This is a genomic window from Agarivorans aestuarii (assembly GCF_019670125.1).
Classification (GTDB): domain Bacteria; phylum Pseudomonadota; class Gammaproteobacteria; order Enterobacterales; family Celerinatantimonadaceae; genus Agarivorans; species Agarivorans aestuarii.
The window spans coordinates 2,531,300-2,761,985 of sequence record NZ_AP023033.1; the positions used below are offsets into that span (position 1 = coordinate 2,531,300).

At 44.1% G+C, this 230,686-nt stretch carries 196 protein-coding genes, 1 tRNA gene, 1 other RNA gene and 1 pseudogene (2 of these 199 cut by a window edge); 73 read left to right on the forward strand and 126 right to left on the reverse strand.

The features are described from left to right. Positions 1 to 509: the 5' portion of an ABC transporter ATP-binding protein gene (locus K5609_RS11825; RefSeq protein ID WP_246611845.1), read on the reverse strand. It extends 190 nt beyond the left edge of the window; only the first 509 of its 699 coding nucleotides appear in the window; its start codon is at positions 507 to 509; its stop codon lies beyond the left edge, outside the window. A gap of 20 nt (positions 510 to 529) precedes the next feature. Between K5609_RS11825 and K5609_RS11830 the strand changes: the two genes are divergently transcribed. Further along, complete coding sequence (locus tag K5609_RS11830; protein ID WP_425514837.1) at positions 530 to 1,171, forward strand: arylesterase; 642 nt, start codon at positions 530 to 532, stop codon at positions 1,169 to 1,171. On the opposite strand, the gene K5609_RS11835 is transcribed toward K5609_RS11830, so the two are convergent. From K5609_RS11835 to K5609_RS11875, 9 genes are all read right to left on the reverse strand, one after another. Continuing rightward, on the reverse strand, positions 1,168 to 1,719 hold the full coding sequence (locus K5609_RS11835) for a cell division protein ZapC domain-containing protein (RefSeq protein WP_221073831.1): 552 nt from the start codon (positions 1,717 to 1,719) through the stop codon (positions 1,168 to 1,170). The two genes, K5609_RS11830 and K5609_RS11835, sit on opposite strands and share 4 nt — an antisense overlap. 90 nt (positions 1,720 to 1,809) lie before the next feature. Beyond that, complete coding sequence (gene pyrD, locus K5609_RS11840; RefSeq protein ID WP_221073832.1) at positions 1,810 to 2,820, reverse strand: quinone-dependent dihydroorotate dehydrogenase; 1,011 nt, start codon at positions 2,818 to 2,820, stop codon at positions 1,810 to 1,812. Positions 2,821 to 2,877: 57 nt separating this feature from the next. Next, positions 2,878 to 7,710 (reverse strand): NAD-glutamate dehydrogenase, encoded by a 4,833-nt coding sequence (locus tag K5609_RS11845; RefSeq protein ID WP_221073833.1) that lies wholly within the window; start codon positions 7,708 to 7,710, stop codon positions 2,878 to 2,880. 159 nt (positions 7,711 to 7,869) lie between these two features. Beyond that, positions 7,870 to 8,088 carry a DUF2835 domain-containing protein gene (locus K5609_RS11850; protein WP_221073834.1) on the reverse strand — a complete coding sequence of 73 codons (219 nt, stop codon included), beginning with the start codon at positions 8,086 to 8,088 and terminating at the stop codon, positions 7,870 to 7,872. 13 nt (positions 8,089 to 8,101) lie between these two features. Then, a complete protein-coding gene (pepN, locus tag K5609_RS11855; RefSeq protein WP_221073835.1) occupies positions 8,102 to 10,726 on the reverse strand; it encodes an aminopeptidase N in 2,625 nt (874 codons plus the stop codon). A gap of 140 nt (positions 10,727 to 10,866) precedes the next feature. Beyond that, positions 10,867 to 12,246, reverse strand: a complete 1,380-nt coding sequence (locus K5609_RS11860) for a sodium-dependent transporter (RefSeq protein WP_221073836.1) — start codon at positions 12,244 to 12,246, stop codon at positions 10,867 to 10,869. A gap of 198 nt (positions 12,247 to 12,444) precedes the next feature. Then, positions 12,445 to 13,821, reverse strand: a complete 1,377-nt coding sequence (gene dacB, locus K5609_RS11865) for a D-alanyl-D-alanine carboxypeptidase/D-alanyl-D-alanine endopeptidase (protein WP_221073837.1) — start codon at positions 13,819 to 13,821, stop codon at positions 12,445 to 12,447. 84 nt (positions 13,822 to 13,905) lie between these two features. Beyond that, complete coding sequence (locus K5609_RS11870) at positions 13,906 to 15,633, reverse strand: DEAD/DEAH box helicase (protein WP_221073838.1); 1,728 nt, start codon at positions 15,631 to 15,633, stop codon at positions 13,906 to 13,908. A 161-nt stretch (positions 15,634 to 15,794) separates the two neighbouring features. Then, on the reverse strand, positions 15,795 to 16,133 hold the full coding sequence (locus K5609_RS11875; protein ID WP_040307201.1) for a Grx4 family monothiol glutaredoxin: 339 nt from the start codon (positions 16,131 to 16,133) through the stop codon (positions 15,795 to 15,797). Between the two features lie 212 nt (positions 16,134 to 16,345). Between K5609_RS11875 and sodB the strand changes: the two genes are divergently transcribed. Further along, on the forward strand, positions 16,346 to 16,927 hold the full coding sequence (gene sodB, locus K5609_RS11880; RefSeq protein ID WP_016401880.1) for a superoxide dismutase [Fe]: 582 nt from the start codon (positions 16,346 to 16,348) through the stop codon (positions 16,925 to 16,927). A gap of 60 nt (positions 16,928 to 16,987) precedes the next feature. Here the strand turns inward: sodB and K5609_RS11885 are convergent, their stop codons facing one another. The 6 genes from K5609_RS11885 to K5609_RS11910 form a co-directional block, all read right to left on the reverse strand. Beyond that, the gene (locus K5609_RS11885; protein ID WP_163133608.1) at positions 16,988 to 17,281 is read right to left on the reverse strand and encodes an Rdx family protein; all 294 of its coding nucleotides are present in this window, start codon (positions 17,279 to 17,281) and stop codon (positions 16,988 to 16,990) included. Positions 17,282 to 17,286: 5 nt separating this feature from the next. Next, the gene (gene hrpA / locus K5609_RS11890) at positions 17,287 to 21,147 is read right to left on the reverse strand and encodes an ATP-dependent RNA helicase HrpA (protein ID WP_221073839.1); all 3,861 of its coding nucleotides are present in this window, start codon (positions 21,145 to 21,147) and stop codon (positions 17,287 to 17,289) included. Between the two features lie 64 nt (positions 21,148 to 21,211). Further along, positions 21,212 to 21,631, reverse strand: coding sequence for a CBS domain-containing protein (locus K5609_RS11895; RefSeq protein ID WP_221073840.1), 420 nt, complete (start codon positions 21,629 to 21,631; stop codon positions 21,212 to 21,214). A gap of 683 nt (positions 21,632 to 22,314) precedes the next feature. Continuing rightward, the gene (gene pyrC, locus K5609_RS11900) at positions 22,315 to 23,349 is read right to left on the reverse strand and encodes a dihydroorotase (RefSeq protein WP_221073841.1); all 1,035 of its coding nucleotides are present in this window, start codon (positions 23,347 to 23,349) and stop codon (positions 22,315 to 22,317) included. Between the two features lie 359 nt (positions 23,350 to 23,708). Further along, positions 23,709 to 28,787, reverse strand: coding sequence for a PAS domain S-box protein (locus K5609_RS11905; RefSeq protein WP_221073842.1), 5,079 nt, complete (start codon positions 28,785 to 28,787; stop codon positions 23,709 to 23,711). A 223-nt stretch (positions 28,788 to 29,010) separates the two neighbouring features. After that, positions 29,011 to 29,778 carry a dienelactone hydrolase family protein gene (locus tag K5609_RS11910; protein ID WP_221073843.1) on the reverse strand — a complete coding sequence of 256 codons (768 nt, stop codon included), beginning with the start codon at positions 29,776 to 29,778 and terminating at the stop codon, positions 29,011 to 29,013. Positions 29,779 to 30,036: 258 nt separating this feature from the next. On the opposite strand from K5609_RS11910, the gene sbcB reads away from it, so the two are divergent. Next, complete coding sequence (gene sbcB, locus K5609_RS11915; RefSeq protein WP_221073844.1) at positions 30,037 to 31,449, forward strand: exodeoxyribonuclease I; 1,413 nt, start codon at positions 30,037 to 30,039, stop codon at positions 31,447 to 31,449. A gap of 75 nt (positions 31,450 to 31,524) precedes the next feature. Further along, entirely contained in the window at positions 31,525 to 32,067 is a 543-nt protein-coding gene (locus K5609_RS11920; RefSeq protein WP_221073845.1) for a hypothetical protein, read from the forward strand. Between the two features lie 14 nt (positions 32,068 to 32,081). Here K5609_RS11920 and K5609_RS11925 read toward each other — a convergent pair whose 3' ends face one another. Continuing rightward, positions 32,082 to 33,812 (reverse strand): glycoside hydrolase family 36 protein, encoded by a 1,731-nt coding sequence (locus K5609_RS11925; RefSeq protein ID WP_221073846.1) that lies wholly within the window; start codon positions 33,810 to 33,812, stop codon positions 32,082 to 32,084. Positions 33,813 to 33,971: 159 nt separating this feature from the next. On the opposite strand from K5609_RS11925, the gene cdd reads away from it, so the two are divergent. The 3 genes from cdd to K5609_RS11940 are packed head-to-tail and all read left to right on the forward strand — an operon-like array spanning position 33,972 to position 37,358. Beyond that, entirely contained in the window at positions 33,972 to 34,817 is an 846-nt protein-coding gene (cdd, locus tag K5609_RS11930) for a cytidine deaminase (RefSeq protein ID WP_221073847.1), read from the forward strand. A gap of 10 nt (positions 34,818 to 34,827) precedes the next feature. Further along, the gene (gene purT / locus K5609_RS11935; RefSeq protein ID WP_221073848.1) at positions 34,828 to 36,003 is read left to right on the forward strand and encodes a formate-dependent phosphoribosylglycinamide formyltransferase; all 1,176 of its coding nucleotides are present in this window, start codon (positions 34,828 to 34,830) and stop codon (positions 36,001 to 36,003) included. A gap of 2 nt (positions 36,004 to 36,005) precedes the next feature. Next, positions 36,006 to 37,358 carry a hypothetical protein gene (locus K5609_RS11940; protein WP_221073849.1) on the forward strand — a complete coding sequence of 451 codons (1,353 nt, stop codon included), beginning with the start codon at positions 36,006 to 36,008 and terminating at the stop codon, positions 37,356 to 37,358. 11 nt (positions 37,359 to 37,369) lie between these two features. On the opposite strand, the gene K5609_RS11945 is transcribed toward K5609_RS11940, so the two are convergent. From K5609_RS11945 to K5609_RS11955, 3 genes are all read right to left on the reverse strand, one after another. After that, positions 37,370 to 37,561 carry a bacterioferritin-associated ferredoxin gene (locus K5609_RS11945; protein ID WP_016401894.1) on the reverse strand — a complete coding sequence of 64 codons (192 nt, stop codon included), beginning with the start codon at positions 37,559 to 37,561 and terminating at the stop codon, positions 37,370 to 37,372. Positions 37,562 to 37,633: 72 nt separating this feature from the next. After that, on the reverse strand, positions 37,634 to 38,386 hold the full coding sequence (locus K5609_RS11950; protein WP_221073850.1) for a Nif3-like dinuclear metal center hexameric protein: 753 nt from the start codon (positions 38,384 to 38,386) through the stop codon (positions 37,634 to 37,636). Positions 38,387 to 38,452: 66 nt separating this feature from the next. Then, positions 38,453 to 38,656 carry a DUF2517 family protein gene (locus K5609_RS11955; RefSeq protein WP_016401896.1) on the reverse strand — a complete coding sequence of 68 codons (204 nt, stop codon included), beginning with the start codon at positions 38,654 to 38,656 and terminating at the stop codon, positions 38,453 to 38,455. 136 nt (positions 38,657 to 38,792) lie between these two features. On the opposite strand from K5609_RS11955, the gene K5609_RS11960 reads away from it, so the two are divergent. Further along, on the forward strand, positions 38,793 to 39,605 hold the full coding sequence (locus tag K5609_RS11960) for a DUF1853 family protein (RefSeq protein ID WP_221073851.1): 813 nt from the start codon (positions 38,793 to 38,795) through the stop codon (positions 39,603 to 39,605). On the opposite strand, the gene fbp is transcribed toward K5609_RS11960, so the two are convergent. Next, a complete protein-coding gene (gene fbp, locus K5609_RS11965; RefSeq protein WP_221073852.1) occupies positions 39,602 to 40,618 on the reverse strand; it encodes a class 1 fructose-bisphosphatase in 1,017 nt (338 codons plus the stop codon). The genes K5609_RS11960 and fbp overlap by 4 nt on opposite strands. Before the next feature lie 220 nt (positions 40,619 to 40,838). Between fbp and imuA the strand changes: the two genes are divergently transcribed. The 4 genes from imuA to K5609_RS11985 are packed head-to-tail and all read left to right on the forward strand — an operon-like array spanning position 40,839 to position 46,608. After that, positions 40,839 to 41,465, forward strand: coding sequence for a translesion DNA synthesis-associated protein ImuA (gene imuA / locus K5609_RS11970; protein ID WP_221073853.1), 627 nt, complete (start codon positions 40,839 to 40,841; stop codon positions 41,463 to 41,465). Between the two features lie 27 nt (positions 41,466 to 41,492). Continuing rightward, positions 41,493 to 42,875, forward strand: a complete 1,383-nt coding sequence (locus K5609_RS11975; protein WP_221073854.1) for a Y-family DNA polymerase — start codon at positions 41,493 to 41,495, stop codon at positions 42,873 to 42,875. Further along, on the forward strand, positions 42,875 to 45,931 hold the full coding sequence (locus K5609_RS11980) for an error-prone DNA polymerase (protein ID WP_221073855.1): 3,057 nt from the start codon (positions 42,875 to 42,877) through the stop codon (positions 45,929 to 45,931). Before K5609_RS11975 ends, K5609_RS11980 begins: the two co-directional genes overlap by 1 nt. Before the next feature lie 41 nt (positions 45,932 to 45,972). Continuing rightward, on the forward strand, positions 45,973 to 46,608 hold the full coding sequence (locus tag K5609_RS11985) for a CDP-alcohol phosphatidyltransferase family protein (protein ID WP_221073856.1): 636 nt from the start codon (positions 45,973 to 45,975) through the stop codon (positions 46,606 to 46,608). Between the two features lie 172 nt (positions 46,609 to 46,780). On the opposite strand, the gene K5609_RS11990 is transcribed toward K5609_RS11985, so the two are convergent. Both K5609_RS11990 and K5609_RS21845 read right to left on the reverse strand, forming a co-directional pair. Next, on the reverse strand, positions 46,781 to 47,551 hold the full coding sequence (locus K5609_RS11990) for an SDR family NAD(P)-dependent oxidoreductase (RefSeq protein WP_221073857.1): 771 nt from the start codon (positions 47,549 to 47,551) through the stop codon (positions 46,781 to 46,783). A 433-nt stretch (positions 47,552 to 47,984) separates the two neighbouring features. Then, entirely contained in the window at positions 47,985 to 48,701 is a 717-nt protein-coding gene (locus tag K5609_RS21845; protein ID WP_221073858.1) for a FadR/GntR family transcriptional regulator, read from the reverse strand. Between the two features lie 476 nt (positions 48,702 to 49,177). Here K5609_RS21845 and K5609_RS12000 point away from each other — a divergent pair, with 476 nt between their 5' ends. Then, the gene (locus K5609_RS12000; protein WP_221073859.1) at positions 49,178 to 50,953 is read left to right on the forward strand and encodes a sodium:solute symporter family protein; all 1,776 of its coding nucleotides are present in this window, start codon (positions 49,178 to 49,180) and stop codon (positions 50,951 to 50,953) included. 451 nt (positions 50,954 to 51,404) lie between these two features. After that, a complete protein-coding gene (locus K5609_RS12005; RefSeq protein WP_171356903.1) occupies positions 51,405 to 51,920 on the forward strand; it encodes a hypothetical protein in 516 nt (171 codons plus the stop codon). Positions 51,921 to 51,983: 63 nt separating this feature from the next. Here the strand turns inward: K5609_RS12005 and K5609_RS12010 are convergent, their stop codons facing one another. Beyond that, on the reverse strand, positions 51,984 to 52,904 hold the full coding sequence (locus K5609_RS12010) for a LysR family transcriptional regulator (protein ID WP_221073860.1): 921 nt from the start codon (positions 52,902 to 52,904) through the stop codon (positions 51,984 to 51,986). A gap of 147 nt (positions 52,905 to 53,051) precedes the next feature. Between K5609_RS12010 and K5609_RS12015 the strand changes: the two genes are divergently transcribed. The 3 genes from K5609_RS12015 to K5609_RS12025 all read left to right on the forward strand — a co-directional run bounded on the left by K5609_RS12015 (position 53,052) and on the right by K5609_RS12025 (position 54,568). Beyond that, positions 53,052 to 53,294, forward strand: a complete 243-nt coding sequence (locus K5609_RS12015; RefSeq protein ID WP_171356905.1) for a DUF2798 domain-containing protein — start codon at positions 53,052 to 53,054, stop codon at positions 53,292 to 53,294. Positions 53,295 to 53,330: 36 nt separating this feature from the next. Next, complete coding sequence (locus tag K5609_RS12020) at positions 53,331 to 53,882, forward strand: carboxymuconolactone decarboxylase family protein (protein WP_042500184.1); 552 nt, start codon at positions 53,331 to 53,333, stop codon at positions 53,880 to 53,882. Positions 53,883 to 53,971: 89 nt separating this feature from the next. Further along, the gene (locus tag K5609_RS12025) at positions 53,972 to 54,568 is read left to right on the forward strand and encodes a tyrosine-type recombinase/integrase (protein ID WP_425514822.1); all 597 of its coding nucleotides are present in this window, start codon (positions 53,972 to 53,974) and stop codon (positions 54,566 to 54,568) included. 157 nt (positions 54,569 to 54,725) lie between these two features. Here K5609_RS12025 and K5609_RS12030 read toward each other — a convergent pair whose 3' ends face one another. The 6 genes from K5609_RS12030 to K5609_RS21850 form a co-directional block, all read right to left on the reverse strand. Beyond that, complete coding sequence (locus K5609_RS12030; protein ID WP_221073861.1) at positions 54,726 to 55,427, reverse strand: exonuclease domain-containing protein; 702 nt, start codon at positions 55,425 to 55,427, stop codon at positions 54,726 to 54,728. Between the two features lie 8 nt (positions 55,428 to 55,435). Further along, positions 55,436 to 57,301, reverse strand: coding sequence for a putative nucleotidyltransferase substrate binding domain-containing protein (locus tag K5609_RS12035; protein ID WP_221073862.1), 1,866 nt, complete (start codon positions 57,299 to 57,301; stop codon positions 55,436 to 55,438). A 114-nt stretch (positions 57,302 to 57,415) separates the two neighbouring features. Next, positions 57,416 to 57,742 carry a luciferase domain-containing protein gene (locus K5609_RS12040; protein ID WP_221073863.1) on the reverse strand — a complete coding sequence of 109 codons (327 nt, stop codon included), beginning with the start codon at positions 57,740 to 57,742 and terminating at the stop codon, positions 57,416 to 57,418. A 39-nt stretch (positions 57,743 to 57,781) separates the two neighbouring features. After that, on the reverse strand, positions 57,782 to 58,822 hold the full coding sequence (locus tag K5609_RS12045; protein ID WP_221073864.1) for a bifunctional transcriptional activator/DNA repair enzyme AdaA: 1,041 nt from the start codon (positions 58,820 to 58,822) through the stop codon (positions 57,782 to 57,784). Between the two features lie 144 nt (positions 58,823 to 58,966). After that, positions 58,967 to 59,881: a dienelactone hydrolase family protein gene (locus K5609_RS12050; protein WP_221073865.1), complete on the reverse strand. Its 915-nt coding sequence runs from the start codon at positions 59,879 to 59,881 to the stop codon at positions 58,967 to 58,969. A 21-nt stretch (positions 59,882 to 59,902) separates the two neighbouring features. After that, positions 59,903 to 60,031: a hypothetical protein gene (locus tag K5609_RS21850; protein WP_281423320.1), complete on the reverse strand. Its 129-nt coding sequence runs from the start codon at positions 60,029 to 60,031 to the stop codon at positions 59,903 to 59,905. 403 nt (positions 60,032 to 60,434) lie between these two features. On the opposite strand from K5609_RS21850, the gene K5609_RS12055 reads away from it, so the two are divergent. Then, the gene (locus K5609_RS12055) at positions 60,435 to 61,364 is read left to right on the forward strand and encodes a polysaccharide lyase family 7 protein (RefSeq protein WP_221073866.1); all 930 of its coding nucleotides are present in this window, start codon (positions 60,435 to 60,437) and stop codon (positions 61,362 to 61,364) included. An 85-nt stretch (positions 61,365 to 61,449) separates the two neighbouring features. Here the strand turns inward: K5609_RS12055 and K5609_RS12060 are convergent, their stop codons facing one another. Further along, positions 61,450 to 62,472 carry a hypothetical protein gene (locus K5609_RS12060; protein ID WP_016403672.1) on the reverse strand — a complete coding sequence of 341 codons (1,023 nt, stop codon included), beginning with the start codon at positions 62,470 to 62,472 and terminating at the stop codon, positions 61,450 to 61,452. 156 nt (positions 62,473 to 62,628) lie between these two features. Next, a complete protein-coding gene (locus K5609_RS12065; RefSeq protein WP_221073867.1) occupies positions 62,629 to 63,159 on the reverse strand; it encodes a GNAT family N-acetyltransferase in 531 nt (176 codons plus the stop codon). Positions 63,160 to 63,294: 135 nt separating this feature from the next. Here K5609_RS12065 and mepA point away from each other — a divergent pair, with 135 nt between their 5' ends. Then, positions 63,295 to 64,134, forward strand: a complete 840-nt coding sequence (mepA, locus tag K5609_RS12070) for a penicillin-insensitive murein endopeptidase (protein ID WP_221073868.1) — start codon at positions 63,295 to 63,297, stop codon at positions 64,132 to 64,134. Positions 64,135 to 64,190: 56 nt separating this feature from the next. Here the strand turns inward: mepA and K5609_RS12075 are convergent, their stop codons facing one another. Both K5609_RS12075 and K5609_RS12080 read right to left on the reverse strand, forming a co-directional pair. Next, entirely contained in the window at positions 64,191 to 64,988 is a 798-nt protein-coding gene (locus K5609_RS12075; RefSeq protein WP_221073869.1) for an SDR family NAD(P)-dependent oxidoreductase, read from the reverse strand. A 133-nt stretch (positions 64,989 to 65,121) separates the two neighbouring features. Further along, positions 65,122 to 66,279, reverse strand: a complete 1,158-nt coding sequence (locus tag K5609_RS12080; protein ID WP_221073870.1) for an Ldh family oxidoreductase — start codon at positions 66,277 to 66,279, stop codon at positions 65,122 to 65,124. Positions 66,280 to 66,595: 316 nt separating this feature from the next. Between K5609_RS12080 and K5609_RS12085 the strand changes: the two genes are divergently transcribed. After that, positions 66,596 to 68,209 carry a transmembrane adenylate cyclase gene (locus K5609_RS12085; protein ID WP_221073871.1) on the forward strand — a complete coding sequence of 538 codons (1,614 nt, stop codon included), beginning with the start codon at positions 66,596 to 66,598 and terminating at the stop codon, positions 68,207 to 68,209. 58 nt (positions 68,210 to 68,267) lie between these two features. Continuing rightward, a complete protein-coding gene (locus K5609_RS12090; RefSeq protein WP_221073872.1) occupies positions 68,268 to 68,954 on the forward strand; it encodes a pseudouridine synthase in 687 nt (228 codons plus the stop codon). 44 nt (positions 68,955 to 68,998) lie between these two features. Here the strand turns inward: K5609_RS12090 and K5609_RS12095 are convergent, their stop codons facing one another. The 4 genes from K5609_RS12095 to ffs form a co-directional block, all read right to left on the reverse strand. Beyond that, on the reverse strand, positions 68,999 to 69,286 hold the full coding sequence (locus tag K5609_RS12095; RefSeq protein ID WP_221073873.1) for a DUF6356 family protein: 288 nt from the start codon (positions 69,284 to 69,286) through the stop codon (positions 68,999 to 69,001). Between the two features lie 198 nt (positions 69,287 to 69,484). Beyond that, positions 69,485 to 70,732 (reverse strand): MFS transporter, encoded by a 1,248-nt coding sequence (locus K5609_RS12100; protein WP_221073874.1) that lies wholly within the window; start codon positions 70,730 to 70,732, stop codon positions 69,485 to 69,487. A gap of 52 nt (positions 70,733 to 70,784) precedes the next feature. Next, a complete protein-coding gene (locus K5609_RS12105) occupies positions 70,785 to 71,945 on the reverse strand; it encodes an arginase family protein (RefSeq protein WP_221073875.1) in 1,161 nt (386 codons plus the stop codon). 352 nt (positions 71,946 to 72,297) lie between these two features. Next, an RNA gene (gene ffs / locus K5609_RS12110) (signal recognition particle sRNA small type) lies at positions 72,298 to 72,394 on the reverse strand. 98 nt (positions 72,395 to 72,492) lie between these two features. Between ffs and K5609_RS12115 the strand changes: the two genes are divergently transcribed. After that, positions 72,493 to 73,245 (forward strand): DUF547 domain-containing protein, encoded by a 753-nt coding sequence (locus tag K5609_RS12115; RefSeq protein WP_221073876.1) that lies wholly within the window; start codon positions 72,493 to 72,495, stop codon positions 73,243 to 73,245. Between the two features lie 62 nt (positions 73,246 to 73,307). Here K5609_RS12115 and pfkA read toward each other — a convergent pair whose 3' ends face one another. Next, entirely contained in the window at positions 73,308 to 74,270 is a 963-nt protein-coding gene (gene pfkA / locus K5609_RS12120; RefSeq protein ID WP_221077258.1) for a 6-phosphofructokinase, read from the reverse strand. A gap of 461 nt (positions 74,271 to 74,731) precedes the next feature. Here pfkA and K5609_RS12125 point away from each other — a divergent pair, with 461 nt between their 5' ends. After that, positions 74,732 to 74,884, forward strand: coding sequence for a hypothetical protein (locus tag K5609_RS12125; RefSeq protein WP_163133557.1), 153 nt, complete (start codon positions 74,732 to 74,734; stop codon positions 74,882 to 74,884). 50 nt (positions 74,885 to 74,934) lie between these two features. Here K5609_RS12125 and K5609_RS12130 read toward each other — a convergent pair whose 3' ends face one another. The 9 genes from K5609_RS12130 to sdhC all read right to left on the reverse strand — a co-directional run bounded on the left by K5609_RS12130 (position 74,935) and on the right by sdhC (position 86,716). Beyond that, positions 74,935 to 77,022, reverse strand: a complete 2,088-nt coding sequence (locus K5609_RS12130; protein ID WP_221073877.1) for an FtsZ/tubulin family protein — start codon at positions 77,020 to 77,022, stop codon at positions 74,935 to 74,937. A 216-nt stretch (positions 77,023 to 77,238) separates the two neighbouring features. Next, a complete protein-coding gene (sucD, locus tag K5609_RS12135) occupies positions 77,239 to 78,111 on the reverse strand; it encodes a succinate--CoA ligase subunit alpha (RefSeq protein WP_221073878.1) in 873 nt (290 codons plus the stop codon). Beyond that, complete coding sequence (gene sucC / locus K5609_RS12140; RefSeq protein ID WP_163133554.1) at positions 78,111 to 79,277, reverse strand: ADP-forming succinate--CoA ligase subunit beta; 1,167 nt, start codon at positions 79,275 to 79,277, stop codon at positions 78,111 to 78,113. Before sucC ends, sucD begins: the two co-directional genes overlap by 1 nt. A 92-nt stretch (positions 79,278 to 79,369) precedes the next feature. Then, the gene (gene odhB / locus K5609_RS12145) at positions 79,370 to 80,554 is read right to left on the reverse strand and encodes a 2-oxoglutarate dehydrogenase complex dihydrolipoyllysine-residue succinyltransferase (RefSeq protein ID WP_221073879.1); all 1,185 of its coding nucleotides are present in this window, start codon (positions 80,552 to 80,554) and stop codon (positions 79,370 to 79,372) included. 21 nt (positions 80,555 to 80,575) lie between these two features. After that, positions 80,576 to 83,377, reverse strand: a complete 2,802-nt coding sequence (gene sucA, locus K5609_RS12150) for a 2-oxoglutarate dehydrogenase E1 component (RefSeq protein ID WP_221073880.1) — start codon at positions 83,375 to 83,377, stop codon at positions 80,576 to 80,578. Positions 83,378 to 83,501: 124 nt separating this feature from the next. Then, on the reverse strand, positions 83,502 to 84,215 hold the full coding sequence (locus K5609_RS12155; protein WP_137673005.1) for a succinate dehydrogenase iron-sulfur subunit: 714 nt from the start codon (positions 84,213 to 84,215) through the stop codon (positions 83,502 to 83,504). A gap of 10 nt (positions 84,216 to 84,225) precedes the next feature. Continuing rightward, positions 84,226 to 85,995, reverse strand: coding sequence for a succinate dehydrogenase flavoprotein subunit (gene sdhA / locus K5609_RS12160; protein WP_221073881.1), 1,770 nt, complete (start codon positions 85,993 to 85,995; stop codon positions 84,226 to 84,228). Positions 85,996 to 86,000: 5 nt separating this feature from the next. Then, positions 86,001 to 86,342: a succinate dehydrogenase, hydrophobic membrane anchor protein gene (sdhD, locus tag K5609_RS12165; protein ID WP_016402543.1), complete on the reverse strand. Its 342-nt coding sequence runs from the start codon at positions 86,340 to 86,342 to the stop codon at positions 86,001 to 86,003. Beyond that, a complete protein-coding gene (sdhC, locus tag K5609_RS12170) occupies positions 86,336 to 86,716 on the reverse strand; it encodes a succinate dehydrogenase cytochrome b556 subunit (RefSeq protein WP_163133699.1) in 381 nt (126 codons plus the stop codon). The genes sdhD and sdhC overlap by 7 nt, the downstream gene beginning before the upstream one ends. Positions 86,717 to 87,115: 399 nt before the next feature. Here sdhC and gltA point away from each other — a divergent pair, with 399 nt between their 5' ends. After that, positions 87,116 to 88,387: a citrate synthase gene (gene gltA, locus K5609_RS12175; protein ID WP_016402545.1), complete on the forward strand. Its 1,272-nt coding sequence runs from the start codon at positions 87,116 to 87,118 to the stop codon at positions 88,385 to 88,387. 71 nt (positions 88,388 to 88,458) lie between these two features. Here the strand turns inward: gltA and K5609_RS12180 are convergent, their stop codons facing one another. The 6 genes from K5609_RS12180 to K5609_RS12205 are packed head-to-tail and all read right to left on the reverse strand — an operon-like array spanning position 88,459 to position 94,873. After that, positions 88,459 to 88,935, reverse strand: coding sequence for a DUF2947 domain-containing protein (locus tag K5609_RS12180; protein WP_221073882.1), 477 nt, complete (start codon positions 88,933 to 88,935; stop codon positions 88,459 to 88,461). Between the two features lie 26 nt (positions 88,936 to 88,961). After that, the gene (gene kdsB / locus K5609_RS12185; protein ID WP_221073883.1) at positions 88,962 to 89,696 is read right to left on the reverse strand and encodes a 3-deoxy-manno-octulosonate cytidylyltransferase; all 735 of its coding nucleotides are present in this window, start codon (positions 89,694 to 89,696) and stop codon (positions 88,962 to 88,964) included. After that, positions 89,693 to 89,881: a Trm112 family protein gene (locus K5609_RS12190; protein ID WP_221073884.1), complete on the reverse strand. Its 189-nt coding sequence runs from the start codon at positions 89,879 to 89,881 to the stop codon at positions 89,693 to 89,695. Before K5609_RS12190 ends, kdsB begins: the two co-directional genes overlap by 4 nt. After that, on the reverse strand, positions 89,871 to 90,851 hold the full coding sequence (gene lpxK, locus K5609_RS12195; RefSeq protein ID WP_221073885.1) for a tetraacyldisaccharide 4'-kinase: 981 nt from the start codon (positions 90,849 to 90,851) through the stop codon (positions 89,871 to 89,873). Before lpxK ends, K5609_RS12190 begins: the two co-directional genes overlap by 11 nt. Positions 90,852 to 90,854: 3 nt before the next feature. Continuing rightward, positions 90,855 to 92,603: a lipid A export permease/ATP-binding protein MsbA gene (msbA, locus tag K5609_RS12200; RefSeq protein ID WP_221073886.1), complete on the reverse strand. Its 1,749-nt coding sequence runs from the start codon at positions 92,601 to 92,603 to the stop codon at positions 90,855 to 90,857. A gap of 56 nt (positions 92,604 to 92,659) precedes the next feature. Further along, complete coding sequence (locus K5609_RS12205) at positions 92,660 to 94,873, reverse strand: DNA internalization-related competence protein ComEC/Rec2 (RefSeq protein ID WP_343212471.1); 2,214 nt, start codon at positions 94,871 to 94,873, stop codon at positions 92,660 to 92,662. A gap of 35 nt (positions 94,874 to 94,908) precedes the next feature. On the opposite strand from K5609_RS12205, the gene K5609_RS12210 reads away from it, so the two are divergent. Then, positions 94,909 to 95,412 (forward strand): DUF2062 domain-containing protein, encoded by a 504-nt coding sequence (locus tag K5609_RS12210; protein ID WP_016402552.1) that lies wholly within the window; start codon positions 94,909 to 94,911, stop codon positions 95,410 to 95,412. 52 nt (positions 95,413 to 95,464) lie between these two features. Here the strand turns inward: K5609_RS12210 and lolE are convergent, their stop codons facing one another. Genes lolE through K5609_RS12225 form a run of 3 tightly spaced genes read right to left on the reverse strand, consistent with a single transcriptional unit; the run spans position 95,465 to position 98,580 of the window. Beyond that, entirely contained in the window at positions 95,465 to 96,703 is a 1,239-nt protein-coding gene (lolE, locus tag K5609_RS12215; protein ID WP_221073888.1) for a lipoprotein-releasing ABC transporter permease subunit LolE, read from the reverse strand. Between the two features lies 1 nt (position 96,704). Further along, entirely contained in the window at positions 96,705 to 97,403 is a 699-nt protein-coding gene (gene lolD / locus K5609_RS12220; RefSeq protein ID WP_221073889.1) for a lipoprotein-releasing ABC transporter ATP-binding protein LolD, read from the reverse strand. Beyond that, a complete protein-coding gene (locus K5609_RS12225; protein ID WP_221073890.1) occupies positions 97,396 to 98,580 on the reverse strand; it encodes a lipoprotein-releasing ABC transporter permease subunit in 1,185 nt (394 codons plus the stop codon). Before K5609_RS12225 ends, lolD begins: the two co-directional genes overlap by 8 nt. A gap of 212 nt (positions 98,581 to 98,792) precedes the next feature. On the opposite strand from K5609_RS12225, the gene K5609_RS12230 reads away from it, so the two are divergent. From K5609_RS12230 to K5609_RS12250, 5 genes and pseudogenes are all read left to right on the forward strand, one after another. Further along, on the forward strand, positions 98,793 to 99,371 hold the full coding sequence (locus K5609_RS12230; RefSeq protein ID WP_221073891.1) for a hypothetical protein: 579 nt from the start codon (positions 98,793 to 98,795) through the stop codon (positions 99,369 to 99,371). A 9-nt stretch (positions 99,372 to 99,380) separates the two neighbouring features. Further along, positions 99,381 to 102,836: a transcription-repair coupling factor gene (gene mfd, locus K5609_RS12235; RefSeq protein ID WP_221073892.1), complete on the forward strand. Its 3,456-nt coding sequence runs from the start codon at positions 99,381 to 99,383 to the stop codon at positions 102,834 to 102,836. Then, complete coding sequence (locus K5609_RS12240; protein ID WP_221073893.1) at positions 102,820 to 103,998, forward strand: CsiV family protein; 1,179 nt, start codon at positions 102,820 to 102,822, stop codon at positions 103,996 to 103,998. Before mfd ends, K5609_RS12240 begins: the two co-directional genes overlap by 17 nt. 3 nt (positions 103,999 to 104,001) lie before the next feature. Continuing rightward, entirely contained in the window at positions 104,002 to 104,385 is a 384-nt protein-coding gene (locus K5609_RS12245; RefSeq protein WP_221073894.1) for a DUF2919 family protein, read from the forward strand. Between the two features lie 145 nt (positions 104,386 to 104,530). Then, positions 104,531 to 105,732: pseudogene (locus K5609_RS12250) on the forward strand (IS3 family transposase). A gap of 48 nt (positions 105,733 to 105,780) precedes the next feature. On the opposite strand, the gene K5609_RS12255 reads toward K5609_RS12250, so the two are convergent. The 6 genes from K5609_RS12255 to K5609_RS12280 all read right to left on the reverse strand — a co-directional run bounded on the left by K5609_RS12255 (position 105,781) and on the right by K5609_RS12280 (position 111,359). Beyond that, on the reverse strand, positions 105,781 to 107,076 hold the full coding sequence (locus tag K5609_RS12255) for an NAD(P)/FAD-dependent oxidoreductase (protein ID WP_221073895.1): 1,296 nt from the start codon (positions 107,074 to 107,076) through the stop codon (positions 105,781 to 105,783). 183 nt (positions 107,077 to 107,259) lie between these two features. Next, the gene (gene ycfP, locus K5609_RS12260) at positions 107,260 to 107,808 is read right to left on the reverse strand and encodes an alpha/beta hydrolase YcfP (RefSeq protein WP_221073896.1); all 549 of its coding nucleotides are present in this window, start codon (positions 107,806 to 107,808) and stop codon (positions 107,260 to 107,262) included. Positions 107,809 to 107,852: 44 nt separating this feature from the next. Continuing rightward, the gene (gene nagZ / locus K5609_RS12265) at positions 107,853 to 108,884 is read right to left on the reverse strand and encodes a beta-N-acetylhexosaminidase (RefSeq protein ID WP_221073897.1); all 1,032 of its coding nucleotides are present in this window, start codon (positions 108,882 to 108,884) and stop codon (positions 107,853 to 107,855) included. Positions 108,885 to 108,890: 6 nt separating this feature from the next. After that, positions 108,891 to 109,481: a penicillin-binding protein activator LpoB gene (gene lpoB, locus K5609_RS12270; RefSeq protein WP_040307368.1), complete on the reverse strand. Its 591-nt coding sequence runs from the start codon at positions 109,479 to 109,481 to the stop codon at positions 108,891 to 108,893. A gap of 14 nt (positions 109,482 to 109,495) precedes the next feature. Continuing rightward, positions 109,496 to 109,885 carry a YcfL family putative periplasmic lipoprotein gene (locus K5609_RS12275; RefSeq protein WP_221073898.1) on the reverse strand — a complete coding sequence of 130 codons (390 nt, stop codon included), beginning with the start codon at positions 109,883 to 109,885 and terminating at the stop codon, positions 109,496 to 109,498. 13 nt (positions 109,886 to 109,898) lie between these two features. Beyond that, on the reverse strand, positions 109,899 to 111,359 hold the full coding sequence (locus K5609_RS12280; protein WP_221073899.1) for a COG3014 family protein: 1,461 nt from the start codon (positions 111,357 to 111,359) through the stop codon (positions 109,899 to 109,901). Positions 111,360 to 111,673: 314 nt separating this feature from the next. Between K5609_RS12280 and K5609_RS12285 the strand changes: the two genes are divergently transcribed. Then, positions 111,674 to 113,710 (forward strand): methyl-accepting chemotaxis protein, encoded by a 2,037-nt coding sequence (locus K5609_RS12285; RefSeq protein ID WP_221073900.1) that lies wholly within the window; start codon positions 111,674 to 111,676, stop codon positions 113,708 to 113,710. 55 nt (positions 113,711 to 113,765) lie between these two features. Here K5609_RS12285 and K5609_RS12290 read toward each other — a convergent pair whose 3' ends face one another. Further along, positions 113,766 to 114,638: a 6-carboxytetrahydropterin synthase gene (locus K5609_RS12290; protein ID WP_221073901.1), complete on the reverse strand. Its 873-nt coding sequence runs from the start codon at positions 114,636 to 114,638 to the stop codon at positions 113,766 to 113,768. Between the two features lie 117 nt (positions 114,639 to 114,755). On the opposite strand from K5609_RS12290, the gene K5609_RS12295 reads away from it, so the two are divergent. Continuing rightward, a complete protein-coding gene (locus K5609_RS12295) occupies positions 114,756 to 115,472 on the forward strand; it encodes a PilZ domain-containing protein (RefSeq protein WP_221073902.1) in 717 nt (238 codons plus the stop codon). A 72-nt stretch (positions 115,473 to 115,544) separates the two neighbouring features. On the opposite strand, the gene K5609_RS12300 is transcribed toward K5609_RS12295, so the two are convergent. The 5 genes from K5609_RS12300 to yejK all read right to left on the reverse strand — a co-directional run bounded on the left by K5609_RS12300 (position 115,545) and on the right by yejK (position 121,866). Continuing rightward, the gene (locus K5609_RS12300; protein ID WP_221073903.1) at positions 115,545 to 116,681 is read right to left on the reverse strand and encodes an ABC transporter ATP-binding protein; all 1,137 of its coding nucleotides are present in this window, start codon (positions 116,679 to 116,681) and stop codon (positions 115,545 to 115,547) included. A 90-nt stretch (positions 116,682 to 116,771) separates the two neighbouring features. Further along, positions 116,772 to 117,662: a maltose ABC transporter permease MalG gene (gene malG, locus K5609_RS12305; protein WP_016402572.1), complete on the reverse strand. Its 891-nt coding sequence runs from the start codon at positions 117,660 to 117,662 to the stop codon at positions 116,772 to 116,774. Between the two features lie 12 nt (positions 117,663 to 117,674). Beyond that, positions 117,675 to 119,306 carry a maltose ABC transporter permease MalF gene (gene malF, locus K5609_RS12310; protein ID WP_221073904.1) on the reverse strand — a complete coding sequence of 544 codons (1,632 nt, stop codon included), beginning with the start codon at positions 119,304 to 119,306 and terminating at the stop codon, positions 117,675 to 117,677. Between the two features lie 87 nt (positions 119,307 to 119,393). Continuing rightward, positions 119,394 to 120,575: a maltose/maltodextrin ABC transporter substrate-binding protein MalE gene (gene malE, locus K5609_RS12315; protein WP_152780990.1), complete on the reverse strand. Its 1,182-nt coding sequence runs from the start codon at positions 120,573 to 120,575 to the stop codon at positions 119,394 to 119,396. A 286-nt stretch (positions 120,576 to 120,861) separates the two neighbouring features. Next, positions 120,862 to 121,866: a nucleoid-associated protein YejK gene (gene yejK / locus K5609_RS12320; protein WP_221073905.1), complete on the reverse strand. Its 1,005-nt coding sequence runs from the start codon at positions 121,864 to 121,866 to the stop codon at positions 120,862 to 120,864. 75 nt (positions 121,867 to 121,941) lie between these two features. Here yejK and K5609_RS12325 point away from each other — a divergent pair, with 75 nt between their 5' ends. The 4 genes from K5609_RS12325 to K5609_RS12340 all read left to right on the forward strand — a co-directional run bounded on the left by K5609_RS12325 (position 121,942) and on the right by K5609_RS12340 (position 124,890). Continuing rightward, entirely contained in the window at positions 121,942 to 122,163 is a 222-nt protein-coding gene (locus K5609_RS12325; protein ID WP_163133521.1) for a YejL family protein, read from the forward strand. A 27-nt stretch (positions 122,164 to 122,190) separates the two neighbouring features. After that, on the forward strand, positions 122,191 to 124,005 hold the full coding sequence (locus K5609_RS12330; RefSeq protein ID WP_221073906.1) for a DUF3413 domain-containing protein: 1,815 nt from the start codon (positions 122,191 to 122,193) through the stop codon (positions 124,003 to 124,005). A gap of 86 nt (positions 124,006 to 124,091) precedes the next feature. Then, positions 124,092 to 124,168 (forward strand) — tRNA-Pro (locus K5609_RS12335). A 275-nt stretch (positions 124,169 to 124,443) separates the two neighbouring features. Beyond that, on the forward strand, positions 124,444 to 124,890 hold the full coding sequence (locus K5609_RS12340) for a copper resistance protein CopD (RefSeq protein ID WP_221073907.1): 447 nt from the start codon (positions 124,444 to 124,446) through the stop codon (positions 124,888 to 124,890). On the opposite strand, the gene K5609_RS12345 is transcribed toward K5609_RS12340, so the two are convergent. The 12 genes from K5609_RS12345 to K5609_RS12400 all read right to left on the reverse strand — a co-directional run bounded on the left by K5609_RS12345 (position 124,887) and on the right by K5609_RS12400 (position 137,434). Continuing rightward, the gene (locus K5609_RS12345) at positions 124,887 to 126,080 is read right to left on the reverse strand and encodes a tetratricopeptide repeat protein (protein ID WP_221073908.1); all 1,194 of its coding nucleotides are present in this window, start codon (positions 126,078 to 126,080) and stop codon (positions 124,887 to 124,889) included. The two genes, K5609_RS12340 and K5609_RS12345, sit on opposite strands and share 4 nt — an antisense overlap. Next, complete coding sequence (locus tag K5609_RS12350; RefSeq protein WP_016402582.1) at positions 126,073 to 126,717, reverse strand: energy transducer TonB; 645 nt, start codon at positions 126,715 to 126,717, stop codon at positions 126,073 to 126,075. The genes K5609_RS12345 and K5609_RS12350 overlap by 8 nt, the downstream gene beginning before the upstream one ends. Further along, a complete protein-coding gene (locus tag K5609_RS12355; protein WP_221073909.1) occupies positions 126,717 to 127,121 on the reverse strand; it encodes an ExbD/TolR family protein in 405 nt (134 codons plus the stop codon). The genes K5609_RS12350 and K5609_RS12355 overlap by 1 nt, the downstream gene beginning before the upstream one ends. Continuing rightward, positions 127,118 to 127,657 (reverse strand): MotA/TolQ/ExbB proton channel family protein, encoded by a 540-nt coding sequence (locus K5609_RS12360; protein ID WP_221073910.1) that lies wholly within the window; start codon positions 127,655 to 127,657, stop codon positions 127,118 to 127,120. The genes K5609_RS12355 and K5609_RS12360 overlap by 4 nt, the downstream gene beginning before the upstream one ends. Continuing rightward, the gene (locus tag K5609_RS12365) at positions 127,647 to 128,981 is read right to left on the reverse strand and encodes a MotA/TolQ/ExbB proton channel family protein (protein ID WP_221073911.1); all 1,335 of its coding nucleotides are present in this window, start codon (positions 128,979 to 128,981) and stop codon (positions 127,647 to 127,649) included. The genes K5609_RS12360 and K5609_RS12365 overlap by 11 nt, the downstream gene beginning before the upstream one ends. Then, on the reverse strand, positions 128,978 to 129,757 hold the full coding sequence (locus tag K5609_RS12370; RefSeq protein ID WP_221073912.1) for a DUF3450 domain-containing protein: 780 nt from the start codon (positions 129,755 to 129,757) through the stop codon (positions 128,978 to 128,980). The genes K5609_RS12365 and K5609_RS12370 overlap by 4 nt, the downstream gene beginning before the upstream one ends. A gap of 99 nt (positions 129,758 to 129,856) precedes the next feature. Next, positions 129,857 to 131,827, reverse strand: coding sequence for a Fe(3+)-hydroxamate ABC transporter permease FhuB (fhuB, locus tag K5609_RS12375; RefSeq protein ID WP_246611848.1), 1,971 nt, complete (start codon positions 131,825 to 131,827; stop codon positions 129,857 to 129,859). After that, positions 131,824 to 132,735, reverse strand: coding sequence for an iron-siderophore ABC transporter substrate-binding protein (locus K5609_RS12380; RefSeq protein ID WP_221073913.1), 912 nt, complete (start codon positions 132,733 to 132,735; stop codon positions 131,824 to 131,826). The genes fhuB and K5609_RS12380 overlap by 4 nt, the downstream gene beginning before the upstream one ends. Further along, positions 132,726 to 133,496 carry an ABC transporter ATP-binding protein gene (locus K5609_RS12385; RefSeq protein WP_221073914.1) on the reverse strand — a complete coding sequence of 257 codons (771 nt, stop codon included), beginning with the start codon at positions 133,494 to 133,496 and terminating at the stop codon, positions 132,726 to 132,728. The genes K5609_RS12380 and K5609_RS12385 overlap by 10 nt, the downstream gene beginning before the upstream one ends. A 17-nt stretch (positions 133,497 to 133,513) precedes the next feature. Beyond that, positions 133,514 to 134,230 carry a siderophore ferric iron reductase gene (locus tag K5609_RS12390; protein WP_221073915.1) on the reverse strand — a complete coding sequence of 239 codons (717 nt, stop codon included), beginning with the start codon at positions 134,228 to 134,230 and terminating at the stop codon, positions 133,514 to 133,516. A gap of 45 nt (positions 134,231 to 134,275) precedes the next feature. Continuing rightward, positions 134,276 to 136,417, reverse strand: a complete 2,142-nt coding sequence (locus K5609_RS12395) for a TonB-dependent siderophore receptor (RefSeq protein WP_221073916.1) — start codon at positions 136,415 to 136,417, stop codon at positions 134,276 to 134,278. A gap of 153 nt (positions 136,418 to 136,570) precedes the next feature. Beyond that, entirely contained in the window at positions 136,571 to 137,434 is an 864-nt protein-coding gene (locus K5609_RS12400) for an AraC family transcriptional regulator (RefSeq protein ID WP_221073917.1), read from the reverse strand. Positions 137,435 to 137,846: 412 nt separating this feature from the next. Between K5609_RS12400 and K5609_RS12405 the strand changes: the two genes are divergently transcribed. Then, positions 137,847 to 138,923, forward strand: a complete 1,077-nt coding sequence (locus K5609_RS12405; RefSeq protein ID WP_215426440.1) for a DUF3179 domain-containing (seleno)protein — start codon at positions 137,847 to 137,849, stop codon at positions 138,921 to 138,923. 57 nt (positions 138,924 to 138,980) lie between these two features. Here the strand turns inward: K5609_RS12405 and K5609_RS12410 are convergent, their stop codons facing one another. The 3 genes from K5609_RS12410 to pdsO all read right to left on the reverse strand — a co-directional run bounded on the left by K5609_RS12410 (position 138,981) and on the right by pdsO (position 142,639). Then, complete coding sequence (locus tag K5609_RS12410) at positions 138,981 to 139,601, reverse strand: class GN sortase (RefSeq protein ID WP_221073918.1); 621 nt, start codon at positions 139,599 to 139,601, stop codon at positions 138,981 to 138,983. Positions 139,602 to 139,688: 87 nt separating this feature from the next. After that, a complete protein-coding gene (locus tag K5609_RS12415) occupies positions 139,689 to 141,872 on the reverse strand; it encodes a marine proteobacterial sortase target protein (RefSeq protein ID WP_221073919.1) in 2,184 nt (727 codons plus the stop codon). 26 nt (positions 141,873 to 141,898) lie between these two features. Further along, positions 141,899 to 142,639, reverse strand: a complete 741-nt coding sequence (gene pdsO / locus K5609_RS12420) for a sortase-associated OmpA-like protein PdsO (RefSeq protein ID WP_221073920.1) — start codon at positions 142,637 to 142,639, stop codon at positions 141,899 to 141,901. Positions 142,640 to 142,859: 220 nt separating this feature from the next. On the opposite strand from pdsO, the gene pdsR reads away from it, so the two are divergent. The 4 genes from pdsR (at position 142,860) to K5609_RS12440 (ending at position 149,697) form a co-directional block, all read left to right on the forward strand. After that, complete coding sequence (gene pdsR / locus K5609_RS12425; RefSeq protein ID WP_221073921.1) at positions 142,860 to 143,552, forward strand: proteobacterial dedicated sortase system response regulator; 693 nt, start codon at positions 142,860 to 142,862, stop codon at positions 143,550 to 143,552. Further along, the gene (pdsS, locus tag K5609_RS12430) at positions 143,552 to 145,714 is read left to right on the forward strand and encodes a proteobacterial dedicated sortase system histidine kinase (RefSeq protein ID WP_221073922.1); all 2,163 of its coding nucleotides are present in this window, start codon (positions 143,552 to 143,554) and stop codon (positions 145,712 to 145,714) included. Before pdsR ends, pdsS begins: the two co-directional genes overlap by 1 nt. Before the next feature lie 99 nt (positions 145,715 to 145,813). Beyond that, positions 145,814 to 146,566: a substrate-binding periplasmic protein gene (locus K5609_RS12435; RefSeq protein ID WP_221073923.1), complete on the forward strand. Its 753-nt coding sequence runs from the start codon at positions 145,814 to 145,816 to the stop codon at positions 146,564 to 146,566. A 353-nt stretch (positions 146,567 to 146,919) separates the two neighbouring features. Continuing rightward, complete coding sequence (locus K5609_RS12440) at positions 146,920 to 149,697, forward strand: EAL domain-containing protein (protein ID WP_221073924.1); 2,778 nt, start codon at positions 146,920 to 146,922, stop codon at positions 149,695 to 149,697. Positions 149,698 to 149,745: 48 nt separating this feature from the next. Here K5609_RS12440 and K5609_RS12445 read toward each other — a convergent pair whose 3' ends face one another. From K5609_RS12445 to pspA, 7 genes are all read right to left on the reverse strand, one after another. Then, on the reverse strand, positions 149,746 to 150,825 hold the full coding sequence (locus tag K5609_RS12445) for a DM13 domain-containing protein (RefSeq protein ID WP_221073925.1): 1,080 nt from the start codon (positions 150,823 to 150,825) through the stop codon (positions 149,746 to 149,748). A 146-nt stretch (positions 150,826 to 150,971) separates the two neighbouring features. Next, a complete protein-coding gene (locus K5609_RS12450; RefSeq protein ID WP_221073926.1) occupies positions 150,972 to 152,150 on the reverse strand; it encodes a cystathionine beta-lyase in 1,179 nt (392 codons plus the stop codon). 115 nt (positions 152,151 to 152,265) lie between these two features. Continuing rightward, a complete protein-coding gene (gene leuB / locus K5609_RS12455; protein WP_221073927.1) occupies positions 152,266 to 153,372 on the reverse strand; it encodes a 3-isopropylmalate dehydrogenase in 1,107 nt (368 codons plus the stop codon). 264 nt (positions 153,373 to 153,636) lie between these two features. Then, a complete protein-coding gene (locus K5609_RS12460; RefSeq protein ID WP_221073928.1) occupies positions 153,637 to 155,109 on the reverse strand; it encodes a TyrR/PhhR family helix-turn-helix DNA-binding protein in 1,473 nt (490 codons plus the stop codon). 259 nt (positions 155,110 to 155,368) lie between these two features. Then, positions 155,369 to 155,743, reverse strand: coding sequence for an envelope stress response membrane protein PspC (gene pspC, locus K5609_RS12465; RefSeq protein ID WP_221073929.1), 375 nt, complete (start codon positions 155,741 to 155,743; stop codon positions 155,369 to 155,371). Then, positions 155,743 to 155,967 (reverse strand): envelope stress response membrane protein PspB, encoded by a 225-nt coding sequence (gene pspB, locus K5609_RS12470; RefSeq protein WP_016402611.1) that lies wholly within the window; start codon positions 155,965 to 155,967, stop codon positions 155,743 to 155,745. Before pspB ends, pspC begins: the two co-directional genes overlap by 1 nt. Before the next feature lie 8 nt (positions 155,968 to 155,975). Next, positions 155,976 to 156,644, reverse strand: a complete 669-nt coding sequence (pspA, locus tag K5609_RS12475; protein ID WP_016402612.1) for a phage shock protein PspA — start codon at positions 156,642 to 156,644, stop codon at positions 155,976 to 155,978. Positions 156,645 to 156,816: 172 nt separating this feature from the next. Between pspA and pspF the strand changes: the two genes are divergently transcribed. From pspF to K5609_RS12505, 6 genes are all read left to right on the forward strand, one after another. Continuing rightward, complete coding sequence (gene pspF, locus K5609_RS12480) at positions 156,817 to 157,797, forward strand: phage shock protein operon transcriptional activator (protein WP_221073930.1); 981 nt, start codon at positions 156,817 to 156,819, stop codon at positions 157,795 to 157,797. A gap of 72 nt (positions 157,798 to 157,869) precedes the next feature. Beyond that, positions 157,870 to 159,468 carry an ABC transporter substrate-binding protein gene (locus tag K5609_RS12485; RefSeq protein ID WP_221073931.1) on the forward strand — a complete coding sequence of 533 codons (1,599 nt, stop codon included), beginning with the start codon at positions 157,870 to 157,872 and terminating at the stop codon, positions 159,466 to 159,468. Between the two features lie 3 nt (positions 159,469 to 159,471). Further along, positions 159,472 to 160,437, forward strand: a complete 966-nt coding sequence (locus K5609_RS12490; RefSeq protein WP_221073932.1) for an ABC transporter permease — start codon at positions 159,472 to 159,474, stop codon at positions 160,435 to 160,437. After that, positions 160,424 to 161,311, forward strand: coding sequence for an ABC transporter permease subunit (locus K5609_RS12495; protein WP_221073933.1), 888 nt, complete (start codon positions 160,424 to 160,426; stop codon positions 161,309 to 161,311). Before K5609_RS12490 ends, K5609_RS12495 begins: the two co-directional genes overlap by 14 nt. Next, positions 161,311 to 162,318 (forward strand): peptide ABC transporter ATP-binding protein, encoded by a 1,008-nt coding sequence (locus K5609_RS12500; RefSeq protein ID WP_221073934.1) that lies wholly within the window; start codon positions 161,311 to 161,313, stop codon positions 162,316 to 162,318. Before K5609_RS12495 ends, K5609_RS12500 begins: the two co-directional genes overlap by 1 nt. Further along, complete coding sequence (locus tag K5609_RS12505) at positions 162,311 to 163,090, forward strand: peptide ABC transporter ATP-binding protein (RefSeq protein WP_221073935.1); 780 nt, start codon at positions 162,311 to 162,313, stop codon at positions 163,088 to 163,090. Before K5609_RS12500 ends, K5609_RS12505 begins: the two co-directional genes overlap by 8 nt. Positions 163,091 to 163,099: 9 nt before the next feature. On the opposite strand, the gene K5609_RS12510 is transcribed toward K5609_RS12505, so the two are convergent. Beyond that, entirely contained in the window at positions 163,100 to 163,963 is an 864-nt protein-coding gene (locus tag K5609_RS12510; protein ID WP_246611849.1) for a PEP-CTERM/exosortase system-associated acyltransferase, read from the reverse strand. A gap of 294 nt (positions 163,964 to 164,257) precedes the next feature. Between K5609_RS12510 and fabV the strand changes: the two genes are divergently transcribed. Next, positions 164,258 to 165,460 (forward strand): enoyl-ACP reductase FabV, encoded by a 1,203-nt coding sequence (gene fabV / locus K5609_RS12515; protein WP_221073936.1) that lies wholly within the window; start codon positions 164,258 to 164,260, stop codon positions 165,458 to 165,460. 53 nt (positions 165,461 to 165,513) lie between these two features. Here the strand turns inward: fabV and K5609_RS12520 are convergent, their stop codons facing one another. From K5609_RS12520 to K5609_RS12545, 6 genes are all read right to left on the reverse strand, one after another. After that, positions 165,514 to 165,873 (reverse strand): DUF2850 domain-containing protein, encoded by a 360-nt coding sequence (locus K5609_RS12520; RefSeq protein ID WP_221073937.1) that lies wholly within the window; start codon positions 165,871 to 165,873, stop codon positions 165,514 to 165,516. 68 nt (positions 165,874 to 165,941) lie between these two features. After that, positions 165,942 to 167,810, reverse strand: coding sequence for a peptidylprolyl isomerase (ppiD, locus tag K5609_RS12525; protein ID WP_221073938.1), 1,869 nt, complete (start codon positions 167,808 to 167,810; stop codon positions 165,942 to 165,944). 84 nt (positions 167,811 to 167,894) lie between these two features. After that, a complete protein-coding gene (gene hupB, locus K5609_RS12530; RefSeq protein WP_016402624.1) occupies positions 167,895 to 168,167 on the reverse strand; it encodes a nucleoid-associated protein HU-beta in 273 nt (90 codons plus the stop codon). 212 nt (positions 168,168 to 168,379) lie between these two features. Beyond that, positions 168,380 to 170,728, reverse strand: coding sequence for an endopeptidase La (gene lon, locus K5609_RS12535; protein WP_221073939.1), 2,349 nt, complete (start codon positions 170,726 to 170,728; stop codon positions 168,380 to 168,382). 124 nt (positions 170,729 to 170,852) lie between these two features. Further along, positions 170,853 to 171,374, reverse strand: a complete 522-nt coding sequence (gene ruvC / locus K5609_RS12540; protein ID WP_221073940.1) for a crossover junction endodeoxyribonuclease RuvC — start codon at positions 171,372 to 171,374, stop codon at positions 170,853 to 170,855. Positions 171,375 to 171,380: 6 nt separating this feature from the next. Then, the gene (locus tag K5609_RS12545) at positions 171,381 to 172,124 is read right to left on the reverse strand and encodes a YebC/PmpR family DNA-binding transcriptional regulator (protein ID WP_221073941.1); all 744 of its coding nucleotides are present in this window, start codon (positions 172,122 to 172,124) and stop codon (positions 171,381 to 171,383) included. A gap of 415 nt (positions 172,125 to 172,539) precedes the next feature. Here K5609_RS12545 and K5609_RS12550 point away from each other — a divergent pair, with 415 nt between their 5' ends. The 3 genes from K5609_RS12550 (at position 172,540) to K5609_RS12560 (ending at position 176,716) form a co-directional block, all read left to right on the forward strand. Continuing rightward, entirely contained in the window at positions 172,540 to 173,004 is a 465-nt protein-coding gene (locus K5609_RS12550; RefSeq protein WP_221073942.1) for a type 2 periplasmic-binding domain-containing protein, read from the forward strand. Then, positions 172,973 to 174,166 (forward strand): hypothetical protein, encoded by a 1,194-nt coding sequence (locus tag K5609_RS12555; RefSeq protein WP_221073943.1) that lies wholly within the window; start codon positions 172,973 to 172,975, stop codon positions 174,164 to 174,166. Before K5609_RS12550 ends, K5609_RS12555 begins: the two co-directional genes overlap by 32 nt. Positions 174,167 to 174,241: 75 nt before the next feature. Continuing rightward, a complete protein-coding gene (locus K5609_RS12560) occupies positions 174,242 to 176,716 on the forward strand; it encodes a putative bifunctional diguanylate cyclase/phosphodiesterase (RefSeq protein WP_221073944.1) in 2,475 nt (824 codons plus the stop codon). A 70-nt stretch (positions 176,717 to 176,786) separates the two neighbouring features. Here K5609_RS12560 and aspS read toward each other — a convergent pair whose 3' ends face one another. Then, positions 176,787 to 178,547: an aspartate--tRNA ligase gene (aspS, locus tag K5609_RS12565; protein ID WP_221073945.1), complete on the reverse strand. Its 1,761-nt coding sequence runs from the start codon at positions 178,545 to 178,547 to the stop codon at positions 176,787 to 176,789. Between the two features lie 247 nt (positions 178,548 to 178,794). Between aspS and cmoA the strand changes: the two genes are divergently transcribed. Continuing rightward, positions 178,795 to 179,523, forward strand: coding sequence for a carboxy-S-adenosyl-L-methionine synthase CmoA (cmoA, locus tag K5609_RS12570; RefSeq protein ID WP_221073946.1), 729 nt, complete (start codon positions 178,795 to 178,797; stop codon positions 179,521 to 179,523). Positions 179,524 to 179,582: 59 nt separating this feature from the next. On the opposite strand, the gene K5609_RS12575 is transcribed toward cmoA, so the two are convergent. Both K5609_RS12575 and K5609_RS12580 read right to left on the reverse strand, forming a co-directional pair. After that, positions 179,583 to 180,002, reverse strand: coding sequence for an HIT family protein (locus tag K5609_RS12575; protein ID WP_221073947.1), 420 nt, complete (start codon positions 180,000 to 180,002; stop codon positions 179,583 to 179,585). 58 nt (positions 180,003 to 180,060) lie between these two features. Continuing rightward, the gene (locus K5609_RS12580; RefSeq protein ID WP_221073948.1) at positions 180,061 to 181,500 is read right to left on the reverse strand and encodes a hypothetical protein; all 1,440 of its coding nucleotides are present in this window, start codon (positions 181,498 to 181,500) and stop codon (positions 180,061 to 180,063) included. Between the two features lie 149 nt (positions 181,501 to 181,649). Here K5609_RS12580 and chrA point away from each other — a divergent pair, with 149 nt between their 5' ends. Then, on the forward strand, positions 181,650 to 182,813 hold the full coding sequence (gene chrA, locus K5609_RS12585) for a chromate efflux transporter (RefSeq protein ID WP_221073949.1): 1,164 nt from the start codon (positions 181,650 to 181,652) through the stop codon (positions 182,811 to 182,813). 43 nt (positions 182,814 to 182,856) lie between these two features. Here chrA and K5609_RS12590 read toward each other — a convergent pair whose 3' ends face one another. Then, positions 182,857 to 184,722, reverse strand: coding sequence for a methyl-accepting chemotaxis protein (locus tag K5609_RS12590; RefSeq protein ID WP_221073950.1), 1,866 nt, complete (start codon positions 184,720 to 184,722; stop codon positions 182,857 to 182,859). A 108-nt stretch (positions 184,723 to 184,830) separates the two neighbouring features. On the opposite strand from K5609_RS12590, the gene K5609_RS12595 reads away from it, so the two are divergent. The 5 genes from K5609_RS12595 (at position 184,831) to K5609_RS12615 (ending at position 189,919) form a co-directional block, all read left to right on the forward strand. Then, entirely contained in the window at positions 184,831 to 185,553 is a 723-nt protein-coding gene (locus K5609_RS12595) for a hypothetical protein (protein WP_221073951.1), read from the forward strand. Positions 185,554 to 185,673: 120 nt separating this feature from the next. Then, complete coding sequence (gene cmoB / locus K5609_RS12600; RefSeq protein ID WP_221073952.1) at positions 185,674 to 186,648, forward strand: tRNA 5-methoxyuridine(34)/uridine 5-oxyacetic acid(34) synthase CmoB; 975 nt, start codon at positions 185,674 to 185,676, stop codon at positions 186,646 to 186,648. A gap of 72 nt (positions 186,649 to 186,720) precedes the next feature. After that, entirely contained in the window at positions 186,721 to 187,434 is a 714-nt protein-coding gene (locus K5609_RS12605) for an ATP-dependent zinc protease family protein (RefSeq protein WP_221073953.1), read from the forward strand. A 5-nt stretch (positions 187,435 to 187,439) separates the two neighbouring features. After that, on the forward strand, positions 187,440 to 188,963 hold the full coding sequence (locus K5609_RS12610) for an inactive transglutaminase family protein (RefSeq protein WP_221073954.1): 1,524 nt from the start codon (positions 187,440 to 187,442) through the stop codon (positions 188,961 to 188,963). Further along, positions 188,963 to 189,919 carry an alpha-L-glutamate ligase-like protein gene (locus K5609_RS12615; RefSeq protein WP_221073955.1) on the forward strand — a complete coding sequence of 319 codons (957 nt, stop codon included), beginning with the start codon at positions 188,963 to 188,965 and terminating at the stop codon, positions 189,917 to 189,919. The genes K5609_RS12610 and K5609_RS12615 overlap by 1 nt, the downstream gene beginning before the upstream one ends. Positions 189,920 to 189,989: 70 nt before the next feature. On the opposite strand, the gene purF is transcribed toward K5609_RS12615, so the two are convergent. From purF to fabB, 10 genes are all read right to left on the reverse strand, one after another. Next, positions 189,990 to 191,513 carry an amidophosphoribosyltransferase gene (purF, locus tag K5609_RS12620; RefSeq protein ID WP_221073956.1) on the reverse strand — a complete coding sequence of 508 codons (1,524 nt, stop codon included), beginning with the start codon at positions 191,511 to 191,513 and terminating at the stop codon, positions 189,990 to 189,992. Positions 191,514 to 191,527: 14 nt separating this feature from the next. Beyond that, a complete protein-coding gene (locus tag K5609_RS12625; RefSeq protein ID WP_016403410.1) occupies positions 191,528 to 192,019 on the reverse strand; it encodes a CvpA family protein in 492 nt (163 codons plus the stop codon). Between the two features lie 77 nt (positions 192,020 to 192,096). Continuing rightward, on the reverse strand, positions 192,097 to 192,669 hold the full coding sequence (locus K5609_RS12630; protein ID WP_221073957.1) for an SPOR domain-containing protein: 573 nt from the start codon (positions 192,667 to 192,669) through the stop codon (positions 192,097 to 192,099). Positions 192,670 to 192,671: 2 nt separating this feature from the next. Next, positions 192,672 to 193,943 (reverse strand): bifunctional tetrahydrofolate synthase/dihydrofolate synthase, encoded by a 1,272-nt coding sequence (folC, locus tag K5609_RS12635; protein ID WP_221073958.1) that lies wholly within the window; start codon positions 193,941 to 193,943, stop codon positions 192,672 to 192,674. Position 193,944: 1 nt separating this feature from the next. Continuing rightward, complete coding sequence (gene accD, locus K5609_RS12640) at positions 193,945 to 194,877, reverse strand: acetyl-CoA carboxylase, carboxyltransferase subunit beta (RefSeq protein WP_221073959.1); 933 nt, start codon at positions 194,875 to 194,877, stop codon at positions 193,945 to 193,947. 134 nt (positions 194,878 to 195,011) lie between these two features. After that, a complete protein-coding gene (gene truA / locus K5609_RS12645) occupies positions 195,012 to 195,800 on the reverse strand; it encodes a tRNA pseudouridine(38-40) synthase TruA (protein WP_221073960.1) in 789 nt (262 codons plus the stop codon). A 140-nt stretch (positions 195,801 to 195,940) separates the two neighbouring features. Beyond that, on the reverse strand, positions 195,941 to 198,274 hold the full coding sequence (locus K5609_RS12650) for a FimV/HubP family polar landmark protein (protein ID WP_221073961.1): 2,334 nt from the start codon (positions 198,272 to 198,274) through the stop codon (positions 195,941 to 195,943). A 184-nt stretch (positions 198,275 to 198,458) separates the two neighbouring features. Next, positions 198,459 to 199,484: an Asd/ArgC dimerization domain-containing protein gene (locus tag K5609_RS12655; protein WP_221073962.1), complete on the reverse strand. Its 1,026-nt coding sequence runs from the start codon at positions 199,482 to 199,484 to the stop codon at positions 198,459 to 198,461. Continuing rightward, the gene (locus K5609_RS12660) at positions 199,484 to 200,608 is read right to left on the reverse strand and encodes a 4-phosphoerythronate dehydrogenase (protein WP_221073963.1); all 1,125 of its coding nucleotides are present in this window, start codon (positions 200,606 to 200,608) and stop codon (positions 199,484 to 199,486) included. Before K5609_RS12660 ends, K5609_RS12655 begins: the two co-directional genes overlap by 1 nt. 112 nt (positions 200,609 to 200,720) lie before the next feature. After that, positions 200,721 to 201,938: a beta-ketoacyl-ACP synthase I gene (gene fabB, locus K5609_RS12665; protein ID WP_221073964.1), complete on the reverse strand. Its 1,218-nt coding sequence runs from the start codon at positions 201,936 to 201,938 to the stop codon at positions 200,721 to 200,723. A 114-nt stretch (positions 201,939 to 202,052) separates the two neighbouring features. Here fabB and mnmC point away from each other — a divergent pair, with 114 nt between their 5' ends. Further along, positions 202,053 to 204,095 (forward strand): bifunctional tRNA (5-methylaminomethyl-2-thiouridine)(34)-methyltransferase MnmC2/FAD-dependent 5-carboxymethylaminomethyl-2-thiouridine(34) oxidoreductase MnmC1, encoded by a 2,043-nt coding sequence (gene mnmC / locus K5609_RS12670; protein WP_221073965.1) that lies wholly within the window; start codon positions 202,053 to 202,055, stop codon positions 204,093 to 204,095. 69 nt (positions 204,096 to 204,164) lie between these two features. Here the strand turns inward: mnmC and K5609_RS12675 are convergent, their stop codons facing one another. After that, positions 204,165 to 204,737, reverse strand: a complete 573-nt coding sequence (locus K5609_RS12675) for a DUF922 domain-containing protein (RefSeq protein ID WP_221073966.1) — start codon at positions 204,735 to 204,737, stop codon at positions 204,165 to 204,167. A 289-nt stretch (positions 204,738 to 205,026) separates the two neighbouring features. On the opposite strand from K5609_RS12675, the gene K5609_RS12680 reads away from it, so the two are divergent. Then, entirely contained in the window at positions 205,027 to 206,073 is a 1,047-nt protein-coding gene (locus K5609_RS12680; RefSeq protein ID WP_221073967.1) for a response regulator, read from the forward strand. Continuing rightward, positions 206,070 to 207,038: a GGDEF domain-containing protein gene (locus K5609_RS12685; RefSeq protein ID WP_221073968.1), complete on the forward strand. Its 969-nt coding sequence runs from the start codon at positions 206,070 to 206,072 to the stop codon at positions 207,036 to 207,038. Before K5609_RS12680 ends, K5609_RS12685 begins: the two co-directional genes overlap by 4 nt. Before the next feature lie 65 nt (positions 207,039 to 207,103). On the opposite strand, the gene K5609_RS12690 is transcribed toward K5609_RS12685, so the two are convergent. The 5 genes from K5609_RS12690 to prmB all read right to left on the reverse strand — a co-directional run bounded on the left by K5609_RS12690 (position 207,104) and on the right by prmB (position 211,132). Continuing rightward, positions 207,104 to 207,403, reverse strand: coding sequence for a hypothetical protein (locus K5609_RS12690; protein ID WP_163131831.1), 300 nt, complete (start codon positions 207,401 to 207,403; stop codon positions 207,104 to 207,106). Beyond that, a complete protein-coding gene (locus tag K5609_RS12695; RefSeq protein ID WP_221073969.1) occupies positions 207,348 to 208,523 on the reverse strand; it encodes an ATP-NAD kinase family protein in 1,176 nt (391 codons plus the stop codon). The genes K5609_RS12690 and K5609_RS12695 overlap by 56 nt, the downstream gene beginning before the upstream one ends. Beyond that, positions 208,516 to 209,028: an elongation factor P hydroxylase gene (locus K5609_RS12700; protein WP_221073970.1), complete on the reverse strand. Its 513-nt coding sequence runs from the start codon at positions 209,026 to 209,028 to the stop codon at positions 208,516 to 208,518. Before K5609_RS12700 ends, K5609_RS12695 begins: the two co-directional genes overlap by 8 nt. An 80-nt stretch (positions 209,029 to 209,108) precedes the next feature. Beyond that, positions 209,109 to 210,197 (reverse strand): chorismate synthase, encoded by a 1,089-nt coding sequence (gene aroC, locus K5609_RS12705; RefSeq protein ID WP_152781102.1) that lies wholly within the window; start codon positions 210,195 to 210,197, stop codon positions 209,109 to 209,111. 11 nt (positions 210,198 to 210,208) lie between these two features. Next, a complete protein-coding gene (gene prmB / locus K5609_RS12710; protein ID WP_221073971.1) occupies positions 210,209 to 211,132 on the reverse strand; it encodes a 50S ribosomal protein L3 N(5)-glutamine methyltransferase in 924 nt (307 codons plus the stop codon). A gap of 63 nt (positions 211,133 to 211,195) precedes the next feature. Here prmB and smrB point away from each other — a divergent pair, with 63 nt between their 5' ends. Beyond that, a complete protein-coding gene (gene smrB / locus K5609_RS12715; RefSeq protein ID WP_221073972.1) occupies positions 211,196 to 211,720 on the forward strand; it encodes an endonuclease SmrB in 525 nt (174 codons plus the stop codon). Positions 211,721 to 211,768: 48 nt separating this feature from the next. On the opposite strand, the gene K5609_RS12720 is transcribed toward smrB, so the two are convergent. Together K5609_RS12720 and sixA are read right to left on the reverse strand one after the other, a co-directional pair. Next, positions 211,769 to 211,978 carry a DUF1107 family protein gene (locus K5609_RS12720; RefSeq protein ID WP_016403429.1) on the reverse strand — a complete coding sequence of 70 codons (210 nt, stop codon included), beginning with the start codon at positions 211,976 to 211,978 and terminating at the stop codon, positions 211,769 to 211,771. 185 nt (positions 211,979 to 212,163) lie between these two features. Next, the gene (gene sixA, locus K5609_RS12725; protein ID WP_221073973.1) at positions 212,164 to 212,628 is read right to left on the reverse strand and encodes a phosphohistidine phosphatase SixA; all 465 of its coding nucleotides are present in this window, start codon (positions 212,626 to 212,628) and stop codon (positions 212,164 to 212,166) included. 158 nt (positions 212,629 to 212,786) lie between these two features. Here sixA and K5609_RS12730 point away from each other — a divergent pair, with 158 nt between their 5' ends. Continuing rightward, on the forward strand, positions 212,787 to 215,573 hold the full coding sequence (locus K5609_RS12730; RefSeq protein WP_221073974.1) for an insulinase family protein: 2,787 nt from the start codon (positions 212,787 to 212,789) through the stop codon (positions 215,571 to 215,573). A 34-nt stretch (positions 215,574 to 215,607) separates the two neighbouring features. Here K5609_RS12730 and K5609_RS12735 read toward each other — a convergent pair whose 3' ends face one another. The 3 genes from K5609_RS12735 to fadI all read right to left on the reverse strand — a co-directional run bounded on the left by K5609_RS12735 (position 215,608) and on the right by fadI (position 219,345). Beyond that, positions 215,608 to 215,805 carry a hypothetical protein gene (locus tag K5609_RS12735; protein ID WP_221073975.1) on the reverse strand — a complete coding sequence of 66 codons (198 nt, stop codon included), beginning with the start codon at positions 215,803 to 215,805 and terminating at the stop codon, positions 215,608 to 215,610. A gap of 109 nt (positions 215,806 to 215,914) precedes the next feature. After that, positions 215,915 to 218,038: a fatty acid oxidation complex subunit alpha FadJ gene (gene fadJ, locus K5609_RS12740; protein ID WP_221073976.1), complete on the reverse strand. Its 2,124-nt coding sequence runs from the start codon at positions 218,036 to 218,038 to the stop codon at positions 215,915 to 215,917. Continuing rightward, positions 218,038 to 219,345, reverse strand: coding sequence for an acetyl-CoA C-acyltransferase FadI (gene fadI, locus K5609_RS12745; protein WP_221073977.1), 1,308 nt, complete (start codon positions 219,343 to 219,345; stop codon positions 218,038 to 218,040). The genes fadJ and fadI overlap by 1 nt, the downstream gene beginning before the upstream one ends. Positions 219,346 to 219,525: 180 nt before the next feature. On the opposite strand from fadI, the gene K5609_RS12750 reads away from it, so the two are divergent. The 6 genes from K5609_RS12750 to K5609_RS12775 are packed head-to-tail and all read left to right on the forward strand — an operon-like array spanning position 219,526 to position 226,253. After that, complete coding sequence (locus K5609_RS12750) at positions 219,526 to 220,482, forward strand: AAA family ATPase (protein ID WP_221073978.1); 957 nt, start codon at positions 219,526 to 219,528, stop codon at positions 220,480 to 220,482. Then, positions 220,482 to 221,396: a DUF58 domain-containing protein gene (locus K5609_RS12755; protein ID WP_221073979.1), complete on the forward strand. Its 915-nt coding sequence runs from the start codon at positions 220,482 to 220,484 to the stop codon at positions 221,394 to 221,396. Before K5609_RS12750 ends, K5609_RS12755 begins: the two co-directional genes overlap by 1 nt. Further along, positions 221,389 to 221,934, forward strand: coding sequence for a DUF4381 domain-containing protein (locus tag K5609_RS12760; protein WP_221073980.1), 546 nt, complete (start codon positions 221,389 to 221,391; stop codon positions 221,932 to 221,934). The genes K5609_RS12755 and K5609_RS12760 overlap by 8 nt, the downstream gene beginning before the upstream one ends. After that, complete coding sequence (locus tag K5609_RS12765) at positions 221,927 to 222,931, forward strand: VWA domain-containing protein (RefSeq protein WP_221073981.1); 1,005 nt, start codon at positions 221,927 to 221,929, stop codon at positions 222,929 to 222,931. The genes K5609_RS12760 and K5609_RS12765 overlap by 8 nt, the downstream gene beginning before the upstream one ends. Beyond that, positions 222,924 to 224,660, forward strand: coding sequence for a VWA domain-containing protein (locus K5609_RS12770; protein WP_221073982.1), 1,737 nt, complete (start codon positions 222,924 to 222,926; stop codon positions 224,658 to 224,660). Before K5609_RS12765 ends, K5609_RS12770 begins: the two co-directional genes overlap by 8 nt. After that, positions 224,661 to 226,253: a BatD family protein gene (locus K5609_RS12775; protein ID WP_221073983.1), complete on the forward strand. Its 1,593-nt coding sequence runs from the start codon at positions 224,661 to 224,663 to the stop codon at positions 226,251 to 226,253. It begins immediately after the preceding gene. Positions 226,254 to 226,268: 15 nt separating this feature from the next. On the opposite strand, the gene K5609_RS12780 is transcribed toward K5609_RS12775, so the two are convergent. After that, positions 226,269 to 226,553 carry a YfcZ/YiiS family protein gene (locus K5609_RS12780; RefSeq protein ID WP_163131802.1) on the reverse strand — a complete coding sequence of 95 codons (285 nt, stop codon included), beginning with the start codon at positions 226,551 to 226,553 and terminating at the stop codon, positions 226,269 to 226,271. A gap of 153 nt (positions 226,554 to 226,706) precedes the next feature. Between K5609_RS12780 and K5609_RS12785 the strand changes: the two genes are divergently transcribed. The 4 genes from K5609_RS12785 to K5609_RS12800 all read left to right on the forward strand — a co-directional run bounded on the left by K5609_RS12785 (position 226,707) and on the right by K5609_RS12800 (position 230,025). Next, the gene (locus K5609_RS12785) at positions 226,707 to 227,273 is read left to right on the forward strand and encodes a sigma-70 family RNA polymerase sigma factor (RefSeq protein ID WP_016403442.1); all 567 of its coding nucleotides are present in this window, start codon (positions 226,707 to 226,709) and stop codon (positions 227,271 to 227,273) included. Next, on the forward strand, positions 227,242 to 227,988 hold the full coding sequence (locus tag K5609_RS12790) for a DUF3379 domain-containing protein (RefSeq protein ID WP_221073984.1): 747 nt from the start codon (positions 227,242 to 227,244) through the stop codon (positions 227,986 to 227,988). Before K5609_RS12785 ends, K5609_RS12790 begins: the two co-directional genes overlap by 32 nt. Positions 227,989 to 228,285: 297 nt before the next feature. Further along, complete coding sequence (locus K5609_RS12795; RefSeq protein ID WP_221073985.1) at positions 228,286 to 229,539, forward strand: outer membrane protein transport protein; 1,254 nt, start codon at positions 228,286 to 228,288, stop codon at positions 229,537 to 229,539. Positions 229,540 to 229,632: 93 nt separating this feature from the next. Further along, on the forward strand, positions 229,633 to 230,025 hold the full coding sequence (locus K5609_RS12800; RefSeq protein WP_221073986.1) for a MerR family transcriptional regulator: 393 nt from the start codon (positions 229,633 to 229,635) through the stop codon (positions 230,023 to 230,025). Here K5609_RS12800 and K5609_RS12805 read toward each other — a convergent pair. Further along, positions 230,022 to 230,606 (reverse strand): thymidine kinase, encoded by a 585-nt coding sequence (locus tag K5609_RS12805; RefSeq protein ID WP_221073987.1) that lies wholly within the window; start codon positions 230,604 to 230,606, stop codon positions 230,022 to 230,024. The genes K5609_RS12800 and K5609_RS12805 overlap by 4 nt on opposite strands. A gap of 19 nt (positions 230,607 to 230,625) precedes the next feature. Beyond that, a protein-coding gene (locus K5609_RS12810; protein WP_221073988.1) for a Na+/H+ antiporter NhaC family protein crosses the window boundary here: on the reverse strand, positions 230,626 to 230,686 show its 3' portion. Its footprint extends 1,520 nt past the window's final position; only the last 61 of its 1,581 coding nucleotides appear in the window; its start codon lies beyond the right edge, outside the window; the stop codon is at positions 230,626 to 230,628.

Genomic DNA, 230,686 nt, shown 5'->3' on the forward strand with positions numbered 1-230,686 from the left:
GGCTGACAGATAAATGCTCGGGCTATAGCTACACGCTGTTGCTCGCCGCCTGAGAGTTGATTTGGATAGTGGTTGTGTCGCTCGGCTAAACCAACTTTAGCTAGCCATTCTTCAGCCAGTTCCTTAGCGTTGGGCAAACCTTTGAGTTCGGCGGGTAACATGACATTTTCTAAAGCACTTAAGGCGGGTACAAGTAAAAACTGTTGAAAAATAAAACCTACATTATCTCGTCGTAAACTCGCACGCTGTTCTTCGTCTAGCTCTGCGAGGTTCTTCGAGCAAAGCTCCACGCTGCCCTCACTGGCGCTATCTAAGCCCGCGAGAATACTTAACAAAGTGGTTTTGCCTGAACCAGAAGCTCCCACTATCGCCAAGGATTCACCCTCTTGCACACTTAGGTGAATATCATTCAGCAAATCCAAATGTCCACCGGGAGTGACAACATGATGATTGAGTCCGAGGGCGTTTATGATTATGTTAGTCGCTGAATCTGAAATGGCTGTTGGCATAAAGTAGGTGCTCAAAAATGATGGTTAGACACAAAAATAAAGTTTTAACGCTATTTACACTATCTGTTTTACTCTTTTTTACATTGAGTTCAAAGGCTTTTGCTAATACCAAATCTATTCTCATTCTTGGAGATAGCCTAAGTGCCGGCTATGGCATGCCAATCGAACAAGCTTGGGTTTCTTTAACCCAGCAATACTACAACGAAACCGAACAGGCTATCGATCTCATTAATGCCAGTATAAGTGGTGAAACAACAGCCGGAGGTTTAAGGCGATTACCTTTGTTGATTCAAGAACATAAGATTGACTGGCTATTGATTGAGCTAGGCGGTAACGACGGCTTACAAGGCCACCCTACTTCCAATATCGAGAATAATCTAAATGCGATTATTGCCTTGGCTAAACAAAGCGACATTAAAATCGCCTTAATGCAAATTCGCATTCCACCGAATTACGGAAAACGCTACCGCCAAGCTTTTGAAGGTTTATACCCCAAAATTGCTGAACAACAACAAGTTAGCTATTTACCCTTCTTTATAGAAGACATAGCGACCAATTCATCATTAATGCAAAACGATGGAATACATCCAAACCAACAGGCACAGCCGCTTATTAGTCAGAAAATGAGAGAACAACTAAAAGAATTGATTAAGGCAGGCTAACCGGTTTGAGCAAAGCCATTAGAGTTGTGTAGCAGCTGTGATAGCGGAATTACCCTATCTTGCATCACTTTAATGGCTTCAAATTGACTAAGAGACTTGCGCTCATCTAGCTTCAGGCCACCTTCAATCGCCATCAAGGTATAGGTCTGTTCGCTCATCTCAACAATGACACAACGCGCTTGACCACTTTCGGTTTGCAACACCGCCAGTTCGCCAATTTGTAACGGCGCTTGCTGTATACTAACTCTGGTATTAAAAAACCAACTTTGCGGCATTAAAGGCTTTAAAAACTGGGCAGAGGCAACAGCGTTTAAACAAATCTGCACCTTAATAGGATCGGACCAATTAAAGGGCTCTAGCTGCTCGAGGAATTGATAATAGAGCTGAGTGTGCTCGGTAGTGAACGGGCCGTCTTCTTGAGCATGTTGAACACAACGCTTTTTACATAACTTAGACACAAACAACATATTCTCGCCTAACTCCAGAGTCATTACTTCCTTGTTAGTATCAAATACCCAGTGCCATTGTTTATTAGGTTGAATTAACATTGCTGAAAAGAAAAACTGTCCATGTTGAGCTCACTTATTAAACAAATGTACTACGAGAACTCAACAAAGACAAATATATTTAATTAAATATTAAATAGCCTTGGCTATTTGCTTAATTAATTCTGGGCCTTTATAAATAAAACCACTATATATTTGAACCAATTTAGCTCCGGCATCCATCTTTTCTTTTGCAGCCATAGCTGAATCAATTCCGCCTACCCCTATAATTGGGATCTCTGATTTTAAATAATGATCTAGTTTTCGAATAACTTCTGTAGACTTCAACTGCAGCGGACGGCCACTTAAACCACCGGATTCACTGGCATGGTTCATCCCTTCTACCATTGAACGCTCTAGCGTTGTGTTGGTAGCAATTACACCATCAAGCTTATATTTTAATAAAGAGTCACTAATTTGTTCTATTTCAGATTCAGATAAATCTGGTGCTATTTTGATCAATAAAGGAACATGTTTATTATATTGCTGAGAAAGTTGATCTTTACGCTCAGTTAGATCCTTTAACAGATCTTCCAAAGCTTCTCCATATTGAAGAGATCTTAAGCCTGGAGTGTTTGGGCTAGAAATATTAACCGCAATATAAGAAGCATGTGGAAACGCTTTATTCATGCCTATTAAATAATCATCTTTACCCTTTTCAACCGGAGTATCAAAGTTTTTACCAATGTTGATCCCAAGGATCCCTTTGTATTGGCTTTGCTCAACATTATTAATTAGATTATCGATCCCTAAGTTATTAAAACCCATGCGGTTAATAATACCTTCGGCATCTAATACTCGGAAAATTCTTGGCTTGTCATTACCCGACTGCGGGCGCGGTGTTACGGTACCTACCTCTACAAAGCCAAAGCCCATTGCGTCAAAGGCTTGAATACACTCACCATTTTTATCCAACCCTGCCGCTAAACCAACTGGATTAGGGAAAGTTAAGCCCATCAACTCTACCGGGTTAGGCGCGATATTCTGGCGGTAAACACGATCTAATAAGGTTCCACCAGTGCGTTTGAACATCTCAATAGTAAGATCGTGTGCGCGTTCTGGATCAAGTTGAAAGATAAGTTTTCGAGCAAGTGGGTAATACATTTGAACTCCTAGTATAAGACCCCCGAAGATGCAGGGCTTCGGGGGCAGTATTTTATACTAATTTACGGAGCAGTTTAAATTTAATAGGTTCAATTCCCTCAATAAAACCGAAAATTTTGCAAACTCGTGGGTATTTCCGGTCTTAAAGTCAGCTAACATGTGATTCCAGCGGTCTAACAAAGGCTCGTGGGCTGCTAACCAATCATCTAAGGGATCATTGCTTTCCATTTTACTGGCCCATTTCAAGGCACTTACCGTTAACTGACGCTGTTGCCAATCAAGATCCTCTCTAAAAGAAGATCTAGCTAGTGCCTGCCAATGATTATCAACACTTTGCAGATTGATCTGATCTAAGAACCAGTGCAAGCCAACCTTAGTACCTAAGTTAAAGTACAACTTAGCCACCGATACAATGTCTTGTTCGGCTTGCTCAGCCACTTCTGTTAAGTCTAATACCGAGTACAGCGAGTTCATTTTAGCCATTGCACAAGCAATGTCGGCCGGTACTTGTTGTTCTTGTAAGAGCTTTGACTCATCGTTAACCAACTTAACTTCTTCGGCAGCCAACACATCCATAAGGTTTTTTTGTAGCTGCAGATAACTTGGCTGGTAACGCTCGATTTGTTGAGCAATGCCCAATGAGCGGTCACGCAAGGTTAAGAAGCGGCGTGTAGCACGGCGAATAATCCGACGTAAATTGTCCATCATCTTCAATTGCAGCTGGGCGCTAATTTGATTATCCAAGCCCTCAATCTTGTCGAACAATTCCCACACCCCAAATACTTCGCAGGCAGTGACATAACAGTTACAAATTTCAGCAGGACTTGCGCCAGTTTCTTCAACTAATCGAGTTACAAAATTGAAGCCCACATCGTCCACCACCTTGTTCGCTAAACGGGTAGCAACAATTTCTTGTTTAAGCGGATGCTGTTGCATCTCGGCCACATAGCGTTCTTGTAACAATAACGGGAAGGAGGTGATTAAGGTTTGGCTCAAATAGGGGTCTTCGGTTACTTCTTCAACGTTAAACCACTCTTTGAGTACCATTTTCCCATAGGCAACAAGCACCGCCAGTTCAGGACGAGTTAAACCTTGGCCGTTGGATTGACGTTCGGTTAGTTCTTCGTCGCTAGGCAAAAACTCTAGGTTTCTATCAAGCAGATTGTCGCGCTCTAAGGCATGCATAAAGCGGATAACTTCTTTAACGGTAGCTGCGCCTAATTGCTCAGAAATACTAATAGACTGGCCCTGACGATAAGCGTTATCTAATACAATCTCGCTGACGTTCTCGGTCATATCCACCAGTAGTTTGTTGCGTTGCTTCTCGGTTAAATCACCATTGCTGACTAAGCCATTTAGTAAGATTTTGATGTTAACTTCGTTATCTGAGCAATCTACGCCACCGACGTTATCTGTGAAATCGGTATTGATTCGACCACCGTTGGCTGCTATTTCAATCCGACCTAATTGCGTTATGCCTAAGTTACCGCCTTCACCAACAATTTTGGCGCCAAGCTGGTTGCCATTAATTCGAACGGCATCGTTAGCTCTATCTCCCACCTCTGAATCTGATTCTGAGGTGGCTTTTACATACGTGCCGATGCCGCCGTTCCAGAACAAATCCACAGAGGAGCACAAAATAAGCTTAATAAGTGCGTTGGGAGTAACGCTCTTTTCTTTGGTATTTAACAATTTTTGAATCTGCGGCGTAAGGCTAATCGACTTAGCACTGCGCAGGAAGATACCGCCTCCCTCACTAATTAAACTCTTGTCGTAATCAGTCCACGATGAACGTGGTAGTTCAAACAAGCGCTTACGTTCTTTGTAAGAGGAGGCTGAATCAGGAGTTGGGTCAATGATAATGTGCATGTGGTTAAATGCTGCCACTAGGCAGGTATGTTCGGATAACAACATACCATTACCAAATACATCGCCAGCCATGTCGCCCACAGCCACACAGCTGAAATCTGTGGTTTGGCAATCGATTCCAATTTCGCGGAAGTGCCGCTTAACCGACTCCCATGCACCGCGAGCGGTAATGCCCATTCCTTTGTGGTCATAACCATTACTGCCACCAGAGGCAAAGGCATCACCCATCCAAAATTGATACTCTTCACTCAACTTGTTCGCAATATCGGAGAAGGTTGCCGTGCCTTTATCGGCAGCCACGACCAAATAAGGGTCGTCCTCATCGCGACGAACCACCTGAGTAGGTGGCACAATCCCACCTTTAACGTTGTTATCGGTAATGTCCAGTAAGCCGCGAATAAAGGTGCGATAGCATTCTTTACCTTCTGTTAACCAAGCATCTCTATCGCTTGGGCTTGGCAGGCGTTTACATACAAAACCGCCTTTTGCGCCAACTGGCACGATTACAGTATTTTTAACTTGCTGGGCTTTTACCAAACCAAGCACTTCGGTTCTAAAATCTTCACGACGATCGGACCAACGCAAACCGCCACGCGCCACTTTACCACCACGCAGGTGCACCCCTTCTACCCGTGGAGAGTAAACAAAAATTTCGAACATTGGCACCGGTTGTGGCATCTCTGATATTGCACTCGGGTTCATTTTAAAAGAGATATAATCTTTTACCTGCTTATCTTGGTTTAGCTGATAAAAGTTTGTGCGTAAAGTGGCCTTAATCATCTCTAGGTAGCGACGAATAATTCTATCGTCATCGAGGTTTTCTACTGCGTCTAACAAAGAAATTAACTTAGCTTCAATTTTTTCTTCAGTTTTGTCTGAGCGTTTAAGGCTTGGGTTAAAACGACGTCGGAACAGCTCTAATAACAGAACCGATATATCGGGGTAACAGGCAAAGGTTTCTTCAATGTAGCTTTGACTAAAGTTACTACCAATTTGGCGCATGTATTTTGCGTAAGCACGCAGCAGTGCAACATCTCTGCCTGAAGCTTGAGCCGCCAATACTAAGCGGTTAAAGCCGTCATCTTCCAAATCGCCAGACCAGATTTGCGCTAATGCTTGCTGGAAGTTATCGCGGTTCTTTTCAATATCTAATTCGGTGGATGCAACAAAGGTCATGGCAAAATCAAGCAACCAATAAACTTTGCCGTCACTGCTGGTTAAGCGATAAGGCGTTTCGCCAATCACTCTTAAACCCATGTTTTCCAACATAGGTAGTATGTCAGACAGGTGCAAAGGTTCATTTAAGTGAAACAGCTTTAACCGCACATGGTTGCTATCGATGTTTTCTTCTTGTGGTCGATAGAACAACATACCAAGCTGATTTTCGTCACCGAGCTCTTCAAATTGGATAATGTCAGCCACTGCCGATCCTGGTAATACATTCTCTTTGTAGGAGCGAGGGAAAGCAGTTTGATACTTATTACTAAGTTGAATTGCACGCTCTTCACCAAAATTTGAAATCAATGAGTCAACTAAACGATCTTCCCAAGTTCTTGCGGCTTCAATAAGGTTGGTTTGTAAGTCGCTCAAATCAAACTCCTGATCGTTATTTTCTACCCGCACTAAATAATGAGTACGCGCCATTTGCCCTTCAGTGAAATAGGTGGAAAACTCAACCTCTTCTTTCGATTTGAAGTGGTCTTTAAGTATTTGCTGGCTATGGATCCTTAGCGCAGTGTTGTAACGCTCTTTAGTGGTATAGACCAAGCAGGAATAAAAACGGCCATAAATGTCTTTACGCACAAACAGCTTCACTAAATCACGTTCTTGAATTTGCTCTACACCCAAACCGATATGTAATAATTCGTCTTCGGTGGCTTGAATAAGCTCATCTCGCGGATAGGTTTCCATTATGTTTAACAAAGACTTATAGGCATGAGAGCCAGCCGGTAAGTCTGAGTTAACCATTATTTTCGCCAATTTTTGGTTGATTAATGGGATCTCTAAGGCGCTGCGGTTATAGATAGACGATGCATACAAACCAATAAAGCGATGCTCACCAACGACCTCACCTTTACTATCAAAAATCTTAACGCCAACATGGTCAATATAAGCTGGGCGATGAACTCGTGATTTGTGGTTACTCTTGTTTAGAACCAGTGGCACATTGTTGGTGGCTAAGTCTCTACCAGCACTGGTATAGCTGGATAAGGATACCACTTGGCTTGTTACATACTCACGGTAAAGGCCTAAGCTACCAGTTTCATCCGGTATTAGCTGTAAATCACCTTTTAGCTGTTTAAGCGAGTAATGCCGGTACCCCATCAGGGTAAAGTTGTTGTCTGACATCCAAGATAAAAACGCGGTGCTTTGCGCTAAACATTGATCATCTTTTACGCCTTTGCTTGTCGCTAGCTCATCAGCTACCGATTTAAGCTTTTCTAGCATTAGCTGCCAGTCATTCACTACTACGTTAACTTCATCTAGAACAGTATTTAATTCTTTATTAAGACGACGCAAAGCCTTTTCATCGCTTTGACGATCAATCTCAATCATGAATACAGTTTGGTTACCCAGTTGAGCATGTTCTACATCTTGAACCGCGATAACCTTATTGTTGCTATCTCGCTCTAGGCGCATTGGCTGATGTATTAGCAAATGGGTGTTTATGCCGCTACGCCCTAAGGCCATGCGGGTAGAATCAACCAAGAAAGGAGAGTCTGGAACCACGATTTCAATAATAGTGTGGCTAGATTGCCAACCATGGCGGCTCAGTTCGGGGTTATAAACCTTAATGTGGCGTTCGCAGGTTGAAGTATGATTAAGGGCATTCCAAAGCCCTACTCCTACTCCATATAAATCACTGTCGCTGCGATTGGCTAAATCGTCACTGCCCATGCCTGAAAACAGTCGAGAGAGAAATTCTTCGGCCAAGGGAGCAGCCGTTTTATCCAGTTTTTGATTGACGATTTGATAGACTTTTTTAAGCAGTACGGAGGCATGTTGCTGCGCTCTTGTCATAACGCATTCCTTATCCTAGTAGAGTAATATTATTATTGTGTAAAACAATGGCTTATTGTTTATTTCAGTGTAGTTGGCTTTACAAAATAATCGACAAAACAACCACTTTCACCTTACAAACAATTAAACCACGTTTTTACATATTTACAACATAGATGACTAGACTTTTTGAAGTGACAGGAACTTATTATTGCTATCAGTAGACAGGACAAAACGACCACTTATTCCACTGCGGTCTAAAAAAGGTAAAAAGCGCAAAGCAGGGATCTGAATGCGCATGCCATTGCTGTCGGTAGCAATAATAGAGCGGGCCGTGCCTCGATAAACCCGCTCAAACTCTTGATAAGAAATGTGAATGTTAAAAAAGTACTGCTTCATTGCTTAACTGTGCTTAGGCCTGAAGTTGTTGCAGACCATTAGTTACCTTCTCAAATAGATCTTTACTTAAGTCCTCAAGCTCAGCTAAAGCTTGTAATTGCTCAATAATAAGCACTTTACGCTCAGCATCAAGCTTCACAGTTTGAATCAATGGGGTAATCAAGCGTGAAGCGACCTGTGGATTTTGGGTATTCAATACCCGCAAGATCTCGCCTAAGTAACGGTAACCCGAACCATCTTTTGCATGGAAATGACGAGCATTGTTATTGGCAAAACTGCCAACTAAAGAGCGAACTCGGTTAGGGTTTTCCATACTAAAGCTTGGGTGTTCAGCTAAGGCTTGTACTCTTGCTAAGCTGCCCTCTTTGGCATAACTGGCTTCTAAGGCAAACCACTTATCCATCACTAAGCCATCGTGTTGCCAGTTCTGTTCGTAGTCTTTAAACATTGCCGCTCGCTGTTCAATATCGGCATTGTTAGCCGCCGACATAGCAGCCAATTTATTCGTCATGGTTGGGCTATCAAAATAGGCTGCGGCAACCAACTCTGGTTGGCTATGAGCCACATACTGCAAACATGCTGCACGTAGCGAACGTAGATTAATGTCTTCGTGTGCCAAGCTTTGCTTATCCGCTTTTGCGCAAGCCTGCTCTAAGGCAGCAAATTGCTCAGGCAATGCTAGTGCTAGGCTTCGAATGAAAAAGTCTCTAGCTTGAGCAATCGCATCAATATCTATATGGGCAAAACCATCAGCAATTTCATTCTCACTACTAATGGTAAGTAACTCAGCCAATAGGCCCTTATCAATCGCGCTATCCTCTAATAGCAGCTTAAAGGTATTAACTATCGCCTCTTCCAATTGCAGATTGTTACCCGCTTGAACTTGCGCGACAGCTTGTTTCATCCAAATGCTCACAAGCTTTTGCATTCCGTCCCAACGCGCAAAGGTGTTGTTGGCGTTATTGATGATTAGCAGCAACTGCTCTGAGCTATAGTCCATTTCTAATTTCACTGGCGCAGAGAACTCTTGCAGCATCACCAAAGTGGGTTGTTCACCAATACCATCAAACAGCCAAGTTTGCTCGGTTTCAGTTAGCTCAAGTACTGACGAGACAGACTCTCCGTTAATCTGTAAGGCTAAACTGCTGCCATCACTAGCCAGTAGTTCAATAGACACTGGAATATGCAGCGCTTGCTTATCTTCTTGTTCAGCGGTGGCCGGAGTACGCTGATCAATGGTTAACGCAAATTGCTGTTTGTTTTGATCGTAGTGAGTTTGTACCTTAAGCACCGGTGTACCAGATTGGCTATACCAACGTTTAAACAAGCTTAAGTCTTTACCACTGGCATCTTGCATCGCATTAACAAAATCATCGCAGGTGACTGCTTGCCCATCGTGGCGCTCCACGTAGGTTTTCATTCCCGCCTGAAAGCCCTGCTCTCCTAGCAAGGTATGCAGCATACGAATCACTTCCGAGCCTTTCTCATACACCGTTAAGGTATAAAAGTTATTCATCTCGATAACTTTATCCGGACGAATAGGATGCGCCATGGGGCCAGCGTCTTCAGCGAACTGATGACTGCGTAACAAGCGAACGTTTTTAATTCGGTTAACTGCCCGAGAGCCGAGATCAGAGCTAAATTCTTGGTCACGGAAAACCGTTAAGCCTTCTTTAAGTGACAACTGGAACCAATCACGACAGGTGATGCGGTTACCAGTCCAGTTATGAAAATACTCATGACCAATTACCGCTTCAATGCCCAAAAAGTCATTGTCGGTAGCACTTTGTTTATTAGCCAACACGTATTTGGAGTTAAATACATTTAAGCCTTTGTTTTCCATTGCTCCCATGTTGAAGAAATCAACGGCAACAATCATATAAATATCGAGGTCGTACTCTAAACCAAAGCGCTGTTCATCCCAGCGCATCGCTTCTTTTAATGAAGCCATCGCATGTTCCGTGCGATCCAAATGGCCTTTATCTACAAACAATTCTAAGGCAATGGTTCTACCGGATTGAGTAACAAAACTGTCTTCTAATAAGTCAAAATCTCCGGCCACTAAAGCAAATAAATAACTCGGTTTTGGGAAAGGGTCCTGCCAGCTTACCCAGTGTTTTCCGTTTGCTAGGTCACCTTGATCTACTTTGTTACCATTCGACAGCAAAAACGGATATTTGGCTTTATCGGCAATAATCTTGGTGGTGTATGTGGCCAGCACATCGGGTCTGTCTAAGAAGTAGGTAATGCGGCGAAAACCTTCTGCTTCACACTGAGTACAAAACGCCTCACCAGACTGATATAAGCCTTCGAAGGCTTTATTCTCTTTAGGGTTAAGTTGAGTTTCTATCTTTAACTCAAAGCGCTCTGGCAAATCACTGATGATCAACTGGCCATCACTAAGTTTATAAGCTTGGTGAGCTTGTTGGTTTACCGAAATGCTCAGCAGCTCGAGTTTTTCACCATCAAGCACTAAGTCGCTAATCTCATTGACCTGTCTAACAACCGTAGACACCGCCACCACCTTGGTTGCCGTGGCATCTAAATCAAACTCTAGGGAAACATTTTTAATGGTGTAATCTGGCGCTTGATAATCTGAACGATACTTGGCGATGGGTTGAGCTGATGAGTCGGCCATGACACTTCCTTATTTGAGAAACGAACAAAACGTATAAGCAGTATTGCATTGTAAAAGATATTAGTATCAGCAGCTAACGCTTTGTGGCTGCTTTAAAAACAAAAAAGCCGGCATCAGCCGGCTTTTTATACGCATTAGATTTAAAGCGATATTAAACCAATAGCGTTTAAGAAAACTACCGCAATGGCAATTGGAGAAATAAAGCGAACACTCTTCGAGAACATCTCGAATGCTTGGCTTTCTAAGCCCATGCCCTGCTTAACTTTATCTGATTGAACAATCCAACCTACAAATACAGCAATAAACAATCCGCCCAAGGGCAATAGAATGTTAGCAGTAATGTAATCTAGAACTTCAAAGAAGTTTTTACCCATTGGGCTTTCTTCAAACTGGAGGAATTCCCAACCAGCAAATGAGCCAATAGTACCTAGGCTTAATAACCAAACCGCACTACCAGAAACAATTGCAGCAACATTACGGCGGAAACCTTTACGCTCAACTAAGTAAGCAGAAGTTGATTCAAGCAACGCCAAGGCTGAAGTAAAGGCAGCAACGGTTACCATAACGAAGAATACCGTAGAGATCACCCCACCTAGTGGCATAGTACCAAAGGCAATTGGCAGCGATACAAACAGCAAGCCAGGACCTGCGCTTGGCTCAATACCGTTAGCAAATACAATTGGGTAAATTGCTAAACCAGCCATTAGCGCTACAACAGTATCTGCAATTGCGATGTAAATAGAGGTTTTAGCGATTGACGCGCCTTCTGGAAGGTAAGCGCCGTAAACCATCATAATGCCTGATGATAAACTCAAGGTGAAGAAAGCATGACCCAACGCCATAAGCACGCCGTTAATGGTTAGCTTCGAGAAATCAGGGCTGAACATAAAGCTTACTGCAGCAGCAAAATCACCGGTTACTGCTGCGTAAATCATGATGATAGTCAGCAATACAAATAGCGCAGGCATTAGTAAAGTAACAATGCGCTCTAAGCCTTTGGTTACACCTTTGGCCAAAACAACCACAGTACCTACAATGACCAAAGTCGCCCATAAAACAAGCTGCTTAGGATCTGAAGTCAAGTCGCCAAATAAGGCGCCGATTTGCTTTGCGTCACCTGCGGCGGCAGTAATATCACCGCCAGCAGATTTGAATATATACGCAACTGCCCAACCAGCAATAACAATGTAAAAGCTTAAAACCAAAAATCCAGCTAATACGCCCATGCCACCAATAAATGCCCAGTTCTTCGAACGGCCATTTTCTATAGCAACTTTTGCCACTGCGTTGGCAGGGGTCGAGCGACCTTGTTTACCTAAGTAAACTTCGGCCATCATCACCGGAATACCAATGAATAGAATACAAAGAAGATAAACAAGAACAAAGGCACCGCCGCCGTTCTCGCCCATAATATAAGGGAATTTCCAAATGTTACCCAAGCCTACTGCAGCGCCAGTGGCAGCCAAAATGTAGGCGAAGTTACTTGACCAGCGATTACTCACTGAAGTGTTATTACTCATGATTTTCTCTTTTATATTGTGTTTGCTAATTGCGTCCATGATTTTAGGGCGCCAATATAAGCATAAACAAAGGAAAATTTACAGCCCAAATGAATCTTTATGCTGAAATTATGCGGTCAGTCGGCACAAGCAATCTACAAATAGCTCAACAGTAGGTGATAAACGCTGAATAGCTAGTCCAATCTATTGCATGAAATATCAGTTAAGCATTTGCCATTGTTGTTCTAACCATTCTTTTTCATAGCGTAGTACGGGATGCAGGGTTTGTCTTTTCCTTACAGCTGTGGCTTCGGCTTCGTTCAAAGAAACCCCATTGACCATGAGAACAAATGGCCTGAACTGCCCACTTTTTTCGATAAAGCCAACTAAGTTTATAACCCCGTTAACATAACCACTTTTCGCTCTAACTTGCTTTTTTAAAGGCGCTCTAGTAACGCTACGACGATACTTTAGGGTGCCAGTTTCACCAGCAAGAGGGAGTCGTTCAATTAGTGGCTGTAGCTTTGGATCTGATTGCCACAACAGCATAATCTGATACAACAAGTTTGCACTAATCAGGTTCTCTCTAGATAAACCCGAGCCATCACGGATTTGAGTGCGACTAAGATCTAGCCCCAAAGCACTTAATTCCTCAACCACTACTTCACTGGCTTGCTGAAAAGTCCCTGCACGCTGCTGCTCTATGGCCAAGGTTTTAAAAATACTGTCGGCAGTTAAGTTGTCAGACTCAACCAGCATATACTCTAACAAGTCCAACAAAGGAGCTGATTGGTGGTTAAAAAGCTCTGGGTATAGGCTAAGCTGTTGTTGATAAGCAATGCTGCCTTTATAGCTTAAGCCTGCTCTTGCCAAACCACGCTTTAGTTTAGTACTAAAGTAACGATGTTCATCATTAATGGAAAAACGCAGCGGCATCATAGAGCGGTCAGCTTTTATGCATCCTTGTAGTGAATACTGATTATGCTCTCCCACCAACAAATTTTGTTCGCAACGAGGATGGTTTGGACTCACAGTAACAATTTGATTGTCGATGTTGAGTAAACTTGAATCACTAATATGTAGGCGGCTTAACTGCCCTACCTTGCCCGGCTTTAAATTACCGTTAATACAATTGTTATCAATATTTAAAGAGCTGGCTGGCGCAGCAAAACAAATACCGATGTCATTCCACACCTGCCCTTGGCTTCGACTATGACCGGTGAACTCACCGTCATCAACTTGAACAGAAGCCACTTTACTGCCCAATTGCGCTTTAGCCTTGCTCAATAGCGCAACTAAGTCTTGGCTAGTAAAACTAGGGTCACCACGCATATGCAAGCGAATATGCATTCCTTGCGGACTAGGTTTAACACTGAGTGAGGTAGAATAGCGATAGTCTTTACCTAACTGCTTTAAGGCGGCGGTTGCAGTGACAACTTTTAAGGTGCTAGCAGGCGTTAGCAATATATCAGCGTGTTGCGAACTATCCGGGCTAACATAACTAATCAAGGCACCTGGGGGCTCAGCAATAGCGTGTACAACAAATGATTTAAGGAAGATAAATAGGAAGATTGAAGATCTAACAATAGCGAACATAGTTGCCAAACTTTAATAAACAATATGCCGAGTATATAAAAAAAGGTGAACCTAAGTTCACCTTTTCTTTAGTCAGTTAACTGCCTATTGGGCAATTAACTCTAAGCGCATTGCACGTTGACGTACAAAGCTACGCTTTAAGTGATTAAATGTCTTCTCAGGCATACCACTTGGTAATTCTACGGTTGAGTAGCTATCGAACAACTTAACGCTACCAATGTAGTCACTGCTAATGTTTGCTTCGTTAGCAATAGCACCAACAATATGCTTGGTTTGCACACCGTGTTCTTTACCTGCGTCAACGCGGTAAGTATTCATCTCTACATCTGCAGTGCGGCGTTTGCGTTTAGCGCCACCTTCACCACGGCTATCGCGCTCAGCGCCACGTTGTCCACGATGGTTGCGTTCACCACGTTCACTGCGCTCGCCACGTTGGCCTCGGTGGCCGCGCTCTTTGTCTTTGCTAAAGCGCGCTGAGCGAGGCTCTGGATCAGCAGGTAGTTTAAACGGACGTGCTGTTTGCGCTTGGAACAACAAAGCTGTAGCGAGTTCAAGTTCGCTCATGCCTAGGTTGCTGGCCAATTCAGATGCGATGCTTTGGTAATCTTCGAGCTTAGCGTTTTCTACAGCTGCAGCGAGCTTGTCTTGGAAGCTAGAAACACGCTTCTTCTCGATTTCTTCACGAGTAGGTAGCTGCATTTGCTCGATCTTTTGACGAGTTACACGTTCAATATTGCGTAACAAGCGCTGCTCACGGAAACCAACAAACATAACCGCTTTACCGCTACGTCCTGCTCGGCCAGTACGGCCAATACGGTGAACATAAGCTTCTGCGTCGTAAGGGATGTCGAAGTTAACGACTAAACCAATACGTTCTACGTCTAAGCCACGCGCAGCTACGTCGGTTGCAACCACGATATCTAACTTACCCGCTTTTAAGCGTGTGATAGTGCGTTCACGCATGCTTTGGTTCATGTCGCCGTTTAAGGCTGCAACACTAAAGCCTTTCGCTTCTAGACGCTCTGCAATATCGGTAGTAGAGGTTTTAGTACGAGCGAAAATAATTGAAGCGCTATCGCAGTTAACTTCTAGAATGCGGGCCAACGCTTCTATTTTGTTTAAACCTGCAACATGCCAGTAGAACTGGTCGATATTTGAAACCGTTTGAGTCTTCGCAGCAATTTTTACTTCTTTTGGCTCAGACATGTAGTTTTTGGTGATGTTTTTAATTGCTGGCGGCATAGTTGCCGAGAACAAAGCCGTTTGGCGTTCTTTTGGCATATCACGCATAATGCGCTCAACATCATCAATAAAGCCCATACGAAGCATTTCGTCTGCTTCATCTAGTACTAAGGCTTTAAGTTGATCTAGTTTTAACTTACCGCGATCTAGATGGTCGATAGTACGACCAGGCGTACCTACAACAATTTGCGGGCCACGACGTAGCTCTTTAATTTGCTGACCGTAATCTGCACCGCCATAAATAGCTAATACACGTAAGCCAGGAATATTGCGGCTAAAATCTTTAATTGCATCAGCAACTTGGTTTGCTAGCTCACGCGTTGGTGCAAGAACCAACATTTGCGGGGCATTAAGCTTTGGATCAAGTTTGGCAATTAAAGGAAGAGAAAACGCGGCCGTTTTACCGGTACCAGTTTGTGCCAAGCCAAGTACATCATGTCCTTCCAGCAGTAACGGAATGGTCTTTTCCTGAATCGGAGACGGCGTCTCAAATCCTATCTCGGAAATAGCGTTTAAAATCGTTTCAGGTAGAGCGAATTGCTCAAAACTTGAACTGCTGGATTCTGTCATATTTGGCCCACAATTATTTAAAGGATGCGCACTATACGCTTTTGATCACAAAAAGTCTCATTGATTTTAGCTTTTTATAGAAAAACATTGACCATCTTGATATGGACCAATAAAAAACCGCTCTAGTGAGCGGTTTGTTTTCTTTAGTATAGAAGAAATTTCTATTCTGCTTCAGGCGCTGGGTGCTTAGCTGCAGTTTCTTTAATTAAAGGTTGTAGTTCACCGCTGCGGAACATTTCCATTACGATGTCACAGCCTCCGATTAACTCACCTTCAACCCATAGTTGTGGGAAGGTTGGCCAATCTGCGTAGTTTGGTAGCTCAGCGCGAATGTCTGGATTTTGTAGAATATCTACATAAGCAAAGCGCTCACCACACTGCATTACAGCTTCTACTGTTTGGGCAGAGAAACCACAGCTTGGGAATTTAGGCGAACCTTTCATGTAAAGTAGAATTGGGTTTTCAGCGATTTGCTGTTTGATTTTTTCAATCGTTTCCATTTTAAACTTCTCTAATTTTTGCACTAAGTCTATTCTAGGTGTTGGGCGTATCCTAGCAACAATAGTTGCCAATTTCACCACTTTGCTCTAGATCAATTTTTTTTAGTATTTTTGCTTTGCGTGATAAAGCACTAGTGCTAAACTCTTTTGTAAAGTTTTTACTATATAAAAGATTGCGCTAATAAAGCCAATTATTACAAGGAGAGAAACACATGGCATTTACATTACCTGAATTACCATACGCACAAGACGCACTTGAGCCACACATCTCAGCTGAGACTTTGTCTTTCCACTACAGTAAGCACCACAATACCTACGTAGTAAAACTAAACGGTTTAATTGAAGGCACTGACCTAGCAGAGAAAAGTTTAGAAGAGATTGTTAAGTCTTCTACTGGTGGCGTATTTAACAACGCAGCTCAAGTTTGGAACCACACCTTCTACTGGAACTGTTTAGCGCCAAATGCTGGTGGCCAACCAACTGGTGCTCTAGCAGCCGCTATCGATGCAAGCTTCGGTTCTTTTGAAGAGTTCAAAGCTAAATTCACCGACAGCGCTATTAACAACTTTGGTTCTAGCTGGACTTGGTTAGTTAAAAACGCTGACGGCAGCCTAGCCATTGTTAACACTAGCAACGCTGCTACCCCACTTACAGATGAAGGCGTAACTCCGCTTCTTACCTGTGACCTATGGGAACACGCTTACTACATTGATTACCGCAATGTTCGCCCTGATTACCTAAATGCTTTCTGGGCATTAGTAAACTGGGAATTCGCTTCTGCAAACTTTGCATAAGTGACAGCAATATAGGAAAAGGGCGCTACATGCGCCCTTTTTTAATGCCTAAATTACACGCTACTTAGTGTCGCTATGCCCCAAGTCCATGTCTGGCGCAATAATATTACGTACCCGCTGTTTTAAGATCTTGGCTTCTGGAAAACCATTATCGGCCTTTCGGCACCAAATGAGTTGGCCATCGAGGTAGATTTGGAAACGCCCGCTTGAAGCGGGTTTAAGTGCCACTTCCGATAACTCTTGCGAAAAGGTCGTGAGTAATTCTTGGCTAAGCCAAGAGGCTCTTAATAACCAACCACATAAACTGCAGTAATAAATTTCAACTTTGGGTAATACTGTGTCTTGCTGTTCCACTTCTGTTACTTCCTTTTTTGCAATTCACTAATATGATTAAGGACCCGCTTTAATGACACCGGATACTTGGTACCCAATTGCTGAGCGAATAACGATACCCGCAATTCTTCTATCATCCACCTTAACTCTTGGCCCTGTTGATCATACACAGGCAAGGCCAATTCTTTATACCGCTCTAGGGCTGTCTCAATTTGTTGCATCGCCAAGCGGTCTTTATGAGAATCGATGGCTAACTTTTCAAGGCGTCGCTCAATGGCTTTTAAGTAACGCTGCAAGTCACTCAAACGTTGCAGCCCTACTTCACGTACAAAGCCTTTATGCACTAAAGCGTTTAACTGCGCCTTAATGTCTGCGTGCGCCAATACTCTATCAAAACCTACTTTGCCCTTTAGTTGCTTATTAATTGAATAATGCAAACTAAGAATTTGCTCGACTAAGACCACAGCATCTAGGGTTTCTGTAGCAAGCTCTGCTCGCACTTTATCGCATAAAGCTTGAAATGCTGCTGGATTATTCACACTCTCCAATTGAGAGTACTTGTCGATAACTGCTAAGCAACAATCGTCTAGCAGTACATCCACCCGACCAAAAGGATTAAAGTACAAGCCCAATTTGGCTTTGTTGGGTAAATGCTGCTGTAAGTAACTCATAGGAGAAGGAATGTTAAGCTGTAGTAACTTGCTTAACCCTCTGGTTTGACTCCAGCCTGCTTCTTCTTGTTTATCGAATAACTTCAGCGCGACAGTTTTACCTTCGTCGACCAAGGCAGGATAAGCAGTGATTTGATAACCTTGGCGCTGCTCTTCAATCAGCTCGGGCAGTTCGCCAAAACTCCACTCACTAACTTTAGCTTGCTCTGCAAAAGAGCTTGGGGCTATTTCAGCAATACTTTGCTCTACTTGGTCTTGCAGTTTCTCTTGCAAAACTTGATAAGAGCGGCCTTGCGCGACCACTTTTCCTTGGTCGTTAATCACTTTAAAGTTGACTTTAAGGTGATCGGCCACCGAATCTACATTCCAGGCATCTTCAGGGATCTTCACCCCAGTCATCCTTAAAAGCTGTTTGGTGAGAACCTCTAACAAATTCCCTTCAGCATGCGGTACGGCTTGCACAAAGGCTTTTACGTAGTTTGGTACTGGCACGAAGTTACGACGAATCGGCTTAGGCAAAGATTTAATCAAAGCATTAATTAAATCTTCTCGAAATGCAGGGATTTGCCATTCAAAACGAGTGAAATCTAATTGATTCAACAGCGCTAAAGGAATATGAGCACTTACGCCGTCGTCACTTTGGCCCGGTTCAAACACATAACTTAAGGCAACAGAAACCTGTTCAAATTGCCACTGATCGGGATATTGCTTTTCTGTAATATGACTCGCGTCATGCTGATAAAGCATTTGCTTGGAAAAGCTCAGCAAGTCGGCCTGCTTTTTACTGGTCTCTTTCCACCAGCGATTAAAGTGACTAGCCGAAACGATGTCTGCAGGTAAACGCTCAGCGTAAAAGTCATACAGCACTTGGTCATCAACCCGAACATCACGGCGCCTTTGCTTTTGCTCTAAGGCTTCAGCATCGTCGAGTAATAGCTGATTTTGTTTGAAGAAGGCGTGTTTTGTTTGCCACTGCCCTTCTACCAAGGCAGAACGAATAAATACCTCACGCGCCACTGCGGGATCTATTTTGCCGTAGTTAACCAGGCGTTTGTTTACCAGAGCAACGCCGTACAAACGGACACTCTCGTAAGCCATTACAGCTTGTTGTTTAGTCGACCAATGAGGTTCGCTGTATGAACGCTTTATTAAATGAATAGCTTGGTTTTCTAACCAAGCAGGTTGAATTTTGGCGACTCCGCGAGCAAATAAGCGGGATGTTTCAACCAGTTCGGCTGCAACCACCCATTTAGGTGGCTTTTTAGCCTGACTTGAGCCAGGGAACACCACAAAGCGAGCATTGCGTGCACCTAAAAACTCCCGGTCTTTATCTTTAAAACCTAGGTGGCTAAGTAAGCCAGCAGTAATCGCTTGGTGAATCGCGTCGTAGTTCGCTTCATTTTGATTAACGCTGTAATCCAGCTCTTTAACTACCGTAGATAACTGAAAAACCAAATCCTGCCATTCACGAATACGCATATAAGCCAGAAACTCTTGCTTACATTGTTTTCTAAACTGGTTGCCCGATAAAGCCTTTTGCTGTTCTTGCAAATAGCGCCATAGCAACAAATAGCTGGAGAAGTCGGAGTCTTTATCGACAAAGCGAGCATGTTTTTGATCTGCCGCCTGCTTACGATCATTGGGTCGCTCTCGCGGATCTTGAATCGACAAAGCAGCACAAATCACCATCATTTCTTGTACACAATCAAATTGCTTAGCGGCGACCATCATTCGAGCTAAACGTGGATCGATAGGAAACTTAATGACTTCTCTACCCAAGGCACTAAGGCTAGGTTTGCCATGTTGCTGCTTTAGCGCACCAATTTCTTCTAATAGGTTTAAACCATCTTTAATATTTCGCTGATCGGGCATATCAATAAACGGGAAGTCTTCCAGTTTACCAAGTCTTAAGCCGAGCATTTGCAAAATAACCGACGCTAAGTTGGTTCGAAGAATTTCAGGATCAGTAAACTCGGCGCGCCCTTCAAAATCTTCTTCGCTGTACAAGCGAATACAAATACCTTCTGCCACACGCCCACAGCGTCCTTTACGCTGGTTCGCGCTAGCTTGAGAAATTGCTTCAATAGGTAAACGCTGCACTTTGGAGCGATAGCTATAGCGACTAATCCGCGCTGTACCTGGGTCAATCACGTAACGAATGCCCGGCACGGTTAAACTTGTTTCTGCAACGTTAGTAGCTAGAACGATTCGGCGGCCACGATGAGAGGAAAATATCTTATTCTGCTCCGCATTAGATAAGCGCGAGTAGAGTGGCAATACTTCGGTGTCGCGCAATTGGCGCTTTTGCAGGTAATCGGTCGCGTCGCGAATTTCGCGCTCACCGTTCATGAAGATAAGGATATCGCCGGGCTTTTCTCGATACAGTTCGTCCACTGCGTCAGCTAAACCTTCCAATATATCCTTAGTTTGTTCGCCTTCATTTAAGGGGCGATAACGGGTTTCTACTGGGTAGGTACGCCCTGATACTTCAATCACCGGCGCATCGTTAAAATGTTTAGAAAAACGCTGAGGGTCAATGGTGGCAGAAGTAATAATAACTTTTAAGTCTGGTCGCTTTGGTAATAACTGCCTAAGCACGCCTAAAGTGAAGTCGATATTTAAACTACGCTCGTGCGCCTCATCAATGATCAATACTTCATACTGCGATAAAAACCGATCTTGCTGCATCTCTGCCAACAACATGCCATCGGTCATCAGTTTGATTAGGCTGTCATTCTTGATTTGATCGTTAAAGCGGATTTTGTAACCCACTAATTCACCAACCGGAGTGTTGAGTTCTTCAGCAATTCTCGCTGCCACACTACGCGCAGCCAAGCGACGAGGCTGGGTATGACCAATAAAACCGCGGCTTCCTAACCCTAGTTCTAAACAGATTTTAGGTATTTGGGTGGTTTTACCCGAGCCAGTTTCGCCCGCAATGATAACCACTTGGTTGTCACGTACTGCGTCATATATGGTTTGTTTTTGCTCAGCAACCGGTAGCTGTTGAGGGTACTCAATACTTGGGATGGAGGCTCGTCGGCGGCCGCTAAGCTCGGCTGAGCGCTCAAGCGCTTGAGTAAACTTAAGTAATGACGAACTGTTGTTCTTTATATCATCCGCATTTAATTTGCCAAGCTGACGCTGGAGACGAAAACGGTCTTTGGCTAAGGCCAATGATATCTGTTGTTTATAGGTAGAGAGAGCCGATTGCAAGAAAAAAGCCTCGTAGGTTGCGTACGAGGCGCAAATGCTATCAACAATCCTTAAGAAAACAAGTCTAACTCACCTGCTTATAGCAACTATGTAGATGTTTATCGATGCCCGCTAAGACCTCTTCACGAGTAATTAGGCCCAGTAACTTGCCCTGCTCGATGACCGGATACATTTTGGGTTTTTGCATTAACATGCTTTGGGCGAGTTCTAAAATACTAGTTTCAGGGCCAACGCTTAGCACATCACAGCGCATTAAATCTTCAACTAACGAGACCGTTTCACAATGATATGTAGCTTCAAGCAAACTCTTTAAGCAGTCTTGCTCGGAGATCCAACCGATAACGTGCTTTTGTTCATCAATCACTGGAGCACCTAGTTGTTTATGTTCTAGCAAGCTATGTACAACTTCTGCGATGGGTTGTTTTGCGGTAAAGCAAACCGGGCGCATTAACATGTAATCGCGCACTTTGAGGTTCTCGGGCATAACCTTTACTCCTGCTTGTTGCCTTACTGTTAGCTTAGTTGGCGTAATCGAATTACTCCAGCTAGCCCATACAAGCAAACATTTAGGCTATCAAAGGCAAATTTCACCCATTTGGGTAATGGTGAGAATAATAACCGAGGAGTAGTATTTATATCGACTGAGCTGCTAACTCAGTCATCGCGTTTAGTTACCTATTGCTGTGTACATCTTTACACAAATTTATGCAGGCCCTTTGTTATCCAATGCAAAGGGTCTTTTTTTTATCTTTAATTTCATAAGCTTGAGGGGAATAAGCAGCCAATTTCACCCATTTGGGGAATGGTGAGAGAGTTAGTTAACAGATAGTATTTATCACGACTGAGTTGCTAACTTAGTCACGCGTTTAGTTACCTATTGCTGTGTACAACCTTTACACAAATTTTACGCAAGCCCTTTTACTTATGTAAAAGGGCTTTTTTTTGCTTTATTAAACAGCTAGGGGAATGCAAGGCATTAAAATTTATGAAAAATTTATTAATTTTCAAATTTCACCCATTTGGGTAATAGCCTGATTAGACTAGGGTGGTTATTATTTGTCTCGACTGAGTCGCTAACTCAGTCACGCGTTTAGTTACCTATTGCTGTGTAAACATTACACGATTATGCAAGCCCTTTGCTCTTGAGCAAAGGGCTCTTTTTTTTGCCTATTTAACTTGCCAGTTTAAGGTTTCGTTAGCAAAAAATGGCACTAAGTTTTCGTCTTCAACCTTAACTGAACCAGGCACCTGCCAAGCTTCTTTACTTAATGTAATGGTATCGGTGTTTCTTGGTAGGCCATAAAAATCTGGGCCATTAAAGCTGGCAAAGGCTTCAAGTTTATCCAATATTCCTAGTTGCTCAAAAATTTCGGCATACAATTCAATGGCAGCTGGTGCACTGTAACAACCTGCACAACCACAGGCACTTTCTTTAGCCCCTTGAACATGAGGAGCCGAATCCGTTCCTAAGAATATCTTTTTGGTACCACTCGCTACGGCTTGCTGTAACGCTTGTTGGTGAGTTTGACGTTTAAGCACGGGTAAACAGTAGTTATGAGGGCGTAAGCCCCCTGCTAGCAAATGATTACGGTTGTACATCAAATGCTGTGGCGTAATGGTGGCAGCTACATTGTCTGGCGCATTTAATACAAACTCTGCGGCTTCAGCAGTAGTTATGTGCTCAAAGACAATTTTAAGATTAGGCAGTGACTCCACTAAACCACGCATGTGAGCGTCAATAAATGCTGCTTCTCTATCAAAGATATCGATATCGGCGTGAGTCACCTCGCCGTGAACTAACAGCAACAAACCATGTTCTGCCATTGCTTCAAATACTGGTCGAAGAGCGGCAACGTCGGTTACGCCATGGGCAGAGTTAGTAGTGGCATTGGCAGGATACAATTTACATGCTTTAACAATTCCACTTGCCGCAGCTTCTGCGATTATCTCAGGAGTAGTGGCATCGGTTAAATAAAGCGTCATCAATGGTTCAAACTGGCTTTGCTCAGGAAGCGCCTGTTTAATGCGCTGATAATAAGCTTGAGCATCAGCAACTTGAGTGACAGGTGGGGTTAGATTAGGCATGATGATGGCACGAGAAAAGTGCTTAGCGGTAGCATTTGCTGCTACCTCTAGCATGGCGCCATCGCGTAAGTGAAGATGCCAATCGTCTGGTCTTGTTATGGTAAGCGTTTGAGTCACAACTATCCCCTAGCTAGGTATAAATAATTGGCGCAAAGTCTACCCGAACTTGGCTAGCAAGTCTTGCTACCTTAGGGGCTGTTTATCTTTCGCGGTTAAATTTTGTTCGCGGGAAAATCGTTTTAGGCGCGGCAAGGACTGTGTAGCCTAGCTTCCTAGGTGAATACGCCTTAACTTAAATTCACCTAAATACGGCATAAAACGATTTTAGCCGAACCCTTCGGGCAGCGTTTGTGGCTTATCTCTACTGCGTAATCAGCCTCCCATGTAGGCTAACACATCAAAGCTTCTGCTTTGTATAAATAAGCCACAAATTGCTGCAAAATCAGCTCGAAAGATAAACAGCCCCCAGGTAATTACTACGTATTTTTAGTCACTTGTTGCTGCATTTCCTGGACAATTTCTCCGGCGGCTTCGTAATCATATTCCTCAATAAGCGTTTGTAGTTTTTTAGCCTGCGCTGGGAAGGTTTGTAATATGCAGTCATGGCTATCGAGATAATCGTTACTCTCGCCGTCAAAGTCATCGAGTAGTTGCGCTAGTTGCTGTAAATAAGCCAACATATCTTCATCACTAACATTTTGTGAATTGTCAGCCTCTGATACTTCGCTCGTATCTTGTTGAGTGACAAATTCTTGCAAACTTTGTTGAAGCGGTATTAGTTCCTTACCTAGCGTATCTATAGTTTTTGGCTGAACAGCTTTATCTTCTGCTTGTTGCTCTACAATTGCGGCGAGTTCTGACACTTCTTGAGCCCCCAGCGTAGCGGTAACACCTTTAATGGTATGAGCAATACGCTGCAGGTCATCAATACGCTCTTCACTATAGGCTGCATTTAAATCATCTATCGGGGTATTGTCTTCGCTGGCGAATTTACCAATTAATTTTAGGTACAAAGCTTTATTGTCAGCGGCATTGGCCAAGCCTACTTCTGTATCTAAACCATCAAACTCTGGCAAAACTAAATCTTGCTCATTCACCACCTTAGCTAAATCGCCACTTTGTGTAACCGCGTTTGGTGAAGCGGGCGTAATCCATTTCGCCATCGTGCTAAACAAGCTATTTACATTAATAGGCTTAGGAATATGGTCATTCATTCCTGCTTCAATCGCTTTCTCTCTATCACCCGCCAAGGCATTCGCGGTAAGCGCTATCACCGGTATCTCTTTAAGCCCAAGTTGATGGCGAATAACTTTAGTTGCGGTATAACCATCCATTATCGGCATTTGACAATCCATAAGTACACCATCAACTTCATTTTGTTTCAGGTATTCAACAGCTTGTGCACCATCATCACACACAGTGCAATTGATTCCATTAGATTTTAATAGCTCGGTAATTAGCTCTTGGTTTACATCGTTATCCTCTGCAACCAAAATATTCGCGCCCTGTAGCTGTGCAATATCTAAATTAGCGCCTTGCTGCTGAGCTTCGCGGCGAGTTTGTTCAAATACTTCTATCTTGCGCACTTGTACAATGGTGTCGAATAGATGAGACGGCGTAACAGGCTTAGTTAATACTGCATCAATGTTAATGACGTCAGCTTCTTTGGTGAGCTCGTCTCGACCAAAAGCCGTGACCATTATTACATCTAGATCGAAGCCTTGCTCCTGAATCTGCTGAACAGTTTGTATGCCATCCATCTCTGGCATTTTCCAATCCATAAACACCATATCAAAGGCGGTGGTTTGGGCATGTTCTTGAATCATTGATATCGCTTCACGGCCACTTGATGCAACCTCAACCTGTAAACCAAAACCTGCGATCACTTGCTGATTAATGTCTCGAGCATTGGCGTTATCGTCCACCACTAGCGCTTTAAGGCTGCTTAGCTGGGCAGAATTAGTATCTCGAAGTGTTTGAGCATTTTTTTGAATTTGCATTGGCAATTCAAAATAAAAGCAACTGCCCTCTCCTAGCTCACTGTTTAAAGCTATTTTCCCGCCCATCAACTCAGTGAGTTTTAAACAGATGGCTAAACCTAAACCGGTACCACCATGCTTGCGTGTAGTGGAACTATCTGCTTGCGAGAACGGCTTAAATAGCTTGGCTTGTTGCTCTGGAGTCATACCAATACCGGTATCTCTTACTGAGAAATACAGCTGCACTTGCTCGTCGTTTTGTTGCTTGGCCTCTATCTTCACTACAACTACGCCTTGTTCGGTAAACTTCACGGCGTTATTACACAGATTCACCAATATCTGGGTTAGGCGTAAAGGGTCACCAATTAGGGCTGTAGGTATGCTGGGGTCAATATCAAACAACAGTTCTAAGCTTTTTTGCTCTGCACGTAAGCCAACTAAATTGGCAAGGTTGTCGAGGATATCCTCTAAGCGGAAGTCGATAGTTTCCATGTCCAGCTTGCCAGCTTCAATCTTAGAAAAATCGAGAATATCGTTAATAATGCCTAACAATGCTTCTGCTGAACGATGGACCTTATCAATGTAATTACGCTGTTTGTTGTCTAACTCTGTTTCTAGCGCTAAATAAGACATGCCAATAATGGCATTCATAGGAGTGCGGATCTCATGTGACATATTGGCTAAGAAATCGCTCTTAGCTTGGTTGGCGCTGTCAGCCAAAGACCTCGCGTCATTAAGAGCCGCTTCTAGTTTTTTAGTTTCTTCAATGTCAACATGAATACCATTAATTCTTAGTGGCTTTCCATGCTTGTCCAGCTCGGATACTCGACCAATAGTGAGGATCCAACGGTACTGGCCATTTTTGCACCGTAAGCGAATTTCGTTACGTAGTACATCGTTCTCTCCCGCCAGATGCTGCTCAAGCTTCTCGTTATTTGTGATAACGTCGGTGGGATGAATTAGTTTCATCCAAGTAGCTGTATCACCTTTTAAGCGAGCCCACAGACCATCGCCATCACGTAACTCACCCTTGGCGTAGCCCAACATGCTTTCGTATATCGCATTCACTTCGATGCGATCTTCTTGTGGGTAGTAGTCCCACATGCCTAAACCAGCACCAGAAGCCGCTGAATCTAGACGTTCTTCACTTTCACGCAACTGCGCTTCAACCTGCTTAATTTCGCTAATATCAAAAATTGCGCCATCGGAGAAAGCTGGGCGCCCTTCTTGGTCCATTGATACAAAAGCTTTTTGCAACATATGCTTAGTTTTGCCAGACGCATCAACAATACGAAATTCTTGTGAAATGGCTCCGCCCTTTTTATTAAGCTCTCTAGAGCGCGCTAAACTTTCTTCGGCATCTTCTGGATGAACCAATTCTTTGTACCGACGAACAGGGTTTACGCCAAGGAAATCACTCACCGGGTAACCGGTTTGCTCCTCAATTTGTTCACTAACGTATAACCACTCTGGATATTCGCCATCCTTGAGGCGGATCCGGTAAACCACGCATTGCAGGTTGTTGGTTAGGGTTCTAAATTGGCGCTCACTATCGGCTAGTTTTTGCTGAGCTTTTCTACGGGCAGTAATGTCTCGCACAATTCCGGTAAAATGGCGACTTCCTTTTAAGAAGACTTCTTTTACCGCCAATTCCATTGGGAACTGTTCACCATTTTTCCGCAGACCAAATACCTCTCGCTCGTTACCGATAACCGTGGACTCTTTTTTCGGTTTATAGTCAGCGAGTATGCGATCGTGTTGGTCACCAATATCATTTGGCATTAGCATTTTTACATTTTTACCAACCACTTCGGCTTCGCTGTAGCCAAAGATTTGCTCTGCAGCAGGGCTAAAACTACGCACAATACCTGATTGTTCAATCAGAATAATACCATCGGCAATAGTATCTACGATGGTACGGATCCGCTCTTCGTTATCAGCTAAGGCAAGGCGCGCTTGGTAGCGCTCGGTCATATCAATAAGTGATACTTTAACCAGATGAATGTGTCCGTCTTCATCAATGCTGGGCACAATGTTTATACTGACATTTTTTTTCTGCCCTTTGGCAGTAAAAATACTTAGTACTTCATCGTTAAAGCTTTGACCTACAAAAGCAGCTGCTAGTAACTCTTTAGATTTTTGACGCTGCTCTTGGTTTTCCGAAAAGTCATGGAAAAACAAGTCTGCAAAACCATCACGCTTTACTTCAATGAGTTCCGAAAAACTTAAATTGTGCTGTAAAAACCGCCCTTCCTTATCAACAGATGCATAGGCTATTGGGGCAAACTCGTACAGATCCCAAAGTGTCTTTTCGCGCTCTTGAAGCTCACTAGTACGTTGTTCAACTTGGCGCTCTAGCTCTTGCTTCGATTCACTTAATCGCAAGTTAATTTTGCGCACCAAGGCAAACACCAGCACAAACAAAATCACACAGAATGCTAAGGCCGTGCCTAGTACTAACAACACCACATCACGAAACTGCAAGTAACCTTGCATCACTTCTTCGTGATCAATCTCCGAGACTAAGCCAATTTCTAACTCTTTATCCCAGCGCCATGAGCCGACTACGGGTACGCCCCGGTAATCTAAATAGCCTTGAAAATTTGAACCGTTAGACTTGGCAATAATCGCATAACCACTATCAGTCCAATCTGGCTGTTCCCGGGTATAACTTGGCACTTGTAATCTAATATTTAGGACTGACGACTGCTGCGGCTCTAACAACCCAAGCCGCACTAATTCATCTTCAAATTTACTCGGTGAAATCATATACCCAGAGCGACTGACAAGATAAGTTTCGCCTGTTTTACCAATTCGAGCGCCTTTTAGTAATTGTGCAAACTCACGCTCGGGATCCATTCTTAAAGTAAGAATGGCCACCACTAAACCATCGCCATTTTTAATCGGCGCGGCAATAAACATGGTTGAATGTGCATTCTTTACTTTGTTTTGTAGCATGCCATCAAAGGCAATTTCAGGACGAATTGGCGGAATAACCACCGTTTCACCGTTAAATACTCTGTTTAGCAAATGTGGGTAATGGCGAGTTATCACGTTTATCTCACCGAGGTTTTCGTCCCGCATCGATGCAATGTTGATGCGGTCGCGCGAGATGATGAAAAAACCTAAGTCATCAAATACGGTTCGGTAGTTTTCCACCGATTGGCGCAAACTTGCTAACGCAGGGTTGGCTAGCAAGCCTGCTTTACTGTGTTCAGATTCGATAAGTACATAGGAAAAATGTTGAAAGGCTGGGTCTAAGGCGATGGCATCAACTTTTGATTGCCAACCTTGCTTCCATTCATCAAGTCCAGCATCGGCAGTGTCAAGCACAGAGCCAATAACTTCTTCCAGCTGATTGAATTGATGAAGTTTAAGTTGTTTTAAGCCTACTCCGGTAATGGCTGCGATAGCCGCAACTGCCGCAGTACATATTGCCACAATAACTAAAATGCTTTTTTTGGAACTAAGTAATAAGCTCATACTTTCGAGGTTGGCTTTACGAAGTCGATTTAATAACAGCATTATTAAGCCCATCAAGGCCAATAGTACCCATAGCAACTGCTCAACCGACATAAACCATCCTTGAGAAATCCATTTAGCACGAAACATTTTAGTTGAATGATTTAACTATAATGCGCAATGCTCACTAAATACAGTTCTTCACCCTAAAAGCCAAAATTCTATTAGTTTCAAACCTATAACTACGCTAGATAAAACAAAAACGCCTTCACTAAGTGAAGACGTTTTTTGCGAAAAGCTTATGGCTATATCTAAAAAGCGCTTAAGATCTTTTTAGTTAAAAAGATTCGCTAAAAAAGCTATCCATCGCGGCAAACGAACGGGCTGCTACTTTAGGGTGGTACTCTGCTTTACCAGCTCTTTTAGCTGCAGGATTAGTAAATGAATGCACAGCTCCGCCGTAAGCAATCAATTGCCAATCTACATTCGCAGCGTTCATTTCTTTTTCAAAATTGCTCACTTGTTCTGCTGGAACAAAGGGATCTATTGCGCCATGTAATACTAAAATGGGTGCTTGGATATTTTTAGCATCTTCTGTATTGGGCGTATCTAAGTTGCCATGAAATGACACTACAGCGCCAAGCTCTTCACCTGCTCGCGCTAGTTCTAATACCGCACCACCGCCAAAACAAAAGCCGATAGCTGCGACCTTAGAAGCATCTGCTGATTTAGGTAAACTACTTTTCATTGCTTCTAAAGCGGCTTTCGTTCTTTCACGCAGTAGTTGACGATCACTACGCAAGGCTGTTGCAGCTACCTTTGCTTCGTCGCCATTGGTTGGCCTAACGTCGCTTCCATACACGTCAGCCATCATTACCGCATAACCCATTTCGGCAATTTTTTTCGCTTTGGTCAATGAACCTTCTGTAGGTCCCATCCAATTAGGCACCATTAATACTGCTGGTAACCCCTGCTTGGCATCATCAAATACCAAGGTTGATTCAAAGCTTTTACCACCGATGGTATGAGTCACGGTTTGGCTTACCATTGCCGCATGAATATTAAAAGAAAGCGCTAGGCCAGCCAGTAAAGTACAAGTTTTCATTGTATGTCCTTATAGTCGTGGTTACCTCAAGCATTACGCTCAGTGTAGTCGAAAAGTTTTCGAGCACTAAAAATAAGTATCTGTAGAAAGGCGCTATTACTTTATTCGCAACTTCATAATTAAGGTAATAGCATCCGCTAGCAATAACAACTGGCTGTAAACTAAACGTTTAAGCCTGCAGCTACCAAGAAGTTCAGCCATTATGTGGTATGGTTATAGAGGATAACGAACAAGCGGAAAATAAGACTAATTATTGCGATGAGCGACAACACTTTTTTATTTCATGATTACGAAACATTTGGCGTACACCCTGGGCGAGACCGCCCTTGTCAATTTGCTGCAATACGTACCGATTGGGACTTAAACCCAATAGGAAAGCCCATTGAGCTGTTTTGTCAGCCACCTAATGATTACGTACCACATCCGCAAGCTTGCTTGGTGACAGGAATTACCCCGCAAATGGCCATGAAAAAGGGCCTTATTGAAAGTGATTTCATTGAACGAATCAATAATGAATTTAGCCAACCCGGTACCTGTGGTGTTGGCTATAACAGCATACGTTTTGATGATGAAGTTACTCGCTATACCTTATACCGTAACTTTCTCGACCCTTATGAGCGTGAGTGGAAGAATGGCAACTCTCGTTGGGATTTAATCGACATGGTTCGAGCGTGTTACGCGCTAAGACCAGAGGGCATTGAATGGCCCACCAATGACGATGGTTTAGTCAGCTTTAGGCTTGAATTGCTCACCGCTGCTAACGGCTTAAGCCACGCAAATGCGCATGATGCGGTATCAGATGTATATGCCACCATCGCTATGGCTAAATTGATTAAAGATAAGCAACCTAAGTTGTTTAACTATTTGCTTAATCTTCGAAACAAAAAATCGGTCGCTCAACAATTTGATCTACTCAACAACAAACCTTTGGTACATATCTCGGGAATGTTTGGCGCAGCGCAAGGCTGTGCCTCTTGGGTATTGCCTATTGCTTGGCATCCGATCAACAAAAACGCCATGATAGTGGTAGATCTTAATAAAGACGCCAGTGTTTTATTGTCACTTAGTGCTGAGCAAATCCATCAGCGCCTCTATACTGCGCGTAGTGAATTAGCCACCGATGAGCTTCCCATTCCCGTTAAGCTTATTCACAGCAATAAGTGCCCAGTGCTTGCGCCGGCCAGCACCCTTACGCCAGAACGAGCCGAAGAGCTAGGTTTAAACCGAGCTCAGTGCCGTCAAAGTTTAGATTTACTGGCAAAAAACAAAGCTGAAGTTGAACAGAAGCTGTCGCAAGTATTTGCCATAGCGCGTGAGTTTGACCAAGACAGTGACCCCGATACTGCCTTATACAACGGATTTATTGGCAATGCCGATAAAAACCTCATGCAAGTTTTACGCTCTAGCGATCCTAACTTGATTAGTAAACAGCAGTTTCAATTTGCTGATCCAAGGCTTAACCAATTAATCCTGCGTTACAAGGCGCGCAATTACCCCGAGTGTTTAAATGAAAGCGAATTGCAGCAATGGCAAGCGCATCGACAAGCCTCAATTACCGAGCAAGTTGCGCTGGTGTTTCCAGAGTTAGAAATGCTGATGAGTGAGTATCAAAATGATACTAATAAAATAAATATACTAAAAAGCCTCTATAACTACATAGAAAATCTTTAAAACGTGAGCAAAAGACTATTTTATTTGGCTGCCTAAGTTATAATCAAGGTGTTTAGGGAAGGTAAAGTAATACAAATGGAAATGCGCCAACACATCAAATGGTCGATAGCTACTGCAGCAAGTTTTGCTGTTGCTGTGACCTTGTGCTTTGCGCCCAAATGTAACGCTACCTACGAGCTGCAAAACCTCCGCCCCTCTTCACTGTTAAGGCTCAGTGCCGAACAATTTGCCCTGCTAGGCGAAATCTTCGAAAAAACCTATCAAGATACCGACTTCTCACCCACCCTAACTAATAGTTACTTTTCCGACTCAGAGCTTTATGACATGGTAGCTGTACCGGTTGTACAAACACCGTTCAACAGCTTTAGACTAGAATTATTTAGCCACATCTACGATCCAAAGTATTCGGTATATAATCAGATACATAAAGATTCTATTTACCATAGCCTTGGTCAGCGCCAAATGTCTTACTTAGTTGATAAATCGGATATTGCGGTAGGTTTAGGGTTTGTTGCTCCGCTCAATGATACTATGTCGATGCGCACCATTATCTCTAGCCATGACATTCCCGGTTATGGAGACAGTAATTTTTCAGTGGGCCTAGAATTTAAATACTAAACCCACCACTCCATCTAAGCTTTCTTTTCAAATACCACTGCACTATTTGGCGCTAAACAAATAGTTAAGCCATTAGCCGTGAATTCACTAGTAAACTGACTGTCAGCCCATAACACCTGCCACTGCGCATCTACGTTTAGCGTTATCTCCAAGCTATTGTGCTCATCCCAGTTAAACCAATATTGGCGGATTAGCAGATCATCTTGGTATTGCTTGGCATGCTGTAAACCAAAATCAGCAAAACGGGCGGCGTCAGCTTGGTTTTTCTGCAGCACATTGAGTACCTCTGCCTGTGCAGCATCGAGCTCAATTAAGCGATCGCCAGAGAACACCAAGCCACTACTCGCTAATAAACTCACACGGTGCCAATTGTAGGCAGCCTCGTTGGTTTGTTGATTATCAATGTTGTTCAATGTGACGCAATCTGGATCGTTGTGCCACAAACGCATGTCTTGCCAGTTACGGAAAAAGGTTTCTTTAGCAATTTGTTTGAATCGACCAATATTCCGTTCTACATCGTCAGCAATACGCATCCCATGAACCAAACCTAAAGAGGGCCACATAGGTGCGTTACAGCCGAGTATATAAGCATCGCCATTACAGGCATTATTGATAGCTTCCATGCCCATTCGATATGCTTCGATACGGGTTTTATTTTGGTCGGCTCGGTAACCTTTAGCTAGGGTTCCCCAGTAAATCGCATCTAGCTTAAAGTACTTCACTCCCCAGTGGTGATACATATGGCTAAACACCTGGTGCAGATACTGGTTTACTTGCTCTTGAGTAGTATCTAGTACATACCAAGGCGTACAGCGCCAACCTCCATAAGTCACTTCTTCAGCTGCCAAAGGCTGACCGTCTTGGCCTTTCACAAACCAATCGGGATGCTGTTGAAACAAGCGAGACTCTGCTTGGGCAATAAACGGAGCAACCCAAATAGCGGGCTCTTTCCCCTGCTCTCTAATTCGTTTGCATAAACTTTCTACGCCACCACTAAAACGATCAGACGGATATAACCAATCCCCCATAAACTCTTGGTAGCCATCATCAATCAACAAGTAATCCAAATGGTCATGTGGGCTAATAAGCTGTTGAAGATTTTCCTCAATATCCTCTGCGGATACATCAGCATAATAGTGATACCACGAGCACCAGCCATTAGGTTTACTAGGCCAATTAAGCCGGGGGTGATGTTGCTCAATCGCCTTGGCAAATTGCTCAAGTACTGCTTCTCGGCTTTCTCCACAAGCAACAAACAAGCTTTCACTCACTAGATAATGGCGAGCAGGAATTGCCAAGGTATCACTATCAATACCAATGACTAAACGGCCACTTGGATAAACCTTAAAATAGCCACTAAAGCGGTGGCTGGAACTAAAGCCGAGTAAGGTGTAATGCCCTTCACTTTCAATAAGTAATTGATTGTACGCAGTGAAATGATCGGCATCTTCGCTGAGTCGATATTCTCCAGCATCCGGGCAGCGGCCAATGGCAGTAATATTATCCGCAGAGCCGTAATTCTGCGCTAACATCTGAAAGCCTTCACCGTGAAATTTAGCGCCTTTAGGAAGCTGGCCGTCGAACAAATCAATTTGTCCTAAGCTGATACTATGAGCAGACAAATTATCCACCCTAACTACACATTCCGCCCCACTCCATTGTGGCGTATACAAACCTTGGTCTTGTGGCGAGCTTAGCTGCCATTGTCGAACCAACTGAAGAACAGAATCAAGCTTAGAAAACACTTATCAACACCTTTAGTTACAATAGATTACAGGCTACACAGAAACCGCTAAAACAAAGATATATTTTAACTAAACAACAATTAGGCGGATTATAATCGAAGTCTTAGCAAAGTAATCAACATTTGTTGCTAGGTTCGACAAAATAAAGGGAAGGATGAAATGTCAGAAAATACCCAAGCAGACCTACCGCTAATTACTGCCCTACAAACTGTGTTAGCCAGCAAGCAAATCCCCAATATGCTTAATAGCCAGCAAACCAAAGCACTGTGTAACAGCTTAAACTGTAATACCATTGAACTTGCAGAGCGCATGCTGCCATTAGCCGCAAGTTTTTCTTTTGCCCCAAAGTCTGATTTTAATGTGGGTGCTATCGCCATTGATAAACAACAACAGCTGTTTTTAGGCGCTAACTATGAATTAGAGTATGGCCCGCTTACCGGCAGTTTACATGCTGAGCAAAGTGCCATATTCAACGCGCTTAGCCACCAAGCAGACGAACTAACAGATTTGGTCATCAACGCAGCGCCTTGTGGTTATTGCCGCCAGTTTATTAATGAGTTAGCTAACGCAAATCAGCTAAAAGTGCGCTTTAACCAACAAAGCTACGACTTCCCCCAATTGCTGCCGCAATCTTTTGGCCCCAATGACCTTGGTGTTAAAGCGCCATTAGCCAAACTTAAACTTGATGCCGCTAGCCAAGCGCCTGATTTTGCCAAAGCCAGTTATGCCCCCTATAGCCAAGTTCAAAGCGCAATGTTTGCCTACCAAGGCGACAAAATAATCGCTTGGAGCTGTTATCTAGAAAACGTGGCTTTTAATCCTTCTCTCTCGCCGCTTCTCACTTTATTATCTCAATTAACGCTAAATCATCTGAGCTTAAACAATGTTGAACGTTTCGAATTATGGGAACATAAGGACAATCGATTCAGCTTTAAGCAAGAATTACAAAATTTCGCGGAACATTCTCAAAAACCAATGGTCCATCATTACTATCCTTCAACGTAGGAGTATTTAAATGTTAGGAACTGCGCTAAGCGTTTCTGGAACTAAAGTGTTATTGCTCGGAGCAGGCGAACTTGGCAAAGAAGTTGCCATTGAATTACAACGTTTTGGGGTTGAAATTATTGCGGTAGACCGCTACCCCAACGCTCCAGCGATGCATGTAGCGCATCGCAGTTATGTTATAGATATGCTAGATGGCGAGGCACTAAAGGCCTTAATTCTTAAAGAAAAACCCCAGCATATTGTTCCTGAAATTGAAGCCATTGCCACCGACACCTTAGTTGAGCTGGAACAGCAAGGCTTTGCGGTAACACCTACCGCTCGCGCCACTCAACTCACCATGAACCGTGAAGGTATTCGCCGCTTAGCTGCCGAGACGCTAGGCCTGCCAACCTCTGCTTATCAATTTGCCGATAGTTTCGAAGAGTGCCAACAAGCCGTTGCCAATGTAGGTTTGCCTTGTGTACTTAAACCGGTAATGAGTTCTTCGGGCAAAGGGCAATCAACACTGCGCAATAGCGATCAAGTGACCGCTGCATGGGACTACTCACAAGAAGGCGGGCGTACCGGCGCTGGGCGCATTATTGTTGAAGGTTTTGTTGATTTTGATTACGAAATCACTTTGCTTACCGTTAGCGCCATCGATGGCATTCACTTTTGTGCGCCGATTGGTCATAGACAAGAAGATGGTGATTATCGTGAATCTTGGCAACCACAAGCCATGTCACAGCTTGCCTTAGCTAAGTCACAAGATATCGCTAAGAAAATCGTTAGTGAGTTAGGTGGTTACGGTCTATTTGGTGTAGAGCTGTTTATTAAAGGCGATGAGGTTTACTTTAGTGAAGTCTCTCCACGCCCTCACGATACCGGTATGGTAACTTTGATTTCTCAAGATCACTCGGAGTTTGCCTTACATGCTAAAGCTATTCTAGGTTTACCCATCAAACAGATCCATCAATTTGGTGCGAGTGCCTCTGCTGTGATCATGGGCGACGGACAGTCAAAAGACATTCGCTTTAGCGGCTTAGCCGAAGCACTAGATGCTAACGATAGCCAACTGCGTTTATTCTCTAAACCTGACATTAATGGGCAGCGCCGTTTAGGGGTAGCCTTAAATCGCAGCGAATCCATTGATCAAGCCGTTAGCAATGCCAAGCAAGTTGCTTCCAAGGTTAAGGTAATTTACTAATAATGACAGCGGGGTCGTTTTCGCTAAATGACGAAGAACTGGCGCTATTATTAGCGCCCAGTGCGGCCCCGACTTCCTCTAAATTGCTACGTGTTCTGTGGTTTCAGCAAGCGCCTAGCCACAGCAGCCATCCCATAGAGCATATTGTGACTCAGCAAGTCGATGAGCTGCAATTACAGCTTCAGCAATCTAATGAATTTGATGCGATTGTTTTAAACTGCGCCAAACTCAATAGCCAAGAGTTAGCGCTGTTAGCCGATTTGCTAGAAGAACAGTCTCAAATTTCGGTATTTTTGGTAGGTGAAATGCCCAACATGGCATTTGATTTACCCGACTTCATCTACTGCTATGGCCAGCAGGAATTAGACGAACAGTTCGCTCATTGGGGCGACACCATCAACCGGCAATACCAACAGTGGGCTGGCAGCAAATACGTCTACTTATATAACCCCCGGCCAGGCGAGCAACTGCAACTACAGATGCATAAATTTGGCTTTAGCTTTTGTGAGCACTGGCAACCACAGCAGCAAAATGTGACCCAGCACCTCCAGCAAGCAAACTTAGTAATGCTAGTGGTCTTCGACGATGACCCACATATAATTGATGCCCTAGAACGCCTTGCTGCTATTTTGCATCGACCAGGCTTAATTCTGGTTTTTCAAGAACAATCCAAGCTAAAAAACAGCATTATTTTGCTGGCAAAGCATTATGGGTTAAACCTATATACTTCAGTCTCTATCGAGCAATTCAAACCGCAACTTGCCTACTTAAGCCGTCAGTTTTTTCGCTTATACCGACACAAGCTTAATCAGCAGAGTGATGCCACTAAACATAGCCAATACCTGATTCATGCCACTACTGACAATAGCCTAATAGGTTATTGGGATTGGCCAACAAGCATTGAACAAGACCAACAATTTAACGCCCCGGTTAATGCAGTGTATTGGCACCACTTCAAGCAAGAGCTTAGCAAACAGAGTTTGTCGCTTACTCAAATAGCCGATCATTACTCGGAAATGATGTTGGTGTTTAGTCCAGAACTACCCATGGAAAACCTCACTAGCTTAGTACGTATTAAACAACAAAACGTGCAGCTAGCTTGGCAACCTAATCTAGTCGCCCAACTTAAAAACCATCCTACTGTATTGGACTTAATTGACGTATTGGTGATTTCTTTGGATATGTGGATCTTACTCAATGTGAATAATGACAATCGTGGATTTTGGCAAGCGGTAAAACAACGCTGTCAGGAACAACAGGTGGGGTTGGCAATACTAGGTGTTCAGCCAGAACTTATTCAATATTGGCGGGATAAGGGCTTTGATTTATTGATTCACCGAGATGAAGCGGAGTAAGTAGCCTGCGCTTAGGCTACTTCGTAGTACTTAGGTGTAATAGATAATTCTTTATCAATGATGGTCTTTGCCATTCTGGCACATTTTCCACATTCAGAAGCAACGCCATTTTTTTTACGTACATCGGCTAAGTTTTCACAGCCTTGCTGCACTGCTTCTTTAATTTGCTTATCAGTAATGCCGTGGCATAAACATACAAACATTGCTTCACCTCATCAATCACAATAAAGCAATTATATTGCGAACCATTATCATTCGCAATACCTTTTTTAAGCTTATACCGGATTATCTACATCAATAAAGGTAACATCTAGGTCGTGGGTTTCAGCCAACCACTCTCCTAGTGCCTGCGCGCCGTAACGTTCGGTAGCGTGGTGGCCAGCGGCAAAGTAATCAATGCCCATCTCACGCGCAGTGTGTACGGTGTTCTCAGAGATTTCGCCACTAATAAATGCATCTAAGCCCTGCTCAGCTGCTAAACCAAGATAGGATTGACCACCACCAGTGCAAATACCCACTTTTTGAATATTGTGCCCATTGGCAATGTGCAAAGGTTTGCGCTGCAATACTTGCTCTATGCGTAGAGCAAACTCTTCACCCGAAATAGGCTCTTCTAATTTACCTACCATTGCTACGCTGCGCGGATCCCACGCTTCCAGACCGCGCTTTAAAGTAATGCCAAGGCGCTTAGCAAGCTGTGCATTATTGCCAAGCTCAGGGTGTACATCTAAGGGTAAGTGGTAGCCATAAAGGTTAATATCGTGGTTTAACAAGGCTTGCAGGCGACGACGCTTCATACCGGTAACCACTGCAGCTTCGTTTTTCCAAAAAAAGCCGTGATGAACCAAGATAGCGTCGGCTTTATGCTCAATGGCTTGGTCAATTAAAGCTTGGCAAGCAGTAACACCAGTAACAACTCGCTTAACCTCTGCGCGACCTTCTACTTGTAAGCCATTGGGACAGTAGTCTTTAAACTTAAAGCTTTCTAAGTGCTGGTTTAATATGTTTTCTAATCGGGTATTTTTCATTACATTAACTCACAATGGTTTGGCACATTGTAAGTAGCAGACCCAGCTTTAAACAAGCCTTATAGATTAGAACAAAACAAACTGGTTAATTTTGTCAGCTTGCTGCATCCAACTTGGACGATCATTGCGCTTAATCCACTGGCGGTGTAACGCGCTATAGAAAGGCGCTCTTAGGCCAGCAAGGGCAACAAAAGGGAAAGAAACCAAACCCACTAAAAATAGTGCGATACGACGAACGATGATAATGCTGGTAGAAAATTGCTTACTCATTTCGAACACCTCAACTGGTTAGACCACCAAATAGTAGCCAACATTTGGTAATAAAACTACAAAAACCGGTAAAATAGTCGAAATAAAAAGCATAACCTTTAAATAAGTGTAAATTAATAACAAAAGGATAACATTTGTGAATAGGCAAGCTTGGCAGAATGATTTGAATTGGTGCCTAAATGCTCCAGCCTTATTGCCCCATGCCCTACCCTTTGCTATTAATCAGGCTTGGCAAGAGTCTTGGTACACAGTGCTTCATTCTCAACTTGGCCAAATTCCAGAGTCACAGGCGCACTCGCGGCTGGGTTTGTATTTTGAGCAATTATGGCGAGCCTTAATTAAGGCTCATCCAGATTGGCAATTACTGGCAGATAATGTGGCGGTACAACAAGATGGTCGTACCCAAGGTGCTATCGACTTTTTACTGGTGAACCATCAGCAGCAACAGTTAGAGCATTGGGAGCTAGCAATAAAGTTTTACTTAGCCCGCTGCGCCAGCCCCAGTATCTATGACTATCTAGGCCCAAATCAGCAAGACCGGCTCAGTAACAAACTCTGTAAGCTGCTGCTTAAGCAAATCCCTTTAGGTCGCCATCCACAGATCCAAGCTTTAGCCAAAGACTACCTAGGCTATTCATTTAAACAACGGATTTTGCTGCCAGGGTATTTGTTTCAACTAGGTAGTGCTAGCCATTCTACTCCCCAGCATTGCCATTGGTATACGCTACAACAATGGCAAAATATGCAAACTCACGGCTGGTTTGAGCTCACCAAGCAACAATGGATAAACCCTAAAGGCCACGCCCTAGAAAAGGCCGATAAGTTATTAGACTTAGCAAGAGGCCCCCTGCAGTTGTATTTACCACAGCAAGCTAAGCAACCCGAACAGCGCATATTTGTTTGCCCTAACGACTGGCTCGTCAGGGCAAACAAAGTGACTAAGCCTTAGTCGCTGCGCTCGTTCGAGGAGTACTCGCGCATCATGCCTTCAACGGTTTCTACCATATGGGTACTGCCACAGAAGAAGGGGATCCGCTGATGCAGCTCTTCTGGTTCAATATCCATAATACGGGTAAATCCGTCACTCGCTTTACCACCGGCCTGTTCAATTAAAAAGGCCATAGGGTTACATTCATACAGCAAACGTAACTTACCTTTAGGTGCAGAGGCGGTTGAAGGGTAAATATAGATACCGCCTTTAAGCAGATTCCGGTGGAAATCTGATACTAACGAGCCAATATAACGAGAGGTGTAAGGTCGATTAGTTTCCGGCTCAATTTCTTGGCAGTACTTTAAGTACTTTTTCACCCCAGTTGGAAACTTAAGGTAATTACCTTCGTTAATCGAATAAATTACCCCGTCATCAGGAATCGTCATATTCTCGTGCGAGAGATAAAACACCCCCAAAGATGGATCACAGGTAAAACCATGTACGCCATGCCCCGTGGTATACACCAACATGGTTGACGATCCATATACCACGTATCCTGCTGCCACTTGGCGATAACCAGGCTGCAAAAAGTCTTCTAATACCGCAGGGGTACCACAAGGACTAATACGTTTGTAAATGGAGAAAATGGTTCCCACCGACACATTCACATCAATGTTTGATGAACCATCTAAAGGGTCCATTAACACCACATATTTACTGTCGATGGAGCGAGCACTGTCAAAACTCACAAACTCATCTTCTTCTTCCGAGGCTACACCACACACCTCACCGCGCGCTTCAAGCGCGGCTTTAAACTTTTCGTTCGCATATAAATCTAGCTTTTGTTGCACTTCTCCTTGCACATTTTCTACGCCAGTAGCACCGATAATATCAACTAGCCCTGCTTTGTTGATCTCACGGTTAACCACTTTAGCGGCTAAACGAATAGCCCCTAATAGCTGAGTAAGCTCCCCTGTGGCGTCGGGAAACTGGTGTTGTTTTTCTATTATGTATTCACCAAGAGTTATCATTTTAATCCCTATTCATTAGCACGCTTCCTATGAAAACCTTTTCAGTCTTCAATGTTATTTTGCAAGTATTTACGAAAAATTACTAGCGCTTCAAGCTAATTGTCATACATATAAAGCAAAAAAACATTTGCAAAATTATTGAACAGGTAATACTGTATATGCATACACTGTATAAATACACAGTTAAACATCGACATTGACTTAAAGCATGGAGCGAACAATGGCACAACAAATTGAACAACTGCTACAAAGCAACAAGGTATGGCAAGGCAGCCAATGGCAACACAGTCATCTTGACGTTCATGCAAGTGGCTTTGAGCAACTCGACCAGCAACTACCTAACCATGGTTGGCCACAAGGTGGGATCACCGAAGTGCTTTACGAACAGCATGGTATTGGAGAGCTGCAATTGTTGTTGCCCGCCCTGGCTAAGCTTAGCCAACAATCGCGTTGGATTATTTGGGTGGCTCCGCCTTTTATGCCCAATGCTCCAGCATTACAGCAGCATGGCGTAGACATTAGTAAGGTAATCGTGATTAGGCCTGAGCAATGTAGTGATGCACTGTGGACCATTGAGCAAGCGCTTAAAAGTGGTTCTTGTAGCGCAGTATTAGGCTGGTTAAATGGCTTAGATTTAAAAGCGAGTCGCCGCTTGCAATTAGCCGCTGAACAAGGCGATTGCTTAAGTTACCTGTTTAGACCGCTACAGCAACAACAACAAAGCTCTAGCGCCAGTGTACGAATGGCCTTACACCCTAGTAAGTCACCAGACCAAATTAACTACCATCTGCTAAAGCGCCGTGGTGGAGCTCCACTGTATGAGCAACACATTCCACGGCTTAATTAACGCCGATGCTTTTTACACAAGTACAACATGTATTGGATTTACCTTGATTTCCCTCAGCTCGCGTTGGATTTATTGCAACGCGATCACCCAAGCCAACAAGCTTTAGCGATCCATCACAACAAGCAAATCATTCAACTTAACCAAGTAGCACATCACTTAGGGGTTTATTTAGGTTGCTCGCTTAATACCGCTTACCAATTAGCACCACAGCTCTGTTTATATCAACAAAGTGATTTATCTTGTGATGCCTACTTTGACGCCTTAGCCCAGCAAGCTTTGCACTACTCGGCGCAAGTTGCAGTACATCCAGATAACGGGCTGTATATTAGCGGTGTCGGTATGCGTAATATTTACCCTAAGCCAGAACAACATGTCACCAAGCTAGTAACACACTACCAACACCAGCAGCTGAGCTTTCGTATTGCTCACGCCCCCAGTGCTATGGCCGCGCGCTGGTTAGCCCGCTCTCAAGATATTAAACAAGTAAACTCTGGCCTTAAGCATCTCGCCGACTTACCACTTAGCGCTAGCGATCTACCTTCCTCTTTAGTAACTAGCCTGCAAGCTATGGGTTTATACACCCTTAAGCAGCTTAGTAGCCTGCCGCGGCCAGAGCTGCGCAAGCGCTTGGGAGAAGACAGTTTAAATTTACTTGATCAGGCTAATGGGCAACAAAGTACTCCACTCACTTTTATTAAGCCCCAAGCACGCTATCAACAAAGTTTTCCGCTATTAGCCGAGACACACACTATTCAGGGCTTAATGTTTTCACTAAAACAGGCTTGTCAGCATCTACAGCAATGGCTTAGGCAACGTCAGTTTTGCAGCAATATCTTGGTGCTTACACTAAATTTTCGCCATAAACCCAGTGAGATCATCACCGTAAAAAGTGCCCGCTTATTACAAACCAGTCACGATTGGTTGGCTTTATTTCGTTTAAAGCTAGAATCGATTCGTTTGAGCGCAGCGGTGATTGAATTTAATTTAGAGTGTCAGGCCCTGTATCCGCTTGGCCATGAAGTCTCCGGTCTCTTCGAGCCACAGCAATCGGCTTGCGACAATTTATTATTTGATCAACTAAGCGTACGTTTAGGCGAACATGCTATTAGCCGCTTAAGCTGCCAAGCTGATTTTCGCCCCGAATACGCCAGCCAATACCAGCCTTTATCGCAACACGAAGCGCTTAGCTACCCTAAAAAATTTGCTCGCCCTTGTTGGCTACTACCACAATTAAAGCCGATTAATATTCAGCATTACACCATACTCTCTGAGCCAGAGCGCATTGCCAGCGGTTGGTGGGATGAACAAAGCGTTAATCGTGATTACTACATGGCACAAAGCCCTGATCAGGGTTTGGCATGGGTATGCCAAGAGAATCGTCAGTGGTACTTACACGGCTGGTTTGCCTAATGAATAACACTCCCTTTGCTGAACTTAATGCTCAAAGCAATTTTAGCTTTCTATACGGTGCTTCTCATCCTGAAGAATTGGTAGAGCAAGCGCAGCGTTACGGCTATCAAGCCATTGCCATTGCTGATGAATGCTCATTAAGTGGAGTTGTTCGAGCTCATCAAGCCGCCGAACCATTAGCCATTAAGCTTATTGTGGGTAGCCAATTTACCACCGAAGAACAATGCCAAATAGTACTGTTAGCTAAAAACCTCAAAGGCTATCAGCAGCTGTGTCGCTTTATTACTCAAGCCAGAAAATACAGTAAAAAAGGCAGCTATAAAGTAAAGCTAGAGCAGTTCGATCAGCAGCTTGATCAATGTTTAGTCTTGGTTAAAGCAAGCCCTACCTTAACTACCAAACAGCTTAAGCAGCTACAGCAACAACTCCCCCAACCTTTGTATCTACTACTGCACAACGATTTGTCCCAGCCAGCTAAGATATTAAATGCCTACCGGCAACTGGCTAAACAACAAGATATAGCCTGCGTGGCCGCGATTAATCCACGCATGCACTTGGCTAATAGAAAGCGCTTAGCCGACATTCTTGATGCCATTCGCCAACACAGCACTGTGCAGCAAGCGGGTTTTTTATTAAGCAGTAATGCCGAACGTCGCCTATTACAGTGGCCACATTTGCAACAGCGTTATTTTAGTCAGGAGATCGCCCTTAGCTGTGAGCTTGCTGCCCAATGCAGTTTTAGCCTTAACGAGATCCGCTATCAATATCCCAAAGACAATGTACCGCCTGGTTACACAGGCCAGCAATACTTACGAGAATTGGTTGAAGCTGGCATACAGCAGCGCTTTGGTGAACAATTCACGCCCACCTTACGCCAGCAAATAGAGCACGAATTAAGGCTGATTAGCGAACTTAACTACGAACACTATTTTCTTACTATTTACGATATTGTGGCTTACGCCCGCCAGCAAAAAATCCTCTGCCAAGGCCGCGGCTCGGCGGCCAATTCAGTGGTGTGTTATTGCTTAAATATTACCGAGGTAAACCCCACTCAAGTGGGCTTGTTGTTTGAGCGTTTCATCTCTAAAGAACGCAATGAGCCGCCGGATATTGATGTTGACTTTGAACACCAGCGTCGCGAAGAAGTGATTCAATATATCTATCAAAAATATGGCCGAGATCGAGCAGCCTTAGCCGCTAGCATTGTTACCTATCGCACCCGAAGTGCCATTAACGAAATAGGTAAAGCCTTAGCCATTCCCGCGCATATTCTGCATGGTCTTAATCATAATATTGATTGGCGCGATGGCAGCAGTTCAACCAGCCACAAAATTGTTCAAGCTGGCTTATTGCCAGAAGCCAAAGCCCATAGCTTTGCCCAATTAGTTGAGCAGCTACGAGGCTTTCCCCGCCACTTATCGCAACATGTAGGTGGTTTTGTGATTGCTCAAGACAAACTCTGTGATTTAGTACCGATAGAAAATGCCGCCATGGCCGATCGCACCATCATTCAGTGGGATAAAGATGATTTAGAAGCACTGCATTTAATGAAAGTGGATGTACTAGCCTTAGGCATGTTAAGTGCCATTCGCCGCTGCTTAAGCAGCTTAAGCCAGCGAGAACAACGCACTATAAGCCTTAGCGATATTCCACAGGATGATAGCGCCACTTATGACATGTTATGCCAAGGTGACAGCGTAGGCATTTTTCAGGTTGAGTCGCGCGCGCAAATGAGCATGTTACCGCGACTAAAACCGCGCAACTACTATGATTTAGTGATAGAAGTGGCGATTGTACGCCCGGGGCCAATTCAAGGCGATATGGTGCACCCATATTTACGCCGGCGTAATGGCGAAGAGCCAGTAGACTACCCTAGCCCAGAAGTAGAAGCCGTACTCGCGCGCACCCTTGGGGTACCGATTTTTCAAGAACAAGTAATTAAGCTGGCCATGGTAGCAGCGGGTTTTAGCGGCGGAGAAGCCGATCAACTGCGCCGCGCGATGGCCACCTGGAAGCGCGGCAAACTAGCCTACTTTCGCGACAAGCTAATTAACGGCATGCAACAACGAGGTTATCCTAGCGAATTTGCCGAGCGCTTATTCTCGCAAATTCAAGGCTTTGGCGAGTACGGTTTTCCCGAGTCTCACTCGGCCAGTTTTGCCTTGTTAGTGTACATTTCCTCTTGGCTTAAATGTCATGAGCCAGCGGCATTTTGCTGCGCCCTGCTCAATAGCCAGCCAATGGGTTTTTACAGCCCCAGCCAACTCATTCAAGACATACAGCGCCACGGGGTGAACATTCTTCCCATCGACATCAACCAAAGCGATTGGGAACATAGCCTTGACTACAGCCAAGCTCCTAAAGGCGCGATTAGGCTGGGTTTAAAGCAAGTAAAAGGTTTAAACAAACAAAAATTTACTCGCTTGCTAGCTGGTCGCCCCAAGCAGGGTTTTAGCCAGCTTAGTGAACTCACCCAACAGCTCGATAAAACCAGTTTAGAATCACTGGCCACTGCCGACGCCTTTGCTTGTTTAGCCGGGCATCGCCACCAAACTCGCTGGCAGATGAGTGGCACCGAAGCCCCCTTACCTCTGTTTGATATGCCAGAAGAAGCAGCGGTCAACTTAAGTGCACCTAGCGAGGTTGAAGACATTCGCCAAGACTACCTAGCTACACGAGTAAGTTTACGCCGTCACCCTCTGCACTTATTGCGTGAACACCAGGCACTAAAAAATTGTTACTCGCAGGCGCAATTGCATCAGTGCAAACACGGTCAGTTAGTAAAGGTGGCAGGTTTAGTAGTTGGTCGGCAACGACCGGGTTCTTCGGCCGATGTCACCTTCCTTACCCTAGAAGATGAAACCGGCAACAGCAATGTGATAGTCTGGTCAGCAACAGCTAAAGCGCAGCGCCAAGCCCTTATTTCGTCTCGTCTTCTTAAGGTTCACGGACGATTAGAGCGCTGCGATGAAGTAATACATATTATTGCAGGGAAGCTAGAAGACTGTTCGTGGTTACTCGCCGATTTATCGGTACGTTCACGAGATTTTCGTTAAGCAATGCGATAAATACATAACAGTAAGTAAATAGGACAACAATGTTAGACCGCTACGCCATAAAAATTATAAAAGCGCCCTTAGATTACAGCGCAAAACAGCTCGACAACGCCGGTTTAAGTGCCAACCAAGTCACTCTTATCGGGTTTTTCATAGGCCTAAGTGCCATCCCTTTTTTAGCTTTTCAGCAATACACTATCGCCTTAGTACTTATTTTACTTAATCGAACTTTTGATGGTTTAGATGGCGCACTAGCTCGAAGACAAGGTTGTAGTGATTTTGGTGGCTACCTAGATATAGTTTGCGATTTTATTTTTTACTCTGGCGTTGTATTAGGTTTCGCCCTTGCCTCGCCTGAACAAAACGCGGTAGCGGCAAACGTACTTATTTGGACCTTTATGGGCACCGGTTCAAGTTTTCTAACCTTTGCGATTATGGCCGCTAAACGCAACATTGATAATACAGTTTACCCACATAAGTCTTTGTATTATTTAGGTGGCTTAACCGAGGGCACCGAAACCATCGCCACCTTTGTACTATTTTGTTTGTTCCCACAGCACTTCGCTATGTTAGCACTTATCTTTGCCGCATTGTGCAGCGTAACAACGGTCACTCGAATACTGGCAGCTAAAGCCACATTTACCGACAACGGCGGCACAAGCAACACCGCTGCGTAAACAAAAAAACCGGTAATACGCTGTATTACCGGTGGCAAGTAGCCAAACTAAGCAATCAAAACAATAAAAGGCAGAAATTATTGCTCACCGAACACTTAGTGGTTTATGTAACTTGATAGCTCGAATCACTGGGCAGAGTCTTAGCTCAGCGCAGCGCAGCTTGGCCAAATAACTACTCCGCAGCTAAGCTATTGTAGGCATTAATACTCATACCCGCAGTAAAGCCGCCATCTACACCAATCGTTTGTCCATTAACAAAAGCACAATCTGGCGCAGCTAGAAAGTGAATAATAGCTGCCACTTCTTCGGGCTCGGCAATGCGACCAAGCGGCACTGCTTTATGCTCCATACGCAATTGAGGCTCACCACCTTCGGCTCGTGCCATTGGTGTATCCACAGATGTTGGACAAATGGCATTCACTCGAATATTTTGCTCACCTAACTCTAAGGCAGCGGTTTTAGTAATCCCCAATACCGCCCATTTAGAGCTTACATAAGGCGCTAAGTAAGGCACACCCTGTACACCCGCGGCAGAGGCAACATTCACTATGCTACCGCCTTGGGTCATATACTGTGTGGCGTGTTTAATGCCATAAACCACACCCATGGTGTTCACATTAAAATTGAAATCAAAATCTTCTTTTTCAGATTCAAGCAACGTGTTGTAACCGCGATTAACTCCAGCGCAGTTGACTACAATGTCGATTTTTCCGCATAGGTCGTTGGCTACGGCCATAAGGTTGCGAACCGAGTTTTCGTCTGACACATCGGTTTTTACAAAAATACCGCCAATGTGCTCGGCAAACTCAATAGCATTCTTTCGCCCAGCGATTACCACTGTTGCGCCAGCTTTTGCCATACGCTCGGCTGCTGCTGCACCAATACCAGAAGTGCCGCCGGTAATTACCGCCACTTTACCGTCTAAATTAAATAGTTGATTCATCTCTTCACCTCTTATCGTTTGTGCAGCGCTATGCCGCCTTGAATAACGACAAGTTACCTAAGTTAGCCGTGGTAACAGAGTTACACACTGGAACGCTAGGTAAGTTACCTAAGCAAAAAGACTTAGATCGAGACACAGATAAAATACTACAAAAGCCTCGAAGCTAGGTGAATAGAATTAACTAACCCATGAAAATACACAATTGATTCAGTGGCTTACATTAGGTTACAAATTAAGCAAGCAAATAGCAGATAAATAGCCAGTAAAAGCTGCGAATAACAAATCATAAAAAAGGGGGGAAATAGACGAGGTGGATTAAAGAACAAACAAGCGGCTGATTAGACATTCGACTCTAATCTAAACTAAAAAACATTTCTTTTGTAATACATGAAATGGATGACGACCATAAAAAAACCTCGCCTTGCGAGGTTTTTTACACTTTTACTTCTGGCAGACGGTGGTTGCTGTTATTAAGCAATGCCACATTCGCATCACGAGCTTTATCGGGATCGCCAGCCATAATTGCTTGGTAAATAGCAGTATGTTCTGACATACAGGTTCCACCTTCTTTAGAAGAATGCTGGAAAAATCCAATGAACATTACCTGCAATACATTAGCAAAAGGAATATAAAAACTGTTTCCCGTGGCTAAATATACCGTGCGGTGAAATTGTAAATCAGTTTCTACCCAATCGCTTTGGTCTTCACTCTTGGCGATCTCAACCATACGCTGGTAATACTCAGACAATTTCATGCGTTGTTCTGCACTGGCATTAATAGCGGCTAAAGCGGCTGCTTCTGGTTCTATAGCGCGGCGTAAGGCTAGAAACTCGGTCAAGGTATCGCTTGTTTCACCCACACCAGACATCCAGCTTAGTAGTTGAGAATCTAACATATTCCAGTGTTCGCGACTTTTAACTCGAGTGCCAATTTTTGGGCGAGATTCAAGCAAGCCTTTTGAGCTAAGGTGCTTAATTGCTTCACGCAGAGCAGTTCTACTAACGCCAAATTGTTCACACAATTCCATCTCTGATGGAATAATACTGTCTTGAGGCAGCGCACCAGACAAAATACTTCTGGCAATCTCCCTTGCTACTTGTAAGTGTAAACTACGCGAAGCGCCTTCAATCATTGCAAATTCGTTAGCCATAGGTGTCCTTTTTACTATCCTATGAAATCATCCATTCATATTAATTTAGTGCAGCATATTCGATGCTGCACGACTAATGTGTGCCTACGTTAACAGATTTAAAAAATTACACTACACGAATCACGATAGTGTTTTGATATTGCTGTACTTTTTTCAATACACCCTAAGTAAAAAACAATAAAAAACTGTCGCCAATCACCGACACCAGGTCAAAATTCACACAGTTAATGTATTACAAATTGTGAGCCGATAGGCAGCCTCAAAAATAGCATTTTGTTACATTGTGTTTACCAAATGCCGCTACACTAAAAATTGCATCTATCAATTGAGACCATTTTGATGGGATCCAGATAACGTTTTTAACTGGATTAAACATAAAAGTGAGATCAGAATCGCAGTTAGCTCTATATGTCATACAATAATGCCATAGTGCTTGTTAAGGTAAACCCATCTACTATGGAAGAGGAATAACAGAAATGGATTTAAACGTCCTGATTGTACTCATTTACTTTTGCTTTTTGATCGCCATTGGCTGGATGTTTAGAACATTTACCAATAACACCAGCGACTACTTTCGTGGGGGCGGTAAAATGCTCTGGTGGATGGTAGGTGCAACCGCCTTTATGACCCAGTTTAGCGCTTGGACCTTCACCGGTGCAGCTGGTAAAGCCTATACCGATGGCTTAGCCGTTGCCATTATCTTCGTAGCCAATGCCTTTGGTTACTTTATGAACTACGCCTACTTCGCGCCTAAATTCCGTCAACTTCGTGTTGTAACGGTAATTCAAGCAATCCGCATGCGTTTTGGTAAATATAACGAACAAGTATTTACTTGGTCTGGTATGCCAAACAGTGTGGTATCTGCGGGTATTTGGCTAAATGGTTTGGCTATTATCGCTTCAGGTATTTTTGGTTTCGACATGACCTGGACCATTGTTCTTACGGGTTTAGTGGTACTCATTATGTCTGTAACAGGTGGCTCTTGGGCGGTAATCGCATCTGACTTTATGCAGATGGTCGTGATTATGGCCGTAACCGTAACCTGTTGTATTGTTGCCATAATCCACTCCGGCGGCGTAGGCAACATTTTAGATGAGTTCCCGCGTGACTTCGTCATCGGTGACAATCTTAACTACGTAAGCATCCTAACGATTTGGGCATTCTTCATCTTTGTTAAGCAGTTCAGCATTACCAATAACATGCTTAACTCTTACCGCTACCTTGCCGCTAAAGATTCAAAAAATGCTAAAAAAGCCGCATTGCTAGCGTGTTGTTTAATGACCTTAGGTCCAGTAATTTGGTTTATCCCACCATGGTTCTTAGCAGGCCAAGGCGTTGACTTAGCAGCTATGCACCCAGAAATGGGCAGTAAAGCCGCCGATGCAGCCTACTTAGCCTTTGTTGAGCTATACATGCCAGCCGGTATGGTAGGTCTGCTAATTGCAGCAATGTTTGCCGCCACCATGAGCTCTATGGACTCTGGCCTAAACCGTAACTCTGGTATCTTTGTTAAAAACTTCTATGAACCAGTATTACGCCCAGAAGCTTCAGAAAAAGAACTAGTAGCAGTATCTAAAATCACTTCTACGGTATTTGGTATTCTGATTATTCTCTTTGCCTTGTTCATTAACTCCTTAAAAGGCTTAAGTTTATTTGACGCCATGATGTTTGCCGGTGCCATGCTTGGCTTCCCAATGACTATCCCTGCTTTCTTAGGCTTCTTTATCAAAAAAACGCCTGACTGGGCTGGCTGGGGAACCCTATTAGTAGGTGCTTGTGTTTCTTATATTGTTGGTTTTGTTATTGGCCCACAACATATTCAAGACTTCTTCGGCTTAGAACAAGAGCTTACTAACCGTGAGTGGAAAGATCTTAAAGTAGCAATTGCCCTAATCGGTCACATTACTTTAACTGGCGGCTTCTTTGTAATGTCTCAACTGTTCTACAAAGGCTTAAGTGAAGAGCGTTCAAAAGACGTAGATAAGTTCTTTAACAACTTACACACGCCACTTGTTAACGAATCAGCTGAGCAAGAAGTGTTAGATAACAAACAACGCAGCATGCTAGGTAAACTTATTGCAGCAGCCGGTGCCTTTGTAATGTTGTTAGTAGTATTACCAAACAGCCTTGGTGACCGCTTTGTGTTTATCCTTTGTGGTGCGATTATCCTCGGCGTTGGCGTATTGCTGATAAAAGCAAACACTAGCAATAAAAAGCCACCGCTAAACCAAGCTGTAGAAACCGAGTCTTAATAAGACCTGTAGCAACAAGGAACTGACCATTCCTTCTTTTGCAGTGTTTAGGGTGTTGGCCTAAACACTGCCTTTTTGCTTTTAGCCCCTAACAAAATCAACAGGCTTTAAGCCCTTCCCTTTCAGGTAGATAAACAAAAAAGCTAAGCACTAAGTGCTTAGCTTTTTATTTGTTACCGATGTCTTTATGCGTCGCTAAATAGTCAACTTCCCGCTCACACTATTTTCTACGGACAATAAAGGTTGAACATTACAATATAGCCTGAGCATTTTTTAGTTAAAATGCTTAGCCACCTAACTCATTGTTGCCCCAAAACGCTCTAGGAAGTAAATCTATATAATCCAATCTTTCATTTTTGCATGGATGAAAATCAAACTTGTCTATTTTTGAACTTTAGAATGTTTCGTAGGATAGTGCCATCAACTTGCTAATACATAATGAAGGTTTGAAATGAGCACATCACAACTAATTCTTGAGTTATCTCTTATAGGCACGATGCTACTCGTTACGGGTGTTTTTTTGGTTCGTAGTTATGACAAAACTGACAGCGTAGGCACAAAAATTCAAAAGATACTAACGGGTCTTCTTGGTGCCTTTATGGTGATGGCGGGAACAGTAAAATTCTTTGACCCGTTCACGACGATGTTTGCAAAACAAATTGCACTGAGCGAACTGCCTTTCCCAACTTTGTCTCGCTGGGCGGGGCAATTAGGTGAGATTTTTGCAGGTCTACTGCTGCTTGTAGTGATGATTGGTAATAAAGTTCTACCTGCGCCGATTAAAGATAAAGCGATGCAGTTATCAACGCTATTAACGACAGCAATTATGATTGTGGCTGTGTATGTTCACCTGCTGCCAAGTGTGCCAGCGGAGGTATTGCCACTTCAGTCTAAACCGCCTGTAATGACACTGATTATTCTTGGTTTAGCGTGGTTGAATACATTCCTATATTTTCGTAAAAAGTAATCACTAACAATACAAGCGCCAGATTAGTTCGTCTAGTCTGGCGTTTTTTCTTTCTGGTGACGATTAATCTCGTTCTGAGTTTATCGAAGCTAAGAACTCTGCCGATTGACCAAAGCGTTCAAAAATCATATCTCTAAAAGCTACCACTCTGGTCGCTATCAGTTTTCTGTCTGCCCACACCAAGAATGCTTTACCTGTAGGGCATTCAACGTCTGGCAATACCTCGACTAACTTTTTTCTTTCGGCAGGCTTTTCAAAGGCGGCTCTCGGCATCATACAGATCCCCGCACCTGCTAATGTTGCATCAATATTCAAGCGTAAACTGCTAACGGAATATCGTGGTTGATAGGGGATACTGATCGCTTTGCCATCTTCTTTTAGTTCCCAGTATGGCAAGTTATTCCCAGATAGTAGCTGATGATCAATCAACTCTTCTGCCCGCTCAGGCTGGCCATGCTTTTCGATATAGTTTGGGGATGCTGCAAGCATTAATGGTGACTCAAACAATTGGCGCTGTATTAAGTGACTGGCATGAGGTGGAATGGTCACAATCGCAAGATCTATCTGCTCATCAAAGAAACGCTCTGTGCCTGCACTAAATTGAATCGTGACGGAGACTTCTGGGTGATTCTGCATAAACTCAATCGCCATTTTTTGCAAAAAGTTATCCGCAAATGGCTCTGGGCAAGAGACTCGGATTTCGCCCGTTAATACTGGCTGGCTATTGGAAAGCTGCGTCCACTCATCATTTAGCTGCATAAAGAGAGCAGCAAAGCGTTGGTAGTATTCGTCACCTGCTGTGGTGAGTTGGAACTGCTTTGCATTACGGTGTACCAGTTTTTCACCCAGCTTATCTTCAAGGCTTGCCACTGCCCTTGATAGTGTTGGTGCTGAAACGTGGGTTTTAAGACTCGCGGCTGCAAAACCACCGCACTCGACAGATTGGCAAAACAGGTAGAGGTTAGAGATGTCCTTTGCTTTCATATTTGATCACTCTTGAGCGTTGTACTCTGAGTTAATCATTCAAATATGAAAGATTCAAGTTCAATGTTGTCTATTTTTGATTGAGAAGTTCAGGGCTAATATAACCCCATCAGTTAGCCAAACTCGGTTAAGTATAGAGAGTTAATCATGAAAAAACTTCCACGTAAATTCCAATATCCACTAATGGTTTCTATGGTTCTGCCTACTATGCTTCTTAGTATGCCAGCTATCATGGTTGCTAAGACACTCCCTGCAAATGGTGTGTTCTTTGATGCGTGGTTAAATGCAGTTTCACAAATGGTGCCATCTGCACTGTTAGTTTTAGCCCTTGTTGCACCAACGGTTCGCCTGTTCGTAACCAAAGTGCTGCTAGAGCCTGAAGTAAAATAAGTAAGCGTTAATAAGTCAGAGAATGGGAAAGAGAAAATGAGCGAATTTAAACTACACACTGTTGAGTCAGCACCGGAGAAAAGCAAAGCAATCCTTGAGGGCGCACAAAAGCAAATGGGTATGGTTCCGGGTCTTTACGCGGTAATGGCAGAATCTCCTCAAATTCTAACAGCATACACGCAACTGCATCAGCAATTTACTAACACGTCATTTGATGCGGAAGAACTAACGGTAGTATGGCAAACCATTAACGTTGAGCACGAGTGTCACTACTGCGTTCCTGCACACACTGGTATCGCACACTCGATGAAGGTTGACCCTGCACTGACTGAAGCACTGCGTAATGATGAAGCAATGCCAACTGAAAAGTTGCAAGCACTTAAAGACTTCACTCTAGCGGTAGTGCGTGAGCGTGGCAATGTATCAGAGGCAGACCTAACAGCATTCTTCTCAGCGGGTTACGGTCAGCAGCAGGTACTTGAAGTGATTCTTGGCCTATCGCAAAAGGTGATCAGCAACTACGTAAACCACGTTGCTCACACACCTGTAGACAAAGTATTTGAAAAGTTTGCTTGGTCTAAAAAATAGTCACACGAGCTAGATGTCATAGAGCGAACAAGTAAGTTCGCTCTTTCTTTACAAAACTTCCAATTTAGACGTCTGTTAGCAACAGTACAATGAGGGAGCATATGGAGTGCAAGAAAACGGGTGTAAAAAAGCCATTTAGATTGGAGGAAATTTGGCGGATTAGAACTCGCTTAGAGCTCAGTAATAATCTGATGGAACTATCTCTTCTTAACCTTGCAATCGATAGCAAGCTACGTTCGAATGACCTCTTATCATTAAGGGTGTCAGATGTTTCATCTAACTTCTTAGTATTCAACCGTGTTCAATATGTTCAGAAAAAGACTGGCAATGACGTTCAGTTTGAAATCACTCAGAGAACACAGCAAACGCTGAGTCATTGGATTAAAGACCAAGAACTTCAACCTAAAGACTACCTTTTTCCAAGCCCACGGAAGCCCCATCAATCTCTAAGCTATTCATATTACCGCCGAATAATTCGGAGTTGGGCACTTGCTTTAGGCCACAACCCTGATCTCTATGGCACTCATTCATTGCGCCGAACCAAGGCTACCTTGATATACCAGAAAACTAAAAATATTCGAGCAATTCAGCTTTTACTCGGGCACACCAAGATCGAAAACACCATCAAATATTTGGGTGTTGAGTTGGAAGATGCCCTACGTTTATCTGAAGAAATTGAGAGCTGATTGGTAAGGTTTAATTATCAAACATTGGCATATTAGAGCTTTTGCTCTGACTCATTTTTGTCCAAAAACGCGTCAAACACTGTTCAAAGTTAATTGTCGACTCCTTACTTTTTTAGGGGAGTGACAGGCATTTACGGTCAAACTATGGGCAACCTATTTAGTTCTTCACTAAAGCACTAATAACTTGCGGGGTTTGCGCATAAACACGTTTGCTTTGAGCAAGTAATAATTCAGCGGTGGCTACTGCATCTGCCAGTGCATTATGTCCTGGGTATTCTGGCAGCCCATAGCGTTTACGTACTGCAGCTAAACGATAGTCTCCGATTTTTTGACGATTTACATTCGCTAGTAAAGACTTTTCGATGCTTAAGGTATCAATCCATAACACTGGGAAGTGGCTATCTTGATAACGCTGCTGCAAATACGCTTCTATAAATTGTTGCTCCACGCAGCGACCGTGAACCAATAAAACTTTGTTGTGCATAGCTTTGAATAGCTTATCCATTGCCGCATCTAGGCTAATGCCCTGCTCTAACATCTCTGGCACTATTTGATTAATAACGGCGGTTTCGGCTTTTACCTGGGTGCCGCTATTTACGAAATAATGCTCTGCATCCTGCACGTTGATCCGCAAGTTTTTCATTGGCACAAAACCAATGCTTAAGATTTGATCTGTGCTGGGGTCTAAACCGGTGGTTTCTATATCAAAGGCTAAAAACTCTAGGTCTTTTATTAGCTCACTTTCTTTAGGTAGTTCAGACTTTAGAAGCTCAACGAGCTGCTTTGGTAACTGTGTAGAAGCTAAAGCCTTACTGCGCTGTTTAGTAAGTTTTGCTATGGGTTTAAAACGCTTAAACATAGCTAAAATTACTTCTCACTAAAACGCAGCTTGGCTGCATCTTGCAGATTACCAATAATTCTAAAGGCATCTTTTAAGTGTTCACGCTCAAAGTTACCAAAACTTTTAGGTGCGATGTAGTTGTCGGGTTGTTGCCCCTCTTTCAACGCTTTTAACTGATGGCGAAAGCGTAACTGGGTAATAAAGCGGTAAGCACCCAATACATCTTTAAGGGCATCATCACTCAAAATATGTTGCTTGGCTGCTTGGTTAAAGCGTTGCTCGGTGCCAGTATCATCGCTGTTTACTGCCAAGCCATAAATTCGGCCTAAATCGACAATCAGTAACAAAGCGTACTTTTTAATATCGAGCATTTCGCTGTGTTCGCCGCCTTTTTCTAACACCAAATTATTAAAAATACCCAGTGGTGGGTTAACCGAAACCGAGTCTGTCACTAAGGAGTTTAAAAAGGTTTTATTGTCATTTAGCAAACTGTACAAATACTGCTGCAATTGTTCAGACAAGCTGCCATCACCATGAATACAACGCACTTCCATAAATACCGTGGCGTTAAGCAACATGCTGTATTCTGGGTTAGAGACCCACTTACGGTAATACTCTTTCCACACATTAATGGGCTGACACCACTTAGGCGTAGCTGCCATAAATTTGCCACTACACAATGGGTAACCACAGCTATCCATCGCATTGCACACGTACATGGCTAAGTGAGTAAAGTAGATTTTGTCTGATTTACTCACGCCTTCTGGCAAAATAATTGCGCTGTCTTGATCAGAGAGCATGTGCACTTCGTTTCGGGCATGCGAGCCAGCAACCACCCAGGTATACGCACAAGGCGGTTTGCCAAGCTTTTGCTCAGCCATTTGAATAAGCCGGCGATTGTAAGCATCCATAATCATCGCCATTACGCGGCCGATTACTTCCACCCTTACTTTGCCTTCCACTAAAGCTTCAAAAATAGCTTGTCGCTCGGGAGTGAGCTTAGCTAGACCTTCTATGCTTTCGGTGTATTTGATCTTTTCAATAAGGAAAATCGCTTGTACCCGATGCTTTTGCACTAGGTGCGAGGTAGTAAGCAAGCCAAGCACCTGATTGTTTTCAACTACCGGTAAACTGCGAATATTGTGCTCCATCATTAACGAAGCTGCAGTAAGAATAAGGTCGTTAGGTTTGGTGGTAATGGCAGGTGTTGTCATCACCTCGCTGATGGGGCAGCTTATGTCATAGCCCTCTGCAATTACTCGCTTGGTCATATCTCGGTCGGTAATTAAGCCACTAATCACACCATTTTGTTTGATTACAGCGGTTGATGAACGGCATTGCTCGCGCATTTCTTTAGCCACCGCTTGAATAGACATGTCACCAGTAACAACTGCCACCGTACCGCTAGCAACTTCAGAGACTTTTTTGAAAAACAAACCTTTTTCATTGTCTGACCACACCACATTAAGCGCCGACTGCAAGCGCACTCGGGCTTTAGAAGCAAAGCTATCCGCATATTCTGGATGCTCTTCTAGTAACTGAGTGAGTTGGCTGTGTGGCACCATGTATAACAAGGTGTTTTCTATCGCCGTAGCACTGTAACCGTCTAATGCATCTTTAAGTGGCGCTAAAAAAGTAAAACCAAATAAATCTTCCTCACCTAACTTTGAGCGTAAAACTCCATTGGGTTTACGCTGCTCCATTGCGCCAGTGCGAATAATGTACAGAAAACACTCTTGCTTCTCGCTGCCAAAGTTGATTTTTTCGCCACGCGCCAAATAGGTAATTTGCACCGACTCCCCTATTTGGCGCTGCAATTTAGGTGGCAACAAATTAAAGGGATAAATTTGCGAGAGGAATTCAATAATATTTGGCAGTAGGGTTTGCGGCATGGTGATAACCTATAATCAGCAATAGTAGTATTATATTGCCATTTCGCGGAAATACTATGAGCTAACTTCAATATGTCGAGATATTAACCGCTTATAACTCACGGCCTAGAGCAACTATAGCTGAGATATTGCCAGCTTTACCAAGTCCTTTATCTTTTCTAGATCTTGCGAATCACTAAATGCTAGCTCTATCCATGCAGATCCTGCACTGCGTTTGGGATGGACAAGCGAGCGAACCGGCCTTACCAAACCCAACTTAGCAATGGTGTTTTTGCCTAACTTTAGATCAAGTTCATCAGATTGATGAAAATGAGCAAACTCACATTCTTTATAGCGAAAACCATAAAAGCCGCCTTTATCATTTGGCCAAAACACGCTACTCACGCCTTGTTGAGCTTCTAACCAATGGTGTAACTGTTGTTTTAAGCTTGATTGTTCCATGATAAAGCGCCCCTCCTTCTACCAGTAAAACAACAAGATTTAGCGATTTGTCTGCTCATGTTTTAACAGCCAATCTTTGCGGTGAATTCCCCCACCATAACCGGTTAACTGACCATTAGCGCCAACTACCCGATGGCAGGGAATAATGATACTAATGCGATTCTGCCCATTCGCCGATGCCACAGCTCTCACGGCATTAGGAATTTGAAGATATTCGGCTTGCTCCCCGTAACTGCGCGTTTCGGCGTAAGGAATGTCCATTAAGCCTTGCCAAACTTTTTGTCTAAACTCGGTGCTTGGGGTGTCTAGCGCCACCTCAAATTGTTTGCGGCTTCCCGCAAAATACTCTGTAATTTCCTGTTGAACTTGGTCCAAGTGCGGATTATCTCCTGGCAAAATCACCGCTTTTAATCGCTTGGTAAGATCGGCAAACTCGGTTTCTAGCATGCGTCTATCGGTAAACTCCAATAAACAAAGCCCTTTATCAGTGGCGCAGGCATACATAGGGCCGATAGGCGTAGTGAACCTCACTATATTTATAACCGCTTGGTTTTGTTCACTTGGCGCTCCGCCAAATACTTTTTTATAGCTGTCGTTAAAGCCACTCAGCGATTCATAACCGCTATCAAAGGCGCTATTGCTTACACTATCCCCTTGTTGAATTTGGCTAAAAGCTGAGTTAATCCGCAACATCCGCTGGTACGCGTGAAAGGTAATGCCATGATGTTTCTTAAACCAACGGCGCACTTGCGCTGGATCTAAGCCTCGCTCACGCAAGTCACCATCTTGAATTCGCGTGAAGTTGTCTTGTTGAAGGTCGTCCAATAACTGCTTAATACCTAAAGGTGCAGCATCCAGCGGCTGCATCGGTTTACACACCTTGCATGCGCGATAACCGTGCTGCAGTGCTTCTTGCACGGTGTCGTAGAAAACCACATTTTCAATTTTAGGTTTACGGGCCCTGCAGCTAGGTCGACAAAAAATGCCGGTGGTTTTAACCGCGGTATAAAAGACGCCTTCATACTGAGCATCTTTGCGACTCATTGCTTGATACTTTTGCTGAAAACCTAGTGCTTTCATAAACTTTTCACTACATAGAACAGACTTGGAACTACATTAACAAGTTTGCTGAGCAGCGCTACCGAAAACTGAACAAGTATTTTTAGCTAACGAATAGGACTAGCTTCACGTGGTGAAAACTAACCCTAAACAATATAGAGATAGCTAGGCTAAATGCTGCTCAAAAAATGCAATAGTTCTGTTCCACGCCAGTTCTGCATTCTCTTCATCATAGCGGCCAGTAGAGTCGTTATGGAAACCATGGTTAGCTTTTGAGTACATGTGCATTTCAAAATCAACCTTGTTGGCCATTAGGTCTTGCTCATACTCTGGCCACGTTGCGTTAACCCGCTTATCAAGTTCTGCTAATTGAATTTGTAATGGTGCTTTGATGTTGGCTCTAAGCTCTTTGGCCGCCGGCGTTCCATAAAATGGCACTCCAGCGTCAAGCTCACTGCCCATTCGCGCTGCGAGCATATTTACTACATAACCTCCAAAGCAAAAGCCCACCGCGCCAAGTTTACCATTGCTTGCATCATGTTTTTTTAGAAACTGAGCAGCAGCTAAAAAGTCCTGTTCAATTTTGCTGCGGTCTAATGACTTCTGCATGCTGCGCCCATCATCATCATTTCCAGGATATCCGCCTAAGCTGTATAACGCGTCAGGGGCAAAGGCTATAAAGCCTTGTTTAGCTAAACGTCTTGCCACGTCTTTCACATAAGGATTAAGCCCTCGGTTTTCGTGAATAACCAATACTACGGGTGCTTTGTCCTCTAAATTTGCGGGCATAACAAGATACCCTCTACCCTCACCGTAACCTTGGGGAGAAGCAAAAGTTGCGAAGCTTGCTTTAATATCAGGATCGTTAAACGACACTTGTTCAGCCAGCGCGTAATTAGGAAGTAAAGCCGACGATAACACCGCCATTGAAAAGCCAACTGCCGCCAACTTAGACAAACGAGCTAAAAAAGTTCGGCGGTCAATAAGTCCGTGTGCATATTCGTCATACCAATCAAATGCTTCTTGAGGAATAGAATAGGTTTGTTGAGTTGGTAGCGCTTCCGTTTTCGATGAATCCATATCTAGCTCCTTACCTTTACCTTAATGAATGACTTTAGACCAAATAAATTGTCTTGAACTCACTTGGCTGAGTTCTTCAGCCCTTGAATAACTAAACTGACTAAGCATAACAAACAGATTAGCCGCATGTGCATCAACAGAAAACTTCATGGTCTAAACCCATGACAATACTGAAAATGTCTTAGTTGCTATATATTTAGTAACCCACCTAGCCACTCCACACAAGTAATATTCCTCACTTGCATAGCTCTCTTAGTTCACCTCTGTTCGTTCACACTTGGCTCTCTCATTGCGGTGTACAACAGCGAACTTCAAGGGGACTTACAGGCTCAGCTTATAAAAACGGCATAGAGCCAATTTAAGAACAGCGCTATTTTTGTCGCCTGTCTACAAGCTTATTACTTTGTAGCCGCCCACATTTAAGAGCTTAAATTCGGGTCTAATCCAGTTTGATGTCTCAAATAATTAACGCGCTAATTGACCTTCTTTTTTTGAGAAGCATCATGAGCATATTGTAGTACAATAACTCAAAAAGAAAGCTATAGGTAAGCGAATGAAAATAAAAACTCTTGTTGTTATGATGCTAGGCGCGCTAAGCACCAGCCTATCTGCGGCCACGACTACGCCAGCAGAAGTATTAGATCTATCTTGTTGGAAAGTAACCTTACCAGTGTCTTTGGACAATGGTGACCGCCCTACAGAGTTTAGCGAGAAAGAGATTGCTAAAGGCGCAATGCATGAAGATTACTTTTACGTAGACGAAGCTAAAGATGGTGTGGTTTTTCGCTCACCGATTCAAGGCATTAAAACCTCTAAAAATACCAAGTATGTTCGCTCAGAACTTCGTGAAATGATGCGCTGTGGTGATACTAGCCATAAAACAAAAGGCGTTAATGGCAACAACTGGGTATTTAGTCATAACGAGTCGGCTGAGTCATTAAAAAATGCGGCGGGTGTAGACGGTAACTTAAAAGCGACCTTATCTGTCGATCACGTCACCTCTACCGGTGAAATTTGGCAACAAGGTCGAGTAATTATTGGCCAAATTCATGCCCCAGATGATGAGCCAGTTAAAATCTACTACCGCAAACTGCCTAACCATGAAACGGGTTCGGTATGGATTAGTCATGAGCCAAATGGTGGAGACGACATAATTTTTCCGATGATTGGCCCAACTAAGCCAAATTACTGGAAGCAAAAAGATAAAGATATTCCAAAGTCATACAATGATGGTATCGCCTTAGGTGAAAAATTCTCCTACGAGATTGATATTAATGGCTCTGACATGACGGTAACGATTAGCCGCGAAGGTAAAGCCGACGTTGTACAAAAGGTTGATATGCAGAACTCAGGCTACGGCTTGAAAGATCAGTGGATGTATTTTAAAGCTGGTGTTTATAACCAAAACCGTTCTGGCAACGCAGAAGACTATGTTCAAGCAACCTTCTACAGCTTAGATGTAAGCCACGGCTCTGCTAAATAGTTTACCAACTAACCAAAACGAAAAACGCGTTGAAACAAGCTTCAACGCGTTTTTTTGTACCACCTAAACAGCCCACCTTTTGTCACTAAAAGCGTTTACCAACGCTAAAGCGGAATAGATCAGCATCATCTTGGTGGCCTTTACGATCAATCACTCGGCTAATACTTACACCCAAATAGCCATCTTCAAAAAATGACCAGCTAGGATAATAGTTAGCCCCAAAGCTAATAATTCCTTTTAAGTCGTAGGCACTAGTATGCTCAACTTTATCAAGCACAAAATAACCTCCACCGCCCATTCGTCCTTCGAAACGCTTGCCTAAAGGAATCACCTTCCATAGCTGCGTTGAAATACCGCTGCGGTCGGTAGCGCCGTTGTAGCCCCCTTCGTCGATGTATCCTAGCGATAAAGCTAAATTATTATGAAAGCGTTTTGCCAAATCAAAGCTGTATCCAACCTTTGTTTCCGGGCCACCATGATTAATTTTAGTATTGATAATCGACACCCAAGCATCATCAAACCATTGGTAACGCGTTTCCTTACGCTGATAATCGGAGTTATCGATATCCCAGCCCACTCCAATCAACAGCGAGTTGCCATTAGGTCGTGCAGCCATTAGGTAGCTATTTAATTGCAAACGTAAGTGAGCGCTTTCGCTAAAGCGTTTTAAAGGATAGATAAACGCTAGAGTACTCATCGCCCCTAGGCGTTTTTCGTTTAACTCCAATCCTGTTTCATCAATAGTGGTGTCAAATGACATGTACGGCCCAGCGCCAAGCTCTAAACGAAACCAGTCCGTTGGAACGTATACATAAGTGGCATGTGCGGAAAAACCATCTCGGTGGTGATTATAAGGATGCCCTTCGTTGGCATGAATTAAGTCTACCCGCCAGTTTTTATGAAAGTGCTGAGCGAAACGAATATCAAAGGAGCGAAACTGTTGCTTCTTTTGCTCATCGCTTGCGCCATCATCTAAGTGCGTAATACCACTACCTCCGGTAATTGAGAAGTAGCTGTCAGCCTCTGGTTTAAGCAAAGTTTTTGCATGCAGTGTTGGAGAGACAAACACCGCAAGAGCGAATAGAACAGCAATAGAAAATTTAAACATGAGGACGACCAATAGCAGCTAAAGATTTAAAATACAGCAACTTAGCCTACACCAAAGCTCATTATCATTGTCGCTAGAATACTGCATATATTAAACTTTGAAGCTTTTTGCTGATTTCGGTAGGTATAAGGGCAAACCGCCAGATCTTAGGCTGAATCAAGATGGAAAATTGTAATGATATATTTGTGTATTGGCATCGCTAGTTGCCTGCAAGCTAAAACCTAATTTAAGCAATAAGCGCTTTGAAGCTTGATTGTCGCCATCCAAACCTGCGACTAAACAGTGGTAAGGAGTCTGTTGTTTTGCCCAATCGATAAAGCCACTTAACAATTCACTGGCAATGCCTTGTCGCCAGTAAGCCTCTCCCAATAAGTAGCCAATATGAACGGTGCTTTTGCTTTGTTCATGTACAAACAAAAAGCCTATGGGTAGCGCTTGGTCTTTAAACGAAACGGCAAACAGCTGGCTTTCTGAACACACCGTGTTTAACCAGCACAAGGCGTCCTTTTCATTGTTTATCTGCTGAAAATATGGCGGTAATGCCTCTACTACTGCTGGCCTTAGCAGTTCAACAATACGTGGTAACCAGCCAGTTTCTTGCTTGATAGCATGCTTATAGCAAACTTTGCTTACCTTCAATCGTCCAGTAGTAAAGCTCGATTCAGAACACACCTTCACCGCCCTCATTTTCCTATCTATAACTGGTGCCAAGCATTTGTTAGGCGAAACACATTCAGCAGCATACTGCGACTAAATGTAACTGAAACCACTGGCAAAGGCGACTACACTAGCAGGTGGACGTTATAGGGAGAGCCGAAAGGAATGAAGAGTTTATCTGCCACACTGGTGTTACTTGCTTCTTGCAGCACGGCACAAGCTCAATACAATCCGTGGGAACAGGCCACCAGCACCTATCAAGCCCCAGCTGCTGCAATTGGTAGCTACGCCAACGGTTGCCTAGCCGGAGCAAAAGCGCTTCCCTTAGCTGGCGAAGGTTATCAAGTTATTCGCGCCCAACGTCATCGCTTTTATGGTCATCCAAGCCTTATTTCCTTCGTGAGTGATTACGCTAAACAACTGCGCAGCCAAGGCATTAACAATATTTTGATTGCAGACATGTCGATGCCAAGAGGAGGCCAATTTAACTATGGCCATAGTAGCCATCAAATTGGCTTAGACGTTGATATTTGGCTAAGACTAGAAGATGACTTATTGGTAACCAAGCAACTTGCCAGCCCTTATGCGGTGAGTGTGGTAGACAAGAAAAACTTAGTTATCAACAAAAACACTTGGAAAGATGAGCATAAAACCATGCTCAAAGTGGCTGCACAAGACCAGCGTGTTGCACGTATTTTTATTAACCCAATCATTAAACAACAACTGTGTGACGAACGTAAGCAAGATGATGACTGGCTGCAAAAAGTACGGCCTTGGTGGGGACACTCTTCGCACATGCACGTACGTTTGGTATGTCCAGCGGGCGATACACAATGTAACAATCAAAAACCAATAGCAAAGGGCCACGGTTGCGATGAACTAAGCTGGTGGAAAAAGCAGATTAGTAAAACGCCTTCTTTTAGTAAACCTCAGAAACCTAAACCTTTAAAAACAAAACCACTACCTTGCGAGCCCTTAGTTAAAAGCCTGCAAGCAAAACAATAAAAGCAGCAAGCTACTCGTTACGCAAAGTAGGCTTGCTGCTTTAGCATCATGGTAACTTACAGACCAGGCAGCATTCCTCCGCCTACTGGCATCGCTACGCCAGTAACATAGCTGGCTGCTGGGCTAGCCAAATAACACACCGTATCGGCTATTTCACTAGGTTCCGCTGGGCGTCCCATAGCAATGGTTGAATTCTCTAACTTAGCGGCTTCTTCTATGCTAATGCCTTCTGCTTCTGCAATGCCTTGGTAGGCTTGCTGCAGCATATCGGTTGCAATAGCACCTGGACACACCACATTAACTCGCACACCTTTATTGGCATATTCTAAAGCCAGTTCTTTAGTCACCCCAACTAAGGCAAACTTAGTAGCGGTATAAGGGTAAGGCATGCCTTGCAAAGCACCTAAACCCGCCAAAGAAGCAATGTTTACAATGGCACCAGAACCTTGACGTTCCATTTGCGGCAATACCGCAGCACACATTGCCATGGTGCCTTTTACGTTTACCGCATAGTTAGCATCCCAATCACGGCTGCTGTTTTCTAAAAATACTGGCGAGCCAGCGCCAATGCCAGCATTGTTTACCAATATGTCTACACTACCGTAGTGCTCTATTACTCGTTGTACCGCAGTGTTCACCTCGGCTTGGTTGGCTACATCTACAATTACGCCCATGGCCTCTGCGCCTAGCGCTTTAAGGTCGTCCACTACCTGCTGCAAACCTTCTGCTGAACTTGTTCGTCCAGTTAAGGCAATTTTAGCGCCTTGTTTAGCTAGTTTAAGTGCAATAGCACGGCCTAAACCTTTCATCTTTGTTGCACCAGTAATAATGGCGACTTTACCCTTAAGTGTCATAATAACCCTCTGATATCAATGCTGGTTTCTAAATACTCAATTAATATTAAGGACTTAAAACGAAGCGCTCCCTGCACTCCTCAATCTATCCCTCGACTGTGTTTAAGTACTCATACGAGATCTTGTTGTTTGCTTATGCAGTCACTTCTTGCTCAGTTAACTGGGCGTATTCTTCACGCAGTTTAGCTTCGTTTAAACCGTATTTAGCTGCGGTATTTTCAAAAAATGGTGTCCAATGGCTAGCCAGTACTTCTACTTCTTCGGTTTGCGCTTTTAAGCTGTAATAACCTTTTTGACCAGGCATACGTGGCGCACCTTTGCCGGGTAAAGCTTGAGTTGATTGCACAGCTTTAGTAAAGCGATCGGCCTTAGCCAGAACTTCGCCAATTGGACCAAAATGGCTTGGGTCAATAGCTATGTAGTAAGAGCCACCTACCGAAGGTTTGTCGGCATCACCGCTTAGGTAATCGGTTAGGGTTGGCATTTCAGGGGCGATAACACCCAGCGGGTTAATAATGGCGGTGAGCGCTTCATTCCAAAGGTTTAATGAATAAACGCGTGGATCCGTCATATTCTGGTAGCAAGATTGATCATAAACACGACCGTAGCCTTCCACTGGGCGAGCATAAGGGGCCAAATCGTTACCTAGTTCACCAGTATTTGGGTCAATTACCGAATCTGTAGGTACTTTGGTGCCTTGTAAAGCCGCTTGAGCGGTATGGCCATCGTACCATTCGCACAACTTAACGCTGGTCCACACCGGCGCTTCTTCACCAGAAGGCGCAATTGCATCAAAAGGAGGCACCGACAGCACATTACCCATACCACCATAAGGTGAATTCATAGGTACTGAGTTATTAGAGGTTTGGGCAAACATGTTTTGCTCGTGGGCCATCCACGCATAAGAGCCATAGCTACCCGCATCGTTGTGGTTACCACCAAACACAATCGCAATACCGTGTTTTTTAGCTTTCGCAATGGCAAGCTCGGCCATTTTAGTTACGGTCCAGTAGCCGCTAGAGCGCTTGCCGTCAATCACTGCCCAGGTATCACCTTCATTAACCACTTCTGGCTCCGCTTTAATATCTAGCTCACCGGCTTGAAAAGTAAGGTCGATAGCTTCATAAACACCTAAACCTTGGTTTAGCTTACCTTGGCGAATGCCGGTCATAAGTGCGCTTGCTACTGCATTTGCATGTTCTTCGCTAGCACCAGTGGCCTGCCATACTCGCTGCAAAGAAAACTCCATGAAGCCCGCATCTACTTTTTTGGTTTGAACTTGTGTGCTCATAATCTGTCTCTCTTATTGGCAATTAACAATGTGTATCTAGTTGACGAGAGCCAGTTTACTTAAAGCCCAACAATCTCGAAGTTACACACTGGATCACTGAGAGAGAAACTAAAAAAGACTGTAAATACAAAAAGTTAAGAGAAAGAAGCTCAAGGTAATTACAGGTAACAGTAAGTAACAACAGCTAGCCTTAGTAGGCGCGGGTAGCTAGTTTGCTAATCTACTGTTAGCGAATAACTTTGTTGAGCTAGGCGCTATTTAAAAGTGCAACAAAGTGGCAAACTAAATGCGAAGAATAAGATAAAGGTGGTAAGCAGTGGCTAACGGAAAAAATTTAGACTTAAACAACCAACAACACCAAATACTGATCCGCGAACAGTTGGAGCGCATAGTCGAGAGCAGTGTTTTCGAACAAAGCCCCAAGATGAAAGAGCTGTTGAGCTACTTGGTAGACCAAACCTTGCAAGGCAATGGAGACCGCTTAAAGCAATTTACCATTGCGATTGAGATTTTTGACCGCGGCGTCGATTTTGATCATCAATCTGACCCTATTGTGCGTATTCAAGCGGGTCGTGTGCGCCGCTCTCTCGACACTTATTACTTCACCGAAGGCGCCAACGACGCACTTTACATCTCGGTGCCTAAAGGGCGTTATGTACCTAGTTTCAAGTTACGTAGTGAACAAGAACTTAATCCCCAGCCTATCGCTCCCGCTGCAAAGCCAGCAGAAATTGAAAGCCTAAGCCCAAGCATTACCGTATTGCCCTTTTTATCCTTAGCAGAAGACAATAGCCAACAGTTTTTTGCCGACGGTTTTGGTGAAGAGCTGGCCACCGAACTATCACGCTTTGATACACTAAATGTGGTGTCGATGTATGCCATGGGTGATACCAGCTTTAACTTAAACACTGCCGCAGACATCAGCCAAATAGGCAAGCAACTCAAGGTGTCTTTTATCACTAGCGGCACCATGCGTGCCTTAAACAACCAAATACGTATTCATGCGCGTTTATATCGCGCGGATACTGGGCAGCAAGTTTGGGCCGAAAAGTACACCTGCGATATGTCTACCGATGACTTATTTGAGGCGCAAGATCAAATCATCGCTGAAATTGTGGCAGAGCTTGCCTCGAGCTTTGGCATCATTCACCGCGAGATTTACCAAAGCTGTAACCATAAAAAAGTAACGCAACTCTCCAGCTACGAAGCCACTTTACGCTACCGACATTATTTAATGACCTTAAGCAAAGAGCATTACCAACCCGCTTTAGAAGCGCTGCAACAAGCAACCCAACAAGAGCCTGAATACGCTCTTGCTTGGGCGATGTTAGCGGTGCTGTATTTTGACGCCGACAAATTAGCGATGGCGGAAATTGCTAATGCAAGCGAGCTAGGCTTTGAATGTGCCCGTAAAGCGGTAGAGCTGGATACCAATAACCAAGAATGCCAAATGGCCTTGGCCATGGGCTACTTAAGTCGCGGTGATCAAGCAGGCCTTATTGATGCGGTAAATAAGGTAGTTACACTTAACCCTAATGCCGCTTATCAGGTGGGCTTAGCCGGTTGGGCATTATGTTTAGCCGGAGAGTTTGAGCAAGGTAGAGAATTACTGGCGAACTCGAAAGCACTTAACCCCTTTCGTCCTCCTTGGTTTGCTTTGGCTGATATTCTTTACTTTTATGCAAAACAAGACTTTGAGCAGGCCTTTAAAGCACTAGACCAATTCTCGCTGAGTAAACTTTATTGGCAGCCATTGCTTCGCTGCGTATTACATATTGAAAAAGGTGAATTTGCTCAGGCCAAATCCGCCTACTTAAAAGTGCTTGAGCTATGCCCCGACTTTAAGCAACGACGTGAAGATTACTTAAGTGCTTACTTGGTTTGTCCAAGCTTAAAACAACAATTTATTTCAGCATTAGATAAACTTTAACCCATACTCGAGCGGCGTATTCGTTATACTCCGCTCAGCTTTCCAACACTGTAAGCCCATGCGACTAGACAAATTTATTTGCAAAAGCACTACGCTAGACCTTGTTCAGGCAAGGTCCGCAATTAGCCAGCATCAGGTGTTAGTTAACCAGCAAATCGCTACTGATGCAGCAGTTCAGGTTCACGAAAACAATCACATCGAACTGTTGGGCAAACGCTTATTTGCCCGCCCCTCTCAATATTTTATGATCCACAAACCTGCAGGCTGCATTTGTTCAAACAAAGATGAAGCCTACCCATCGGTATTTAATGCAGTAGGACTACGGCAAAGTGAACAACTGCATGTTGCCGGACGCTTAGATGCCGATACCACCGGTTTGGTATTAGCCACCGATGATGGCAGATGGTCATTTTCAATCACTCGTCCCGAGCAACATTGCCCAAAAGTTTATCGAGTAAAACTTGCCAAACCCATTAGCGAAAAAGCCACTGAACAACTCGAGCGAGGCATCCTTCTGCAAGGAGAATCTAAAGCCACTCTACCCGCTGTTGTTAAACCTTTAAGCCCAACCGAAGTTGAACTAAGCATATGCGAAGGCAAATTTCATCAAGTGAAACGAATGTTCGCTGCTACCGGTAATCGCGTAAAGACTTTGCACCGCCAGCAAATTGCCGACATTGTATTAGACATTGCACCAGGTGAGTGGCGAGCACTAAGCCAACAAGAAATAAACTGCTTTTCTTAAACCACGCTAAGCTCGTAAACGCCAACACTTACAATAACTAGCGGCTAAATCTCAAAGTTAAAAGCAGCAAGGCTTTCAATACTATCTTTAGCTTGGGCTTTTTCTTTGCCCTCACGTCGATTGCGATTTTGAATCATTTTGGCGTGCAATGCATTTAGCTGTTCACTGGCCGTGGTAACAAATAGAAATGGTAGAATGGCGTGTATTAAACACACTAACGCGGCATAGGCCAATTTTATGGCAAAACCTGCTGCAGCAAACAAATGCTCAAGGTAGCTTTCATTAACACTTTGAGGGTGCTCGCTAAATAAACGCTTTAAATAAACCAACATAAGAAACCGCCACTAATTGTTAAGGTGTTGTTAAATGATACGTAACTTAGAGCAGAATCGACTTGCGAGTTAGTGAATCAACTAGCAGCAATTGGCAAAATATTTCCACCAAATCCAATTAGCTTGGTAAAAATCACCAATAAAAAAGGCACTCAAGATAATAAGTGCCTTTGCTTAAATAATGTGGACCTTTAAAGCTTAAAGTTCGCTGGTCGACTCAGTGTCGTTAAAAGTAGCGCGCTGCATAGCCACTTTGGGTTTACTCACTAAGCAAGTTAAGCCAACTAGCAGGGCAATAACACTAACCACTACCACTAAACTAGCTAAGGAGCTCCAACCAAAACTATCAGCACTAATGCCACTAAGTACATTGCCACCGGCATAAGCACCGGCAATGGCAAACATTAGCAAGCCTTGGGTCATACCCGCCCCTGCACGAGAAGCTTTAGCAGCAATGGCTGGCTGCACCATATCTACCGTTGTGACCCCTTGTAGATAAACCAAATACAAGGCTAAAGGCAGATATGCCGCAAATTGGTCTGCGTAAATGGCAAGCCCAGCTAAGCCAATCATCACCACAACTTTAGCCACTACCGCCAGCAACCATACTTTCTCGCCACCGACTTTAGCCATGGCTTTACCCACTAAAGACAACAGTAATAAGCTAACCACTGCTGATACCGACAAGGCCATAGATGACATAGCAGCATCAACCTTGAACACTTCGGCCATATAGTTAGGAAACTGCCCGGTAATAACGCCCTGCCCAACAGATACAAAGAATATCGCTAACAAAATCAAACCAAAGCGCGAAAACACCACCTGCATGATTCCACCGGCTTCGCTTCCCTCACTTACTTGTTCTACTTTAATCCGCGCAGCGGCTTGTTGGTTGGTGGCTGCAGTTACTAGCAGCGCCAACAGGGGAATTAAAAACATTACTGCAAAGCGTAACTCAAATGACACGCCAGCTTCTGTTAATGCAGCTAAACCAATACCAGCAAGCAACGAGCCCACAATAGCAACTTGATTGAGCAAAGTAAGCTTGGAGGCTTCCTCTTCTGCTTCATAACCCCCGGAGACGATAAACGCCGGGTTAATCATCAGAAGGGAAGCGGAACCCAAACCTAAAAACACAGCCGCCAACAAATGCAGCATAAAACTGGCACCTGATAGCGCAAACACTAGGGCAGAAATAGCAATAGCCGCTAAACCAATTAACTGCGCAGCGCGGTGAGCGCGATATTTATCGGCAAGCCCGCCCAGCACGGGTGCCAGCAAACCCGACAAACCCAAAATACCCATAGCAATACCCACTTGAGTTGGGCTGCCGGTTTTATCAAGAATAAAAGTAGGAATTAGAATAGGGATAAATACCAACTGGATAATGCCGTAGCATAAGTGCGCGGTATACCAAGCCTCTAAACCCCAACGTGGCTTATTCATAACGTACTCCTAAAACACAAAAGCAAAAGGCGACATTGCTGTCGCCCATTTATTACAGGCTGGCTTTGCCAAAGGCTTGTGGCCATTGTGTTTTGCGTTTTTCACCATTACGTTTTGCGGTGCAGTCTGCTAACCAGCAAAGTAGTTTCCAGCTAATGCCTGCAGCAATGTAACCATCGCGCTTAGACATATCGTGTTGTGGGGTATATTCCACCACATCGGCACCTACTAAGTTAATGTTGCCATGTTTACGTAAGTAACGAATGATGTCCCATACTTGGCGCGATTTAAGACCAAAAGGTTCAATGGCTGAGTTAGAAGCATTGTCGGTTGCATCTAGTGCATCCAAATCAAAGCTAAAGTAACAGGGGCCGTCTCCCACTCGCTTCAAAATGCGCTCTGCTATCTCGGTTGTGCCCAAGTCAAACACATCGTCTGAGCTGTATGTTTCTACACCAAAGTTTTTAGCGTGTCCGCCCACTAGCGCTGTCATACGGCCACGAATACCCATAGTAATCATGCGCTCGGGATCTAAGTTCCCCTCGGCAAAGTTACGAGTAAACTGGTTGCCCGAGTGGTAGGGGTATTCAAAATCAGCGAAGGTAACTAAGTCATAGTGCGCATCAAAGTGAATCAAACTTAATGGGCCAAACTTTTTTCCCAAAGCCGCAATAGGTGCGTAGCTGGTGGTATGGTCGCCGCCCCAAGTAAACGTTACGCAATCGTCTTCTAGTACAATTTTCTCGTACTCATCAACAATTTTTTGCACTTCGTCTTTCATATCAAACTGGCCGTAGGTATCAATGTTCCCGTAATCAATAATGCGTGCATTATCAAAGGGAATATCCCAGCCACCCGTTGGGCTTGGCTCAATAGTACCCATGGCATTTTTAGACAATTCACGTAAGGCTTTTGGCCCATATTTATGCGAGCTATTCATAGGCGCCGCTTTTTCTAAAGGCTGACCCACCACCACAATATCGGCATTTTTAGTATCGCGAGAGAACGGCGCCATAAATGCACCCAAGTATTCTTTGTTTAGGTTACCTACCACCTCAAGGCCTACACCGCCCATCTCACTAATGCGCACTAAGTGCTCCATTACTTCTTGGTCAATGCCATCAATGCTTTGCGAGTTAAGCCACAAGTCTTGGTACTTTGCTAAACGCTCTGCAGGAATTGGCGGATGTTTTTTAAAAGTAGATGTAGTCATTGTTTTAGTCTCCGGTTTAAATCAGCAGCTAAGCCTTTAACTTAGCGCTGTTTGTTTTGACGGAGCCATTGTGAATTTTTGGGCAATCACAAAGAAGTAAGTTACTGGAGTAACTCGGTGACAGGAGGTAACAATGCTTCGAGTTGGCAATTAAAGGAGATGAACTAATAATTAGAAAGAAAACTAGGAAGTTTTCTAAGCTATTCTCTGTCTAGATAGATAGTTAGGAATTAGCTACGCATATAGATAGACACCGTAAAGCTAAATTATGCTAAACAAATACTAGTTAAATTCAGAAGGAAAAAGTTTGAGAAATCTTATTACATTAGCGGCTTATAAGATTGGGTGGCAACCCTACCAGCCACATCCCGGCACTCGAGTCGTCTGCTGCGGTTGCTCCCTTCCGGGCCTGGCCGAGTTCACAGAGTATCAATGCGGGAGGACCAATAGGGCCACCATAGATGAGCTTCCGAAGAAGCGAGGCTATTCTCGCTTAAGCCTTGTTGTTTTGCAAACGCTAAAAGCGCTTTTTAGCCCAGCAAAGCGTTTGTTTGCTCAAGTTTTAATCCTTCTTAGTTTAATATCTTCGCCACTGGCCTTAGCAGAAGCTTTTGATCACGCGCAGTGGGATGGATTGCTAAAAGAATACGTACATTGGCCGGTGGCTAATCAGGAAAGTCGCGTAGACTATGCCAACTTTGATCGACAAGAATTGCAGGCTTATTCAGACAAATTGGCAAGCATTACGCAAAGTGAATTTGATATTTGGTCTGATAACGAGCAACTGGCATTTCTAATTAATGCCTACAATGCTTATACCGTGCAGTACATTCTTAGCGCCTACCCTAATATTACTTCTATTCGCGATTTAGGTAACTTGTTTCAATCCCCTTGGAAGAAAAAACGCTTTATGTTGTTTGGCGAAAAAGTCAGCCTTGATCATATCGAACACGATTTAATTCGCCCGGGTTACAATAATCCACACATTCATGCCGCGGTAGTGTGTGCTGCTATTAGCTGTCCTCCTCTGCAGAGTGTGGCATTTACTGGCGAAGCCGTTGAGCAACAACTCACCCAAGCGTTTAGAGAGTTTTTACATAGCAACAAAAATTATTATGACGACGAAAATGAACGGCTTTACCTCTCTTCAATCTTCAAATGGTACAAAGGTGACTTTGAAGGTGGCCTTAATAACTACTTAAGCCAGTATGCGGCAGATTTACGCGTAAGCCCTGAGCAAGTTAAAAAGGCTAAAATATCTTACCTAGATTACGATTGGTCGTTAAACGACTATCGCTAATGACAGTGAATTGAAGATACAAAAAAGCCCGCTATTGCGGGCTTTTTTAGTTTGCTAAGTGCTTAGAACAAGCATTTAGACAACTCGTATAACTCTTCGTTGAATGGGCGTTTCATGTTTTCAATACAATCGATGATGTCGTGATGAACCATCTTGTTGTTTTGAATACCGATACAACGTCCACCTTCGCCTTCTAGCAGAAGGTCTACAGCGTAGGCACCCATACGGCTTGCCATTACGCGGTCACGGCCTGTTGGCGTACCGCCACGTTGAATGTGGCCAAGAATGGTTGCACGTGTTTCGCGGCCAGTGGCCATTTCGATACCAGCGGCTAACTCATTCACATTAGTAATGTGTTCGGTAATCGCAACAATAGCGTGTTTCTTACCTTTTTTCTGACCCTCTTGAAGGCTGTTCAACAAGCCTTCACGGTCAAAGCCTTTTTCAGGAATAATCACGTACTCTGCACCACCGGCAATGCTAGCTTGCATGGCTAGGTCGCCACAGTAGCGGCCCATGATTTCGATAACAGAAATACGGTTGTGTGAAGAAGAGGTATCGCGAATACGGTCAATCGCATCGATAACTACGTTTAACGCAGTATCGAAGCCAATGGTGTAATCAGTACCTGCAATATCGTTATCGATAGTGCCTGGTAGGCCAATACATGGGAAGCCCATTTCAGTTAGCTTTTTAGCGCCCATGTAAGAACCGTCACCGCCCACTACTACTAGTGCTTCGATGCCGTGTTTTTTCATGTTTTCTACTGCCACTTCACGGGTAGCAAGTTCTTTAAATTCTGGGAATCGCGCTGAGCCCAAGAACGTACCGCCACGGTTGATAACATCAGAAACGCTGTAACGGTCCAACTTTTTAATGTTGTCTTCGTATAAGCCCATGTAACCGTCGTATACGCCGTATACTTCAATATCTTTAGATAACGCACTACGCACAACTGCACGTACCGCAGCATTCATACCAGGAGCGTCGCCGCCACTTGTTAAAACACCAATTTTCTTAACCATCATTCCCTCACAAAGCTGAACTGACCAAAACTTACGTAATAATTCAACAATTCCTTCGCGTCTGCCTTTTAATGCTTATTGCTTTTATGGGCTTAAATAGACGACGCGAAACAACAAAATATTCTTTTAACAGCACTAAAATCGGCGACTTCACAATTTCTATTCACTGTTTTATTGAGCGCGCATTTTGCCACGCCAAGGGTAAAAGTTTTATGACCCTAATCAGATAACGCCCACATTTTGAAACAAATTTTCATCCTTGTCCAAGTTTAATCACAAGGCTTGCCTCGGATTATAGAAGGAATTTGGCATTCTGCTTATTTTGAACAATTAAGCGGCAACCGAGCTCAAAAGCCAAAGTAAATACTTCACCTTTCTTTCACATTTGTGTAACATGGCGCCCTCAAACTTATGCCGACCATAGGGTCATAAGTTTGATCATCGTATATATAGGGAATCCCATGAAGACTGATCTTCAATATGCTATCGAACGAAACGTAGCGACCAATCGCCGTGCAGTAGAAAACTACAACTTACTACGCCAACAAGAGCAAAACCTTGCTGCCGAAGCACTGGAGTTAGTATTAGACAGCGAAGCCTTAAGCAACAACTAAGTTGCTTGTAGCGCACATAAAAAAGGGGGCCAAGGCCCCTTTTTTAGTTTTTATTTGGAATCTTTTACCGGTTCTATAGCATGTAAACCCGGCGATAAGTGAATCACCCCATCGGCACCATTGTCCAAAGACAAAATATTGGTTTTGCTAATTCGATGACGGTAGATTTCACGAAGATACTTAATCGCATTTTCAACATTTTTGAAATCTAAACGAATATCGTTAATTGATACAAACTTATCGGCTTCGCCAATAAGCTCTCGGTACTTTTTCTCGTACATAGGCTTAATCGCATACCAGTTGGTATCTAAGATTTTCGCTGGGTTTTCAAACTCCCATAAAAACTCTTGTAACTCTTCTGGCTTAAACTCATCTTGGGTAATAAAGCGCAGAATTGCTTGGTCGATGTCATCGTTGTAGCGATACTCTTCTTTCGCAAAGCAACGCTTAATGTAAGCAACCACTAGAGTTAAAAAGTCATCACTCAAACATGGGCTTTTGGCTACCAAAGTAGTTAACGACAAGTTTGCTGAAGCACCAATTACCAATGCATAACGCTTCAGGGTCGTGTTAGGGAACAACTTATTGATGTGAACTTTAAGCTTGTTTAAGTCCATAAACGAAAGCTTGTAGTCTTTTGGCAGAGAGATAATAGAAATTACCGACGAACAATGCTTAAAGAAGTGCAAGTCGTTTAACTCTTCTGCGTTGTATTGGCTGTCTTGATATCTTTTCAGTGACTGCTTATAGCGCTGTGATTCGATAGGTAAAATACTGATGCCTTCAATGGCTTGTGTATCACGATTAAAGTGCGGTAAATCGATAGAGCGGAAAAACAGCTCATCAATGTCCACATCATCATTTACCGACTTATTTACCACACTCTCTGCATACGCTACCGCCACTGGGCCGGCCATACTCATGAACAAATCGTTAGCATCTAGGCGCACGGTTTCAGAAATATCGATGCCCGCGCGGCGGAAGTAGTTTTCGTCGTAATCGGTGGTGACTGCTTGCGCGGTTAAGATATTAAATATTTGTTGAGAGATATACTGGTTGGCGTATTTCTCCATGGTGTTTACGTCAATATCTTTGCCATTGTCGCTCTCCTCCTGCTCCACATAACGCATAATATCGTTAGAAATCAGCATCATAGAGTTCCAAGGGCGGATCCGTTTCATCACGTCTTCTGGCGCATCGTTACTTTCGCGCTCAACGTTATAGGAGAAGTCCCACTCTTCTGAGAGGTACTTACATAACAAACGACCTGCGTTGATATGTAGCGCTTCAGACACCTCGATACTACTACCAGAGATGTTTGGCAGGATACAAATGCCCGAAGTAAAGATAGGTTCAAAAACAAAAGAATCGCGCTTATCGGGCTGATTAGACGGCGATACTTGGTAATCAAAGGTTTTACTTAAGTAAGAAAACTGCTGCGCAAGGCCGAACTCTGATGCCATGCCAGAACCAGTACCACCGCCGGCACTAAAGATATAGAAGTAAAGGCGCGATTGGTTAGCTTTAATGCCGCAAGAGTCAACCAAGTAAGAGTGGATGTGGCGCCAATCTTCATTTCTAAAACTGGCGGTTTCTTTATTAAGTATAATCTTAGCGAGGTACTGGCCTAGAATTGGCGCGTTACCTGCGCCTCCGGCGTGTACTTCAGACAAGTCCATTAGCTGAAGTTTCTTATATTCATCTAGAAACTTTTGGCGACCCGCTTGTGAGGAGTACTTAATACGTCCGGCAATATCTTTATCTAAATCACCTACCAGCACCACGGGTTCAATTAAAAATACTGGGTTGTCACCGTTACCGCTATCCAGTGGCAAATGATTTTTAATCCAACGCATGGGTTTAAATTCACGTTCCTGAGCGAGTTGGTCTTGATACTCTAACTCGTTAAGGTAGTGATTACGGGAGTTGTATACCAAAGTGGCTACATCAAGTGCTATGTTTGATCCGCAGCGACCGAGGCCAATTAAGCAAACAGAGGGGAAGCTTTGTTCTAATAAGTCTTTTTCTTCAGACAAATTAGGAAAGATATTCTGTCTAACTTTGTCGAGGTTACCTAGAATTTTCTCTAGGCTACTCTCTGTGTAATACAAATGTTCTATAGGAAGAGAATCCTTCATAGTTCATCCTTGTAGTTAGTCTAGTAATTATTTTATTTTTATCCCTTCATCCTTGTTCATTCCCCGCTTAAAAGCAAGTTATTCAGCCCCTTAACAATGGTTATTGTGATAATAGTAAGTCGCTTACAAATCTATGCGTTCATACCACCAAAGAGCTAACAAAATTTAGCCAATAAAAAAGGCGCCCTAAGGCGCCTTATTGCATTAAGTTTAAAATTACCAACCGGTAACTTCACGCAATGCTTTACCAATATCGGCAAGACTACGTACAGTTTTAACACCTGCATCTTCAAGAGCTGCAAACTTGTCTGCAGCGGTACCTTTACCGCCAGCGATAATAGCACCGGCGTGGCCCATACGCTTACCCGGAGGAGCAGTAACACCAGCAATGTAAGAAACTACAGGCTTGGTTACATTTTCTTTAATGTAAGCTGCTGCTTCTTCTTCTGCACTACCACCAATTTCACCAATCATTACGATTGCTTCGGTTTTCGGGTCGTTTTGGAACATTTCCAAAATATCGATGAAGTTAGAACCAGGGATTGGGTCGCCACCAATACCTACACAGGTAGATTGGCCAAAACCTTCGTCGGTGGTTTGCTTAACTGCTTCATAAGTAAGTGTACCAGAGCGAGAAACAATACCAACTTTACCGGCTTTGTGAATGTGACCAGGCATAATACCAATCTTACATTCATCAGGTGTAATCACACCCGGACAGTTAGGGCCAATCATACGTGCGCCAGCTTCATCTAATTTCACTTTAACTTCTAGCATGTCCAAAGTTGGAATGCCTTCGGTAATAGTGATGATGATTTTAATGCCCGCAGAGATAGCTTCTAAAATAGCGTCTTTACAGAAAGGTGCTGGTACGTAAATAACTGTAGCATCTGCGCCAGTAGCTTCTACCGCTTCACTTACTGTATTGAACACAGGAAGACCTAAGTGAGTTTGACCGCCTTTACCAGGTGATACACCACCTACCATTTGCGTACCGTACTCAATAGCTTGCTCAGAGTGGAAAGTACCTTGACCACCTGTGAAGCCTTGACAGATCACTTTAGTGTTTTTGTCGATTAGAATGCTCATTACTTGGCCTCCGCTGCTTTAACTACTTGCTCTGCAGCATCAGTTAAGCTGGTAGCTGCTATAATGTTAAGGCCTGACTCAGCCAAACGTTGGGTACCTAACTCAGCATTGTTACCTTCAAGGCGAACAACAACTGGTACACTCACACCAACTTCTTCTACAGCACCAATAATACCGTCGGCAATTAAGTCACAACGTACAATACCGCCAAAAATGTTTACCAATACGGCTTTTACTTTGTCGTCTGACAAAATAATCTTAAATGCTTCGGTAACACGTTCTTTGGTTGCGCCGCCACCAACATCTAGGAAGTTGGCCGGAGAACCGCCGTGTAGTTGAACGATATCCATAGTACCCATTGCTAGGCCGGCACCGTTAACCATACAACCAATGCTACCATCGAGTGCTACGTAGTTTAGCTCCCATTGTGCGGCATGTGCTTCACGCTCATCTTCCTGCGAAGGATCGTGCATTTCGCGAAGTTTAGGCTGACGGTACATCGCGTTTGAGTCGATGTTAATTTTACCGTCTAAACATACCAAATCACCGCTACCGGTCACTACTAGAGGGTTAATCTCTAGCAATGCTAAATCGTGATCAGTGAACATTTCTGCAAGACCAACAAAGATTTTAGTAAATTGGCGAATTTGAGTTCCTTCAAGGCCCAATTTAAACGCTAATTCGCGTGCTTGGTAAGGCTGTGGGCCTACTAGCGGATCAATCGCCATTTGGTGAATCAACTCTGGCGTTTCTTCGGCAACCTTTTCGATTTCCATGCCGCCTTCAGTTGAGGCCATAAATACAACGCGACGAGTAGCGCGGTCTACTACCGCACCTAAGTAAAGCTCGTTAGCGATATCTGAGGCTTCTTCTACCAAAATTTTTGATACAGGCTGACCGTTAGCATCAGTTTGATAAGTGACTAAGTTTTTGCCTAACCATTGTTGAGCAAATGCCTTAATTTCTTCTTTATCAGACGTTACTTTTACGCCACCAGCTTTACCACGTCCACCTGCGTGAACTTGAGTTTTTACTACCCATGTAGATCCAGGGATTTTGCCTGCAGCTTCAGCTGCTTCTTGTGGGGTATCACAGGCGTAACCTTCTGGCACTGGCAAGCCATAGTCGGCAAATAATTGCTTGGCCTGATATTCATGCAAATTCATGATGTTCTATCCATAGTGTTAGGGGATACATTAGAGGTGCTGAACACCTTTCCGAATAAGGGCCTGAAAACCAGGCCCAATACAAACTTTTATTACACGTCGAGCAATAAGCGTGTTGGGTCTTCGAGCAACTCTTTAATGGTTACTAAGAAACCAACAGACTCTTTTCCATCAACCAAGCGATGGTCGTAAGACAATGCTAAGTACATCATTGGTAGAATTTCCACTTGGCCGTTTACAGCCATTGGACGGTCTTGAATTTTGTGCATGCCTAAAATGGCACTTTGTGGTGGGTTAATAATTGGCGTAGACATTAGCGAGCCAAATACACCACCGTTAGTAATAGTGAAGTTGCCGCCAGTTAACTCTTCAACGGTTAACTTACCATCGCGCCCTTTAATAGCCAGTTCACGGATGCCTTTTTCGATATCAGCAACACTTAGCAAATCACAGTCACGCAATACTGGCGTTACCAAACCACGTGGGGTTGATACGGCAATACTCACATCAAAGTAGTTGTGGTAAACAATTTCGTCACCATCAATTGAAGCATTCACTTCTGGGAAGCGTTTTAACGCTTCAACAACCGCTTTAACGTAAAAAGACATAAAGCCTAAACGGATATCATGACGCTTCTCAAACACTTCTTGATATTGCTTGCGCAAAGTCATAATTGGCTTCATGTTAACTTCGTTGAAAGTAGTTAACATGGCTGTAGTGTTTTTCGCTTCTAACAAACGCTCTGCAACACGCTTACGTAAGCGGGTCATCGCAACACGCTTTTCACTACGCGAAGATAAAGGCGCTTGTGGCGCTACCTCTGCTTTTTCTTGTTTAGCCGCTGCTGCAGGTTTAGCGATATGTGCTTCTACGTCTTCTTTGGTAATGCGCCCGTTAGGACCAGAACCTTTAATTGCAGAAGCATCGATGCCCTTCTCTGCCACCAAGCGGCGTACTGAAGGTGACAACTCTTCACCACTGTCAGCTTTATCGCCAGCGTCATCAGCAGCTTTTGTGCTAACTTCTTCACCCGCAACAGCACCGGCTTTCATTTTACCGATAACTTGTTGAGCAAGTACCGTTTCACCTTCTGCTTCAACAATCTCTTCAAGTACACCAGCTTCCAATGCAGGTACTTCAAGTACTACTTTATCTGTCTCAATATCAACAATAACTTCGTCACGCTCTACTGCGTCACCAGGCTGCTTGTGCCATGTGGCAATTGTTGCATCAGCTACTGATTCAGGTAGGTCTGGCACTTTTATTTCAATGCTCATTAAGGCTTCCTTTATTCTTTTTTATTCAACTGTCAACGCATCAGTAACTAGGGCGCGTTGTTGTTTTAAGTGAAGGGACATATACCCAACCGCAGGTGACGCAGATGCTGGTCGACCAGCATAACGTAATTCAGCTCCGGCAGGGATTACAGATTTAAAGTGATGCTGGCTACTATACCAAGCACCTTGGTTAAGCGGTTCTTCCTGACACCAAACAAATCTTTCTACATGTTGATACTGTTCAAAAATTTGTTTCACGTCTTGGTCGGGGAACGGATATAACTGCTCAACACGAATAATAGCTACATCAGTTTGTTGGTTCTTACGGCGTTGTTCGAGTAAATCGTAATAAACTTTGCCTGAACACATTACCACTTGGCGCACTTGAGCTGGATCGATGTCATCTAACTCGCCAATGGCGTTTTGGAACTGCCCTTCGGCAAGTTCTTCTAAGCTAGACACAGCCAAAGGATGGCGAAGCAAAGACTTAGGCGACATCACAACCAGTGGGCGACGCATTGGGCGGACTTGTTGACGACGCAACATATGATAAACCTGCGCCGGTGTAGACGGCACACATACTTGCATGTTGTGCTCAGCACACAATTGCAAATAGCGTTCTAGTCTAGCTGACGAGTGTTCTGGACCTTGACCTTCATAACCATGAGGAAGCAGCATAACAAGGCCACACATACGGCCCCATTTTTGCTCACCAGATGACAGGAATTGGTCAATCACCACTTGGGCACCGTTAGCAAAATCACCAAACTGAGCTTCCCAAATCACTAAGGTAGATGGCTCGGCGGTTGTATAACCATATTCAAAGGCAAGTACTGCTTCTTCCGACAACACGGAATCAAACAAAGCCAGGTGCCCTTGATCTTCTGCTAAATTTTTAAGCGGAACATAGGTAGAAGCATCAGTTTGATTGTGTAATACCGCATGGCGGTGGAAGAAAGTACCACGACCAGAGTCTTGCCCGGTGATGCGAATATTTTGTTTCTCATCAAGCAAGCTTGCGTAAGCTAGGTTTTCAGCAAAACCCCAATCGACAGGTTTTTCACCTAAGGTCATTAAGCGGCGGTCATCGTTAATTTTCTTAACCCGAGGATGCAACTTATGCTCTTCTGGCAGTTTGGTCAGCCTTTCACCAAGATCTTGAATGGTTTCAACAGGTAAGGAAGAGTCGTATTCCATGTCCCATTCATGACCTAAATACGGTCGCCAATCAACACTGTGTTCGGTCATTGGGCGCCATTCTTCAACCACGCAATCACCGTTATCTAGCTGATCGCGGTAGCCATTAACTAAAGCAGTTGCCTCAGCACTGTCTAACTGACCGCGTTCAACCAATACGTCAGCGTAGAATTTACGAGGCGTTGGGTGCTTTTTAATCTTTTGGTACATCAAAGGCTGAGTTGCATTTGGCTCATCAGCTTCGTTGTGACCATGGCGGCGGTAACAAACTAAATCAATCACTACGTCACGCTTAAAAGTGTTGCGGTAGTCCAAGGCCATACGGCTTACAAATGCCACGGCTTCTGGGTCATCACCATTTACGTGGAAAATTGGCGCCTGAACCATTTTAGCGATATCAGTACAGTATTGAGTTGAACGGGTATCACGCGGATTAGAGGTAGTGAAACCAACTTGGTTGTTCACCACAATTCGCACTGTACCGCCCACTTTAAAGCCACGAGCTTGTGACATGTTAAAGGTTTCTTGCACCACACCTTGACCAGCAATGGCTGAGTCACCGTGAATAGTAATAGGTAAACAGTTTTCACCGGCACGGCGATCTTGACGAGCCCGCACCGACCCCATTACAACCGGGTTTACAATTTCTAAGTGTGAAGGGTTAAACGCCAAAGACATGTGTACATTGCCACCAGGGGTAGCAAAGTCTGAGCTAAAGCCTTGGTGATACTTAACGTCACCAGTGCCCCAAGTATCATCATGTTTACCGGCAAACTCATCAAACAACTCTGAAGGGTTTTTACCTAGCACATTAACCAGTACGTTTAAACGCCCGCGGTGAGCCATGCCCACTACAACTTCTTTAGTACCTTGAATACCCGCCGAGCGCACAATCTCTTTTAGCATCACTAGCAGGCTATCACCACCTTCTAGCGAGAAACGTTTTGCCCCAGGAAATTTAGCGCCTAGATACTTTTCTAGACCTTCCGCTGCGGTTAAACTTTTTAGAAAGCGAACGCGGTCTTCTTGAGTGAAGTTGCCCTGCCCTTCAACTGATTCCAAACGACTTTGAATCCAGCGTTTTTCGTCAGTATCGGTAATGTGCATATACTCTGCACCAATAGAGCCACAGTAGGTTTTAAGTAAAGACTTGTGCAAGTCTTTAAGCGCCATGGTGTCTTTACCAATGGCATATGAGCCTACGTTAAACGTTTCTTCAAAGTCTGCGCTATCTAAAGCATGAAATTCTGGAGAAAGGTCGGCAACTCGTTCTTGCTGCCATAAACCTAAAGGATCCAGTTGAGCATGCTGATGTCCGCGAAAGCGGTAAGCATTAATCAACTGTAATACTTTAACTTGTTTGGCACCGTGTTGAGGATCTTCAACCGGAGAGCTAAAACGAGAGGAATCTTTCGCTAGGCGACGAAAGTAATCACGAATAGGAGCGTGAGGGGTATCTTCAGATGTACCTTCCACAGCAGGGAGTTCAGAGAACACCTCCTGCCATTGTTCAGATACAGAAGAAGGATCTTCTAAATATGCCTCATAGAGGTCTTCCACATAGGTCGAATTAGCACCAGCTAAATGCGAGGACTCTAGCCAGGCCTTCATTACGCCATTTTGCATTTAAACGCTATCCCTTTATTTTCTACGTCACTGTATGACTTTATAGGGTTTTATAAAAAAATAGCCATCCTACCGAAGTAAAATGGCTATTTAGAACCAGCTAATTATAAAAATTAACTTTTTGCTAAACAGCCCGTTTTATCAGCATCGACTTAATATGGCCGATAGCTTTTGTCGGGTTCAATCCTTTAGGACAAACACTTACACAATTCATAATGCCATGACAGCGGAATACGCTAAAGGCATCATCTAATTCTGAAAGACGCTCATCAGTGGCCGTATCTCGGCTGTCTGCCAACCAACGATATGCTGCCAATAAGCCAGCAGGACCAACAAATTTTTCTGGGTTCCACCAGAAAGAAGGACAAGACGTTGAACAACATGCACACAGAATACACTCGTACATACCATCTAACTTTTCACGCTCTTCTGGGCTCTGCAAGTTTTCACGAGCCGGCGGAATTTGTTCATCATTAATTAAGAACGGCTTAATACGGGCGTAGTTATCATAAAACTGGCCCATATCAACTACTAGGTCACGCACTACAGGCAAGCCCGGTAATGGGCGAATCACAATGTCGCCCTTACCTAACAAGTCTGACAATGGTGTAACACAAGCTAAACCGTTTTTACCGTTCATGTTTATGCCGTCTGAACCACAAACACCCTCACGACATGAGCGTCTAAAAGCTATGCTAGGGTCTTGTTCTTTAAGCAAAATCAATGCATCTAGCACCATCATATCAGAGCCCTCAGGGACCTCAAGCTGATATGACTTCATATTTGGCTTAGTATCTGTATCCGGGTTATAGCGGTACAAAGAAAAATTAACGTTCATTACCGCCTCCTTAATATGTACGAATTTTAGGTTCGAAAGCTTCACGCAGATTTGGTGACATATTCACCTCACGACGTCCCATAGTCTCTTTAGCTGGATCAAACAATGAGTGGCATAGCCATTGTGCATCATCACGCTCTGGATAATCGAAGCGACTATGCGCGCCCCGGCTTTCTGTGCGGAAGTTTGCAGCATGGGCAGTTGCAATTGCAGTTGCCATCAAATTGTCTAGCTCTAAGCACTCTACGCGCTGTGTATTAAAGTCTTTAGACTTATCGTCCAAACGAGCATTGGCTAAACGCTTACGAATAACTTGTAACTCTTCTAAACCCTTCGCCATAGACTCACCTTCACGGAACACCGAGAAGTTAAGCTGCATACACTGCTGTAGGTCTTTACGAATTTGAACTGGGTCTTCGCCGTCTGAAGTAGAATTTTCCCAACGATTATAACGAGCCATGGCACGGTCTAACTCTGCGTCAGTGGCGTCAGCCATATTTATTTCATCGTTTAGGTATTCACCTAGGAACTTACCAGCAGCGCGACCAAACACCACCAAATCAAGCAATGAGTTACCGCCTAAGCGGTTGGCGCCGTGTACTGATACACAAGCGATTTCACCCACTGCAAACAAACCGTTGATGATTTCATCTTCGCCTTTCTCGTTTTGGGTAATAGCTTGGCCGTTTACATTACAAGGCACACCACCCATTTGGTAGTGACAAGTAGGAATAACGGGGATTGGTTCTTTAACAGGATCAACGTGCGCAAATGTCCGAGACAGTTCACAAATACCCGGTAAGCGGCTCTCTAGAACTTCTTCGCCTAGATGGTCCATCTTAAGTTTGATGTGTGGGCCCCAAGGTCCATCACATCCACGGCCTTCGCGGATTTCAGTCATCATTGAACGAGCAACAACATCACGGCCTGCCAAGTCTTTAGCATTTGGAGCATAACGCTCCATAAAGCGCTCACCGTCTTTGTTTAATAAGTAACCACCTTCACCACGACAACCTTCGGTCACTAGTACGCCGGCACCAGCAATACCGGTTGGGTGGAACTGCCACATTTCCATATCTTGGATTGGTACGCCAGCACGCAACGCCATGCCCACCCCATCACCGGTATTAATGTGGGCGTTGGTGGTTGAAGCAAAGATACGCCCTGCTCCACCAGTAGCTAATACGGTTGCTTTAGCTTTAAAGTAAACCACTTCACCACTGTCGATATCCATTGCAGTACAACCTACAACATCACCGTCAGCATTTTTTACTAAATCTAAGGCATACCACTCAGAGAATATAGTGGTCTTCTTTTTAACGTTTTGCTGATAAAGCGTATGTAACAAGGCGTGGCCGGTACGGTCAGCAGCTGCAGCAGTACGAGCAGCTTGCTCGCCGCCAAACTCTTTAGACTGTCCACCAAATGGGCGCTGATAGATTGATCCGTCATCAAACCGAGAAAATGGCAAACCCATCTTTTCTAATTCAATAATAACTTCTGGACCTACATTACACATGTATTCAATGGCATCTTGGTCACCGATGTAGTCAGACCCTTTAACGGTATCGTACATGTGCCACTGCCAGTTATCTTTGTGTGAATTACCTAACGCAACCGTTATACCACCCTGAGCAGATACAGTGTGAGAACGAGTTGGAAATACTTTTGAAATCAGAGCGCAAGATTTGCCCTCTTCAGAAATTTGTAAAGCAGCACGCATTCCCGCGCCGCCAGCACCGATTACTACGGCGTCAAACTCTCGAATAGAAATTGCCACTCGACTTACCCCCAAATAACAAACAGGCCGGTCGCAACATAAATTAGCGCCAGAACTGTTAAAGAAAACTGTAAACCAACACGTAATGCAGTGCATTTAACGTAATCAGTTAACACTTGCCATAAACCAATCCAGGCATGGATTAGCATCGATAAAAGTGCAAGTAAGGTGAATACTTTGGTTGGAAGCCAAGCAAAAAATCCACTCCAAGACTGATAAGTCACATCATTAAATGCGAAGAAGCCAAGCAAGTAGATTGTATATAGGGTTAAAATAATGGCGGTTGCGCGAATGAGCAAAAAGTCATGTACGCCGCTACGGCCAAAAGTTGCAGCATTAGTTACCATACGATTACTCCCATTAGTACCGCCAGTACAGCAGTGATAATGAATGAGATTTTAGCGCTAGATGAGGCACTATCTAGTTCTTCCCAATAGCCCATGTCCATGATCAAGTGGCGTATTCCGCCAACAATGTGATACATCAACGCGCTAAGACTTGCCCAAATGATTAACTTCACTAAGAAGTTATCCATAATGGATTGCACATTCGCAAAACCTTCTGCTGATTGAAGGGATTCAGCAAGTAGGCCTAACAAAATAGCCAAGGCGAAAAAAGTAATCACACCGGAAACACGATGCAAGATGGACGCAATTGCGGTAATGGGAAATCTGATGGTTTGTAGGTCGAGGTTTACTGGTCTTTGTTTTGTTTTCACGATTCTCTGCCCACTCAGGTCCTTGAGTATTATTATGGTTATAAAGTGAGGCTCTGGACAGAGCAGCGAGTTGCGATAATGTTAATTTTGTGAACTTAAGGCCTAAATTAAGACTAAAGTATAAAAACTAACATTTATATTGCGCAAAAAATGCTCGGACTAGCGCCATACTTCGAAGAAAGTATAACGCCCACATTATACAAATACAATTAACATTTCCTTCATTTAGCTAATTTAGCGCAACGAAACAGCCAACTTAAATCGAAAATTTAACATAAACGCTATAAGTCACCATATTTCACAACCAGAGCCAATTGACATTGGACCTTGATCTAGGTGAGAATGTGCTGCGCTTTGTATCCAAAAAAACAATACAATTAGAACAAGCAAGGGAGACGTGCTATGGCTGACAATAAAGCCACCCTAACGCTGCCAGGCCAAGAGGCATACGAGATGCCGATTATGTCTGGTACAGCAGGACATGACGTAATTGATGTTCGTACACTAGGTAAGAAAGGGTATTTCACTTTTGATCCAGGTTTCTTAGCGACAGCTTCATGTGAATCAAAAATCACTTATATTGATGGTGAGCAAGGTATTTTGTTACACCGAGGTTACTCAATCGAGGACCTAGCAAAACATGCTGATTATCTTGAAGTTTGTTACATTCTTTTGTTCGGCGAACGACCAAACGTTGAGCAATATGAGAACTTCAAAACCACTGTAACGCGCCACACCATGGTGCACGAGCAGTTAATCCACTTTTTCCAAGGTTTCCGTCGTGATTCGCACCCTATGGCGATTATGGTGGGTGTAGTAGGCGCATTGTCTGCTTTCTACCACGACTCGATGGACATCTCTAATGAGCGTCACCGTGAAATTGCAGCTTACCGCTTGATTTCGAAGATGCCGACATTAGCAGCAATGAGCTACAAGTATTCCGCTGGCCAACCGTTTGTTTACCCTCGCAACGACTTAAGCTACGCTGCTAACTTCCTTAATATGATGTTCTCAGTACCTACTGAAGAATATAAGGTAAGCCCTGTTGTTGAACGAGCAATGGACCGTATCTTCACTTTGCACGCTGACCACGAGCAAAACGCCTCTACCTCTACAGTGCGTTTAGCGGGCTCGTCAGGCGCTAACCCGTTTGCTTGTATCGCTGCTGGTATCGCCTGTCTATGGGGACCTGCTCACGGCGGTGCCAACGAAGCGTGTCTAACCATGCTAGAAGAAATTGGCTCAGTAGATCGTATCCCTGAGTTTATTGAGCGCGCTAAAGACAAAAATGACCCATTCCGCTTAATGGGCTTTGGTCACCGTGTTTACAAAAACTATGACCCACGCGCTACAGTAATGCGTGAGAGCTGTCATGAAGTGCTCAACGAGTTAAACATCGATGATCCACTACTAGACGTAGCGATGGAATTAGAACGTATCGCGCTTTCTGACCCTTATTTCAAAGAGAAAAAACTATTCCCGAATGTAGATTTCTATTCAGGTATCGTTCTTAAGGCAATTGGTATTCCAGTAAGCATGTTTACTGTAATCTTTGCGCTATCTCGCACAGTAGGCTGGATAGCCCACTGGAAAGAAATGATGGAAGAAGAAACCCAACGTATCGGTCGTCCTCGTCAGCTATATACTGGTGAACCACACCGTCCGTTCAAGTAATACTTCTTACTTAGCGCCATAAAAAAACCGAAGCACTTGCTTCGGTTTTTTATTAGCTCTTAACCCATCAGCTAAGCAGGCTTATTGCCAAATTGATAGCTACCATTGGCAAGGAACTGGGCGACTTCGGTACGCTTTTTCGCAATCAATAAAGCACCATCATCCATAAACAAAAAGTTTTTCCAACATCGCTTAAAAACAGCCCAAGTAGTTTCAATAACATTACGTTGGTCATTACAATAATAAACCACTGTATTATCTTGCCAATTAAGATGAACCAGTAACTCTTCGGGTAAGTCTAGCTGCTCGCTATCCCATACCGTTTCCCAGTTACCCTGCCCACTCCAGGTATCTATACTAAATGCCCAATCCCCTTTACGGAAAAAGTCTGGGTGATCAACTTGTTTACTGACTAAGTCTTTCCACAATAAATTAGCTCGGGTTTCCGTCATCGGTTTTATTGCGGCGCAATCTTCACTGCTAATAGGTAGATCAGCACGTCTAAAGATCCAGGCCTTCTTGTGCTCATTTAAAGGAATATAATTCATATTATCTCAATTACTAATGGCTAAGATCAGCCGAATAATGCGCGTACTTTCTCTAAATCTTCTGGAGTATCTACCCCATGAGCCGGTGTTTCGATGGCTCTAGCCATTTTGATTTTATAACCGTGCCACAGAACACGTAGCTGCTCTAGTTTTTCCATTTTCTCAATGGGAGACGGACTAAGCTGCAGGTATTCTCCAACAAAGTGAGCGCGATACGCGTAGATTCCTATATGTCGAGAATACATTTCGCATTGCCAGTCCCCATCCCTTTCGTGAGGCACCGCCGAGCGGCTGAAATACAAAGCGTGGTCGTCTTTATCACACACAACCTTAACAACGTTAGGGTCATGAATGTCTGTATCCTCATATATAGGCACCGACAAACTCGCCATTTTTACTTCGGGCGCATCTTCTAACAAACCGGCGACTTGGGATATCACCATTGGTGGAATTAGTGGCTCGTCACCTTGAACATTTACAACGATGGTATCGTCTGAGAATGCTAATTTTTCACACACTTCCGCCAAACGCTCAGTACCCGATTCGTGAGAGGCGGAAGTGAGAACAACCTCGGCATCAAAGCTCTGAGCAACATCTACGATACGTTGATCATCAGTTGCAATAACGACGCGTTCTGCACCTGATTTACAGGCCTGCTGATAGACTCTTTCAATCATCGTTTTACCGGCGATATCTTGCAGTGGCTTAGCCGGTAAACGGGTAGACTGATAGCGCGCTGGAATAACCACTATAAATTTCATTGTGGTAACTCGTTGGCCGACATTTCTCTAGCTTCATTAACTAATAGAACCGGAATGCCATCTTTAATGGGATAGGCTAAACGGTCAAACTTACACACTAACTCGTTATTGGGTTTATCGTAATGCAGCTTACCTTTACATAAGGGGCAAGCAACGATTTCTAACAAATTATGTTCAACTGACATGAATTTTTTCCTGTAACAATGAGAAAAATTGCTGATAAAACGCATCAGGCAGCATGCTATCCACGGGTAAATAATACCACTCATCACCTGCTGTATGACGATATTTAATCGCATCCTTTTCTGTCATGATTATACGTTTTTCAAGGAGTTCTTTATGTTGTTCTTCACTAAGGTGCTTGTGGTCATCTAAGCTGACTCGCTGCTTACAGTCAAAGCCTAAGCCTTCAAGTGAATCAAAGAAGCGCGCTGGATTGCCAATTCCTGCAATAGCTGCTTCAAACTCTGTAACATCCTTCACTAATTGCTGATCCCTCACGCGGCGTAAACCACTGGCCTGCAACTGTAATAAGTGACTATGAGCATTAAACAGTGGTTCGCCGTTACTCACAAGCAGATCTACCATTGATAGCCTAGAGGCTGTTTCTCGTAAAGGACCAGCAGGTAAACACAAACCATTGCCTAAGCCACGCTGAGCATCAATCACCGCAATTTCTATATCGCGTTGCAAGGCATAGTGTTGCATTCCGTCATCACAAATAATCAGGTCACTGCCCTGCTCGACAGCTACTTTACAAGCTGCACTGCGGTTTGGGTCAACGATCACAGGGCACTGAGTTCGCTGATGAATGAGCAAAGGCTCATCACCACACTCTGAGGACTGGCTTGTAGCATTAACAATAAAAGGATAGTGCGGTGCTTTACCGCCATAGCCACGGCTAACAACCGCGGGCATAAAACCGCGCTGCTTCGCGGCTTCAACCAAGGCTAATACAACGGGTGTTTTGCCGTTTCCACCAACACTGATATTACCCACAATGGCCACAGGAACTGGTGGGCGATAGCTTTTAAGCCAAGACCATTTAAAGGCTAAACGACGGGCGTTAGCCACTAGGTAAAATAAGCCGCTAAGCGGCAGCAATAAAATAATTTTTATCCAATGTTGCTGCTTAGCTTGATACCAAAACTTCACTGCTTACTTTTCACCAAATTGAATTTGATGTAGTTGGTAGTAGTCACCCTGATTAGCCATTAACTCCGCATGGCTGCCCTGCTCAATCACTACACCTTCATCAAGAACAACAATCATGTCTGCGTTTTCAATGGTTGATAAGCGGTGAGCAATCACAATGGCGGTTCTATCAGAACATACTCTGTCAATTGCTTGCTGAATTTTTCGCTCTGACTCGGTATCAAGCGCTGAGGTGGCCTCATCTAGAATCAGTACTGGCGCATCTTTTAATAAGGCGCGAGCAATCGCTATGCGCTGGCGTTGTCCACCAGAGAGCATCACTCCTTTTTCGCCAATCACTGTATCAAAGCCTTCTTCAAATTTTTCTACAAAGCTAGTTACATTGGCCATCTCTGCCACACGCTCAATGTCTTCTCGGCTGGCATTCTCATTGGCATAGCCAATGTTCTCTGCAATGGTGCCGCTAAATAAGTGGACAGTTTGTGAAACTTGCGCAAATTGCTCACGCAAGTTTTTGAGTTGGTAATCTTGAACAGGGATATCATCAAGTAATACTTGCCCAGATTTCACTTCATAAAACTTGGGCAACAAGCCCGCGATGGTTGATTTACCACTACCAGAGCGCCCTACCAAAGCAACGGTTTGCCCTGCTTCAATACTTAGATTAATACCCTTAAGCACAATCTCATTTTTGGTGGGATACTTGAACTCAACATTCTCTAAGTTGATTTTACCCTTAGCACGTTTAGTGACATGGCTACCGGTATCAGTTTCGGTATCCATATCCATTACGGTAAATAAGCTGGTACAAGCAGCCATCGCTCTTTGTACATCGTTATTTAATTGGGTAATTACTCTTAATGGCTTTAGTAACATCATCATAGAGGTAACAATGATGGTAAAGGTACCAGGGCTTAGTTCTGCCACCAGCTCAGGAGATGATGCGGCAAACAGTACAATCGACAAGCCAATAGATGCAATAAACTGTACAGCGGGGTTGGCGATAGCGCTTACTGTTGCCATTTTCATTTGCTGGCGACGAATCATGTTGCTTGCACTATTAAAACGAGCTTCTTCTTTAGGTTGACCACCAAATGACAATATTTCTTTATGGCCATTAAGCATTTGCTCACTGGTAGTGGTCACGTTACCCACAGCGTGCTGCAAGTTAGTACTAATTTTACGGAATCGGCGACTCACCAAATTGATTGCATATCCCACTGGTGGACCGATTACAAAAAAGATTAACGACAGCTGCCAGCTGTTATAGAACATAAGGATCAGCAAGCCAATAATGGTGGCACTTTCTCTCACTAAATTCACTAAACTTGCAGTGGCGGCCGTGCTCACTTGGTTAGAGTCATAGGTGATTTTTGAAATCAGCGTACCTGTTGGGTTTTTATCAAAAAACGATACTGGCATTAGCATTAAATGATTAAATATCTGGCGTTGAATTTTCATCACTAGATGACCACCCACCCAAGACATACCGTAGCTACTGGCAAAACCACAAATACCACGCAACAATACAATGCCTAATACAAAGATCGGCATGTAAGTTAACACTGCCGGGTTTTTACCGGACAAACCTTCATCGATCAGCGGCTTGATAGAGTAAACAAAAAGCGTATCTACGGCGCCGTAACCTATCATGCCAATAATGGCGACAATTAAACCAATTTTACGGTCTTTAACGTAGCTTAATAAACGGAGAAAGTTAGCTTTTGTATTCGTAGCTGTATCTGGAATCATAAGAACAGAGTTATTCCATCGGAAAAATTGCCTTAGTTTAGCGGTTTATAGCCAAATCACCAACTGATGATTTGTTGGTACCACGGACTCAATTTCAAATATCTATATGGATAAACTTGGTATGAACGGTCATCAATTTCAAGTTTTATTGCGCCATCTCGACCCGTTATGTATTGAGTACTCTGCCCATAACGGTTTAGCACAGCGTTATGGGGAAAGTTAAAACGGTTGAATGCGCCACTACTATGGATCACAACTTCGGGGCTTAGTGAATCAATAAAGCCTGCGGAAGATGAACTATTACTACCGTGGTGAGGGCTTAACATTATGTTTATTTTATTTAACCCAGCCTTAACTAGCTGTTGTTCGGCCAGTTGTTCAATGTCACCTGTCAGCAATAGGCTGGTTTTGCTGTCACTGATTTTTAATACACAAGAGCCATTGTTACCGTCGCCTAGATCCGCGAGATAAAAATCAAGTTGTAGCTTCCCCCATTTCCTGCTGCCTTGGCAATAGGTTTCGGGTAGGCGTTTGTCCCTGCCATAGTATCGCTTCGCTTGTGGGTAAGTTTGCTCCAAGACTTCTCGCCCACCAGCATGATCAATATCACCATGACTAATTACAATACTGTCTACACGGCGAGTTCTTAGTTCTGCGATTAATGGCAGAACCACACTCTCTGCATAGCTAAAGCCACTACGAAACCTAGGCCCAGTATCGTAGATCAGCGCTTCTCCTTGATGAGATACCACTACCGCAAGCCCTTGCCCTACATCCAACACATACACTTGCCAATGCCCATTAACTAGGCTTAGGCGTGAGCTACTAGGTAGCAATAACAGTAACAACAGCACCCAGTATAAACGTTGACGGTAGAACAGCATCAGAAGGGCGCATAGCGGTAGTATCAGCAATAAGCCGATAACTATCGACGAAGAACTCAAGCTCACTGACAAATTAGCATCTAACCACTCTAAGGAGTGATAAAGGTAAGAAAAAATGCCATCAATAAACGGTGTTAGAGGCTTTGCCAAAATACTGTTAATGCCAATAAGCAACATCAGCAATAACAATGCGGGTACCAAAACCAAGCTAAACAATGGTACTGCAACTAGATTTAACATTAGCGAGGAGCTGGGCACCAAGCCAAATAACAATACTTGCAGCGGCATCATCAACAAACCAATAGCCAATTGAATCAGTACTAACATGGCTAGTTTGTTTTTGGGCCCTAACCACAAACATAATAAAACGATGGCCACAGCAAGATAAGACAACCAAAAGCCGTTGTTATAAACACTAAAGGGCCAAATTAGCAAAATAAGAAAAGCGCTAAGTATTAGCCCCGAGACAACTTTCCTGCGATTCCCAAGCACTATAAATAACATCGAACAGCTGTACATAAGCAGCGCTCTCATCATAGATAACTGCCAGTTCGCCAGCCAACAAAATGCTAAGCAGCAAAGCAAGCTAAAGATGATTGGGACAGCTTGATGGTGGATGCGAAGTATCGCACTCAGCAGTTTTGCTAGTAGCCAAGACCAAAATGCAACGATGCCCAAATGTAATCCGGACAATACGAATAGATGGCCGAGGCCTGTTTGCTGGTATAGCTGTTTATGTTGCAGTGATAAAAGTCGTTTGTCACCGCTCATCAGCGCCAGCATTTCTCCAGCATAAGAGTAGTGCTGCAGCGAATTAACTATTTTTTTTAACCCGAGCTCTCGAAATGATGGCCTCTCTTCTAGTAAGCGATAACTAATCAGTTTACCGCGACCGATTACAGATTTAGCCACCAGCCATCTTGCATAGTTAAACCCAGCAGGGTTGATACTGGCGAATGCGGGTTTAAGCTTTACCTCAGCAACAATTGTTTGGCCAGCATTCAGTTCAACAAAGTCCTTCCCAGAGCGAGAATGATAAAGCGTTAATTTTGGCTGCCACAAGGCTATACTTGTTTGGGCATCTAAGTGATGCAGTTCTACAGTGACTTTTTGCCAGTATTGATTATTATCAACTGCCAAGACCTCACCAATTATGCTAAAGTTGGCCGTTTTTTGTTGGATAGTAACAAGCCATGACTGATAATACAGCGCGTGGCTAGTCATCCAGCACACACCAAATATGAAGCCAGCAGCCCAAAGCTTTCTTTTCCAAAGTAAAGCCAAAAGTGCAACGAAGCTAACATATAGAAGTGGTAGGCTAAGTAAGCTCGGCCAGAATAGTGATGAAGTCATTGCTAGCAAACTTGCTAGTAAAAAGGCATTCATATGTCATAAGAAGTTTATTATCAATAACAAACTATATGCCAAAAAAAACGATACAACGATTTATTCCTAAAACTGAAGATCTAAAAGCAAGCAAGCATCTAAAATTTTTTGGTGATTGGCTACACAACCCCAATTTGTGGCACCTTAATCGGCGCTCGGCTGCTGGGGCTTTCGCCATAGGTTTATTTGTAGCGTTTATTCCCTTGCCATCACAAATGATTATTGCAGCAGCTTTAGCCATTATGTTTAAGGTAAACTTGCCTCTTTCGGTAGCTTTGGTTTGGATATCAAACCCCTTTACCATCCCGGCAATATTTTATTTTTGTTATTTGGTAGGTACCGGGATCTTAGGCCAACCTGTTGCTGACTATCACTTAGAGCTCACTTGGCATGGTTTAGAACACTTGATTGCCACAATTGGGCCAGCGTTTTTATTAGGAAGTCTGGTTAACGGTATTGTTTTTTCGGTATGCGGGTATTTTGCTATTAACGCTCTTTGGCGTTACTCGGTAAGACGCCGTTATCGCAAACGCCGCTAAATATCACAAACTAGAAAGGAGCTTTGCAGCTCCTTTTTTGTAGATATGAAAATCAACCTAGCTCTTGAGCCGGCTTAACTCTGGTAGCCTGCCAAGCTGGCCATATAGTGGCTAACATACTCAACAACAAGGCCGCAGCCACTACCGCGATAACATCTGTCCAAATAAGCTTAACCGGTAGAAAATCGATAAAATAGATATCTGCTGAAAGCAGGCTATGACCTATTAGCGTTTCAACTAAACCAACTAGCTTTGGTAGGCCAAAACTGCCCAATACACCTAGCAAAGCACCCCAGGCGCATCCCAATACACCATTATACGAGCCGTAAACAATAAAACTCTTGAGCAAGGTTTGATCACTGGCCCCCATGGTTTTCAAAATAGCTATATCACCGCGTTTTTCGCTTACTGCCAATATCAAGGTAGATACGATATTGAAACTAGCGACTGCGACAATCAGCAGCATGATTGCGTACATGATAGTGCGGACTAATTGAATGTCTTGGTATAAATATCCGTGTTGGCGGATCCAACTTTTGATATACACCAATTGCGGAAAGGTTTTGGCTACCGAGCGAACAACCTCATCGGCCTGCAAGGGTTCAGTTACCCGCAAGCTTATCCCCGAAACACCGTCTTGCCATTTCATAAGTTCTTGAGCATAGGCTAAGTTAATAAAGGCCAATTGATTATCAAGTTGCCCTCCAGCCCTCATCAAACCAACTACTTTCACTCGAACCCGCTGCGGCGAGCTTAATCGGTTTTGTTGATTAGCTTTAGGTAGTAACAATGTTACTTGCTCCCCTTCAACTACATTAAGCAACTTAGCAATGCCCGAACCCAAGACAATTTGCGGCTGTTTGTTTGCCAGGGCTTGCCAAGCATCATCGCCTACATACTGATGAAGATTAGTCACATTTTTCTCGAGGCTTGGATCAATTCCTTTTAGCGACAAGGCTTTCATCTGTTTGCCTTTTTGCACCAAGGCGCTAAAGCTAACATAAGGCGCAGACCCCAACACCTTGCTGTGTTCACTGGCGCTGCTTAGTAGCTGTTGATGATCTATTAAGGGTGGGTTAACAGCCTCAAGTTCACCATGGCTTACAATAGCTAGAAAGCGATCCCGCAATTCACGCTCAAACCCATTCATTACCGAAAGACCGATAATAAGCACAGCAACACCAAGCACAATACCTAAGGTTGAAGAGGCCGAGATAAACGAAATAAAGCCGTTACTATTTTTGGCACGGTGGTAACGTAAGCCAATAAAGAATGACAAAGGCAAGCGCATCTTATTCGCCCTTGCTGACAAAGTTGCCATCTTGCATGTAAGCCTGACGAGAAAACTTAGCGGCTAAGGCTAGGTCATGAGTTACCACAACGAATGCCGTATTTAAATCACGGTTTAACTCAAGGATTAGCTGATAAATAGACTCGGTACTATGGCTATCTAAATTTCCAGTTGGCTCATCGGCCAGCACTAAGCTTGGCTCGTTAACCAAGGCGCGGGCGATAGCCGTGCGCTGACGCTCCCCACCCGATAACTCTGAAGGCCGATGCTCTAAGCGATGTCCTAGGCCTACCCGCTCCAATAAAACTTGAGCTTTTTGCATGGCAGTTTTCTTAGCCATTCCTGCAATTAACAGGGGCATGGCCACATTCTCAATCGCCGAAAACTCACCCAGCAAATGATGAAACTGGTAAATAAAGCCAAGCTTTTGATTACGCAATTTAGCTAGTTGCTTACTACTCAATCCAGCGATTGCTTGACCATCAATGTTCACCTCACCCTTATTGGCTTCGTCTAAGCCACCAAGGATGTGTAACAACGTACTCTTTCCCGAACCTGAGCTACCAACAATGGCTACGGCTTCGCCAGCATTCACCTCAAAGTCAACACCATGTAATACTTCGGTTAGTTGGTTGCCGTCTTGGTAGGTTTTGTATATATCTTTTGCCACTAACACGGGCTGAGCTGTTAACTCACTCATATCGAAGAGCCTCTGCGGGATGAATTTTGCTGGCGCGCCAAGCGGGATAAATAGTCGCTACAATGCTTAATAACATCGCTGCGATGGTGATAAATAAAATTTGCTCACTGCGCTGTAACACTGGTAAGCCGGCGCCACCAAAGTTTGCAGCGAAATTAAGGCCAATGCCCGACATAACACTGTTAATATTAGAACTTAACCACCAACCGCTTAAGGCACCCACGGCAGCACCAATACAACCGCTCCAAGCGCCTTGCATTATAAACACCATTACCACTTTGCCGCGTGATAAACCCAATGTTTGCAAAATGGCTACATCACTGCGTTTTTCGCCCACCATCATTACTAAGCTAGATAAAATGTTGAAAGCCGCGACAGCAATAATTAAGCAAAACAACATACCCATCATGTTCTTTTCCATTTTAACTGCGGCAAATAATTCACCGTAATAACGGCGCCAATCTTGGAATTCAATGGCATCTTGCTTGAGGCTAGCCGCAATGTTTTCTATCTTGAAAGGGTCATCGAGAAACACCCGCTGTTGGCTCACAGACTCTAGCGGTGAGCGCAGTAAACGCGCGCTATCTTCTATGTTCACCAGGATAAATTGTTTGTCGACTTCAGCAGCAAACTCAAAAATACCTGATACCACAAAGTTACGTTGAGAAGGCATTTCACCTAACGGGGTATACACTAATCTGTCGGTGGCGAGCAGTCGAATAGTATCGCCTAAACGCACACCCAATGCGTTAGCGGTACCAATACCAATCACTACCTTGTAACTGCCTGCTTGCAAACTATCAAGCTCGCCAATTAGCATCTTTTCACGCAGTAAAGCAGCATCCTTTTGCTGCTTCACATCAATACCCTGCATCATTGCTGCATGCAGGTTACTGCTGCTTTGCAGTACCACTTCACTCAGCACCAAGGGCGCACTAGAAAATGAGGATAAACTGTCAGGTAAAGTTTGCTGGTTAGCAATGGTTAGGTGAGGAACCAAATTTAAGATACGTTGCTTTAACTGGTTTTCAAAGCCATTCATTACCGAGATAACCGTAATTAACGCGGCCACCCCTAAAGTAATACCCAAGGTAGAAAACCAACTCACAAACGAAGCAAAACGTTGCTGTTTGGCTCCTCGCGAGAACCGCCATGCAATAAAGCCAATTAATTTCATTGAAGCAACGAACATCCCTAGGCACAAAAAAACGCGCTAATCATACCGCGCGACCTAAAGGCCAACAAGTGACAACCCTTGCTTAATCACATAAAAAACAAAGATATTCAGATTATTTGCATTCCGCTACGCAACTTGTTGTAATTTCGCCTTCAACTACGCTTTAAGCATGGTCTATTTGACAACTCGCCGCACGGCGCTTCTGGGAATGTATGCAGGAACAACAGTATTTTAGCGTTACTCATCAACTTAATGTAAACCTTGAGCTGATAGAGCAAAATGACTTACCTCAGTCTAAGGCGGCATTTGAAGCCAGCATTCCTGAGCCTTTTACTCTAGCCAACCCTGGGCAGCACCACTCTTTGCTTGGTTTACGAGCCATTAAACAATTGGGTGAAGCTGGCGAGCAGCTATTATCTTACTTGCAAGCCCAAGAGCAAAAGTTAAACCGAGTACTGAGTTATGTATTAGTGCAGCAAGACAGCCCTGAACACCGTACGCTCAGTCATCAATTTGGCGGCTCAGAAATTCATTGCTTTTGGCCACAAGCCCTTGGGTCAGGTCAACTAGTAAAGCTAAAGATTTTCTTACCTGAAGAATCAACCGCGGTTTATTGCTACGGCGAAGTGCAACAAAGCAAAGCCATTGCTCATCGCAGTGAACACTTGGTAGAAATAAACTATACCTTGATCCGAGATGAGGATGTTGAAGCACTGGTTAGAGCCAGCTTACACATTCAAAGCCAGCAGCTAAAAGCCCGAGCAGATGCTCGCCAACAAGCCGAAAAATAAGAGTTATCAGTGTTACTAAATTTACCTTGCCCAGTTGATGCTGGCGACCAAAAGCAAGTAAGCAACTTACCCGGTAGCGCGCTTGCTTTTGTTATTCAAGAATACATCGCGCAACTTGATGCGCCGATCGTGATTTTAACGGAAGATACCCGTAGCGCCCTGCAAATAGAGCGAGAGGTAAACGGCTTAAAACCTCAGCGTGCCTTGCATTTACTACCCGACTGGGAAACCTTGCCTTACGACACTTTCTCACCGCACCAAGATATTGTATCGCAGCGTATTCTTAGCCTTAATCAACTAAGTCACGATAAAAACAGCGTACTTATTGCACCCATCGCTACCTGGCTGCAACGTTGTGCGCCGGCGGAGTTTTTAGCCAAACACAGCTTGCAGCTTAAAGTGGGTCAAAGCTTAAACCTCAATGCTTTTAAAGAGCGTTTAGTTAGCGCCGGTTATCAGCATGTTGACCAAGTAATGGAGCACGGCGAGTTTGCTCTTCGCGGAAGCTTGCTAGACCTGTTCCCCATGGGTAGCAATCTGCCTTTTCGCTTGGACTTTTTTGATGATGAACTAGACAGCATTCGCGAGTTCGATCCCGATACCCAGCGCAGTGCAGAGCAGCACAAAAGCATTACCTTGTTGCCAGCTCACGAATTTCCTACTGATGCTAGCGGTATAGAAACCTTCCGCCAACAGTGGCGCGACCGTTTTGAGCCAAGCCGAGATGCGGGCTCCATTTATCAGCAAGTTAGCAAAGGCATAATGCCTGCCGGTATCGAGTATTACCTGCCACTATTTCATAATCACACCGAAAGCTTAACCGACCAACTGGCCGCTAATACGGTGATTCTTAAAGTGGGCGATTTGGATCATGCCGGTAAGCAGTTTTGGCATGAGTTGGCCGAGCGTTATGAAAACCGTCGCTACGACAAAGCCCGACCAATTTTACCGCCCGACGAGTTATACCAAAGCACCGAGCAGTGCTTTAAAGAGCTAAAACAGTTTGCTGGTGTAAAACTGCATAAAGGGCCAGCTCGCAATAGCCAAGGTAAACTGAACCTCGATGCCCACGCTCTGCCAGATTTAAGCGTAAATCACCGCTTAAATCTGCCGCTACAAGCTTTAAGCCATTATTTGGATCATCACCCACAGCCTAAAACCTGTTTTATCGCCGAAACCGAAGGCCGCCGCGAAGCCTTAAAAAACCTGCTTAGCCCGCTAAAGCTAAAAATTAAAGACGTAGCCAGCATTAGCGACTTTTTAGCCAGCAAAGAAAACTTAGCTATGGTGGTGGCTCCCTTAGATAAAGGCTTTGAACTAAAAGATCCCAACATTCAGCTAATCAGCGAAGTAGATTTGTTGGGCGATAAGGTTCGCGCCAAGCAGCGCAAGGCCTCAAGTAAAACGCTTAATCCAGATGTACTAATCCGCAACTTAGCTGAACTTAGCGTTGGCCAACCAGTGGTTCACATTGAACACGGAGTGGGTCGATATCATGGTTTAAGCAGTTTTGAAAATGGCGGAATTAAAACCGAGTTTTTAACCCTAGAATACGCCAACGAAGCCAAGCTCTATGTGCCAGTTAATGCCTTGCATCTTATCAGCCGCTACTCTGGTGCCAATGATGAAACAGCACCGCTTCACAAACTAGGTAACGACCAGTGGCAAAAAGCCAAAGCAAAAGCAGCTGAAAAAATTAGAGATGTTGCCGCCGAGCTATTAGAAGTGTACGCAAAACGGGCAGCCAAGCCAGGCTTTGGTTATGAGTTGGACGATAACGCTTATCAGCAGTTTTCCGCCGACTTTCCTTTTGAAGAAACCGATGACCAACAACAAGCGATTGGCGCAACCTTGCAGGATATGCAAACACCTAACGCCATGGATCGCCTAGTATGTGGTGACGTAGGCTTTGGTAAGACCGAAGTGGCCATGCGTGCAGCGTTTGTAGCTGTTAATGCCGGTAAACAGGTTGCCGTACTTGTGCCAACTACTCTATTGGCTCAGCAGCACTTCGACAACTTTAGTGACCGCTTTGCCAATTGGCCGATTGAAGTAGCATCCCTGTCTCGCTTCAAGACCACAAAAGAGCAAAATGTGGTGCTAAAAGATTTAGCCGCAGGCAAAGTTGATGTAATCATTGGTACTCATAAGCTGCTAAGTAAAGACGTCAAGTTTGCTGATTTAGGCTTGCTAGTTATAGATGAAGAACACCGCTTTGGGGTACGCCAGAAAGAACAAATTAAAGCGATGCGCGCCAATGTAGATATTCTTACCCTCACCGCTACGCCAATTCCTCGTACTTTGAATATGGCCATGAGCGGCATGCGTGATCTATCGATTATTGCCACACCGCCAGCAAAACGCTTAGCGGTAAAAACCTTTGTACGCCAACATGATTCGGCGCTAATTAAAGAAGCTATTAGCCGCGAAGTAATGCGTGGCGGTCAGGTGTATTTCCTGCATAACAAAGTCGATACCATTGAACGAGTCGCCCAGGAACTTAGAGAATGGTTACCACAAGCGCGCATCACCGTGGCACATGGCCAAATGCGTGAGCGCGAGCTTGAACGGATTATGGGTGACTTCCACCATCAGCGCTTCAATGTATTGGTATGTACCACCATTATCGAAACCGGCATCGATATTCCTAGTGCTAACACCATTATTATCAACCGCGCCGACAATTTTGGTTTAGCTCAGCTTCACCAATTGCGTGGACGTGTTGGCCGCTCACACCACCAAGCCTATGCGTATTTACTCACACCGCCTCCAAAATTAATTACTAAAGATGCCAAAAAGCGTTTAGATGCTATTTCGCAATTAGAAGATTTAGGTGCTGGTTTCACCCTCGCTACCCACGACTTAGAAATACGTGGTGCCGGAGAGCTGTTGGGTGATGACCAAAGTGGACAAATTGAAGCGGTGGGCTTCACGCTGTATATGGAAATGCTAGATAGAGCAGTAACAGCACTTAAAAATGGTCAAGACTTAAACTGGGACTTGAGCCAAAACGACCAGTGTGAAGTTGAACTTCGCTTGCCTGCTTTGCTGCCTGATGATTACATCTTTGATGTAACCACTCGCTTAACCATGTATAAACGCATCGCAAACTGCGCCAACCAAGCAGAGATGCGTGAATTACAAGTAGAACTAATCGACCGCTTTGGCCTATTACCTGAACAAGCAAAGAATCTATTTGATGTTCAAAAACTCAAAATTGATGCAGAGTACTTGGGCATAAAGCGTATTGAAGCTGGACCTAAAGGTGGCCAAGTTGAGTTTGCTGAAAGCACAAAAGTTAATGCCGCTTTTCTAGTAAGCCTGTTACAATCACAGCCAGCTATTTATCGCCTAGAAGGTGCCAACAAACTCAAGTTTGCAGTGCCTAGCGATAGTCCAGAACAACGATTAAGCTTAATCGAATCATTATTGGAGCAATTTACTGCCAATGCGACTAACTCTTAAAACCGCCCTGCCGCTATGTAGCTTAGCTGTAGTAAGCCTTATCAGCCTACCAAGTTTCGCTCAAGAAGAGCCGCGCTGGTTTGACATTGAAGTTATCTTTTTTAAACGCAACGTTAGCGTAGAAAGTAGCCAAGAGTATTGGCCGCAGCCACAAAGCCTTAATGCTAGTACTAGCGAACCTTTATTGGCTCCACTATTTGGTTGCAGCGAAGAGCAAGAGCCTTGCATTGCACCTCGCTTCGATAAGCTACCAGTAAGCATCGATGGCAGAGGCTGGCCAATTAGCGGCGCAACTAAGCGCCAAATGCTCAGTAAAGAGCAACTAGAGCTAAACGAAGAATTCGCCAAACTTAGCCAACACGCAGCATTCACCCCGCTGTTACACTTGGGCTGGCGAGAAATTGTTGCCCCACGTAATCGCGCTAAACACTACCAAGTGCAAGCTGGTGAAGATTTTTCAACCCGCTTCAATCAAGAAGGCCGCTTGTTAGGCTCTGTGAGTTTTTCTAACGAGCAATATCTAGAAGAAAGTCAAAGCTTCGATTTGGCGGCGGAAAATATTTCACTGTTCGATGAACCCACAACTGCTGTGGGCGCTTATGATCTTGAACCAGAGCTCGCTGCAGCAATTTGGGAGCTTGAAGGCGGAATTCGTGTTTACCTGCAGCACTACCTTTATATTGAAAGCGAGTTACTGCTTAAACGTCCTGTTGAAGTAGAGCTGTTGCTAAACGAGCCTGAACCTCAGCTTGAGCAACCTGCGGAATTACCACTACAACAAACTGTTATTGCTGAAGAGACCACTGTAGAAGTTCCTGCCAATGTTGCCGTTGCCGAAGTTGTTGTACCCAGTGAAGAACAACAAGTGGTTGTGTTAAGCGCAGACACTGAAACGGTAGAGCAAGGCAGCTTAATTAGCGAGTATCAAAGCGAAGAGCAATTACACAGCTTTAAGTTCGATCAAAAACGTCGTGTTCGCTCTGGCGAAATTCACTACTTTGACCACCCATTAATGGGCATGTTGATTCAAATTCGTCGCAGCCCAGAAGAGCAAACGAATGCCTCAGTAGAAGTTGAACAGTCAGACACTCAAAGCGAACCAGCTGAAGCGGCGGAGCTTACTAGCGAACAAGCCAGTACCTCTGCTACGCCAGCTTCGTAGTAAGTGTTTTTTGCTAATCAACCCAGCGTGCTATTTGCTTGTGCGCTGTTAAGTAGAACGTGGCTGTTGCTGGCCATAGCTGCCAGCTCTCGACAAACCGGTGACAAGATCCTTGGTCTACTCTACCCCGACCATTTTTGGTTTTACGTTGGTCTGGCTATGGGTGCCCTGCCACTTACTCGGCTAATATTTCCCAAGCTTTGGCAAAAGCTTTCTATTCCCAACCAACTGTGGGGAATTCTTGTGTTATTGCTGGCTGACATTGCCATTCAGGTTCACGCCATCAATCTCAATTATTGGCGTTTTGAAGCCTTAAATGCTGTCACCCTTTGGCTCAGCTTAATGATGGCATTTATCGTGTTTAAATCCGCTGTAGAGAAGCAATAACAGCACCATTAACAGGTGTTAATTCCAGTTTATCTAGCTAAGTCCTTAACCAACTAAAAAAAGCAGCCCTTGAGCTGCTTTTAACTAATACCTGAACCGTCCCAAATAAGGTTGACACTTATCCAACATAAAATTGGAGAGTGTCATGAAAACAACCAGTAAACGTACCCAACGAGATTATTCTCTTGCCTTTAAATTGGCAGTGGTAGACCAAGTTGAAAAAGGCGAAATGCCTTATCGGCAAGCTCAAGACCGTTATGGGAGCCAGGGGCGCTCTACCGTTTTAGTTTGGCTTCGCAAACATGGTCGACTAGATTGGTCTAAAGGAATAGAGCATACGAGAATGGTAGGTACTGCTATGTCAAATTCTTCTTCGCCTCAAACCCCAGAGCAACGCATTAAAGAGCTAGAGGAGCAGCTAGAAGACTCTCAGATGAAAGCTGATTTCTTTGAAGCGGTGGTAAAAGTCATGGATAGAGACTTCGGAGTTCGGCTCTCAAAGAAGCGCAAGGCCGAGTTATTAAGGAAAAAGCGGTCCGAAAGCTAACCGTAACGAAAGCCTGTCACTTCATTGGTATTACACGGCAAGCTTTTTACAAGCGCGGTATTGCCCAGGCTCACCAAATACAAAAAGATGAGTCAGGCTCAACTTTGTGAAAGTACAAAGAATGATGCACCCTCGTATCGGGGCTCGTAAGCTCAAGTACCTACTTGCCCAGAATGATATCGATATTGGCCGAGACCGCTTATTCTCTTTACTGGAATGAATCGATTATTAGTTCATAATCGAAGCGCTTACCATCGAACCACACATAGCAATCATCGTTTTTACTGCCATCCTAACCGCATAAAAGAAGGCCTAATACCCGGTAAACCAGAACAGCTAGGGTTGCTGACATCACTTATTTGGCGACGCGTAGCGAAGAAGCGTATCTCAGTCTAGTGACAGATGCTTACTCAAGAAAAATAGCGGAATATCATCTAGGTAAGGATATGAAAGCGTACACGGTCAAACAAGCATTCTTAAATGCGTTGAAGGAGCGGAGGACTATAGGGGAGCTTGTTCACCACTCTAACCGAGGTGTTCAGTATTGCTCCAGTGAATATCAGGCGATACACCGTCAGCACGATGTCTCTTGTTCAATGACCGACGGGTATGACTGTTATCAGAACGCCCTTGCGGAGAGGATAAATGGAATACTAAAGATGGAGTACTTGCTGAGTAAACCTAAAGACTTAAATGAGGCACGAAAAATGGTCGATGAATCGGTTAAGCTCTACAATGAATATAGGCCTCACGAAGCATTAAAATATAAAACGCCCGATGAAGTGCATCGAGCGTTTTAGTCAATCAAGTGTCAACCCATATCAGGACGGGTCAACCGAACTTTATGCCTAGTGCAACTTAAGCTTAGGTCTTAATACTTGGTTAATTCGTCCTACCAGCATCATCAACCCGGTTTTCATGTAACCATGTAGAGCGATTTGGTGCATGCGATATAAAGAGATATACATAATCCGTGCGATGCGCCCTTCAATCATCATTGAGCCCTGCATCAAGTTACCCATTAATGAGCCTACCGTTGAATAGCGGCTAAGTGATACTAAGGATCCATGGTCTTTATACTCAAACTCTAACAGAGGCTTTTCTTCTATTTGGCGCACAATATTTTTAAACACCAATGTTGCCATTTGATGAGCTGATTGAGCTCGTGGAGGAACAAAGCCATTTTCACCCATTGCGCAGCTAGCACAATCGCCAATAGCATAAATATTGCTGTCTCGAGAAGTTTGTAGAGTTGGCCTAACCACTAACTGATTGATTCGGTTAGTTTCTAATCCACCTAAGTCTTTCATAAACTCCGGGCACTTAATGCCAGCAGCCCACACCATAATATCGGCTTTAATTAACTCACCATCTTTGGTGGTTAAACCCTCTGGGGTCGCTTCTGTCACCATGGTTTTAGTGCGAACATCTACACCCATTTTTTGCAATTCAGAATGGGCAGAGCTAGAAATACGTACTGGTAAAGCCGGTAGAATCTTTTCTCCGGCTTCAACCAAAGTTACCGCCAAGCTAGAGTGACTTAGGTTAGGTACGCCATAGGCGCGTAATTGGTCTAAAGCGTTATGCAGCTCGGCAGAAAGTTCTACGCCAGTTGCGCCAGCGCCTACAATGGCAACGCGTACTTTTTCGCCATTTTGCGCTTCGTCATTTTGCGAGTACTGTAAGAAACGATTGAGCATGCGACGGTGAAATAAATCAGCGCGACTTGGGTTATCGAGGAAAATACAATTATCTTTAACACCTTTGGTATTAAAGTCATTGGAAACCGAACCAATCGCCATGATCAAGTAGTCGTAGTTGAGTTGGCGAGCAGGCAATACTTCTTTGCCCTCTTCTACCATTGGCTTTAAGGTCACTAACTGATCGTCACGATTTACATCAGCTACTTCACCGAGTTGAAACTCAAAACCATGATTAGCGGCATGAGAGCGATAACTAAGTGCATCAATGCCCGCATCTAATGAACCAGTGGCCACTTCGTGCAACAGGGGCTTCCAAAGGTGAGTACGGTTTTTATCTACCAGTACAATACTCGCTTGGCCTTTCTTCCCTAACTTACGCCCTAAACGCGTCGCTAGCTCTAAGCCACCGGCACCACCACCAACTACAACGATTCTAGTCATGCTTGCTTGTTTCCTTGTAACAACTTGAAGTGTTTTTGCTTTACCAAAAAGGCATTTTGTTGATTTTTTGTGCCTTAAACCGCTGGTGAAGCAGCGCTCATTATACGTAACTTGATAGAGATCACAAAAAGAGCGCAATAAAAAAGAGGGATTAAATCCCTCTTTTGACAAAAATTTAAGATTCTACAGGCTTGGTAAACGTTTTGAAGACTTAATCAACTGTAAATGATGGCTAATATCTTTAAATTTATGGCTCTGCTCTTTATCCCAAACTACTTGGTAGAAATCTTTAAGCTCTTGCTCCGACACCTTGTTATCAGTCACTTCGTCGTTTTCCGACAAAATCACGGTGCAATTGCCTTTATTCTTGGTTCTAAATTCTGTAACGCATTTAGAGGCAATATCTATGTATTCTTCTGGACGCTCAATTCGGCCTTGCATATTCACTTCTGGGTGTAAATTAGGGTTAAAAATCACCGAAGGAATACCGCATAAAAAGCCAATCCGCTCGCTCCAATAACCGCCTAAGCCTACGCCACAAATCACCACTTCTTCGTCAGCACTTAACATTAACTGTTTGTGCACTTCTTTAAGAAGATGGCTCATGTCATGCCTTGGGTGAATAGTACTGTAGCTAATCGGTCGCACGTCTGGATCGACAAATTGCAACTGCAGCACTTTTTCGTGGTTACCCGGACTTGTTGAGTCAAAGCCGTGTAGATAAATAATCATCTCGCTTTACCTTCCTTAGAATCACACACTAAAAACAAGTGTATTTATAAACTGTTTGTTTCACTACTCATTTGCGCTATTTTCGCAGCGCGAGCGGCAATTTCTTTATACTGAGCTTGCGCTTCTAACTCAGACCAACTAAGTGGATAGGCTTTGCCTACTAAACGTTCACCGGCGGGCACTTGAGTATGCTCTAGACCATCTAGCAAACTAATGCTTGCTTGTCGATCATTACAGGCGAGCAACAAATCGCAGCCAGCATTTAATGCTTGTTTAGCACGAGCAACATGATCGCCCGCCACCGCTGCACCTTTCATGCTTAAATCATCACTAAATACTAAGCCTCTAAAAACCAAGTTTTTGCGCAGAATTTGTTGCAACCAAACTTTTGAAAAGCCTGCTGGCTTATCATCAACTTGCGAATAAATAACATGCGCTGGCATCACCGCATCTAATTTATTCTGAGCAATCAGCGAGGCAAACACTTGCATGTCATGTTGCTGAATGTCGGCAAAAGAACGGTTATCACGCGCTTCTAAATGGTGGGTATCCGCCTTAACATTACCATGACCAGGAAAGTGTTTACCGGTGGCTTTCATACCAGCCATTGCCATGCCGTCAATAAATGCACTGGCAAGTTGAGTAATCTGTTCAGGATTATCGCTAAAGGCACGTTGACCAATAACGTCACTTACACCATTAATATCTAACACCGGCGCAAAGCTAATATCAATGTCGCAGGCCCGCAGCTCAACCGCCATTAACCAACCTAATTGCTTCGACCATTCAATGCTAGGCAAACCTAGCTTATTGCCGGTGTTGGCAATTTGACCCATTGCAGGGATGGCTGAAAACTGCGCCCTAAAGCGCTGAACGCGGCCGCCTTCATGATCAACAGCAATTAACAAACGCTGGTTGCTAGCTGCTCTTATGGTTCGTACTAGCTCTATTAATTGAGCGCGGTCTTGATAATTACGACTAAACAAAATCACCCCAGCAACCAAAGGATGCTGGAGCATTTCAGCTTCTTCAGCACTCAACTCGGTGCCGAGTAAATCTATAAAAAGTGGGCCCATTAATCACTACCAACCAAAGGTTGATTTAGTTTCGGCCTTGCGGATCTCTGTCTCATCAGCCCACTCTACTAGACCGGTTTTTAAATCCATTAATCGCATTGTCATTTTGTAATAAACGTCTTTAGTCTTTTTGTTGGTTTTTACGATACTGGCAAGGTTACCGTAGAGCATGTATTCGGCGCCAACCTGTTGGCCAAAAGCAATCGCTTTTGAGGGGTCAACTAAACCACCATCATTCTGAAAATCGAGCTGCTCTCGCACTTCATTCACGCGGCTCATATCAACAAAGCGGAATTTGCCGGATTGCAATAACTTGGTGCTGATGGAATCAGTTACCGATTCGGTATCGATGTGTTCAGTAGTTTTATTTTTGATCCGTTCAACAAACACAATCGGACGATTATTGGCGGTGATTTCTGCTAACAAAGGAGATGAGATCATAGAATCAGTCATTTCGCCAGCAATCTTTTGCAAATCAGTCGAGCCAAAAGCAACATCTACAGTTTCAACTTCTTGTGGGTCGCCATAGCTCACCTGAGTTGAACACCCAGTTAAGGTAAATGCGAGAACAGATGCTGCTAATACAAGTTTTTTCATGGGATATCTCTCTGTTATTCAACTTCTCTAACATAAATTTTGAAATGGTTAGCGTTGTTGACCAACGCCACCGATTGGACCTGAATTTGTTGCTTGCCGTGCAAGCTTAGCGGCGTCCATGCTGTAGTTGCGTTATTCAATTGCACATTGTTACTGTCGTACCAATAAAAACGATACTGTAAATTTAAGTCACCTTTGTATAAAGATTGTATTGTGGCAACACCGCGAAGGCGATCCATCCCTTGATGGGTTGCCGCATCAATAATGGTAAGTTTACGACCTAGGTTTAGGTTATCTACAATTAGCCATTGTTTACCATCAGGTTTGTCTGAGTCGGCTGCAATTCCTGAAGTATCAGTGGTGCACCCAACCAACAATGCACTTAGTAACAGCAAATATTTCATAGCTTTACCCTCTTCATAAGTTAAATACTTGAGCAGGAGCACCCAAATCATTGGTTAATACCAAGGTAACCCTTCTAGGCCTTAAAGTAATGCTTGTAGATGGTTCAATTAACCCTTCAAATTCTAGAGTATGTTCACCAACAGGCAAAGCTTTAACGGCAATCTGTGCTAAAGCGGGCAAGGTTTGCCAACTACGTGTATCGGCTCGCTCTGAAGCAACATTGTAAATATTGACTAAAGCGTTTGCCCAATTTTCTTCGTCATCAGCCTTATCTTTGTTCACTTCTCGCCTAAATTGGTCTTTGGTGATAACCCGTAAGATTTGCCGCAGTAAGATGCCGGGCAAATCTTGCTGCAGCTGTTTAGCAGCTAAAGCATCAAACTGTACTAAACGCTCTGTGGCAAACTGTTCACCATTAACCGCTAGCTTTTGTGGAATGCTTACTTGAGCATTCCCCCTCATAATGGGCAACGCAACCGTGTAGGTTTCCCAACGATTATGGTTATACAGTGGCAAAGTAAAACGCGCTTCTTGACGAGCGGCAACAATGGACTGTTCATGAAGAACAATCAGCAAGCCTTGTTGTTTACTTAAGGGAATGGCTTCAGCTGGGGTATATTTTTTATAGTCACTCATCGAGAGCTTCTTGCCAAGGCGGGCAACTTCGGCCTGTAAATAGCTGTTGTTAGGCGCCAAGGCCAAGGCTTTTCGGTAATCGATGTAAGCATCATCCTCTTGCCCCGCTGCTAAGTACAATACAGCTGATAACGCAAAGGTTAAACCATTTTGAAAAGCATTCTCCAAGGCTTTATCTTGAGTGTTTAATTGCGGGTATTCTTGCATTAAATCGTCGTACTGCGCTTTATAATCCCGTAATTGCTCTTCTAAGCTGATTGGCGCTTCTTGCATAGCTTGTTGTTGAATCATTCCCGCACGGCGTACCTCAATCAATGCCGACTCTAAACCATTGCTATGCAGGTAATTTATCGCCTGGTAATGATGCAGCATAACCTGTTCGTAAACGGGAATATGGTACTCAATAAAGTTGTCGTTGGTCGCTAAGGCCGAAACATTCTGTAAGCCCGTTGATAAACGGTACTCGGCTTGTCGAGATAACCAAGCGAGCTGTTCGTCAACGGTAGTGAAATGCGCTTGGCTTTGTTCAAAATCGCCGGCTAAGTAACTCATCCGGCCTTTTTCTAATTGCTTAAGATAGTAGCTATTATCGCCTTGTTTACCTTCGGCCAATAAATCAGAGGCAAGCTCAAATTTTCCTGATCCTAATTGGTAACGGCTAGCGCGCAATTGCTCGTCATAGCTCACAAAAAGATCACTGAAAACTGCACTGCTGCAACCAAGCAATACTATGCTAGAAATAAATGCAGCCAGAAACACACGCGGTTTATGCGAAAGAAAGTGGGGAAACCGAGGGTTTACTAACATGCACTTAAACATGCGTGGTACTAAGGCCATTTGTCTAGGCTAAAACTCATCTGGATGAAGAACCTTATTTATAAACTATTTTGCGATGCAGGCCCAACTTAGCGGTAGCTTATTTAGCAAAAAACCGCCCTAGTTGTATTTTATTTGAACGATTAGCTATAGATTAAAGTTTAAAAGGTAAAGTCTTAGTTAAATCAGCCGCTAATATCAGTATAAAAGCGGCCTGCGCGAGTAGAGTTGTGATCTCTTACATAGTAAGAACAGCCAACACAGGGCATACTTTTAACAAAATAAAACAATATAAAAACTATAAATAGCTAACAAGATCGGTTGGTCGAGGAATTATGAAAAAAAAGTCACTGAACGTAGCCTCATCGCTCCAATTTTTTAAAAATATTTCTATTGTTCATCGAGTAAACATTGGTTTTGGCTTTCTGGTTTTAATGATGGTACTCACCAATGTATTGTCGTTACAAACTGGCAGCCGCTTTAACCAACAGCTTGATACCGTAACAGAGGAAGCCACGCCATTAGTGCTACAAAGTAGTCAATTTGCGGTAGATTTACTCACCGCAGATAAATACTTTAAAGACGCCCTAACCTCTAGTGAATCTGATGTTATTAAAGCCAGTAGCGAGGCTTTTGAGCAAAGCGAGTTAGTATTTATTTCTTCTCTTGGTACTTTGCGCTCAATGTCAGAAGGCAATAACGAGTTGGAATCTCGACTAGATGCCCTAAACGCTCTAGATCAAAATTACTTCCAAGTGGCTAAACAGGTAATGAATGACAACATTAATTACTTGGAAGACTTACAAGCTGTTAAGCGCAGTACCAACCAATTGTCGGTAATGTTGCCGCAACTTAAGAAAAACCTATCTGATAAAGTAGCTGCATTGAACGATGACTACATTCGTTGGGCGGCAGAGAGCTTCTTAAACGCTATGGCCGTTATCGAGCTTAATACCTTAGAAGGCTTAAATACTAGCCAATCTAAAAAAGTGTCGGTTATTCTTAAGCGCAATAACAAGCTAATCAAAAACTTCTTAAGTGCTACCTCTGACTTAGAAGAAGAAATCCCAGAATTACGTAACGATATGGGCCATCAGATTGACCAGTTCGTTAAAGACTCGACCAAGTCTGACGGTGTGTTAGCGGCTCATCTAAAGGTAACACAAGACAACGAAGCCATTGCGCAACGTGTTAGTGAGACTTCTGTTCAAATTACCGAAGCCATTAGCCAGCTTTCTAGCATCAATGACATCGCAAACGCTCAGGTTGATAATGCCTCAGAAAACGCGAATAAAATGCTAGAAGCTAGCCGCATACAGCTAATTACAGCAATGGTTATAGTGATTCCGCTAGCGCTATTAGTTGCTTGGAACGTAGCAAGCTCAATCAAGCAACCACTTAACTTATTGCTAAAAACCCTTAAAGCGGCAGCCGCCGGTGATATGACCGAAACCGTAAAATACCAAAGTACCAACGAATTTGGCCAACTGGCTGATTCAGCCAACAGTATGATGGAACAAATGCGCTCGGTGTTAAATGACATAAGCGAAGCAGCAGAAAGCCTTTCTAATGTTTCTAACGGTAACTCTACTACCCTCAATACCGCCAAGGTTGAATTGGATAATCAACGCCAAGAAACAGCGTCTGTTGCAGCAGCGATGACGGAAATGGAGCAATCGGTTAGAGAAGTAGCTAAGAGCGCTAACATTACTTTAGAAAAAGTAATGGAAGTTGAAGAAGCCGCAAACTCTGGTCGACAAGTAATGAGCAACAACATCACCACTACCCATCAATTGTCTGAAAAATTAGGCCACAGTAGTTCAGTGATCGGTGAAGTTGACAGTATGAGTAATAGCATTGGCTCTATCTTAGATGTAATTAGAGGCATTGCTGACCAAACTAACTTGCTTGCCTTAAATGCGGCAATTGAGGCTGCTCGAGCCGGTGAACAAGGCCGCGGTTTTGCTGTGGTTGCTGATGAGGTACGTGTACTAGCACAGAAAACCACCAACTCAACAACAGAGATTCAATCTATGATTGAGAACCTGCAAAAGAGTGCCCAGCGTGCTGTATCGGTAATGTCAGAGTGTTCTTCTGAGATGCAAGCTAGTATTTCTCAAAGCTCAGATGCTAACGGTGCAATGGAAGAAATTCAGGGTATTATTACCCAAATATCTGATATGAGTAGCCAGATTGCTGCGGCGGCAGAACAACAACAAGCAACGGGCGCAGAGATATCCAACAACCTTAACCGTATCTCAGACATCAGTGACGAGAACTATCAAAGCATTGAAATTGTAACCAGCACCAGTGAAGAACTTGGTGAGTTAGCTGGCCAACAAGACTCACTAGTGAAGCGCTTTACCTTATAGCGTTAAGCTTTGTAATAGAAACACAATTAGAAAGGCTCCAATAGGAGCCTTTTTGTTATCTATATACTTCTGAAATAGCGCCTTTACCAACGCCTTCGTAGGCAATAACCTTTAAGCTATGTCCTTCCATCACCTTGGCTAAAGTAGATGCAATATATGCAGCTAAGTTTTCTACAGTAGTCTCACAAGGCAGAATATCTGTTTCTTGTTTTGGCAGTACCAGTTCAAAGAAACCTTGCGGCGATTGATAGGCAAAGGCGTAATGCTCTTGCCAGGCCTGTTGCTGATAAAAGCTAATATCCTGTTGGCTAATCTCGTCACTTTCGCTACCAAGGTAAATATTGCGCCACTTCATTGCCCAACTGGTAGCTAAATCAATGTCATATTCGCCATCAACCTGAATTTCGATGGTAGAGCGATGCCCGTGAGCGATACGCTGGCAGTTGCCATCGTGCTTTTTCAAGCCGTGACTGTAGTGATAATAAGGACCATCGATAGATTCATGGCGTAAAGTAATGCCCAAATCTTGAATATTAGATGGCAGTTGTTCCAATACTACACTTTTTACATAGGCAGTTAAGGCGTCGTTACTCACCTCTACCGAATCAATAAAAGTGTAAGCTTCGTCGGGGCAACGTAAATGAATGCTCTTGCCTTGCGGTCGCATAAAGTCTAACTGGGTATAACCCCCACTAGCGTTAACTTTGCATAGCGGTGAGCGACTAGGTACCAGCAGTTTGTGATCAACTTTTTCGTCAATTAAGCGCTTAATCAGTTTTTTTACTTGACCAAAATCTAACAACATATCCATATCATTAAGTGAACCACCTAATTCAATGTCTACCAACCAACTCTCCCCCACTAAACCACGGTCTGGGCAAAGATAGGTTGAGTCAATAACAGTTAAATCTTTTACAAATAGTTTCATATTAATGCTCATAAACACGAATGCGGCTCATTATAGCGGCAAGCACATAGATTAGTCATTGCCTGAATACACCAGCCGTCCAAACAAACAAGAATTATGATATGGTTAGGCTATGTCATGGAAAGAATAGATATCGCCGTGGACCCTATAGCTCCTGAACTTCTCAAGCAATTTAATGCCCTTCCCTGCCAAACCGAAGTGCACTTACAAATCCCAACTCCCACCAAGCCATTGCGCTTACGAAGTCGCCTAATTGGTATCGAACCAGGCATGTGTGTCATTTTATCTCGCGGAATGGATCAAAACTGGGAAGCCGCCAGAGACCTAATTCGAGAAGGTCAGTCGATTGTGGTTCGCATTGTTAACGAAGGTGACCCAAACGCCACTATTTTTGCTTACCGAGGTTCTATATCTAAATTAATGAGTAGCGTAGGCCGCTGGGTGGTATTGGATTACCCACGTAACGTACAAAAAATCAGCTTGCGCCAACACAGCCGATTACCCATATCTCTTCAATGTAAACTCAACACAAGTGCCGATAACCAAGAATCTTTTGATGGTTTACTAAAAGATTTATCACTAAACGGCGGAGGTTTTGTTGCTAGCCCTATCCCACTGCCCTTAACTAAAAAAGCCTTCACCCTAGAGCTGAGTATTGAAGGACAAGAGCCATTGGCGATCACCGCCAACATCTGCAATCAGCATTTAGAGCAACGCTCACCCGAAAAGGTTCATTACGGTTTAAGTTTTGAAGCAGACGAGCAAACTAAGCAAAAGTTTATAGAAAGCGCACTGCTTGAAATTGTCCAACGAGAAAACAAAACACCTGGCTGATATAGCTAGCAATACTTATTTATGACACAAAAAAAGCGACCCGAGGGTCGCTTTTGAATTAACGGTCAACTTCTAGTCTTTGTTGTACTTGGCAGTACGTGGGAACGCAATGCCATTGCTATCAAACAAGTACCCAGCGTTAGTTGGTAAACCTACGCGTAGTTGATCACCATTGGTAGATGGGAACTCGCTACGTGCTTTAAAGGTGAAGTCAAAGCCTTTAACGTCCATATAAACGTAAGACTCAGCACCCAAATGTTCAGCAACCACAACGGTACCTGTAATGAAGTTCTCTGCGTGAGCATGAGTATCTTCTACCAAATGCTCAGGACGGCAACCAAACTCTACAGTGTCACCAACACTAGCGCGGCTAGAGTCAACTGCAGCACTAATTATATCGCCTGTTACCAGTTTGATTTTACTCTGTTGTTCACCCGTCTCAATTAACTCACCTTCAATGAAGTTCATTTTTGGCGAACCAATAAAACCAGCAACAAACTTATTGGCAGGGTTATGATAAAGCTCTAAAGGTGAACCATATTGCTCTAGGTTAGTTCCAGCATTAGGATCTAATGGGCTTAACACAACAATTTTATCAGCTAAAGTCATCGCTTCCACTTGGTCGTGGGTAACGTAGATGATAGTTGATTGAAGTTCTTTGTGTAGCTTAGCAATCTCGATACGCATTTTCACACGAAGCGCAGCATCAAGGTTTGATAAAGGCTCATCAAATAGGAACACGCCAGGTTGTTGTACGATACAACGACCAATAGCAACACGCTGACGCTGTCCACCACTTAGCTCTTTTGGTTTACGATCAAGCAGTGGGTCTAAGCCAAGAATATCTGATGCGTTATTAACACGCTTTTCAATGATATCTTTTTCTACTTTTTTCAGCTTAAGACCAAACGACATATTTTCGCGTAGGTCCATGTGTGGGTACAGGGCGTAAGATTGGAATACCATACCTACGTTACGTTCTACTGGTGGCACATCATTCATGAAGTTGCCACCGATCTCGAGTTCACCACTAGTGATGTCTTCTAAGCCAGCGATCATACGTAAAAGGGTAGATTTACCACAACCTGATGGACCAACAAATACAACAAACTCGCCATCTTGAATGTCTAAGTTAATGTCACGTAAAGTGTCTTGGTGAATCGCCGGGTCATAATTTTTACGTACATTTTTTAGAATTACATTAGCCATTATTATTAGCTCCAAACTGAATAAAGCGCTCGCTTTACTCGCAATCAATCTTGTTTTGCGTAGCCACAACAGTGACTACGCCCAAATAATTTAACCTTTAACACCACCAGCCGTTAACCCGCCGACCAACCAACGTTGAGCCATTAGGAACACTAGCGTGATAGGGAATCCTGACAATACAGCTGCAGCGGCGAAATCGCCCCACAAGTAGTTTTGCGGATAGAGGTATTGTTGAGCACCTACGGCGAGCGTTAGTTTATCAACATCTTGCATCAATACAGACGCCATTGGTACTTCGGTAATAACACCAATGAATGCAAGAATGAACACAACTGCCAAAATAGGAACAGAAAGCGGTAACAATACCAATCTAAACGCCTGCCAAGGAGTTGCACCATCGATAGCTGCAGACTCTTCTAGCGCCGGGTCAATGGTTTCGAAATACCCTTTAATGGTCCACACGTGAAGTGCAATACCACCAAGGTAAGCGAAGATTAAACCGCCGTGAGTGTTTAGACCCAACCAAGGAATGTATTCGCCAATCTTGTTGAACAAGGCGTAAATTGCAACCAAGGCCAATACAGATGGGAACATCTGGAAAATCAACATACCGTTAAGAATGGTAGCTTTACCTCTAAAGCGCATACGAGCGAATGCGTAAGCACTAGTGGTAGATAGAGCCACAATGAGTAAGGCTGAGATACCCGCTACTTTAATCGAGTTCCATAACCAAGTTAATACTGGGAATGGAGGCGGTGTTAATGAACCATCTGGGTTTACGACTGTAATCCCTAAGGCCAAGCGCCAGTGGTCTAAAGTAGGGTTTGATGGAATCAATTCACCTACCGCAAAGTTACCCGTACGGAATGAAATTGTGATTACCATTAATAATGGGAAAATAATTAAACATAGAAACAAACATAGCACTACGTGAGTAGCTAGTTTTCTATATTTCAATGATTTAGGTTGAACCATTGCCATAGTAGCTTCTCCTTATGCCGTTTTATCAGCTTTAGTTAGTTTCAAGTTAATCAATGCTAGTGCACCAACCACTAAGAAAATTAGGGTTGCAATGGCACTTGCAAGACCATAATCCTGACCACCGTCACCTTGGAAGGCAATTCGGTAGGTGTAACTTACGAGTAAGTCGGTTGTACCAGCTGGTGTCGAAGCACCAATGATATCAGGACCACCGTTGGTCAATAACTGAATCAAAACGAAGTTGTTAAAGTTAAAGGCAAAAGAAGCCACCAATAATGGTGTTAGAGGTTTCATTAACAACGGAACAGTAATGTTGAAGAAGTTGTTAATTGGACCCGCACCGTCCATTGCAGAAGCTTCGTATAAGTCTTCTGGAATAGACTTAAGCATACCCAAACATAAAATCATCATGTAGGGGTAACCCAACCAAGTGTTAACGATCAAAATCATCGACTTGGCCATTACTGGGTCAGTAAACCAATCTGGTTTAATACCGAATAAGCCGTTTAAGATTTCGTTAATCTCACCAAAGTTTTGGTTGAATAAACCTTTAAATACTAGGATTGAGATAAATGCTGGAATCGCATAGGGGAGAATGAGTACTACGCGATAGATAGCGCGACCTTTTAGCTCCTCCCACTGAATTAGACAGGCGAGAACCATACCAATAGCTAGAGTAAATGCTACAGATGCAGCAGCAAAAATCACTGTCCAAATGAAGATTTCGATGAACGGTTCTTTAATACCTTTATCGGTAGCAACACGTTCAAAGTTTTTCCAACCTACGCTAACAGTAAAACCAGGCGCTAAACGACTACCAACGAACTCGCCGTCGCCATCGATGTACTGGAAGTAACCTGTTTCCATATTTGGCAGCATAAGCTCGCCAGTTTGGTTGTTACGTAAAATTGAAGGACCAGGAAGAATAGCACCACTTTCTTTTAGTACCACACCGTCTTCAAGACGAGTATAAAGTGGCTTCATCGCAGAGAACTTACGAAGACCATTCATAACCAATTCATGTTGGTCTGGCGTAACTAATACGATGCTATTGAAAAATTGACGGTGAGAAATAATTTCTTTAATTGGCGCTTTTTCACTAGTAGGTAAAGCGTCAACTTCGTGTAATTTAATTCGCTTAGTTTTAAGCGTAAGTTTCCGAGCACGTACATCTGCATTCGATACAACTTCTACAGGACGAGTAACATACATCTTATCGTCTTGTGATAGTGCTAGAACGTATTTACCTTCAGACTCTTGATGTAACTGAAAGCCAAATGAACCGCCCTTCGCCATGTAAGTCTTCTGGATATGTAACTGCTCTACCCGCTCGAGCGACAATAAGTTAGTGCCACTATAGTTGGTGAATGCAATTCCAATGGTATATGCCAGAGGGAAGATGATAAATACGACCATCCCCGCAATGCCGGGGAAGATATATCGGTGGGCATACATTTTTTTACTTAAAAAAACGTAAACACCGGTAGAAACAACAACAAGGGTGAGCAATGCAAATGCATATTCACCACCTGCATACATCAAAACAATTGCATAGCCGTTAAGCAATACAATCGCTGTGATCAGCAGCAGTTTTAGCCAAGCATACTTGCCCTGCATAAAACCTGGAGACGCAGAAAGACCCATCTTATGTACAACCTTTGTATTTGACCGAAATTAATAAAGAGGAGGATAGACCAATATCCTCCTCCTGACCGAAATAATATGACCGTATTATTTCGCTATGCGACGCGCAGCGGCGTCTAGTGCTTTCTCTAGAGGTTGACGACCACTAGTGATGTTGGTTAGAGATGTTGCCATCGCAGACCAGAATTTACCCATAGCAGCTACGTTAGGCATTGGCTCACCATCTTGAGCGTTTGCGAAAGTTGCAGCGATGCGTGGGTCACTTGAAAGCTCTTCCATGTACGACTTAAGCGCTACAGCACCAAGTGGTACATCGTCATTCACAGATTTCAAGCCTTCATTAGTAACAAGGTAGTTTTCTAAGAATTCTACCGCTAAGTCAGCGTTAGGTGACGCAGAGTTAACTGCACCTGCTAATACACCAACCATTGGCTTAGCTTTGTTACCGTTGATAGTTGGAATGTAAGTTACACCGTAGTTGATGCCACTTTTTTCCATGTTATCCCAAGCCCAAGGACCGTTGATAACCATTGCAACTTCACCTTTGTTAAAGGCAGAGTCCATTACACCGTAGTCAGCGCCTTTTGGCATGTGACCATTTTCGATAAGATCTTTAATTACTTTAGCGCCCATTTTAGCGCCGTCAGTTGCTACACCGGTGTCTTTAACGTCGTAAGCACCGTTTTCGTATTTGAAGATGTAACCACCGTTCGCAGCCAGCAGAGGCCATGAGAAGTAAGTATTGTTGTAATCCCATAGGATAGCGTGCTTACCAGACTTCTGAAGCTCTGTATCTAGAGCAGGGATTTCTTCCCAAGTCTTAGGAGGGTTTGGCACTAAGTCTTTGTTGTAGATAAGACCTACCGCTTCAATAGCGATTGGGTAGCCGTATACTTTGCCGTCGATAGTAACCGCGTTCCAAGCAAAGTCTTCTACTGCTGCTTTTTTCTCAGCACTTGGCTTAAGTTCGGTTAATAGACCAGCATCAACCCAGTCACCGAAACGGTCGTGAGCCCATAAGAAAATATCAGGACCTGAACCAGTTGAAGCCGCTTGCTGGAATTTACCAGGGGCATCGTCTGGGTGTGCAACACTTACTTTAACACCAGTATCAGCTTCAAAGCGTTTACCTACTTCAGCCAAGCCGTTGTAGCCTTTATCACCATTTACCCAAATGGTTAATTGGCCTTCTTCAATCGCAGCAAAAGCATTAGATGCCATGCCTAAAGAAGCAACCGCAATAGCAGATGCAAGAATTGTCTTTTTCATTAGCCTTTCCTTAACTGTCGTTATGATTATTTTTTGGGTCGCAAGAGTAACTTGCTGCGCTAGATTCTAGCTCATAAGGCTGGCTTAACACATGACTTAGCTCGCACTTTTGAAATTATACTACAAACCTCTAAACCGAGGTGCAGCCTGCCTCAAGAGGTGATTTAATCACCTAACGGTGGTAATAAAACAACATAACCACCAGTAAATATACTTGAAAACCTTTCCATGTAGTAATTAAACTACAAAAATGAAACTGATAACCTTTTCAAGCAATCCAATTAACTTATTTGTTATTTTTCAACTGTTCTCTTAAGTTAGGAGGGATTCCTACGATCGTCAATGTATCTGTTGCTTCGTCGTAAAAAACGCGATCTCCTAACAATTTTTGTTCGAAACTTACCGATACCCCTTTCCCCTGACCAAAACATTTAGCCAATTTTTTCAGAGCTGTTCGATCAGCTGGAAATTGCTCTTCAAGGGGGTAGTTCTCAGCGGCAAACTGGTAGAAATCAACGTTTTCTTCAGCAGTAGGTAAGGCTTTAGCTAATTCTCCTACTACAATTTCTTCGCCATCCTTTAGTTGTTGCTCACAATAAGACTTAACTTCATCTTTATAGGCGAGTTTTTCATCTTTATCTAACTGAGTCGCTTGGCAGTAATCGTCAACAGCTTGCATAAGTACGGCATTTTGCATTTTGACATCCAAGCCATAGTCACAACCCAAGAACTCCACAAAGAAATCTGAAATTTTGCGCCCAGCTCTTCCTTTTACATAAGAAACATAACGCTGTGACTCTGGATTACGTTGCATGTCGGTAATATCAATTCGCGCAGCAAGTTGCACAGAGCTTGTTTCTAAGTAGCGGCTAGCAGTAAGTTCTAGGCTATCGTTTACCGCAGGCGAGGTTTTGTTTTCTAACAGCATGACAAGTAGGTATTCGCCAGCAACGTGCTCGTAGTTGGCCAGAAGCAATACACCCTGTTCAACAAAATCATATTTCTTTAACTCTTCAACTAATACTGTACCCGCGTCAACACTGTATTTATGAAAGCCCACTTCCTGATTGAGCAAGGCATCCAGCTGCTGCTTAAATGGGCTGTCATTTTCTTGATTATAAAAGCCAAAGCCTTTAGCTGCTTTCCCACTATAGTTGAGATGTAAGCTCTCGATTAAGCTAAGCGCCTCTTCGCTATGAGCCATTTCTTCTGCTCGCGCTTGCAAGCCAATGGTGCCATCTTCAACTAGCTCTAGTGAATGTAAAATAAGGTGTTTTAAGGAAATGCTCATAGTCTCTTACTGTTAGTGTTTGCTGACAAGGTGGGGTATTATACGCGTCTTTATCAGCAAATTTGCAGAGAAGTAATGGCAATAGTTTCAAAATATTCCACAGAGCAGGTGGAACAATTACTTAATGATGTACTCAAAGTAGTCGACAATCACAATGTAACCACTGATTTGGCGCTAATGGTACTGGGCAATGCAGCTACCTGTATGATCAATCAGCGTGTTGCGCCAGAGCAAAGGAAAAAGCTCACCGAGGGCTTTGCCAAAGCGCTAAAGAATTCGATTAACGAAGAAAAATAAGCACACTAAAGGATTTTCTGTCTCGCAATGGTAAATAGCTCAAAACAGTACCGCGACAAAGTGTCTCAGCTTATCAGCTGGGGCCACTGGTTTTGTTTATCTAATATAATTTTGGCCTTAATTGTTGGTCTACGCTATCTGGTTCTGGCTACGCCACCGGAAACATTTTTAGGTCAAAGCTATTTAATAGTGAGTTGGTTGGGGCAATTCTCCTTTATTGCCTTTGTTATTTTCTTGCTCACCCTGTTCCCACTCAGCTTTGTAATACCTAGTAATCGCTCAATGCGTTTTGTGGGGGCACTGTTCGCCACCATCGGAATAAGCTTACTAATTGTCGACACCGAAGTTTTTGCTACTTTTAATTTGCACCTAAATCCAGCTTTGTTGGAACTACTTGTAGATGAAGAGCAAAACAGCCAAGCCAATACGCTTAATTTATTGTTTGTATCAGTACCCTTCATTTTTTTGTTAGAACTTTGGCTAGCAAAACTGTGTTGGAAGTATTTGCGCCGCCTAGAACACAAACGCCTTGGCGGACCAATCGCTGGTGTCTTATTCATCTGCTTTTTGTTAACTCACTTTGTGCACGCTTGGGCCGATGCAACAAACTACACCACCATTACTCGACAAAAGAATAACTACCCCTTGTTCTACCCGCTTACCGCACGAAGCTTCTTACAAGAGCAAGGCATTTTTGATGTAGACGCCTACTACAAACAAATCAAAGCTCAAGAACAAGAGCAGCAAGGACAACTTCGCTACCCGATCTCGCCACTAAAATATGACCAAGTTGAACAGCGCTACAACTTGATGCTCGTGGTAGTGGAAGGCTTACGCTGGGATATGCTTAACCAACAAGCAATGCCAAACAGCTGGAAGCAAGCTAAACGCTCTAGCCAGTTTTTTAGTCACCACAGTGGCAGCAATAAACCGCAAGAAGGTTTATTTAGTTTGTTTTACGGAATCCCAACCAGTTATTGGCCGAGCTTTAATACGGAAAGCCAAGGCTCTGTATTGGTGTCTGCACTTCAAGACAGCAACTATCAGATTGAATTGTTTAGTAGCCGTGGCTTAAACCTGCCAGAATTAGTAGGAACCAGCTTTAGCGCGCTTTCAAACCTCGATATGACTAAGTGGCCTGGCGGAGCTGCAGGTGACGAGAAAGCCATACAGGAGTGGCTAATCTGGCAGCAAAGCCAATATGCGCAACTTCCTTGGTTTAACTTTTTATATCTTAATGGCGTTGCTGCTTATGACAATGGCAGCGGTGAAACTATGAGTGAAGTGACACCTGACTCCTTAAGCCAACATTACTCAGATGCCGCCACAGTTGTGGACTCGCAACTGAACAAGGTGTACCAGCAACTAGCTCAAAGCGGCCAATTAGAACGCACCATTTTAGTGGTAACATCCGACTACGGAAACGAGCTAAACGATGGTAATAGCAACTACTGGGGTAACAATAGCAACTTTAGCCGCTATCAAACTCAAGTGCCGTTATTTATATCTTGGCCAGATAAAAACCCATCACTATTGCACAGTGATACTAGCCATAACGATATAGTGCCAACCTTGCTTGAAGAAATGCTCTCAGTAGCATCTAACAGCGCAAACTATAGCACCGGACAAAACTTATTTAAGAAGCGTAAGCGCGATTGGATATTAATAGGTAACCAAGAACAACAAGCTGTTGTTCAACGCAACCAGATTACTCTCTTTAATCAGTCGGGGAGCTATCGGGTATTAGACCGTGATCTAAAATCCAGCAACGCCCGTGTATCTGTGCCAATGTTGGTACAAGTCTTAAACGACTTAAAACGTTTTTATCAACCACAACAATAATTTGTACATTGAATGAACACTTAAGCACAAAAACCAAAGTGGTGTATTGACAGCACTCTGATAGCTAAGTAAATTCATTGCTAATTCGGAACGTAGCGCAGCCTGGTAGCGCACCGTCATGGGGTGTCGGGGGTCGGAGGTTCAAATCCTCTCGTTCCGACCAAATAGCAGCCCGTAGCTCAATGAGCTACGGGCTTTTTGTTACCTGCAAAACGTCTGCTTTTGCTTGGGCCAATAAAAGTTGTACAAGCTATCCGAAGCAAAGCACTTTAGTCACCACCTTTCAAAGCCAACCTACCCTCAAAAAGCGCGCAAACAGATGTCTTCTCAAACTCAGTAACAAAAACTATTAACATTCGCATTTGAATGATAATTATCAAGGTTACAAGCTGCCCATTCGCTTATAGTGCAAACAACTACCCAAGGTAAGGAAACCTAATGACATACAGCCTTTTGCTACTCGCCCACCTCATCGCAGCAACTATTTGGACCGGTGGACATATCGTGCTTTGCTTGGTGATATTACCCAAAGTATTAAAAGCTAAATCACCAGAAATGCTGCTAGATTTTGAGCAAGCTTTTGAAAAGGTGGGAATGCCAGCGTTAATTATTCAAGTGATTACCGGGCTTTTGCTGGCTTACCATTGGCTCCCCGATGTGAGCCTTTGGTTTAGCATGAATAACCCAATAAGCCACGGCATTGCCGGTAAACTACTATTATTGGCTTTAACCTTTGGTTTAGCCTTAGATGCCAAATTGCGCGTTTTACCTAAACTATCCAGCAATAACTTGTGGGATATGGCCTTGCATATCATCGCTGTTACTTTTCTCAGTGTTGGCTTTGTTGCCCTTGGCCTTTCTTTCCGATTAGCTTGGTTTGCTTAAGCTTTTGTATCGGCAACTAAGGCTTCTAAATAGTTTAACCAGCGCTCGCTTTGCGAGCTTTGTTCAAGGTTATGCGCACGTTGAGCAGCAGCGTAAGCCTGTGAGTAATCTTTAGTCTCTAAGTAAATCTCAGCCAATAATAGCTGCGATTTAGCTTGTTGTTCTTGCGGATCAGCTAGTTTTAAAGCCTCAATAGCTTGAGTATATTGATTGCTCAATAACAACACCTGAGCATACTGCAAATTGTACTCTGGATTATGCTCAGCAAGCAGTTGCCAATACTTCGCTGACTTTTGCCATTCTCTTGCTTGCTGCCAAAGCTGTGCTTGGCGAAGCAGCAATGCCGCATCAGAATCCGCATCAGCCAATTGGGCGTAACTCAAAGCTGCTTTTTCTGGCACTCTCAGATACGCATATAGCTGAGCTTTATGGCGTAACAAGCTCTCCCCCAAGGCTAATCCCGAACGCTCTGCAGAAACCAAGGTAGCTAAGGCTTTTTGATGTTGCTGGGTTTGGCTGTACAAAGCACTTAGTTGTTGCCACCAACGCAGCGTTTCTGGCTCTAACACCAGTAAAGCTTGATTGGTGATGATCGCCGCTTTTAACTGCTTTAGCTGCACTTGAGCGATAAAACGCATACTTAGATTGTTTTTATCTAACACTTGCAGCTGTTCTAGCGCGGCTAAATGATCTAACACCACTTGCCAGTTTTGTTGTTGATAATTAGCGTAAGCTAAATTAGCGCGTAAACTAAGCGCTTGTGAGGGACTAATATTAAGCTCTAATTCCGGTTGCTGAGCTTGAGTCAGCAATATCTCAAAATGGCTTAATGCTTCATCAATCTGTTGCTCACTAAGTAGTATTTCGGCCAGCATATTTCGCGTTTCCCAGGCCTGTTGTGGGGGAAACGCTTGCAAGTTCACAGCCTCTGCCAGTTTTGCTTTAGATAACGCTACTTGCTCGTCTTGCCAATAATAAATCCCCAACATTCTAGCTATGTAAGCTTGGTCATATTTTGCGCTGGGCTTGAGTTGTTCTAACTGAGAAATGGCTTTAGCGAGTTCGCCATCTTGTTGCAATTGAAATACTCGTTGCACCCGTTCAGCTGTATTCCGACTTAATTCTTGAGCAAACAGTGGCCCAGAACTTAGCCCGCAAAACACTAAAGTAGCCAATAAGATCCTAATCATCTGCAGCTGGAACCTCAAAATCAATAATAACAGTATGATCTGTAATTTTTGTGGCTTTACCATTTACCATTTGTGGTTGGTACTTCCATCGCGACAGCGCTTTGTATGCTTCGCGTTCAAACACCCCTTTGGGTTTGGCATCTAAGACCTTGATATCTGTTACTCGCCCAGCCTCATTGATAGTGATACTGAACTTCACATAGCCTTCAATATTACGTCGTTTCGCCCGCTCTGGATATTTAGGCTCTATCCGATGCAGTGGCAAAATGTCTTGCTGTTGAACGTTGGCAACCATAGGTAAATTGGGTGCTGATAAACTTAGCGCACTAACATTACTTTCAAAGTTAATGCTTGGCATCGCTAAAGTATTAAGTTGTTGGTCGTTGCTAGACGCTTGCTCAGGTGCACTGGTAGCGCTTGAACTTGGCGCTTCTGGCATCGGTTCTGGCGGCTCAGGTAAGCGGCGCTGTCTACGCTGGGCAATGCTTTCAGGCTGTTGCAGCTGAATAAACAAATTCGGCTTCGCTGAATTATCTTCCGGCAAACTGCGTTGAAAATGCACCATAGAGTTCATCGCAACAAACAGACTAATAGCTAACAACACCGCTAAGGGGCTGATTAACAACAAACGCAGCATTATGGCGCCTCGGTGGCCAAAGCGATGTCTTGAATACCAGCAGCTTTAGCGCCATCCATCACTTTTACTACTGTGCCATTATAGGCATGTTTATCGGCCTGAATAACCAGCTTGGCGCTAGGTTGTTCTAACAGTAAATGCTCCAAATTAGCTTGAACTCGCTCTACGTCAATCATACGTTGATCGATAAAGATCCGGTTTTGCGCATCCACTGCTACAAAAATTCCAGCGTTAGCTTGAGCAACCGCATTATTCGCCTGCGGCCTTTGCACTTCCATGCCCGACTCTCTAACAAATGAGCTAGTCACAATGAAGAAAATTAACATTATGAATACAATATCCAACATCGACGTAAGGTCGACTTGTGCTTCTTCGTGCTGTTGCCTGCGATGACCTAATCTCATCGACGACTCCTTAAAAGCTTTTCCAAATGTAGCTGTTTACGCTGGCTTAACCGCGATAAACGTGAATAGATAAACATGCTGGTAAGGGCTGCAACCATGCCAGCCATGGTAGGTAGCGTTGCTCTAGCAATGCCTGCTGCCATTAATCGCGGGTCAGCATTTCCTTGGCTAGCCATGGTATCAAATACCACGATCATCCCAGTTACCGTGCCCAGTAAACCTAACATTGGGCAAAGTGCCACCAACAATTTCAAGAGATTAAAATTTCTTTTCAAAGCGTTTTCTGCTTCGCTCAACCAAGCATTACGCTGCCACAAAGCCCGCCAAGAATGCTGCTCTTCACGGGCATCCCAGCGGGACTTCCAGACATTTTGCAAACGCGGAAAATCCCACACTATAAACTGCAAACGCTCTAAACTAAGTAACCAAAAACCAGCCACCACAGCAACTAAGGCCCAAAGTACCGGCCCGCCCCGCAGCATAAACTCGTTAATATTGGCCCAGTCAGGTAACTGGTTGATTAACTCAAGCAGCATTGTTACTTACGGCCTTTAAGCTATGGTTTGCCTCTGCCCGCTGAGCAACCAATCCCAAGCTTTGCTTCTCGAGTATGTTACGAATCGCCTCGGCTTGTGCATGCAAAACATTGTGCGAGAATAACAAAGGCATGGCAGAAATAAGCCCAAGAACAGTCGTCACCAAGGCCATCGAGATGCCACTTGCCATTACTTTAGGATCGGCATTGCCAAACTGAGTAATCACCTGGAACGTTTCAATCATTCCAGTTACTGTACCCAATAACCCCAACATTGGTGCTAGTGCTGCAAGCAGTTTAATCATGCTTAAACCACGCTCTAAATGCTGCTGCTCATCTACAATTTGCTCAAGTAAACGCAACTCTATTGCTTCTACAGCTTGGTCTTGGTCGGCTTTGTAAGCCTGTAATATTCGGCCTAAAGGATTATCTTTTGGATTAGCAGGTTGCTTCAGCTGAGCCCTAATTTGACTGCGAATGATGAGTAAACGAACACCTCGATATAAGGCAATCAGCATTCCTAATGCAAACAATAGTGCGATAACTTTACCCACTACCCCACCATGGGAAAAACGCTGAGCTAAAGTAGGTTGCTCGGCCAATTGTTGCAACAAACCTCCATGGCTTGGATCCATGCTTACAAATCTTCCCGACGCTTGCTGTAACTCTGTGGCCGTAGGCGCAAGTTCAGGCTGCACAATAAAAGACTTAGCTTGCTTACCATCCCAGCGAGCATAACCTTGCTCGTTAACCAAACCAAAGCCGCCTAAACGCCAAAACTCCTGCTGCTGTAACTGCCCTTGGTTATCAAAATAAGGCAATTGCAGGTGTTCAATACGGCCACTAGCTTGAATGGTGCGTTCAAATGCTTGCCACAAACCTTCTAGTTCGGTCATAGAGGGCAGCGCACGTGCCTGCTCTATTTGATCTAAGGAGGATAGCACCTCTGGCTGATTGGCCACCAATGCGCTAGTTTGTAACTCTACTTTGAGCTCTTTAGCGGCTTGCCTCACTACACCAAATAACTCACCTAAACTACCCGACGCTAAATGTAGCTCGGTTTCTAATTCTGCTAAGGTTTTTTCATTGTCAGTGAAACTATCACTTAAACTATCTGTATCCTTTTGTAAGGCATCACGCTCGGCCAATAAAGCTTGCTGGCGCGCTTTAAGCTGCGCTAGTTCTTGCTCAAAGCCTTGCTCTCTTACTTGGTTATGCTGTAACTCTTGCTGCTTAGCTTGTTGCGTGGTGCTTAGTAAAGTTTCTTCTGCCAAAGCGGCGCTGTTACTTAAAGCGAGCAGTGTTATCAATACAAATGGTTTCATTGATTAGCCTCCGCACTTAGCGCCAGTGGCAGCACTAATAAACTCGGTGCTGCGACTTTATTTGCTACATCAAAGGCTAAGCCTACATTGCGATGTTGCTTACTTTCGATAACTTGCCATTGCTGGCTATTTTGATTCCATGCCCAATACTGTTGATGATCTAAACTACGCGCCACCAAGCTCACTCTGCCTAGATTTAACAGCTCTACTTGGCGTGAGCCATCAAGCTCAATTTGCGCTTCGTAGCTGCCTAATTTCAAGCCATAATCCAACTCAATTTGATAGGCTTCTAATATCCGACGATACTTTTCTGAGTCGCTAACATCCGCTTGGCTCATTAGCGTATTTAACTTTGTTAGGCGCTGCTGGCGAGCCTCACTGCGGATCGGTAAATCTTGCTCGTGTAATTGGGCTAGCCCTTCGAGCATTTGATACATAAGTGGCACTACTCCTAAGCGAGTTGAGCCAATTTCATTGAGTTGTTCTTGTAAACTATGCTGCTCACTTTGCTGGCTTTCAACTAAACGACTAAGGTGATTTTTGTATACCTTTAGTTGGCTCACTTCTCGCTCAAGCGCTTGAATCTCTGACGCTAAGGCCAAAGCCTGATCACTTGATTGGTCGATACGTTGTTGACTGTGTTTTGCTTGGTCAACAATCTCGCCTTCAATCTTGCGTGCTTGATCTAACTGCTCGGCTTGCGAGCCAAAGGAAATGCTTGTCATCAAACTGGCTGTTAACAACAACCATTTGACTCGAAGTAGATAACTAAACATGAATACTTCCAATCGTTTAATAGAACCAGCACTGATTAAGCGCTGGCAGCAATAGTAATACGCGCCGAGTGTAGCGTAATTAATTCTCATTTTCATTGATTAGGCTCTGGCCTGTCGCTGACCACGCACCAATAAGGCGATAAAATAAATACCACCAATAATTGATACCAAGGTTCCAGCAGCCACTTGGCTAGGATAAAAAATCCATTGGCTTATCAAATCTGCAAAAGACAACAATAAAGCCCCAACCAAGGCAGACACAATAATCTGTTGTTTAGCTAAACGCGCCTCTAGCATTACTGCAACATGTGGCGCTAGCAAACCCACAAATGCTACCGGCCCCATGGTAGCAGTTACCATGGCACACAGTAAGGCTACTCCCAGTAACATCAACACATAAGCTTTAGGCACAGCTAGGCCTCTTGCTTGTGCAAACGAGCGACCAGCCGAAATCAAACTTAGCCAAGGATGTAACACATACAAGCCTAAAATTACCACAAAACTTACTGCAGCTAAGCGTAATGCGGCCTCTGGGCTAACCCGATAGGTAGAACCTGCCAACCAAGCCAAAATCTCGTATATCTCTTGCTGGCCGCTGGCTAACGCAAAGTGCACTAAACCTTCAATCAATGCCGCTAACGCGATACCACACAGAACCAGTTTGGCCGGAGAAAACTGCCGATAAGTACTAAACAAAAACAATAGAGCCAATACAATGGTACTGCCTAATATAGCCACCCAGGGAGATGCGCTAAAAATGCTGGCACCAGTGATAACGGTTAAACCTACCAAGCTCATGGTGGCCCCTGCAGAAACCCCTAATATGTCCGGGCTAGCTAGAGGGTTAAAAATCAAACGTTGTAATACACACCCAGCCACCGCGAGCGCTGCACCAGCCGATACTGCAGTTAACCAGCGAGGCCAGCGTAATAACCAGTTGAATGAATCTGGGATCGCTAAGCTCCAACTTCCTGCATTATGCTGTCCCAGTAAAGAAAGCAAAGCAATTAAAGCAATAATAAAAGCAGCCAAGCCGTAATAGCGATTACGCCAACGCAATCTTGATTGAGGTAAGCTTAAGGAAAGCTGATCTTGCGCGCGCAACTGCCGCTGGCATAGCACTATAAGTATTGGCGCACCAACCAGTGCAGCCGCAATACCACTATGCACAACATCACCAATTTGCTCACTTAAGGCATTGGCTAATAAATCGGTGAATACTAATAGCAAGGCACCAATAATGCAGCTCAACCATAGTTCATTGCTGGTTGTTCTTGCGCCTACGCGCCGTGCGATATTTGGGCTAATTAATCCAACAAAACTAATCACTCCTACTGCAGTTATACTGGCTGCCACTAACCACACGCCCACTACCGATAACAGCAAGAACATTGGCACTACATTTAAACCACGCGCCGCTGCGCCTTGCTGGCCAAGTTTAAGTAAACTCAGTACCCGCGGGGCTAATAGAAAAATCAAAATGGCAGGCAACAAACGAGGGGCTAACCAAAGCGGCCAAAACCAATCATTTTGCTCTAAATCGCCAGCCCCCCAAATAAACAAGTTGCTAGCAAATTGCTCATTCAGCAAAATGATTGCGGTGGCCACCGCCCCTAAAACAATGTTTACCGCCATACCGGCCAGCACGACTGGCAAGCCACTAAGGTTGCGTATACCGACAATGGCGATGACCAGAAACATGGCGAACATTGCACCAATCATCGCGGCCGCCGCACTTAAATCTGCAATATCAAGCGGCACCCATAAGTTAAGCATCACCAAGGCTAGCCAAGCCCCTGAAGAGGTTCCCATAGTTAACGGAGACAACAAAGGGTTTTGAGTGAGCTGCTGCATTAAGCTACCCACTAAGCCTAAACTTGCCCCAACCATTAAGGCCATGGTCATACGTGGCAACAGTGAGTAAAGGTAAGCAAAATCTATAAATTGTTCAGGCTCAACACCGCCAATCAATTGCCATTGCCGCTGAAAAGCTAAATCACTACCAAACACTAGGCTTAATACCAAACCAAGCAGCAGCACGCCAAGCGAGATGGGATACGCTTTAATCATTGAGGTGATAGTTCCAGTAAGCTTTTAGTTAAGGCTCGTGCGTTGTACAACACCGACATAGCGCCGCCATAACTCCAGGTAGCTGCAACACTGCTTACTCGTTGATGTTTCACAAAAGGCATTGCTTGCCACAGCCTAGAATTATCTAAGGCTTGATGATGCGCAAAAGGTTCAAAATACAACACCATGCCCTGCTCTACTTGGGCAAGTTCGGTAATGCGTTTTTTGGCCACGCCCCATTGGCTGCCTCGCTCTGGCATGGCAGAACGAATACCTAAACGATTGAGAGCATGCACCGGAATAGAGTTTTCATCATAAAGATAAACAGAGCTGGTGCTGGCAAAACGAATAGCAGCAACTTCTGGCAACTCTCCACCATAAGCCTTAAGCAACTGCTGGGAGAGTGAATCTAATTCTTGTTGGGTATCTGCCAAGCGTTGCTGGGCAAATTCTGTTTTATTCAATAACTGAGCGATTCGAAGGTAGTTCTCTACCACCGCGTCAGCGTTTTTGTGTTTAGCGCTGTAGTTTTGATAGAACAGCACTGGCGCAATGGCCGATAAACGCGCCATAAGATCTTTTTGTGGAGAAGCAATAAGAATAACGTCGGGCTTTAGTTCAGCCAGTAATGACAAATTTGGCTCGGTGCGTGTACCAATATCCACCACCCCTTGCGGTACCTTGGGTTGTACTACCCATTCTTGATAGCCGCCAATGTCAGACATAGCAATAGGTGTAACTCCCAACTCCAGCACTTGCTCGGCAACATCCCAGTTAAGCGCGGCAACTCTTTGCGGATGCGCGCTCAGTTTATGGGTTCCGAGACTATCTTCAACCATAATGTCTGCCTTAGCAGCAGCCGTAAATAAGCAAAAAATTAAACTAATACGAGTGAGTGCTACAAACATACTGTTGCCACCTTGGTGTGATCTTGAGGGTGCTCAAGCAACTTAATATTGCTGGCAAATAAATCGGAAAGCGTCGCTTCATTCTCCAACAAACTTTTAGGGCCAGAAAACACCACTTTGCCGTGTTTTAAGGCAATAACATTGGTGGCGTAGCGCAAGGCTAAATTAAGTTCGTGAATAATTACCACCATGCCCTTTTGAGTTTGTTTGTTGAGCGATTGAAGCAGCTCCATAAGCTGGTATTGATGGCTAATGTCTAAGGCTGAAGTTGGCTCATCAAGTACCAATAATGGCGACTGCTGCGCCAATAACATCGCAATAAATGCACGCTGGCGCTCGCCGCCACTTAGCTCATCGACAAAACTGTCCCGATATTTAACTAAATCAGTTTGAACAATGGCCTGCTCAATCGCCTGATAGTCTTGAGGCTGCCAGCGGCCAAAACTTCCACGCCACGGAAAACGCCCCAGCTTGCAAAGCTCATGTACTGTCATACCTGCAACTTGCGGTAGTTGCTGAGGAAGATAAGCCACCAATTGCGCTAACTCGCGCGCTTTATAGTTAGCTAAGGCTTTGTTGTTAAGGCTTATCTCACCGCTATCTGGCGAAAACTGCTGGGTTAACAGATTGACCAAGGTAGATTTTCCTGAACCATTATGTCCAAGCACTACGGTAAAGGCGGTGGGATCTATGCTTAGTTCATCAATAGACAATATGCTTCTATTATCACGCTCAACGTTTATCTTGCTTAATTGATACATCTTTATTGTTCTGCCTTTTATTTCGGCTCGCATGGGCAGCCAACACAATAACTCCCCTGCTGTTTTTTATAGTCCATACAACAACTCACCCTCGCAACTTGCAGGCTACCTTGTGGGTCTTCAAATAATGTTGCTCGGGGTTCAAGAGGCAGTTCTAAATCTTGCAACCAATGTTGAAATTCATGCTCGACAAGTTCGGGCTTAATCACTTGCTGGCTAGCTTTTGCTCCACGTAACATCATATCCAATACCCCATCGGCGATATTTCGATAAGCGGTACTAGGGCTGATCCGAGCCACTTGGCTAAAATCTTTTAGCAACTGATCCAGCAAAACTCGTAGAGATTGTGTAATTGATTTACGTAGTAACGCAGCAGACTCAAATTGCTGCCAAAGCGCTAACTCGTTAGCTTCAAAACGATAACCAAATACATTGCCTAAATGATAACGCTGACTCAAACGAGATAAATCGGGGCTGGCTTGCACTTGGTAACAAGCAATCAAGGCAAGGCTGATCGGTTGCCAAGCCAACATGCTCCAACTGCGACTTTGCCAGTAGATTTTGCCTGCTTCTGGATGCTGTAACTGCCAAAACTGATACAGTTCACCCATGCTATCTACAGAGCCTTCACGCACCCATTGTTCGGCCGAATCTACAGGACTCAGAAACTCAAAAGCTGCAACAGCAAATTGTTGCAGCATTTGGTTATAGTGTTTATCGCTATTTACCGTCATTACTACTCGGAGCTAGCAATAATTAGCTAGCCCCGTAACCCTTATTTAGAAGCCCATTTTTAGTCGAGCGACAACTCGACGTTCATCGTTTGACCAGCAGTTTAGTGTGTCATAACAACTGTAAGACTCTTTATCAAACAAGTTGGTTACTGCTAGCGATACCGCAGAGCTCTCTAACCCGCTGCCTAAGCGGCCAAGGCCATAGTTAACTGAAACGTCTGCCACTGTGTAGCCGTCTACGGTGCTGCTATTGGCTGCATCAATTTGAGTTTCACCAATGTAGCGCACACCACCACCTAAGGTTAAGCCGTCTAAGCTGCCACCAAAGAAGTGATAATTTGCCCATAAGTTGGCTAGTTGATCAGGTACCCATACTGGCGTTTTGCCTTCTAAGCCCGAGTTATCTTTAGTGATCTCAACATTTTGATAGGTATAACTTGCGGTAAGATCCAGATTAGGCGTTGCCCACCAGCGACCTTCCGCTTCAAAACCTTTCGATACCGATTCACCAACCTGAATTTGGTGATGCGGAGCACCATCTGGGTCTTGAGTTAAAGCACCTTCTTTAGTGATATGGAATGCTGCTAAGTTAAGCATTTGGCTCATATCCGCTGAGTTGTACTTAATACCACCTTCCCATTGGCTGCCAGTTGAAGGCTCAAACGCATTACCGTCTTTGTCTGTTCCCGGCGTTGGCTCAAAGCTGTCGGCGTAGTTAATGTATGGCGAAATACCATTATCAAACTCGTACAAGCCACCTAAACGGTAAGAGGTATTGTTTTGATCGACGCTGTCGGTGTAGTCACCAGCTAGGTGGTAAACACTGTCACTTTTGTATTGGTCAAAGCGAGCACCAGCCATAACAATTAGGCGGTCGATACGCATTTGGTCTTGAATATACACACCAGTTTGAGTGGTTTTATAGCTGTTTACTTGGTTATAACCGTCTGGGTTACCTTTGATGTAGTCGTAAACTTCATTCGGGTTTAGTTGATTATTGTCTGGCGCATAAATATCAATGGATGTTGTTGCTCCATCGTAGTAAGTCACCTCAGACTTTAGCTGCTGCCAATCAAAGCCAATCAATAAGCTATGCTCAACCATACCCGTGGTGAAGTTACCGTTTAATTGCGTATCGGTAGTCCAACCTTTAGAGCTTTCATCCGTTAGGTATGCACGGCGGTAAACCGTGCGCCCGTCTGTTGGCTCTAAGCCTACATTGTAAGTATTGTGCTGCAGTGCTTTTGCGTCTAAGTAACGGGTAGCGTGCAACAGGGTCCAATTACTATTGAACTCATGGTTAATTTTAAAACCATATAAGCCAAACTCGCGTTCAAACTTGTTCCAGTTTTCGTCACCGGTGAATAAGTTTTTCGACAGCTTACCGTTCGGATTGTCTAACACCGTGCCATAAGCTGGCATGGTGGTGTAAATACCCGCATGAGGATCGTTTTGATAATAAGCATTTAGGTTAACCAGCGTTTTATCGCTCACATGCCAATCAATCGACGGAGCGATAAGGTAACGCTCTTGCTTAGAAGTATCGGCCATTCCATCTTGTTTAGTTGCTTTACCCAAGAAACGGTAAGCAACATTGCTGTCACCTATTTGACCGCGCGAATCAACTGTTGCTTCTAGTAGGTTATGACTACCTGATGCTACGCTTACATCGGTAGCACGTTCCATAGTTGGGCGTTTAGCAATAAGGTTAACCATACCACCTGGCGGCATTGCGCCGTAAAGTACCGAGGTTGGTCCTTTAAAGACTTCTACCTGCTCTACCGCAAAGGCATCAATTTGTGGTTGTAGATTCCAAGCATTGTATTGCAGCTGTAAACCATCGTAGTAGTTTTGATAGTTAGTAAAACCACGAATATTGAATAGATCTAAGCGATTAACTGCCCCACCGCGCAATTGAGTGTGCACACCAGGGGTGTAGCGCAGTGCCTCTGAAACCGAGTTTACACCGCGTAAATCTAAGGTTTCACGATCAATGGTTGAAATTGACTGCGGTGTTTCTTCTGGCAACAGTGCTGTTTTAGTTGCCGTATTACGGTAAGTTTTTCCTAGTACCGTTAGCTTTTCGTCTGCTTGTTTTTCGCTAATGGCGGCTTCTTCAGCCAAAGCTGGTGCACTCAATGCAGAGGCCACCAGCATCGCAATGGTAGTGATTTTAGTATTAAACATGATCCGTTTGTTATCTCTTGTTAACGCAAAGTTAAATGCTACTGATAATGATTCTCATTTATGATTCTATACAGATCACATTTTAAAAACTTAACAATTTGGTGCAAATAACAAGATTTTTTGCATTATTTACAGCGAGATTGACTTAAATCATCATTTTTGAATAGGTAGGAAGTATTCCATAGTCGCGCTTGGCGACTGCGGTTGGTAGTTTTCGGGATAACATTCTAGCTCGTAGCCATCTACCCCTTGGTATTCAGATTCTGGCAACCATTGATGAATAAACCAATCGATAGTGGCAGCCAAGTCTTGAATAAGTCCGGTGTGGCTAACAATGGCATACAACTGCTGTGGCACGTTCCAGCACTGTAGCTGTTCAGAAGCGTCGCTTATTTGCTGGCTACCCGCCAAGTAATTAAGTTTACCGCTAGCGTGAATATTTAAGGTGTCTACCACCCCGGTTAACCCTTCACTTTGCATCGGATAAAGCTGATGAAAACTGCGCCATAAGGAAGGAACTTTTAGCTTAAAATCTGCTTGGGGGGTATACAAATTATCTATTTGCCCCGCCACACCGTAGACCTTAAATGCAGGGCGACTCTCTATGCGAACCTCTATCATTCGTTGAGTTTGACTGCGCGGGTTGTCCATTAGCACCATTGGGGCACTAATACCTTGGCAGTCACCGCGGCGTTTATACGCGCCGGGAGCCAGCCCAAAATGCTGTTTAAAGGCGCGGCTAAAGCTTACTTCAGAGTTAAAGCCATATTGCAGTGCTATGTCGGTTACTCGCATTTTGCCATCAAGTAATTGCTCTGCCGCTCGGCTCAACTTTTGTTCACGCACATACTTGGCTAAGTTTTTATTGGTGAGCTCTTGAAAAATACGTTGCAACTGCCAGCGCGACCAACAGCTTTGCGCGGCTAAATCATGCACACTCATGCTTTGCTCAATATTCTGATGAATAAAAGCAAGCAAGCTGTTTATGCGATTAAGCTGCGGGGACAGGCGCGACAATATAGTTCCTTATACATTACCGAATAACTGACTGTTGGTTGCTTAAAGGTAATACGATTCGCCTAAGCGTTTCAACGGCTGCCTACTTTTAACTTATTTAATTATAATGGCACAAGATTTTTATCTACCCTTTTATGGCCGAGGCATCTTTCTATAATGACCAACAACCAACACTTAGCCACAGCCTCTATGAATGATTAGCTTAAGCTTCTATTCGTTCACTATTTGCAACAATGCTTCCCACAAACGGGCATTACTCCCAGCTCATCGCTATGTAAAACTTTAACCAAGTTTTGAATTGAAACGGCAGTTAACTGCCACTCATTAAGTGAAGTGAGCGAGAGCAACAGTGCAGCGTTGTTGTTGAAGCAGACGTAAGCGCTAACAGCAATTTGCTCACAGGGGAGGAATAATGAAAATACTCTTTAATTTGTATGCATTAACATTGGCACTAATTGCTATTTTTTGTGCCGTGTTAATGACCGAGCCAGGCCAAACCATTGGTGTACCCCGAGACTGGGTTTTACACTATTTCCGCTATATGCCTTACTTTTGGGCTGCACAAGCCATTGCACTAGGCATTTTATGGTGGGCAAACAGCAAGGGAAAATATTGGAAGCCGATGTGGATGGCGCTGTCTACTGCAGGAGTCGCCGTTACCTTTTGGGCGCAATCTTATGCCATGCCAACGGCTTTTCCAACAGAGCAGTTTTCCGCGCAATACTACTCGGTAGAGCAAGCTGACAAACTGATTCCCGAAGAAGACTCACGGGTATACGTTGTTGAGTTGGGTGAACAAAGCTATATCTTTCCACGCTATCACTTACAAGTACCGCACGTGGCTGGCTTTGAGCAAGATGGCACTGAATATGCCGTTACCTACTGTGGTTTATCAAACTTGCCAATGGTGGTGGAAACTGATTATGGCTTGGGTGAGTCAAACTTACAGGTATTAGGCCAAGTACATAACAACCTTGTATTTAAAGACATCAATAATGGTACCGCTATTCAGCAAATCACTATGCAGTCTGAGTTTACCGAACACCAAACATCTGTGCTTCCTAATACCCAAATGGAGTGGGAAACTGCCAAAGCCTTGTACCCTGATGCTCAGGTCTACATTTATGGAATGGAACGCTTAATTGACGAAGTGCTGTTGGGTTTATTCGAACAACCACTTAAGAACCAACGTAACATTGAAAACCCAGATTTCATCTTTGATACCTTGAATTTGGACGATACTCGCTTAAATCCAAAACTAGAAATATTTGGTTATGACAATGGCAGTGAGCAAATTGCCATCGACCCAGGCTTTGCTAGAAATAACAATGGCTTTACCTTTGAGTTTGGCGGAGAAACCTTACAAATAGAAACCGATGGCGAAATTGTAAAGCTGCTTAATAGTGAAGGTAAACAAGTGGCAACTCATAACGGTGTTCACTACGGTATTTGGACGCAGTTCTTCCCCAACACCCTAGTACTTAGCTAAAAGCTTATCGCTGATAAACAACTAAAGGCCGCACTTGCGGCCTTTTTCAGACCTCGGCTAAATAGCCAAGGGTTTATTCACATACAACGCTTCCACAATATAGCGTTGCTCTGCCCCGCCACTCAGCTGGTTGAAGGGGTAACAGGTGATCAGGGTTAAGCGGTTATCGTCACTGGGCGCCATAAACTGGGTATCACTTTGGTGAGCAATTTGTGTATTCACCACCTGATATAGCAAAATTTCGCCATTACTCGCTTCAACCTGCAATAAGTCGCCTTTGTTTACGGCTGCTAGATTGGCAAAATGCGTATCGCGATGCCCGGCAATCACAGTATTGCCTACCTCGCCAATTTTTGCCCCGCTGAGTACTAAACCAGGACCAAATGCTAAGGTTCTGCCTGATGCGCCCGCCAGCACATAAACAGACTCAACTTGATGCTTAAAGCCGATGCTTTCTTGTTTGGTCACAAAACTCAGCTTGGCAACCGGATAGGTATCGGCCCACTGCCAAGGTTTATGAACTTGCTGATCATCTAAGGTTTGCTGCCAGGCTTGAGCAATTAAAAACTGGGCCAAATATGCTTTTGCTTGAATATAGGCACCGTGGCCTAATACCAAAACGCCCAACAAAAACAAGCTACAAGGTACTGGGTGTTTGGCTAAAAAACTTATGCTCATCATGTTCCCTAAACGCTGTTTATCTACAAAGTGAAAGAGTCTGAGCTAGCAAGCTTTGGCCAGTAGCTCGGAGATGGACGACCTAGATTAAATAGAAACCTTATGTTCAGAAGCTCTGGACCTTAGCGTAAATGACAGCCCTGCAAGCACTAACAGCATTACACCTAACAACATCAACAAACGGCTAGCGGTAGAGGTTTGCGGTAGCGCCGCTGGTTGCTGCCAACCATGCGGCATTCCACCATCTATTTGTTTATTTACAACAGGTAGGTTGGCCGGCCTAGCAGGCGTTACATCTACTGCAACCAAACTGGTTTGCGAACTCACTAGGTGATACTTAAGTGCCAAGGCCAATACTTGCTGTTCTACACGCTGTTGATTTATATGGCTTTTACTTAGCTCCAAGGCTGCAATATATTGGCGAGCCCACAGCAAATCTAAGCCGGCTGCTGGCTGCTTGGTTTGTAGGTTAAGGCTGCGTTGCCAAAACTGCTCGCCAATATTGCCGCTCACCACCAGTTGCGGATGCGCGCCGCTAGGCAGTTTTATGCTCAGCATTAGCGGTTGCCCTAAATAGAGATCTGGAATGTTAGCCGGCCAGTATTCAGGGACCGTACCATCACTAAATGCCAACTTAACATCACTCACCACAGGGTGAGCAATTTGCTTAAACAGACGTGTAACTTGATGCTTTACTTCACTTTGCTTGCCAATGTAGGTAAACGTACCCTTGCCTATCTCAGCAGCTCGTTGCATAAAATGGGAGTTAGGCGCCGAGCCAATGCCAATGGTGAACAAGCGATTATCAGCGAGGCGATTATCAATTAGTTCAAACAACGATTGTTCATCACTCACTGCACCATCAGTAATAAAAATCACTTGGCGTAAGGCGTTCGAGGCTGCTTGTTTGGGATCACTGAGCGCAGCGTTAAGTGCACCAAACATTTCGGTTCCGCCATTAGCGCTTAAGCCATTAATAAAGCGGCGCGCTTTGGCTTTATTGCTAGCATTGGCGCTAACTGCACTCGGCTTAAAACGACGATAGTTTGAATTAAACTCGATGATATTAAAGTAATCCCCTGCTGCTAATCCAGACAGGGCTTCATGCAAGGCCTCACGCGCTTGAATCATCGACTCTCCCGACATTGAGCCTGAGGTATCAATCACCAAAATCAACTCTCGGGATATATTTAATAAATCATCAGGCTTGCCCTGAGGTGGCATTAACATAAGTAAGGCGTAATCATCTTTTGCTGGGAGCTGGTTGTCGGCATGACTTAAACCGGTTTGGCTATACAAGGCCGCCTCTGGTCGACTGCCCACTATCGGTCGCCACTTTAAAACAAAGTCGCGATTGGCTTTGCTATCGAGCAAGCTTATGTCGATGGTGCCGTCACTACGAATGCTCTTTTCTATTGGGTGATAAAGACTCTCTAAGGTTTCGAGCTCAAAGCCACTATTTAGGGCTATATGCAAATCTACCTTTAGTGAGGGTTGGCTTCCAGCCTGCGCATATTGGCGAGCGCTATGGCGTAATAGCTGATAAGCCTGGTTAAATTCACTACTGTTATTTTCTTGTTGATAAGGCTCTTGCAGCAAACTGGCTAAAGACAAGGGCATTTCACTTTCATCGGCCAGCGTTCTTCGGGTTTGGTCTTTGAAAATTTGCGGGCTGTAACGTGGATTCACCACCATAGGAAAGCGTAAGCTAAATTCGCCATCTTCATAGCTGAGTTGCTGCTGATACGATATCTTCACCACCAAGATTTGGTTTGGCCCTAAATTAGCTACTGCAGTGGTAAAAATATTTGGCCGCAGCTGCTCAAGCAAACTAGCGCGCTTGCCCTGCTTTTTGGCTGTTTCGAAAGTGCGTTTGGCTTGTTTCTTTTCTTGAATCTGCCCTTCAATAACACGCTCTCCTACCACCAGCTGCATCTGATCGACCGCAGCATTATTGGGTAAAGGAAACATATAAGTGCCGTTTACCCACTGCTCAGTGTCATTGACAAAAGTTTGGCTCAAAGTAACCCTATTTGTCATGCCAGAGACTTGCATATTTACCTTTGTAGACAAAGGCAAACTGTACTGGCGCTGCCCGTTGCTATCGAAATACACCAAGCTGGCTTGCTCAGGTTGATCAACAACATCTCGCTCGGTGTGCAGTGCCGCTTGGCTGGGCGACACAAAGGCCGCCCATAATATGATGAATGCCCCGCCAAAAGAGACGCTATAGCAAAAGCGGGTACTGATTTTCAGTAGATCTATTTTCATAACGCTATCTCCTTTAGCTGCCATTATTACTGAGCGGCCAACATGCCTCGGTCAGACATCAGCTTTAAGGTGACTCGGCGGTCAAAGAAGTTGTTTTCTAAGTTAGCTTCGGCTTTTAAAGGAGCTGTGTCGCCAAAGGCTTGCGAATGCAGGCGCGACTCAGCAATTCCGTTATTAATTAAGTAGCGGCGAACTTCAGCTAAACGTTGTTCCGATAAGGCTTGGTTATAACTTGAGTCACCTTGGCGATCGGCATAACCAGTAAGGTCGAGTTTTAAATCGGGCGCTAAACTCATGGCGTATACCACATCGTCAAGCTGTTGTTTAAAGTGAGGCTCAATCACCGACGAACCAGTTTTAAACTGCACATTCAAACCAATGGCTAGCTCTTCAAGTTTTTGCTGTTGCGCCATTTTTAGCTGAGAGAGCTGAGCATTCACACGGGCATGTTGCTGAGTAAGTGACTCTAACTGCTCACTGCGTTTTGCCAGTACTTCAATTTCTTGTTGCTGCTCACCCAGTTGTTGTTGTTGGGCGGCTAACTCTTCTTCATCGGCAACCGATTTGCCTATCCAAACTCCAGTAAAACCGCCAATAAATGCGCCAATAGGTCCACCAACTAAAGCGCCGACTGCCGCGCCAGAGCCAAAACCAATCATTTCGGTTTTGCCATTTCGCTCTGTTGGCTGTATATCGCTATTCGCCATAGTTTGAGTAGATAGGCTTAAAGTGCTGATTACGGTTAATGCAATTAGGTGCTTTTTCATGAGTATGTCCTTCTCAGTGTGTTTAATTTAATAGGCTTAATTGTGCTTGCCCTTTCGATGAATCAATTAAACACCGCTGAAATGGCATTATCAGGCGGTAAAAATGGCAGTTCGCTTATCAATTGTGGCAACAAAATGGCAATTGCCCCGAAGCCCCCAAAGGCGCTTAAAAATAATGTATAGTCTATGCAAGTCAGCAGCTTAGAACTTAAGTATCAATATGAAACGAATTGCCATCGTAGAAGATGAAGCGGCGATCCGCGAAAACTACAAAGACGTATTGCAACAACAAGGCTACAGTGTGCAAGCCTATGCCAATCGGCCTACAGCACTGGCCGCTTTTAACACCCGCTTGCCCGATTTGGCGATTATTGATATTGGTTTAGAAGATGAGATAGACGGTGGTTTTTCCTTATGCCAATCACTGCGCGCTATGTCTAGCACCTTGCCAATTATTTTCTTAACCGCTCGCGATAGTGACTTTGATACCGTTTGTGGCTTACGTTTAGGTGCCGACGATTACCTCACCAAAGATATTAGCTTCCCACACCTAGTTGCCCGCATAGCTGCGTTATTTCGCCGTTCCGAGTTAGTCGGCGCTGCCCCAGAAGAGAACAACTTGTTAGAACGAGGTCCCTTAGCCATTGATGGCAATCGCATGCAAGTAACCTGGGATCAGCGAACCATCGAGCTCACCGTAACCGAATTTTGGATGGTGCATGCTTTAGCCAAACGTCCAGGACATGTGCGCAGCCGGCAAGAGCTAATGACCGAAGCAAAAATCTTTGTAGATGACAGCACCATTACCTCGCATGTAAAACGGATCCGTAAAAAGTTTTTAGCCGCAGACGCAAATTTTGAGTGCATCGATACGGTGTACGGCATGGGTTACCGCTGGGATAGCCTTGCCTAATGCTACCTGTATTACCTATTGGCCTGCGCGCCAAAGTCACCATCTTGTCACTGTTTTTGTTGTGCCTTCCTTGGTTGGGCTATCAATATGTCTGGGAGATGGAAAAATACCTACGCTTAGGTCAGGAAAAGACCTTAGAAGGCACCACTCAAGCACTTGCTACTGCGCTGCATGAGCGGCCAAAACTGTTTAACAGCCAAGCCAGCTTTTTAAGTCAAGTGCAAAAGGGCCGTGATTTATATGCTTATCCTTTGTCTGGCCCAATTCAGCTCGATGGCAAGCTCAACGATTGGCAAGAGTATCAGCATCGCATGCTGCGCTATGGTGAAGAACATGTTATTTATCAAGCAGATCCTAATATACCTTTAACTAGCGAATTTACTCACATGGTGGGTAAATTTGGCCGTTACCTGTACGCCTATTTTGAAGTGACCGATAGCGACGTGGTTTACCGAGGTAAAAACACCTTACGAGTAGATAATAACGACCATTTAGCAATTGCAACTTTAGCTCCTGACGGTCAGTTCCGCCGCTATATTGTTGCCACCACCGAAGATGGCTGGATCAACGCTTTTGAGTTACCGCTCGACCCCAGCCAAACCACACCCGTAACACCAGAGGTCAAGATTCAGGGTCAATGGCTTAAGACCGCTAAAGGCTACAATATTGAGCTACGGATCCCTCTTAGCATGGTGGGCAGCAAGTTAGGATTTTCTATCTATGATGTAAACCGCACGCCTAAGCGAGAATTGGTTTCAATTGTTGGTACTTCGGCCATTGATACAGTGGATAAACTTGGCACAGTACTGGTCCCTTCTCCGGAAATAGAAAGCATTATTAAAGGCATGAGCCACAACAGCTCACGCATTTGGGTAGTTGATAAACATGGCCGCGTATTAGCAAAATCTGGCGACATTCGAAGCACCCAAAGCATTTGGGCGCGTAGCTTAAGCCCAATAAACAAAGAAAGTTGGTGGAACAAGTTCACCAGCGAATACCTTCACCCTCTTTACTACAAGGTATTAACCAAACCACCTCAGGATTTTGTTGACTCATTACAAGACTCTACCCAATTAGATGGCAGCCACATTAAGCAAGCATTAAGCGGAAAACCGGGCTCTACTTGGCGATTGACCCCCGATGGGAGAGCTGTTGTATTGGCCGCTGCCAGCCCAATTTGGATAGACGATCAAGTAATGGGAGTGGTGATAGCAGAAGAAACAACCAACGGCATTCGTACCTTGCGTAATCGCGCTTTAGAGCGCTTGTTTAACATTATTTTGCTAGTGATGGGCGTGGGCACATTATCGCTATTTTTGTTTGCTTCGAGCATTTCTAGCCGCATTCGCAAACTACGAGACCAAGCAGAAAAAGCCATTGATAGCCAAGGAAGGGTTAAAGCTTCGCTGCAAGGCTCTAAAGACCGTGACGAAATTGGTGACCTTTCTCGTAGCTTCGCCAATATTGTTGGTCGTTTAGCGCAATATACGCATTATTTAGAAAATATGTCTTCGCGCCTATCTCACGAACTACGAACACCGGTTGCAGTAGTGCGTTCATCGCTAGAGCACTTAAGTTTGAAAACGCATGATCAGGATACGCAAAAGTACCTAGACCGAGCCCAAGAAGGGGTAAATCGCCTAAACATGATCCTCAACAACATGAGCGAAGCCACCCGTTTAGAGCAAAGCCTATCTCAAGCAGAAACCAGCGAATTTCCACTAAACAAGGTAGTCTCTGGCTGCATGCAAGGCTACCAGTACACTTACCCTGAACAGGCCTTCGACTGCGATATTAGCCCAAATACCATGCTGATAACCGGAGTGCCGGAATACATCGCTCAGTTAATGGATAAATTAGTGGCCAATGCTATGGAGTTTAGCCTTCCCAATAAGGCCATTAAAGTCAGTTTCCAGCAAGACAACAAAGATGCCGTATTGCTGATAAGCAACCATGGGCCCACCCTCCCCGACAACATGGTGGAGCAAATTTTTGAATCAATGGTATCTATTCGCAGCCAGCAAGCTCAGCAAAAACCGCATTTGGGTTTGGGCTTGTATATTGCTAGGCTAATAACAGAATTTCACGGCGGCACCATTAGTGCTCGCAATTTTACCGACAACAGCGGCGTGGAGTTTTGTGTGCGATTGCCTATTGAGTAATTACTTAAAGCTCTACTTAGCGCACATTTAGCAGAAATCTAGCAAGCTTAGTAACTCACTTTCTATACTTAAACGAATTGTTATTCGTAGAGTAGAACTATGCAGCGCTTGTTTACCCTTTTCTGTCTATATTGCTTTAGTTTGTCTAGCTATACAGCGCTAGATAAACTGAGCTATTTAACAGAAGATGCCTACCCTATTAACTATCTGGACCAGCAAGGACAAGCTCAGGGCTTCGCGGTTGAGCTATTAAAACTGATGTGGCAACAGATGGAGCATCCCGAGCAAGCAATTAAAGTTATGCCTTGGGAGCGGGCTTATTATTTATTGGAGCAGAAGCCAAACACAGTATTGTTTGCAACGGTTCTCACTGCCAAACGTAAACAATATTTTAAGTGGGTTTGCCCAATTGATACCGTTAGTGTTGTGCTGCTAGGCAAAGCAGATAGCACGCCAAACATTCAGTCACTTGAGCAACTCAATGAGTTAAAGGTTGGCGTTCTAAGAGCCGATGTTGGCGAGCAACTGCTACTGAACAATGAAGTAGACGATGGCAGTTTAATGCTCACCGACAGCTACCACCACCTAATAAAACTGCTAGTAGCCAATCGTGTTGACTTCATTGCCGAAACCGAGCAAACCATTAGGCACGCCGCCAAACAAAATAGCTATTCGCTAAGCAACTACGAAGTAAAATGGCTGCTTAACCAAGAACAGCTTTGTTATGCCTTTAATCAAGCCGTAGACGATACGGTGATTGAGCAATTTAAGCAGGCTTTAAAACAAGTAAAAGAAACCGATGCTTATCAAGAACTACTCGCCAACTATCAACAACAAAAGCTAAAGCCCTGAGAGCCTCATAACTACCAAAGCATCTTGCAGAGCTTTAGCATGATGACACTGTGCAGCTTAAAGAAATTAGCCCAATTTAAATCTAGGTAACTGGCTCACAAACCACTAAATTTCACGGCGATAATTACAGTAATCATTGTGATTAGTAGGCCTGTTGTTTAAGCCGCTAAGCAAAGCTGTAATTAAGTTCACGCTTTATTAATAAGCACTTACGCAAATAACGATATATCATAAACATTGTGCGATTATTTAAATCGGTGAGCAAGTATCAAACAATGGCTTAGGCTTAATAGACGTTCATGTTGATACTGTATCTAGGGATAGCTAATACAATGCTAAGGCAGGGAGCCAATTTGCAAAACTCGAGTATCCTAAAATATCTGTTTAAATGTATATTGCCTTTATTTACACTATTTGCAGCCTTAAGTTTTGCCGCTCAAGCTAGCAACAATGTATTAGTTATCCACTCTTACCATGCAGAGCACTTTTGGACGGGGTATCTCAAAAAGGGCTTAGATAGCTCGTTCAAAGAAGATCAAGATACTCGATTATTCCACGAATACTTAGATGCTAAACGCTATCCACAAGGTGAGTTCAATCTAAGCTTTTTGAAGTATCTCAAGACCAAATATGCCAGCACTGAACTAGATGTTATTGTTATTTCCGATGACCCCGCTTTCAACTTAATCCGCCATCATCGAAACGATTTTTTTACTAGCACGCCCATCGTTTATTTAGGCATTAATCGAGTAACAGAAGACGTTCTCCATGCTCCAAATATGACCGGAGTATTTGAAAACCGCGATATTGCCAGCACCATCACCAGCATCAAAAGCCAAAGCGGAGTTGATGAGCTGGTGCTAATTGTTGACAAAAGTGCCACAGGCTTAGCGAACTTAGCCAAAGCGCGCACGGTGTTTGGTAAACCTGGTGCACCAAGTAATATTCATGTCATTGAAGAGTTATCTTTAGATGATATCAGCGAAGTATTCAGCCAGTTCTCCAGTAATGTGCCTGTTCTGTTACTAGGGCAACTCATCAACCCAAACCAAAACAATGCGCTACTAAGTTGGAACCAAGGCACCGAGCAGTTGGTTACTTGGACTAATAACCCGATTTACACCATTGCCATAACCACACTCAAGTATGGCGCGGTGGGAGCAGATGAGCTTGATGGCCGACAACATGCGATGCGCGCAGCCGAGCTAGTAAAACGCATTCTAAGCAACGAACCAATAGAAAGCATTGAGCCCATCACCTTAGCGCGTAGCCAGTGGGTATTTAACTGGGAGCAACTAAACGAACACAGTTTTAAACTCAATTCCCTGCCCGAAGACGCTTTAATCATCAACAAAGAAGAAACCTTTTACGAGAAATACAAGTTGATGGTTCGCCTAGTAGTGTCGGCATTTATTGTGAGCATTCTAATCATCATCTTACTCGCCGAGGTTATTAGGCGCGGCAGTATCACCCGTCATATCCTCGCCGAAAACGAAACCCGCTACCGAGATTTAGCCAATGCTGGTGCGAATGTATTCTGGGAAACAGATACCGAGCAACGCCTTAGTTATATATCTGGCGAAACCCAAGCTCTGTATGGACAAGAGCCCAATCAACTTATTGGTAAAACTTTGGCAGAGCTGTGCAAACACGATCCCAACATAAGCTTTCCGTGGCTTGAATATGAAGCAGCCCTCGCCTACCAGCAGCCCATCAACAACTTAACTTTTAAGCTAAAGCTCACCAGTAAAGACATAAAAATATTCCTGCTTAATGGTAAGCCAGTATTTGATAAACACGGCTTATACATTGGTTATCGTGGCATTAGCAAAGAAATTACTGAAGAACACCTGTTGAGTAAAAAGCTCGCTTATCAAGCCGCTTATGATGAATTAACAGGTTTAATCAATCGTTCTAGTTTTAATGAAAAGCTTAAAACTTATGTGCAGCAATCTCAGCAGCAAGCTGTTAGTGGCTTTTTATGCTTTCTAGATTTAGACCGATTTAAGTTGGTTAACGATACTGCAGGTCATCTTATCGGTGATGCAATGTTGGCAGAAGTTGCCACTGTAATTAAACGCTGTACCACTCACCAAGATATTGTTGGCCGCTTAGGCGGTGATGAGTTTGGTCTAATATTGCCAAATAAAAGCCTTAGCGATGCCCAACAATTGTGCGAAACAGTTATTGCACAAGTTGATAGCTACCGCTTTCACTGGAATCAACGGCTATTTAACGTAGGTGTGAGCATTGGCATGGTGCCGATTACTGGCGCATTAAACGACACCGAGTTACTTAGTAAAGCCGACCTATCTTGCTACAAAGCCAAAGAAGCTGGCCGTGGTCGAGTTTATGTTGCCAATTTAAACGATGATGAGTTGTTTAATGAAGAACAACAAATGGGCTACATCGCCAATGTTGCCCAAGCAATAGAGCAAAACCAATTCTACTTAGCCAAGCAAGTTATTGCGCCAATAGGCCAACAAGATAGCCACAAACATTATGAGATTTTAATCCGCTACCGCGATGAACAAGGTAAAACCATTCCTCCTAATTTGTTTATCCCTGCTGCAGAAAAACACAGCGTGATAACCATTATTGACCAGTGGGTTTTAAAAACGGTATTCGAGCGCTATCAGCAGTACTTTCCCGAAGGTGATACCGTGGTATCGATAAATCTGTCGGGTCTTAGCTTAAGTAATGACGAATTTGTAAATCGGGTTAAAGAGCTATTACTAAGCTCGCAAGTTAACCCTAGAAACATCTGCTTTGAGATAACCGAAACCGCAGCAATATCACAGCTCTCACGTGCACTTGAGTTCATTAGAGAAATGAAAGCAATTGGGGTTCGCTTTGCCTTAGACGATTTTGGCAGCGGTGCTTCGTCATTTGGTTATTTGAAGAACCTACCAGTTGATTATCTAAAAATTGACGGCAGTTTGGTGGTCAATATTGTTAAACAACCTACCGACCGCGCCATTGTTGAGTCAATTAATGCCATTGCACATTTAATGAATATGAAAACCGTAGCTGAGTTTGTAGAAGATGCGGAAATTCACGCAGTGTTAGAAGAAATAGGCGTAGATTTTGTGCAAGGTTATGGCATTGGGAAACCTCAGCCTTGTGAGTAACAAGCAGATTTAGAAGGCGAGCAATGCTCGCCTTTAACTAGGGGCTGTTTAATTAAATAAACCGTCGCCAAAACTTACGCTGAAATCTCGACACCATACACTAATGCCGGCTAGCTGATCTAACTGTTGGGCATTGGCTAAGCTTAGCCTTAAGGTATCGTTGTTATACATCGGGCCATTAATAATGTCGCCGATAGCAAAACCACCTTGGGTATAATCGCTGCTTGGAGCACCATAAAATAATACGTCTGGACCACCACCATCGTAATTGAATCCGGTGACTTCAATTGTACAATTGTCGATGATCTCTACCCGCCCGCTCACATTGTGAGAAAGTGTGCTTAACATGGCGACTTGGCCAACTTTAGGGTGGTCGCTAGCATTACAACTAAAGCTTTGCGGCCCATTAATGCTCTCAACATAACTTGCAATGTCTACTAGCTCTTGGTCGCTGAGTCGTTGCTCACTCCAAAACGGCATGTTACCACCAGAGAGATTGGTGAAATAGCTGCTAGTACTAGGCCCCGAATTACGTACCTTATTAGCCACTTGTTGAGCACTTAAGCCGCTGCCCACAAGCGTTCTTGCTAGCCCGGTCCCTGCGGCATTTTGTCCGTGGCAAGTAGCACAAGTTTGATTAAATAGATCATGCCCAGCGCTTATATCCGCTGCACTAAAATCACTAACGGCTGCAAGCTGATTAAAGGCAATTTCTGTTGCATCACCACTATCGCTCAAGCCTACTAAATATTCTTCTAATGCCAACCAATCATTACTGTCGCTAACATAAGGGCTTGCATCCATCCAATCGACTCGACAATTGTTTACCGCATCAATCACTTCGCTAAACGTACCATTATAAAAGGCATTTCGGCGGGTAGCGTTTAACAAAGAATGCGCCGGCCGATGAAGTTGCTGCGCATCTAAGCCTTGCGCATTTTCACTGGCAGCATGACAAGTGCTACAAGAAAATTGATTACCAGCGGGCTCTGCTTGGCTAAATAGTTGCGCGCCGGTTAAGGGCTGTGAAGGCGTTCCACCATCACTTCCTCCTCCACCTCCACAGGCAGCAAGTAAACACGCTAATAACAGCGTGGTGGACCATTTTAAAGTTGCTTGAAGTAACATGGGCATTCCTTTGCTTTAATTATGTATTAACGCTAACAAAGCAAATTTCAAGCAACAAGCCGATTGGGCAAATGTTATCAAATTGTGATAATTAGCCACAAAAAAGTCGCCCTAAGGCGACTTATAAACAGCGATAAAATAAACCACTATAAGGCAGCGTTAAATCGCGCAAGGCCAGCGTCTAAATCGGCGATTAAATCGCTGGTATCTTCAAGGCCAATATGAACACGAATCAAGGTACCTTCGGCCTTCCATTGAGTTGCAGTGCGTAGCTTCTCTACTCCATTCACTCCCATGATCAAGCTTTCATAACCGCCCCAAGAATAGCCCATCTTAAAATGTTCCATTCCATCTAATAGCGCGGTTAATGCCGCTTGATTGCCACCTTTCATGACAAAGGAGAACAAACCACAAGAACCTTGAAAGTCACGTTCAAAAAACTCATTGCCAGGGCAGCTTGCCAAAGCGGGATGGCGAACATGATCAACATCATCACGCTGCGCTAGCCAATTAGCCACTTCTAAAGCATTTTTTTGATGCTGTGCCAAACGCACACCCAAGGTACGCATTCCGCGCATTGCCAAATAGATATCGTCTGGCGAAGTGCACTGACCCAGTAAATAAGAGTTTTCGCGCAGTTGATCCCAACAACGTTGATTAGCCACCGCGGTGCCTAACATTACATCGGAATGCCCAACGATGTACTTAGTGGCAGCCTGAATAGAAATATCGATGTCGAAATCAAAGGGGCTAAAGTTAATTGGAGATGCCCAAGTATTATCTAACATCACCACGATATCTTGGTTTGCCGCTCGAGCTGCAGCCACAATCGCTGGAGAGTCTTGCACTTCCATGGTTAAAGAGCCTGGAGACTCCAAGAAAATCACCTTGGTATTGGTTTGAATTAGCTCGTTGATAGCGCCGCCAATCATCGGATCATAATAGGTGGTTTCTATGCCATAGCGGCTAAGCAATTTGTCACAAAGGTCGCGAGTTGGTTCGTAGGCAGTATCTACCATGAGCAGGTGGTCACCATGCTTCAAGAAAGACAACAGCGCACCACTAATTGCAGCCGTACCACAAGGATACAAAGCACAGCCTGCACCGCCTTCTATTTCCACCATAGCCTCTTGAAAGGCAAAGTGGGTTTGGGTGCCCCTACGTCCATAAAACAAGGTTTTATCATGACGTTTAGCCGTGGCTTGTTTCATCTCTTTAACGCTATTAAATACAACAGTAGAACCACGAGATACCGGAGGGTTCACTAAGCCTTGAGTCCACTTTTTATCGCGACCAGCACTCACTATTTTGGTTGATTTTTTCATGGTAGTTAAATCCAGCTTGGTTTTTACAATACACTTAAGCATGCATTGCGCACTGACTGATTGAAGCGCTATAACAAAAAACCAGCCCGTAGGCTGGTTATTCGCATTCTACGAATTAAGCACGCGGTGCTTTATTCAACTCATCAACTACCATGTCGCCAAAGGCGTCGGTATCGATAAGTTTTGCATCTTCACCTTTGGCTAGGTCTGGCGTACCGTAACCATTAGCAAACACCGACTTCATTGCGTGCCATAGGTTCTTCGCTTCTTGCTCCATGCCAAAGCTCATTTCTAGCATTAATGCTACAGAGCCTATCATTGAGTATGGGTTAGCAATATTTTTGCCCGCGATATCTGGAGCACTGCCGTGAGAAGGCTCGTAGTAAGATTTTTCTGGACCAACACATGCAGAAGGCATTAGGCCTAATGAACCTAGAATACCGCCGCCTTGGTCACTTAGAATGTCACCAAACATGTTTTCCATCACCATTACATCAAACTGGCCAGGGTTTAAACATAAGTAAGTAGCCGCTGCATCAACCAAGATGTGCTTAACTTCTACGTCTGGGTAGTCTACTGCTACTTCTTCAAGAATCTCGTTCCACAGTACGCTTGATTTTAGTACGTTACTCTTGTGGATGTTATGCATGACTTTCTTACGACGTTGAGCAGTTTCAAAACCAACTTTTAGAATATCGCGAATTTGATCTTCATCGTACTCGAGTACTTCACGAACATAACGCTTGCCATTGTCGTCTTTGCCTACTTCTTTCTCACCAAAGTACAAACCACCCACTAGCTCGCGGATAATCATCAGGTCAATGCCGTCACCAATGACTTCAGGCTTAAGTGGCGAGAAGTGAGCGAGTTCTTGAGGTAAGTATACTGGGCGGAAGTTAGCGTAGGTATTGTAACGACGACGTAACGGAAGTAGCGCGCCACGCTCTGGTTGCTCGTCTACTGGGATTTTTTTAGAATCTTCATGGTTAAGGCCAATTGTGCCTTTTAAGATTGCGTCTGCTTCATCACAAATAGCGATGGTTTCAGCGGGGAAAGATTTACCCGTTTCGAAGTAGGCAACTGCACCAAATAGTGCTTCGTTTAATTCAAATGCTACTTCAGGGTTACGCGCTTCAACCGCTTTAAGTACTTTGACCGCTTGCTTCATTACTTCTGGGCCGATGCCGTCGCCGGCCAATAAGGCGATCTTATAGGTCTTCATTGTGTTTGCGTCTCCGTTGCATTAGTTTATTTTTTTGCTTGCCGCATCATAGCAAAACCAGCGCAAGGGTAAACCACCGATCGTGCTTTGAAGGGCTATTTCAACGCTGTTTTTACTAAAAGCTTTAATTTTTGAAAAGGTTTAGTGAAGACTCTAAACAAAGTAGCAACAGTGGCACCAAATTTGAGATAGCGGAGATAGCGAAGATAGGCTTAGCTGGTCACCGAAGACCTAATCATCGGTGACCCCTAGCAAATTACTTATTTAGTTATCTAAATCTGTTTTGTTACGAATATTGTGCTCACGTAACTTATTGGCAATTGCTGTGTGAGACAAACCTAACTTTTTCGCCAGTAAGCGTGAGCTAGGGTGTTGAGGATAATGATAGCTGAGCAAGAGGTGTTCAAACTCGCCCATCGCCGAGTGATAGTCTTGCTGCAGCAAGCTCTCGATACTGACATTATCCACCACTTTTTCATGATGGTATTTAATGTCGCTCACCTGCCACTTTTTCATACTGCCGATATCTAAAGAGTCCTGCAGTACTTGGTAAAGTTGAGGAATATTGCCAGGCCAACTTAAAGAGCTTAAATAGCGTTTTACTTCTCTGCTCAAAGGCGGCGGCACTTCTTGATGCTTGGCATATTGAAAATCTAACCAAGACTGCGCCAAAGGCACAATGTCTTCTTTACGTTGACGAAGTGGCGGTACATTAATGCTATTTTTAATCAAAGAATAGTAGCAGTCTCCGCCCCACAAAGCTGCCAACTGCTCTGGTGTGTACCTGCTAGAAAACAACAGGTGTTTAATGCCAAGTTGAGGGGCGCTTAACGAGCTAACCGCATCTTCAACTTCACTGCTTTTTAGTTTTTCAATATTACTTAGCAATACCGTATTAGGTTGTTCGGCGGCAATTTCGGCTAGTTGCTCAGACAAGCTATATTCTTGGTTATGGCAACTTACTACGTGAAAGCGTTCGTCACTGCCCATAGAAAGCTCGTTTAACAAACGTGCTAAAAAGCGCTTACCAACTCCCGCCTCTCCAAACAACAAGCTAGGCATAGGGTGCTCAACTAAACGTTTTAAGCTGTTAAGTACATTGCTGGTTTCATCACTGGTGGCAACTAAACGCCCTTCGCTAATGCCCAGCTCAATCTGTGATAAATCGAAGCTCGACTCTAACCAATGCGCCGATTTAAACAGCATGATTGCGCCTGGTAGGTGCGAGAACAGTGCGGTTTCTGAAAGAGGGATAATGTCGGCCATGTAGACTCGGCCGCTGAGTTGAATTTCAACGAGTTCCCGTTTACCCGAGCCGCTACCAAACCAGCGCTGCACACTAAATCCACGTAAAAACTTACTTATGTCGCTATTGGTAAGCGGGTGTGGTGTATCACCACAAGATTGCTCGAAGGCCTGATTAAACTGGCGAATTTCTCCAGACTTATCAATTAACACCACGGGGTAAGGCACGTTATCCAGCAAAATTTGAACTTCTTTGTGCTCAACTTCTGAAGGCAGTGCCGACACGATACGCGCATCGGATACGCCATTTAAGCATCGAAATTCGCTAAGCAGTTGCTGTGTAAGAGGAAGCTCTAATTCGGTAAGATGAAGAAACAAGTGCCCAGTGTCGACACTCTGCATAGCCTGTAGCGCTAGACCATGTTTAACTAAAACGCCGAGAACCGCGCTAAAAACTTCGGTGTTTTGTTGGCAGTTTAACTCTATGCGCATGTTGTTGCCACTTGCTCATTTAGTGAACGAGTCAGCAGCTGTAGGGCCTGCAAAAACTCACAGCAACACCACATGCCACCTTCTCCAACAATCCATACTAAACGCAAATAGCACTCCTATTTCCCTATCAAGCCAGTGGTTTAGACTGCCCAATTATGTATATACTTCTTTAGTCTAACCAAAAAAGTAAGCTTAACCCAAGCGTCATTTAAGATTCACTTGAGTTAATTTGAACTAGGTATTTGCATATTGCGCTGGATCAAAGGTTTTTGAACTGACTGTGAAGCTCAAAATCGCGTGCTGTCACTACTTTTTCTACTTTACGCAAGCGCTGTTCAAAATCATCAAATTGATGCTCTAGCTCGTTTACCGCTTGGCTAGGAGTTTCACCACGTTGCCATACTTTTGACTTAATAGTTACGCCGTCGTCCCCCTTTAAGTTGCTTGGCCGCTTATCCATAAATAACCAGGCAGCGCCGTAAATGATAAAAAACAAACCTAGGTTGGTAATTGCCAAAGTTACAGCAATGATTCGAATTAACCATGTTTCGGCGCCAAGGCTATGTGCTAAACCAGCACACACCCCAGCAATTTTTCCTTTTTGTGGGTCGCGATATAGTGGTTTATCAAACATTAGCGCTCCCTCCAATGCGGCACGCTTTCATCTAAAATATTCTCTAGAGCATGAATGCGCGCTGACATATCTTTGGCTCGAGTAGCTAAAGCATTTAGCTGCTCGCGCTCTTGTTCACTAATTCCATGTTCTACCTGACGCTTACTCTTGTAATGTAAAATAAGCCACAGTGGGGCCACTATGGCCATAAACAAAATTAACGGCGTCACCAATACGGTAAGCATAAATTCTCCTATTTTTGCTCTAACTTGGCTTTAAGCTTGTCTAGCTCGTCGGCAATTTCAGCGTCGGCACTTAACTCAGCAAATTGCTTGTTTAAGTCAGGGTTGTTATCGCCTTCCTTACCAAATACTTCTGCGCGCGCTTCAAGTTGATCGATCTTAGCTTGAAACTGTTCAAATTTTTCTCGCGTTTTTAAGGCGCGTTCGTTATCTAGCTGCTGCCTTACTGCATGGCGGTTTTTGGCTGTGGTTTGACGAGCTAATAAACCAGCTTGACGATTTCTTGATTCGCTTAATTTAAGTTCTAGCTGCTCAATCTCTTGCTGCAACTGCAACAAACTATCGTCCACTAAGCCTAGTTCTTTTTGCTGCTGCTTAATTGACTCTTGTAAGTGTTTTTTCTCAACTAATGCCAAGCGCGCTAAATCTTCTCGTTCGCGACTTAAGGCAAGTTCAGCTTTAGCCTGCCAATCTTCAGCTTGCTCTTCTAAATGCTCAATTTTACGTATCAGCTGTTTTTTGTCGGCCAATACTTTTGCTGTACTAGCGCGCACTTCCACCAAGGTGTCTTCCATTTCTTGAATGATAAGACGTAGCATCTTTTGTGGGTCTTCGGCTTTATCTAACATAGTGCTGATGTTGGAATTAATAATATCTGTTAAACGGCTAAACATTCCCATGGTGCACTCCTAATAAGGTCGAAAGGGATCAATGTATGTTTTCGAATTAATTGATTACAAGTCGTGTGCCAAGTTGTCAATACATTGATATTTATAACTTTTATATAAAAATGACAAAACCACACACTGGCTATATAGTTATACTGACCAACTTTTAGTCAAAGAGACCAAGATGGATTCCCCAAGCCTATTAGGTAACGCCCCAAGTTTTTTGGAAGTACTAGACAAAGTATCACTGTTGGCCCCGCTAAACCGCCCGGTACTGGTTATAGGTGAACGCGGCACCGGTAAAGAGCTGATTGCTGAACGCTTGCACTTTTTATCAGAGCGCTGGGATAAGCATTATCTCAGCTTAAACTGCGCGAGTTTAAATCCGAACCTGATTGAGTCGGAGCTTTTTGGCCACCAGGCAGGAGCATATACAGGCGCCTCGCAACAGCGGATTGGGCGATTTGAGCAAGCCGATAGAGGCACCTTGTTTTTAGATGAACTCGCCAACATGCCAAATGAAGTGCAAGAGAAGCTATTACGCACCATTGAATACAACAAAATTGAACGCCTAGGCAGCAACAAGCCGATTGAAGTAGACGTAAGACTCGTGTGCGCCACCAACCAAGACTTACCCGAGCTAGTGGAACAAGGAGAATTTAGGGCTGACTTGCTAGATAGATTATCCTTTGCGGTGATTACCCTGCCGCCCTTGCGCCATCGCGTTGATGATATTCAGCTATTGGCGGAGCATTTTGCTCACAAAATGGCAAGAGAGCTAAATTTCCCCCATGTTCCCAGTTTTAGCCAAACAGTGTTAACCCAGCTAAACAACTATTCTTGGCCGGGCAATATTCGAGAGCTCAAAAACGTGGTGGAACGAGCGGTAGTAGAAAGCAGCGATAATCAGGGAATGGTGGATGCTATTAATCTCGATCCTTTTGCTTCCCCGTGGCGGCCACTAAAACCAACTAATAACAACGAACAAATAAGCCTGAAACAAAGCGGTTTTAATCAACAAGTGGCTAACTTTGAGAAGCAATTGATCACTAAGACCTTAGCAAATAATCATTACAAACAAACCGCCAGCGCTAAAGCCCTGCAGATCAGCTACCATCAACTAAGGGGTTTGATCAAAAAACATCACATTAATACTCAAGGCTAAGCCTTTCATTGGTTGAGATAAGCAGATGGTTAATGGTAAATTATCAAGCAGTTATCAGGATATCAGCTTCTCATGAATGCATTCTCAATTGGCACAGTGATGTGTCTAGCTTTTTTGCTACTTGGCTGCGACCAGCAAAAAGATGTAAAAAAGCTTGGTTTAGTCTATTGCACCGAAACTGCGCCACATACGTTTAACCCGCAACTTGAAAGCTCAATCAATGCGATTGCGGTGACATCGCGACACCTATACGACCGCTTAGTTGAAGTTGATCCCATTACTCAGCAATTGGTTGGTGGGGTAGCGAATAACTGGCAAGTGAGTGAAGACGGTTTGCGCTATCGTTTCGACTTACGCCAAGGTATTCATTTCCATAAAACCGATTACTTTAGCCCATCGCGCAATCTAAATGCCGATGATGTGATATTGAGTTTCGAACGCATTTTAGACACCGAACATCCACTATACATACTGGCCAACGGCGATTATCCCTTTTTCAATAACATTGGCTTTGGCAGCAATATTCGTAAGCTCACCAAGCTCTCAGAAAGTGCGGTTGAATTTGAGTTAAAGCGACCCGATGCGGCGTTTTTAGCAAATCTTGCCAGCGATTACGCGGTGATTTTGTCAGCTGAGTATGCCGACAAGCTCAGTCAATCAAACCAACTGGGACAACTTGACCAATTACCTATTGGCAGCGGGCCGTTTTATTACGTTAACCAGCGTAAAGATCACTTTATTCGATACTACCGCCATTGGTTACACTGGCGTGGTGCGCCGCCGATGCAACAGTTGGTATTTGATATAACCCCAACCTCGTCGATTCGCTTAGCCAAATTACTCACGGGGCAATGCGATATTATGGCGCAGCCAGCAGCCAATCAGCTAGAAGTGCTTAAAGCGCGCGAAGAGTTGTTAGTGTCGGTGCAGGCTGGACTAAATGTGTCTTACTTGGCATTTAATACCCAAAAACCTCCTTTTGCCGACGTACGAATTCGCCGCAACGTAGCCGGATTAGTAAACAAACAACGCATAGTTGACTCAGTCTATTTGTCGACAGCCGACATTGCAGAGGGTGTGCTATCTCCTTCATCTTGGGCTTATCGACACCAATCTCGCTCTCCTGAGCAAGATCACCTAGTTTACCCTTATATAGAAAAGGCCAAACAAGATCCGATTGAGTTATGGGTGCTGAACGAAGCCAAAAGCTACAATCCCCAACCACGCAAAACTGCCGAGTTAATACGCAACGACTTGGTCAACGGTGGCTATCAAGTGAATGTGCGTTTACTTGATTGGCAAGTTTTGCGTCGCTATCTAAGAGCGCCAGAAGTAAACTACGACTTATTGTTAGTGGGTTGGTCTACCGATAACAGCGACCCCGATGACTTCTTTAGGCAGCAGTTTTCTTGTGACGCAGTAGAGCAAGGGTATAACTTTAGCCGCTGGTGTAATGGTCACTTTGAACAGCTACTCAACGCAGCAACAGCTTCTACACGCCTTGCTGACCGAGTAAGAAACTATTACAAAATTCAAAAAATAATCGAACAAGATGTGCCTATTTTACCCTTAACACACGCATTAAAAATGTATTCGTATAACGACAGCGTTCACGGTATTACTTGGAACCCATATGGAGGCGTTTCGTTTAACAACGCCTATAGGAAGTAAGCCATGCTCCGATACTTTATTCGACGTATTAACCTATTGGTGATTACTTTTTTAATCATCAACTTGATTGCGTTTATTTTTCAGCAGAATCAGAACCTGTTTGTTAAAACCGATGATTTTTGGTTTAAACAATATGCGTTATTTGTTTTTCAGAATATTAATGGCGATTTGGGTGTATCCAGCATTAGCGGCAAGCCGGTGTTTGATGAATTGGTGAGCTTTCTCCCCGCCACCTTAGAGCTTTGCTTTGCTGCTTTTTTGCTGTCGTTTATTATAGGGATCCCGCTGGGTACCTTGGCCGGCATTTATCATCAGCACTGGATTAGAAACCTCATTCTAAGTGTGACGATGGTAGGTTACAGCATTCCGGTGTTTTGGCTTGCACTGCTCTTGGTTATGAACTCCTCCTTAATGCTGGGTTGGTTCCCCGTATCAGGTCGCTATGACTTGCTGCTGGAAATTCCTCAAGTAACAGGTTTTGGCATTGTTGACGTGATGTGGTTAGAGCCTCAAGCCCGCTGGCCAGCGCTAATGAGTATATTAAGTCACCTAGCCTTGCCAACCCTAGTATTGGCTGTGGTGCCCACTACAGAAGTTATTCGCCAGCTATCAAACTCTATGGCCAAAGTAATGAGCGAGAACTACATTAAAGCCGCCGCTACAAAGGGTTTGTCAAAGTGGCAAATTGTCACTCGGCATGCCTTACACAACGCATTGCCCCCTATTCTACCCAGCTTGGGTTTACAATTTGGTAACGTATTAACCATGGCGATGGTGCTAGAGGTGGTATTTGCCTGGCCAGGCATTGGCCGTTGGTTAATATCAAGCATCTATCAGCAAGATTACATCGCCATTCAAGGCGGCATGTTAGCTGTAGCGACCCTAGTGATTATCACTTTTGTATTAACCGATTTGTTTACCGCACTCATTCATCCACTGCGTCGAAGAGAAGTTTATGCTCAGCACTAATGTATTTTCTGAAACGACGATTTCCAGTGCCTTGCAGCAGGTACTGATTCGTTTTAGGGACAACACTGTTGCGATGATTGGTTTTTGGGTGCTACTCGGCTTTTTAGTGCTTGCATTGTTTGGCCCGCTCATTGCGCCCTACCCGCTAGAGTTTCAAGGCGACAACTTATTGCAGCCTCCCTCTTGGAATCAGCAAGGCCATGTAGATAATTTTTTAGGCACTGATGACTTAGGCAGAGATCTACTCAGCCGTTTAATTTACGGTTGCCAACTAACCTTTGGCGGCGGCTTTATTGTAGTCACGCTTGCCGCTTTCATTGGCATTCCCATCGGCATTTTTTCTGGCATGAGCCGTGGCATTAAATCCAGCGTTCTCCACCATGTGATGGATACCGCCTTGTCGATCCCTTCTCTGCTCATTGCCATTATGGTGGTGTCTTTTCTCGGAACCGGCTTAGAAAATACCCTGATTGCGATTGCCCTAGCGCAGATCCCGCAATTTATTCGTTTTACATATATTGCCGTTTCAAGCGAAATTCAAAAAGAGTACATTACAGCGATTCGCCTAGATGGTGCTACTAACTACCGTATCCTGAAAAACGGCGTGCTCCCCAATATCGCCGACTCAATCGTATTTCAAATTAGTCGCAGTTTTTCTTCATCGCTTATCGATATTACCGCCCTAGGTTTTATTGGCATTGGTGCGCAAGCGCCACTGCCAGAATGGGGCGCCATGTTAGGTGGAAGTAAAGATTTACTCTTTTCTGCGCCTTGGACAGTAACCCTGCCAGGCTTTGTCATAATGACCAGTATTCTTAGTGTGAATATGGTGGGCGAAGGTTTACGCCAAGCGATGATTCAAGGAGTCGACTAATGGCTTTATTAGACATTCGCAACCTAACCATTGAAATCAATACGCCAGCTGGAATAGTTAAGGCGGTAGACCGAGTGAGCCTTACCATGGCAGAAGGCGAAATAAAGGCCTTGGTGGGTGAGTCAGGCTCAGGAAAAAGCCTGATTGCCAAAGCATTATTGGGTGTAACTAAACCTAGCTGGACCATCAAAGCCGACCGCATGCGCTTGGGCGACGTTGATCTGATGTCCTTAACTACCCGCCAGCGGCGTAAAGTGCTAGGTCATGAAATTGCGATGATATTTCAAGAGCCTAGCTCATGTTTAGATCCTTCTGAAGAAGTGGGCAAACAAATTGAAGAAGCCATTCCCTGCCACAATATTAAAGGCGGATTTTGGCGACGCTTCCAATGGCGAAAAAAACAAGCGCAAGCCTTACTGCATAAAGTAGGTGTTAAAGATCACCACAAAGTGATGCGTAGCTACCCTTATGAGCTATCGGATGGACTTTGCCAAAAAGTAATGATTGCTATGGCCATTGCTGGACAGCCCAAGCTATTAGTTGCCGATGAGCCAACTACCGCCATGGAAGTGACCACAGCCAGTCAAATACTACGCCTATTACACAAACTGAATAAGCTAAATAACACTGCTATTTTGTTAATTAGTCATGACTTAAATACACTGTCAGACTTAGCAGACACTATCAGCGTAATATATTGCGGTCAAATGGTAGAAGTGGGTCGTTCAGAGCAAGTCGTAGGAAGTTCAAGACACCCATACACTTCGGCCTTACTAAGCTCAGCGCCGCAATTTAACAAACCTTTTGAGCGCAAGGCATTATTGCCCGGCTTACCTGGTTCGATTCCCGCATTACAACACTTACCTATCGGCTGTCGACTTGGGCCGCGTTGCCCTAAAGCTCAGCGCGAGTGTGTTATCCAACCCAAACTTAAAAAGGTAAAAGGTCATCAATATGCTTGCCACTACCCTTTAAATCTAGAGAAAAAGGTAGGCAACAATGGCTAACTTACTGCACGTTAAGAATCTTTCGCAGCACGTCTATATTCACAAAGGTTGGTTAAGTAGACAACGTTTTGCAGCCATCGATGATATAAGTTTTGAGTTAAACATGGGGGAAAGCTTAGCGATAATTGGTGAATCTGGCTCTGGGAAATCCAGTTTAGCCAAAGTACTAGCGGGCATTAACAAACCGAGTAACGGCGATATATTTGTTAACGGTGAAGCTTTAAAGTTTGGTGACTACACCCGCAGGTGCCGCTTAATCAGAATGATATTTCAAGACCCAAATAGCTCGCTCAACCCGCGTTCTAACATCGGAAGAATTTTGTCTGCGCCACTTATTCTAAATACCGCGCTTTCACAGCAAGAGCAGCAGCAAAAAGTAATTGCTACATTAAAATTGGTGGGTTTATTAGAAGAGCACGCCGAGTTCTTCCCCAGCATGTTATCAAGTGGTCAGAAACAGCGTATCGCCGTTGCTAGAGCGTTAATTTTGAGCCCCAAAATCATTGTTATTGATGAAAGCATTGCAGCTCTTGATGTCTCGGTTAGAGCTCAGATCATTAACCTATTGCTAGAGCTACAGCAACGATTTGCTATCAGCTATATCTTTGTATCCAATGATTTGGGCTTAGTAAGGCACTTCTCAGACAAGGTGCTGGTTATGCAACATGGTAAAGCCGTAGAATTTAAGCATACCGAAGAGTTTTTCACTCAGCCCGAACATGAGCTGAGCCAACGACTGATTAGCGCCTACCAAAATGCCTTTCGCAAATAGCAGAAGCGCTTAAGAATTACCGCGATACAGAATACTTTCTTGCGCACCCACTACCTGCGACATAGACAATGATGCGTTAACTTCACGTTCTATCATGTCCATTAACGGTTTTAAGGTGATGGGTAGGTCACTGCGAATCTTTTCAGCAGTAATATAATAAGGCGCGCGCTGCCCGTGGTATTCCACTACAGGGCCAATTTGTTGAAACTTAATCCCTAGGAGTGCGGTGCTACGAGCTAAACGAGGTTCCATCATTACATAAGCATGCTTGATGTTATGGCGCTCTACCAACACTGTAGCGGCTAAATACATGCTGGCAGTGATAAAGGGGAAACAGCGCAGCTCATCTTCATAGAGCTCATTGATATTAATTCCCCCTACCGCGGAGTCTTTAAATTTGTCCGCTTTACGTCGTCTGAATGTCGCCCTTAGGGCTAGCCGAGAAATTTCACAAACATCTTCTCGAGCAAAGTTTTGCGGATGTAATTCCTCATCGGTAATAGCCCCTTCACAATACTTTTCTAAGGGAAGCAGTTGGTCACCAGAAGGAGCAACTACCCTAACGGTGCTTGCGTAAGTATTTGAGGATTTATGACGCACCAAACAATAGTCAGAGTAATCGTCAAATTCGTCACGCTCTACTTTTTGTTGATTAACCGGCTCGAAGCCAAGCTCTTCACAATAAACATCGTGACGAAGTCGATAGACACTATCAATATCTTCATCGTTTAATGCCACCATGGGATGAAAATAGGTTTCATAATGCTTAGCAATTTCTGCTGCTTTCTTTTTAGCGGCATGCTGAGTGGTTTTACTGGTGGGTAAACCAACCACCTTTCCTTTAATGCTGGTCGGCAATATTTTACTTTTCAAAAGCTTAACCCTTATTCCCTTAAGTGTTTTGAATCTTATATTCTTATCGCGTTATGTTATTGATACTACCTAAATAAGATAATGTATAGTTCTTTTGATAATAAATTTATATCTCTAAATATACAGTCGGTAGGTGGCTTTGCCTAGCTAGACAGTTTTGGCCACTTCAAACTGCTCTGATCAGCTAGGCTAAATGCAACTTTAGCGGTAAACATGCTAGAATCACTGCATTTTTTAGCGCTATAACAATTACGTATTCAGCGTCTTATTATCGGACACCGTAGAGGAATTAGTATGATCATCAAACCCAAGATCCGAGGCTTTATTTGTACCACCACTCACCCGGTAGGCTGTGCGGCTAATGTACAAGAGCAAATCGACTACACCAAACAGCAGGGCAAAGTAACTAATGGCCCTAAGCGGGTATTGGTGGTTGGCTCTTCAAGCGGATATGGTTTGTCATCGCGCATCGCAGCCGCTTTTGGTAGCGATGCCGCAACCATTGGCGTATTTTTCGAAAAGCCTGCCACTGAAAAGAAACCGGGTACTGCCGGTTGGTACAATGCTGCGGCATTTGACCAAAAAGCTCATGAAGCTGGCCTTTATGCTAAAAGCATCAACGGTGACGCATTCTCGCATCAAGCTAAACAGGCTGCTGTTGATTTAATTAAAGAAGATCTTGGACAAATCGACCTTGTAGTTTATTCGCTAGCGTCTCCTGTTCGTAAACTACCAGATAGCGGAGAGCTAATTCGCTCTAGTTTAAAACCTATCGGTGAAACCTACACAGCGACTGCAGTAGATACCAATAAAGATACCATTATCGAAGCCAGCGTAGAGCCTGCAACCGAGCAAGAAATAGCTGATACGGTAACGGTAATGGGTGGCGAAGACTGGGAACTTTGGATTAAAGCCTTAGATGAAGCAGGCGTGCTAGCAGAAGGTTGTAAAACCGTTGCCTACAGTTACATTGGCACCGCGCTAACTTGGCCAATCTATTGGGATGGTGCTTTAGGCAAAGCTAAAATGGACCTAGACCGAGCTTCAACAGCACTTAATGAAAAACTAAGCGCTAAGCAAGGTTCAGCCAACGTTGCAGTACTTAAGAGTGTTGTTACTCAAGCTAGTTCAGCGATTCCCGTAATGCCTTTGTACATATCGATGGTTTTCAAAATCATGAAAGAGCAAGGTTTGCATGAAGGCTGTATGGAGCAAATCTATCGTCTATTTAACGAACGCCTGTATCTAGAAGGCGAAAAAGCGCCTGTCGATGAGTACAATCGCCTACGTTTAGATGACTGGGAATTACGTGAAGATATTCAACAAGCTTGTGTTGATTTATGGCCGCAAATTACCACTGAGAACCTAAAAGAACACACCGACTATGAATACTATAAAGCGGAGTTCTTGAAGTTGTTTGGTTTTGGCGTTAAAGGGGTTGATTACGAAGAAGATGTGGCTACTGCAGTACCATTTGAAGTAGTAACATTAGATTAAAATCTTACTTTAATACTATAAAAAGCCCTTAACAGCTTCTGTTAAGGGCTTTTTTAATTGACTCTTTTGTAACGAATACGCCCTGCTCTCGGTAAGTAGGCATCCAATGTTTGACCATCTTTTGAAATGCGGTATTCAATCACTTTATCTGCTGAAGTCACCACTACCCGATTGCCGTTTATTTTGTATTGGGTGGCTACCCGACTGCCTGATTTAACTTGGCCATCTTCTGAAAATACTAGGCGTTCTTTCTTGCCATAAAAGTCATGTTCAGCTTCCCAAGTGCCTACAATAGGATTAACTTTGTGCTCGCGCTCTAAGCCAACTAACTCCGGATAAGCGAAGTAAACAAAAGACATTACGCCCAAGCCAATACCAAGAAGTGCCACTAGCAGCACAATGGATTTCTTCACGTTGTTCTCCAAAAACTAAAAAAGGACGTAAAACGTCCTTTTTTCAGTATCTTACGTAAGCATTAAGCTTACAACAAGTTTTGGATTTCTGCTTTGCTTTTTAAGACATCAATCAATACTTGATAACTAGCTTCGGTTTTAACATTGCTAAGTTGTTGTAACCATTGGTTAGTTTCACTTGCATCAACGGTTTCTGCTTCGTTAACTGCTGTTAATTGAATAACTAGCTGGTCGCCGTTCATCGTAGTAATTCGGCTAGCCACTTTTTGCTCAGAAGGTTTTGCCATCATGAATAAATGACGCACTACCTGAGGTTCTAAATCTTGGCTATCGCGGCCTACTTTAAACTTAGAATCTAGCTTAAGGTTTTGTTCATATAGCAGAGCATCTAAGCCTTCACCACTCTCTAGTGCCGCAATTAGACTATCCGCATAATCTTGTGCAGCCTTGGTTGAACGAGATTGCGTAAGTGCAGTGTTAATTTGGGCCTTCACCTCTTCATAAGGTTTCACTTCTGAAGCTTGATGAGCCATAACACGAACAACAATTGAACTGTTGTCTGACAGCTGGATAGCGTCGCTATTTAAACCTTCAGCGATGAAGTCTAAATTAAACAGCTGATTAATAACCTGTGGCTCGCCTAATGCGCCATTTGCACTAGCGCGCGTTAAGCCTTTAATCGTTTCAACTTTTAAGCCCGTTTCGCTCGCAACATCCACTAATGAGTCTGGAATTTCGAAAGAAACTTCTGCAAGTCGTTGTGCTTGCTCGTAGAAGGCATCTTGTGCTTGATCTTGTTGCAGACGCTGACTAATTTGCTCTTTCACTTCTTCTAAAGGCTTAGCTTGTGAAGTTTGCACGTCTAACAATTTGATAAGGTGGAAACCAAACTCTGTTTTAACAATCTCACTAACATCGCCGTTGTTAACAAGTGCAAAAGAAGCTGCGTCAAACTCAGGCGCCATTACACCACTTTCAAACCAATCGAGTTCACCGCCTTCTTGACCGCTGAAAGTATCTTCAGATTCTTCGGCAGCTAGCGTAGCGAAATCTTCGCCTTGATTGATTTTAGCTAACAACTCTTCAGCTTTAGCTTCATCAGCAAGCAAAATATGTGCAACTTTACGCTTCTCTGGTTGTGAGTAAGTTAACTGATTAGCATCGTAGAATTGTTGAATGTCTTCATCACTAACGTCTATGCTCGCCGCGATTTTTTCTGCATCAACAACAATGTACTCAACATCTACTGACTCTTCAGTGCGGAAAGTGTTTTTACGCTCTTCGTAGTAAGCCAGTAAGTCTTCTTCGCTTGGCGCTTCTTGGTTAGCAAACTGAGCAACAGGAACAGTAACATAGCGCACGTCACGAGTTTGTTGATTTAGTTTAACCAGTAACTCAGCTTCACTTGGCAGCGCAAACTCACTGCCCAATAAAGCTTGCTGTAGTTGACGACGGGTTAAGTCGTTGCGAATCATATCGCGAAATTGAGCAGGTTGGAGGTTAGCGCGGTAAAGAACAGCTAAGTAACGCTCGTTATCAAAACGACCATCGACTTGAAATTCTTGCATGCCTAAAATTTGTGATTTAACTTGCGCGTCACTTACTCGTAAACCGTAATTTTCTGCGGCTTGGTCTAGTAAACGCTCACCAATCATTCGGTCTAATACGTTGCTTCTAAACTGAGCCATGTAACTTGGGTCAGCGGCTAATTGATTAAACGCAGCACCAAACTGGCTTTCTAAGCGGGCACGCTCATTTTGATAAGCTTGGTCAAATTCTGCACGGCTAATGGACTCACCATTAACTTCGGCTGCTAATTGCTCACTAGGGCTTGCGATGTAGCTACCTACACCAGCCAGAGCGAAAGATAAAATGACCAAACCTAGGATGATTTTGGCTACCGGACCTTGGCTTCCTTCACGGAGCTTTTCCAACATGCTTAATTACTCTTTACCACATTAAATAATGAAAAAGCGCATCGAATTGATGCGCCTTTGACAGATCGCAATTGCGTCTGACAGTTAGTTTACAGCGTCTTTTAACGCTTTACCTGCTTTAAACGACGGTACGTTAGCAGCAGCAATTTGAATTTCTGCACCAGTCTGAGGGTTACGACCAGTACGAGCTGAACGTTCTTTAACTTGGAAGGTACCAAAACCTACCAAAGCAACGTTGTCGCCTTCTTTAAGTGTATCTGAAATCGCGTCAATGAAAGAATCCAGCGCACGACCTGCAGCGGCCTTAGAAATGTCAGCGCCTTCAGCGATTTTGTCTACGAGTTGAGCTTTATTCACAATTGGTTCCCCTTGTTGTTATTCCTTTTCTTCTCACCGCAGGGAAGCTTCCCTAATAATCGCGGCTCAGAATGAGGTTTGTCAGTCTACATTTAGTTAAAATCTACCATCAATATTTTTATCAACGGCTTCCTTGCCAGCCTTAGGCTATAGCCCTTGAACAAGGCTGGCAAGTACTATTTCACGATTGAATATCGTTTATTTGCATTGACTCAAGCTTTTACTTCAAAGCCTTCAGGATTTTGCTCTAAAGCCGCTTCCAGAACCTGTTCAATCCAGCGAACAGGAATGATTTTCAGGTCGCCAATAACATTTTCTGGTATCTCTTCTAAATCACGTTCATTTTCTTGCGGAATAAGAACCGTTTTAATTCCACCACGGTGCGCAGCCAAGAGCTTTTCTTTCAAGCCACCAATCGGCAATACTTCACCACGTAAGGTAATTTCACCGGTCATCGCTACTTCAGCTTTAACTGGGTTACCGGTTAGGCTAGAGACTAAAGCGGTACACATTGCAATACCAGCACTTGGACCATCTTTTGGTGTTGCACCTTCTGGTACGTGCACATGAATATCACGTTTTTCGTAGAAGTCGCTGTTAATGCGCCACTTATCAGCGCGGGCTCTAACCACTGTCATCGCTGCCTGAATAGACTCTTGCATCACATCACCAAGAGAGCCTGTGTAGCTAAGCTTGCCTTTGCCTGGCACCGATGCAGTTTCAATAGTTAATAAATCGCCGCCCACTTCGGTCCAAGCAAGACCAGTAACCATACCTACCCGGTTGTTCTCATCGGCTTTACCATAATCACAGCGTTGTACACCAAGGTACTGACTGAGATTATCTTGGCTGATTTCGACTTTCTTGGTGTCTTTATTGAGTAAAATTTCTTTCACTGCTTTACGGCATAATTTAGAGATTTCACGCTCTAAGCTACGCACACCAGCTTCGCGGGTGTAATAACGAATAATGCCGATAATGGCACTGTCTTCGATAACAATTTCGTGCTCTTTCAAGCCATTGCGTTTGATTTGTTTGCTAATCAAATGCTGTTTAGCAATATTCAGTTTTTCGTCTTCGGTATAACCCGACAAGCGAATCACTTCCATACGGTCAAGCAACGGACCAGGAATATTCATTGAGTTTGAAGTAGCAACAAACATCACGTCTGATAAATCATAATCAACTTCAAGGTAATGATCGTTAAAGCTATTGTTTTGCTCTGGGTCTAGAACCTCTAGCAATGCTGAGGCAGGGTCGCCACGCATGTCAGACGCCATCTTGTCGATTTCATCCAGCAAAAATAGTGGGTTTTTCACCGCCACTTTGGACATTTTTTGAATCAGCTTACCCGGCATAGAACCAATATAAGTTCTGCGATGTCCTCGGATTTCTGCTTCATCACGCACGCCACCTAAGGCCATGCGTACATATTTACGCCCAGTTGATTTAGCGATGGATTGACCCAGTGAGGTTTTACCTACACCTGGTGGCCCCACCAAACAAAGAATTGGACCTTTAAGTTTGTTGACTCGGCTTTGCACTGCCAAGTATTCCAAAATACGTTCTTTAACTTTCTCTAAACCATAGTGGTCTTGATTAAGCACTTGTTCGGCTTTAGCCAAATCACGCTTCACTTTAGAGCGTTTAACCCAAGGAACACTAAGCATCCAATCAACATAGCCGCGCACTACTGTGGCTTCTGCTGACATTGGCGACATCATTTTAAGCTTGTTGAGTTCAGCCAGGGTTTTCTCTTTTGCCTCTTCAGGCATTTTGGCTTCTTCGATACGCTGAGAAAGCTGCTCAAATTCGTCTTGACCGTCTTCAGACTCACCCAGTTCTTTTTGGATGGCCTTCATTTGCTCGTTTAAGTAATACTCACGCTGGCTTTTTTCCATTTGCTTTTTCACACGACCACGGATTTTTTTCTCAACGTGTAGCAAATCTATTTCAGACTCCATCATTGCCATTAGGTATTCAAGACGTTCTGGAATACTGGCAATTTCAAGCACCGACTGTTTGTCTTCTAGCTTGAGCGGCATGTGAGCAGCCATGGTGTCGGCTAAACGAGCAGCGTCGTCGATGCCAGAAACAGATGTAAGCACCTCTGGCGGAATCTTTTTGTTCAGCTTGATGTAGCCTTCAAACTGACTAATGGCAGAGCGCACCATCACTTCTTGCTCTTTTTCATCAGGCTGAGCAGATACCACATATTCAGCGGCGGCTACGTAGTACTCCTCTTCTTGAACAATTTGCTCAAGCTTAGCGCGCTGGCTACCTTCAACCAGAACTTTAACGGTACCATCAGGCAGCTTAAGTAATTGAAGAATATTAGCGACGGTACCTACCGTGTATAGGTCATCCACCTGTGGGTCGTCATTGCTTGCGTCCTTTTGGGCCACTAGCAATACTTGCTTATCTTGGCTCATCGCACTTTCTAAGCAACGGATAGATTTTTCACGACCAACAAACAATGGAATAACCATGTGCGGATACACCACCACGTCGCGCAGTGGTAATACGGGAATTTCGAAACGTTCTGAACGCTCTAAGGTCATGTCGTCCTCTTTGCCTTAGCTAATAATCTCTATCAGCAATATATTGGGTCAAACTTGATGGTTTCAATTAGTTACGCAGAATAATTCAAAAAAAACTTCTAACTGTCGATTTTTTATCCAAAAACTAACGTAATCGCCGCCTCACCGTACCTCGTACTTTGCCCGCCATGCCTATTAAACTTTGTCTGGTATGGCAATGGCATAAAGCGACAGCAAGGGCATCAGCGGCATCTGCTTGGGGGCTTGCCGACAAGCTTAAAAGCTGGGTAACCATGTGCTGAACTTGTGTCTTGTCTGCAGCACCGGTGCCTACTACTGCCTGTTTTATTTGCCGTGCCGAGTACTCTGCCACTGGCAAGTCTTGACTTACCGCTGACACAATAGCTGCTCCACGAGCTTGACCAAGTTTTAAGGCTGAATCAGCATTCTTGGCCATAAAAACCTGTTCTATCGCAAACTCGTCGGGTGAAAACTGGGTGATAATTTCACTCACGCCTGCGTGAATTTGCTTCAATCTTAGTGGCAATTCTTTTTCATTGGTGCGAATACACCCACTGCCCAAATACTCTATTCGCCCTTGAGCCTGTTTAACTAAACCATAACCGGTGATCCGCGAGCCGGGATCAATGCCTAAAATAATACTCACGGTTAGTTAAAGTAGCGCAGCAACATCATCGGAAATCTCACCATTGTGATAAACCTCTTGAACATCGTCATCATCTTCCAACATATCGATTAGCCGCAACAATTTGGGAGCGGTGCTAGCGTCTAATTCAGCCTGCGTTGAAGCAATCATGGTGACTTCGGAATTAATAGCCACTAGCCCTGCTGCATCTAGCGCATCTTTAACCTTTCCAAACTCCACAGGGTTAGTGTACACATCTACGCTGCCATCGGTGTGGCTTAATACATCATCAGCCCCCGCTTCCAGTGCGGCCTCCATAATTGCGTCTTCGTCACTTTCGGTAGAGTAAGAAATTATGCCCTTTTTCTCGAAAAGGTAGGACACGCTGCCATCTGTACCCAGATTACCGCCACTTTTGGAAAAAGCGTGTCTAACACTTGATACGGTGCGATTACGGTTATCGGTCATAGTTTCAACTAATACCGCGGTTCCGCCAGGCCCATAGCCTTCGTAAACTACCGTTTCTAGCTGCTGACCATCAAGTTCACCCGCCCCTCGTTGAACAGCTCGATTAATTGTATCGCGAGTCATATTATTCGACAGTGATTTATCTATAGCGGCACGTAATCGAGGATTGGCATCAGGATCTGAACCACCTTCTCTGGCAGCTACCGTTAGCTCTCGAATAAACTTGGTAAACACTTTGCCGCGTTTCGCATCTTGGGCTGCTTTACGATGCTTGATGTTGGCCCATTTACTGTGACCTGCCATCGAATTTCTCCCTCGCTTATGATCAAGACATGATGATAAACGCTAACAATATGACAAGCCTAGAATTAAATAGCTGAACATGGATCTCACTCGATAAAGAGTTCCATTAAAATGAAAGGATAAGGAATATTGAAATTATTCCATCAGAATCGAAGCCGTAATTCCTGATAAGAACTTAACCACAATATGTGTAATGTTATTCATTAATAATACATAATTATGAGATAACCATTATCGTTAAAACTCGTTTTTCTATTGATATTTCTAATAAAAATAACAGTTAAGCCAATACTTCCTGTTGGATATTTAAACAATGATAAACAAAAAATCATTTAACTTAACTTATTGAAAAAATTAGCCTATATTTAAAGACATAATCTTTAACACAATAGTTATGAGCTAACCACGGAAGGCTATGATTGTAATTTATTGGCGCAATTTAACTCAGTTTTTGAAGCAACGAACGACCGCTTTGAAAATTGTCGCGCTATTTTTTTTAGTAAGCTTAAGCATACCCATTCATGCTGAGGTATGGCTACTCACTCATTCCAACCAGCAGGTCGAACTTAGCGCTAAACAAATCCGTGCAATATTTTCGCTAAGACAAAAAAACTGGCCTGATGGTCAAGTCATTGAACTGGTTGTAATGGATGACAATAACGACTTACATAAACAGTTTTGTTTAGACGCACTCAAACTATTCCCCTATCAGCTAAGCCGTATTTGGGAGCGCCAGATCTACACCGGCACTGCTATTGCTCCAACCATTGTGAACTCTGAACAACAAATGCTAGACACCATAAAAAATAATCCCAACGCTATTGGATACACCAGCCAAGAGGTGAGCAATGAAGAACTTCATTCTACTATTGTTGACTAGCTTAAGCGTTGTTGTTTTTCCCGCGCAGGCTAAAGGTAAACTCTCTTGGGGTGGCTTTGTTTCTGCCAGCTATATCGATGTAAACGCTAACAATTATTACGGTTACAACTCTGGAGATAGCGGCCCGCTATTTGAAGCGGGGCTTCGAGGTTTTTGGTATATCAACCCTAATTGGTCGGTGTCTGGCTTGGTGATTGCTCAAGAAAGCGGTGACTGGTTCGAGTCTGGTTTAGATGTAGATTATTTGAGCCTTAACTACAAAGTTCCAACCAACGAAGACTGGGAAGTTGGCTTTAAGCTTGGCCGTTTCAAAATATCCAATGGGATTTATGGTGAAACCCGTGACGTACCCTTTACTCGCCCCAGTATTGTATTACCGCTCTCGGTTTATCCACATATTCTCAAAGAGCAAAGCTTAAGGGCAGATGGTATAAGGCTAGATTTAGACTATTTCACACTAAATGGCCAACAATACAAATTTGCCGCATCCATTGGCAAAGAAGCTTTTGATGAAAGCTTTAGTCGGCGCTTTTTTGGCCAAGATCAAGGTGGCACTTTTGAAAGTGAATGGAATAGTTCACTGCACTTTTCCGCTCGTCCCAACGCCAATTGGTACTTGGGCCTAGAGTATCGTCGCTTAAAAATGCACTTAAAAGATTCGATAGATTTGGCACCATCCGCCAGCCCTGTGAGCTTACCCTTCGATTTTACAATTGATACCGACCAGTACATTGCTTCTTTGCAGTATGCACAACAGCGCTATGAGATAACCGGTGAATTTACTATGCGACGCGGTGGCACTTATGCCGAAGGAAAAAACGATGCAGCCAAACCTTTAGCGCCAATTTTTGATGGCAGCATCGATATGAATGCCTATTACCTGCAAGGTATTTTCATTGTGAACCAGCAATGGAACTTACTGGCTCGCTATGACAACAGTCACTTTATTGACGACGACATTGAAACAAACCTGCGCGATCTGGAAGATTTTACCCTTGGAGCAACTTGGAATTTTCATCGCAATTTTCAATTAAAACTGGAGCACCATTGGTTTGTAGGAACCTCAATGCTTCCACCTGTTCGAGACCTCAACCCTACTCGAAGCAATAATCCTGAGCGGTATTGGCGCTTGTTTGCAATGCAACTAAGTTACCGCTTTTGATATTTCACTCTATGCTTAGTAAGTAAGCAATTAATTAGTCAGTTATTGCCTTATACTAAATCAATGGAATAGCCAATGAAGTTAAGCAAGTTCCCCTTGGTGGATCTAAAAAATCGTTACGTCAGCGTGCGACTAAAACTCACTTTGGTGCTCATTCTCGCGGCAGGCATTGTAGTTTCTATTTTTGGCTTAACCGCCATGGAACACTATCAGAAGCAACAAGCGCAACTAAAGTTAAGCTACCTTGATAATTATGCGTTGGAATTTAACGACCAAATAGAACGCTTAAGCGATAGCATCACTTACATTTTTGAAGCTCAAACCCTGCTAAGTCAAGCAGAAAGCATGCAAGACCTTGAACGTTACCTCAACAGTCAGTTACCAGATTTACAATGGTTAATGCCAATAGCCAACGGTTGTACTGTATTTGCCATAGATAATTATGCCTGTAGTGTGCTGGACTCTCCCCCACCTAAAGAGCTACTTGAACAGGTCACCTTGCGCTCTAAACCAATGCGCCTCATCGAGTGTTACGAAGTATGCTATTTATGGATTTCCCTGCCCATAAGAACTCGTAATGCAGAACAGGGCGTTTTAGCCTTTCAACTTGAGTTAGCAGATGCGCTAATTAACGTAACTCAACGCGATGATATTGAGCTGGCGATAGTCGATTTAGACCGCCCCTTATACAAAAGCATTTTGTTAGCCACAAATACTCAGCTGTTAAGCCAGCAATGGTTCGATAGCGCCATTGAGTATCGGCATCACGACAACATGGAGTTTAAGGTAGAAGATAAAACCATTGTTGGTAAGCTCTACCCTATTAAAGACAGCTCAAACAGCACCCTTAAGTTAGTGATACTTAAGGATTGGAGCGAACAAGTGTTCTTACAAACTCGCTTCGAAAACCAGCTAACTATGCTATTACTGTTTACCATGGCCTTGGCCATCGCGATTGGCCTTTTGCTAATGCGCCGCCCGCTTAGTAACCTGCGCTACCACACCGCCAGCTTACCCACTATTTTAGAGAACGAAAGCTACAATCCACAAAACAAGTTACACCTATTTAATGATGAATTTGATTCCTTAGACCACATATCCATTGAACTCGCCAACAGCTTTGCAGAAATGCGCTCAAGCATTGCTGCCAATACTAAAGTTCTTGAGAAAATGGCCATGGAAGATCCACTCACAGAATTGCCTAACCGAACTGCTTTTTTGAAGCAGCTTAGCGAAGCACTAGAAGAAGCGGCTAAACAAGGTGAAGAACTCAGCCTGATATATATTGATCTCGACAACTTTAAAACCATTAACGATACCTTAGGTCATGACTTTGGTGATTTACTATTGGTTCAAGTCGCTAAGCGCATTATGCGACTTAGCCAATTCGCTTCCAGTACTTTTCGACTCGGCGGCGATGAGTTCACCTTACTTGTCAATCAAAAAGACAAAGACAGTGTATTAGGTTTTGCTTATAGTCTGGCTCAAGAAATCTCTCGAGATATTACTATCTCCGGCATTTCGATGAAGGTAACCCTAAGTATTGGTATTGCCACCGCCAAACAAGCCGAATACGAGCCGCAACTGCTAGTGAAATATGCCGACTTAGCCATGTATTCTTCAAAACGTAAAGGTAGAAACTGTTGCACCCACTTCGATATTGAATTGGCTCGTCAGAACGACATGGTGTTCACCATTGAGAACCAATTTCAAAATGCCATGAGCAATAATGAACTAGAGCTATACTTGCAACCACAAGTGTCTATGCAGCACCAGCGAGTGACCGGCTTTGAATTACTACTACGCTGGAATCATCCTACTCAAGGCCTGATGAATCCGGGCCAGTTCCTTGATACTGTGGAATCAGGCCGACATATACTACCGCTGGGTTACTGGGTAGTCGACAAGTCTTTAGCTTTGCTTGAAGAACTTACAAGCAAAGGATACGAAGAGTTAACCATTGCCTTCAATATTAGCGGACGACAATTTGAAGATAAGCACTTCGCTCAAAAACTCATTAGCAAGTTTAAAACCGTTAACGTGGGCAGTAATTACCTAGAGCTTGAAATTACCGAAAGCGTTGCAGTGCAAAACTATCAGCAAGTTAAAACCCAACTTAATGAGATTAGAGCGGCGGGTATTCGCGTAGCCTTTGATGACTTTGGCAAGGGCTTCACCTCACTAAGTTACCTAAGCAACCTAGCCTGTGACAAAATTAAGTTTGACCGGGAGTTTGGTCATAACGCCATCACATCGGTGCCTACGCAAAGCATTGTATTAAGTATGCGTAAGCTTATGGATACTCTCGATTACGAGATTTTGGTTGAAGGGGTGGAAACCCTAGAGCATGCTAATTGGCTTAAGAAAAACGGTTTTGATAAAGTGCAAGGCTACTTCTTCGGCAGACCTCAAACTAAACAAGAAGCGCTGGCCTTTTACCGACAGTGTAACGAGAAGGGCGCGTTGCTAGATAAAGATGGCAATGTGTTACACCTGCATCCTTTATTCAAAATACCTCAAACGCCGAGCCACTCTAGTCACACAAGTTAACTGCTTTATATGAATTAGTAGATACAAAAAAGGCGAGCCAAATGCTCGCCTGTTTTTATATACGTAAAAGCTACTTAGGCAGTTTTACATTTAATGCTAACTCTTCTAGTGCTACTGGGTTAGCTGCACTTGGCGCACTGGTTAGCGGGCAAGCTGCTGTGGCAGTTTTAGGGAATGCCATCACATCGCGAATTGAACTTGCGCCAGTCATTAGCATCACTAAGCGGTCCAAGCCAAAAGCCAAACCTGCGTGTGGTGGAGCACCATATTGCAGCGCTTCTAACAAGAAGCCAAACTTCTCTTGTGCTTCTTCATCACTAATGCCTAGTACTTTAAAGGCTGCCGCTTGCATATCTTGTTTGTGAATACGCACACTACCTCCACCAAGCTCACAGCCATTTAGCACCATATCATAGGCATTAGATAATACACCTGCCGGAGACGCGGCCAGTTGCTCGGCCGATACACCAGCTACTGGTGCAGTGAATGGGTGGTGAATAGCGTGGAATTGACCATCCACCTCTTCAAACATTGGGAAATCTACAACCCAAAGCGGCTTCCACTCATCAGATACTAGACCTAAGTCTTCACCCACTTTCAAACGAAGTGCGCCCATTGCTTCACATACAACGTTAGCTTTATCTGCGCCAAATAGAATTAAGTCACCATCTTGCGCACCGGCACGTTCAACAACAGCATTTGCCACCTCTTCGTTTAAGAACTTAAGAATTGGCGATTGTAGACCTTCAAGGCCAGCGGACAAGTCGTTAACCTTCATCCAGGCAAGGCCTTTAGCCCCATAAATCCCAACATATTTGCCGTAATCATCAATTTGCTTACGAGAAAGTGTTGCGCCACCCGGTACACGTAATACCGCTACACGGCCTTTTTCGTCATTTGCAGGGCCTGAGAATACTTTAAACTCAACATCTTTAAGCAAGTCAGCAACGTCTACCAACTGCATAGGGTTTCGTAAATCGGGCTTGTCTGAACCGTACAAACGCATTGCTTCTGCGTAAGTCATTTGCGGGAACTCGCCAAGATCTACGTCTAACATCGAAACAAATAGCTCACGAACCATTTGCTCAGTAACAGCCATTACTTCGTCTGAGCTCATGAATGAAGTTTCAATATCAATCTGCGTAAATTCCGGTTGGCGATCAGCACGTAAATCTTCATCACGGAAACATTTTACGATTTGGTAGTAACGGTCCATGCCCGACATCATTAGCAATTGCTTAAAGATTTGCGGTGATTGAGGCAAGGCAAAAAACTGGCCTTTGTGAGTGCGGCTTGGTACCAAGTAATCACGCGCGCCTTCTGGCGTAGCTTTGGTAAGAATTGGCGTCTCAATATCTAAGAAGCCATTGTCTTCCATAAAACGACGAACAAAGCCGGTTACTTTGGCGCGGAACACCATACGCTCGCTCATTTCAGGACGACGTAAATCTAAGTAGCGGTATTTTAAGCGCTGCTCTTCCGAGTTGTCTTGATTGCTATCTAACGGCAATGGTGCTGAACGGTTTAAAATCTCAAGCTCTAAACCTAACAATTCAACTTCACCAGTACGCATATCGCTATTTATCTGGCTATCTGGACGAGCACGCACACGACCTTTTAGTCGAACACAAAACTCATTACGCAAGCTATTTGCTGTGCTAAATACGTCTTCACGATCCGGATCAAACACCACTTGCACAATGCCTTCACGGTCACGTAAATCGATGAAGATAACACCGCCCAAATCACGGCGTCGATTTACCCAACCCACTAAATTTATTTCTTGATCAACTAGCTCTTTGGTTACTTGTCCACAGTAAACAGTGCGCATTTGGCCTTTCCCGTTTTACGTTTTAAAATTTCAGCGAATAATCATCTTGAGCAAAGCTCTTGTTAGCTTTGTTCAGTGAAAGGGCGATAGTATAAAGGAAAGCGACTACAAATAAGAATAGTGATAGAGCAATAAATCTAGCGAAGGACTTAAATTTGCCAAAGACAAGCAGGAATTTGCTGGTTACAATAGCTCGCTTTACGATTATTAGCGCTTAATTCACACACGTTTTCTACGAGACTCCGCCATGCAAGGCAAAGATAAACTTTTCTCTCAACCCATTACACAGCTGGGCGAATTTAAATTTGATGATCAAGTTGCGGAAGTATTCCCCGACATGATTCAACGTTCAGTGCCTGGTTACAGCAACATCATTTCTACTATTGGCCATTTAACCGAACAGTTTCACCAGCCCAACAGCAAACTGTATGACTTAGGCTGTTCTCTAGGTGCTGCAACGCTGGCCATGCGCCGTGCGGTAAAACAAGAAAACGTAGAGATTGTTGCCGTAGATAACTCCCCTGCCATGGTAGAGCGCTGTCAAAAGCATTTAGATGCTTTTCGTGGCTCTGTGCCAGTTGCCGTTATCTGCGAGGATATTTGCGATATTGAAATAAGTGAGGCGTCTGTAGTAGTACTTAACTTCACTCTGCAGTTTGTTGCCCAAGAGCAACGTTTAACTTTGCTGAAAAAAATCCACAAAGGCATGAAGGCTGGCGGAATATTGATTGTGAGTGAAAAATTTCACTTTAGCCAAGCAAGTATTCAAGGCTTAATTAGCGAACTTCATCTAGATTTCAAACGAGCCAATGGCTACAGCGAATTAGAAATCAGCCAAAAACGCAGCTCTTTAGACAATGTATTGGTACCAGATACCATAGAGCAACATAAACAACGTTTTGCCGACGCAAGTTTTTCGGCCAGTGAACTTTGGTTTCAGTGTTTTAATTTTGGCTCATTGGTGGCCATTAAGTAACTCTGAGCCAGTTAGCCGAGCCTGCTCTTAAATAAAAGCAGGCTCTAGCTATCATGTCGTTAACTCGCTAATAAGGCTGAAATTTTATCTGCAAAAGGTTGCAGGCTTTCATTGTCCACCATATTTCTAGCATGGCTACGCGCTTCGGCTAAAGAGCCAGGAATAATATGGAAATGAATATGAGGAACCGTTTGCCCAGCAGCTGCGCCATTAAATTGCACTAAACTCACGCCTTCGGCATCCATGGCCTGCTTAACCGCTTTAGCCACTTTTTTCACCGTTTTAATGGTGGCAGCAGCGGCGTCATCAGACAGGTCGAGTAAGGTCTCGGCAGCTTCTTTAGGAATAACTAAGGTGTGGCCATCTGCTTGCGGCATAATATCCATAAACGCCAAGGTGTGTTCATCTTCATAAACTTTTAAGCAGCTCATTTCACCACGTAAGATTTTGGCGAAGATATTGTTGTTATCGTAACTCATAGTCTTTATTCCTAAATATTTTATATAGTTAGCAAGGTACTAAAGGAAGTGTAAGGCATTATTGCACACCTAAATCTTCTAACAAGTAAGCTTGGTCAAAATACCGTTCGCCAACAAAGCTTATTGCATGGTCACCAAAGCGACGCAAACTGCCCGGTTGCTTTACTCCCATTGGCCAAAAAAACCAACGCTCCAAGCGCTGCGAGCCATGAACATAGCCCTGTCTATCAAATACGCTTTGTGTCAGATCAGCTTTAGCCAATAAATTTAATTGTTGCCAAGCTAAAGACTGGTACTCAATGGTTTTTAGCTCAGTATTTTCTTCGGCCGGAGCTAATCCCACAATTTGATGCGTATCGGCACTAATGCTAATACGCATTTTAGTTTGAGCATCCACCCTATGCATCAATACTGGCTCTTGGGCACTATCTTGCAAAGCTTGATAGGGTTGGCCATTTGGCAGCATGAGGGTATACCAGCAGCCACAAAGATGAATACTATCGTAAGCCAGTATGTCTAACTGAGGTGTTAAGTGAATACGAAAAATAACTGCATCATGCTGCCCTGCTACCCAATCAACCGCGCTAAGTTCAGGGCGCTGTTTAAACCACAATATATAGTTGAGCTGAATGGTGGTTTGCTGCTTGTATCTGCCATAGCTAATCAGTGAAAAGCTAATGGCTGTATCGGTAACTACTTGTAGCTGTTCTCCCAACCAAATCGGCTTACCTGGTAGGTTGTCTTGATGTGCATTTTCTATTAGCCACTGAGGGGCAAACTTATCTAGCAAGTGCCGGCCTTGCAGCTCGTTACTTAACTGCCCCAAGCGATTAAGGCTTAAAGGTGTTGCCAAGTGATGCTTAAACGATTTAGGGGTATAAAGTATCGCCTGATCTTGGTTAAACCCAGAGTGCGCTTTAAACGAAGCCTGCTGCCAGTGTTCTGTTAAGCTCTGCTGTTCTTTTTTAACTGCACTGGCAAATACTTTTGAGCTAAGTGGGTAAATGCCAAAAAACTTTGCGGTATCTGAGTAATCATCATCTGGCAACAAGCTACTTAGTAACTCTGCGCTTTGCTCTGTTTGAGCCAGATATTGCTGCTTAGCTTTAGCCACACAACTTTCAATAGAAGTATCTGTTGAATACTCTGGATAACGCTGTTTCCATTCACCCATTTGTTGGCTGTTTAGGTTCTGCCACTCCAGCAGTAAGCCAGTTTCAGCTGCATCGCTCATGTAGGCGATAAGATCTTGCTGGCTAACATTTGAGCCGCTATTTAGCTCTCCAATATAGCTGTAGATAAAACGGTCGTAGCGCAAGCCAGGATGCTTAGCAATACGTTTGGCATTGAGCGTTCCAACCTCACTTTCTAGTATGAGGTCTAAGTCAGTTAACGCGCCTTCGCAAGAATAAAGCTCGGGCTTAACACTACAAGCTTGCATCAACAATAAGGTGATGATTAACAGCCAATGCTTAATAGCACGGTTATAAGCACTCATGAAAAACGACCTATTCCTTTATTTCGCTAAACGCCGGTTAAGCTTATTTCACTGCAGCGACTAAGTACATGCTAAACAATTTGCTAAAGGAAATATTCCTGTAACAAAAGCTTCATAAAATCTCATTTTTGCTTATAACATTAAGAATTATGACAGCAATAATAGAAGTATTTACCGCCTTTCTTCGCTTAGGTTTAGTCAGTTTTGGTGGCCCAGCTGCGCATATTGGCTTTTTTAAACAAGAGTTTGTTGATAACCGAAACTGGATGAGTCAGCAAGAATATGCAAACTTGGTGGCTTTAAGTCAGTTCTTACCCGGGCCAGGTTCTTCGCAAGTGGGTTTTGCTATAGGTTTGCGCAGAGCCGGAAAGCTAGGTGCAATAGCGGCTTTTATTGGCTTTACCCTGCCCTCAGCAGCCCTCATGACAGCCTTGGCCCTAGCGGCAAGCTTTAGCAATAATAATCCCTTAGTGTTAGGGCTAATCGCAGGTTTAAAAATTGCGGCTTTGGTTGTTGTAGTGGATGCTGTTCGCCAAATGTACGGTCAGTTTTGCAGTAACTTATATTTAAGTTGTGCTTGTTTTATCACCGCCGCTGCATTGTTATTACTGCCAAATTTGAGTACTCAATTATTGTGTTTGGCTATTGCGGCAATTGCAGGTTTTTCCTTGCACAAAAAACTACTCGCACTTAAACCCATAGAAACCAAGCCAAACCAACAATCAGGCGCCATCAAGCTGACTTACCTACTGGTATTTGCTGCTTTGCTTTTGCTGGCCTTTTTCGACCTACCGCAGCTAGCAGCAAGTTTTAGCCAATTCTATCAAGCAGGTAGTTGGGTATTTGGTGGTGGGCATGTTGTTCTACCATTGCTGCAACAAACATTAGTTAACGAAGTAAACCAAGAGCAGTTTTTAACCGCTTATGCTGCTGCCCAAGCGGTGCCTGGCCCAATGTTCACTATTGCAAGCTACCTTGGGGCAATAGTCGGGGAACAAAGCCCTATTGTTAATGCCTTAGTTGCGACAATAGCGATTTTTCTACCCGGTTTTCTATTGGTTTTGGCCTTTGTTGATGCTTGGCAAGCTCTAGCGAACAAGGCGAAATTCTCTGCCGCAATGCAAATGGTAAACGCGGCTGTGGTTGGTTTACTTGTTGCGGCTCTATATCAACCTATTTTCACTAGTGCCATCCACTCTAATGTAGAGGTAGTAATTGCCATATTAGGCTTTTGCTTGTTGCGTGTATTTAAGTTGCCACTGTATGTAATGTTAATTAGCCTTAGTAGCGTGGGATTATTGTTTTTGAGTTAAAACCCAAAGGCCTGCTTTGGCAGGCCTTTTAATATCAAAGCGTTTATATTTTAAACGCCCCCACCTCTTTATGTAACTTATCGGCAATTTCATCCAGTTCTGTCGCCCGTTGCGAGCTACCCGCAGCTTGTTCAGCGAGCTCTAAAGACGCATCTTGAATGCCTTGAGTATTACGTCCCACCTCTTCGGTGACTGCTCTTTGTTCCTCTGCGGCACTAGAAATCTGCGTGGCCATATCACTAATATGAGTAATTGAATTAGTAATATTTCCCAGCATTTCAGCAGCTTTGGTCGCTTCTTCGACGCTTATTCTTACTAACTGCTGACTTTCATCCATGGTTTGAACGGTGCTATGGGTATTGCCCTGCAAACGCTCTAACATCGCTTTAATTTCTTCAGTTGAACTCTGTGTACGTTGCGACAAGTTACGTACTTCGTCTGCAACAACGGCAAATCCGCGCCCTTGCTCGCCGGCTCGTGCAGCCTCAATAGCAGCATTTAACGCCAATAAGTTGGTTTGTTCAGCAATACCCTGAATAGTCGATAAAATATCGCTAATTTCCTGGGTATTTCTCTCTAGCTCTTGCACGGTTTCTGCCGCACCATCTAGCTGACCAGCCAAGCTATTCACTTGCTGTTGGTTTCGTCCAATTAATACTTTACCTTGCTCACAAGAATCAGCAGATTCACGCGCAGCTTCGGCCGTTTGTTCAGCATTGTTAGCCACTTCATTGGCAGTAGCGGCCATCTCATTAACAGCGGTTGCTACTTGGGTCACTTCAGCTTGCTGGCGTTCAATCTGCAAGTTAGATTCACTGGTTGAATTATTGGTAAGCGCTGCCGCTTGCTGCAATCGGTCAGCGTCCTGGGCAATGTCTTTCATCAGCTCATGTAATTGATCGATAAAACGGTCAACGCCGTCTGCTAGCGCGCCGATCTCATCATTACGCTGCATGTTAATTCGCTTGGTTAAATCGCCGTCACCCGATGAGAGCTCACTAATCGCCTCGCCTAAAACTTCAATTGGCTTCAGCATCGCAGAAATCACTTTAAGCATTACCACAGCAATGATGACAAAAAGAATGACCGCAAAAATCACCGAACTTTGCATCATGGCCTGAACCGGTGCCAAGGCCAATTTCTTGTCATAAACAAACATCAAGTACCATTCGGTACCTTCAATTGGGCTTATACTTACAAAGCTATCTTTGCCGCTAACTTGTAACTCACTCAATTCGGCTGTGCGGGCAACTTGCTCAATAAAACTCGCACTAAGCTCAGGAGACAACTCCGTGGCTTTCTTAAGCACCAAGTTGTTATCACCATGAATCACCACTAAACCTTGCTGGTCAACAATCACCGGATAAACCTGTTCGCTGGCTAGGTTTAACACGCGTTGAGTCACCACATCTAAACCCAAATCACCAGCGTAAACGCCGCCACTGACTCTTTGCGCCACCGATATGACCATTTGACCAGAGGTTGCATCAACATAAGGGTCTGAGACAAACGAACCATTAGCCTGCGCACCTTTGTACCAAGGCCGAGTTCTTGGGTCGTAACCATCTGGCAGGGTTTCGTTCGGGTCGTGCATGGTCATTTCGCCTTGGCTGCTGCCAAAGTAAAAATAAATGAAATCGCCACTTTGCTTGGCTTGCACTAAATCAGATACAAAGCTTGATGAATTTGGATCCGACGATATCCCTCTTGCAATTGCAAGTTTAGAGTCGAACCACAGGCTTACTTGGTCGGTAGCTGCTTGAGCTAACTGCTTTGCATCTCCCGCAATATCTAAACGTGTTTCTTGAGATAAGGTTCTTGCTTGGAACCAAGCTTGCACACCACTTAACACCGCTAACAGGATTAAGATTGTTAAGATTAAACGTTGTTTAATCGATAAATTACCCATCAATTACCCCTTGCCAGCTTCCTGCTGTATTTATTGTTGACCATTTGTCTTGTTACTTAGATTTTGTGCTAGCATCATTGTGTTCACACTAACCCTATGTATTTAATTATGATTTTTATAGAAAGAGTTTTAGCCTCAGTTGCGTTACTTAGCTTTAGCGTTCAAGTTCAGGCCACTGTGCAAGTGGAGCAACTGGATTATGACTCACTGCTCATCAATGATTGTTCTCAGTCTGCTGTCACCATCAGCGCTACTCAGTCATCTGTGATGACTCAGCTTGAGACGCTTTCAGCTGAAGCGCGCTCTACAATTAATGATAGTATCTTGGTGGCTACTCTTCCCTCTTTAAATATCGACGCACAGCAACAAAACTATAGAACTTATTCACCTAACAACAAAAAGATAAACTTCAATTCAAGTAAAAGTGCTCACTTCCCTATATCTTACGCTTGGCAAGAGCAAAGTTTTGAATGGTTTAGCGCTTATAATTCTAACCAAAGCCAGCTAAAACCGGCCCCTTATTTAGCGCTTGCCCGTTACCAAGGGAAAACGCTCGCGCTAGCAAGCATCAGTAGCAATGATAACCAACAGCTACTTAGCGCTTTACGTGATGATTTCATCGCTCAACGCAGCCCTTTAGTTTTATTTGTTAGAACACACGAGCCGCTAAATAACTCCGCTATCAATGCATTTCACCAGCTGGGCATGCGTCTTCACTTTAAAGATCAACTCATCATCGCAAGCAAAGCAATAGATAGCTGTGATAGCGGCAACTGGAGTGATGAAAACGGGCATAGTATAAATTGGATAAAAATCGACAAGGTGAATTAGAACAATTAGTGAACAAATGTCCATTTTTGCCAAGTATCTTTAGCGCTTTATCACCAAAAAGCGCTAAAGCTTGCTACAATTAGCCGCATATACCTTCGTAATATCAAGCTCTTGTAACCAATGATAGACTTCTCTGACTTTTACCAAATAATTGCCAAAAATCGCCTTAAGCATTGGCTTTATACACTGCCCGCTCAATTAGGTGATTGGCAAAAAGAACATGCTCATGGCGACTTCCCACGCTGGCAGCGGGTACTTAATAAATTCCCCCAACAAACAACTGCTCACATAGAACTTAAAGATAAAGTCAGTATTGGTAAAGCCGAAGAAATGCCTGAAGGCGAGCGAAAAAAAATTGAAAGCTTACTGCGCCACTTACACCCTTGGCGTAAAGGCCCATTTGATGTTTATGGGATTAATATCGACACAGAATGGCGTTCCGATTGGAAGTGGGAGCGCATTCGTAATCATATCTCTCCACTTAAACATCGCTATGTATTAGACGTAGGTTGTGGCAGCGGTTATCACATGTGGCGAATGCTAGGAGATGATGCAGAGTTTGTAGTAGGCATCGACCCTTCCACCCTATTCCTCATGCAATTTGAAGCCATCCGCAATTTTGCCAACAATGACCAACGCGTTCACTTGTTGCCTTTAGGTATTCAAGAGCTACCTAAATTGCGCGCCTTTGATACGGTGTTTTCGATGGGAGTGCTTTATCATCGCCGCTCACCCATGGACCACCTTATTCAGTTAAAAGAACAACTACATAAAGGCGGAGAATTAGTACTTGAAACCTTGGTTGTAGATGGCGATGAAAACCAAGTGCTCGTGCCTGCTGGCCGGTACGGAAAAATGCCCAATGTTTGGTTTTTGCCAAGTACCGCAGCCTTAAAATTATGGTTAGAAAAAGTCGGCTTTGTTGATGTACGAATTGTCGATATTGATGTTACTTCAACCAAGGAACAAAGAAGTACCTCATGGATGACTCACGAGTCACTCGAAGACTACTTAGACCCAAGTGATAATTCGAAAACTGTAGAAGGGCTACCGGCTCCCAAACGTGCTGTTTTAATTGCAATTAATCCAGACTAAACAGTTTTCATACGCTATGCTAAAACAATTACTTAAACCGCAGTTTTTACTTTTGCCTAATGGATTTGAACTATGAAAAAGCTCTCAATAATTTCATTGTCTCTTGCACTTACCGCTTGTGCGAGCCAACAAGCCTCTCAACCTAACGATCAAACTCTCGAGCAATTATCCGCTCTTTCGGCTCAGCAAACCTCCGTTTTAAGCCTGTGTGAGTCAATTTCTGAGCAATTAGCAGCTCAACAGCAACGTTTTGATCAACTAGAAGAGAAAGTGGTGGCGATAGCCCCAGTGCCAGCTGCGACTTCCAAATCAACCCCGCAAAGCTGCAGCAAGCAAACAAGCTACAAGCTTGGTAACAAAACCGTGTTAGGTGAATCTGAATGGGTAAGCTTAGAGGGGCAAAAAAAGGCCTTTCAAGCGCGTATTGATACTGGCGCGGCAACCTCTTCGCTAAACGCAACTGACATTGTAAAATTTGAGCGCGATGGAAAAAACTGGGTGCGTTTTAATATGCGCCATAAAACCCTGGATAGCGATATTATTGTAGAACGCCCAGTAATACGCACCGCCGAGGTAACTCAATCATCAACCAACAAAGTAGATAAACGCCCAGTTGTTTCTATGTTGGTTAAGTTAGGTCCGATCTCAGAAAAGACCCAATTTACTTTAACCGACCGTAACCACCTTAGCTACCCAGTGCTACTAGGTCGTAGCTTCCTAAAAGATATAAGTGTGGTAGATATAAGCCAGAAGTTTACCCAAGCGAAACCGACATTTAAGGATTAATGCCCATGAGTTCTCGCAATATATTTTATTTCATTGTCACCTTGTGCATGCTGATAGGAATAAGCATGACAATGTATCGTCATGTTCAATTTGAAGTACCGTGGTTTCCTGGCGAAAAACGTCAGATTTGGTCAATTGAAGCCAAGGTAGAATTTGACGCCAAAGGCGAAAGCGTTGAAGCAGTGCTTGCGCTGCCACTAACTCAACGCGGCTATACCCGTATCCATGAATCAACAGCATCATTAGCTTATGGCTTATCTTTTGTTAACGACCAAGATAACCCTCGCGCCATCTGGACTAAGCGAACAGCTGACGGCCATCAAGAGATGTATTATAAAGTAGACTTCTTGGTTGATCCTAAAGCGGCAGATATTTATCAGCCTCAGATGCCTGATACACCATTTACTGAATACCCAGAACCTTACTTCACCGCTGCTAACCACTTAGCCAAACAGGCTGAAGAAGTTTCTGCTGATGCCTATAGCTTTACTCGTGAGTTGATCAAAGCCTTAACGGATGACGCTGCCAGCAAAAGCCAAAATACGGGTTTGATCTTAGATTACAAACCGAAAAACCGCTTAATAGTAGACCTACTAAACAACGCCGATGTTCCAGCGCGTATTGTTCGTGGTTTACAGCTAGAAGACGGTCGCCGTCGTCAAGGTATTACCGAATATATTCAAGTATTTAAAGATGAGAACGACTGGCAGATATTTGATTTATCAAATGGTATCCAAGGTCGACCTGACAATACCCTATTATGGGAATACAACGGCAACAGCTTGCTTGAAGTGGTTGGTGGTAAAGATTCTCAAGTCACCTTCTCAATGTTACTGGTTGAACAAAGCGCTCAGTCGGCCGTCGCCCCTAAAATTAGCGAAGCAGATTTTCTTAATTTCTCAATTGATAGCTTACCCTTAGAAGAACAGGCGCTCTTTAAAGGCATTCTACTTATCCCTATTGGCGTATTGATTGTTGTATTGCTGCGTGTGCTAGTAGGACTAAAAACCTCAGGTACCTTTATGCCAGTGCTTATTGCCATGGCATTTATGCAGACCTCATTGATGACAGGCTTGATTGGCTTCATTATTGTAGTGGGAACTGGTTTGGTTATTCGTGGTTACTTGTCGCACCTAAACTTGCTGCTGGTCTCGCGAATATCGGCGGTGATTATTACAGTAATCGGAATTATTTCTATCTTCAGTGTTATGAGCTTCAAAGTTGGCTTAACCGAAGGCTTAAAAATCACGTTCTTCCCAATGATTATTCTATCGTGGACCATCGAACGGATGTCAGTACTATGGGAAGAAGAAGGCCCTAAAGAAGTGGTTATGCAAGGTGGTGGTAGCTTGCTAGTGGCCGTTCTCGCCTTCTTAGCAATGAACAACGATTATGTTCGTCACTTAACATTTAACTTTATGGGTGTTCAGTTCATTGTATTAGGAATCATCCTTATCCTAGGTAACTACACAGGGTACCGATTACTCGAGCTTCGCCGCTTTCAGCCATTAGCGAATAGGGAGGACTGATGCTTAATCAATTCACTAGTCCTTTCAAACTTGCCCGAAAGGGCATCATGGGGATGAACCAGCGCAATACCGGTTATATTAGCCGGTATAACCCGCGTAAGCTTTATCCTCTGGTCGACAATAAACTAAAAACCAAGATTATTGCTCAGCGCGATGACGTTACTATTCCTGCTCTAATTGGTGTGGTGCGCACTCAGCACGATATTCAATCAATTATTCCTCTACTGCATAAACACCCTGGCTTTGTGATAAAGCCAGCCAAAGGCTCTGGCGGCAAAGGCATTTTGGTTATTACCAAACAAGAGTCAGGGGTATTTTTTAAACCCAGCGGCGCTCCCACTCACGAAGAAGATGTTAAGCGTCACTGCTCTAATATCTTAGCGGGCTTATTTTCACTAGGTGGCAGCCCCGATGTGGCAGTGATTGAGGCCTTAATCGAGTTTGATTCTTGTTTTGATGGCTTTAGCTTTGAAGGTGTGCCAGATGTACGAGTCATTGTTTTTCAAGGCTACCCAGTTATGGCAATGATGCGCCTCTCTACCGCGGCTTCAGACGGTAAGGCTAATTTACACCAAGGCGCAGTAGGTGTTGGTATTGATATTGGTAGCGGACGAGCATTACATGCAGTTCAGTTTGATAGACCTATAGAAAAACACCCCGATACAGACCGACCGCTTAAAGAGCTGATCGTTCCTCATTGGCAGCGCCTACTTGAACTCGCCTCTAGCTGTTACGAAATGTCGGGAATGGGTTACCTGGGTACCGACATGGTTTTAGATAAATCCAATGGCCCAATGCTGTTAGAGCTTAACGCCCGGCCGGGTTTGGCTATCCAAATAGCTAATGGTGAAGGCATCCTACCCCGCCTTAAACTAGTTGAGAAAATGGTTGCCGAAGGCATTGAACGAACCCCGCTTGAGCGAGTTGAGTTTAGTAAAACGGAGTTCTCTAGGTAAATTTACACACGCTAAAACAAAAAAGCACCCATTAATGGGTGCTTTTTTAATTCTGAAGCAATAGAAGTTCTTAGCTACCTTCGTTATGTAACTCTAGGCTTGCCACTTCTTCGTGAGCTTGAACCGCTTTTGCGTCATTGTTACGCAGTTGGTCCAAATAGTTCAAGTAATCTTGGTCAATATCGTTAGTCACATATTTACCGTTGAATACTGAAGTCTCAAAGGTTTGGATCTCCGGATTACTTTCACGACAAGCCACAATTAAGTCTTCTAAGTCTTGGAAGATTAGTCCATCTGCACCAATCAACTGGCAAATCTCGTCAACTTCTCTACCATGAGCAACTAGTTCGTTAGCCGAAGGCATATCGATACCATAAACATTAGGGAAACGGATCTCAGGAGACGCTGAAGCAAAGTAAACTTTGTTTGCGCCTGCTTCACGAGCCATCTCAATAATTTGCTCTGAAGTAGTACCACGAACAATCGAGTCATCAACTAACAGTACATTTTTACCCTTAAATTCTACGTCAATCGCATTTAGTTTACGGCGAACTGATTTACGGCGCTGGATTTGCCCAGGCATGATAAAGGTACGGCCAATGTAGCGGTTTTTAACGAAGCCTTGACGGTAAGGTAAATCAAGGTGCATGGCAATTTGCAAAGCTGTATCGCAAGAAGTCTCTGGAATTGGGATCACCACATCAATATCTAGATCATCCCATTCGCGAGCAATTTTCTCGCCTAGCTTGGTACCCATGTTGACTCGAGCGCCATATACCGAAATTTTGTCGATGATTGAATCAGGGCGAGCAAAGTATACATACTCAAAAATGCAGGGGTTGTGAGTCGCATTTTCAGCGCATTGCTGAGTGAAAAGCTGGCCATCTTCAGTTACATAAACAGCTTCACCCGGAGCCACGCTGCGCACAAACTCAAAGCCAACAGCATCAAGGGCCACACTTTCAGAGGCTACCATGTATTCCATTTTCTCTGGGTTTTCATCACTGGTTTTCTGACCCAGAACCAAAGGACGAATACCATTAGGGTCACGGAATGCTACCATGCCTTGGCCAATGATTAAGGCTGCTACGGCGTAAGCGCCACGAATTTTCTTATGCACCCTGCTAATCGCAGTGAACACCTGTTTTTCGCATAACTCATCTTCCACAATGCTATCTAGCTCGTGGGCCAGCACATTGAGCAATACTTCTGAGTCAGAGGTAGTGTTGATGTGGCGGCGAGCTCGCTTGGCCATTTCTTCACGCAACTCTTTGGCATTGGTTAAGTTACCATTGTGCGCTAAGGCTAAACCAAAGGGAGAATTAACATAAAAAGGCTGAGCTTCTGCTGCACTAGAGCTACCAGCAGTTGGATAACGCACGTGGCCTATACCTAAATTCCCGCGTAAACGCTGCATGTGTTTAACTTCAAACACATCTCTTACCAATCCGTTGGCTTTGCGTTGTTTAAACATGCCTTCGGTAATAGTAACGATACCCGCAGCATCCTGACCACGATGCTGTAAAACTGTTAGCGCATCATAAATCGCTTGGTTAACGGAACTAGCACCGACAATGCCGACAATACCACACATGAAGCTTTTCCTTATTAAGATTGGTAGTTATGTAAAAAACTAGAAGAATCTTTTAAAAACTCAAAAAACCATTGAACAATCACAGTGAACTCGGGAATCAATAGCGACCCTTTCCACCATGAGGATTCTGGAAAACCAGTAAACGACAATACAAACAGCAAAGCGCTTACCACTAATGCCCCCCGGATAGCCCCAAAACAGATCCCCAATACCCTATCGGTACCGGTTAAACCCGTTGAGTTGACCAAGTGACTAAATAAGTAATTAACCAGCGCACCAAGCACAAGGGTGGCTATAAACAGCAGAACGATGGCTACGCCACTGCGATAATAGGGATTTTCAATGAGAGTGAAATAACTGGATAGATCGTGATAAAACTGTGACGCGATGAAAAAAGCCGCTACCCAAGAGACCAGCGACAGGGCCTCTTTAACGAAGCCGCGAACCAAGCTAATTAATGCCGACAATACTATTACGCCGATGATGACGTAGTCTACCCAAGCCATAAATTTTCTACTTGTTGAAAAACGCTGCGAATTCTACCAGAAACAAAAATAAAATGCGTACTTGTATTTTTTCATACTTACTTAAACAAAGGATCAAACTCGCGGATTTTACCGCTTAAGCCAGTGAGTTCCTTCAATTTACTTTGTTGCTGTTCTAGAGTTTTTTTCGATACATTTGGCCCTACAAATACCCTATTTAACTCCCCTTCTACAGCGGGCTCTGGGTATGAGTGAGCTTGAAAGCCAGCTTCTCTTAGCTTTGCGACTAAACGAGTGACGTTTTGAGAATTTTTAAAAGTACCTAGCTGAACAATGTAAGCAGGCTTGGCAAATTCAAGCTCCGGTGTATCCACTGCTTCGGCGGCTGGCTTTGTGTCACTACCTTTTGCAGTGGTAGTTGGCTGGTCCGAGCTGCCTGCAGGCTCGGTGCTGCTCGCATCGTCTGCTAACTCAGTAGCGACCAACTCTTGATCATTAGGCAAGTCGATAAGCAAAGGCGGAAGTGAGTCGACTTTAGGCGCAAAAGGGATCGCATTAAACTCTTCTTCAACACGCGTTTTTTTACCATCAAGAACGTCGGGAATGATAATTACCCCAAGCGCGACTAAAAAAATGGTTCCCACTAAGCGATTTTTAAACTGTGCGGTCAATGTTAACTCTCTACAGTTGCTGGAGGAGACAATTCTAATATCTCGGCCACGGTAAAAAAAGAACCAAACACAATTAACATGGCGTTATCGTCTAATAGTTTGAGGGCAGCTGAATAAGCCTGAGACAATTGCGGGTAGCGAGTTAAGTTTGATTGAGAAGAAAAGCAACTCGCCAATGCACTACCGTCGTCACCACGAGGACTATCCAAACCACTAATATGCCACTGCTCTACCATGCCCACTAAGGGTTGCACTGATTGCCGCATATCTTTATCACCCAGCATGGCGCACAGCGCAATAATTTTACGCCCATTAGCCAGAGCGGGTAATTGTGAAGCTAAGTAACTAGCAGACTGTGGGTTATGCGCCACATCCACCACTACCAAAGGTTTTTCAGAGATAACCTGCAAGCGACCAGCAAGCTGCCACTCTTTGATTGCTTTCGACAAATCAGCACTAGGTATTTCAAGCCCAAGTTGCTCTAAGGTTGCAATTGCAGTTCCGGCATTCGCTAAAGGTAAGCGAGGGTAAGGCAGACCTTGGTAAGTCAACTTAAGACCAAGATAAGCCCAGCTATCGGCCTCTTGTTCTAGCTGATATTCTTTCCCGGCGGCTAGCTGACGACAGTTAAGTTGAGCCGAACACTGCAAGACGCTGGAAACTATGTTGCTGTCCCCAACGACCACTTTACCATTTTCACGAAATATGCCGGCCTTCTCGCGACCAATTTGTTGAATGTCGTCACCCAACCAATCTACATGATCAACTGCAACGGTTGTAACCACGCTAACATTAGGCTCGACAATATTGGTTGCATCTAAACGTCCACCTAAGCCCACTTCTAAGATGACATAATCTAAAGGCTGCTGGGTAAACATCCAAACGGCGGCAAGGGTACCAAATTCAAAATAACTTAAGCTGGTTTCTTGGCGAAGCTCTTCAATAGCAGAAAATGACTGGCAAAATGCATCGGCTTCAGGCAATTGACCGTTTATTCTGACTCGCTCTCGATAGTCAAGAATATGTGGTGAGCTATAAACACCGACTTGATAACCTTGAGCAACTAAAATCTGCTCTAGTAGCGCGCAAGTAGACCCTTTGCCGTTGGTTCCCGCCACCGTAATCACTGTGGCATCTAAATGACGGAGCTTTGCTTGATCCGCCACTTTGGCAACCCGCGCTAAACCTAAATCAATCGCGCTATGATGCTGGGCTTCTAAATAACAAAGCCAGTCTGCAAGAGACCGGCTTTGAGCTTCTTTCTTAGACGACATATTATTCTTTTTCGTTAGCAGAAATAGTCGGTCCTAGTTCTTCATCAGCATCGATAGGTTCAAGCAATACTTCTGTGTCGGTGCTTACAATGCCCATCATTTTTGAGGTCATTCCAGCAATGCGATCACGCATGTTGCGGCGGTCAATAATAATATCGATAGCACCTTTTTCTAGCAAAAACTCACTGCGTTGGAATCCTTCTGGTAGTTTTTCACGAACGGTTTGTTCGATAACGCGAGGACCAGCAAAGCCAATTAACGCTTTTGGCTCGGCAATATTAATATCACCTAACATTGCAAAGCTGGCAGATACACCGCCCATGGTCGGATCCGTAAGCACTGAGAAATAAGGTAAACCTTTTTCACGCATTTTAGCCAACGCTGCCGAGGTTTTCGCCATCTGCATCAGGGAAAATAAGGCTTCTTGCATACGTGCACCGCCACTAGCTGAAAAGCAAATCAAGGCGCGGTTTTCAGCTAAGCACTTATCAACTGCAGCAACAAAACGAGCGCCCACTACCGAGCCCATAGAACCGCCCATATAGGCAAATTCAAAGGCACAAGCCACTACAGGTAAACCCTTCAGCTCACCTTTCATCACTACTAGTGCGTCTTTTTCACCAGTATTGCGCTGAGCGCTGGCAATACGATCTTTATACTTTTTACTATCTTTAAATCGAAGTTTATCGCGAGGCTCTAAATCTCCAGCCAACTCTTCACGACCATCTTGGTCTAAGAAGGCTTCTAAGCGGTCACGCGCGCCAATACGCATATGGTGGTCACATTTAGGGCAAACATTGTGGTTACGTTCTACCTCTGCACGGTATAAAGTTTGCTCACAGGAAGCACACTTCGTCCACACACCTTCTGGAATATTGCGTCGCTTACCAGAAGCACTTTTACTTTTCGGAAGAATTTTCTCTAACCAACTCATCGGGAACCTTACTTCTCAATAGGCGATAAAATCGCCGTGATAACAGAATGCATTGAATGGCGGCAATTAAACCACAATTGGCCAAAATATTTTACATAAAACTGGTCTAACCCTTCATTATCGTACAGTTTTTTTTAACTTGCTGGCAAAAATAGCGGTCCAATAGGTGAAATGGGTAAGCCAAACTCACTAGGATAATCAACTTGAACTAAATACAACCCTGCCGCTTTGGCAGTGGCTGCTGCTTGAGCACGATCTTTAAGCGCTAACAATTCAGCAATCCACTCTACAGGGCGCTCTTGCTGCCCAACTTTTAATAAGCTGCCAACAATATTGCGCACCATATGATGAACAAAAGCGTTCGCTTTAATGTCCACCACTACATAGTCGTTGTAACGACTCACTTTTAGATGCTCGACACGGCGAAATGGACTACGGCTTTGGCACTGTAATGCTCGAAATGAGGTGAAGTCTTGCTCGCCAAGTAGCGCTTGTCCAGCTTGCTCCATTAACTCAATATCAAGCGGCTGATGATAGAAGCTCAAACCTTGGGCAAGAATGGCTGGACGAAATCGACTGTTATAAATCACATAGCGATAACGACGCGCAGTAGCGCTAAAGCGAGCATGAAACTCGTCACTAACGGGCTTGGCCCAACGCACTGCAACATTTTTCGGCATGTTGGCATTTACGCCTAAAGTCCACGCTGCCATTTTCCGCTCAACCGGCGAGTCAAAATGCACCACTTGTCCGGTCGCATGAACGCCTGCGTCAGTTCTTCCTGCACATTGCACTTCTATCGGACTATTCGCCACTATAGACAGGCTAGACTCTAACTCTTGCTGAATTGATTGGACGTCTCGTTGGCGCTGCCAACCAAAATAACCGGCACCATCGTATTCGATGCCTAAAGCGATGCGCATAAATAACCACTGATTGTATCTTTGGCGGCTATGATAAAAAAATGACAGCATAAAGTCACCGCTTTATAAGCCAATAACATGGAATAACTGATACAAAAAAGGCAGTGATATTATCACTGCCTTTTTAAAATGGCTTAGTTTTAGCTAAAGCGAGAAAGTAACTCTTCGGCTTCTTTCTTCAAGCCCTTATCTTCGCTAATCAGCACTTCTTGAAGGATTTTTTTAGCCCCATCTTGGTCATCAATTTCCAAGTAGGCTCTTGCCAAGTCAAGCTTTGAAGCCATTTCAGCATTATCGTCAACATCTACTGCTGGTTGCTCTTGTGGCAATACATCTGGGAACGAATCGAGCTCCACGTCTAAGCTAGGGCTGTCATATGGATCCGCTTCTTCGGTAGATTCTTCATCAGCGTCATTTAGTAGCATATCAATATCAACAAACTCTCGTTCTTCAATATCGCTACGTGAGGGAAGCTCCTCTTGATCAGTTGGTTCAGCATCTTCATTAAAGGCATCTGAGCCGAAACTGGCAAACATGTTATCAATGTCGTCATCAGAGACTTCATCTACTTTCTCACCTGTATCTTCACTAACCACATCTGTGTTTAGTTCGGGCGTCTCTTCCTCGGCTAAGGAATCGAGCGCTATATCTTCAAGCTTGCTTTCAAAATTACCGATACTGGTAACATTTTCAGCGACTGCTTCCTCTGCAGCCTCAATCGAAGGGTCTTCAAGTTCGAGTTCGGTTAAGTCAACAAAATCATCATCTAAGTCAAAGGCTTCTGGCTCATTACTATCAGAAGTTTCAGGCTCGATGGTGTCACTTGTTTCTTCAGCAGTACTTAAAGCTTCTAAGTCAGCGGCGGCATCTTCAAGCGTTTCTGACTCATCTTCTAAACTGGCAAATTCATCTTCTAAGCTAGCAGTTGGGTCTTCAAGCGCAGTCAACTCGTCTTCGTCTAGTTCTGCTGATAAATCAATGTTGTCTAAATCGACCTTTTCTTGCTCGCTAACCTCAGATAGCTCAGCTTCCATTTCTTGCTGCTGCTTAAGCGCATCTTCAAACGAAAGCTCATCGCTATCAACTGGGCCTTCTTCGCTCACTTCAAACAAGTCTTCCTCATCGTCCATGGCCAAGGCAGCGGCTAGGTCATCTGCACTGATTACCGCATCAGGGTCTTCTTCCGCTGGGCTACCTTCCTCAAGCGCATCATCTAGCGATGGAACAAGATCGTCAGATTCAAAGGCATCTAACGCCGCCATTTCACTGTCGTCTAAGGAAATTTCGCTAATTGGGTCAGCGTCTTCTTGTGCAGAGGCAAAGTCTTCAAAGCTCGCTTCTTCAATCTCAGGCTCTAAATCATCTACATCATCTTCAAGCGATTCAGGCTCAGGGATAGTTTCATCAACACTTAGGTCTGGCTCATCTTCTTCAAACTGGCTATTTAAGTCTTCGGTTTGCTCATCTTCAGGCTCTAAGTTATCGCTAAATAGCTGTGAAAATTCATCGTTTTCATCGTCCATCATATTGATGGTTGATTCAGCCATTTCCTTATCTTGCTCTTCTAGCTCCTTTTTAGCCTTACGTCTAAATAGCAAGGTAATCACTAATGCAATAAGCAGAATTGGAATAAAAATCACCAAGCCAATATTTAGTGGCGAAGAAAAGAAGCCTGAACCGCTTTCTTTGTCCATCTCACTGGCTTCAATTTTTGGTTTTTCTAGTAGCTGTAAAATTTGAGTTTGATTGCGACGGTTTTCGTTTAACTCTTCACGAATACTGGCGAGTTCGTCACTTAGCTCTTGAATGCGCATTTTCATGCGATGGTTTACTTCGGCCAAACCCACCATTTGCTGGCTAGATTCATCCATTTGCTGCTTTAGTACATCAAACTCTTGGCGTTTTAACTGCTCTAGCTCGTCGATACGAGTTTCTAGGCGATCACGTAGGGAGTCTAAGTCTTTTTGCGTTTTCTCTAAGGCGCCAGCATCTGCCATTGGGCGAGCGGGAGTAACTGCTTTAGGCGTGGCAACTGGCGTAGCTGTTGTGGTAGTGGTTGTTTGTGCCGCCGGTTTATTAACAAGCACTTTAGTGGTTTTCTTCGGCGCTAAAGCGCTCACCGCCGCTTGATGACTTACCGCTTGTGCTTCGTCAGTGGTGGGAAGTGTAAGATAGCTACCGTTAATAATGGAGTTAATATTGCCATTATTAAAAGCTTGCGGGTTTTTATTCAATATCGCGAACATCATTTGATACACGCTGATTGAACGGGAAGGACGATTTAAACTAGCAATAGCCCATAAAGTATCGTTGCTGCGCACCGGCCCATATGTTTGCTGTTCAGGTTCACCAACAACTTCGTCTGGCCCCACTAACTCAACATAAAAGGTACCCGTTTCTTGTGCGATGGCTGTACTGAGAGTTGAAAATGATAAAACAGCCGACAATGCAACGAGGGAAATCTTCCGCCCCATAGTTTTTCCTTGTTTTCTTCCTGGAGACTGAATCGCTTCAATCCTTTGTTATTGCTTTAATATAACCAGCTAACAATAAGCGATCTAGCTAAACAACTAACAGTTTACGCCTAGATCGCATTTTACTACGCTTTTCCTCAACTAGAGTTATCGGCGCATTGACAATTATCTAAACATAATTCGCTTAAATATATTGTTTTATTAAAGTTTCTGCGATTAAAGCGGCGTTAGCCACCACACCCGATTGTGGATTATTAGCCATTAAACTTAAGTTAACACCATTTTCTGTATTTGGATTTTGACGTAAACGGCTTAGTACTATCGATTCACTGTTAGCAATATTACTCACTGGCGTAACCAGATCATCTTCAACTAATTCAAAGGTTTGGTGGTTAGATAACCATTCTTTGATGCTTAGCAAATCCAAAGAATAGGTTCCGTACAAATGCAGTGACAAAGTATCACCGTAAAAAACCGGAACATGCTGTGCGCTTACATTGATGTTAAGGTCTGGTGACTGCAACATAGCTCGACACTGCTCACTTAACTCCGCCTCAAACTGGCTAGCACCCAATAAAGCTTCCTCCCCCAGCTCTGGCAATAAGTTAAACGCGAGTTGTTGAGCAAACAATTTTGGCTCAACCGGTAAACCGTTTAGCAAACGCGCTGTTTGCCCTGCTAGTTCATCTACACCTGGCTTGCCTTTATTAGCCGCGCTCAGCATGGCATTGACTTCTACTCGTTCTAACTCAACATCTTGTTGGATGATGTGTAATAGCAAGGCAAGTTGACCGGCTAAACTACTTGGACAATTTAGCCAACGCTCAGACAAGCCTTCAGCAACTTGCTCAGGATTAACCGCAGCATGCACCCATGAGTACGCCTCTTTATTGGCACTCACCATGTCGATAATCACGCAACCGAGTTGACGGGCTTGCTCAGCTATATCTATGGCAGTTTCTTCACTAGATAATAGCCAAGCCACACTCACTTCCGACCAATTAAGTAGCTCAGCCTCGGCAAAATCAAGACTTTGACCTTGCCACTTTAAGCGACTTTCTTGCTCTTCTTCGTCAAGCTCTTCTGCTGCTTCGATGTTTAACGGTAAAATCTGCGCAGCAGGAAACTCTCGTTGCTCTAGTAAGCTTAGCAACTGCTGGCTTTGCTCACTTTCGGCACCGATGATTGCGACATTATGAAACTGTTGCATTATTTGTTCTCTTGAATGTTAAAGCCAAGCGCACCCAGGTTTGCTTGCTTATGTTGATTAACCACCTGCAGCGCAGAAAACTCTCTACGTTGCGGATAAAATTTGCGGAGTTTATCAAACCCTGTGGGGCTTGCTCCATGCTGGCGAAAGCGGCGATCGTCAGCAAAGATGTTGTACACCAGTTGAGTGAGTTTACTTAGCTGAGACTCTGTTAACTCCCCTTTGAGGGCAATCTGTGAAAACTCAGGTTCAGGTAATAACTTTTCACTTAGATCGTTAGCTTCAATCTGTAAAGCCTGGCACATGGCTTGGTAGACCATACTAGTGCCACGCATTTTCCCCTCTAGGCTATAACCAGCAATATGCGGAGTAGCAATGAACGCATACTTCACCAGGGGCTCAAGTATAATGGGTTCACCTTCCCATACGTCTAATACCAATAGCGGTGATTGCCCTTGCTCGGCAATTTCTAGCAAAGCTTGGTTGTCTATAACCTCTCCACGGCAGGCATTAATTAAAATTTGATCTGGCTTAAGTTTGCTAAGCACCTGCTGATTAAACAGATGATAACTGGGGTATTTGCCAGTTTTAGTTGATGGCACATGTAAGCTAATAACATCGGAAGCGATGACCTGCTCAAAGCTTACCGAAGTGGCGAGCCCCCCTTTCTCGGCAAGAGGCGGATCGTAAAGCATTACTTGCATGCCTAGAGCAGCTGCCCGGATTGCTACTTGTGAGCCAGTGTTTCCAGCACCAACTATAGCAATACTTTTCCCAGCCAGTGGTTGCTGGCGATACTCAGCGGCAGCTAACAAGGCAGTGGCTACATACTCTCCTACCGCAATGGAGTTACAACCTGGTGCGCTAGCAAAGGCAATCCCTTGGTCATTTAACAAGGTTTGATCTACATGTTCAGTGCCAATGGTAGCGGTTCCCACAAACTTTAACTTGTTAGCTTGCGAAAGTAACTGCCGATTAACCTTGGTCACTGAACGCACCAACAAAGCATCTGCATCAACCAGCTGCTGCGGCTGCATAGTTCGGCCATCTACAGCGACTACTTCACCGTGTTGGCTTAAAATTTGTTGGGCAAAAGGGATATTTTCATCGACAACTATTTTCATTGCATATGCTATTGAAGGCTACTTAGATTTTGAGGTGGGCAATCTTACCACGCGTTATAAATTCCATAAAAAAAAAGCTGCCTAAAGGCAGCTTTTTTCAAACAAAATTGATTTAGTCTTGGAAACGTTCGATTACAAGCGTAGCGTTGGTGCCACCAAAACCAAAGCTGTTAGACATTACGCGGTTTAGCTTCGCGCTCTTGGCTTGGTTAGCCACAATGTTCAAGCCTTCGGCTTTTTCATCCAAGGTATTGATATTAATGCTTGGTGCAACAAAGTCATTTTCCATCATCAACAAAGAATAAATAGCTTCATGAACACCCGCCGCGCCTAATGCGTGGCCAGTCATTGCTTTAGTTGCACTAATTAATGGGCTGTTACCACCAAACACTTCTTGAATAGCACCCAGTTCTTTCACATCGCCTACCGGCGTAGAAGTACCGTGAGTATTTACGTAATCAATATCGCCATCAAGCCCTTGCATAGCTTGGCGCATACAACGTACGGCCCCTTCACCTGATGGCGCAACCATGTCGTAACCGTCAGACGTTGCACCGTAACCCACTACTTCACCGTAGATTTTAGCGCCACGCGCAAGTGCGTGCTCTAATTCTTCAACAACAACCATGCCGCCGCCGCCAGAGATAACAAAACCATCGCGGTCTGCATCGTAAGTACGTGAGGCAAGCTCTGGGTTGTCGTTATATTTGGTAGACAATGCGCCCATGGCATCGAATTCCATGGCTAGTGTCCAGTGAAGTTCTTCACCACCACCGGCAAAAACCACGTCTTGTTTGCCTAATTGAATAAGCTCTAGAGCGTGGCCAATACAGTGAGCACTGGTCGCACAAGCACTACTAATTGAATAGTTAACACCTTTAATTTTAAACGGCGTTGCTAAACAAGCCGAGGTAGTGCTAGACATGGTTCTTGGCACCATGTAAGGACCAACACGTCGCACACCTTTAGCACGTAAAATATCAGCTGCTTCTACTTGGTTTTTAGAAGACGCTCCACCAGAGCCAACAACTAAGCCTGTACGCTCGTTCGAAACAAGTTCGTCAGCTAGCTTGGCATCTTCAATAGCTTGTTGCATAGACAAGTAAGAGAATGCTGCAGCATCGCCCATGAAACGCATGGTTTTACGGTCAACATGCTCAGCTGGGTTAATTTTTAAATCACCCCATACTTGGCTACGTAAGTTTTGCTCGGCAAACTCAGGTGAATGGGTAATTCCCGATTTACCTGCTTGTAAGGATGCTAATACTTCTTCTTTATTGTTACCGATACTAGATATAATGCCTAGCCCGGTGATAACTGCTCTTTTCATCAGATGGTCTCACGGGTTGTATTTGCTGCTATGTTACCGATTTTGCAGCCTAATCTGGTCGGATGAGAGTACACGTGTACGCTTAAATTTTCTAGTAAAACTCGAGGTAAAGTTTTGTCTTCATCGGATAATGTGAATAACACCACAACAGCCACGATTCATTGGAATCCTGAAGGTACCCCTGTGGCTACCGATTACGACGATGTCTATTTTTCTGTAGACAATGGTTTGGCCGAAAGTCGTTACGTTTTTATTGAACAAAATCAACTCACTGAGCGCTGGCAAAACCATCAAACCGCTAGCTACGTTATCGCTGAGACAGGCTTTGGCACTGGCTTAAACTTTTTAGCAGCATGGCAGCATTACCAGCAATTTCTCGAGGCGAACCCCGATACCGCTTTAACGCGACTACATTTTATTAGCTTTGAAAAACACCCTTTATCACTAAACGATCTAAGCCAAGCCCTAAAACAATGGCCTGAGCTTAAAGAGTTCAGTGACCAGCTAATTGCATTCTATCCAAAAATTATGACGCCAGGATGTCACCGAATTGCCTTTCGCTACCCGGTACCCATTACCTTAGATATTTGGATTGGTGATGTGCACCACAACCTGCCAGAAGTCCCGAACATCAGCGGAGGCTTGGTTAACTCTTGGTTTTTAGACGGCTTCGCTCCTAGCAAAAACCCTGACATGTGGACCCAGGAATTATTCGAAGGCATGGCCTTGCACTCTGCTGATGATGCTTCTTTAGCAACCTTTACAGCAGCAGGTTTTGTAAGAAGGGGCTTAATTGAAGCAGGCTTTGATGCTCACAAAGCCAAAGGCTTTGGCAGAAAACGAGACATGTTAGTGGGCCGCTTTAAACAACACTCCACACAACAAAGCCTAAACTCCCGACTATATAGCCGCCAAGGAATTAACGCTGGCGAAGACGTCGCTATTATTGGCGCTGGCATTGCAGGTGTTAGCCTCGCTTATGCTTTAGTTAAACGTGGGGTAAAAGTAAGCCTTTACGAAAAAAACAGTGCCGCTGCGTTAGAAGCATCAGGTAATCGACAAGGTGCTGTTTACCCTTTGCTTAGCCCTAACCAACCGCATGTTAGTGAGTTTTTTCAGCATGCCTTTAACTATCATCACCAAGTGTTAGCTCAGTTGGAGCAACAGCAGTTCGAAGTTGATCATGATTACTGCGGCTTATTGCAACTGGCTTATAACGACAAGTCTCAAGCAAAAAACCTCAATATAGCTCAAGCCGGTTATCCTCATGAATTGGTTTACCCAGTGGACAAGGCGACAGCCAGCAAGCTCGCGGGTGTAAGTCTAGATAATGAGGCTCTATATTACCCACTCGCGGGTTGGGTGAATGCTAAACAATGTGTGCAAACCATTCTAAAAGCAACCGAACAATCGGGTCTGTTAAGCGTGCACTACGGGCATGAATTAACCCAATTCGAACTTGAAAACCAACACTGTCGCCTATATTTTGGCTCGCAGGTACAACAACACAACAATATCGTTTTCTGCCAATCTCACCATCTATTGAAATTGCCCCAAACTGAGCAGCTACCCATTACCCCAGTGCGCGGACAAGTTAGCCATATCGATACCACTCCACAGTTAAGTAAGCTCAGTAAAGTATTGTGTTACGAAGGCTACTTAACTCCCGCAAACCAACAACAGCATTGCATTGGTGCCAGTTACATTCGCAACGATTTAAGCCTTGAGCTAAAAGCTAACGAAGCAGAAAAAAACTTAGCGGCTATTAGAAAGTGTCAGCCCCAACCATGGAATGAAAAGCTGCAATTAGCTGAGATACCAGGCCGAGCAGCAACCCGGTGTGCAGTGCGCGACCATTTTCCATTAATCGGTCAATTGCCAAACCTAGAGCAGTTGTTCAGTGAGCAATACCTGCAGCAATGGCAAGAGCTGACGCCACCAAGTTATGGTGGGGTATTTGTTGCCATTGGTTTTGGTTCAAGAGGAATATGCAGTGCGCCATTCGCCACAGAGTTGTTGGCCGCTCAATTGTGTAATGAACCGATGCCACTTAAGCAAAGTACTTTAAACTGCATTCATCCACATCGCTTTTGGAACAGACGTTTAGTAAAGAAGCGCCCTTTAGCCTTAAATTATCGCGAGTTTAAAACCAGATAAGCATGTAAAATTAGCATTCTAATTGGCCAAGGTAACAACGGAACGACCACGGCCAAAGTTGCTCATAGTTTAGGGAATTGTTAAACCTAAAGACTCACCATGGCGGGTTTGGCGCTGATAAGTACGAACCTTTTGCTGGGCATTGGCCAGTGCCGCCCTTCCCTTAGCATTTATTAACGCTTCCAGTTTGTCGCACTCAGTTGCACTTAAGCCTTGGGTTTGCTGAACAAAACGGTCTACACTTTGCTCGATTAAGCGGGTAATTTTTTGATGGTACTGCTGTGCTGCCGCGATGTAACCAATCCAAGATTGCTGAGCGGCAAAGTCTGCTTTGCTTTGGCTTATCCAGCGAGGCATGACTAAATCGGCACTTAACTGTAATTCTGGTTTAAGGGCTTCACAACGATCGTTGCGAACTTGCACCTTGGGTGTCCAATTCATTGTATATTGCGCTGCAATACTATAGCGATTGCCCTGTTTTTCGGGGCCTTGAGCTTTTAGCTGATTACGTAACTGGTTTAAATCATGCGCACTAATATCGTAATACTCTATACTGCTTTGCACCGAGGCAGACTGGGCGCATACAGAAAACAGTACACAAACAGCCACTACTCCTTGCCTGATCCATCTTGCTGGTTTCACTTTAGTTCCTCTAAATAATCCATTTCCGTTTGCTAGCGTTGCCGCTATTTATAGATTTATTTTTATATTTTGACCCAGCAGCATAACAGACAGCCAGCACAAGTTTGAAACTTTAACGAATAATCAATAACTTCTCGACTAAACTTATCTTTACACCGAACTACAGAACAGTTTTTGTGAATCACCTCAAAGCGCGGCATACAAATCTCTGTTTTTTATCAATTGAGACTTAGCAAGGTTGGCATTTAGCTTCATACTGTCAGCATACAAGGAGAGTTAATAGTAAATTATGTCGTTACCAATTCTCATATGCGATGACTCCAACCTCGCAAGAAAGCAAATGGCCCGCAGCCTTCCACCTGGCTGGGATGTAGAGATAAGCTTCGCCAAACATGGCCAAGAAGGGGTTGACCTGATCCGTCAAGGTAAAGGAGACGTGGTTTTCCTCGATCTCAACATGCCAGTAATGGACGGATATGAAGTACTAGAAGAAGTTCAGAAGAACGATTTACCGGCACTGATTATTGTGGTGTCTGGCGATGTTCAACCCGAAGCCTATAGCCGGGTAAAACAACTCGGTGCCCTCGATTTCATTAAAAAGCCCACTAACAAGGCTAAAATTGGAGAAATTTTGGTAGCCTACGGCATTGTTGAATCACAACAACTGCTTGAGCTTGAAAACGACTTAGCCGCTTTAGATAAAATGCCGGCACCGGTCAACGATACGCTTTCACCGAAAATTGTCGATTTTAGGGACCACTACCAAGAGATTGCCAACGTAGCAATGGGACGAGCAGCCGACTTGCTAGCGCGCTTACTCGATGCATTTATCGTTTTACCCATCCCCAACGTTAATATTCTTGAAACCAGTGAATTGCATATGGCGCTGACTTCGGTTGAAGAAAACGAAGCGATGTCAGCAGTATGCCAAGGCTTTATAGGCTCTGGTATCGCCGGAGAAGCGCTGCTTTTATTCCACGACTCTAGCTTCACAGACATGTCTAAGCTGATGAAATATGAAGGCGAGCTAGATGACAATGGCCAGCTGGAAGTGCTAATGGACATTGCCAACATTCTTATTGGCGCTTGTCTGAAGGGCGTATCCGACCAACTAGATGTTGGCTTTTCGCAAGGCCATCCAGTGGTGCTGGGACAACATTGTAATATCGGCGATTTAATAAATAGTAATACCAGTCGCTGGCAAAAAACCTTGGCAATTGAAATCAACTACACTATTGAAAAGCACAATATTCAATGTGACTTATTGTTGCTGATTACCGAAGATTCACTGCCAACCCTAAATAACAAAATTTCTTACTTATTTGAGCACCAATGAGCCAACATCAAAATGAAATGAATGAGTTCCACTGGATGCTGGACATGATACAAACTATCGATGTCGGCTTAGTGGTGCTCGATAAAGACTACCAAGTACAAGTGTGGAACAACTTTATGGAAACCCATAGTGGCTTGCGTCCCGACCAAGCCCAAGGTAAAAAGCTGTTCTCGCTATTTCCTCAGCTTCCAGAAGATTGGCTGCGCCACAAAATTGATTCTGTATTCTTTCTAAAGAATCGCGCATTCACCACCTGGGAGCAGCGTCCACACGTTTTTCCATTTAAAAATTATCGTCCTATTACTGGTACGGTAGATTTTATGTACCAAAACATCACCATTATTCCACTTACTTCATTAACCGGTATCGTTACCCATATTAGTTTGATTATTTATGATGTTACCGATAGTGCGGTAAATAAGCTTGAGGCGCAGAAGGTTAATGAAGAGCTAAAAATATTAAGCCGCACCGACAAGCTTACTCAGTTGTACAACCGAGGGTACTGGCAAGATAGATTAGACCAAGAATTTAATCGTTTTGTGCGAAACACGGCACCTAGCTCCTTGGTGATGTTTGACATTGACCACTTTAAAAAAGTAAACGATACCTACGGCCACCCAGCGGGCGACAAAATCATTACCTTAGTGGGTGACACCTTGCGCAAAGTTATGCGAAAAACCGATATTGCAGGGCGTTACGGCGGTGAAGAATTTGGCGTTATTTTAACTGATACAGACTCAGAACATGCCAAGATATTTTGTGAACGCCTAAGGACAGCGATTGAGGCCTTAAAACCGGTAGTGGATGGGATTGAAATTCCATTTACGGTAAGTTTGGGAGTTGCTGAACTGGATGACCAAACCGCCAGCGCAAAAGATTGGTTAGCAAATACCGACCAAGCTTTATACCAAAGTAAACACAAGGGACGAAACCAAACCAGTTTGTTTAGCCATAAAACACACTAGTTTTGGATAAGCATTAACGAAAAAAGCAAAGCCTAGGCTTTGCTTTTTTGTTTTCACTTAAGCACTTACGCTACAGCAGAAACTTGCTGCTGACTATCAGCAAACGAGATAGCATCGCGCCATAGGGCTTCTACTTGTGATTGCATAGTTTCGTCGGTTTCACCATCGAAGTGAGCATCCAACAAGGCAATATGCATTTGTGATTTTAAGCAATGCACCATTGGGCGACCACTTAGTTCAGTCAAGGTTGCTACTACACCTAGGTGATCACCTAAGTATTGAATAACATTTTTTGGTGGAGCATTTAGATTAGTGTCGTGGCTGTTCAGGTAAGTCTGTAGCAGGGTGACATAATTCTTGAGCATCGGTAACCTCATTTTCAGGGTTCGATACTCGATACATTATATAATCGCGGTAACCAGTAATTACCTTGATGCTTCCAGATAAATACTTATCTAGATCTGTATCGCCAGTATCAACAATCAACGGGCGTCCATGCAAAGATTTAAGTTTAGTTTTGCTTGCTACAACTACAATATTTTCCCGGCCAAGCTTGCGAATAACCGCAGGGCTTAGTTGTTGATTGCCACGGCCAAATAAATGACCCTGACCACCAATGGGTGTAATCAATAGCTTAGTTTGTACGTTGCTTATTCTATTAATCAGCTCAGCTTCGGTCAAATCCTCTTGGACGATTTGGTGATCTTTAACCAAATCTACTCCCAGAAGAGTATTAGGCAGTGATAACTCCTGCATAATAGCGGCTACAGTGGAGCCTGATCCTGCGATAAACTGCTCATCTTCTAACAACTCAATCACTTCGGCGGCGATATCCTGTAAAACCAGCTCTTCGGATTCAATACCACCTTGCTTAACAGACTGAACATAACGCACTTCATCGGGCACTAACATCTCGCCAAAACACTTAGCTCGAACCCTGCCTTCTCGAAATGCTTTCTCATCAATATCCATTACCTCAGCATTTTTCAGGCTTAACATTTCGCCCTTGAGCAACTTCTCAATGACAATGCCACTAGCGGCAGGCGTTACCCCGTAAACACCCGAATGAATTTTGCAGCCAGCTGGAATACCTAGGCACTTAGTCCCCTCACCCGCAGCACCTAGCACATCACGGGCAGTACCATCTCCACCAGCAAACACCAATAGCTCAATGCCCTGTTCAGCCAGTAGCTTAGCAGCTTGTTGTGTATCGCTTGCTTGCGAGGGCTGCTTAGCTTGATAAATCACTTTATGAGGCAGTGATAGCTTTTGGCACAAGCTTTCACCCATTTCGCCAGAGGCGGTGTAAACAACAAACTCTAGCTTAATATCACTAAGTGCCCGTAAGGCTTGTTCGGCGCGCAAGTTGGCTTTTTTTGTTGCTCCCTTAGCAAGTGCCTGTTCACTCACCCCATCAGAGCCTTTTAGCGCAACGCTACCACCAACACCAGCGATGGGATTTACAATCAAACCAAGTTTAATCATTTGCAACCTCAACCAATGCTTGGTTTGCCTTGTTTAACACCGTCATGAATTTTTGAGCCCTTACCGGAAAGCCTTGCTGCAAATATAGCTGATACTGCTCCTCAACCGCAGCAGAAAACGCATGGCGGTCACTTTGAAAGCCAGATAAGTTATCAACACTCACTTGAAAAGTACGTCCTGCAGCACGCGCTAAGCCACATTCCACGGCTTGCGGCTTATATTCCACTTTTTCAAAGTCCAATTGCTGCTGCTGGTTTCGCCCATCTGCCTTATACCAATAGCCATAATCTTCTAGCTGTCGGCGCTGCTCACCGGCAATGCACCAATGAGCAATCTCGTGTAAGGCACTGGCATAAAAACCATGAGCAAACACTATTTGGTGCTTAACCCTATCTTCACTTGCTGGTAGATAAATCGGCTCATCTTCTCCAGCAACTAGCTCAGTATCAAAATCAGCAAAGGTTTCATTAAACAGTAAAATAAGCTGCTTTACGTCATCCAGCATCGCTATTCTCTAGTTCTCGCTATGCTATAAAAAAGCCCCTAAATGCAACATTTAAGGGCTTACTGTTATTTGCTATATGCTTAACGCAGGATCGGCGTTTCTGTCGCTACAGCGCCGTTTTGGCCGCGCTGGCGTAAACAATGATCCATTAACACAATCGCTAACATTGCTTCAGCAATCGGTACTGCGCGAATACCAACACATGGGTCGTGGCGCCCTTTGGTCACAACTTCTACCGGCTTGCCATATTTATCAATAGTTTGCCCAGGTACAGTAATACTTGAAGTGGGTTTTAAGGCAATATGTGCAACAACATCTTGACCAGACGAAATGCCCCCCAACACACCACCGGCATGGTTAGAACTAAAGCCTTCAGGCGTCATTTCATCGCGATGCTCACTACCACGTTGGTTAACTACCGCAAAGCCGTCACCAATTTCTACCGCTTTAACTGCGTTAATGCCCATTAATGCATGCGCAATATCAGCATCTAAACGATCAAATACTGGCTCACCTAAGCCAACTGGAACTTGTTTAGCAACAATACTTAAACGCGCGCCAATTGAATCACCTTCTTTTTTCAGCGCTCGCATAAACTCATCAAGCTCTTCCAACTTGCTTTCGTCAGGAAAGAAAAACGGGTTCTGCTCGATTTGAGAGAAGTCGATATTCTCAGCTTTTACTGGGCCGAGTTCACTTAAGTAACCGTGGATCTCTACACCGTGATGTTGCTTCAAATATTCTTTAGCGATTACACCCGCCGCTACCCGCATAGCGGTTTCACGAGCAGAAGAGCGACCACCACCACGGTAATCTCGGGTACCGTACTTTTGATGGTAGGTATAGTCTGCATGGCCGGGGCGGAACATATCTTTTATATTAGAGTAGTCTTTTGAACGCTGATCGGTGTTCTCAATCATTAAGCCAATCGAGGTACCGGTAGTCTTTCCTTCAAATACACCTGCAAGAATTTTAACTTGGTCAGGTTCACGACGCTGGGTGGTATAGCGTGATGTACCAGGCCTACGACGATCCAAATCTTTTTGAATCATTGCTTCGTTAATTTCTAGTCCCGGTGGACACCCATCAATAATACAACCCAGTGCAACACCGTGGCTTTCACCAAAGGTTGTTACGCGAAAGAGCTGGCCAATGCTGTTTCCTGCCATTAATTCTATCCTTACTGTTCAAATTGCGAGCGGCAAGCAAGCAATTGCTCGCGGCTAATAATAAATACTCCGTGCCCGCCGTTGGTAAACTCTATCCATGTAAACGGAACATCGGGAAACTGTTGCTGCATATGCACTTGGCTATTGCCAATTTCTACAATTAACAAACCATTTGGAGTTAAGTGATCTGCGGCATCAGCCAAAATCTTTTTAGTTAACTCTAAGCCATCAAAACCCGATGCCAAGCCTAACTCAGGCTCATGCATAAACTCATCAGGCAAGTTACTCATGTCTTCAGCATCAACATAAGGCGGATTGCTGACAATTAGATCATAAGTATGTCCTTTCAACGCGTTTAAGCCATCAGACAAAATAGGCGTAACTTGTTGCTCTAAGCCATGCCCTTGAATATTAATCTCGGCTACAGCTAAGGCGTCCTCCGAAATATCAACCGCATCTACTTCTGCTTCGGGGAAAGCATAAGCGCAACCAATAGCTATACAAGCGCTGCCCGTGCATAAATCTAGTATCCGCTTGGGCTCTTCTACCAACCACGGCGAGAATTGGGTTTCAATAAGTTCAGCAAAAGGAGAACGAGGCACAAGCACTCTTTCGTCCACGTAAAACTCTAAACCAGCAAACCATGCTTTATTGGTTAAATAAGCCACAGGCAAGCGCTCTTGAACACGCTTAACCACCAACTCAACCAATAAACTACGTTCTTGACGAGTTAAACGCGCATGCCTTACCTCTGGATCAACATCCAAAGGTAAATGAAGACTAGGCAAAATAAGTTGCACCGCTTCGTCCCAAGCGTTGTCAGTTCCATGACCATAGAAAACGCCAGAAGCATTAAATCGACTCACCGCCCAGCGGATCATATCTTGAATAGTATGTAGCTCATCGATTGCTTCTTCGATAAATATCTTTTCCAATTTGGCCTCCAGATTAAGTACAATCACCCACTATATGGCTTCAGGCACAACTGATAATAAAAGATGAAAAAACCAACTGACGAAGATTTCGCTGCTTTCAAAGAAGCGCTCAAAGGCGTTCGCCAGATAAAACAAGATAAAATAAGTCTTGAGCCCACTCGAATCAAGCAAAAAAGCCAACAAAGGGAAAAACAACAACGAGCAGCGCTAAATAATAGTCAATTCTTCTTCTCAGACGAGTACCACCCTTTACTCCCCGACGAAGGCCCAATGCGTTGGCAAAGTGATGAATGTGATCCCTATGAACTAAAAAAACTAAGGCGTGGTGATTACTCGCCTGAGATCATGCTGGATTTACATGGCCTAACGCAACTGCAAGCCAAACAAGAAATTGCTGCCTTAATTGTTGAATGCAAACAGCAGCATTATCATATTGCTTCAATTATGCATGGCCATGGCCAACAAATACTCAAAACTAAAGTGCCTCAATGGCTTGCGCAGCACCCCGAGGTATTAGCTTTTCACCAAGCGCCCAAAGTGCATGGTGGCTCTAGCGCTTTACTGATATTAATCAGCTCCCCAAACTAAAAAACCACTCCGAAGAGTGGTTTCTATTTTCAAAATAAAGCGCTTAGTTTAGGCGGCTTTATTCTTGAATTCGTCGATATGTTGATTAACTTCTGCCACTGTTTGCCGGTGCTTAGTGGTTTTGTGATTAGCCAACGTTTCTAATTTACCATTTTTGAACTCGTATGCCCCTCGTCCTTGAATATACAAGCGTCCTTTGAAAAACGCTTTAACGTAACGGGCAATTTTTACCGGAGAATAGCGCGAAAATATCTTCATTCGTTATGTCCACTGCTGTTTTGACAAAACGAATATTACAGGGAGACTTAGGCGAACCCTAAACAAATCGGCGGCAATTTACGGTTCCGCGAAGAAGATCTCAAAAGCACAAAAAACTGGGAACCTTTGAGATCTAGAGTAAAACACCACCATACAAACTTTAGCTAGTTTAATAGCTGGTTTTGTTACAAAGTGACTGGATGCTGCAGGGAGATAAACCTGTTTTCTTGGCCAACCTGAAGCTCAGCTACGGCAGCGGTGCTAAATAAAGGAGCACCAGCCTCTGCCACTAAGCCTTCTACAATAAAGCCCACCAAAGGCAAATGAGATACCACCAATAAACTGCCTTGTGGCTGCTCTAAGGCAAGCTCATTAATTAAGCTCACCACGGCAACTTCATCACCAGAAGGAGTAAGCTCATTCAGCTCAATCACTTTTACAGCCTCAGGTAAGCTTTTAGCCAAACCTTGCCAAGTTTGCTGGGCACGCAAATATGGACTAACTAATACATAATCTAATTGCGGTAGTTTGTCGGCTAGATAAGCCCCCATTTTACCTACTTCATTTAAGCCAGACTGATTGAGTGCTCGCTCGCTATCGCTAGCAGCGAACATTTCGGCTTCACCATGACGCATGATAAATACTTGCATAAAAGGGCTCTTCTTAATAATTGAGACGCGTTAAACGCTTAAGCTTACTAATTTTGGCTGCTAATTTAATTGATATGCCACAAAACATCCATCAGAGTTTGCAAGACCAAGTTAAGCGACTGATAATCATACTAACGACATAAACAAGGAATGTTGCCTTGCGCACTAGCCCTAACGATCCAAAACAATATCGTTACATAACATTAGACAATGGTCTTAAGGTCTTGTTAGTTCATGATGAATCAGCGCAAAAGTCGGCTGCTTCACTGGCGGTAAACATTGGCCATTTTGACGATCCTAAACACCGTGAAGGGCTGGCTCACTTTTTAGAGCACATGCTTTTTTTGGGTACCGACTCTTACCCCAAAGCTGGAGAGTACCAAAGTTTCATTAATCGCCACGGGGGCAGCAATAACGCATGGACTGGTACCGAGCACACAAATTACTATTTTGATATCGATAACGAATGGTTTGATGAAGCCCTAGATCGTTTCAGTCAGTTTTTCATATGCCCATGTTTTAATCCCGAATTAGTAGAGCGCGAGCGCCAAGCGGTAAATTCTGAGTACCAACTCAAAATTAAAGACGACGTTCGCCGCATCTATCAGGTGCATAAAGAAACCGTAAACCCCGAGCACCCATTTAGTCAGTTTTCGGTAGGCAGTTTAGATACCCTTAGTGACGGTGACAGCTTAATTCGTGACGATCTGATTGCCTTTTATCAACAGCACTATTCAGCTGACTTAATGTCCTTAGCGGTATTAAGCCCACATGAACTTGACCAAAACGAAGCTCACGTGCGTCAACTTTTTGCTGCAGTGCCAAAGGTAGCGGTTAATAAACCTCAAATAGCGCCCTTTTATTTGCCAGAGCACTTAGCATTAGAGACACATATTCAACCAGTTAAAGATCTTAAGAAACTCACTTTGTCATTCGGCTTTGGCGACATGGACTCTCTGTATAAGCAAAAGCCGTTAACTTATATTGCCCATATTTTAGGTTATGAAGGGCCAGGTAGTTTAGTTGCTTTACTACGCCACGCTGGTTTAGTGAACTCTATGGCTGCGGGTGGCGGTGTCAACGGCAGTAATTTCAAAGACTTTTGCATCAGTTACTCCTTAACCGATGAAGGCTTGAACTGCATAGACTCAATCATTGATGCTAGCTTTAGTTACTTGGAGATGATTCGCCAACACGGCTTACAAGCGTGGCGCTACAGTGAAAAACAACAAGTATTTGAACGCGCTTTTCTCTATCAAGAGAAATCACGCGCAATCGACTTGGTCTCCCACCTCGCCATTAACTTGCAACACTATCCGCCCGAAGATGTTATTTATGGTGATTACGCCATGGAGAACTACGATCAGGCACTTATATCGCAATGCTTGAAACAAATAGTGCCAGAGCGAATGAGGATTACTTTAGTCTCCCCCAATGTTAAAGGAGATAAAGTTGCTAAGTGGTACCACACGCCCTACTCGGTAAAAAAAATAGAGCCGGAGCGCATTAAACGTTGGCAGTCGCCGAACGAATTAGAAAGCTTGAAGTTACCTGCCAGCAACCCATTTTTGTCGTTTAACCCTTCGCCTTTGGTTGAAGCTCAAGAACAAGAAGCCGAACCTCGGCTAATACTCGACAAGCCTGGTTTTCGTTTGTGGTTTAGCAATGAACCGGAGTTTAGAGTGCCCAAAGGGCATTTGTATGTGTCTGTAGATTCAAAGCATGCAGTCGCCTCGGTGAGAAATATCGTCTGCACCCGCCTAATGGTAGAGCTAATGTTAGATCACTTAAGTGAAATGACTTACCAAGCCGAAATCGCCGGTATGTCCTATCAGTTGTATGCCCATCAAGGCGGCTACACTCTGCATTTATCTGGTTTTAGTGATAAGCAAATATTACTGCTTAAAATGATTATGAATAACCGTTTATTTGGTCATTTTGAGCGTAAGCGCTTTGGCATAATCAAACAGCAACTGGCTAAGCATTGGCAAAACCAGATGCAAGTAAAGCCGATTTCGCAATTGTTTAGCGAACTTACATCTTTACTGCAACCCAATAATCCGCCGCCTAGCGCCTTACTTGAGGCCCTGGAAGACGTTCAGCTAGAAGAGCTGCCCGATTTTGTGGCCAAGCTTTACCAGAATATTCACATTGAGATGCTGGCCTACGGCAATTGGTCGGAGCCAAAAATTGCTGAACTGGGTGAATTTATTCAACAGGAGATTTCACCCGATACCAGCCCATCTAAGGAAACACCTAGAAAGCTAATTAGCATTAAAGATCAAGGAAGCTTGCTCTACGAAGTTGACAGCCAACAAAATGATTCGGCACTGATGATTTATTACCAAAGCCGAGACTTAAGCCCAGAGAGCATTGCCTTGTTTACCTTAAGTAACCACATAATGACCTCAACCTTTTTCAATGAACTACGCACCAAGCAGCAACTGGGTTACATCGTAGGTACTGGTAATCTGCCGCTTAACCGCCACCCTGGCATTATTTTCTATGTGCAATCTCCCCATGGACAACCACAAACATTGCTTAATGCTATTAATGACTTTTTAGACGAATTTCCTGTACTGATGTTTGAGCTAAGCGATGCGCAATGGCAACAAAGCAAACAAGGGCTTATTGCACAAATACTCGAGCGCGAAAGTAATATGCGCACCCGCGCCCAGCGTTTTTGGGTAAGCATAGGCAATAAAGATTTAACCTTTAGGCAACGCCAGCGTGCCGCAGAATGTATTGAACAGCTTGAACGCGTTGACTTGGTTCGATTTATGATGAGCTTAAAAAGTAAGCAGCGAGACCGGGTGATTGTTTACAACCATGGAGCAAGCGAGCAGCAGCCGGAGCCTTTAAATACTCATCATTTAGAAACAGTTCGGATAATTAACAGCCGTAGTGAATTTCAGAGTGATTCAGCGATTTATTGCTACAACTAGCGAGGCTGTGTTTCGGTACCTATTTACTCAGGAGCTAGGCTTTCATACGGCAATCGTTGAAACCTTGGCTGCGCTTCACGTTAAGCTTTTGGTGAGTCCAGAGTAGCGGCATACATAGCGGGCCAAATAACAAGCCAGCCACGGTCCAACGCCAACGCGGCAAAGAAAACTTAATGGCTTCAATATAGAAAAATAGGCCAAAACAGGCTGAAAACAACAAAACGAAAAACATACTACTCGCTCTAATACAGACAAGGTGGCAGATAGTAACAGAAATGTCTTATTTAGACTAAAGCCAAGGCGAATAATTCACCTTGGCTTTGTTAGACTTGCTTTACAGCTTAAGCGTAATAGCTTTCACCTTGTCCAGCCATCGTTACTAAGGCTTCGCAGGGTTTAAAACGTTCTCCGTAACTTGACTCCATCGCTTGCAGCTCTTTTACCAAAGTAGCGACTCCGATGCTGTCCATCGCGCGGAATGGTCCACCTAAGAAAGGCGGGAAACCAATACCGAAAATAGCGCCTAAATCACCATCTCGCGCACTGCGTATAACCCCTTCATCTAAACAGCGCGCTGCTTCATTAAGCATCATATAAACACAACGCTTAGACAGGGTAGCTGCATCGAGTGAGGTTTTAGGTGTAACACCCAGTACTGAGTACACCTTCTCGTCAACTTGCTTAGCTTTGGCTTTTTTACCCTTGCCGTATAAGTAAAAGCCACGGCCATTTTTCTTACCTAAACGCTTGTCATCGATAAGTTTGGCAAATGCATCTGGCGCTTTAAAGCGCTCACCTAACTCAGCTTCTAAAATAGGGGCAATTTTAGAACCGACATCAATGCCAACTTCATCAAGCAAGGTCATTGGCCCTACAGGAAAACCATAATCCAACAAGGTTTTGTCTAAGTGCTCTATGCTTTGCCCTTCTAGCAACAACATGGCGGCTTCATTCATGTAAGGCGCAAGAATACGGTTTACATAAAAGCCTGCGCCATCTTTCACTACAATCGCAGTTTTACCTTGCTTACGAGCAAACTCTACCGTATCGGCAATGGTTTGCTCATTAGTGCCAGCATGCGGAATAATTTCAGCCAAAGGCATTTTTTCTACTGGACTAAAGTAATGCAGACCAATCACTTGCTCTGGGCGCTCGGCTTTAGCCGCTATTTGCCCAATAGGCAGTGAAGAGGTATTGCTGGCAAAAATCGTTTTTTGATTACAATTGGCTTCAATATCAGCCACCATTTGTTGCTTAAGCGCTAAATCTTCAAATACTGCTTCCACCACAATTTGGCTATTTTGCATGCCAACAAAGTCTGTTCCGCCGGTAATGTTATTCATTTGCTGCTGCAGCTGGGCATTGGTAATAAATCGGCGTTTACGCTTTTTATCTAACAACTTATAGGCGTAATTTAGGCCGCCTAACACACCCTTTTCGCTAATATCTTTAATACGAACTTGTGCTTTAGCTTTGGTCGCCGACACAAAAGCAATGCCCGCTCCCATTAAACCACCACCTAAAACTGCAACTTGATTAATTTTTTGTGGCGACACGCCTTCAAACAAACTTTCTTTTTTCAGTTCATTCGACGCAAAAAACAAGCCGCGCAACGCTGCTGACTCAGGACTTTTCACTAAGTCGGCAAAACGCTTGGCTTCTTCTTGATAAGCGGCCTCGGTGTTTTTCTCAATCCCGGCTTTAACACAGGCAATGATTTCGTTAGGCGCTGGGTAATTCCCACGCGTTTTACTCATGGTTTGCTTGGTTACCTGAGAAAACAACACATTACGACCAACCGGGTTACCTTCCAATAACTTTGAAATGGTACTTAGTTTAGGTTTTGGTTTACGTTTAGCTTTACCAGCATACTTCTTGGCAACATCTAGCAGCACGCTGTTTGGTACCATCTCATCCACTAAGCCACTTTTTAGGGCTTGCTTGGGGCGTAACTGTTTGCCAGTAAGCATCATCTCTAAGGCTTTTTGAATACCAACTAGCTTTGGTAAGCGTTGAGTACCACCGCCACCGGGTAACAGACCAAGTTGTACTTCAGGCAAGCCTAGGCTGGTTTTATCATCGTTACTACATACTCGATAATCACAGGCTAAGGCGACTTCTAAACCGCCACCTAAGCACGGGCCATGAATAGCAGCAATAACCGGAAACGGTAGCTTAGCTAAGCGGGCGAAAACTTTGTGTCCGTCTTGTGAGAGCTTTTGCGCATCGGCGGCTGTATCACAGCTATCAAGCATGCCAATATCAGCGCCGGCGATAAACGAATCAGCCTTTCCGCTATGCACCACCATACCAGTAAGTTGAGACTGAGAAGCAAGGTCATCCAATATGGCATCCAGCTCGGGGCCAAATTCAGCTTTTAAGGTGTTCATGGTTTCACCATGTACATCAATTTTTAGCAGCGCAACATTCTCTTCAATCGTTAAGGTGAAAGTTTGCTGTTCCATTATTCAACCTCCAAAACCATTGCCGCGCCCAAACCACCTGCCGCACAGGCAGTGGTTAAACCTAAACCACCACCGCGACGACGCAGTTCGTTAAGCATTTGCGTAATCATTCGTGCGCCAGTGGCAGCAAAGGGGTGACCATAAGCAATTGAGCTACCCATTACGTTAAACTTCTCCATGTCAATTTCACCCAAGGCTTTGTCTCGTCCAATGGATTGTGCAAATTCATCACTAGCAAACATCTTCACATTGGCTAGGGTTTGCGCGGCAAAGGCTTCGTGCATTTCAATTAAATCTAAATCCTGCAAAGTGATACCCGCGCGGTCTAATGCGATAGGCGTGGCATAAGAAGGCCCCATTAACATGTCTTCCCACACGTCGATACCGGCAAAAGCATAGCTTTTTATGTAACCTAAAATCGGCAAACCTTGCTCTTTGGCTTTGTCTTCTCGCATAAGCAATACCGCGGCGGCACCATCGGTAAGCGGTGTAGCGTTAGCGGCAGTTACCGAACCATGCTTGCGGTCGAATACGGGTTTTAGTTTGGCCAGTTTCTCTTCACTTGAGTCACCGCGCACATTGTTGTCACGGCTAATAGAGGTTTTAAAAGGCTCTGGGTAAGCAGTCATTACTTCGTCGTCCAACTTACCTTCTTCCCAAGCCTGATGCGCTAAGCGATGTGAACGTGCAGCTAACTTGTCTTGGTCGGCGCGTTTAATGCCGTGCGTTTTGGCCATTTGCTCAGCGGTTTGTCCCATGGAAATACCTGTAGAGTACTCAGCCACTGCCGGTGGAACCGGCACCAAGTCTTTAATTCTTAGCTTTTTAATAATATTCCAACGCTGCCCTGCACTGCGGGCTTTAGATAGCTCAAGTAAACTGCGAGCTAGCTTTTTGCTCACTCCAATAGGTAACACTGAAGATGAATCTGCACCACCAGCAATACCACAATCAATTGTGCCAGCCATAATGGACTCAACCACGTTAACCGTTGCTTGAAAACTAGTAGCACAAGCCCTAGAAACACTATAAGCATCAGTAGACACATCTAGGGGAGTACCCAAAACAATTTCACGGGCAATGTTTGGCGCTGCAGGCATTTGTACCACTTGACCAAATACCAGTTGTTGAATCTCTTTCACGTCTAGATCTACACGCTTAATTAATTCATTAACCACCATTTTCCCAAGGTCTACGGCTGGAACATCATGATAGGCTGTGGCTTGACGCGCAAATGGCGTACGCAAACCCGCAACTACTGCTATGCGTGCGCCATTCGCCGTTTGTAAAGATTGTTGTTGGTGCATTCAATTTATCCTTAACGAGTTAAGAGGTCAGACCTCATAAGCTTTATATTAACCATTTCTTCACATAATTCAAACAAGCGATTAAAACTAGTAGTAAGCCGTCAAATTTAAAGGAAATTTTTTGAGCCTAACTGAAGAGTGTTTTATCATCCGCATGCGATGAACAATTCAGAGGATCAAATGAGTAACAACACACTATCGGCCATTAGAGATTACCTTAACCAAAGCATAGTTGGCCAAACTGAATTTATTAATCAATTACTTATCGCTTTATTAGCCGACGGGCACATATTAGTAGAGGGTCCTCCAGGCCTTGCTAAGACCCGAGCGGTTAAAGCACTATCGGAATGTATAGAAGGTGATTTTCATCGAGTCCAGTTCACCCCAGACTTATTGCCCGCCGATTTAACCGGTACCGATGTGTTTCACCCAGAGACTGCCAGCTTTAGCTTTCAGAAAGGGCCTATTTTTCACAACTTAGTATTGGCGGACGAAATTAACCGCGCCCCAGCTAAAGTGCAATCGGCCTTACTTGAAGCCATGGCCGAACAACAGATCACCGTTGGCAGTAGCAGCTACCAGTTGCCTAAACTGTTTATGGTAATGGCAACCCAAAACCCGATTGAGCAAGAAGGCACCTACCCGCTTCCCGAAGCCCAGCTCGACCGCTTTATGTTCAAGCTGTGTTTGAACTACCCTGATGCAGAAAACGAACTCAAAATTCTGCAGCTTACTGAACGTGAAGCCAAGCAAGTGCACTTACGTCAGCCAGAGCCGCTCACTCAACAAAAACTGTTTGCCCTGCGCCGAGCCATTATGGAAGTACATATTGCGCCGCAGTTAAATCAATATATCGTTGATTTAGTGGTAGCCACTCGCCAGCCCGAGCGCTATACCGACGAATTTAGTCAATGGCTAGAATTTGGTGCCAGCCCGCGTGCCAGCATATCCCTAGCCCGCGCTGCGCGTGCTAAAGCATGGCTTGATGGACGAGACTTTGTTAGCCCAGAAGATATTCAACAGCTTGCTTACCCAGTATTGCGCCATCGTTTATTGTTAAGCTATCAAGCGCAAGCAAAAGGGATTCAGGCCGATGCAGTTATCCAACGTTTGCTTGAATTGGTGGCCTTTGCCTAATGGATACCATTAGTCGCCAATCGCCAGTCAGTTTACAAATTGAGCAGTTGATAGAAGCGCGCGCCATTCATTTAAATATGCCTCCTTGGCGCCAAGTAAGCAGTAGCCGCCATGGTAACCGCTTAAGCAAGGTACGTGGGCGTGGCATGGAGTTTGACGAAGTACGTCATTACCAACCGGGAGATGACATACGCTGCATCGACTGGCGAGTGACTGCGCGCACCGGTAAAACCCATACCAAGTTGTTTCGAGAAGACCGCGAACATCCAGTGTTTATCTTTCTTGATTTATCACATTCGATGTACTTTGGCAGTGGCGACAAACTTAAATCAGTGTTTGCTAGCGAATTGGCTGCTTGTTTAGGTTGGAATGCACAGCAACTTGGCGAGCGTGTGGCCTTAACCCTTCACCTAGGTGAACAAGCCCACAACCAAAAACCTGCAGCCAGTAAAACCCATTGGCTAGCCCAGCTACAAAGCATCGTGGAAGTGCATAACCAACAATTTGCGGCTCTGGCTCAGCAGCAACTGCAAGATTGTTCACCGACTCATAACCTTGAGACTTTATGCCAATTAGTTAAAACCGGCTATCAAGTGCATTTAATCAGTGACTTTTACCACTTTGACAGCGCCGCGGCTTTGCACTTGCAACGCTTAGCTAGCCACAACCAAGTTTTCGCTTGGCAAATTAGCGACCCCTTAGAGCAACAACTGCCCAAGGCAAACACCGCAATGCAACTGCAAGTAAGCAATGGAAATAGCGAGGGATATTTGCAACCCGACAGCAAAGCGTTTAGGCAGCAGTTTATGCGCTTAGCCAAACAGCGGCAGCAACACATTCAACAGATGTTACAGCAGGCGCGTATTCCTCATCAGCATTTTTCAACAGCCTTAGAGTGGCAGGACTATGCCTGAGCAAACAAATCCTTTAGCAGATCTAAAAGACATTATTTTACCCGCCAGTTATGAAACCGCCTTACCCGCCATAGGTTGGTGGCTACTCGGCTTGCTGGTAATAGTTAGCTTAGTAGTGCTGATGTTTGTAAGCTGGCGCTATTGGCAGCTAGACAAACCACGTCGCGAAGCCATGCAAACGCTAAAACAACACACAATGAACTTGGCGGAACTTAACCTATTAATGAAACGCCTAGCCTTAAGTTATTACCCGCGCCAGCAAGTTGCGTCATTAGGTGGTGAAGACTGGTTAGCTTTTTTAGATAGCACTTCCAGCACAAACTCGACTGCTTTTGCTGAACAACGCAGTGCTTGGCAGCAAGCCTTGTATGCTGCAGAACCTGCAGATTCAAACCAACAGTGTATCGAATTGGCAGAGCAATGGATTAAGCAAGTAAGGCCGCCGCTTAATCTAGCCAGCCTGTTTGGCTTCAATCCAAAACAGCAAGACAAGATGCTGCAAGCAAGTAGCGCCAATAAAGGAGGCGCAGATGTTTGAGTTTGTCTGGCCTTATGTATTCTTGCTACTTCCAGTGCTTTGGCTAGTGGAGAAGTTTAGCCAAACCAAGCAGCAGCAAAGTGAAGTATTAGTTAACAGCAGTTTACCCTTTACTCAAGCACAAGCAGCGTTAGAACAAACCAATAGTCCGCTTAAGGTTGGCTTTAAATGGCTAGTGTGGTGTTTGTGTATTACTGCGCTAGCGCGCCCAGTATGGCTAGACGATGAAGTGCAAGGCCTTAACGAGCAAGGCCGCGACTTACTATTATCAGTTGATATGTCGGGCAGTATGCAGATTAAAGACATGCAAGTTGACGGTGAAGCCGTTGACCGATTAACCGCTCTCAAGATTTTGCTTAGTGAGTTTATTGAGCAGCGCCGTGGCGACCGCTTAGGCATGATTCTATTTGCCGACCACGCCTATTTAGCCAGCCCATTAAGCTTTGATTTAGACAGTTTACTGATTCAAGTAAAAGAGCTAGTGCATGGTTTAGTGGGTGATAGAACCGCCATTGGCGAAGGCATTGGTCTTGGCATAAAACAGCTAATGAACCACCCCGCAGAACAACGTATCTTAATCTTGCTGACCGATGGTCAAAATACCTCGGGCTCGGTAGACCCGATGCAAGCGGCAGAGATGGCTGCCAAACATCAGGTGGTGATTTATACCATTGGTGTAGGTGCCGACGAGCTTTATCAGCAAACCTTATTTGGCTCTCGTAAGATTAACCCTTCGCAAGACTTAGATGAAGGCGCGTTAATTCGCATCGCAGAAATGACTGGAGGGCAATATTACCGTGCTCGCAGCACTGAGGAATTATCGCAAATTTATCAGGAAATAAATGCCTTAAACCCTATCTCCGAGGCCCAACAATATTACCGACCACAATACGAGCTGTATTATTGGCCGCTTGCTCTAGCCAGTTTGTTGCTAATGGCCAGTTTAGCTAGCCCGCTGTTAGTGCGCCGCTTTAACCGGGAGGCCAGTAATGTTTGATATAAGTTTACTGCGCCCAGAATGGCTCTTGCTAAGCCCGCTACTCTTGCTGCTATTGATTAAAAAGCAGCAGCGTGAACAGTCGGCTTGGAGCAAGTTGCTTAGTCCAGGCATTGCAAAATACTTGGTTGAGTCGCCAAAACAAAGCAAACAATCTCAATGGTCTTTGGCGGCTCTATTTACCTTGATTTTATTCGCCCTAAGCGGCCCCAGTATCATTAGTGACAATGTGCCGCTCTACCGCGAAGGCTCGGCACGAGTGTTAATCATGGACATGTCTTATTCAATGCGCGCGCGCGACGTAAAGCCCGACCGGGTTGAGCTGGCAAAATACAAAGCGCTCGATCTACTAGAACAATGGAAAGACGGTGAAACAGCCCTTATTGCTTATGCCGGTGATGCCTTTGTACTTAGCCCCTTAAGTAGTGATACCAATACCCTCGCCAACCTGGTTCCCCACCTTAAACCAGAGTTAATGCCCGCTCACGGCTCAGCCCTAAACCTCGCCATTGAGCAAGCTGCCGAACTAATAAAACAAGCCGGCTACGCGCAAGGTGATGTTGTAGTGATTGGCGATGGGCTGAGTGAGCAACAAATGCAACTTAGCCTAAGCAGTTTACAACAGCACAATTTACGGTTCTCGATGTTGGCATTAGGCACCAAAGATGGCGCGCCGATCCCTCTAGAAGATGGCAGCATGCTAAAAGACCAATATGGCAGCATTGTTATTGCTAAGTTAGAAGCAGATAACTTCCTGCCCCTTTGCCAAAACACCGGCGGTATTTGCCAGCTGATTAGTGCTGATAATAGCGATATTGAGAAACTGAGCTCCTTACGTAGCCGCAATTTTGATAGCGAACAACAAAGCAATCAACAAGCGCAGGTGAGAAAAGATATTGGCTTTTATCTGCTGCCTTTTATTTTGTTGATGCTACTAAATAGCGTGCGCCGCGCAGAGCTATTGCTAGTTAGTTTATGTGTTAGCATTTTTGCCCTACCAAAGCCCGCTCTGGCTAACTCGGTGTGGACAAATCAAGCTCAACAAGCACAACAAGCTTTCGAAGAAGAACGTTACGGCGAAGCTGCTGAGCTGTTTACCGACCCAAGTTGGAAAGCCTCAGCTTTATACAAAGCAGGTAACTATCAAGAGGCGCAAGCGCTGTTTGCTCAAGATAGCAGTGCCAATGGGTGGTTTAACCAAGGAAATGCTCATGCTCAACTTGGTGATTATCAACAAGCTATAGAAGCCTATGAGCAAGCCTTAGAACTACAAAATGACTTCCCTGCCGCTCAACACAATAAGAAATTAGTTGAAGAGCTGTTAGAACAACAGCAACAAAACCAGCAACAGTCAGAGCAACAAGATTCTAGCGATTCTGATGAGCAATCAGAGTCGGACTCATCTCAACAACAAGGTGACCAACAGCAGGACGATTCCCAAGCAGAAGAGAATCAAGACCAACAGTCGCCTTCTGAGCAACAGTCAGAGCAAGAGCAAGAGTCTGAACAGCAACAACAGGCACAAGCCGGCGAAGAACAGTCAAATGAAGAACAAGAGCCTGAGCAAAGCGCTCAAGCCAATAACTCGCAAGGTGAACCGAGTGACCAAGAAGAGTTACAGAAATGGCTCGAAGATCTGCCTAATGACCCTAGTTTGTTGCTTCGCAATAAAATGTATCTTGAATATCAAAAACGACGTCGTCAGCCTAGTAATCAGGAGAACTGGTAAGTGAAAGCGCTTAGTGTATTTTTTATTCTTTTACTTAGCTTTAATGCTTATGCCACGACTAAAGTTACCGCTTCGGTTAGTCAAAACCCTGTAGCAGTTGGACAAGCCTTTACGCTAGAAATTGTGGCTGACGATACCTTGGCGGCCAGTGAATTTGACTCATCGGTGTTGTTAAGGCAAAAGTTTGTAGTAGGCAGTACTTCAACTAGCCGCCAACACACCAGCATCAATGGTGAATCATCAACTCAAACGCGCTGGACCACAACTTTGTTAGTGCGTGAAGAAGGTAACTACCTGATTCCTAGTTTTAACATTGGTGGGCAAAACACAACACCTATTCAACTAAAAGCTAAAGTTATTGAAGCCATTGAGCCAAGCAAAGATCAGGTTCGCATGGAAGTAAGCCTAGATAATGCCGAGGTTTACATTGGTCAGCCAGTTACCTACACCGCCAAGATTTGGGTCGCTAACAGCCTAGACCAAGCCAATATCATCGCGCCCAGTATGTTAGGCGCCAAAATAGAAAAGCTGGGTGATGACAAACAAGACTTAGAAGTAATTGACGGCAAGCGGTATCGCACCCTCACCCGCCATTGGTTACTCACACCAGAAAAAGCCGGTGAGTTTGAAGTAAGAGGTCCGCGACTTAGCGGTTTAGCTAACGACATCAACCGCCGTGCTCGACCAGTAGACATTGCCGCACAAACCCTATCTCTAGAAGTAAAAGCCCCGCCAGCGAGTTTCCCTGGCAGGTGGCTGCCATCTAACGACCTATTGCTATATGAAGAGATTCAACCGCTGCAAAGTGACTACCAGCAAGGTCAAGCATTTACCAGAATCATTAACCTAACCATTGCTGGCATTACCGAAGAGCAACTTCCGGAAATAGATATAGATTACGGAGAAGATTTCCGGGTTTACCCAGAAGCTTACCAAGACCGCACCATTGTGAAAGACGGTATTGTATTTGCGCAGCGCAGCCTTAATGTCGCGATCATTCCGGTAAACGAAGGCGAACTTACTCTGCCTGGTTGGTCGCTACCATGGTGGGATTTAAGCAAAGACCAACAAGCCAGTGCAGATATTGCTCCGCGCACTATTACCGTGGTGGCCGCACCGGTTAGCCAACAGCTGCAAACCCTCAGCAGTAATCAAGATATTGCTCCCGAAGTGATAGAAAAACCTAGCACCTCCTTATGGACTTGGTTTTTCGCCTTAGCGTGGCTAATCACAATGGCGCTATTAGTGTGGGTAATTAAACGCAAAAAAGTAACAACTACCGCGAAGACTCAAGTGGAGCAAAACGATGTGGTAGCAACTTTAGATGATAATTATTGGTCGCAGTTTTCAGCCGCATGTAACAGCGGTCAAATGCAACTGGCAGAACAAGCTTTAGGAAAGTGGCTTACCAAGCAAGAGCTAAGCGATAGCTTTCACAACTTACATAAAGAAATTAGCGCCGCAAATTGGGCTAGCGAAGCAAAAGAAGATTTTGATTTAATGGCGTTTTTAGAGCGATGCCAAGTCTTAAAGAAGCAGTTTCAAAATAAAAAAGAGCAAGGAGAAGCAGCGCTCTCCTCGCTCAATCCATAACTTACAACAGCGTGTTTAGCGGTTTAAGCCTAGTTGGAAGATTAGGCTTTCTGCTTGGCAACAAAAAGTAAACGAAGCAGCCAGCTTAACGCCGCCTTCAACAGCGCTAATCTCGCTGCTAATCTCACAAGGATCCGATTCAGCTTTACGCGCTTTTTCTACCAACAGGTTCAAACGGGTTTCGGCTTGTTGTTGCTCGGCAAACACTTCTTCAACTTGTGCTGTACACTCTTCACCGTCGATAACGGCACCAACATCAACACAACAACAAGTTTTAGATTCTTCTAACTTAGTTTTCATCTATTTTCCTTTCATTTACAACAGGCCTTAGTTATAACTCATCAATCTAAACCAAAGCGAAATCAGGTGTATAGTGTGTACCATAGACCAAGTACGGTCTCTTTGATGCGTATCATAACAGATTAGCCTTCTACGTTTTATCTAGGAAATTACATGGTTGTTGATTTTTTTCGAAAGAAAAACCAAACCGACTCGGTCATGTCGGATATGGAAGCAAAACAAAAACGTTATGAAGCCCTAGTACAGGCTTACAATAAGGATGTTTACCGTTACGCCTACTGGCTAGTAAAGGATAAGCATATCGCCGAAGACATAGTTCAAGAAACCTTTCTTAGAGCTTGGCGTTCACTCGACAGCCTTAAAGATGAAAAGGCAGCTAAGGCATGGTTAATTACCATTCTTCGCCGAGAAAACGCCCGTCGCTTCGAGCGAAAACAGTTTAACTTGGTGGATATCGAGGATCATTCAGTTGCCGATGTAAATGCTACATCTACCGAGCAACAAATTGAAAATGAATGGTTGCGCCGCCAAATAGATAAGCTGGCACCTGAATATAAAGAACCGCTGCTACTCCAAGTGATAGGTGGATTTAGCGGTGATGAGATTGCCGATATGTTAGAGCTAAATAAAAACACAGTAATGACACGGCTTTTTAGAGCAAGAAATCAGCTCAAAGAAGCCCTAGATAATGACCAAGAACGAGGACAAAGCAATGGATGAGCTAGAATTTCGCCGTCAGTTGTATACCAATCCTCGAGAGCGTAGCGATACGCTTATACAGGAAGCAACGCGCACACCTAAAAATAAAAAACTGTATGACGAGATGCAGCAGTTTGAATCTAAGCTAGAGCAAGCACTAAACGTAGATGTGCCCGACGCCCTAGCTGAGCGATTAATACTTAGCCAAAGCTTCGACGATTCACAACTGGAATACCGCCGCAAAACCCGAGTACATATTGCTATGGCTGCGTCAATTGCCTTTGTAGTGGGTTTAAGTTTTAGCTTAGTTAATTGGCAACTGCCCGCAGGCCATACAGATATGGGACAAGTGGCTCTAGAGCATGTCTATCATGAAATGCCCTTCACCAGCGGTGTCGATGAGCAACCTAACTTACAAACCATTAATGCCAAGTTAGCCCGTTATGGCGCAAGCTTTGACCAGCTACCCGGCGATGTAGTTTATGTTAACCACTGTGCTTATGCAGGTGCTCCAGCTTTTCATATGATTATGAAAGGAAAAATGGGCTCAAACATAAATGTGTTTGTAGTGCCTAAATCCACCGAGTTGCAAGCGGTTGAAAGCTTTGCCGATAAAAAGATGCACGGGATGGTTTCTAAACTATCTAATGCCAACCTTGTGGTGGTGGGTGAACGTAACGAACCTATTGAAAAAGCACTTGATACGCTCACCGCAGATTTAACTCAATCTATCTGATTTAATTAAAATAAAGTCAACTCCTATTGTCTTATCAATGGGAGTTGATTTTTTTGTTTGTGAACTAGCAATAAAGCTCAACAATCCCGCTTGATGTTTCGAAACAATCATTTATATTTCTTCGCTCACCAAGATCAAACAAGTGTTTAACTTTTGTGCAGCAGCTCCAACTTTTGACATAAAGCATTAACAAACACTTAACAAATATTTTATTTACTCTTAATCTGGTCAGAGGTCAGCGCTCTTGCTAAGACCATACATAACTAAACGTTTAACCCCGTAATTAGAGAGGGAACGATGAAGATAAGGAAATTGCCACTCGCGCTTCTTGCCGCGTCAGCTACATTCACTGCCGCCCATGTAAACGCAGCCGGTTTTCAACTAGTAGAACACTCTGCTTCGGGGCTAGGCCGCTCGTTTGCCGGTGAAGCCGCTATTGCCGACAACGCTGCCGTTATGGCACGCAATCCTGCAGCAATGTCGATCTTCGACACCATTGCGGTCTCAGGTGCTTTAAGTTATATCGCCCCTGACGTTTACGTAAGAGGCAATACAGGCGTAGATTCAATAGACCAAGCCTTAACCAATAACGATGTAGTGCCCGGTGCAGCAGTACCTGCAGGTTACTTTATCCAACCGCTTAGCGACAAGTGGGCCTGGGGTGTAGGCATGTTCTCAAACTTTGGCTTATCTACCGACTACCCCTCGGATTACGCCGCAGGTGCATTGGCGGGTCAAACCGAGTTGATTACGCTTAACCTAAACCCCAACGTGTCCTACCGAATTAATGATCAATTTAGCATTGGTGCTGGATTAAATGCAGTTTACGGTACTGCTAAGCTAGTGCGTAACTTTGGTACTGGCGGTCCTTTCCCACCAAGCGGCACTGCCGCCTCATTAGAAGGCGATGGCTGGGGCTTTGGTTGGAACGTTGGCGGTATGTGGGAAGTGAATGAAGATCACCGCTTTGGTATTAGTTACCGCTCTAAAGTCGATTTAGACTTTAAAGGTGACTACCACTCTGACATTCCAGAAGGGCTAAGTGATAACCCATACGGAACCGGCGGACAAACCATTGGCGGCGAGCTAACCCTTAACCTGCCAGACATTTTTGAAGTATCAGGTTATAACCGCTTAAATGACGCCTTTGCCGTTCACTACAGCTATGTATGGACTGGTTGGAGTACCTTCCAAGAAATTAACGCAACTTCAGAAGGCATTGGCAGTGTACTAAACAAACAAGAGCAGTTTAGTGATTCTTACCGCGTATCATTTGGTGGTACCTGGTATCTAAACCAAGCTTGGGAACTGCGCGCTGGTATGGCATTTGACCAAAGCCCATCTCGCACTCACAAAACCATTAGTATCCCTGACAATGATCGTTACAACTACGGCATTGGCTTTACTTACCATTTAAGTGAGAAAGGCAGCATTGATACCGGCTTTACTTACATTCAAGGTAAAGAAGGTTCATTCAATGAAGAAGGGGTTGAGTTTGTATCGAAAGGTGATGCTTACATCGCTGCTATTCAATACAACCACAGCTTCTAGATCTTGTTTAGCAACCGGCAAAGTGCCGGTTGCTTGACCTAAGCATAAGATTAACCCACGCTTCAGGTATCCATTCACATACTGAGGGCAGCCATGGTAAATAACCCTACCCCCTACTCTATTAGCGAACTAGCGCAAGAATTTACCATAAGCACTCGCAGCATTCGTTATTACGAAGACCAAGGTTTATTGCAACCGGTTCGCGATGGCAGCAAACGCCTTTACTCCAAACACGACAAACTTCGTCTAAAACTAATACTACGTGGCAAGCGTTTAGGCTTTTCTTTAAAAGAAATAAAAGAGCTGTTCGATTTATATGACGCGAAGTTAAGCAGCAGAAAGGAAGTAGAAGGTTTAATTGGCAGTATAAAACTACGCAAATTGAGTTTGTTACAACAGCTAGAGGACATTCAAGTGGTATTAATGGAGCTTAAATCAGCAGAGCGCCGCTGTAACGACGCTCTGAAACACCCCAAAAAAGATTAATGCTCGCCAGCATTGCCTTGAATAAAGTGCTTACGACATAAAGACACATAGCGCTCGTTACCGCCAATCTCTATTTGCTGCCCTTCACTGACAACTTGGCCATTTTGATCAATACGAGCATTAAAATGCCCTTTATTGCCACACCAGCAAATAGTTTTAAGCTCTTCCAGTTTGTCGGCTAAGCACAGTAAATGATAAGCACCTTCGAACAACTCACCCATAAAGTCGGTTTTTAAGCCATAAACCATCACTGGGATATGTAAGTCATCCACCACCTTAGCCAGTTGATAAACCTGAGCTTTGCTAAGAAACTGCCCTTCATCAACAATCACCACATCTTGCTTATGCTGCTGATGTTTAGCTGCAACCAACTCGAACAAGTCTTGCTGCTTACAAAATGTTTCGGCAGCCATCGACAAACCTACTCGAGCTTTAATGGTACCCACACCATCGCGGGTATCCATTGCCGGAATAAGTGCCAAAGGGTTCATACCGCGCTCTTGGTAGTTAAAATGTGCCTGAATGAGTTGGGTAGATTTACCCGAGTTCATTGCAGCATATTTAAAATGTAGTGAAGCCATTTACTGCGCTGTTCCTTGTTTATTTACTGCTTAATGCCAAAGCTGAATTTTGCTGGCGATGGTACAAAGTTGCGATAGTA

Excerpts from the sequence above, each read along its gene's own strand:
- K5609_RS11830 (WP_425514837.1), top strand. The coding sequence starts at position 530 with ATGGTTAGACACAAAAATAAAGTTTTAACGCTATTTACACTATCTGTT.
- K5609_RS11835 (WP_221073831.1), bottom strand. The coding sequence starts at position 1,719 with ATGTTAATTCAACCTAATAAACAATGGCACTGGGTATTTGATACTAAC.
- pyrD (WP_221073832.1), bottom strand. The coding sequence starts at position 2,820 with ATGTATTACCCACTTGCTCGAAAACTTATCTTTCAACTTGATCCAGAA.
- K5609_RS11845 (WP_221073833.1), bottom strand. The coding sequence starts at position 7,710 with ATGACAAGAGCGCAGCAACATGCCTCCGTACTGCTTAAAAAAGTCTAT.
- K5609_RS11850 (WP_221073834.1), bottom strand. The coding sequence starts at position 8,088 with ATGAAGCAGTACTTTTTTAACATTCACATTTCTTATCAAGAGTTTGAG.
- pepN (WP_221073835.1), bottom strand. The coding sequence starts at position 10,726 with ATGGCCGACTCATCAGCTCAACCCATCGCCAAGTATCGTTCAGATTAT.
- K5609_RS11860 (WP_221073836.1), bottom strand. The coding sequence starts at position 12,246 with ATGAGTAATAACACTTCAGTGAGTAATCGCTGGTCAAGTAACTTCGCC.
- dacB (WP_221073837.1), bottom strand. The coding sequence starts at position 13,821 with ATGTTCGCTATTGTTAGATCTTCAATCTTCCTATTTATCTTCCTTAAA.
- K5609_RS11870 (WP_221073838.1), bottom strand. The coding sequence starts at position 15,633 with ATGACAGAATCCAGCAGTTCAAGTTTTGAGCAATTCGCTCTACCTGAA.
- K5609_RS11875 (WP_040307201.1), bottom strand. The coding sequence starts at position 16,133 with ATGGAAACGATTGAAAAAATCAAACAGCAAATCGCTGAAAACCCAATT.
- sodB (WP_016401880.1), top strand. The coding sequence starts at position 16,346 with ATGGCATTTACATTACCTGAATTACCATACGCACAAGACGCACTTGAG.
- K5609_RS11895 (WP_221073840.1), bottom strand. The coding sequence starts at position 21,631 with ATGCCCGAGAACCTCAAAGTGCGCGATTACATGTTAATGCGCCCGGTT.
- K5609_RS11905 (WP_221073842.1), bottom strand. The coding sequence starts at position 28,787 with ATGTCGGTTGAGCAGTTGCTATGGGTACTATTGGCCTTGATGGGCTTA.
- K5609_RS11910 (WP_221073843.1), bottom strand. The coding sequence starts at position 29,778 with ATGAAAACTTGTACTTTACTGGCTGGCCTAGCGCTTTCTTTTAATATT.
- sbcB (WP_221073844.1), top strand. The coding sequence starts at position 30,037 with ATGAGCGACAACACTTTTTTATTTCATGATTACGAAACATTTGGCGTA.
- K5609_RS11920 (WP_221073845.1), top strand. The coding sequence starts at position 31,525 with ATGGAAATGCGCCAACACATCAAATGGTCGATAGCTACTGCAGCAAGT.
- cdd (WP_221073847.1), top strand. The coding sequence starts at position 33,972 with ATGTCAGAAAATACCCAAGCAGACCTACCGCTAATTACTGCCCTACAA.
- purT (WP_221073848.1), top strand. The coding sequence starts at position 34,828 with ATGTTAGGAACTGCGCTAAGCGTTTCTGGAACTAAAGTGTTATTGCTC.
- K5609_RS11940 (WP_221073849.1), top strand. The coding sequence starts at position 36,006 with ATGACAGCGGGGTCGTTTTCGCTAAATGACGAAGAACTGGCGCTATTA.
- K5609_RS11945 (WP_016401894.1), bottom strand. The coding sequence starts at position 37,561 with ATGTTTGTATGTTTATGCCACGGCATTACTGATAAGCAAATTAAAGAA.
- K5609_RS11950 (WP_221073850.1), bottom strand. The coding sequence starts at position 38,386 with ATGAAAAATACCCGATTAGAAAACATATTAAACCAGCACTTAGAAAGC.
- K5609_RS11955 (WP_016401896.1), bottom strand. The coding sequence starts at position 38,656 with ATGAGTAAGCAATTTTCTACCAGCATTATCATCGTTCGTCGTATCGCA.
- fbp (WP_221073852.1), bottom strand. The coding sequence starts at position 40,618 with ATGATAACTCTTGGTGAATACATAATAGAAAAACAACACCAGTTTCCC.
- imuA (WP_221073853.1), top strand. The coding sequence starts at position 40,839 with ATGGCACAACAAATTGAACAACTGCTACAAAGCAACAAGGTATGGCAA.
- K5609_RS11975 (WP_221073854.1), top strand. The coding sequence starts at position 41,493 with ATGTATTGGATTTACCTTGATTTCCCTCAGCTCGCGTTGGATTTATTG.
- K5609_RS11980 (WP_221073855.1), top strand. The coding sequence starts at position 42,875 with ATGAATAACACTCCCTTTGCTGAACTTAATGCTCAAAGCAATTTTAGC.
- K5609_RS11985 (WP_221073856.1), top strand. The coding sequence starts at position 45,973 with ATGTTAGACCGCTACGCCATAAAAATTATAAAAGCGCCCTTAGATTAC.
- K5609_RS11990 (WP_221073857.1), bottom strand. The coding sequence starts at position 47,551 with ATGAATCAACTATTTAATTTAGACGGTAAAGTGGCGGTAATTACCGGC.
- K5609_RS21845 (WP_221073858.1), bottom strand. The coding sequence starts at position 48,701 with ATGGCTAACGAATTTGCAATGATTGAAGGCGCTTCGCGTAGTTTACAC.
- K5609_RS12000 (WP_221073859.1), top strand. The coding sequence starts at position 49,178 with ATGGATTTAAACGTCCTGATTGTACTCATTTACTTTTGCTTTTTGATC.
- K5609_RS12005 (WP_171356903.1), top strand. The coding sequence starts at position 51,405 with ATGAGCACATCACAACTAATTCTTGAGTTATCTCTTATAGGCACGATG.
- K5609_RS12010 (WP_221073860.1), bottom strand. The coding sequence starts at position 52,904 with ATGAAAGCAAAGGACATCTCTAACCTCTACCTGTTTTGCCAATCTGTC.
- K5609_RS12015 (WP_171356905.1), top strand. The coding sequence starts at position 53,052 with ATGAAAAAACTTCCACGTAAATTCCAATATCCACTAATGGTTTCTATG.
- K5609_RS12020 (WP_042500184.1), top strand. The coding sequence starts at position 53,331 with ATGAGCGAATTTAAACTACACACTGTTGAGTCAGCACCGGAGAAAAGC.
- K5609_RS12025 (WP_425514822.1), top strand. The coding sequence starts at position 53,972 with ATGAGGGAGCATATGGAGTGCAAGAAAACGGGTGTAAAAAAGCCATTT.
- K5609_RS12030 (WP_221073861.1), bottom strand. The coding sequence starts at position 55,427 with ATGTTTAAGCGTTTTAAACCCATAGCAAAACTTACTAAACAGCGCAGT.
- K5609_RS12035 (WP_221073862.1), bottom strand. The coding sequence starts at position 57,301 with ATGCCGCAAACCCTACTGCCAAATATTATTGAATTCCTCTCGCAAATT.
- K5609_RS12040 (WP_221073863.1), bottom strand. The coding sequence starts at position 57,742 with ATGGAACAATCAAGCTTAAAACAACAGTTACACCATTGGTTAGAAGCT.
- K5609_RS12045 (WP_221073864.1), bottom strand. The coding sequence starts at position 58,822 with ATGAAAGCACTAGGTTTTCAGCAAAAGTATCAAGCAATGAGTCGCAAA.
- K5609_RS12050 (WP_221073865.1), bottom strand. The coding sequence starts at position 59,881 with ATGGATTCATCGAAAACGGAAGCGCTACCAACTCAACAAACCTATTCT.
- K5609_RS21850 (WP_281423320.1), bottom strand. The coding sequence starts at position 60,031 with ATGAAGTTTTCTGTTGATGCACATGCGGCTAATCTGTTTGTTATGCTT.
- K5609_RS12055 (WP_221073866.1), top strand. The coding sequence starts at position 60,435 with ATGAAAATAAAAACTCTTGTTGTTATGATGCTAGGCGCGCTAAGCACC.
- K5609_RS12060 (WP_016403672.1), bottom strand. The coding sequence starts at position 62,472 with ATGTTTAAATTTTCTATTGCTGTTCTATTCGCTCTTGCGGTGTTTGTC.
- K5609_RS12065 (WP_221073867.1), bottom strand. The coding sequence starts at position 63,159 with ATGAGGGCGGTGAAGGTGTGTTCTGAATCGAGCTTTACTACTGGACGA.
- mepA (WP_221073868.1), top strand. The coding sequence starts at position 63,295 with ATGAAGAGTTTATCTGCCACACTGGTGTTACTTGCTTCTTGCAGCACG.
- K5609_RS12075 (WP_221073869.1), bottom strand. The coding sequence starts at position 64,988 with ATGACACTTAAGGGTAAAGTCGCCATTATTACTGGTGCAACAAAGATG.
- K5609_RS12080 (WP_221073870.1), bottom strand. The coding sequence starts at position 66,279 with ATGAGCACACAAGTTCAAACCAAAAAAGTAGATGCGGGCTTCATGGAG.
- K5609_RS12090 (WP_221073872.1), top strand. The coding sequence starts at position 68,268 with ATGCGACTAGACAAATTTATTTGCAAAAGCACTACGCTAGACCTTGTT.
- K5609_RS12095 (WP_221073873.1), bottom strand. The coding sequence starts at position 69,286 with ATGTTGGTTTATTTAAAGCGTTTATTTAGCGAGCACCCTCAAAGTGTT.
- K5609_RS12100 (WP_221073874.1), bottom strand. The coding sequence starts at position 70,732 with ATGAATAAGCCACGTTGGGGTTTAGAGGCTTGGTATACCGCGCACTTA.
- K5609_RS12105 (WP_221073875.1), bottom strand. The coding sequence starts at position 71,945 with ATGACTACATCTACTTTTAAAAAACATCCGCCAATTCCTGCAGAGCGT.
- pfkA (WP_221077258.1), bottom strand. The coding sequence starts at position 74,270 with ATGGTTAAGAAAATTGGTGTTTTAACAAGTGGCGGCGACGCTCCTGGT.
- K5609_RS12125 (WP_163133557.1), top strand. The coding sequence starts at position 74,732 with ATGAAGACTGATCTTCAATATGCTATCGAACGAAACGTAGCGACCAAT.
- K5609_RS12130 (WP_221073877.1), bottom strand. The coding sequence starts at position 77,022 with ATGAAGGATTCTCTTCCTATAGAACATTTGTATTACACAGAGAGTAGC.
- sucD (WP_221073878.1), bottom strand. The coding sequence starts at position 78,111 with ATGAGCATTCTAATCGACAAAAACACTAAAGTGATCTGTCAAGGCTTC.
- sucC (WP_163133554.1), bottom strand. The coding sequence starts at position 79,277 with ATGAATTTGCATGAATATCAGGCCAAGCAATTATTTGCCGACTATGGC.
- odhB (WP_221073879.1), bottom strand. The coding sequence starts at position 80,554 with ATGAGCATTGAAATAAAAGTGCCAGACCTACCTGAATCAGTAGCTGAT.
- sucA (WP_221073880.1), bottom strand. The coding sequence starts at position 83,377 with ATGCAAAATGGCGTAATGAAGGCCTGGCTAGAGTCCTCGCATTTAGCT.
- K5609_RS12155 (WP_137673005.1), bottom strand. The coding sequence starts at position 84,215 with ATGAACGTTAATTTTTCTTTGTACCGCTATAACCCGGATACAGATACT.
- sdhD (WP_016402543.1), bottom strand. The coding sequence starts at position 86,342 with ATGGTAACTAATGCTGCAACTTTTGGCCGTAGCGGCGTACATGACTTT.
- gltA (WP_016402545.1), top strand. The coding sequence starts at position 87,116 with ATGGCTGACAATAAAGCCACCCTAACGCTGCCAGGCCAAGAGGCATAC.
- K5609_RS12180 (WP_221073882.1), bottom strand. The coding sequence starts at position 88,935 with ATGAATTATATTCCTTTAAATGAGCACAAGAAGGCCTGGATCTTTAGA.
- kdsB (WP_221073883.1), bottom strand. The coding sequence starts at position 89,696 with ATGAAATTTATAGTGGTTATTCCAGCGCGCTATCAGTCTACCCGTTTA.
- K5609_RS12190 (WP_221073884.1), bottom strand. The coding sequence starts at position 89,881 with ATGTCAGTTGAACATAATTTGTTAGAAATCGTTGCTTGCCCCTTATGT.
- msbA (WP_221073886.1), bottom strand. The coding sequence starts at position 92,603 with ATGATTCCAGATACAGCTACGAATACAAAAGCTAACTTTCTCCGTTTA.
- K5609_RS12205 (WP_343212471.1), bottom strand. The coding sequence starts at position 94,873 with ATGAATGCCTTTTTACTAGCAAGTTTGCTAGCAATGACTTCATCACTA.
- K5609_RS12210 (WP_016402552.1), top strand. The coding sequence starts at position 94,909 with ATGCCAAAAAAAACGATACAACGATTTATTCCTAAAACTGAAGATCTA.
- lolE (WP_221073888.1), bottom strand. The coding sequence starts at position 96,703 with ATGCGCTTGCCTTTGTCATTCTTTATTGGCTTACGTTACCACCGTGCC.
- lolD (WP_221073889.1), bottom strand. The coding sequence starts at position 97,403 with ATGAGTGAGTTAACAGCTCAGCCCGTGTTAGTGGCAAAAGATATATAC.
- K5609_RS12225 (WP_221073890.1), bottom strand. The coding sequence starts at position 98,580 with ATGAAATTAATTGGCTTTATTGCATGGCGGTTCTCGCGAGGAGCCAAA.
- K5609_RS12230 (WP_221073891.1), top strand. The coding sequence starts at position 98,793 with ATGCAGGAACAACAGTATTTTAGCGTTACTCATCAACTTAATGTAAAC.
- K5609_RS12240 (WP_221073893.1), top strand. The coding sequence starts at position 102,820 with ATGCGACTAACTCTTAAAACCGCCCTGCCGCTATGTAGCTTAGCTGTA.
- K5609_RS12255 (WP_221073895.1), bottom strand. The coding sequence starts at position 107,076 with ATGACTAGAATCGTTGTAGTTGGTGGTGGTGCCGGTGGCTTAGAGCTA.
- ycfP (WP_221073896.1), bottom strand. The coding sequence starts at position 107,808 with ATGATTATTTATCTACACGGCTTTGACTCAACAAGTCCGGGTAACCAC.
- nagZ (WP_221073897.1), bottom strand. The coding sequence starts at position 108,884 with ATGGGCCCACTTTTTATAGATTTACTCGGCACCGAGTTGAGTGCTGAA.
- lpoB (WP_040307368.1), bottom strand. The coding sequence starts at position 109,481 with ATGAAAAAACTTGTATTAGCAGCATCTGTTCTCGCATTTACCTTAACT.
- K5609_RS12275 (WP_221073898.1), bottom strand. The coding sequence starts at position 109,885 with ATGAAATATTTGCTGTTACTAAGTGCATTGTTGGTTGGGTGCACCACT.
- K5609_RS12280 (WP_221073899.1), bottom strand. The coding sequence starts at position 111,359 with ATGGCCTTAGTACCACGCATGTTTAAGTGCATGTTAGTAAACCCTCGG.
- K5609_RS12285 (WP_221073900.1), top strand. The coding sequence starts at position 111,674 with ATGAAAAAAAAGTCACTGAACGTAGCCTCATCGCTCCAATTTTTTAAA.
- K5609_RS12290 (WP_221073901.1), bottom strand. The coding sequence starts at position 114,638 with ATGAAACTATTTGTAAAAGATTTAACTGTTATTGACTCAACCTATCTT.
- K5609_RS12295 (WP_221073902.1), top strand. The coding sequence starts at position 114,756 with ATGGAAAGAATAGATATCGCCGTGGACCCTATAGCTCCTGAACTTCTC.
- K5609_RS12300 (WP_221073903.1), bottom strand. The coding sequence starts at position 116,681 with ATGGCTAATGTAATTCTAAAAAATGTACGTAAAAATTATGACCCGGCG.
- malG (WP_016402572.1), bottom strand. The coding sequence starts at position 117,662 with ATGGCAATGGTTCAACCTAAATCATTGAAATATAGAAAACTAGCTACT.
- malF (WP_221073904.1), bottom strand. The coding sequence starts at position 119,306 with ATGGGTCTTTCTGCGTCTCCAGGTTTTATGCAGGGCAAGTATGCTTGG.
- malE (WP_152780990.1), bottom strand. The coding sequence starts at position 120,575 with ATGAAAAAGACAATTCTTGCATCTGCTATTGCGGTTGCTTCTTTAGGC.
- yejK (WP_221073905.1), bottom strand. The coding sequence starts at position 121,866 with ATGAGCATTTCCTTAAAACACCTTATTTTACATTCACTAGAGCTAGTT.
- K5609_RS12325 (WP_163133521.1), top strand. The coding sequence starts at position 121,942 with ATGGCAATAGTTTCAAAATATTCCACAGAGCAGGTGGAACAATTACTT.
- K5609_RS12330 (WP_221073906.1), top strand. The coding sequence starts at position 122,191 with ATGGTAAATAGCTCAAAACAGTACCGCGACAAAGTGTCTCAGCTTATC.
- K5609_RS12340 (WP_221073907.1), top strand. The coding sequence starts at position 124,444 with ATGACATACAGCCTTTTGCTACTCGCCCACCTCATCGCAGCAACTATT.
- K5609_RS12345 (WP_221073908.1), bottom strand. The coding sequence starts at position 126,080 with ATGATTAGGATCTTATTGGCTACTTTAGTGTTTTGCGGGCTAAGTTCT.
- K5609_RS12350 (WP_016402582.1), bottom strand. The coding sequence starts at position 126,717 with ATGCTGCGTTTGTTGTTAATCAGCCCCTTAGCGGTGTTGTTAGCTATT.
- K5609_RS12355 (WP_221073909.1), bottom strand. The coding sequence starts at position 127,121 with ATGAGATTAGGTCATCGCAGGCAACAGCACGAAGAAGCACAAGTCGAC.
- K5609_RS12360 (WP_221073910.1), bottom strand. The coding sequence starts at position 127,657 with ATGCTGCTTGAGTTAATCAACCAGTTACCTGACTGGGCCAATATTAAC.
- K5609_RS12365 (WP_221073911.1), bottom strand. The coding sequence starts at position 128,981 with ATGAAACCATTTGTATTGATAACACTGCTCGCTTTAAGTAACAGCGCC.
- K5609_RS12370 (WP_221073912.1), bottom strand. The coding sequence starts at position 129,757 with ATGTTTAGTTATCTACTTCGAGTCAAATGGTTGTTGTTAACAGCCAGT.
- fhuB (WP_246611848.1), bottom strand. The coding sequence starts at position 131,827 with ATGATTAAAGCGTATCCCATCTCGCTTGGCGTGCTGCTGCTTGGTTTG.
- K5609_RS12380 (WP_221073913.1), bottom strand. The coding sequence starts at position 132,735 with ATGTTTGTAGCACTCACTCGTATTAGTTTAATTTTTTGCTTATTTACG.
- K5609_RS12385 (WP_221073914.1), bottom strand. The coding sequence starts at position 133,496 with ATGTATCAATTAAGCAAGATAAACGTTGAGCGTGATAATAGAAGCATA.
- K5609_RS12390 (WP_221073915.1), bottom strand. The coding sequence starts at position 134,230 with ATGACGGTAAATAGCGATAAACACTATAACCAAATGCTGCAACAATTT.
- K5609_RS12395 (WP_221073916.1), bottom strand. The coding sequence starts at position 136,417 with ATGTTTAATACTAAAATCACTACCATTGCGATGCTGGTGGCCTCTGCA.
- K5609_RS12405 (WP_215426440.1), top strand. The coding sequence starts at position 137,847 with ATGAAAATACTCTTTAATTTGTATGCATTAACATTGGCACTAATTGCT.
- K5609_RS12410 (WP_221073918.1), bottom strand. The coding sequence starts at position 139,601 with ATGAGCATAAGTTTTTTAGCCAAACACCCAGTACCTTGTAGCTTGTTT.
- K5609_RS12415 (WP_221073919.1), bottom strand. The coding sequence starts at position 141,872 with ATGAAAATAGATCTACTGAAAATCAGTACCCGCTTTTGCTATAGCGTC.
- pdsO (WP_221073920.1), bottom strand. The coding sequence starts at position 142,639 with ATGAAAAAGCACCTAATTGCATTAACCGTAATCAGCACTTTAAGCCTA.
- pdsR (WP_221073921.1), top strand. The coding sequence starts at position 142,860 with ATGAAACGAATTGCCATCGTAGAAGATGAAGCGGCGATCCGCGAAAAC.
- pdsS (WP_221073922.1), top strand. The coding sequence starts at position 143,552 with ATGCTACCTGTATTACCTATTGGCCTGCGCGCCAAAGTCACCATCTTG.
- K5609_RS12435 (WP_221073923.1), top strand. The coding sequence starts at position 145,814 with ATGCAGCGCTTGTTTACCCTTTTCTGTCTATATTGCTTTAGTTTGTCT.
- K5609_RS12445 (WP_221073925.1), bottom strand. The coding sequence starts at position 150,825 with ATGTTACTTCAAGCAACTTTAAAATGGTCCACCACGCTGTTATTAGCG.
- K5609_RS12450 (WP_221073926.1), bottom strand. The coding sequence starts at position 152,150 with ATGAAAAAATCAACCAAAATAGTGAGTGCTGGTCGCGATAAAAAGTGG.
- leuB (WP_221073927.1), bottom strand. The coding sequence starts at position 153,372 with ATGAAGACCTATAAGATCGCCTTATTGGCCGGCGACGGCATCGGCCCA.
- K5609_RS12460 (WP_221073928.1), bottom strand. The coding sequence starts at position 155,109 with ATGCGCATAGAGTTAAACTGCCAACAAAACACCGAAGTTTTTAGCGCG.
- pspC (WP_221073929.1), bottom strand. The coding sequence starts at position 155,743 with ATGTTTGATAAACCACTATATCGCGACCCACAAAAAGGAAAAATTGCT.
- pspB (WP_016402611.1), bottom strand. The coding sequence starts at position 155,967 with ATGCTTACCGTATTGGTGACGCCGTTAATTTTGTTTATGGCCATAGTG.
- pspA (WP_016402612.1), bottom strand. The coding sequence starts at position 156,644 with ATGGGAATGTTTAGCCGTTTAACAGATATTATTAATTCCAACATCAGC.
- pspF (WP_221073930.1), top strand. The coding sequence starts at position 156,817 with ATGGATTCCCCAAGCCTATTAGGTAACGCCCCAAGTTTTTTGGAAGTA.
- K5609_RS12485 (WP_221073931.1), top strand. The coding sequence starts at position 157,870 with ATGAATGCATTCTCAATTGGCACAGTGATGTGTCTAGCTTTTTTGCTA.
- K5609_RS12490 (WP_221073932.1), top strand. The coding sequence starts at position 159,472 with ATGCTCCGATACTTTATTCGACGTATTAACCTATTGGTGATTACTTTT.
- K5609_RS12495 (WP_221073933.1), top strand. The coding sequence starts at position 160,424 with ATGCTCAGCACTAATGTATTTTCTGAAACGACGATTTCCAGTGCCTTG.
- K5609_RS12500 (WP_221073934.1), top strand. The coding sequence starts at position 161,311 with ATGGCTTTATTAGACATTCGCAACCTAACCATTGAAATCAATACGCCA.
- K5609_RS12505 (WP_221073935.1), top strand. The coding sequence starts at position 162,311 with ATGGCTAACTTACTGCACGTTAAGAATCTTTCGCAGCACGTCTATATT.
- fabV (WP_221073936.1), top strand. The coding sequence starts at position 164,258 with ATGATCATCAAACCCAAGATCCGAGGCTTTATTTGTACCACCACTCAC.
- ppiD (WP_221073938.1), bottom strand. The coding sequence starts at position 167,810 with ATGTTGGAAAAGCTCCGTGAAGGAAGCCAAGGTCCGGTAGCCAAAATC.
- lon (WP_221073939.1), bottom strand. The coding sequence starts at position 170,728 with ATGACCTTAGAGCGTTCAGAACGTTTCGAAATTCCCGTATTACCACTG.
- K5609_RS12545 (WP_221073941.1), bottom strand. The coding sequence starts at position 172,124 with ATGGCAGGTCACAGTAAATGGGCCAACATCAAGCATCGTAAAGCAGCC.
- K5609_RS12550 (WP_221073942.1), top strand. The coding sequence starts at position 172,540 with ATGATTGTAATTTATTGGCGCAATTTAACTCAGTTTTTGAAGCAACGA.
- K5609_RS12555 (WP_221073943.1), top strand. The coding sequence starts at position 172,973 with ATGAAGAACTTCATTCTACTATTGTTGACTAGCTTAAGCGTTGTTGTT.
- K5609_RS12560 (WP_221073944.1), top strand. The coding sequence starts at position 174,242 with ATGAAGTTAAGCAAGTTCCCCTTGGTGGATCTAAAAAATCGTTACGTC.
- aspS (WP_221073945.1), bottom strand. The coding sequence starts at position 178,547 with ATGCGCACTGTTTACTGTGGACAAGTAACCAAAGAGCTAGTTGATCAA.
- cmoA (WP_221073946.1), top strand. The coding sequence starts at position 178,795 with ATGCAAGGCAAAGATAAACTTTTCTCTCAACCCATTACACAGCTGGGC.
- K5609_RS12575 (WP_221073947.1), bottom strand. The coding sequence starts at position 180,002 with ATGAGTTACGATAACAACAATATCTTCGCCAAAATCTTACGTGGTGAA.
- K5609_RS12580 (WP_221073948.1), bottom strand. The coding sequence starts at position 181,500 with ATGAGTGCTTATAACCGTGCTATTAAGCATTGGCTGTTAATCATCACC.
- chrA (WP_221073949.1), top strand. The coding sequence starts at position 181,650 with ATGACAGCAATAATAGAAGTATTTACCGCCTTTCTTCGCTTAGGTTTA.
- K5609_RS12590 (WP_221073950.1), bottom strand. The coding sequence starts at position 184,722 with ATGGGTAATTTATCGATTAAACAACGTTTAATCTTAACAATCTTAATC.
- K5609_RS12595 (WP_221073951.1), top strand. The coding sequence starts at position 184,831 with ATGATTTTTATAGAAAGAGTTTTAGCCTCAGTTGCGTTACTTAGCTTT.
- cmoB (WP_221073952.1), top strand. The coding sequence starts at position 185,674 with ATGATAGACTTCTCTGACTTTTACCAAATAATTGCCAAAAATCGCCTT.
- K5609_RS12605 (WP_221073953.1), top strand. The coding sequence starts at position 186,721 with ATGAAAAAGCTCTCAATAATTTCATTGTCTCTTGCACTTACCGCTTGT.
- K5609_RS12610 (WP_221073954.1), top strand. The coding sequence starts at position 187,440 with ATGAGTTCTCGCAATATATTTTATTTCATTGTCACCTTGTGCATGCTG.
- K5609_RS12615 (WP_221073955.1), top strand. The coding sequence starts at position 188,963 with ATGCTTAATCAATTCACTAGTCCTTTCAAACTTGCCCGAAAGGGCATC.
- purF (WP_221073956.1), bottom strand. The coding sequence starts at position 191,513 with ATGTGTGGTATTGTCGGCATTGTCGGTGCTAGTTCCGTTAACCAAGCG.
- K5609_RS12625 (WP_016403410.1), bottom strand. The coding sequence starts at position 192,019 with ATGGCTTGGGTAGACTACGTCATCATCGGCGTAATAGTATTGTCGGCA.
- folC (WP_221073958.1), bottom strand. The coding sequence starts at position 193,943 with ATGTCGTCTAAGAAAGAAGCTCAAAGCCGGTCTCTTGCAGACTGGCTT.
- accD (WP_221073959.1), bottom strand. The coding sequence starts at position 194,877 with ATGAGTTGGTTAGAGAAAATTCTTCCGAAAAGTAAAAGTGCTTCTGGT.
- truA (WP_221073960.1), bottom strand. The coding sequence starts at position 195,800 with ATGCGCATCGCTTTAGGCATCGAATACGATGGTGCCGGTTATTTTGGT.
- K5609_RS12650 (WP_221073961.1), bottom strand. The coding sequence starts at position 198,274 with ATGGGGCGGAAGATTTCCCTCGTTGCATTGTCGGCTGTTTTATCATTT.
- K5609_RS12655 (WP_221073962.1), bottom strand. The coding sequence starts at position 199,484 with ATGCAACAGTTTCATAATGTCGCAATCATCGGTGCCGAAAGTGAGCAA.
- K5609_RS12660 (WP_221073963.1), bottom strand. The coding sequence starts at position 200,608 with ATGAAAATAGTTGTCGATGAAAATATCCCTTTTGCCCAACAAATTTTA.
- fabB (WP_221073964.1), bottom strand. The coding sequence starts at position 201,938 with ATGAAAAGAGCAGTTATCACCGGGCTAGGCATTATATCTAGTATCGGT.
- K5609_RS12680 (WP_221073967.1), top strand. The coding sequence starts at position 205,027 with ATGTCGTTACCAATTCTCATATGCGATGACTCCAACCTCGCAAGAAAG.
- K5609_RS12685 (WP_221073968.1), top strand. The coding sequence starts at position 206,070 with ATGAGCCAACATCAAAATGAAATGAATGAGTTCCACTGGATGCTGGAC.
- K5609_RS12690 (WP_163131831.1), bottom strand. The coding sequence starts at position 207,403 with ATGCTCAAGAATTATGTCACCCTGCTACAGACTTACCTGAACAGCCAC.
- K5609_RS12695 (WP_221073969.1), bottom strand. The coding sequence starts at position 208,523 with ATGATTAAACTTGGTTTGATTGTAAATCCCATCGCTGGTGTTGGTGGT.
- K5609_RS12700 (WP_221073970.1), bottom strand. The coding sequence starts at position 209,028 with ATGCTGGATGACGTAAAGCAGCTTATTTTACTGTTTAATGAAACCTTT.
- aroC (WP_152781102.1), bottom strand. The coding sequence starts at position 210,197 with ATGGCAGGAAACAGCATTGGCCAGCTCTTTCGCGTAACAACCTTTGGT.
- smrB (WP_221073972.1), top strand. The coding sequence starts at position 211,196 with ATGAAAAAACCAACTGACGAAGATTTCGCTGCTTTCAAAGAAGCGCTC.
- K5609_RS12720 (WP_016403429.1), bottom strand. The coding sequence starts at position 211,978 with ATGAAGATATTTTCGCGCTATTCTCCGGTAAAAATTGCCCGTTACGTT.
- sixA (WP_221073973.1), bottom strand. The coding sequence starts at position 212,628 with ATGCAAGTATTTATCATGCGTCATGGTGAAGCCGAAATGTTCGCTGCT.
- K5609_RS12735 (WP_221073975.1), bottom strand. The coding sequence starts at position 215,805 with ATGTTTTTCGTTTTGTTGTTTTCAGCCTGTTTTGGCCTATTTTTCTAT.
- fadJ (WP_221073976.1), bottom strand. The coding sequence starts at position 218,038 with ATGGAACAGCAAACTTTCACCTTAACGATTGAAGAGAATGTTGCGCTG.
- fadI (WP_221073977.1), bottom strand. The coding sequence starts at position 219,345 with ATGCACCAACAACAATCTTTACAAACGGCGAATGGCGCACGCATAGCA.
- K5609_RS12750 (WP_221073978.1), top strand. The coding sequence starts at position 219,526 with ATGAGTAACAACACACTATCGGCCATTAGAGATTACCTTAACCAAAGC.
- K5609_RS12755 (WP_221073979.1), top strand. The coding sequence starts at position 220,482 with ATGGATACCATTAGTCGCCAATCGCCAGTCAGTTTACAAATTGAGCAG.
- K5609_RS12760 (WP_221073980.1), top strand. The coding sequence starts at position 221,389 with ATGCCTGAGCAAACAAATCCTTTAGCAGATCTAAAAGACATTATTTTA.
- K5609_RS12765 (WP_221073981.1), top strand. The coding sequence starts at position 221,927 with ATGTTTGAGTTTGTCTGGCCTTATGTATTCTTGCTACTTCCAGTGCTT.
- K5609_RS12770 (WP_221073982.1), top strand. The coding sequence starts at position 222,924 with ATGTTTGATATAAGTTTACTGCGCCCAGAATGGCTCTTGCTAAGCCCG.
- K5609_RS12780 (WP_163131802.1), bottom strand. The coding sequence starts at position 226,553 with ATGAAAACTAAGTTAGAAGAATCTAAAACTTGTTGTTGTGTTGATGTT.
- K5609_RS12785 (WP_016403442.1), top strand. The coding sequence starts at position 226,707 with ATGGTTGTTGATTTTTTTCGAAAGAAAAACCAAACCGACTCGGTCATG.
- K5609_RS12790 (WP_221073984.1), top strand. The coding sequence starts at position 227,242 with ATGACCAAGAACGAGGACAAAGCAATGGATGAGCTAGAATTTCGCCGT.
- K5609_RS12795 (WP_221073985.1), top strand. The coding sequence starts at position 228,286 with ATGAAGATAAGGAAATTGCCACTCGCGCTTCTTGCCGCGTCAGCTACA.
- K5609_RS12800 (WP_221073986.1), top strand. The coding sequence starts at position 229,633 with ATGGTAAATAACCCTACCCCCTACTCTATTAGCGAACTAGCGCAAGAA.
- K5609_RS12805 (WP_221073987.1), bottom strand. The coding sequence starts at position 230,606 with ATGGCTTCACTACATTTTAAATATGCTGCAATGAACTCGGGTAAATCT.